This is a genomic window from Mucilaginibacter sp. (genome assembly GCF_965201005.1).
In the GTDB taxonomy this organism is placed as follows: domain Bacteria; phylum Bacteroidota; class Bacteroidia; order Sphingobacteriales; family Sphingobacteriaceae; genus Mucilaginibacter_A.
The window spans coordinates 2,419,747-2,650,432 of record NZ_OZ241747.1; the positions used below are offsets into that span (position 1 = coordinate 2,419,747).

At 41.4% G+C, this 230,686-nt stretch carries 211 protein-coding genes, 3 tRNA genes and 1 pseudogene (1 of these 215 cut by a window edge); 87 read left to right on the forward strand and 128 right to left on the reverse strand.

The window, feature by feature from the left end:
* Positions 1-145 precede the first annotated feature (145 nt).
* Positions 146-631, forward strand: a complete 486-nt coding sequence (locus ACOFKR_RS11155; RefSeq protein ID WP_419800877.1) for a hypothetical protein — start codon at positions 146-148, stop codon at positions 629-631.
* 100 nt (positions 632-731) lie between these two features.
* Here the strand turns inward: ACOFKR_RS11155 and ACOFKR_RS11160 are convergent, their stop codons facing one another.
* From ACOFKR_RS11160 to ACOFKR_RS11190, 7 genes are all read right to left on the reverse strand, one after another.
* Positions 732-1,187, reverse strand: a complete 456-nt coding sequence (locus ACOFKR_RS11160) for a hypothetical protein (RefSeq protein WP_419800878.1) — start codon at positions 1,185-1,187, stop codon at positions 732-734.
* Between the two features lie 414 nt (positions 1,188-1,601).
* Entirely contained in the window at positions 1,602-1,817 is a 216-nt protein-coding gene (locus ACOFKR_RS11165; protein WP_419800879.1) for a hypothetical protein, read from the reverse strand.
* Between the two features lie 195 nt (positions 1,818-2,012).
* Positions 2,013-5,342, reverse strand: coding sequence for a maltose alpha-D-glucosyltransferase (gene treS / locus ACOFKR_RS11170; RefSeq protein WP_419800880.1), 3,330 nt, complete (start codon positions 5,340-5,342; stop codon positions 2,013-2,015).
* 211 nt (positions 5,343-5,553) lie between these two features.
* The gene (locus tag ACOFKR_RS11175) at positions 5,554-6,369 is read right to left on the reverse strand and encodes a CheR family methyltransferase (RefSeq protein WP_419800881.1); all 816 of its coding nucleotides are present in this window, start codon (positions 6,367-6,369) and stop codon (positions 5,554-5,556) included.
* 58 nt (positions 6,370-6,427) lie between these two features.
* Positions 6,428-10,030 (reverse strand): response regulator, encoded by a 3,603-nt coding sequence (locus tag ACOFKR_RS11180; RefSeq protein ID WP_419800882.1) that lies wholly within the window; start codon positions 10,028-10,030, stop codon positions 6,428-6,430.
* A 21-nt stretch (positions 10,031-10,051) separates the two neighbouring features.
* On the reverse strand, positions 10,052-11,173 hold the full coding sequence (locus tag ACOFKR_RS11185; protein WP_419800883.1) for a hybrid sensor histidine kinase/response regulator: 1,122 nt from the start codon (positions 11,171-11,173) through the stop codon (positions 10,052-10,054).
* Between the two features lie 101 nt (positions 11,174-11,274).
* Positions 11,275-12,249: a YihY/virulence factor BrkB family protein gene (locus tag ACOFKR_RS11190; RefSeq protein ID WP_419800884.1), complete on the reverse strand. Its 975-nt coding sequence runs from the start codon at positions 12,247-12,249 to the stop codon at positions 11,275-11,277.
* Positions 12,250-12,436: 187 nt separating this feature from the next.
* On the opposite strand from ACOFKR_RS11190, the gene ACOFKR_RS11195 reads away from it, so the two are divergent.
* Positions 12,437-12,970 carry a hypothetical protein gene (locus ACOFKR_RS11195; RefSeq protein ID WP_419800885.1) on the forward strand — a complete coding sequence of 178 codons (534 nt, stop codon included), beginning with the start codon at positions 12,437-12,439 and terminating at the stop codon, positions 12,968-12,970.
* Here ACOFKR_RS11195 and ACOFKR_RS11200 read toward each other — a convergent pair.
* The gene (locus ACOFKR_RS11200; protein WP_419800886.1) at positions 12,967-15,318 is read right to left on the reverse strand and encodes a BamA/TamA family outer membrane protein; all 2,352 of its coding nucleotides are present in this window, start codon (positions 15,316-15,318) and stop codon (positions 12,967-12,969) included. The genes ACOFKR_RS11195 and ACOFKR_RS11200 overlap by 4 nt on opposite strands.
* On the opposite strand from ACOFKR_RS11200, the gene ACOFKR_RS11205 reads away from it, so the two are divergent.
* The 3 genes from ACOFKR_RS11205 (at position 15,309) to ACOFKR_RS11215 (ending at position 16,385) form a co-directional block, all read left to right on the forward strand.
* Positions 15,309-16,067: a TrmH family RNA methyltransferase gene (locus ACOFKR_RS11205; RefSeq protein ID WP_419800887.1), complete on the forward strand. Its 759-nt coding sequence runs from the start codon at positions 15,309-15,311 to the stop codon at positions 16,065-16,067. The two genes, ACOFKR_RS11200 and ACOFKR_RS11205, sit on opposite strands and share 10 nt — an antisense overlap.
* A gap of 49 nt (positions 16,068-16,116) precedes the next feature.
* Positions 16,117-16,187, forward strand: a tRNA-Cys gene (locus tag ACOFKR_RS11210).
* A 27-nt stretch (positions 16,188-16,214) separates the two neighbouring features.
* Positions 16,215-16,385: a spore protein gene (locus ACOFKR_RS11215; RefSeq protein ID WP_419800888.1), complete on the forward strand. Its 171-nt coding sequence runs from the start codon at positions 16,215-16,217 to the stop codon at positions 16,383-16,385.
* Positions 16,386-16,746: 361 nt separating this feature from the next.
* On the opposite strand, the gene bioB is transcribed toward ACOFKR_RS11215, so the two are convergent.
* The 4 genes from bioB to ACOFKR_RS11235 all read right to left on the reverse strand — a co-directional run bounded on the left by bioB (position 16,747) and on the right by ACOFKR_RS11235 (position 20,056).
* On the reverse strand, positions 16,747-17,757 hold the full coding sequence (gene bioB, locus ACOFKR_RS11220) for a biotin synthase BioB (RefSeq protein WP_419800889.1): 1,011 nt from the start codon (positions 17,755-17,757) through the stop codon (positions 16,747-16,749).
* Positions 17,758-17,948: 191 nt separating this feature from the next.
* Entirely contained in the window at positions 17,949-18,635 is a 687-nt protein-coding gene (locus ACOFKR_RS11225; protein WP_419800890.1) for a hypothetical protein, read from the reverse strand.
* 75 nt (positions 18,636-18,710) lie between these two features.
* Positions 18,711-19,358, reverse strand: coding sequence for a magnesium transporter (locus ACOFKR_RS11230; protein WP_419800891.1), 648 nt, complete (start codon positions 19,356-19,358; stop codon positions 18,711-18,713).
* Positions 19,343-20,056: a magnesium transporter MgtE N-terminal domain-containing protein gene (locus ACOFKR_RS11235; protein ID WP_419800892.1), complete on the reverse strand. Its 714-nt coding sequence runs from the start codon at positions 20,054-20,056 to the stop codon at positions 19,343-19,345. Before ACOFKR_RS11235 ends, ACOFKR_RS11230 begins: the two co-directional genes overlap by 16 nt.
* Before the next feature lie 480 nt (positions 20,057-20,536).
* Between ACOFKR_RS11235 and ACOFKR_RS11240 the strand changes: the two are divergent.
* The 7 genes and pseudogenes from ACOFKR_RS11240 to ACOFKR_RS11270 form a co-directional block, all read left to right on the forward strand.
* Positions 20,537-20,788, forward strand: a pseudogene (locus ACOFKR_RS11240) (transposase); the annotation flags it as partial.
* Positions 20,789-20,794: 6 nt separating this feature from the next.
* Complete coding sequence (locus ACOFKR_RS11245; RefSeq protein ID WP_419800893.1) at positions 20,795-21,490, forward strand: DDE-type integrase/transposase/recombinase; 696 nt, start codon at positions 20,795-20,797, stop codon at positions 21,488-21,490.
* On the forward strand, positions 21,432-21,593 hold the full coding sequence (locus tag ACOFKR_RS11250) for an integrase core domain-containing protein (protein ID WP_419800894.1): 162 nt from the start codon (positions 21,432-21,434) through the stop codon (positions 21,591-21,593). The genes ACOFKR_RS11245 and ACOFKR_RS11250 overlap by 59 nt, the downstream gene beginning before the upstream one ends.
* 213 nt (positions 21,594-21,806) lie before the next feature.
* On the forward strand, positions 21,807-22,724 hold the full coding sequence (locus tag ACOFKR_RS11255) for an SDR family oxidoreductase (protein WP_419800895.1): 918 nt from the start codon (positions 21,807-21,809) through the stop codon (positions 22,722-22,724).
* Between the two features lie 23 nt (positions 22,725-22,747).
* Positions 22,748-23,695 carry an SDR family oxidoreductase gene (locus ACOFKR_RS11260; RefSeq protein WP_419800896.1) on the forward strand — a complete coding sequence of 316 codons (948 nt, stop codon included), beginning with the start codon at positions 22,748-22,750 and terminating at the stop codon, positions 23,693-23,695.
* A 191-nt stretch (positions 23,696-23,886) separates the two neighbouring features.
* Positions 23,887-24,807 carry a helix-turn-helix domain-containing protein gene (locus ACOFKR_RS11265; RefSeq protein ID WP_419800897.1) on the forward strand — a complete coding sequence of 307 codons (921 nt, stop codon included), beginning with the start codon at positions 23,887-23,889 and terminating at the stop codon, positions 24,805-24,807.
* Between the two features lie 190 nt (positions 24,808-24,997).
* A complete protein-coding gene (locus tag ACOFKR_RS11270; protein ID WP_419800898.1) occupies positions 24,998-25,972 on the forward strand; it encodes an amidohydrolase family protein in 975 nt (324 codons plus the stop codon).
* A gap of 416 nt (positions 25,973-26,388) precedes the next feature.
* Here the strand turns inward: ACOFKR_RS11270 and ACOFKR_RS11275 are convergent, their stop codons facing one another.
* From ACOFKR_RS11275 to ACOFKR_RS11310, 8 genes are all read right to left on the reverse strand, one after another.
* Positions 26,389-27,183 carry an inositol monophosphatase family protein gene (locus ACOFKR_RS11275; RefSeq protein ID WP_419800899.1) on the reverse strand — a complete coding sequence of 265 codons (795 nt, stop codon included), beginning with the start codon at positions 27,181-27,183 and terminating at the stop codon, positions 26,389-26,391.
* Positions 27,180-27,644 (reverse strand): GtrA family protein, encoded by a 465-nt coding sequence (locus ACOFKR_RS11280; RefSeq protein ID WP_419800900.1) that lies wholly within the window; start codon positions 27,642-27,644, stop codon positions 27,180-27,182. Before ACOFKR_RS11280 ends, ACOFKR_RS11275 begins: the two co-directional genes overlap by 4 nt.
* Complete coding sequence (locus tag ACOFKR_RS11285) at positions 27,644-28,810, reverse strand: prolipoprotein diacylglyceryl transferase (RefSeq protein WP_419800901.1); 1,167 nt, start codon at positions 28,808-28,810, stop codon at positions 27,644-27,646. Before ACOFKR_RS11285 ends, ACOFKR_RS11280 begins: the two co-directional genes overlap by 1 nt.
* Before the next feature lie 27 nt (positions 28,811-28,837).
* Positions 28,838-30,157 carry a tRNA (N(6)-L-threonylcarbamoyladenosine(37)-C(2))-methylthiotransferase MtaB gene (mtaB, locus tag ACOFKR_RS11290; protein WP_419800902.1) on the reverse strand — a complete coding sequence of 440 codons (1,320 nt, stop codon included), beginning with the start codon at positions 30,155-30,157 and terminating at the stop codon, positions 28,838-28,840.
* A 146-nt stretch (positions 30,158-30,303) separates the two neighbouring features.
* Complete coding sequence (locus tag ACOFKR_RS11295) at positions 30,304-30,873, reverse strand: UbiX family flavin prenyltransferase (protein WP_419800903.1); 570 nt, start codon at positions 30,871-30,873, stop codon at positions 30,304-30,306.
* Between the two features lie 95 nt (positions 30,874-30,968).
* Positions 30,969-31,850, reverse strand: a complete 882-nt coding sequence (locus tag ACOFKR_RS11300) for an exopolyphosphatase (RefSeq protein WP_419800904.1) — start codon at positions 31,848-31,850, stop codon at positions 30,969-30,971.
* 4 nt (positions 31,851-31,854) lie between these two features.
* Entirely contained in the window at positions 31,855-33,909 is a 2,055-nt protein-coding gene (ppk1, locus tag ACOFKR_RS11305) for a polyphosphate kinase 1 (protein WP_419800905.1), read from the reverse strand.
* Positions 33,910-34,014: 105 nt separating this feature from the next.
* Positions 34,015-34,605: a hypothetical protein gene (locus tag ACOFKR_RS11310; protein ID WP_419800906.1), complete on the reverse strand. Its 591-nt coding sequence runs from the start codon at positions 34,603-34,605 to the stop codon at positions 34,015-34,017.
* 131 nt (positions 34,606-34,736) lie between these two features.
* On the opposite strand from ACOFKR_RS11310, the gene ACOFKR_RS11315 reads away from it, so the two are divergent.
* A complete protein-coding gene (locus ACOFKR_RS11315; RefSeq protein WP_419800907.1) occupies positions 34,737-35,228 on the forward strand; it encodes a YajQ family cyclic di-GMP-binding protein in 492 nt (163 codons plus the stop codon).
* A gap of 83 nt (positions 35,229-35,311) precedes the next feature.
* On the opposite strand, the gene ACOFKR_RS11320 is transcribed toward ACOFKR_RS11315, so the two are convergent.
* Both ACOFKR_RS11320 and ACOFKR_RS11325 read right to left on the reverse strand, forming a co-directional pair.
* Complete coding sequence (locus ACOFKR_RS11320) at positions 35,312-36,028, reverse strand: head GIN domain-containing protein (RefSeq protein ID WP_419800908.1); 717 nt, start codon at positions 36,026-36,028, stop codon at positions 35,312-35,314.
* 59 nt (positions 36,029-36,087) lie between these two features.
* On the reverse strand, positions 36,088-37,980 hold the full coding sequence (locus ACOFKR_RS11325) for a RecQ family ATP-dependent DNA helicase (RefSeq protein WP_419800909.1): 1,893 nt from the start codon (positions 37,978-37,980) through the stop codon (positions 36,088-36,090).
* 108 nt (positions 37,981-38,088) lie between these two features.
* Here ACOFKR_RS11325 and ACOFKR_RS11330 point away from each other — a divergent pair, with 108 nt between their 5' ends.
* A complete protein-coding gene (locus ACOFKR_RS11330; RefSeq protein ID WP_419800910.1) occupies positions 38,089-38,400 on the forward strand; it encodes a hypothetical protein in 312 nt (103 codons plus the stop codon).
* A gap of 80 nt (positions 38,401-38,480) precedes the next feature.
* On the opposite strand, the gene ACOFKR_RS11335 is transcribed toward ACOFKR_RS11330, so the two are convergent.
* The 3 genes from ACOFKR_RS11335 to prmC form a co-directional block, all read right to left on the reverse strand.
* Positions 38,481-38,882, reverse strand: a complete 402-nt coding sequence (locus tag ACOFKR_RS11335) for a GtrA family protein (RefSeq protein WP_419800911.1) — start codon at positions 38,880-38,882, stop codon at positions 38,481-38,483.
* Positions 38,875-39,609, reverse strand: a complete 735-nt coding sequence (locus ACOFKR_RS11340) for a CDP-alcohol phosphatidyltransferase family protein (RefSeq protein ID WP_419800912.1) — start codon at positions 39,607-39,609, stop codon at positions 38,875-38,877. The genes ACOFKR_RS11335 and ACOFKR_RS11340 overlap by 8 nt, the downstream gene beginning before the upstream one ends.
* Positions 39,610-39,740: 131 nt before the next feature.
* A complete protein-coding gene (gene prmC / locus ACOFKR_RS11345; protein WP_419800913.1) occupies positions 39,741-40,598 on the reverse strand; it encodes a peptide chain release factor N(5)-glutamine methyltransferase in 858 nt (285 codons plus the stop codon).
* A 33-nt stretch (positions 40,599-40,631) separates the two neighbouring features.
* Here prmC and ribD point away from each other — a divergent pair, with 33 nt between their 5' ends.
* The gene (gene ribD / locus ACOFKR_RS11350) at positions 40,632-41,687 is read left to right on the forward strand and encodes a bifunctional diaminohydroxyphosphoribosylaminopyrimidine deaminase/5-amino-6-(5-phosphoribosylamino)uracil reductase RibD (RefSeq protein ID WP_419800914.1); all 1,056 of its coding nucleotides are present in this window, start codon (positions 40,632-40,634) and stop codon (positions 41,685-41,687) included.
* Positions 41,688-41,705: 18 nt separating this feature from the next.
* On the opposite strand, the gene ACOFKR_RS11355 is transcribed toward ribD, so the two are convergent.
* The 6 genes from ACOFKR_RS11355 to ACOFKR_RS11380 form a co-directional block, all read right to left on the reverse strand.
* Positions 41,706-42,824 (reverse strand): AI-2E family transporter, encoded by a 1,119-nt coding sequence (locus ACOFKR_RS11355; RefSeq protein ID WP_419800915.1) that lies wholly within the window; start codon positions 42,822-42,824, stop codon positions 41,706-41,708.
* Between the two features lie 206 nt (positions 42,825-43,030).
* The gene (locus ACOFKR_RS11360) at positions 43,031-43,735 is read right to left on the reverse strand and encodes an MBL fold metallo-hydrolase (protein WP_419800916.1); all 705 of its coding nucleotides are present in this window, start codon (positions 43,733-43,735) and stop codon (positions 43,031-43,033) included.
* A gap of 9 nt (positions 43,736-43,744) precedes the next feature.
* Positions 43,745-44,200, reverse strand: coding sequence for an SRPBCC domain-containing protein (locus ACOFKR_RS11365; protein WP_419800917.1), 456 nt, complete (start codon positions 44,198-44,200; stop codon positions 43,745-43,747).
* 46 nt (positions 44,201-44,246) lie between these two features.
* Positions 44,247-45,125 (reverse strand): alpha/beta hydrolase, encoded by an 879-nt coding sequence (locus tag ACOFKR_RS11370; RefSeq protein ID WP_419800918.1) that lies wholly within the window; start codon positions 45,123-45,125, stop codon positions 44,247-44,249.
* 147 nt (positions 45,126-45,272) lie between these two features.
* A complete protein-coding gene (locus tag ACOFKR_RS11375) occupies positions 45,273-45,767 on the reverse strand; it encodes a hypothetical protein (RefSeq protein ID WP_419800919.1) in 495 nt (164 codons plus the stop codon).
* Positions 45,768-45,777: 10 nt separating this feature from the next.
* Positions 45,778-47,049, reverse strand: a complete 1,272-nt coding sequence (locus ACOFKR_RS11380; protein WP_419800920.1) for an alpha/beta fold hydrolase — start codon at positions 47,047-47,049, stop codon at positions 45,778-45,780.
* A gap of 122 nt (positions 47,050-47,171) precedes the next feature.
* On the opposite strand from ACOFKR_RS11380, the gene mgrA reads away from it, so the two are divergent.
* Positions 47,172-48,164: an L-glyceraldehyde 3-phosphate reductase gene (gene mgrA / locus ACOFKR_RS11385; RefSeq protein WP_419800921.1), complete on the forward strand. Its 993-nt coding sequence runs from the start codon at positions 47,172-47,174 to the stop codon at positions 48,162-48,164.
* Positions 48,165-48,270: 106 nt separating this feature from the next.
* On the opposite strand, the gene ACOFKR_RS11390 is transcribed toward mgrA, so the two are convergent.
* Positions 48,271-50,856 (reverse strand): M1 family metallopeptidase, encoded by a 2,586-nt coding sequence (locus ACOFKR_RS11390; protein ID WP_419800922.1) that lies wholly within the window; start codon positions 50,854-50,856, stop codon positions 48,271-48,273.
* Positions 50,857-51,079: 223 nt separating this feature from the next.
* Between ACOFKR_RS11390 and ACOFKR_RS11395 the strand changes: the two genes are divergently transcribed.
* From ACOFKR_RS11395 to ACOFKR_RS11415, 5 genes are all read left to right on the forward strand, one after another.
* Entirely contained in the window at positions 51,080-53,380 is a 2,301-nt protein-coding gene (locus ACOFKR_RS11395) for a GH92 family glycosyl hydrolase (protein WP_419800923.1), read from the forward strand.
* A 143-nt stretch (positions 53,381-53,523) separates the two neighbouring features.
* Complete coding sequence (locus ACOFKR_RS11400) at positions 53,524-54,096, forward strand: Panacea domain-containing protein (RefSeq protein ID WP_419800924.1); 573 nt, start codon at positions 53,524-53,526, stop codon at positions 54,094-54,096.
* Positions 54,093-54,527 (forward strand): hypothetical protein, encoded by a 435-nt coding sequence (locus tag ACOFKR_RS11405; RefSeq protein ID WP_419800925.1) that lies wholly within the window; start codon positions 54,093-54,095, stop codon positions 54,525-54,527. The genes ACOFKR_RS11400 and ACOFKR_RS11405 overlap by 4 nt, the downstream gene beginning before the upstream one ends.
* Positions 54,528-54,645: 118 nt before the next feature.
* Positions 54,646-55,125 carry an RNA polymerase sigma factor gene (locus ACOFKR_RS11410; RefSeq protein WP_419800926.1) on the forward strand — a complete coding sequence of 160 codons (480 nt, stop codon included), beginning with the start codon at positions 54,646-54,648 and terminating at the stop codon, positions 55,123-55,125.
* On the forward strand, positions 55,109-55,699 hold the full coding sequence (locus ACOFKR_RS11415) for a hypothetical protein (RefSeq protein ID WP_419800927.1): 591 nt from the start codon (positions 55,109-55,111) through the stop codon (positions 55,697-55,699). The genes ACOFKR_RS11410 and ACOFKR_RS11415 overlap by 17 nt, the downstream gene beginning before the upstream one ends.
* 176 nt (positions 55,700-55,875) lie before the next feature.
* Here the strand turns inward: ACOFKR_RS11415 and ACOFKR_RS11420 are convergent, their stop codons facing one another.
* The 3 genes from ACOFKR_RS11420 to ACOFKR_RS11430 form a co-directional block, all read right to left on the reverse strand.
* Positions 55,876-56,787: a mechanosensitive ion channel family protein gene (locus ACOFKR_RS11420; RefSeq protein WP_419800928.1), complete on the reverse strand. Its 912-nt coding sequence runs from the start codon at positions 56,785-56,787 to the stop codon at positions 55,876-55,878.
* Positions 56,788-56,882: 95 nt separating this feature from the next.
* Positions 56,883-58,727, reverse strand: coding sequence for a mechanosensitive ion channel domain-containing protein (locus ACOFKR_RS11425; RefSeq protein ID WP_419800929.1), 1,845 nt, complete (start codon positions 58,725-58,727; stop codon positions 56,883-56,885).
* A gap of 208 nt (positions 58,728-58,935) precedes the next feature.
* On the reverse strand, positions 58,936-60,177 hold the full coding sequence (locus ACOFKR_RS11430) for a DUF2254 domain-containing protein (RefSeq protein ID WP_419800930.1): 1,242 nt from the start codon (positions 60,175-60,177) through the stop codon (positions 58,936-58,938).
* Positions 60,178-60,540: 363 nt separating this feature from the next.
* On the opposite strand from ACOFKR_RS11430, the gene ACOFKR_RS11435 reads away from it, so the two are divergent.
* On the forward strand, positions 60,541-62,010 hold the full coding sequence (locus ACOFKR_RS11435) for an SDR family oxidoreductase (protein WP_419800931.1): 1,470 nt from the start codon (positions 60,541-60,543) through the stop codon (positions 62,008-62,010).
* On the opposite strand, the gene ACOFKR_RS11440 is transcribed toward ACOFKR_RS11435, so the two are convergent.
* Positions 62,003-62,914: a helix-turn-helix domain-containing protein gene (locus ACOFKR_RS11440; protein ID WP_419800932.1), complete on the reverse strand. Its 912-nt coding sequence runs from the start codon at positions 62,912-62,914 to the stop codon at positions 62,003-62,005. The two genes, ACOFKR_RS11435 and ACOFKR_RS11440, sit on opposite strands and share 8 nt — an antisense overlap.
* Before the next feature lie 77 nt (positions 62,915-62,991).
* Entirely contained in the window at positions 62,992-64,002 is a 1,011-nt protein-coding gene (locus ACOFKR_RS11445) for an aldo/keto reductase (protein WP_419800933.1), read from the reverse strand.
* Positions 64,003-64,391: 389 nt separating this feature from the next.
* Here ACOFKR_RS11445 and ACOFKR_RS11450 point away from each other — a divergent pair, with 389 nt between their 5' ends.
* From ACOFKR_RS11450 to ACOFKR_RS11465, 4 genes are all read left to right on the forward strand, one after another.
* On the forward strand, positions 64,392-65,693 hold the full coding sequence (locus ACOFKR_RS11450; protein WP_419800934.1) for a DEAD/DEAH box helicase: 1,302 nt from the start codon (positions 64,392-64,394) through the stop codon (positions 65,691-65,693).
* Between the two features lie 22 nt (positions 65,694-65,715).
* Positions 65,716-65,970: a DUF1456 family protein gene (locus ACOFKR_RS11455; protein ID WP_419800935.1), complete on the forward strand. Its 255-nt coding sequence runs from the start codon at positions 65,716-65,718 to the stop codon at positions 65,968-65,970.
* 104 nt (positions 65,971-66,074) lie between these two features.
* Positions 66,075-67,247, forward strand: coding sequence for a putative sensor domain DACNV-containing protein (locus ACOFKR_RS11460; protein ID WP_419800936.1), 1,173 nt, complete (start codon positions 66,075-66,077; stop codon positions 67,245-67,247).
* Between the two features lie 166 nt (positions 67,248-67,413).
* Complete coding sequence (locus ACOFKR_RS11465) at positions 67,414-67,584, forward strand: hypothetical protein (RefSeq protein ID WP_419800937.1); 171 nt, start codon at positions 67,414-67,416, stop codon at positions 67,582-67,584.
* A 410-nt stretch (positions 67,585-67,994) separates the two neighbouring features.
* On the opposite strand, the gene ACOFKR_RS11470 is transcribed toward ACOFKR_RS11465, so the two are convergent.
* The 7 genes from ACOFKR_RS11470 to ACOFKR_RS11500 form a co-directional block, all read right to left on the reverse strand.
* Positions 67,995-69,176, reverse strand: a complete 1,182-nt coding sequence (locus ACOFKR_RS11470) for a glycoside hydrolase family 76 protein (protein ID WP_419800938.1) — start codon at positions 69,174-69,176, stop codon at positions 67,995-67,997.
* A 360-nt stretch (positions 69,177-69,536) separates the two neighbouring features.
* Positions 69,537-70,667: a SusE domain-containing protein gene (locus ACOFKR_RS11475; RefSeq protein ID WP_419800939.1), complete on the reverse strand. Its 1,131-nt coding sequence runs from the start codon at positions 70,665-70,667 to the stop codon at positions 69,537-69,539.
* 28 nt (positions 70,668-70,695) lie between these two features.
* The gene (locus tag ACOFKR_RS11480) at positions 70,696-72,339 is read right to left on the reverse strand and encodes a RagB/SusD family nutrient uptake outer membrane protein (protein WP_419800940.1); all 1,644 of its coding nucleotides are present in this window, start codon (positions 72,337-72,339) and stop codon (positions 70,696-70,698) included.
* Positions 72,340-72,357: 18 nt separating this feature from the next.
* Positions 72,358-72,480, reverse strand: coding sequence for a hypothetical protein (locus ACOFKR_RS11485; RefSeq protein ID WP_419800941.1), 123 nt, complete (start codon positions 72,478-72,480; stop codon positions 72,358-72,360).
* A gap of 34 nt (positions 72,481-72,514) precedes the next feature.
* The gene (locus tag ACOFKR_RS11490; RefSeq protein ID WP_419800942.1) at positions 72,515-75,901 is read right to left on the reverse strand and encodes a TonB-dependent receptor; all 3,387 of its coding nucleotides are present in this window, start codon (positions 75,899-75,901) and stop codon (positions 72,515-72,517) included.
* Between the two features lie 300 nt (positions 75,902-76,201).
* Entirely contained in the window at positions 76,202-77,416 is a 1,215-nt protein-coding gene (locus ACOFKR_RS11495) for a FecR family protein (protein WP_419800943.1), read from the reverse strand.
* 84 nt (positions 77,417-77,500) lie between these two features.
* Positions 77,501-78,088, reverse strand: coding sequence for an RNA polymerase sigma factor (locus ACOFKR_RS11500; RefSeq protein ID WP_419800944.1), 588 nt, complete (start codon positions 78,086-78,088; stop codon positions 77,501-77,503).
* Between the two features lie 675 nt (positions 78,089-78,763).
* Here ACOFKR_RS11500 and ACOFKR_RS11505 point away from each other — a divergent pair.
* On the forward strand, positions 78,764-82,321 hold the full coding sequence (locus ACOFKR_RS11505) for a PKD domain-containing protein (RefSeq protein ID WP_419800945.1): 3,558 nt from the start codon (positions 78,764-78,766) through the stop codon (positions 82,319-82,321).
* 96 nt (positions 82,322-82,417) lie between these two features.
* Positions 82,418-82,588: a hypothetical protein gene (locus tag ACOFKR_RS11510; protein WP_419800946.1), complete on the forward strand. Its 171-nt coding sequence runs from the start codon at positions 82,418-82,420 to the stop codon at positions 82,586-82,588.
* Between the two features lie 94 nt (positions 82,589-82,682).
* Here the strand turns inward: ACOFKR_RS11510 and ACOFKR_RS11515 are convergent, their stop codons facing one another.
* Genes ACOFKR_RS11515 through ACOFKR_RS11525 form a run of 3 tightly spaced genes read right to left on the reverse strand, consistent with a single transcriptional unit; the run spans position 82,683 to position 85,915 of the window.
* A complete protein-coding gene (locus tag ACOFKR_RS11515) occupies positions 82,683-85,022 on the reverse strand; it encodes a M1 family metallopeptidase (RefSeq protein WP_419800947.1) in 2,340 nt (779 codons plus the stop codon).
* Positions 85,019-85,609, reverse strand: a complete 591-nt coding sequence (locus tag ACOFKR_RS11520; protein ID WP_419800948.1) for a HupE/UreJ family protein — start codon at positions 85,607-85,609, stop codon at positions 85,019-85,021. Before ACOFKR_RS11520 ends, ACOFKR_RS11515 begins: the two co-directional genes overlap by 4 nt.
* 39 nt (positions 85,610-85,648) lie before the next feature.
* On the reverse strand, positions 85,649-85,915 hold the full coding sequence (locus ACOFKR_RS11525) for a hypothetical protein (RefSeq protein WP_419800949.1): 267 nt from the start codon (positions 85,913-85,915) through the stop codon (positions 85,649-85,651).
* A gap of 130 nt (positions 85,916-86,045) precedes the next feature.
* On the opposite strand from ACOFKR_RS11525, the gene ACOFKR_RS11530 reads away from it, so the two are divergent.
* Entirely contained in the window at positions 86,046-86,522 is a 477-nt protein-coding gene (locus ACOFKR_RS11530) for a DUF6702 family protein (protein ID WP_419800950.1), read from the forward strand.
* A 25-nt stretch (positions 86,523-86,547) separates the two neighbouring features.
* On the opposite strand, the gene ACOFKR_RS11535 is transcribed toward ACOFKR_RS11530, so the two are convergent.
* The 11 genes from ACOFKR_RS11535 to pyrF all read right to left on the reverse strand — a co-directional run bounded on the left by ACOFKR_RS11535 (position 86,548) and on the right by pyrF (position 98,470).
* Complete coding sequence (locus tag ACOFKR_RS11535) at positions 86,548-87,747, reverse strand: family 1 glycosylhydrolase (protein WP_419800951.1); 1,200 nt, start codon at positions 87,745-87,747, stop codon at positions 86,548-86,550.
* A 21-nt stretch (positions 87,748-87,768) separates the two neighbouring features.
* The gene (locus ACOFKR_RS11540) at positions 87,769-88,497 is read right to left on the reverse strand and encodes an SDR family NAD(P)-dependent oxidoreductase (protein ID WP_419800952.1); all 729 of its coding nucleotides are present in this window, start codon (positions 88,495-88,497) and stop codon (positions 87,769-87,771) included.
* Positions 88,498-88,642: 145 nt separating this feature from the next.
* A complete protein-coding gene (pgl, locus tag ACOFKR_RS11545) occupies positions 88,643-89,377 on the reverse strand; it encodes a 6-phosphogluconolactonase (protein WP_419800953.1) in 735 nt (244 codons plus the stop codon).
* 3 nt (positions 89,378-89,380) lie between these two features.
* The gene (zwf, locus tag ACOFKR_RS11550; protein ID WP_419800954.1) at positions 89,381-90,889 is read right to left on the reverse strand and encodes a glucose-6-phosphate dehydrogenase; all 1,509 of its coding nucleotides are present in this window, start codon (positions 90,887-90,889) and stop codon (positions 89,381-89,383) included.
* A 40-nt stretch (positions 90,890-90,929) separates the two neighbouring features.
* Complete coding sequence (gene gndA, locus ACOFKR_RS11555; protein WP_419800955.1) at positions 90,930-92,366, reverse strand: NADP-dependent phosphogluconate dehydrogenase; 1,437 nt, start codon at positions 92,364-92,366, stop codon at positions 90,930-90,932.
* Between the two features lie 10 nt (positions 92,367-92,376).
* Complete coding sequence (locus ACOFKR_RS11560) at positions 92,377-92,994, reverse strand: HAD family hydrolase (protein WP_419800956.1); 618 nt, start codon at positions 92,992-92,994, stop codon at positions 92,377-92,379.
* A 5-nt stretch (positions 92,995-92,999) separates the two neighbouring features.
* Positions 93,000-94,100, reverse strand: a complete 1,101-nt coding sequence (gene tal / locus ACOFKR_RS11565) for a transaldolase (RefSeq protein ID WP_419800957.1) — start codon at positions 94,098-94,100, stop codon at positions 93,000-93,002.
* A gap of 18 nt (positions 94,101-94,118) precedes the next feature.
* The gene (locus ACOFKR_RS11570; protein ID WP_419800958.1) at positions 94,119-94,562 is read right to left on the reverse strand and encodes an RpiB/LacA/LacB family sugar-phosphate isomerase; all 444 of its coding nucleotides are present in this window, start codon (positions 94,560-94,562) and stop codon (positions 94,119-94,121) included.
* A 96-nt stretch (positions 94,563-94,658) separates the two neighbouring features.
* On the reverse strand, positions 94,659-96,671 hold the full coding sequence (tkt, locus tag ACOFKR_RS11575; RefSeq protein ID WP_419800959.1) for a transketolase: 2,013 nt from the start codon (positions 96,669-96,671) through the stop codon (positions 94,659-94,661).
* Positions 96,672-96,701: 30 nt separating this feature from the next.
* Positions 96,702-97,436, reverse strand: coding sequence for an ROK family protein (locus tag ACOFKR_RS11580; protein WP_419800960.1), 735 nt, complete (start codon positions 97,434-97,436; stop codon positions 96,702-96,704).
* A 146-nt stretch (positions 97,437-97,582) separates the two neighbouring features.
* Positions 97,583-98,470: an orotidine-5'-phosphate decarboxylase gene (gene pyrF / locus ACOFKR_RS11585; RefSeq protein WP_419800961.1), complete on the reverse strand. Its 888-nt coding sequence runs from the start codon at positions 98,468-98,470 to the stop codon at positions 97,583-97,585.
* A gap of 211 nt (positions 98,471-98,681) precedes the next feature.
* Here pyrF and rho point away from each other — a divergent pair, with 211 nt between their 5' ends.
* The 3 genes from rho (at position 98,682) to purS (ending at position 101,476) form a co-directional block, all read left to right on the forward strand.
* Positions 98,682-100,448 (forward strand): transcription termination factor Rho, encoded by a 1,767-nt coding sequence (gene rho, locus ACOFKR_RS11590; protein ID WP_419800962.1) that lies wholly within the window; start codon positions 98,682-98,684, stop codon positions 100,446-100,448.
* An 85-nt stretch (positions 100,449-100,533) separates the two neighbouring features.
* Complete coding sequence (pssA, locus tag ACOFKR_RS11595; RefSeq protein ID WP_419800963.1) at positions 100,534-101,247, forward strand: CDP-diacylglycerol--serine O-phosphatidyltransferase; 714 nt, start codon at positions 100,534-100,536, stop codon at positions 101,245-101,247.
* Positions 101,225-101,476 carry a phosphoribosylformylglycinamidine synthase subunit PurS gene (purS, locus tag ACOFKR_RS11600; protein WP_419800964.1) on the forward strand — a complete coding sequence of 84 codons (252 nt, stop codon included), beginning with the start codon at positions 101,225-101,227 and terminating at the stop codon, positions 101,474-101,476. The genes pssA and purS overlap by 23 nt, the downstream gene beginning before the upstream one ends.
* Here the strand turns inward: purS and ACOFKR_RS11605 are convergent.
* Both ACOFKR_RS11605 and folK read right to left on the reverse strand, forming a co-directional pair.
* Positions 101,473-101,862, reverse strand: coding sequence for an Hpt domain-containing protein (locus ACOFKR_RS11605; RefSeq protein ID WP_419800965.1), 390 nt, complete (start codon positions 101,860-101,862; stop codon positions 101,473-101,475). The genes purS and ACOFKR_RS11605 overlap by 4 nt on opposite strands.
* Positions 101,863-102,354: a 2-amino-4-hydroxy-6-hydroxymethyldihydropteridine diphosphokinase gene (folK, locus tag ACOFKR_RS11610; RefSeq protein ID WP_419800966.1), complete on the reverse strand. Its 492-nt coding sequence runs from the start codon at positions 102,352-102,354 to the stop codon at positions 101,863-101,865. It abuts the gene before it with no gap.
* 79 nt (positions 102,355-102,433) lie between these two features.
* Between folK and sppA the strand changes: the two genes are divergently transcribed.
* From sppA to ACOFKR_RS11635, 5 genes are all read left to right on the forward strand, one after another.
* On the forward strand, positions 102,434-104,194 hold the full coding sequence (sppA, locus tag ACOFKR_RS11615) for a signal peptide peptidase SppA (protein ID WP_419800967.1): 1,761 nt from the start codon (positions 102,434-102,436) through the stop codon (positions 104,192-104,194).
* A gap of 83 nt (positions 104,195-104,277) precedes the next feature.
* Complete coding sequence (locus ACOFKR_RS11620; protein WP_419800968.1) at positions 104,278-105,984, forward strand: helix-hairpin-helix domain-containing protein; 1,707 nt, start codon at positions 104,278-104,280, stop codon at positions 105,982-105,984.
* A gap of 15 nt (positions 105,985-105,999) precedes the next feature.
* Positions 106,000-106,995 (forward strand): glycosyltransferase family 9 protein, encoded by a 996-nt coding sequence (locus ACOFKR_RS11625; RefSeq protein ID WP_419800969.1) that lies wholly within the window; start codon positions 106,000-106,002, stop codon positions 106,993-106,995.
* A gap of 21 nt (positions 106,996-107,016) precedes the next feature.
* A complete protein-coding gene (locus ACOFKR_RS11630; RefSeq protein ID WP_419800970.1) occupies positions 107,017-107,694 on the forward strand; it encodes a porin family protein in 678 nt (225 codons plus the stop codon).
* Positions 107,695-107,708: 14 nt separating this feature from the next.
* A complete protein-coding gene (locus tag ACOFKR_RS11635; protein ID WP_419800971.1) occupies positions 107,709-108,182 on the forward strand; it encodes a SixA phosphatase family protein in 474 nt (157 codons plus the stop codon).
* 5 nt (positions 108,183-108,187) lie between these two features.
* Here the strand turns inward: ACOFKR_RS11635 and dprA are convergent, their stop codons facing one another.
* The 4 genes from dprA to ACOFKR_RS11655 all read right to left on the reverse strand — a co-directional run bounded on the left by dprA (position 108,188) and on the right by ACOFKR_RS11655 (position 111,697).
* Positions 108,188-109,282 (reverse strand): DNA-processing protein DprA, encoded by a 1,095-nt coding sequence (gene dprA, locus ACOFKR_RS11640; RefSeq protein ID WP_419800972.1) that lies wholly within the window; start codon positions 109,280-109,282, stop codon positions 108,188-108,190.
* 75 nt (positions 109,283-109,357) lie between these two features.
* Complete coding sequence (rsmG, locus tag ACOFKR_RS11645) at positions 109,358-109,984, reverse strand: 16S rRNA (guanine(527)-N(7))-methyltransferase RsmG (protein WP_419800973.1); 627 nt, start codon at positions 109,982-109,984, stop codon at positions 109,358-109,360.
* Entirely contained in the window at positions 109,974-110,588 is a 615-nt protein-coding gene (locus ACOFKR_RS11650; RefSeq protein WP_419800974.1) for an RNA polymerase sigma factor, read from the reverse strand. The genes rsmG and ACOFKR_RS11650 overlap by 11 nt, the downstream gene beginning before the upstream one ends.
* Positions 110,579-111,697: a glycosyltransferase gene (locus tag ACOFKR_RS11655; protein ID WP_419800975.1), complete on the reverse strand. Its 1,119-nt coding sequence runs from the start codon at positions 111,695-111,697 to the stop codon at positions 110,579-110,581. The genes ACOFKR_RS11650 and ACOFKR_RS11655 overlap by 10 nt, the downstream gene beginning before the upstream one ends.
* A gap of 121 nt (positions 111,698-111,818) precedes the next feature.
* Here ACOFKR_RS11655 and tgt point away from each other — a divergent pair, with 121 nt between their 5' ends.
* The 5 genes from tgt (at position 111,819) to ACOFKR_RS11680 (ending at position 116,490) form a co-directional block, all read left to right on the forward strand.
* Positions 111,819-112,949 carry a tRNA guanosine(34) transglycosylase Tgt gene (gene tgt, locus ACOFKR_RS11660; protein WP_419800976.1) on the forward strand — a complete coding sequence of 377 codons (1,131 nt, stop codon included), beginning with the start codon at positions 111,819-111,821 and terminating at the stop codon, positions 112,947-112,949.
* Positions 112,949-114,049 (forward strand): LptF/LptG family permease, encoded by a 1,101-nt coding sequence (locus ACOFKR_RS11665; RefSeq protein ID WP_419800977.1) that lies wholly within the window; start codon positions 112,949-112,951, stop codon positions 114,047-114,049. Before tgt ends, ACOFKR_RS11665 begins: the two co-directional genes overlap by 1 nt.
* A complete protein-coding gene (locus ACOFKR_RS11670) occupies positions 114,050-114,967 on the forward strand; it encodes a DMT family transporter (RefSeq protein ID WP_419800978.1) in 918 nt (305 codons plus the stop codon).
* Between the two features lie 361 nt (positions 114,968-115,328).
* Positions 115,329-115,601 (forward strand): hypothetical protein, encoded by a 273-nt coding sequence (locus tag ACOFKR_RS11675; RefSeq protein ID WP_419800979.1) that lies wholly within the window; start codon positions 115,329-115,331, stop codon positions 115,599-115,601.
* Position 115,602: 1 nt separating this feature from the next.
* Positions 115,603-116,490 (forward strand): NAD(P)-dependent oxidoreductase, encoded by an 888-nt coding sequence (locus ACOFKR_RS11680; RefSeq protein WP_419800980.1) that lies wholly within the window; start codon positions 115,603-115,605, stop codon positions 116,488-116,490.
* 6 nt (positions 116,491-116,496) lie between these two features.
* On the opposite strand, the gene ispE is transcribed toward ACOFKR_RS11680, so the two are convergent.
* Positions 116,497-117,300: a 4-(cytidine 5'-diphospho)-2-C-methyl-D-erythritol kinase gene (gene ispE, locus ACOFKR_RS11685; RefSeq protein WP_419800981.1), complete on the reverse strand. Its 804-nt coding sequence runs from the start codon at positions 117,298-117,300 to the stop codon at positions 116,497-116,499.
* A gap of 98 nt (positions 117,301-117,398) precedes the next feature.
* On the opposite strand from ispE, the gene ACOFKR_RS11690 reads away from it, so the two are divergent.
* The 6 genes from ACOFKR_RS11690 (at position 117,399) to ACOFKR_RS11715 (ending at position 125,770) form a co-directional block, all read left to right on the forward strand.
* Positions 117,399-118,193, forward strand: coding sequence for a thymidylate synthase (locus ACOFKR_RS11690; protein WP_419800982.1), 795 nt, complete (start codon positions 117,399-117,401; stop codon positions 118,191-118,193).
* 12 nt (positions 118,194-118,205) lie between these two features.
* Entirely contained in the window at positions 118,206-118,832 is a 627-nt protein-coding gene (locus ACOFKR_RS11695; RefSeq protein ID WP_419800983.1) for a CatB-related O-acetyltransferase, read from the forward strand.
* Between the two features lie 52 nt (positions 118,833-118,884).
* Positions 118,885-120,771, forward strand: a complete 1,887-nt coding sequence (locus tag ACOFKR_RS11700; RefSeq protein ID WP_419800984.1) for a M1 family metallopeptidase — start codon at positions 118,885-118,887, stop codon at positions 120,769-120,771.
* Positions 120,768-121,250 carry a dihydrofolate reductase gene (locus ACOFKR_RS11705; protein ID WP_419800985.1) on the forward strand — a complete coding sequence of 161 codons (483 nt, stop codon included), beginning with the start codon at positions 120,768-120,770 and terminating at the stop codon, positions 121,248-121,250. The genes ACOFKR_RS11700 and ACOFKR_RS11705 overlap by 4 nt, the downstream gene beginning before the upstream one ends.
* Positions 121,251-121,361: 111 nt before the next feature.
* Positions 121,362-124,364, forward strand: a complete 3,003-nt coding sequence (gene secDF / locus ACOFKR_RS11710) for a protein translocase subunit SecDF (RefSeq protein WP_419800986.1) — start codon at positions 121,362-121,364, stop codon at positions 124,362-124,364.
* A 98-nt stretch (positions 124,365-124,462) separates the two neighbouring features.
* Entirely contained in the window at positions 124,463-125,770 is a 1,308-nt protein-coding gene (locus ACOFKR_RS11715; protein ID WP_419800987.1) for an NAD(P)/FAD-dependent oxidoreductase, read from the forward strand.
* A gap of 111 nt (positions 125,771-125,881) precedes the next feature.
* Here ACOFKR_RS11715 and ACOFKR_RS11720 read toward each other — a convergent pair whose 3' ends face one another.
* The 3 genes from ACOFKR_RS11720 to fbaA all read right to left on the reverse strand — a co-directional run bounded on the left by ACOFKR_RS11720 (position 125,882) and on the right by fbaA (position 127,941).
* On the reverse strand, positions 125,882-126,325 hold the full coding sequence (locus tag ACOFKR_RS11720; RefSeq protein WP_419800988.1) for a GNAT family N-acetyltransferase: 444 nt from the start codon (positions 126,323-126,325) through the stop codon (positions 125,882-125,884).
* Complete coding sequence (locus ACOFKR_RS11725) at positions 126,300-126,788, reverse strand: low affinity iron permease family protein (protein ID WP_419800989.1); 489 nt, start codon at positions 126,786-126,788, stop codon at positions 126,300-126,302. The genes ACOFKR_RS11720 and ACOFKR_RS11725 overlap by 26 nt, the downstream gene beginning before the upstream one ends.
* A 73-nt stretch (positions 126,789-126,861) precedes the next feature.
* Entirely contained in the window at positions 126,862-127,941 is a 1,080-nt protein-coding gene (gene fbaA / locus ACOFKR_RS11730; protein WP_419800990.1) for a class II fructose-bisphosphate aldolase, read from the reverse strand.
* Between the two features lie 178 nt (positions 127,942-128,119).
* On the opposite strand from fbaA, the gene accD reads away from it, so the two are divergent.
* From accD to ACOFKR_RS11745, 3 genes are all read left to right on the forward strand, one after another.
* Positions 128,120-128,965 (forward strand): acetyl-CoA carboxylase, carboxyltransferase subunit beta, encoded by an 846-nt coding sequence (gene accD / locus ACOFKR_RS11735; RefSeq protein WP_419800991.1) that lies wholly within the window; start codon positions 128,120-128,122, stop codon positions 128,963-128,965.
* A 79-nt stretch (positions 128,966-129,044) separates the two neighbouring features.
* Complete coding sequence (locus tag ACOFKR_RS11740; protein ID WP_419800992.1) at positions 129,045-129,302, forward strand: DUF3072 domain-containing protein; 258 nt, start codon at positions 129,045-129,047, stop codon at positions 129,300-129,302.
* 242 nt (positions 129,303-129,544) lie between these two features.
* Complete coding sequence (locus ACOFKR_RS11745; protein ID WP_419800993.1) at positions 129,545-130,135, forward strand: arylesterase; 591 nt, start codon at positions 129,545-129,547, stop codon at positions 130,133-130,135.
* Positions 130,136-130,162: 27 nt separating this feature from the next.
* Here ACOFKR_RS11745 and ACOFKR_RS11750 read toward each other — a convergent pair whose 3' ends face one another.
* A complete protein-coding gene (locus ACOFKR_RS11750) occupies positions 130,163-130,456 on the reverse strand; it encodes a hypothetical protein (RefSeq protein ID WP_419800994.1) in 294 nt (97 codons plus the stop codon).
* A gap of 204 nt (positions 130,457-130,660) precedes the next feature.
* On the opposite strand from ACOFKR_RS11750, the gene ACOFKR_RS11755 reads away from it, so the two are divergent.
* Positions 130,661-130,789 (forward strand): hypothetical protein, encoded by a 129-nt coding sequence (locus ACOFKR_RS11755; RefSeq protein WP_419800995.1) that lies wholly within the window; start codon positions 130,661-130,663, stop codon positions 130,787-130,789.
* Positions 130,790-130,806: 17 nt separating this feature from the next.
* Positions 130,807-131,259, forward strand: a complete 453-nt coding sequence (locus ACOFKR_RS11760) for a hypothetical protein (protein ID WP_419800996.1) — start codon at positions 130,807-130,809, stop codon at positions 131,257-131,259.
* 29 nt (positions 131,260-131,288) lie between these two features.
* Here ACOFKR_RS11760 and ACOFKR_RS11765 read toward each other — a convergent pair whose 3' ends face one another.
* The 4 genes from ACOFKR_RS11765 to fdhD form a co-directional block, all read right to left on the reverse strand.
* The gene (locus ACOFKR_RS11765) at positions 131,289-131,822 is read right to left on the reverse strand and encodes a DUF4251 domain-containing protein (protein WP_419800997.1); all 534 of its coding nucleotides are present in this window, start codon (positions 131,820-131,822) and stop codon (positions 131,289-131,291) included.
* Between the two features lie 81 nt (positions 131,823-131,903).
* Complete coding sequence (locus tag ACOFKR_RS11770; RefSeq protein WP_419800998.1) at positions 131,904-134,228, reverse strand: FdhF/YdeP family oxidoreductase; 2,325 nt, start codon at positions 134,226-134,228, stop codon at positions 131,904-131,906.
* 1 nt (position 134,229) lies between these two features.
* Positions 134,230-134,601 carry a DUF7009 family protein gene (locus tag ACOFKR_RS11775; protein ID WP_419800999.1) on the reverse strand — a complete coding sequence of 124 codons (372 nt, stop codon included), beginning with the start codon at positions 134,599-134,601 and terminating at the stop codon, positions 134,230-134,232.
* Between the two features lie 135 nt (positions 134,602-134,736).
* Entirely contained in the window at positions 134,737-135,597 is an 861-nt protein-coding gene (fdhD, locus tag ACOFKR_RS11780) for a formate dehydrogenase accessory sulfurtransferase FdhD (protein ID WP_419801000.1), read from the reverse strand.
* Between the two features lie 155 nt (positions 135,598-135,752).
* On the opposite strand from fdhD, the gene ACOFKR_RS11785 reads away from it, so the two are divergent.
* Complete coding sequence (locus tag ACOFKR_RS11785; protein ID WP_419801001.1) at positions 135,753-135,896, forward strand: hypothetical protein; 144 nt, start codon at positions 135,753-135,755, stop codon at positions 135,894-135,896.
* Positions 135,897-135,922: 26 nt separating this feature from the next.
* On the opposite strand, the gene ACOFKR_RS11790 is transcribed toward ACOFKR_RS11785, so the two are convergent.
* The 4 genes from ACOFKR_RS11790 to ACOFKR_RS11805 form a co-directional block, all read right to left on the reverse strand.
* Positions 135,923-136,909: a type IX secretion system membrane protein PorP/SprF gene (locus ACOFKR_RS11790; RefSeq protein ID WP_419801002.1), complete on the reverse strand. Its 987-nt coding sequence runs from the start codon at positions 136,907-136,909 to the stop codon at positions 135,923-135,925.
* Positions 136,910-136,965: 56 nt separating this feature from the next.
* Positions 136,966-138,186 carry a gliding motility-associated C-terminal domain-containing protein gene (locus tag ACOFKR_RS11795; protein ID WP_419801003.1) on the reverse strand — a complete coding sequence of 407 codons (1,221 nt, stop codon included), beginning with the start codon at positions 138,184-138,186 and terminating at the stop codon, positions 136,966-136,968.
* Between the two features lie 29 nt (positions 138,187-138,215).
* Entirely contained in the window at positions 138,216-138,860 is a 645-nt protein-coding gene (locus ACOFKR_RS11800; protein WP_419801004.1) for a hypothetical protein, read from the reverse strand.
* A gap of 1,049 nt (positions 138,861-139,909) precedes the next feature.
* Positions 139,910-140,056, reverse strand: coding sequence for a hypothetical protein (locus ACOFKR_RS11805; protein ID WP_419801005.1), 147 nt, complete (start codon positions 140,054-140,056; stop codon positions 139,910-139,912).
* A gap of 209 nt (positions 140,057-140,265) precedes the next feature.
* Between ACOFKR_RS11805 and ACOFKR_RS11810 the strand changes: the two genes are divergently transcribed.
* Entirely contained in the window at positions 140,266-141,039 is a 774-nt protein-coding gene (locus ACOFKR_RS11810) for a dienelactone hydrolase family protein (protein ID WP_419801006.1), read from the forward strand.
* Between the two features lie 229 nt (positions 141,040-141,268).
* Here ACOFKR_RS11810 and map read toward each other — a convergent pair whose 3' ends face one another.
* The 5 genes from map to ACOFKR_RS11835 form a co-directional block, all read right to left on the reverse strand.
* Positions 141,269-142,069, reverse strand: coding sequence for a type I methionyl aminopeptidase (gene map / locus ACOFKR_RS11815; protein ID WP_419801007.1), 801 nt, complete (start codon positions 142,067-142,069; stop codon positions 141,269-141,271).
* 169 nt (positions 142,070-142,238) lie between these two features.
* Positions 142,239-143,408, reverse strand: coding sequence for a glycosyltransferase family 2 protein (locus tag ACOFKR_RS11820; RefSeq protein WP_419801008.1), 1,170 nt, complete (start codon positions 143,406-143,408; stop codon positions 142,239-142,241).
* 5 nt (positions 143,409-143,413) lie between these two features.
* Positions 143,414-144,325: a glycosyltransferase family 2 protein gene (locus tag ACOFKR_RS11825; protein WP_419801009.1), complete on the reverse strand. Its 912-nt coding sequence runs from the start codon at positions 144,323-144,325 to the stop codon at positions 143,414-143,416.
* A gap of 102 nt (positions 144,326-144,427) precedes the next feature.
* Positions 144,428-144,964, reverse strand: a complete 537-nt coding sequence (locus ACOFKR_RS11830) for a pyridoxamine 5'-phosphate oxidase family protein (protein ID WP_419801010.1) — start codon at positions 144,962-144,964, stop codon at positions 144,428-144,430.
* A 113-nt stretch (positions 144,965-145,077) separates the two neighbouring features.
* Positions 145,078-145,800 (reverse strand): N-acetylmuramoyl-L-alanine amidase family protein, encoded by a 723-nt coding sequence (locus tag ACOFKR_RS11835; protein WP_419801011.1) that lies wholly within the window; start codon positions 145,798-145,800, stop codon positions 145,078-145,080.
* 262 nt (positions 145,801-146,062) lie between these two features.
* Here ACOFKR_RS11835 and ACOFKR_RS11840 point away from each other — a divergent pair, with 262 nt between their 5' ends.
* The gene (locus ACOFKR_RS11840; protein WP_419801012.1) at positions 146,063-146,545 is read left to right on the forward strand and encodes a DUF4385 domain-containing protein; all 483 of its coding nucleotides are present in this window, start codon (positions 146,063-146,065) and stop codon (positions 146,543-146,545) included.
* Between the two features lie 87 nt (positions 146,546-146,632).
* Here the strand turns inward: ACOFKR_RS11840 and msrA are convergent, their stop codons facing one another.
* The 3 genes from msrA to ACOFKR_RS11855 form a co-directional block, all read right to left on the reverse strand.
* Positions 146,633-147,127 carry a peptide-methionine (S)-S-oxide reductase MsrA gene (msrA, locus tag ACOFKR_RS11845; protein ID WP_419801013.1) on the reverse strand — a complete coding sequence of 165 codons (495 nt, stop codon included), beginning with the start codon at positions 147,125-147,127 and terminating at the stop codon, positions 146,633-146,635.
* A gap of 252 nt (positions 147,128-147,379) precedes the next feature.
* Positions 147,380-147,452 (reverse strand) — tRNA-Lys (locus ACOFKR_RS11850).
* Positions 147,453-147,558: 106 nt separating this feature from the next.
* Positions 147,559-148,590: a WD40/YVTN/BNR-like repeat-containing protein gene (locus ACOFKR_RS11855; RefSeq protein WP_419801014.1), complete on the reverse strand. Its 1,032-nt coding sequence runs from the start codon at positions 148,588-148,590 to the stop codon at positions 147,559-147,561.
* Between the two features lie 169 nt (positions 148,591-148,759).
* Between ACOFKR_RS11855 and ACOFKR_RS11860 the strand changes: the two genes are divergently transcribed.
* Positions 148,760-148,846: transfer RNA gene (locus tag ACOFKR_RS11860), tRNA-Leu, on the forward strand.
* A 501-nt stretch (positions 148,847-149,347) separates the two neighbouring features.
* Here ACOFKR_RS11860 and ACOFKR_RS11865 read toward each other — a convergent pair.
* Genes ACOFKR_RS11865 through ACOFKR_RS11880 form a run of 4 tightly spaced genes read right to left on the reverse strand, consistent with a single transcriptional unit; the run spans position 149,348 to position 152,145 of the window.
* Positions 149,348-150,151 carry a M48 family metallopeptidase gene (locus ACOFKR_RS11865; protein WP_419801015.1) on the reverse strand — a complete coding sequence of 268 codons (804 nt, stop codon included), beginning with the start codon at positions 150,149-150,151 and terminating at the stop codon, positions 149,348-149,350.
* A 7-nt stretch (positions 150,152-150,158) separates the two neighbouring features.
* The gene (plsY, locus tag ACOFKR_RS11870; RefSeq protein WP_419801016.1) at positions 150,159-150,806 is read right to left on the reverse strand and encodes a glycerol-3-phosphate 1-O-acyltransferase PlsY; all 648 of its coding nucleotides are present in this window, start codon (positions 150,804-150,806) and stop codon (positions 150,159-150,161) included.
* Between the two features lie 60 nt (positions 150,807-150,866).
* Positions 150,867-151,709, reverse strand: coding sequence for a carboxylating nicotinate-nucleotide diphosphorylase (gene nadC / locus ACOFKR_RS11875; RefSeq protein ID WP_419801017.1), 843 nt, complete (start codon positions 151,707-151,709; stop codon positions 150,867-150,869).
* A gap of 43 nt (positions 151,710-151,752) precedes the next feature.
* Complete coding sequence (locus ACOFKR_RS11880; protein WP_419801018.1) at positions 151,753-152,145, reverse strand: DUF4783 domain-containing protein; 393 nt, start codon at positions 152,143-152,145, stop codon at positions 151,753-151,755.
* A gap of 109 nt (positions 152,146-152,254) precedes the next feature.
* Here ACOFKR_RS11880 and gpmI point away from each other — a divergent pair, with 109 nt between their 5' ends.
* Together gpmI and ACOFKR_RS11890 are read left to right on the forward strand one after the other, a co-directional pair.
* Positions 152,255-153,778, forward strand: a complete 1,524-nt coding sequence (gpmI, locus tag ACOFKR_RS11885) for a 2,3-bisphosphoglycerate-independent phosphoglycerate mutase (RefSeq protein WP_419801019.1) — start codon at positions 152,255-152,257, stop codon at positions 153,776-153,778.
* Entirely contained in the window at positions 153,765-154,304 is a 540-nt protein-coding gene (locus tag ACOFKR_RS11890; protein ID WP_419801020.1) for a hypothetical protein, read from the forward strand. The genes gpmI and ACOFKR_RS11890 overlap by 14 nt, the downstream gene beginning before the upstream one ends.
* A 4-nt stretch (positions 154,305-154,308) precedes the next feature.
* Here the strand turns inward: ACOFKR_RS11890 and ACOFKR_RS11895 are convergent, their stop codons facing one another.
* The 3 genes from ACOFKR_RS11895 to lon form a co-directional block, all read right to left on the reverse strand.
* Positions 154,309-154,932: a tetratricopeptide repeat protein gene (locus tag ACOFKR_RS11895; protein WP_419801021.1), complete on the reverse strand. Its 624-nt coding sequence runs from the start codon at positions 154,930-154,932 to the stop codon at positions 154,309-154,311.
* A gap of 113 nt (positions 154,933-155,045) precedes the next feature.
* Positions 155,046-156,008, reverse strand: coding sequence for a lipid A deacylase LpxR family protein (locus tag ACOFKR_RS11900; protein ID WP_419801022.1), 963 nt, complete (start codon positions 156,006-156,008; stop codon positions 155,046-155,048).
* A gap of 85 nt (positions 156,009-156,093) precedes the next feature.
* On the reverse strand, positions 156,094-158,556 hold the full coding sequence (lon, locus tag ACOFKR_RS11905; RefSeq protein WP_419801023.1) for an endopeptidase La: 2,463 nt from the start codon (positions 158,554-158,556) through the stop codon (positions 156,094-156,096).
* 184 nt (positions 158,557-158,740) lie between these two features.
* On the opposite strand from lon, the gene cmk reads away from it, so the two are divergent.
* Positions 158,741-159,421 (forward strand): (d)CMP kinase, encoded by a 681-nt coding sequence (cmk, locus tag ACOFKR_RS11910; protein ID WP_419803638.1) that lies wholly within the window; start codon positions 158,741-158,743, stop codon positions 159,419-159,421.
* A 399-nt stretch (positions 159,422-159,820) separates the two neighbouring features.
* Here cmk and ACOFKR_RS11915 read toward each other — a convergent pair whose 3' ends face one another.
* The 4 genes from ACOFKR_RS11915 to ACOFKR_RS11930 all read right to left on the reverse strand — a co-directional run bounded on the left by ACOFKR_RS11915 (position 159,821) and on the right by ACOFKR_RS11930 (position 164,692).
* Positions 159,821-160,594, reverse strand: coding sequence for a glucose 1-dehydrogenase (locus tag ACOFKR_RS11915; RefSeq protein ID WP_419801024.1), 774 nt, complete (start codon positions 160,592-160,594; stop codon positions 159,821-159,823).
* Positions 160,595-160,700: 106 nt separating this feature from the next.
* Entirely contained in the window at positions 160,701-162,053 is a 1,353-nt protein-coding gene (locus tag ACOFKR_RS11920; RefSeq protein WP_419801025.1) for a serine hydrolase domain-containing protein, read from the reverse strand.
* Between the two features lie 563 nt (positions 162,054-162,616).
* Positions 162,617-163,078 carry a deoxycytidylate deaminase gene (locus ACOFKR_RS11925; RefSeq protein WP_419801026.1) on the reverse strand — a complete coding sequence of 154 codons (462 nt, stop codon included), beginning with the start codon at positions 163,076-163,078 and terminating at the stop codon, positions 162,617-162,619.
* Positions 163,079-163,084: 6 nt separating this feature from the next.
* On the reverse strand, positions 163,085-164,692 hold the full coding sequence (locus ACOFKR_RS11930) for an MFS transporter (protein WP_419801027.1): 1,608 nt from the start codon (positions 164,690-164,692) through the stop codon (positions 163,085-163,087).
* Between the two features lie 165 nt (positions 164,693-164,857).
* Between ACOFKR_RS11930 and ACOFKR_RS11935 the strand changes: the two genes are divergently transcribed.
* Positions 164,858-165,508, forward strand: a complete 651-nt coding sequence (locus ACOFKR_RS11935) for a LysE family translocator (protein WP_419801028.1) — start codon at positions 164,858-164,860, stop codon at positions 165,506-165,508.
* A 365-nt stretch (positions 165,509-165,873) separates the two neighbouring features.
* On the opposite strand, the gene ACOFKR_RS11940 is transcribed toward ACOFKR_RS11935, so the two are convergent.
* The 21 genes from ACOFKR_RS11940 to ubiE form a co-directional block, all read right to left on the reverse strand.
* Positions 165,874-167,781, reverse strand: coding sequence for an amidophosphoribosyltransferase (locus ACOFKR_RS11940; protein WP_419801029.1), 1,908 nt, complete (start codon positions 167,779-167,781; stop codon positions 165,874-165,876).
* Positions 167,782-167,894: 113 nt separating this feature from the next.
* Complete coding sequence (locus ACOFKR_RS11945) at positions 167,895-169,403, reverse strand: NADH-quinone oxidoreductase subunit N (protein ID WP_419801030.1); 1,509 nt, start codon at positions 169,401-169,403, stop codon at positions 167,895-167,897.
* A 5-nt stretch (positions 169,404-169,408) separates the two neighbouring features.
* Positions 169,409-171,010, reverse strand: a complete 1,602-nt coding sequence (locus ACOFKR_RS11950; RefSeq protein ID WP_419801031.1) for a complex I subunit 4 family protein — start codon at positions 171,008-171,010, stop codon at positions 169,409-169,411.
* A 4-nt stretch (positions 171,011-171,014) separates the two neighbouring features.
* Entirely contained in the window at positions 171,015-173,045 is a 2,031-nt protein-coding gene (nuoL, locus tag ACOFKR_RS11955; protein ID WP_419801032.1) for an NADH-quinone oxidoreductase subunit L, read from the reverse strand.
* A 3-nt stretch (positions 173,046-173,048) separates the two neighbouring features.
* The gene (gene nuoK / locus ACOFKR_RS11960) at positions 173,049-173,354 is read right to left on the reverse strand and encodes an NADH-quinone oxidoreductase subunit NuoK (RefSeq protein ID WP_419801033.1); all 306 of its coding nucleotides are present in this window, start codon (positions 173,352-173,354) and stop codon (positions 173,049-173,051) included.
* The gene (locus ACOFKR_RS11965) at positions 173,347-173,886 is read right to left on the reverse strand and encodes an NADH-quinone oxidoreductase subunit J (RefSeq protein WP_419801034.1); all 540 of its coding nucleotides are present in this window, start codon (positions 173,884-173,886) and stop codon (positions 173,347-173,349) included. Before ACOFKR_RS11965 ends, nuoK begins: the two co-directional genes overlap by 8 nt.
* Positions 173,887-173,893: 7 nt before the next feature.
* Positions 173,894-174,475: a 4Fe-4S binding protein gene (locus ACOFKR_RS11970; protein WP_419801035.1), complete on the reverse strand. Its 582-nt coding sequence runs from the start codon at positions 174,473-174,475 to the stop codon at positions 173,894-173,896.
* Positions 174,476-174,617: 142 nt separating this feature from the next.
* Complete coding sequence (gene nuoH / locus ACOFKR_RS11975; protein WP_419801036.1) at positions 174,618-175,688, reverse strand: NADH-quinone oxidoreductase subunit NuoH; 1,071 nt, start codon at positions 175,686-175,688, stop codon at positions 174,618-174,620.
* A gap of 79 nt (positions 175,689-175,767) precedes the next feature.
* Positions 175,768-176,574 (reverse strand): glutamate racemase, encoded by an 807-nt coding sequence (gene murI / locus ACOFKR_RS11980; RefSeq protein ID WP_419801037.1) that lies wholly within the window; start codon positions 176,572-176,574, stop codon positions 175,768-175,770.
* A gap of 70 nt (positions 176,575-176,644) precedes the next feature.
* Entirely contained in the window at positions 176,645-177,157 is a 513-nt protein-coding gene (locus ACOFKR_RS11985) for an OmpH family outer membrane protein (protein WP_419801038.1), read from the reverse strand.
* A 56-nt stretch (positions 177,158-177,213) separates the two neighbouring features.
* Entirely contained in the window at positions 177,214-177,744 is a 531-nt protein-coding gene (locus ACOFKR_RS11990) for an OmpH family outer membrane protein (protein ID WP_419801039.1), read from the reverse strand.
* Positions 177,745-177,840: 96 nt separating this feature from the next.
* Positions 177,841-180,405: an outer membrane protein assembly factor BamA gene (bamA, locus tag ACOFKR_RS11995; RefSeq protein WP_419801040.1), complete on the reverse strand. Its 2,565-nt coding sequence runs from the start codon at positions 180,403-180,405 to the stop codon at positions 177,841-177,843.
* Between the two features lie 61 nt (positions 180,406-180,466).
* Complete coding sequence (locus tag ACOFKR_RS12000) at positions 180,467-181,207, reverse strand: isoprenyl transferase (RefSeq protein WP_419801041.1); 741 nt, start codon at positions 181,205-181,207, stop codon at positions 180,467-180,469.
* 301 nt (positions 181,208-181,508) lie between these two features.
* Positions 181,509-182,294 carry a DUF6089 family protein gene (locus tag ACOFKR_RS12005; protein ID WP_419801042.1) on the reverse strand — a complete coding sequence of 262 codons (786 nt, stop codon included), beginning with the start codon at positions 182,292-182,294 and terminating at the stop codon, positions 181,509-181,511.
* Between the two features lie 8 nt (positions 182,295-182,302).
* Positions 182,303-183,184, reverse strand: a complete 882-nt coding sequence (locus tag ACOFKR_RS12010) for an NAD kinase (protein WP_419801043.1) — start codon at positions 183,182-183,184, stop codon at positions 182,303-182,305.
* A 7-nt stretch (positions 183,185-183,191) separates the two neighbouring features.
* Positions 183,192-183,854, reverse strand: coding sequence for a CBS domain-containing protein (locus tag ACOFKR_RS12015; RefSeq protein WP_419801044.1), 663 nt, complete (start codon positions 183,852-183,854; stop codon positions 183,192-183,194).
* 1 nt (position 183,855) lies between these two features.
* Positions 183,856-184,617, reverse strand: coding sequence for an alpha/beta fold hydrolase (locus tag ACOFKR_RS12020; protein ID WP_419801045.1), 762 nt, complete (start codon positions 184,615-184,617; stop codon positions 183,856-183,858).
* A 117-nt stretch (positions 184,618-184,734) separates the two neighbouring features.
* On the reverse strand, positions 184,735-185,181 hold the full coding sequence (locus ACOFKR_RS12025) for a GatB/YqeY domain-containing protein (protein WP_419801046.1): 447 nt from the start codon (positions 185,179-185,181) through the stop codon (positions 184,735-184,737).
* Between the two features lie 172 nt (positions 185,182-185,353).
* Positions 185,354-186,112 (reverse strand): SDR family NAD(P)-dependent oxidoreductase, encoded by a 759-nt coding sequence (locus tag ACOFKR_RS12030; protein WP_419801047.1) that lies wholly within the window; start codon positions 186,110-186,112, stop codon positions 185,354-185,356.
* Between the two features lie 54 nt (positions 186,113-186,166).
* A complete protein-coding gene (locus ACOFKR_RS12035; protein WP_419801048.1) occupies positions 186,167-186,913 on the reverse strand; it encodes an outer membrane beta-barrel protein in 747 nt (248 codons plus the stop codon).
* The gene (ubiE, locus tag ACOFKR_RS12040; protein ID WP_419801049.1) at positions 186,910-187,641 is read right to left on the reverse strand and encodes a bifunctional demethylmenaquinone methyltransferase/2-methoxy-6-polyprenyl-1,4-benzoquinol methylase UbiE; all 732 of its coding nucleotides are present in this window, start codon (positions 187,639-187,641) and stop codon (positions 186,910-186,912) included. Before ubiE ends, ACOFKR_RS12035 begins: the two co-directional genes overlap by 4 nt.
* 136 nt (positions 187,642-187,777) lie before the next feature.
* Here ubiE and yihA point away from each other — a divergent pair, with 136 nt between their 5' ends.
* From yihA to ACOFKR_RS12060, 4 genes are all read left to right on the forward strand, one after another.
* On the forward strand, positions 187,778-188,413 hold the full coding sequence (gene yihA, locus ACOFKR_RS12045) for a ribosome biogenesis GTP-binding protein YihA/YsxC (protein WP_419801050.1): 636 nt from the start codon (positions 187,778-187,780) through the stop codon (positions 188,411-188,413).
* Between the two features lie 15 nt (positions 188,414-188,428).
* Positions 188,429-189,283 carry a UbiA-like polyprenyltransferase gene (locus ACOFKR_RS12050; protein WP_419801051.1) on the forward strand — a complete coding sequence of 285 codons (855 nt, stop codon included), beginning with the start codon at positions 188,429-188,431 and terminating at the stop codon, positions 189,281-189,283.
* On the forward strand, positions 189,271-189,885 hold the full coding sequence (locus ACOFKR_RS12055; RefSeq protein ID WP_419801052.1) for a Crp/Fnr family transcriptional regulator: 615 nt from the start codon (positions 189,271-189,273) through the stop codon (positions 189,883-189,885). The genes ACOFKR_RS12050 and ACOFKR_RS12055 overlap by 13 nt, the downstream gene beginning before the upstream one ends.
* A 91-nt stretch (positions 189,886-189,976) precedes the next feature.
* Positions 189,977-190,903 (forward strand): NAD-dependent epimerase/dehydratase family protein, encoded by a 927-nt coding sequence (locus ACOFKR_RS12060; RefSeq protein WP_419801053.1) that lies wholly within the window; start codon positions 189,977-189,979, stop codon positions 190,901-190,903.
* A 27-nt stretch (positions 190,904-190,930) separates the two neighbouring features.
* On the opposite strand, the gene ACOFKR_RS12065 is transcribed toward ACOFKR_RS12060, so the two are convergent.
* Positions 190,931-191,383: an RES family NAD+ phosphorylase gene (locus tag ACOFKR_RS12065; RefSeq protein WP_419801054.1), complete on the reverse strand. Its 453-nt coding sequence runs from the start codon at positions 191,381-191,383 to the stop codon at positions 190,931-190,933.
* Between the two features lie 7 nt (positions 191,384-191,390).
* Positions 191,391-191,813, reverse strand: coding sequence for an antitoxin Xre/MbcA/ParS toxin-binding domain-containing protein (locus tag ACOFKR_RS12070; protein ID WP_419801055.1), 423 nt, complete (start codon positions 191,811-191,813; stop codon positions 191,391-191,393).
* A gap of 135 nt (positions 191,814-191,948) precedes the next feature.
* Here ACOFKR_RS12070 and ACOFKR_RS12075 point away from each other — a divergent pair, with 135 nt between their 5' ends.
* From ACOFKR_RS12075 to ACOFKR_RS12085, 3 genes are all read left to right on the forward strand, one after another.
* Positions 191,949-193,649 carry a M3 family oligoendopeptidase gene (locus tag ACOFKR_RS12075; protein ID WP_419801056.1) on the forward strand — a complete coding sequence of 567 codons (1,701 nt, stop codon included), beginning with the start codon at positions 191,949-191,951 and terminating at the stop codon, positions 193,647-193,649.
* Positions 193,650-193,755: 106 nt separating this feature from the next.
* Entirely contained in the window at positions 193,756-194,949 is a 1,194-nt protein-coding gene (locus ACOFKR_RS12080; RefSeq protein ID WP_419801057.1) for a sodium:proton antiporter, read from the forward strand.
* 32 nt (positions 194,950-194,981) lie between these two features.
* A complete protein-coding gene (locus ACOFKR_RS12085) occupies positions 194,982-195,194 on the forward strand; it encodes a DUF433 domain-containing protein (RefSeq protein WP_419801058.1) in 213 nt (70 codons plus the stop codon).
* A gap of 123 nt (positions 195,195-195,317) precedes the next feature.
* On the opposite strand, the gene ACOFKR_RS12090 is transcribed toward ACOFKR_RS12085, so the two are convergent.
* The gene (locus ACOFKR_RS12090) at positions 195,318-195,971 is read right to left on the reverse strand and encodes a phosphatase PAP2 family protein (protein ID WP_419801059.1); all 654 of its coding nucleotides are present in this window, start codon (positions 195,969-195,971) and stop codon (positions 195,318-195,320) included.
* An 82-nt stretch (positions 195,972-196,053) separates the two neighbouring features.
* On the opposite strand from ACOFKR_RS12090, the gene ACOFKR_RS12095 reads away from it, so the two are divergent.
* Positions 196,054-197,754, forward strand: a complete 1,701-nt coding sequence (locus tag ACOFKR_RS12095; RefSeq protein ID WP_419801060.1) for an APC family permease — start codon at positions 196,054-196,056, stop codon at positions 197,752-197,754.
* A 168-nt stretch (positions 197,755-197,922) separates the two neighbouring features.
* Here ACOFKR_RS12095 and ACOFKR_RS12100 read toward each other — a convergent pair whose 3' ends face one another.
* Positions 197,923-199,863, reverse strand: coding sequence for a KUP/HAK/KT family potassium transporter (locus ACOFKR_RS12100; protein WP_419801061.1), 1,941 nt, complete (start codon positions 199,861-199,863; stop codon positions 197,923-197,925).
* 183 nt (positions 199,864-200,046) lie between these two features.
* Here ACOFKR_RS12100 and ACOFKR_RS12105 point away from each other — a divergent pair, with 183 nt between their 5' ends.
* From ACOFKR_RS12105 to ACOFKR_RS12140, 8 genes are all read left to right on the forward strand, one after another.
* Positions 200,047-200,547 carry a T9SS type A sorting domain-containing protein gene (locus ACOFKR_RS12105; RefSeq protein ID WP_419801062.1) on the forward strand — a complete coding sequence of 167 codons (501 nt, stop codon included), beginning with the start codon at positions 200,047-200,049 and terminating at the stop codon, positions 200,545-200,547.
* An 81-nt stretch (positions 200,548-200,628) separates the two neighbouring features.
* Complete coding sequence (locus tag ACOFKR_RS12110) at positions 200,629-201,240, forward strand: fumarylacetoacetate hydrolase family protein (protein WP_419801063.1); 612 nt, start codon at positions 200,629-200,631, stop codon at positions 201,238-201,240.
* Position 201,241: 1 nt separating this feature from the next.
* Positions 201,242-202,975 (forward strand): M23 family metallopeptidase, encoded by a 1,734-nt coding sequence (locus tag ACOFKR_RS12115; protein ID WP_419801064.1) that lies wholly within the window; start codon positions 201,242-201,244, stop codon positions 202,973-202,975.
* A gap of 27 nt (positions 202,976-203,002) precedes the next feature.
* Positions 203,003-203,470 (forward strand): thioredoxin-dependent thiol peroxidase, encoded by a 468-nt coding sequence (gene bcp, locus ACOFKR_RS12120; protein WP_419801065.1) that lies wholly within the window; start codon positions 203,003-203,005, stop codon positions 203,468-203,470.
* A 162-nt stretch (positions 203,471-203,632) separates the two neighbouring features.
* On the forward strand, positions 203,633-204,187 hold the full coding sequence (locus tag ACOFKR_RS12125) for an RNA polymerase sigma factor (protein WP_419801066.1): 555 nt from the start codon (positions 203,633-203,635) through the stop codon (positions 204,185-204,187).
* A gap of 49 nt (positions 204,188-204,236) precedes the next feature.
* The gene (locus ACOFKR_RS12130; RefSeq protein ID WP_419801067.1) at positions 204,237-204,950 is read left to right on the forward strand and encodes a hypothetical protein; all 714 of its coding nucleotides are present in this window, start codon (positions 204,237-204,239) and stop codon (positions 204,948-204,950) included.
* A gap of 31 nt (positions 204,951-204,981) precedes the next feature.
* On the forward strand, positions 204,982-205,473 hold the full coding sequence (locus ACOFKR_RS12135) for a hypothetical protein (RefSeq protein ID WP_419801068.1): 492 nt from the start codon (positions 204,982-204,984) through the stop codon (positions 205,471-205,473).
* Positions 205,474-205,541: 68 nt separating this feature from the next.
* Positions 205,542-206,735 carry an aspartate aminotransferase family protein gene (locus ACOFKR_RS12140; RefSeq protein WP_419801069.1) on the forward strand — a complete coding sequence of 398 codons (1,194 nt, stop codon included), beginning with the start codon at positions 205,542-205,544 and terminating at the stop codon, positions 206,733-206,735.
* Between the two features lie 42 nt (positions 206,736-206,777).
* On the opposite strand, the gene ACOFKR_RS12145 is transcribed toward ACOFKR_RS12140, so the two are convergent.
* From ACOFKR_RS12145 to dnaE, 3 genes are all read right to left on the reverse strand, one after another.
* Positions 206,778-207,701 carry a DUF58 domain-containing protein gene (locus ACOFKR_RS12145; RefSeq protein ID WP_419801070.1) on the reverse strand — a complete coding sequence of 308 codons (924 nt, stop codon included), beginning with the start codon at positions 207,699-207,701 and terminating at the stop codon, positions 206,778-206,780.
* A gap of 139 nt (positions 207,702-207,840) precedes the next feature.
* Entirely contained in the window at positions 207,841-208,161 is a 321-nt protein-coding gene (trxA, locus tag ACOFKR_RS12150; protein ID WP_419801071.1) for a thioredoxin, read from the reverse strand.
* A gap of 113 nt (positions 208,162-208,274) precedes the next feature.
* On the reverse strand, positions 208,275-211,859 hold the full coding sequence (gene dnaE / locus ACOFKR_RS12155; RefSeq protein ID WP_419801072.1) for a DNA polymerase III subunit alpha: 3,585 nt from the start codon (positions 211,857-211,859) through the stop codon (positions 208,275-208,277).
* Between the two features lie 191 nt (positions 211,860-212,050).
* On the opposite strand from dnaE, the gene ACOFKR_RS12160 reads away from it, so the two are divergent.
* Positions 212,051-217,135 carry a translocation/assembly module TamB domain-containing protein gene (locus tag ACOFKR_RS12160; RefSeq protein WP_419801073.1) on the forward strand — a complete coding sequence of 1,695 codons (5,085 nt, stop codon included), beginning with the start codon at positions 212,051-212,053 and terminating at the stop codon, positions 217,133-217,135.
* A gap of 4 nt (positions 217,136-217,139) precedes the next feature.
* Positions 217,140-219,389, forward strand: coding sequence for a BamA/TamA family outer membrane protein (locus tag ACOFKR_RS12165; protein WP_419801074.1), 2,250 nt, complete (start codon positions 217,140-217,142; stop codon positions 219,387-219,389).
* Positions 219,390-219,449: 60 nt separating this feature from the next.
* Here ACOFKR_RS12165 and ACOFKR_RS12170 read toward each other — a convergent pair whose 3' ends face one another.
* On the reverse strand, positions 219,450-220,286 hold the full coding sequence (locus ACOFKR_RS12170; protein WP_419801075.1) for an alpha/beta fold hydrolase: 837 nt from the start codon (positions 220,284-220,286) through the stop codon (positions 219,450-219,452).
* A 188-nt stretch (positions 220,287-220,474) separates the two neighbouring features.
* On the opposite strand from ACOFKR_RS12170, the gene ACOFKR_RS12175 reads away from it, so the two are divergent.
* A complete protein-coding gene (locus ACOFKR_RS12175; protein ID WP_419801076.1) occupies positions 220,475-220,903 on the forward strand; it encodes an aspartyl protease family protein in 429 nt (142 codons plus the stop codon).
* A gap of 85 nt (positions 220,904-220,988) precedes the next feature.
* Here the strand turns inward: ACOFKR_RS12175 and ACOFKR_RS12180 are convergent, their stop codons facing one another.
* Positions 220,989-222,278 carry an erythromycin esterase family protein gene (locus ACOFKR_RS12180; RefSeq protein ID WP_419801077.1) on the reverse strand — a complete coding sequence of 430 codons (1,290 nt, stop codon included), beginning with the start codon at positions 222,276-222,278 and terminating at the stop codon, positions 220,989-220,991.
* Between the two features lie 200 nt (positions 222,279-222,478).
* Positions 222,479-224,446, reverse strand: a complete 1,968-nt coding sequence (gene gyrB / locus ACOFKR_RS12185; RefSeq protein ID WP_419801078.1) for a DNA topoisomerase (ATP-hydrolyzing) subunit B — start codon at positions 224,444-224,446, stop codon at positions 222,479-222,481.
* Between the two features lie 151 nt (positions 224,447-224,597).
* On the opposite strand from gyrB, the gene ACOFKR_RS12190 reads away from it, so the two are divergent.
* Both ACOFKR_RS12190 and ACOFKR_RS12195 read left to right on the forward strand, forming a co-directional pair.
* Positions 224,598-225,188, forward strand: a complete 591-nt coding sequence (locus ACOFKR_RS12190) for an OmpH family outer membrane protein (protein ID WP_419801079.1) — start codon at positions 224,598-224,600, stop codon at positions 225,186-225,188.
* A gap of 68 nt (positions 225,189-225,256) precedes the next feature.
* Entirely contained in the window at positions 225,257-225,736 is a 480-nt protein-coding gene (locus ACOFKR_RS12195; RefSeq protein WP_419801080.1) for a nucleoside deaminase, read from the forward strand.
* A 32-nt stretch (positions 225,737-225,768) separates the two neighbouring features.
* Here ACOFKR_RS12195 and ACOFKR_RS12200 read toward each other — a convergent pair whose 3' ends face one another.
* Positions 225,769-226,176: an RNA-binding S4 domain-containing protein gene (locus ACOFKR_RS12200; RefSeq protein WP_419801081.1), complete on the reverse strand. Its 408-nt coding sequence runs from the start codon at positions 226,174-226,176 to the stop codon at positions 225,769-225,771.
* Between the two features lie 327 nt (positions 226,177-226,503).
* Between ACOFKR_RS12200 and ACOFKR_RS12205 the strand changes: the two genes are divergently transcribed.
* From ACOFKR_RS12205 to ACOFKR_RS12225, 5 genes are all read left to right on the forward strand, one after another.
* On the forward strand, positions 226,504-226,716 hold the full coding sequence (locus ACOFKR_RS12205) for a hypothetical protein (protein ID WP_419801082.1): 213 nt from the start codon (positions 226,504-226,506) through the stop codon (positions 226,714-226,716).
* A 214-nt stretch (positions 226,717-226,930) separates the two neighbouring features.
* Entirely contained in the window at positions 226,931-227,749 is an 819-nt protein-coding gene (locus ACOFKR_RS12210; protein ID WP_419801083.1) for a 2,3,4,5-tetrahydropyridine-2,6-dicarboxylate N-succinyltransferase, read from the forward strand.
* Positions 227,750-227,805: 56 nt separating this feature from the next.
* Positions 227,806-228,963, forward strand: coding sequence for a glycosyltransferase family 4 protein (locus ACOFKR_RS12215; RefSeq protein ID WP_419801084.1), 1,158 nt, complete (start codon positions 227,806-227,808; stop codon positions 228,961-228,963).
* Complete coding sequence (locus ACOFKR_RS12220; protein ID WP_419801085.1) at positions 228,956-229,522, forward strand: L-threonylcarbamoyladenylate synthase; 567 nt, start codon at positions 228,956-228,958, stop codon at positions 229,520-229,522. The genes ACOFKR_RS12215 and ACOFKR_RS12220 overlap by 8 nt, the downstream gene beginning before the upstream one ends.
* A gap of 83 nt (positions 229,523-229,605) precedes the next feature.
* Positions 229,606-230,686, forward strand: the 5' portion of a protein-coding gene (locus tag ACOFKR_RS12225; RefSeq protein WP_419803639.1) for a CCA tRNA nucleotidyltransferase. 335 nt of this gene lie beyond the right edge of the window; only the first 1,081 of its 1,416 coding nucleotides appear in the window; it begins with the start codon at positions 229,606-229,608; the stop codon falls past the right edge of the window.

Below are 230,686 nucleotides of genomic sequence, written 5' to 3' on the forward strand. Positions count from 1 at the left end.
AAGCAAAAGAACTTTATCAAAAAATAAAAAACCAATACATTGCAACGATGTTGCAGTAGTAGGTAAAGATGAAATTTTCAGTGGATTATACTGGCTTAAAACTAACCTGATCGCCAAAAAATTTATTTAAAAAAATCAAACGACTATGAAAAATTCAATTTTTGTGTTATTTATTTCTGCCTTTATTTTCCTGGGATGTGATAATAATAAGAAAGACCAGACCAATCAATATATCACATTGATGAAGCAAAGTGACAGTATTGCTGCGGCTCACCAAAAAATCATCGGTACACATCAAAATATGCTTATCGAACATCAAAAATTTGTTGATGAAGTAAAGGAGAAGCATTTGAACGATGCTTCGGTTATGGCAATAATCGGCAAGCACGATGTTATGCTAAAACGCCATGAAGCGCTGATCAAAAGCCACTCCGATTTAATTGCAGGCCATGCAGAATTAAAAGACAAATTTAGTACGATGAGCGATGCGGAAAAGGATGCCGAGATCAAACAAATGGAAAAAGACCACCAGAAAATCATCAGTGAGCAAAACACGATTGAACAAGAGCAGCAAACAATGATGAAAGACCATCAGGATTTAACAAAGAAAATAGCTGATCTGAAAAAATAGGTTTTTTTCCAGATTTATCCACTCTGTTTTAATGCTTCTTTTATCAGGTAAAAACAGAAAATTGTTATGCTTCTTTTACCTGACAATTTTTGTCGGACAATTATTTGATGCGGACATATTTTTCGATAATCACGCGGTCAATATTTGCCTTTTCAACTTTTTCAATACCTTTTTGGGTCAGCGTATCGTTTTTGATTGAGATCGTAAAATTGAAAGATTTCCCTTCCCAGTTTTTATCGGCATAAAAATCCAAATGTTCTGTGTATTGATTACCTTTCAGCGTATAATTTCCGCCGCCTGCATCAAAATGATTGATAGAATCTTTTGGAGATTGCCTGTCGTGTTTTAAAAAAGCAAAATACGTAGCGTTGATTATTTTGATCATTTGCTGGTTTTTGGTAAAATCTGTAACGCTGCTGTCACCTTTCGTGATAGTTGTTGCAGATACCAATTGCCACGTTCCTATCAGATCAATGCTGTTTTTAGGGCCTGTTTTTGGGTTACAGGCCGTCAAAAACAACAAAGCAACTGATAAAACACTCTGGTTTATTTTCATTGTAATTGCATTATGGTAGTTTAATTATAATTATTTTTTCCTGATTTTAACAATTACCGGTTGTTTAAATGCAAAGCTGTTCAATAAAAAACTACTTATTAATTTGTTGGTTCTGCTGCTTTCATAACTTACTGCATAGCTGATATTTCTATTTTTGAAAACCCGAAAATATGTACTTCTTTTATCGTACATGATTTCAGTTTTTGTATGAACAATGTTCTAAGTGATTATAATCCACCAAATTTTAGGTGATAAAAGAAGCATTGATTTGGTTTTTGGAAAGTGTGGTTTTTTCTTTTTGCAGGATCAAAGAAATCAACCAAAATGAAGGAAATTACGGTTTATAGCGATAAAAATAGTGTTTTGAACCTAACAGAAGTCTTGACAAAGCAATTTTATTTTACCGCTATTTACCTAAAACTTTTTCCGTTCCAGGAACGCACCAATCAGTTGCACGTTTTCGGCAGTTAAATCCTCTCCGGAAATTTCCTGCAGGCACCAGCCACCGTTTTCGCGCAAAATTGTACCGATAAAAACAGTATCCATGGTGATGCTGTAAAGGTTTGGTTCCAGGGCTTGCGCGCGGCAAATGGCGTGTTTGAAAATGCCGGAAATTTGAATGGCTTCCATATCATGCAAAGATAACAGAATAGTGTATTACGCCGTTTGCATCTATTCTCCGCAAAAACAAAAAACCCCGACGCCTGACGGGGTTTTTTAGCAATCTAACGGTTTTGGTGACAGCTATTGTATCGATAAAATCAAAGTTCCTAAAAATTATGGCCGCAGCGATTTTAAACCAACAAAACCATAAGCGGTAATAACTTAAACAAATTGTTTGTTGCTTTTAAGCAAATAAATGATGCCTTTTAGCGGAATGATTGCCCAATCCGGCCGGTGGTTCAGTTCATAAATTAGTTCGTTCAAAGCTTTTTCCATCAGGAAAACCTGGAGCAGAGTATTGAAACCTTCTCTGTCTTTCGGTACAAAACCGGCGTCTTTTACTGTATCTAAATAAGCTTTCACAAAAAAACCGCTTACGTAATGATACCATTGCTCGGCAAAGGGCAGCAGTTTGATGATATCTTCTTCCCGGATCTGGTTATCTGCATACAAACTCCTGTACATAACATAACTGAACGAGCGGATCATGCTGGCCACATCGCGGATGGCAGAACGCTTGATGCGCCGCTCGCTGAAACGGCTTTCGGGGTTGCCTTCAAAATCAATAATAAAAAAATCCTTGCCCGTAAACAAAACCTGTTCGAGGTTATAATCACCATGAACGCGGATTTTATCTACCTCAATGGTTTTACCGTAAATGGTTTTAAATAGCTGCAGGATTTCCTGCTTATTTTCCAATACTTCTTTTGCAAGTGTTTTTTCTGTTTCCGGCAATCCGTTCAGCTTGGTGGTCAACAGGCTAAAAGCAGTACGCACCAACGCCTGCAGGCCAGAATACAACGAACGCTGATAATGCAAAGAGTATTCTTCGGGCGCAAAATCAGGCAAATCCTTGTCCGAAGCCAAAGCCAGGTGCAGCTCGCCGGTACGCTGGCCAAGCGTCTGCACACGGTTGGCCACCATATTGTCCAGCAGTTCAAGCAGGTAAGCGGGCATTTCGTTATAAGGCAACGCGGTGGTTAACGTGCCTTGCAAAGCCGTAATCAGGGGCGGCATATCCGGTAAGGCAATTACGCGTTCGTTAAAATCGTTGATCCTGTCCAGCATATACGTCCAGCCATCACTGTTGCTTTGCACCACTTCCTGTATCATGCCCAGCACCATGTTGCCGTTTTCAAATTTCCACTCGATGGAGCCTTCTAAAGCCGGCGTGTTGCGGAAATTTGTATGGGAAGTTAAAAAACGGATAATCTCCAGATCAGAATTGATCACGTAATCCAGCTTTCTGAAAATCTTTACACAAAAAACCTGGTCGTAAATTACCAGCGTGTTCAGTTGCGGGGCAGACAAAACCCGCGGTTTTATTTTTTCGGTTTCGTTAAGGTGGTTTTTTAAAGATTTGCTTCCTTTAAAAAACAGTTCGCTTTTATGCAGATGGACGGTATGATGATTGGCCGCCAGTTCTAAAACCGCCATTTGCAGTTCCGTTCCGTAAATGGCATCGTATAAAATGCCTTCCTCGCCGTTTAGCAGCAGTTTTGCAATAATGGCATCCGGACAAGTTTCCCGGATTTTTGCAGAAAATGGCTGCCCGCCAAAAGCCACCGGCAACTGAAATTTTTCGGGAAAACCATCATGATATGCCACCTCGATCAGCAAAAAATATACACTTGTTTCCTGAGTTGGCACTTCGGCCACATCAGTGATTTTGATGTTATCTACACGCTTTGTTTCGCTGTCGAACCAGCAAACCTGCTTCAGATAATTTGGCAGGATTTTGTTTTCCAGCGTTTCCAGTGCTTCTTTTAGCGGCAAACTTTTCCATTCTTTTAGGCTGAAGGTAGGCAACTCTACAATTTCCAACGTGCCAGATACTTCTTTTACCAGCTCAAAACACTGGCAGGCGTGCGCGCCCAGCGTAAACAAATAAGGCAAATCCGGTTTAACCTGCGGGAAACGGTTTTTGCTCATCACTTCCACCGGAACAAACCCGGTAAAAGCGTCCAGATCCAGTTGGGCAGCCTGCGGATAACGCGATAAATTGGCCACTACCAGCATTACCTGATCCTGATAAGTACGTGTGTAAACCAGCACTTTGGCGTTTTCCGTTGGGATAAAACTCAAATCGCCGCGGCCAAAAGCTTTGTACTTTTTCCGCATCGCGATCATCCGCTTCGTCCACCACAACAGAGAGGAAGTATTTTTAGACTGAAGCTCTACATTCACCGCTTCAAAATGATATTGCGGGTCCAAAATCAGCGGCAAATAAAGCCGCTGCGGATTGGCCTGCGAAAACCCGGCATTGCGGTCGGCATTCCATTGCATCGGCGTGCGCACACCGTCCCGATCGCCCAGATAAAAATTATCGCCCAGGCCAATTTCATCACCATAATACAAAACCGGCGTACCGGGAAGCGTGAAAAGCAGGCTGTTCAGTAGTTCTATTTTGTTCCGGTTATTCTCTAAAAGTGGTGCCAGCCGGTGGCGTATGCCGAGGTTGATCCGCGCTTTCGGGTTTTTTACATAAGATTTGTACATGTAATCGCGCTCTTCGTCAGTTACCATTTCAAGCGTCAGTTCATCATGGTTACGCAAAAAAATTGCCCACTGGCAGTTTTCAGGAATGGCGGGCGTTTGTTCAAAAATATCGGTCAGCGGGTAGCGGTCTTCCATTTGCACGGCCATAAACATGCGCGGCATCACCGGGAAATGGTAGTTCATCTGGCATTCGTCACCATCGCCAAAATACGCGGCGGCATCTTCCGGCCACATGTTGGCTTCGGCCAGAAGCAGCGTTCCGGGAAAATGATCATCCACGTATTTCCGTAGTTTTTTCAGATAATCGTGCGTTTCGGGCAGGTTTTCGCAATTCGTGCCATCGCGCTCAAACAAATACGGCACTGCATCCAGCCGAAAACCGTCCACACCAAGTTTGCACCAGTAATCCAGGATTTTAAAAACTTCGTTTTGCACCGATGGGTTATCGTAGTTCAAATCCGGCTGATGGCTAAAAAACCGGTGCCAGTAATATTGCTTGGCCACCGGGTCCCAGGTCCAGTTGGAGGCTTCAAAATCCTGGAAAATAATGCGTGCATCTTCGTACTGTTTGGTATCATCTGTCCACACATAATAATTGCGGTGATCTGAACCGATCGGTGCCGTACGCGCGCGCTGAAACCAGGGATGCTGATCGGAAGTGTGGTTGATCACCAATTCGGTTATCACTTTTAAACCCCTTTCGTGGGCTTCTTTTAGCAGTTGTTTAAATTCTTTGATGTTGCCGTAAGATGGGTTAATCGTATAATAATCAGCAATATCATAACCATCATCACGCAGCGGTGAAGGGTAAAACGGCAGCAGCCAGATGGCCGTTACGCCCAAATCCTGCAAATAATCCAGCTTTTGCAGCAAGCCTTCAAAATCGCCGATGCCATCGCCGTTGCCGTCGGCAAAAGCCTTAATGTGCAGTTCGTAAATTACGGCATCTTTATACCAGTGTATTTTATCGTCTAATATCGTTTCGTCGGGCATTTTTCAGCTTTAATAAATTTATATTCCTTAACAATCCGGGTTGATGTTGTTTTCAAAGATAAATCTGTTTTCACATTTCGCCGCCAAAAGCAGCACAACAATTTTAGGTCGGTAAAAACAGCATCCAAGCACAACAGGATGCTTCTTTTACCAGGTAAATTTCATGGTTGCATTCAGCCAGTGGAAGCAAGTAAAAATGCTCAGACAAGCCTTAGATTTTTTGCCATATTTTTTCCTTCGGGAAAGGCTTTTGATATTGCTGATTTACAGATGTGAACTGAAGCGTTTCCTTTGTGCCCAAAGCCAAATATCCCTGCTGTTCCAAGCTGGCATCAAACAAATTAAGCACCCGGTTTTGCAATTGCTGGTTAAAGTAGATGATCACGTTGCGGCAGATGATCAAATTAAAGTGGTTAAAAGAAGCATCTGTAACCAAATTATGGGTTGAAAAAACAATCTTTTTTTTAAGCTGCTCATTTAGTTTGACAAGATCATAACTCGATGTGTAATAGTCATTAAAAGATTGATTTCCACCCGCTGCATAATAATTTTCAGCATATTTTTCCAGAATGTTTTGCGGATAAACCCCGGCCGCGGCTTTTTTCAATACTTCTGGATTGATATCGGTTGCATATAAAATTGATTTATGCAGCAAATCCAGCTCTTTTAGCAAAATGGCCATAGAATAAGCTTCTTCACCGGTGGAGCAGCCAGCGTGCCATATCCGGATCAGCGGCGCGTTGGCGACAGCTGGCAAAACCATCTCCCGAAGGACTTTAAAGAATTCCGGGTCGCGGAACATTTCGGTTACCGGCACTGTGATCTCTGCAACCAGCCAGTTTAAAAGTTCGGGCTTGTTGCTTATCGCCCGGCGAAAATCCTCAAAACCTGAAAACTCCTTCAGCCTGAACATCCGGTTAAACCGGCGGTGCAGCATCGGCCTGGAGTATCCGGAAAAATCATAACCATATAAGGTTGCCAAATCGTAAAGCAGTGCGTCTAATTGCTCATCGGTAATTAAAAACATTTGGTTTTTTGTTGGATAAAAGAAGCATTGCTGTGATGCTTCTTTTATGGCCTGTTTTTCAGCGGTTTTGATCGTAAAGCCAAACCCGCAAAAGCGAAGTCAGCTGATCCACATCCACCGGTTTTGATATATAATCAGATGCTCCGGCTGCAATACAAGCTTCACGGTCAGCCAGCATTACTTTAGCTGTTATGGCAATTACCGGCAGGTTTTTATAGCTTGTCTGCTGTCGTATCGCGCGGATGCTTTCGTAGCCATCCATTTCCGGCATCATCATATCCATCAGCACCACATCTGGCCGGTGTTCGGTCAACTGCTCAATTGCTTCCCGGCCGTTGGTGGCCGTAATTACTTTCATTTTATATTTTTCAAAAGACCGGGTAAGCGAAAATATGTTGCGCACATCATCATCAGCAATTAAAATCGTTTTGTCTTTCAACACATCCGCCAGCAAACCCACACCGTTTGCCTGCTCATTTCCGATTGTAAATGCTTGTTTCTGGCCTTCCATCACGTGCAAAAACAGGGCAATTTCGTCCATCACCCGCTGATAAGATTGTGCTGTTTTTACCACGATAGAATCCGCATATTGCAAAATCCGGTTTTCTTCTGCAATGGAAAGATGCTTGCCTGTAAAAACGATAATCGGTACGCGGCCAATATCTGTTTTTTGGGTGATTTTTTCCAGCAGTTCATAAATGCTTTTTCCGGAGATGCCCATATCCAAAATCACACAATCAGCTTCCCTTTTTTGCAAAATACTGATGCTTTGTTCCACATTGTCAGAAATCCCGGCAGTGATGTTGAACGTTTCTAAAAAGTAAGATAAAGCTTTGGCGTGCTGATGGTTATCTTCTATGATCAGCACTTTTTTAGGGCTGCGCAGCATGGCATCTTCCAGTTTTTCAAAAAGCTGTTTCATCTGGTCTATGGCCAGCGGTTTGTTGATAAAATCAATCGCCCCTTTTAGTAAACTTTCTTTTTTAACTTCCAGGGACGACATGATATGTACCGGGATATGCCGTGTTGCCGGGTTTGTTTTCAATTCTTCCATTACTTCCCAGCCATCTTTTACGGGCAATTGAATGTCCAGCAAAATCGCATCTGGTTTGTACTGGTGCACCATTTCCAAACCTAAATCCCCGCGAACGGCAACGATACATTTATAACCTTTTTCGTGTGTAAACTTTAACAAAGCACTGGCAAAAACGGTGTCGTCCTCAATAATCAAAATCAGTTTGTCGCCTTCTTCAAGTGTGTTGCGGTCGTCTTTAATTTCTGCCGGAATCTGGTTTGATAAATGCCTGATCCGCTGGCCAACAGCCGGTAATGCTTCTTTTATCAGTGTTTTTTCAGGATAAAAGTTTCGCCTGCTGGGCTCATCTTCCTCAATCAGCATAGATTTTTTTGCAGGGATGATTAATGTAAACGTGCTGCCGCTGCCTGGCTCGCTCTTTACTTCAATTTCGCCCTGCAGCAATTCGGCCAGTTTCCTGCTGATGGACAAGCCCAAACCGGTGCCGCCAAAATTGCGCCGTGTGGAGCCGTCTGCCTGTTTAAAAGGTTCGAAAATAAGTCCCTGATCTTGTTCTGAAATCCCGATTCCGCTGTCAGTTACTTCAAACCGGATGAAACTACCGTTTTGCCACGGTTCAATTTTAAGGCCCACCGCTCCTTTTGCCGTAAATTTTAAAGCGTTGGAAAGCAGGTTTTTCAAGATCTGCTCCAGTTTGGTTTGATCGGTTTGGATGGTTTCGGGCAAGTCCGGATCAGCCCAAATAGTCAGATTAAGCTTTTTTTCTTTGGCGACCGGTGCAAACAAACCCTGCATGGCAAAGGTAATTTCAGAAACATGGATTTCTTCATAATCTGCTTCCATTTTACCGGCTTCAATTTTAGAAAGGTCCAGGATTTCGTCAATCAAAGTCAGCAAACCCCGCCCCGAACTCAAGATCACATTGGCAGATTCCACCTGTTCTTCAGTTAAATTGGCATCGTCATTTTCTGATAAATACCTCGATAAAAGCAGTATCGAATTTAACGGCGTGCGCAACTCGTGAGACATGTTGGCCATAAATTCTGTTTTATACTGCGTGCTGCGTTCCAGTTCATGGGCTTTGCGCTGTATCTCCTGGTTACGTTCCAAAATCATCTGGTTGCGTTCCTCCAGCAAATGGCTGCGTTCTTCCAAAACCTGGTTTGATTGTTCCAGTTCTTCCTGCTGCACGCGTAGTTCCTCGTCTGATTGCTGGAGCTTTTGGGTATATGCTTCCAGTTCAACATTCATTTGTTCGAGTTTGTCCCGGCGTACTTCCAGTTCCCGGGCCTGTGCTTGTGTATTGTCCAAAAGCTGTTTTACAGCTTCATTTTTTTGGGTTGAATTAAGTACAATTCCAATATTGGTCATCGCGTGGCTTAAAAACTTCATCACACGTTCCGGGTAAATGCTGGTTGAAGCCAGTTCGATTACGCCCAATGTTTGGTTTTCATAACAAATCGGATAGGCTACCACATCAGCCGGACTAATTTCGCCCCCGGAAAAACTTATGGTGATGCTGTTTTTATCGATGTTTTTTAAGCGGACCATCTTCTGGTTTACAGCGCATTGGCCGCTTATACCCTGCCCTAAACTGATTTTGTGCTGCGGATCAAGCGTTAAAGCGTAACTGCTATTTAAATGCAGCTCCTGCCCGTCCGCCACATAAAATGCGCCCAAATAACTGTCCGTATAAACAATTAGATATTGGAGGATAGATTTCGATAAATTTTGGATAGATTTTTCGCCAAGCATTTCCAGGTTCAGCCCGCTTTCGCCGTTTTGCAGCCACTCGTTTTCTGCCATGTTACCAAAAGCAAACTCAAGCGAACCGGCCATTTTATTTAAAAACACGCCCAACATGCCCAGCGTTTCCTGCTCAGTTGCATTAACCCTGGTTTTGTAATCCCCGCCCGAAATGCGGCTGGTTATTTCCTGTACAATGTTTAGCCGTTTGGCAGCCAGTTCTTCCTTTTCTTCCAAACCGATGCGCAACCTGATGTTCTCATGATATTTTCCGCGAAGCTTAAAGTAATAAATTACCGATATCAGGATTGATAAACTTGTGGCAAAAACAATAATCAGCGGCGTGAAAGCATTTAAAAAGTTTTGCGTTTGAGAGAAACCCGACAATAATGCGTTTTCGTTTCCTTCCATGCGGCTGATAATCAGGCGCAAGTTGTCCATCTCATTTTTACCCTGTTTCAACTGGCTGATAGAGATAATTTTATGATCGCGTTTTTGCCGGATCAATTGCTCAAACCGTTGAAACCGAACCGCAGCTGCATGTTCCAGTATAACCAGGTTCTGTTGCTGGCTGGGATTATTAACGATTAATTGCTGTACTTCTTTTATCGCCGTAAAAACCTTTGTGTCTGCACCGTTGTAAGGCTGTAAAAACACTTCGTCCCCCGAAAGCAGGAAACCACGCTGCCCGGTTTCTGCATCTTTAATGGTTGAAATTATTTTTTCTAACTTAGAAATTACGATAATATTTTTATTTACACTTTGCGCATTGCTGAGCAGGCTATGGATGCTGATATACGAAGCAACAGCGCTGATGATAACCACCAGCAAAGACAAGCCGAAACCCAATTGTAAATCACGGTTGATTTTGGTTTTCATGGAACCTGAAATATTAATTAGTTAAACTTGCTGTGGGTAAACCGGGAGTGTGAAATAAAACGACGAGCCTTTGCCCGGTTCGCTATCTACGCCGTAGCGGCCATGGTGGCGTTTGATAATTTCGGCACAAATGTACAAACCCATGCCGAGGCCCTGAAAACGGTTGGAAGATTCTTCTACCCGGTAAAATTTGGTAAACAACTCGCTTTGCTTATCTTTTGGGATGCCAATGCCTGAATCGGTTACGTTGATCAGGACTTCTTCATTTGAAATAAGGGAAACATCAAACAAAATTTCGGCAGAATTAGGCGAATATTTGATGGCGTTGGTTAAATAATTAAGGATCACTTGTTCAATACGCAACTGATCACCATAAATATCAACACCTGCACGGCCGGTTTTGATGATCGCATGGCTGGGGTAAGTTTGCCTTACGATATCGATTGCATTGTCAATAATCGGGTCAACCTCATAAACCCCGTTCCTGAAATCAAGTTTTCCGCTGGCAATTTTAGAAGTGTCGAGCAGGTCATCGATCAAAATATTAAGCTTTTCTAATTGCTGGCGCGTACGTTCCAGGTATTTGCGGGCATCATCTTTCAAATCCTTGTCAAACGAGCGTTCTACCATCTGCATATAACCTTTAATAGAGGTCAAAGGTGTTTTAAGCTCATGGCTGGCCATTGTAATAAACTCATCCTTAGTGCGTTCGGCCTGTTTCCTGAACTCGATTTCCTCTACCAAAACCTGCTGCATTTTTTGCAGGGAAATGGTTTGCTCATACAATTTGATAAAGGTTTTTATTTTGAGGATCAGTACATCCGGATCGAAGGGTTTGACCATATAATCACGGCCACCGGAAGCATATCCTTTGCTGATGAACTGCTTGTTTACGTTCACTGCGGAGAGAAATATAATCGGGATATCCTGGGTTTTGCTGTAACCGGAGATGGATTCTGCCACTTCAAAACCGTCCAGACCTGGCATTTGCACATCCAGCAAAATCAGGTCATAGCTGTTTTTAAGTACCTTTTTTAAAGCCTCTTCTCCAGACAAGGCAGAATCAACCTGGTAATGGTTTTTTTCGAGGATCCTTTTTAGCGCAATTATATTTTCCGGCTTATCATCAACTATTAATATCATGCAGGCAGATAGGTATATCAGGCTAAATTATAAACATATTTTTATTTTCGGGCAAAATGTAAAGTAAACGGTTATAGGTGCAGGCAATTGTGTAAAAGCTATTATTTTTTATCTGCGTTTCCCTGCGGGGGCAAAACGGCCACATCTTTTTCTACTTCGGTTTGCTCTACGTGTACGGCATATTCTGCCGGTGCTATTTTTATGCCATAAAATTCGGCATAAGATTGTGTAAACTCGGCACCAAAATATAAAATGGCCGCTGTATAATATACCCAAACCAGGATTACGATCAACGATCCGGCCGCACCGTAAGTGGAGCCCGCACCTGTTGTAGAGATGTAAATACCAATTAAAAACCTGCCGATCATAAATAAAACAGCGGTAAACAAAGCACCGGAACGAACGTCTTTCCAACCGATTTTAACATCTGGCAGCACTTTGAATATGACCCCGAAAAGTACCGTTATAACCAAAAAACTAATTACAAAATTGATTGCCTGGATAAAAAGAATAGTGATGTCAGGCAAAAACCTGGTTAATATGCCGCTTAAAGCATCTACAAAACCGTTGATCACCAAAGAAACGATCAGCAAAAAACCTAAACCAACAATTAAGGACGAGGAAAGCAAACGGTCCTGGATCAGTTTCAGCCAGCCTCGTTTCGGCTTGGTTTTAACTTTCCAGATCATGTTGATCGAATCCTGTATTTCAGCAAAAACACTGGTTGCGCCCAGCAGCAGCGTAATACCGCCGATAATTGCGGCAGATGTAGTTTTACCAGATAACTCCGCATTTTTGATCATAGATTGGATTTGTGCAGCAGCCTGATCCCCAACCATGCCGTTGATACCATGAAAAATTTTGTTGTTGCTTGCAGCATCTTTTCCTAAAATCAGCCCGACAATGGACAACAGCAGCAGCAGCAACGGTGCCAGCGAAAACACCGTATAATAAGCCAGTGATGCGCTCAGTTTTAAACCTTTATCATCTAAAAAACCATTAAAAGCACCCGTCAACATTTTAAAACCGTTTTTAAAGGCTTTTATGGTAAAGTATTTTTTTATTTTTTTAAACATAATCCCTTTATTTTGTATTTAGGCCAAATTAACAATAAACCTGTTAACGGCTTTACTTTTGTTATTGTTTATCCTGATCAACAGAAAATATTAACTTTAAACACGCAGCACATACTGTTTTTACCACCTGTTTTTCAGGCAAAAAGCAGTAGCTGCCAAATTTTGATATCAGTTTTACACCAAATTTATGTCGATAAAAACAGTATGCACTTTTTTATTATTGCTGATGGCCGGCTTTGCGCAGGCAGCAGAAGTGCACATCAATCAGTTTATTTTAAAGGAAAATCCTTTTGCAAAAGATGAAGTGGCCATTGTTGCCACAGATTCTGCCGGAACAATACAGGAAAACATTAATGGCTTGTTCAACTTTACCATAAACGGTTTTCAGGAAGAACTGAAGTTTGAAAACGGAACGGCTTTTTATCACCATAAACTGGACAAATCAAGCTTTTTGTACTTAAAACACAAGGATGATTTCTCTTCGCACGCCAATTTGTTTTACATTTTTAAGCACGATTCCAAGCTCGATCCATACAAAATAAGCTGGAAAGTGCTGGTGGCCGTACCGCTGATTTTGGTTTTGCTGGGCTATATGTTTAAGCGGTTTATCATTATTGCCATTGTGATTTTTTGTGTTTTCAGTTATTTTAACTACCACGGCGGCATGAGTTTGGGCACTTTTTTTGAAACAATTTTTGACGGGTTGAAACATGTTTTTTAAAACGGCATCCCGATACCAAAATTAAGCTGCATGAAACTGTATTTTTCGCCATTGTTTTGGTAATAATTATTTTTGAAGGTCCCGGAGCTGAACAGTTCGTCCAGATGATTGACCAAAACCCATTGATTGCTACCGCTAAACTGCGGGTCTTTAAACTTGAAACCGGCATCTAACCGGAACACAAAAAAATCAAGGTCCAGCCGGATACCAGTACCGATACCGATTGCCGTGGTTTTGGGCAACGTTGCCAGCGTAAATTTTCCACCCGGAACTTCATCTTTTAAACGCCAAACGTTGCCGATATCGCTAAAAAGTGCACCTTTTAGCTTTGAACCAAAAAAGTTGCTGGTTATTTTGTAACGGTATTCTGCATTGGCCACAATTTTGATTTCGCCAAACTGATCTAGGTATTTAAAGCGCGCGCGCTGCGCGTCATCCGAATAATAGGTTGCCCGGTTAAAACCGCCCGGCCCAAGCGTGCGTGGCAGCCAGGCACGCATATCATTAGCACCGCCCACATAAAAATTTTTCTCAAAAATCAGTTGGTTGCTGTTGCCGTAAGGTACGCCAACGCCTGGGTTCAAGCGGAAAATAAACTGCTTTTCGCCACCTAAACTTTTGTAAAAACGCAAATCGGCCTCACCTTTGATGTATTGTGAAAATGCCTGGCCAAAAACAGTACGCTGGCCTAACGTATCCCTTTTTGCATCAGTCAACTTACTGATCAAGGCCAGCGAATTGCCGCCTAAATCCACGCTTCCCCTAAAATAAATAAAATTTTGATAACTGTTAAGTAAGCTGTAATTACGCGTGTAGGTGTATTGACTGCCAGCTGTAAAAACCGTACGGCCAATTAAATAAATGTACGAAAACCGGTTTTGGGCCAGTAAATCTTTTTGTGCATTGGCATCAATTTTACCGGAAGAAAACTCAATATTGATCGGCGTGAACGAATGCAGGCTGCGCTTATCGGGCTTCCAATCATACGTGATAGAATTGATGACGCTTTTGCGGGCAACCAGCCCATCCTGATAAAAATACTGAAAATTAGAGGCAAAAGTGGTATGCGGGATGCCAAACCGGCCCAAACTATGGATGTTGAACGGCGAGATAATACCCGGATAAGTCAGGTTGGCACCGATCCTGAAATCTTGGTTTTGGATGCCGTTGTTGATTGCAGCCTGCTCTTTGGCATTATCATACAAGATGCTGTAATTAAATTTTACCTGCAAAATTTCGGCACCGCCAAACAAATTTCGGTTAGTGTATGTGTTGGCCAGGTTAAAACCGTAACGGCCGCTGTTGAAAATAAATTCGCCCTCAACCCTGTCAGACATTTTTTTAAGCGGGATCAGATCGATTTTTGTGTCCAGCCGGTTGCTGCTGTCGGCCGCTTTTTGATAAGTTGGGCTGGGCACATTTCTAAATACGTTCAATTCGGATAAACGCGTAGTGGTCAACGTTTGATTATCAATGTCATAAATCTGGCCTTTTTTCTGGAAGATGTACCTGGTGATATTTTTTGGTTTGAATTTTCCCGAAAAATCAACAAACCTAAACTGTGAATCCAGTTGCAGCGTATCTGGCCGGCCGCGTTTTCTGCCCGAACTTCCGGTGATGGAAATCAGCGTATTATTGATGGTAAATTGTGTGTGCCCGTTTTTATTTTCCGGGTTATCTACCTGCAAATCAACATTTACCAAGCCTTTTCCTAAAGCCGTATCTACCGAAAAACTTACGTATTGCCTGTAAAAATCGTAGTAACCGTTGCGTTTCATCAACTGGTAAAACTGTTCGCGGTCGTAAGCCAAACTATCTTCATCATATCGTTTTCCGGGTTTGATATGCGTAATCAGGCTTTTATTGGACCGGTATAAACCCACCAGTTTCGGGTCGGCAATACTGTCTTTGTAGTTTTTCACTTTAAACAAAGTACCCGGCGTAACATTAAAAACCAGTTCGGCTTTTTTGTTTTTAACCTTGATCTCATCTGCAACCGCAGCTTTTAAAAAACCTTTGTTCTGCAAAAATTTTTGTATCTGGAGCCTGGAAAATTCTACCAGGTTTGTATCTAAAATTGCCGGTGGCTCGCCGATTGCTTTTTTCCCGTTCCGGCTAAAAAGGTAGTAAAACTGTAAATTGACCGCGCTATTGGGCTGCTGCTGTTTATCCACATAATTTTTGGCGGGTTCGGCAAATTCTTCCGAAACACCTTTTATAGTGATTTTGCGCACCAAAGCCTGATTGTCTTTCAGCCGCCGCGTAAGGCTGCAGCTGGAAACCAGAATCAGCATTAAAATACTTAAAATTGCAGCGGCAGAAAGTTTAGCACGTACGTATGGTTTCAAATCAAATCTCTTTTTTAAAATCATTACAACAAAAAAAACACCGCAAAGCGCATGGCTTATTTTTGGTAGAAGGGCCGAAATCAGTCGCAGATTTTTTGCAATCCGATTTTTATACGATAAAAACAGTATTTCATACGCCGCAATCGGAATCAAAAATGCTGAAAGTTTCGGGTAATATAAAGTTTCAGGAAGTTTCTGCTGCCGGGCTGGAAAAGATCAGCAGTTTAAACACACCGCAGGAAATGATTGCGCTTGTAGAAATCCCGGACCGGCAAAAAATCAATTTAAAAACTTTGACCGGGTTTACACTAATGCTGGATGGCGTGCAGGACCCCGGAAATCTGGGAACAATCATCCGCACGGCCGATTGGTTTGGCATCAGGCAAATCATCTGTTCTGAAGATACGGTTGACGCATACAACCCGAAAGTGGTTCAGGCCACGATGGGTTCGCTGTCGCGGATAAACGTGTATTACACCGATCTGCTGTTTTTACTGCCTCAAATTAAGCAACCTGTTTTTGGGGCGATGCTGGACGGCGATAATATTTTCCAAACCGATTTCGGGACGGAAGGGATTATTTTGCTGGGGAATGAAGGCAATGGCATCCGGCCGGAAATCCAACCGCTGATCCATAAAAAGATCACAATACCGCGTTTGGGCCAGGCAGAATCGCTGAACGTAGCAATGGCGGCAACTGTTTTTTGTGCCGAAATCAGCCGGGCAAAACTGATGCAGAAACAGGTTTAAAATAAAATTGACCGGAAAAAATATTTTGCTATTTTTGCAGGCTTAACAAGGTCGGGTGGCCGAGTGGCTAGGCAGAGGTCTGCAAAACCTTTTACAGCGGTTCGAATCCGCTCCCGACCTCATCAAAACCATTAAAAATTAGAAATCATGGGTGTTACTCGTTTAAAAAGAAAAGATAGAAAAAACAAAACTACTTCCCGTTTAGAAGTACAGCATTTAAAATTAGCCACCAATTTAGAGTTGGGCTCACGTTCTGTAGAACCTAAAAAAAGCCAGTTGGTGAAAAATAACGAAGCTATCAGAATTGCTTTAGGTTAAGCTTCTGTCAACTGTATAAAATATAAAACCCTTTTGCTTTTGGCAGAAGGGTTTTTTTATTTATGACCGGATTTTATCAAAATTAAGTGTAAACTGCTTATTCTGATCCTGACAAAAAACAAATTGGCCATGCTTCTTTTATCAGCATAAATTTTGATTTTATAGTTATTTGCCGATTAACAAATTTACAAAAACCACCAAATTTTAGGTGGTAAAAGAAGCATTGCGTTTTTTGAAAAACATTTTAAAGAGCTTAACGATATAATGCTTCTTTTATCAGCATAATTTAGGTGGTAAAAGAAGCATTGCGTTTTTAATAAAGCTTTGTTTGCAGACGAAAAATAAAACCTAAACCAAAAACCTATAAAACCGCTTCTGTTTCAGGTAATGGCTGATCTTGCTGCGGACGGCCATTTTTAAAAGCTTTTCTCGGTGTTAAACCCAAGAGTTCAAACATAGCCATATCGGTATCAAAAGAAGGGTTTGGCGTAGTCAGTAATTTCTCTCCGGCAAAAAGGGAATTTGCACCGGCCATAAAGCATAAAGCCTGTTCGACGGTACTCATTTCGGTTCTTCCTGCGGATAAACGGACTACTGTTTTTGGCATGATAATTCTGGTAGTGGCAATCATCCGCACCATTTCCCAAACAGAAACGCGGGGCTGCCCGGCCAAAGGCGTTCCTTTTACCGGAACCAAAGCGTTAATCGGCACAGATTCAGGATGTTTTGGGAGATTGGAAAGCGTTTTCAACATCGAAATCCGGTCTTCCACTGTTTCTCCCAAACCGATAATGCCGCCGCTGCAAACGGTGATTTTAGCTTTACGCACATGTGATAAGGTTTGCAAACGGTCGTCATAAGTGCGGGTAGTAATGATGCGTTTGTAATCATCTTCCGAAGTATCCAGATTATGATTGTAAGCATATAAACCAGCATCGGCCAGGCGTTGCGCTTGTGCTTCGTTCAGCATCCCGAGCGTGCAGCAAACTTCCATATCCAGGGCGTTTACTGCTTTTACCATGTCGATTACTTTGTCAAAATCACGGTTATCGCGCACCTCGCGCCAGGCCGCGCCCATGCACAAACGGGAAGCACCGCCTGCTTTTGCTTTTTCGGCAGCGGCAATTACTTCCTCTTTCGGCATGATGGCGTGTACATCTACACCGGTATTATAGCGGGCGGCCTGCGGACAATAAGCACAATCCTCGGGGCAGCCGCCGGTTTTGATAGAAATTAGGGAACTGATCTGCACTTCCGCATAATCCATATTTTCGCGATGTACGGTTGCGGCACGATAAATTAAATCGAGTAGTGGTGTATGGTAAATTTCTGCAATTTCTTCTTTTGTCCAGTTATTCCTGATCTCCGTCATGATGCGCTAATTAACTTTTCGCAAATCTAATAACCTGTTTAAATTTATTCAAAGATTTTTACATGCTTCTTTTATGCACTAAAATTTGGTGGTTTTTAACGGTTTTCCGTCAACAAATCAAAAAGCAAATTTACAGGTATAAAAGAAGCAAAATGAAATTTCAACTGACTTCTGGCAAAAATAAGAAACCTTTAAATTTTGGAAGGCACAACCACAATCGGCGCAGCTTTCTTTTTAAATACGCCCAAAACGGCACTGATGTTGGATTTGATACCGAGGAAAACCGGGAACAGATCAACATTGGTATTTTGTATTTTACTGAAATTGTGCATATATCTGCCTTGAACAAAGATGGTAAAAGCAGCCCCTAAAGAAATGTCGGCCCCTAAACCAGCCTCTGCAGAACCGGTGAAACTGTATTTGTTGACTTGTGTTGCGGTTAGCTGCTGTGTGTTTACCTGGATATTTGGCAAATTTGTTAGGCCAAGCCCCGGACCGGCAAAACCATAAAAACTAAAATGTTTGCCATTAAAACGATAGCCGGGCGTAACTTCCAGCATGTAAAAAGTGCTGCTGCCATATTTGATGCGATATGGATTACCCGTTTCGTCAGAATAGTTTTGATAGTAACCGTAAGAAATCAAATCCAACACGCCCATTACAAAAAACTTGTTGTTTTTGGCACGGATTTCTACACCTAAGTTGCTGGAAAACTGCGGCTTTAAAATACTGTTGATCTGGCCGCTGTTAAAGCCATAACCAAAACCGCTTACGCTAAAAAGCTGCGTGCTGTCTTTTTTAGTAGTTTGGGCTGATGCCTGTTGATCGAAACTGAAAACTGCGGCAAGTAAAATTGAAGTAAGTAATATTTTTTTCATTATTGAAACTGTGTAGTTTTTTCTTTCGATTAGAAGCAATGTAAATTCGTAATGTTTGTGTTTATACGGTAAGTTTTACAACAATAGTTTTGAGGCCAGCCCTAAAATCAGCAAAAAACCAAAACAATCTGTAAATGTGGTGATGATTATGGACGAGGCAACTGCCGGATCAATACCAACGCGCTTTAAAAGCAACGGAATGGAGGAACCGGCCAAACCGGCAATCAGTAAATTTCCGGTCATCGCCATAAATAAAACGAAGCCCAGCCTGATGTTATGGTCATAAAAAACGGCAATCAAAAATACAATCACACCGTTGGAAGCCCCATTTACAAATCCTACCAAAAATTCTTTTATTACAGTGATGTAGGCTTGCCGGTCACTCAGATTAATCAATGAAATCCTCCTGACTGTAACCGCAAGTGCCTGAGTGGCAGCGTTTCCGCCCATTCCGGCAATAATCGTCATGTAGGAAGAAAGGATGACGAGTTTAGAAAGCGTGGCATCAAAACTGCGGATCACGCCGGCCGCCAAAAACGCTGTTCCCAGATTGATGATTAGCCAGGGCAAGCGGCTTTTGATGGCATCCTGCCAGGTTCCGCCCAGTTCTTCATCTTCAGAGACACCGGCAATTTTTAAAATGTCTTCGGTACTTTCTTCCTGCAAAACATCAATAATATCGTCTACCGTGATGCGGCCCAGTAATTTCAGTCCGTCATCCACCACCGGATACTGGTGAGGTTGTATTGCGAAAATAAACGCGCCACCTCTTCCTGGTCCATCCCGGCTTTTACATATACAAAATCGCGGTTCACCATATCGGCAACATGCACGTCCATGCGCGATTTCAATACTTCTTTTACCGATAAAAAACCTTGCAGTATATCTTGATCATCAGTAACATAAATATAAAAATCCTCCATTTCTTCGGATTGGCGGATGATCTCGTCCAACGCTTCTTTTTTGGTGAAATTGATGTTCACCTTGATGATTTCGGTGTTCATCAAACCACCGGCCGTATCCTCGGCATAACTCAGCAGCGCACGGATATTGGAGGCGTCTTCTTCATCCAGGTCCTGCAAAACTTCCTGCTGGTCTTCCTCGTCCATTTGCGAAATCAGGTCGGTCGCATCGTCATAATCCAGTTCCTCTACAATTTCAGAACGCTTTTCAGGGTTAAGGTTGAACAGGATTTCTTCGGGATGATGCTCCTCGCTCATTTCCGCCAAAACCTCGGAGGCCACATCACTTGGCAACACATTTACAATCCGTTCGCGTGCTTCCGGCGAAATTTTACCACACAAATCTGCAATTTCCGAAGCATGGTAATCCTCCAGAAAAGCCACCAGCGCAACGTCGTCCTCCTCCAAAGCCTGTCGGATCAGCAGTAAATCATTTCTATCGATATCAAAAGACGGCATCCGCCTAAGTTACGGTTTTGGGCTGATTTATTGGTTTCCGCTTGGTTTTGGGTTATTGGTTTTGGTTTGATTTTAAGATATACTGTTTTTATTAATATAAATTTGGACTGATGTTTTGGTTGAATTTTGAATTAATGGTATAGGCTGAATAAAGATCGTCCCCCTAACCCCCATCAAAAAGGGGAACGCATAGTGGTTACCTTAATTTCGTTTAAAAATGCAAAAAACTATAAAATGCCATAGTTCTCTTCCCCCTTTAAAGGGTTAGGGAGGATGACAATGTCTGATACTCTATTCAGATAGGATAAGAGCCTGTTTAAAATTTAGATAAAAGGAATGTTATAGGTTTAGATAAACCAGTTGGGATTGTTCTTTTTGTGGTGATGAAACCTTTAAAGGATGTGTAGCCTTCCCGAGATTCCTGCCAATAAAAGTAGTTAAAAAGACCAACTTTAAAATTGGTGTACGAAAAGATCAGCATTCACAAAATCGCAGATTGGAAAAGCGGTCAAAGAACGTGAAGGAGGCAGAGAAGCATTAGCTATCAGACAGGAACTGGGTGTGAGCAAAGCGGCTTTTTATAAATGGCGACAGCGTTACGGTAACTTAGAAGTAAGCGAACTGAAAAAGATGAAGGAACTGGCGGACGAGAACATCAGGTTAAAAAAGATGTTTGCTGAGCTTAGTTTGGTATATGAAGCTTTAAAGGATGCCATGGCAAAAAAGCTGTAGGGCCTTATGAAAAGGCGACTGGTTGCAGAATTTATGATATCTGAACATCGAATCAGCCAGCGTCAGGCCTCAAAGGCAGTTGGCATAGCGCGGACATCCATGCAATATCAAAGGAAAGCTAAATCTGATGCAGGTGTTATCGAACAGCTAAGGACATTAACAGAAAAGCATCCAACCATTGGCTTCTGGCAAAGTTATCACCGCTTGAGAAGACAAGGTTTTGGCTGGGACCTTAAAAAGGTTTACCGGATCTATACTGCTATGAAACTTAACATTAGGAGACGGCGCAAAAAACGATTGCCAGCAAGCATAAAGCAAGCTTTGTTTGTACCGCAAAGTATTAACCAGGCCTGGCCTGTGGATTTTATGAATGATAGCCTTTGGGATGGCAGAAAGTTCCGGCTACTGAATATTGTTGATGATTATAACCGGGAAGTGCTGGCCATAGAAACAGATATTTCCCTGCCCACTGTAAGGCTTATTAGGGTATTGGAACAGCTAAAGGATTGCCGTGGTTTGCCACAAATGATCAGGGTAGATAATGGATCAGAGTTCATTTCTAATCAACTGGACTTGTGGTGTGAGGGGAATAAACATCACATTGGTTTTCATTCAGCCAAGCAAACCTACACAAAACGCTTGTGTGGAAAGAGGCAATGGCAGAGAACTACTGAACGCATATGTGTTCAAAACGCTATGTGAAGTCAGGGAAAAGGCTGAAGAATGGATGGTCGATTGCAATTATCACCAACCTCATCAAGCCTTAAACTTTAAAAACCCTGGCGATTTGTCAGAGCAATTGTAACATAGAAATCCTACCTTCCATCGGCACAAATTAAAGAGAAGCATACAATGTACGAGCTTCGTTTAACTAGCATTGTCAATTGGCTTACGAACTTATAACCTAACGTTTTATGGCCTGCTGAAAAAAGTCAAATTCTGCTACAATAATATCATATCAGGCTTCAACCCTCTTTTAAATATACCACACTTTTGTAACTGAAACTGAATAACAGGTATGAAAAAAATATTGGTGATAGGCGCATCCGGTTTTGTTGGCAGAAATCTAACAAAACAATTAATCGCTGACGGTTACAGCGTAAGATGCCTGGCAAGAACGCCTGATAAAATCCGCGCTTTGGCAACAGCCGGTTGTGAGGTAGTACAGGGTGATGTATCTGATTTGGCATCTTTACAAAAAGCTACTTTATCGGTTGATGCCGTTTGTATTTCCATACAAACTGCCGGTACACAATCTGCTCATCAGGGCACAAAAGATTTTATGGATGTGGAAATTGCAGGATTGCAAAACATATTGGGCGCCTGCCAGCAAAACAAAGTAAACCGGGTAATTTATATTAGTTTTTTAGGAACATCTCCGGATGCAAAAAGTTCGTGGATAAGAGGCCGGTGGAAAGGAGAGCAACTATTATTAAAAAGCGGATTGAATGCTACCATCATCAGACCTGGAATGATCGTCGGCATTGGCGGGCAGGGTTTTAATGCGGTGCTTAGCAACGCGAAAAAAGGCACTGCCATGGTAATGGGGAATGGCAAACAAAGGTTTAGGTGCATAGCGATTAGCGATTTGGTATATTATCTAACAGGTATTTTGAATGAACCGAAAGCATTCGGACAAGCGTATGATGTGGGTGGCGATGAATTGTATAACATGGATCAGATGATTGATATCGTTGCCAATATTTTAAAAAACCCTCACCCAAAGAAATTTCATTTGCCGATGGGTGGTATAAGGGCTTTGTCTTTTATACTGGAGCCGATGATGAAAATGCAAAAAGGAGCATTGAAAGGTTTGATTGACAGTATGGAAACAGAACTTATCGGCGTTGACCCAAAAGCGATCACCAAAATACTACCACGAACCTTGCTCTCGTTTGAACAGGCTGCGGAAAAAGCGATTGAATCTACACAATAAGAATCCACCAAAAACAAAAAACCATGCGGGTATTTTTAACAGGAGCCACAGGCTTTATAGGATCAGCAATAGCGCAGGAATTAATTTGCGCCGGTCACCAGGTTATCGGGCTTGCAAGAACAGAGGAAGCCGCAAATAAATTAAAAACGGCAGGTTTAGAGCCGCATCGTGGTTCGCTTGTCGATCTTGAAAGCTTAAAAAGTGGTGCAGCCAAAGCGGATGGCGTTATTCACACAGCATTTGTTCATGCCTTTTCAAAAATAAGTCTGAACGATCGCCTTGCCGTTATTTTTGGCGGTTTGCCTAATGGTATTGCGGCGCGTTTTTTATCAAAAATTGCTGCGCTTGACAGTAATGCGATTGAGGCAATGGGCAATGTTTTAAAAGCTTCTGGTAAACCATTAATCATTACTTCCGGCACTATGATTTTACCTTTAGGACGAACTGTTACAGAAAAAGACAAACCCGATCCAACATCGCCGGCTGCATATCGGATGCGTTCCGAAGAAATCGCTATGGAGTTGGCTTCCCGTGGCGTTCGCACTTCTATCGTGCGGTTACCACCTACTGTTCATGGGGATGGCGATAAAGGTTTTCTATCAACCTTAATAAATATCGCCCGAAAAAAAGGAGTGTCTGGTTATGTTAATGATGGCCAAAACCACTGGCCTGCTGTGCACCGGTTAGACGCTGCACACCTTTTCAGGCTGGCATTTGAGAAAGGTTTGGCAGGCGCAGTGTATCATGGCGTGGCAGAAGAAGGCATTCCATTTATTGAGATTGCCGGAGCCATCGCAAAACAGTTACAAGTGCCGATAGCGCCTAAACCGGAAAAGCATTTTGGATTTTTGGGAAGTATTGTGGTGGCAGATAATAAAACCTCGGGCAAGGCAACAAAAGAGCTATTAGGCTGGAAGCCTGAACATACTTCGCTTATTGATGACATTGAAAACGGACAATATTTTAAATAACAGAAAATACGTTACGAAAAGACTGTTTAAATTTTGCTAAACGTGTTTTATATACTTCTTTTATCACCTAAAAAATGGTAAGTGTTTTATTTAAAATTGATGCCAATACTAAATTTTATACGGTAAAAGAAGCATTACGTTTTTTTCTGATATAAAATTTAAACAGGCTCAAGAATTTATAAATTGAGCTTATGTTAAACAAACAACCGCTTCGCATAAAAACAATAAGCGAATATCATAAACTGATGGGTTTGCCGAAGCCGGAGCATCCGTTAATCAGCCTGGTAAACCTTGATGATATAACAAAGCTTCCGTTAGAAAAATCTTTTAGTATCGTATTTGATTTTTATAGCATTTCATTAAAACGATATTCAAACATTAAGTATAAATACGGGCAGCAATCAAATGATTTTGATGAAGGCATATTGTTTTTTATGTCGCCGAACCAGGTAATGGCTATTAATATAGAAAACGCGGATTCCGCCAAAACCGAAGGATTGATTTTGTATGTCCATCCTGATTTTTTGTATGGTTCTTCGCTTGCCAAAGACATAAAAAGATATGAATTCTTTAGTTATTCGGTTAGCGAAGCCTTGTTTCTTTCCAGCAAAGAAGAAGATATCATTACCGGCATTTTAAAAAATATTCAAAGAGAATATCATGCTAACATAGATGATTTTAGCCAGGATGTAATTGTAAGGCAGTTAGATTTATTGCTTACTTATGCCGACAGATATTATCACCGACAATTTCTTACACGAAAAAACACCAACCATAAAATTTTAAACAACTTAGAAGAGGCACTGAATGAAATGTTTGAAGAAGTCAGGTTAGCAGAAAACGGAATTCCATCCGTGCAGTACATTTCTGATAAATTAAACATTTCAACCAGTTATTTGAGCAGGTTACTTAAAACACTTACCGGGCAAAGCACTCAACATCATATACAAAATCGTGTGATTGAAAAGGCAAAAGAAAAACTATCCGCCACTACCTTATCAGTAAGTGAAATTGCTTATGAATTAGGGTTTGAACATCCGCAATCGTTCAGCAAACTGTTTAAAACAAAAACAAATATTTCGCCGTTGGGGTTTAGGGCTTCGTTTAATTGAATAAAACCTTTGTCTTACAAGCAGATATTGGTAGAAGTTTGGTTATGATATTGGCTAAATTTTTGTAAATCTGCATTTCTGTACAAGCCTTATAATAGCTTTTATTAAGTAATAACAATGTTAAAAGTCATTAAAAAACAATGCCCTTTAATACGGGAGACTAAGATATGGATCTTTAATTTTTTTTAAAATGAAGTTAGTAGCAATAGAAGAACATTTTCTAACAAAAGCAGTAAGGGATGACTGGAATAAATATACTGATGCGAATGACCCAACCGAAAAACTAAACTTGGGCGAAGTTGAAAAACGCCTGGAAGATATTGGCCATTCACGGATTAAACTTATGGACGAAGCTGGCGTAGATGTTCAGGTGCTTTCACTTACAAGCCCAAGTTTGCATAATTTGGGAAGCGAAAGTATTAGTCTTGCTGTTCAAACTAACGATTACGTAGCCGAAATTGTAAAGAAAACACCTGAAAGGTTTCAAGGTTTTTCTGCGTTGCCAATGTTTTCACCGAACGATGCTGTAAAAGAATTGGAACGCTCCGTGAAAAATCTTGACTTAAAAGGTGCAATGCTCTGCGGACGAACACGCGAGAAAAATTTAGACCATAAAGATTTTTGGGGAATCTTTGAATGTGCAGAAACGCTCGGAGTCCCTTTGTTCATTCACCCGCAAATTCCGCAAAAAGCAGTTAGGGACATTTATTATTCAGGTTTTGACGAAATGACTGACCTTGCGTTTTCAACTTTTGGGCTTGGCTGGCATTACGAGTCAGGGATACAATTTGTCCGTTTGGTTTTAGCAAAAGTCTTTGACCGCTTCCCTAATCTTCAAATTATTCTTGGGCATTGGGGCGAAGTGATCTTATTTTATGCGGAACGATTGGCTTCGCTCAGCAAAGTTGCGAAGCTTGAAAAACCCTTTATTGATTACATACGCGAAAACCTGTATGTAACAGCAAGCGGAATGTTCAGCCAATCCTACCTGCAACGTTCTATTGAAATTATCGGGACAGAACGCATACTTTTTTCAACAGATTATCCTTATCAATACCGACCAGGACGAGAAGCAAGAAGTTTTTTGGAAGCAACAGAATTAAGTAATGTAAATAAAGAAAAATTTGCTTTTGCGAATTGGGAACGTTTAACAGGCAAAAAATAATATTATACAAAAACGGCTGGTAACATGGGGTTTGGCAATAGGCTGGCTGACGGAAGAGCAATCGGCTGCAAATCAATATCAGCAATAGTTCCAGCTTGACGGTATCTATTTAGCTATTACACATCAACAGCAGTTCGAGCCCGACATTCAATTTTCGGCCAAATTCAAAAGTGTTGGAGAAATTTACAAAAACCAATATTCAATTTATAGAAATCACACAACATTGGTTTGGCAAAAAACCGGCCGATGAAATCATTGAACTTTTGTTTTACTATTGTGCTTCAATTTTAGCTAAAGAGTCAAAAATTTAATAGATAAAAAAAGCATTTTACATCCTTCCTCTAAATTGGACGAAAGAAACTGTATGGTAAAAGAAGCATCAAACAACTTCTCTTACCTGATTTCAAAATCCGGGTTTACTTCCTGAACGCAAACAAAATCTTGTTCAATAATTCCTGACTAATCTTTCCATTGGTAGCAATTACATCACGGCTTTTAAGCATGTTACTTCCTCCGGAAAAATCAAAAACCTGTCCGCCAGCTTGTTTCATAATGATAATACCGGCAGCCATATCGTAATCGTTTAAGTTGTATTCGTAATAAGCATCAAAACGGCCGCAGGCGGTATAAGCCAGATCAACCGCGGCAGAACCTAAACGGCGCAAACCGTGTGTGCTTTGGATCAAATCTTTAAACAAATTCAGATAGGCATCTGCTTTTTCAAAATTGTAATACGGAAAACCGGTTGCCACCAAACTATCGGCCAAAGTTGGTTTATCAGAAACATGGATTTCTTTGCCGTTGAGGTAAGCCGGCGCGTCTTTCCAGGCATAAAAACATTCGTCCTGATTGATCTCGTAAACTACACCGAGAACCAGTTCTTCGTATTCTTTCAAGGCGATGCTTACCGAATAAACGGGCAAACCATGTATAAAATTTGTCGTCCCGTCCAGCGGGTCAATCACCCAATTGTATTGCAATGCTGTTTTTACCACTGTTTTTTCTTCGGTGATGAAACCGGCCCCGGGCAAAAGCTGCTGCAATTTGGCCACGATCATTTCTTCGGAAGTTTTATCTACATAAGAAACCATATCGTTTAAACCTTTAAACTCGATTTTATCGGCACGGAATTTCCCGGCTTCGGTACGGATAAAACTGCCGGCTTCTTTGGCCAGCGCAACTACTTCCAGGCACAATCTGTCTAAATTCATTTGGGATTTCTTTTTATGTTGAAGGAAAAAAACTTATGGACAAAATAACTGGCAATGCCCAAACTTAAAGCTGCAAGAACACGCGCCAGCGGCGGATATAAGTTAAATAAGCTTACAAAAATGCGTAGCAAACCTAAATTTGCAAAAAAACCCAGGATAGCTACACTTGCAAACCTGAAAAACTGTTTTCCGGCAGCAAGCTTGGAATTTGTAAAAACAAAAAATTTAGTCAGCAAAAAGTTACAACCAATTTGTACGATATAGGAAATAAAAAGCGCCGTTACATCCCCTGAAAATGTGTAATTGAAGATGTGTGTATTGTGGTATTTAAAATAATTATGATAACTGATAAAATAGATTAAAGCATCTAAAATAAACCCAACGCCGTTAGAAAGCATGAAACGGACAACCTCATTTTTCAGGAGTTTTTTAAAGGTTCGGTTTTTGATCTGAACGGCCATCAGCTGATAACGGGCGTACTTCTTTTATGCCTTAAAAATGCGGAAACGATCATGATCAATCCCCAGATCAACAAAACAGCCGAGATAAATTCTGCTTGTGTAAAAGCAATCCCGGCAACGTGATATTTGGTGTTTACACGGATCAATTCAATGCAAAAACGCTCTATACCATTCAAAATCAGATAAATGCCAAACATCAGACCCGGCGTTTTGATATATTTCCGCAGCCACCACAAAAACAGGAACAAACCGATGCAAACCACAGATTCGTAAAAGGATGTTGGGTAAACCGGTTGTGGCAAAATATGGCAAAACCGGCCAACGCAATCCGGAATTTGCACGCCTTCATCGCCCACGTTGTGCGGGAAACGGAACGCCCATACCCAATCCGGTGCCCAACTGAGCCAATTTGGTTTTGGGGCGAGGTTAACGATCCCCCAATCGCCATCGCCGGAAAGCTGGCAGCCGATCCGGCCAACGCCGTAAGCAATCATCATTCCGGGCGAACCAATGTCTGCCATGTGGATGAGCTTGATGCCATGTTTATGCGCAATGTACATTACTGCTGCACCGCCGCAAATCAGTCCGCCGTAAAAAGTCAAACCGCTGAAACCAATCAGCATCCCAACCGGGTCACGGATCAGTTCGTTCCAGTTTTCCAGCCCATTAAACAGTTTGGCACCGGCAAATCCCCAAAAAGCGGCCCAAACCAGCATCGTGCCCATCAATTCGTACGGGTGCACAGTTACTTCTTCGGTTTTGGGCTGAGATAATGCTGTTTTTTTCTTCTCCGCATAAGCCCAATAACCCAAAAGTATAGCCAGTACGATCCCGCCTAACCAGCTGCCACGCGTAGAAAGCAGGAACTCCTGCGGGTTGGCCACCAACATTTGGTAGTTAAAAACAGCATCGAGCAATTTATATCCAAGAAAAAAACCAAAAACTGCATTGGTGGCCAGTTCGGCAACAGAAGCCTGCTCGCCAATTGTAACGCGTTTTTTAAATGGATGGATGTAGCCGAGGCGTTCTTTCCGCTTCATTTCCTGCTCAAAAGCCCAGTAAGAAACGATAAAAGCCAGGGCCACAAAAAAACCAAACGTTTGAATGGGAAGCGGAATATTGATGCCGGTGAGATACCGGATAAGATCGGTTATGGTTGGGAACATGTGCTCAGTTTTTGAGCGAAGATAAAACTAATGCACCAGAATTTCTGCTGTTTCCTCAATTTCCATATCACCAGACGCAGCAATGGCCGTTAGCAAAACCGGGCGTATTTCGTTCACCATCAACGGATCGTAAACGGTTTCAATTTTAACATAATTTCTGGTGAAACCATGCATCAAGCCATTATTGGTTTCCCGCTCAAAAAGCACATCAGCCGGTTTTCCCACCTGCGATCCGTAAAAAGCCCTGCGTTTTTTATCGGATAAAATATGGAGCATTTTACTGCGATCGGCACGGGTAGAACCCGGGACTACGCCCTGCATTTCGGCCGCCAGTGTATTTTCCCGTTCAGAATAAGTAAAAACATGCAGGTAAGAAACCGGCAACTCGTTCAAAAAATTGTACGTATCAATAAAATCTTCACGTGTTTCATCAGGGAAACCTACAATCACATCCACACCAATGCAGCAATCAGGCATTAACTCCTTGATCTTAGCAATGCGTTCTACATACAATTCGCGCTTGTAACGACGACGCATCAAACTCAAAATTTTGTTGGAACCGGATTGCAGCGGAATATGAAAATGCGGCACAAAGCGTTTGGAAACGGCTACAAAAGTGATGATTTCGTCCGTTAATAAATTGGGTTCAATGGAGGAAATGCGGATGCGGTCAATACCTTCTACTTCATCCAAAGCTTTGATCAGATCGATAAATTTATATTGACGAACGCCATTGATCAAACCAAAATCGCCCAGATTTACGCCGGTCAGCACGATTTCCTTCACCCCGGAAAAAGCGATTTCCTGTGCCTGTTTAATCACATTGCCAATGGTATCGCTCCTGCTTGCACCGCGCGCCATCGGAATCGTGCAGAAAGAACAGGAATAATCGCAGCCGTCCTGCACTTTCAAAAAAGTACGCGTACGATCGCCGAAAGAATAGGAAGGAATAAACTGGTTTGCTTCTTTTACCGGCTGATTATAAACCAACGCTTTCGGGTTTTTGCTGAGATCGGTAATGTGCTGCACCAACTGAAATTTTTCCGCAGCACCCAAAACTAAATCCACCCCTTCAATTTCAGCAATTTCTTTCGGCTTTAATTGTGCATAGCAACCCACAATCGCCACGTAAGCCAGCGGAGAAATTTTCAATGCTTCTTTTACCACCTTTTTACACTTGCGATCGGCATTTTCTGTAACCGAACAGGTATTGATTACATAAACATCAGCCTGATCGGTAAAGTTAACTACTTCATAATCAGCTTGTTTAAACTGCCTGCCGATAGCAGAAGTTTCTGAATAATTGAGCTTGCAACCCAAAGTGTAAAAGGCAACTTTTTTGTTCATGACGTGGCCGCAAAGATAAAAAATATAGGGTAAAAGAAGCATTCGGTCCTATCGACCGGATGTAGAAATCTTATCAGATCAAAAAATCCTGACATCTGTTTAATAAAGATTTGGCCTTGTCTTTAAAACGACAAGATAGAAATTGCCTACTTCACCCCTTCGCTCCAGCGGTAGGTTTCGTGCTCCAGCCCGGCCAGATCTATAATGCGGTTTACTACCGTCATGGCTACTTCTTCAATCGTTTTCGGGCGACTGTAAAAGGACGGAACCGCCGGACAAATAATCCCGCCAGCTTCGGTAATGGTTTGCATGTTGCGGATATGGATTAGGTTGAGCGGCGTATCCCGGGCAACCAAAATCAGTTTTCGGCGTTCTTTCAGGATCACATCTGCAGCGCGTGTAGTCAGATCGTTGGAAATCCCGGCTGCAATCCGTCCTAAAGTCCCCATAGAGCAAGGCACAATAATCATCGTGTCAAAACGCGCCGAACCAGATGCAAACGGTGCCCAGAAATCAGCTTTGTTATAAATTTTGAAAGGCAGCTTTTGGTAACTTTCATCATCCAGCTCAAACCTCCAAACATCGCGCGCATTGTCTGACATTACGATGCCTACTTCCTGTATCTGATCTTGCAAAACCTGCAGTTTTTCCAGCAACAATTTGGCATAAACGGATCCGCTGGCACCGGTAATGGCAACTATGATTTTTTTCTTCATCAATTTTTAGGTGGTAAAAACAGCATCATTGTTTCAAATCTTTTTCATTTAACAACCAGATAATCCAAGTCAATTTTTAGGTGGTAAAAACAGCATCACTGTTTCAGGTTTTCTTCAATCAGCAACTGGATAATCCCATCTACCATGCCCACTTTCGGCACTAGGATATTTTTAATGCCTGCCCATTTCATCACCGTAATAAAAATCAGTGCAGCCGGGATAATTACGTCGGCACGGTCATTGTTCAAGCCTAAAACCTGGATACGGTCTTTTAAAGAATAAGAACTCAAATGATGATGCAAACTTTTTAACTTATTGAAAGACATTGGTTTACCTTCTTTTTCTTCGGATAGTTTAAACAGCTTATTGATGTTTCCGCCTGTGCCGATGCCGGTTATATCTTTATAAGCTTTGGTTTTGGCCGTTAGAAACTGCTCCATTTCTTTCCAGGTTTCGGCTTTGTCCTGATTGTCCAAAATCCGGATGGTGCCGATATTGAAAGATTGTGAGGCTACCAAAACGCCGTCTGAAAAAAACGATAATTCTGTACTTCCGCCGCCTACATCAATGTATAAATAGTTCTTTTTCCGATCTAATCTTTCTTCAAAATGGCTGGCGTAAATGATATTGGCTTCGCGCTGCCCGGCTACAATTTCCAAATTGATACCGGCATTTTTCTGCACCTCATGCACAATTTCCTGTCCGTTTGCCGCTTCCCGCATGGCCGAAGTGGCGCAGGCTAAGTATTTTGTCACGCCGTAAACATCCATCAGGTTTTTAAATGCCGACATCGTTTTGACCAGGTTTTCCACTTTTTTTGTAGAAATATTTTGGTCGATAAAAGCATCATCGCCCAAACGCAAAGGCACACGGATGAGCGTATTTTTTTTAAAAGTAACCGGATTTGCCGTTTCCATTACATCCGCGATCAGCAGGCGCACGGCGTTAGAACCAATATCAATAGCAGCGTATCTCAAAATTTTATTTCTTCTGTTTCAAATAATTGTAAATATCAAATTGCGACCTTATCCTGGTCTTTTCGTCTGATTTATGGTAACGGTTATTGTTCAGGCTGTTGATTTCCCTGGCTTTGGTATTATCGTGCAGCTGGATATCGATCATATCACGCACTTCTTTCTTCAGATATTTGTCTAAAATGGGGAAACCAACTTCTACCCGATGATCCAGATTCCGCGTCATCAAATCAGACGAAGTTAAAAAAACCTCTTCCCTTCCGCCATCTGCAAAAATATAAACGCGGGCATGTTCCAGGTATTTATCTACAATGCTGATCACTTCAATATTTTCGCTAAAACCTTTTACGCCCGGCACCAAACAACACATCCCGCGGATAATCAGCTTGATTTTTACACCGGCATTACTGGCTTTATACAGATAAGCAATCATGTTTTCATCAGCCAAACTATTCATTTTCAAGATGATATATGCCGGAATGCGTTTTTTGGCATTGGAAATTTCGCGGTCGATAAACTTGTACAATAACTGTCGAGAATCAATTGGGGAAACCAACAGGTTTTTAATCCCCTGCGGAACGGTGTTTTTTTGCAGTGCATCAAAAATGGCCACCAAACTCAGCGTAATTTTTTTATTGGCCGTAAGCAAGGTATGATCGGCATATATTTTTGCTGTTTTTTCATTATAATTTCCGGTAGATAAACAGGCATAATAAGCAATTTTCTTGTTTTCCATCCGCTTTACCAAACAAATTTTGGAGTGCACTTTATAACCCGAAACGCCGTAAATCACTTTTACACCCTCTTCCTCCAATCGGCGGCTCCAAAAAATATTGGCCTGTTCATCAAAACGGGCTTTCAGTTCTACCAAGCAATGCACCGTTTTACCATTTTTGGCGGCATTGGTCAGCGCGTTGATTATGCGCGAATTCTCGGCCAGCCGGTAAAGGGTTATGCTGATTTCTTTTACGTTCGGATCAATAGCGGCTTCACGCAAAAAATGGATGATGTAATCAAAAGACTGGTACGGCGTGCTGATCAAAAAATCCCGCTTGCTGATCATGCCCAGCAAACTCTTGCCAAAAGATAAATCAGGGACCTGCAATGATGGCAGTTTGGGATATTCCAATTCGGGCCGGCCAACGTTCGGGAAACTGATAAAATCCTTAAAATTGTGGTAGCGGCTTCCGGGGATCAAACTATCGGCCGTAAGCTGCAATTTCCGCACTAAATAAGAAAGCATGTCCAGCGGCATTTCCGTATCGTACAGCATCCGCATTGGTTTGCCTTTTTTACGTTTCTGCAGGCTTTTGGTAAGCGATTCGATAAATTTTTCGCTCACTTCTTTATCCAGGTCCAATTCTGCATCGCGCGTAAGCTGAATAGAATAGGCTTCAACTAAGTCATAATCAAAAATAAAAAAGATATCATCCAAACAGTAGCGGATAATATCATCCAGCAAAATAATGAATTTAAGCTGATTGGTTTCGGGCAAAACCAAAAAACGCGACATATTTTCCGGGATTTCGATCAGGGCCAGCTTGGCATTGCTTTCGTCATCGGTTTTGCTCAGCCGCACAAAAAAATATAACGCCTGATCTTTCAATTCGGGTATTGGCGTTTGCTTGTTCAGCATAATCGGCACTACGTTGGAAAGCAGTTTTTCCCGAAAATAATTTTTAACAAAAGTGCCGCGCGCTACATTCAACTGTTTGTCGTCCAGGATAAAAATCTTCTCTTCGGCCAGTTTTTTCAGGATGATGTTTTCGTACAGGTTGTTGAACTTTTTTTCTTCCTTGATAACTAAGTTTTTGATCTGACTTAATACTTTACGCGGGTTATAGCCTAAAATTTCTTTGGCTTTCTCGTTCAGGTTGGCCAAACGGTTTAAAGTGGCCACTCGGACGCGGTAAAATTCGTCCATGTTGGAAGAAAAGATGGCCAGAAAACGAACCCTTTCAATTAGCGGAACGGCCTCATCTGCAGCTTCCTGCAAAACACGGTCATTAAAATACAACCAACTAATTTCACGGTTGGTTAAAGGGATATGTTTGGAATTCATAACATACTAACAACAAAAAATTCCCGGATGGTTGTGCCGGGAATGTAAAAATCAGTATCTGATTGTTAACGGGTCCGTAACAAATCAATAATAAAACACTTTAGTTTAGCGGTCAACCTCAGAACCGGTTACTTCTGCAGGCGTAACTTCGTCTGTGGTTATGGCTTTTGGTTTGCGTGGTGCCCGTTTGCGTTTCACTGGTTCTGATGCTTCTTTTACCGCCTCTTTTTTGGCCTTCTCCTGTGCTTCAATTTCTTCTTTTTTGCGGCGCGGTGCACGCCTGCGCTTTACGGGTGGCGTGGCCGATGCTTCTTTTACCACTGTTTTTTCGTCGGGTTTGATTAAATTTTTGTCCACCGCAGGCAAAACCGGTTTGGCCACAGATCTGCTGGAAACAACAGGCGCGTTGGCCGATGCCTTGCTCAGTTTAGAGACTACTTTATCTGCTTTGGCATCCTTGTTTTTAAGTAATTTACCTGCCGGTTTATCTTTTTTACCGGCAGCTTTTGCTTCCGCTTTCTGTGCTTTTTTTAAGGCAGAAGTTATTTTTTGCGAAACAGATTTACCGGCTTTGGCAATTTCCTTTTTCAGTTTATCTGTATCGTGGCCCAGGCTTTTTACCGCTTCTGTAAACTTACCGGTCAGGCTGGTTTCCAGTTCTTTGTTTTTTACTTTTGGTTTTTCTTTTTTTTTCATCGGATATTGTTATTTAGTCGTGTAGTGATTAACGGTAAATTTTCTGATATTGTGCTAAATTGCAGTTTAGCACTTATTTCTGATAAAGCTATCAGATAAAATTCAATTCGATATAAATAAAACAATAAATTATGCCTTCTTTCGATATCATCAGCAAAATTGATGCACAAACGTTGGACAATGCCATCAACAATGCCAAAAAAGAAATCCTGAACCGCTATGATTTCAACGATTCTAAAAGCACGGTGGAGTTGGATAAAAAAACCAACGAAGTAACCATTGTAACCGAAAACGATATGCGCCTGAAAGCTATCCAGGACGCCATCATCAGCCGGATGGTAAAACAGGGGTTAGACCCCAACGCCATGGACTTTGGCAAGCAGGAATATGCTTCCGGAAACATGATCCGCAAAGAAATAAAAATTGTGGAAGGCATTGATAAAGAGGCCGCTAAAAAAATTGTAAAGAAAATAAAAGACAGCGGTTTAAAAGTGCAGGCCGCAATCATGGACGATCAGATCCGCGTTACGGCCAAAAAAATCGATGATCTGCAAGCCGTGATCACGCTTTGCCGCGGCGAAGATTTTGGCCAGCCGCTGCAATACAGCAATATGCGGAACTAATTATTTTTTGTTGGGTCGATTTGAGCTGATCGTATATCCATCAGATTGCCCGATTTTATACCTGTAAAAGAAGCATACTGTTTTTACGGTATCTTTTTCAGGCTTGTAGAACCGGCGTTTTCATTGTTGATTTTGCCCGGGTTTCCTTTGTACTGCACATCACCGGAGCCGCTTACATTTACATCTAACTCGCTCAAAACGTTTACTTTACAATGCGCATCGCCGCGAGTTTCAATGTGATAACTGGCCACAATAAAATCCAGCGCGTTCAGGTTTGCGCTGCCGTTCAACGTTACGTTGTTGGTTGTGGCTTGTCCTTTCAGATTGATTTCTGATGATCCGTTGGCCAGCGTTTTTACGTTTGCCGCCGTTAAATCAAGGTTTACTTTGGATACGCCGGCCAGTTCCATATCGAAATCTTTGATATTCAGCTTTCCATCGGCACTTAAATCCAGTGCACCGGAAGATTTTACGGCTTTAAAATCCGGATTGGTAATTGCCACTTCCAGCTGCTTATCGGTGCAAATATCATTGCTGACACTGATTTTCAGTTCGTCTCCGCTTACTTTCGTTTCAACGATTTTCAGCAGGTTGTCATCCGCAGAAACCTTGACCGCTGCCGGCCCTTGTTTCAATACGATTTTGAAATTGCCGGAAGTGGAAATTTTAGTAAATGCATCCAGTTTCCGGTCTTCGGAAGCCATTTTTCCGGAGCCTTTTTCGCAGTGGCTTTTGCAGGAGACCATTCCTGAAAAAAGTAAAAATAAAGCTGATAAAAGAAGTAGCGGTTGTTTTTTCATAAGTTTAAGTTGATTGAAATTTATACCTGTAAAAGAAGTATTAGTTGGATAGAAAGTTTTTAAAGATAATATTTTTCTCCGTCGGATTTAATTTTTCCGGCATCCAGCAGACGGCGCAAGGTTTCGATCTTTTCTTTTTCCCGTCCGGTTTTAATTGCGGTAATCAAATCTTCTGCCGCAAGGTTCTGCACCGAAAGCTGGTTCAGTATCTGCTGCTCAATTCGGTCAAAAATTTCTAATGCCTTTTCCTGCCGTTTATTTTCCAGGCAAACATCGCAATGGCCGCAATCTGGCGCATCCGGTTCATCCAGATAAGCCAAAAGCATCCTGCTGCGGCATTGCCAGCTTTCGGCGTACGTAAAAACGGCCTCCATTTTTTGCTGATAAACCTGTTTGCGCTCTTCCAGGAATTTCCGGTTGATGATTAAATGCAGGTTGTCCTGCCGCGGTTTGGTAAAAGTTATTTGCGGCTGATCGGTTTGCGGCAGATAACTCAGCAAGCCGCGTTCTTCCAAAAATTTTAGCTGCGCGATAACCTGCTGCACGCTTTGATTTAATCTCCGGGCCAAATCCAGTTCGCGGATGCGCACATAGTTTTCAAACGAGCCACCATAAGTGCGCAGCAAAGTTTTGATAAAATGATCATACGCTTCGTTTTCAATCTGGAAACGGTACAAATCTTCGTTGCCAACTTCAAACCTAAAACGGGCCGGTAAAAAAACGCTTTCGGTAAAAGCCACATATTCATCGCGTTCCAAAAACTTCATGGCGTTCAGTGTTTTATGCGGATCGAGCTGAAACTGCGCACAAAAAGCACCTATATCCAACTCAAAACTTAAACCTTCGCCCGCGCCAAAGGCCAGCTGCGTGTAGTTGCCCAGGTAATGGTAAATTTTTTTGATTTCCTCTACCGAAGGAAAACCGAGTTCAAACTTTTTTTCCAGTTTCAGCCGGTCGCTTTTTGTATATAACAAAACGGTATAAGCCCTGCCGCCATCACGCCCTGCCCTGCCCGCTTCCTGATAATACGCCTCCAGGCTTTCGGGCACATCTTTATGGATCACAAAACGCACGTCCGGCTTATCAATCCCCATCCCGAAAGCGTTGGTGGCCACGATGATGCGCGTTTCGTTGTTTTTCCAGTTTTCCTGTTTGGCCGAACGTTCTTCGGAAGTTAAGCCCGCATGATAATAATCCGCAGCAATTTGATGCTGATTAAGGTATTTGGCAATTTCAAACGTTTCGCGCCTGCTTCGTACATAAACCAAACCGCTGCCCGGCACACCGTGAATTACGGCCAGCATTTTGCGCAGTTTGTTTTCATCGGGCTGCACTACGTAGCTTAAATTTCGCCGCTCAAAACTCTGCTGAAAAACCATACTGTTTTTAAAACCTAATTTTTGCTGAATGTCTTCGCGTACCTGCGCCGTGGCCGTGGCCGTTAATGCCAGCACCGGAACGTTTGGGTGAAGCTGCCGCAAATCTGCCAGGTGCAGGTACGCAGGTCGGAAATCGTATCCCCATTGTGAGATACAGTGCGCTTCATCAACCGCAAATAAATTAACGTTCATGTAGCGGATACGCTCGCGCACCAGTTCAGACAGCAGTCTTTCGGGCGACAAATACAGAAATTTGATGTTGCCGTAAACGCAATTGTCCAGCGCAATGTCCACTTCGCGCCTGCCCATTCCGGAAACAATGCTGATGGCTTCGATACCTTTGGCTTTCAGGTTTTCTACCTGATCTTTCATCAGCGCGATCAGCGGCGAAACTACGATACAAATCCCAACGCTTGCCAAAGCCGGCACCTGGAAACAAACGGATTTGCCGCCGCCGGTTGGCAGCAGTGCGAGCGTATCTTTGCCTGATAAAACGGATTGAATGATGGTTTCCTGCATCGGGCGGAAGTTTTGATGCTTCCAGTAATGCTGAAGGATTTGCTGTATGGTCATGGATGTACATCCAAAGTTATCAAAACAATCAATATTGCTACATTAGCGCAATACTGTTTTTACAGGGGTAAAAACAGTATCGTTTAAAACAAAACTAAATTTATTTTTATGGAAACTTCCCCGGTCCGGATTTCGCATGATCGCCTGGTGCGCCTCAAACCAATTGAAGAAAGTCATCAGCAGTTTATACGCGATCATCAAACAAGGTATTTTATTTATGAAGTTGATGACAACCGATGGCAGAACGTAAACCCGAACGGAGAACCCGAATACGACCTGGAATCGATCAAGCAGGAAAAAGCGCTTTTGCCGATCGGGATTTTAACGGTGAACCAGGATAAAAACACGTTTGGTTTTGGAGGTGATTTAACGGTTACCCAAGAAGATCAAACTTTGATTTTTGATTCGATAAAGCAGTAAAAAGTCAAAATGCCGCCAAAGCTTTCAAACGAAAACGATACTGTTTTTATCGGCCTAAATTTAAGGTGATAAAAACAGTATCAGGCCATTTTTTTAAAAACCCAGTAATTTTGCAGCACATAATTAAAGCCGAGCGATACGATAACATCAATTATCAACCTGCTGATGCGGTAATCCAGCTTCAGGCTGCTGGTTAATAAATAAGTGCCGAAAGCTTTGAGCAGCACGCTTCCGGCAACCATCAAACAAAATTTTACCAATTGCGAACCAACCGGTGCTTCATTGGAGTTTTGGCCTTTAAACGACCAGTATCTGTTTAAAGAAAAGTTTAAAACCGCACCGATCGTTCCGCTGATGATGATGGAAATGGTATAATGGATGTGCAGCAGTTCTGTGCAGGCGATCATCACGGCGTAATCCAGCATTCCACCCAAAAAAGCTGATATTTGCGCTTTGGCAAAAGTAAAAATCGGTTTAGGCATTGGGCAAATGTTTGCTTTTCAGTTCAAGCTCTTCCCGGTCGCGCTCATCGCCCAGTTTCAGCAGGTTTCGGGTATCCAAACAATTGATGATGAAAAGCGCAGCACACATGGTGATGGCAAAAAACTGGATCGTATCTTTAAAAATCACTTCTGTGATCAAAACCAAAGCAAGCAAAATCCGGATTTCGGTTGGCCCGAGCAAACCGGCATCTATCGTATAGTTATCGGTTATTTTATATCGGATTTGTGAAATGATCATCGCCCAGCCATACAAAACCACAAACAGAAATGCGGCCAGTTCCAGCTCTTCTTTGGCATAAACCATATAGCCCAAACCGATAAAAACCGTTGCCACCCAATCCATAATTATATCCAGCGCAAAGCCAAACCATTTGCGCGGAATATTGCGGTAATAAGCAATCCGGCCATCCAGCGAATCTCCGTACCAGTTGATAATGAAGCCGATAACGCCCAGTAACAGGTAATTTCTGTTGATGTAAGTGGCCAGGACAAATCCTATAAAAACCAGTAAACTCCCTAAAAAACCAATAAAAGTGAGCACGTTTGAGGTGAAAAACAATGGTGTGTTTTTTACCAGATAAGAAATTAGCTGTTGCTCGTATTTTCTTAAAATGTTGGTCCTTTTCCGGTCCTGAAAGATTTTTTTTGAACGGTCCGCCTCACCGGGTTCTGTTGTTTCCGGTTCACTTACAGCATTTCCTACCATTGGGTTTTTTTTGATAACCTACAAAAATAAGAATGAGAAGCATGGATGCACAATTGTTGATAAATTAACCTGTTTTTAATTACAAATTGACATTGATCCTATTTTTATACCGATAAAAACAGCATCGGCAATCATGGTTTTGAGGCTTTGATCATCCGCGGTTTCCCGCTAAGATCAGTTTTGGTAACGATGTTTACAAAACCTTTTTCTTTTAAAAGCTGCGTTAATTGCTGATGAAATTGTGGGTTGATCTCCAAAAAAAGCAAACCGTTTCTGGTCAGTGCCGGAAGTGCAAATCCTGCGGCGGCCCTGTAAAAAAGCAAAGGGTCGGCTTCGGGCACAAACAAGGCCAGGTGCGGTTCAAAATTTAGCACATTTGAGCGCATTGATTTTTGTTCAGACGGAACAATGTAAGGCGGATTGCTGATAATAATGGAATAAGATGCTTCTTTTACCGGATAAAAATCAAGCATGTCCTGCCGGAAAAAGCCAACTTCAGCTTCGTTTTGCAAAGCGTTTTTTTGTGCCGTTTGCAAAGCTTCCGCAGAAATATCCAAACCAAAAACCGCAGCTTTCGGCCAGTTTTTTTTCAGGGCGATCGGGATGCAACCACTGCCGGTGCCAATATCGAGGATAGTTGTTGGCTTTAAACTTTTCCCTTTTTCCTCCAAAACCCAGGCAACCAGTTCTTCAGTTTCCGGCCGCGGGATCAAAACCGAAGGGTCAACTTTAAACTTCAAACCAAAAAAATCCGCTTCGCCTAAAGCATATTGAACGGGCATTCCGGTTTCCAGTTTTTTTACCGATAAAAGAAGCATTGCAATTTGTACTTCAGAAAGTTTTTTTTGCGGGAAAACACGCTGCCTGGTTTGCGATAATTCGGTGATGGTTTGCAGGATCAAAAGCAGGATTTCGGGCAATTCCTCCGCAGAAAACAAATTACTTAATTTTTCTTTGAGCCAGATACGCGCTTCGCCAACAGTTTCCATGCGGCAAAGAACGGAAAAAGCTACTTTTACAGCATGGATCACGAAAAATACATGCGCCGCTGCCTGGAACTGGCCGGTTTAGGTGCCGGTTTTGTTAGTCCGAACCCGATGGTTGGTGCCGTAATCGTTCATGAAAATAAAATTATCGGCGAAGGTTATCATCAAAAATACGGGCAGCCGCACGCCGAAGTCAACGCTGTAAAAGCGGTGTTTGCGCGGCACCAACATGCCAAAAGTTTATTAAAAGAGGCAACTATTTATGTTTCACTGGAACCTTGCGCGCACCATGGCAAAACGCCGCCTTGTGCCGATCTGATCATCAAACATCAGATCCCGAAAGTGGTGGTTGGCTGCCGCGATCCGTTTGTGCAGGTGGACGGAAAAGGGATTGAAAAGCTGCGTAATGCCGGTATCGAAGTGATTGAAAACGTTTTGGAAACCGAATGTTTAGACTTGAACAAACGTTTTTTTACACGCGTTTTGAAGCAGCGGCCTTATGTTATTTTGAAATGGGCCGAAACAGCAGACGGTTTTTTTGCGCCGGAAGACGGCAGCCAACAATGGATTTCTGATCCGCTGGCTAAACGTTTGGTGCATCAGTGGCGCAGCGAAGAAGATGCCGTTTTGGTTGGCAAAAATACGGCTGCGGCTGACGATCCGCAGTTAAATAACCGTTATCAACCCAATGCCAAACAACCAAAACGGGTGGTTTTAGACAGAAGGCTGGAACTGAAACCAAACTTAAATTTGTTTGACCGATCTGCAGAAACCCTTGTTTTTAATGAGGTAAAAACAGCATTGGACGGCAACCTGAAATACATCAGCCTGGAAAATTTTGATCTGTTTTTGCCGCAATATGTGCTGTTTCAATTGTATCTGCAGGATATCCAATCGGTGATTGTTGAAGGCGGTGCAAAAACGTTACAGCTTTTTCTGGATGCTGGTTTGTGGGATGAGGCGAGGGTTTTCCGAAGTAAAAACCACTGGGGAAAAGGCATCAGATCGCCCCGGATAATGGGGGAATTGAAAAGTATTGATCCGGTCGGCAGCGATCAGCTTTTGGTTTTATACCCAACAAAAAATCCCTGAAAAATCAGGGATTTTTTGTTATTTGCCTACAACTTCTTCCTCGGGCGCATCACCTTTTCGGTGCAAAATAGAATGTTTGGTGGGTTTTTCATCATCGCCCAGCAAAATGCCCCAGGGTTTTAAAGATTCAATCCGGTCAAAAATAATTTTGAACATGGCGATCACCGGGATCGACAAAAACATGCCCGGAATCCCCCAAAGCATTTCGCCGATTATTACACCTAAAATTGTTATCAGCGCATTGATTTTTACTTTGGAACCTACAATAACCGGCAGCAGTATGTTACTGTCTATCAGGTGCATGGCAACAATTGTGATCAAAACCAGAACAACTTTGCCAAGTGCCGCTGTGCTGAAGGTGATCAAAACACTGAGCAGCAACGCGGTTAAAATGCCAATGTAAGGGATGATGTTGAACAAGCCGGTAAGCAGGCCCAGCAACAATGCGTATTTGATACCGCCGATCAAGAAAACGGTACAAACAACCGTTGCCACAATCGTCATTTCCAGCACCAAACCGGTGATGTATTTACGGATGATGAACTGGATGCGCTCGACCACGTCATATACCGTTTCAGAATTTTCTTCTTTAAAAACAGCAACCAAAAACTTCATCAGCAAGCGGCGGTAAACCAGCAGGAAGAAGGTATCGATCATCATAAATATCAAAAACAGTAGTATTGACGATAGTGAAAGTACGGTTGTGCCGATTGCAGACGTGCTGTTGTCAAGGATTTGTGAGGTTGCAGAATGCACATAAGCCATCTGTTTTTTGGCATTGATATCGAAATGATTGGTGATCCAATCCTGCAAATTTGCAAATGAGGTGGCCACCTGATTTTGTAGTTGCGGCCAATCATTTGCGAGATTGCTGATTTGTGAACCAATTAAATATAAAACCCCGCTGACAACAGCGATAAACACGATAACCGAAAGCCCGCATGAGGCACCGCGCGGCAAATGGCATTTGTGCTCAAAAAATTTTGCCACAGGCAGCAGCAAAATTGCAAACAGCATGGCAAAAACCAGTGGTGAAAGGATTTCTTTGCCATGGATAACGATAAAGCCTAACGCAACCAGGCTCACCAGCACCATTGCAAGTTTGGTATAAAAAGGAGGTACGGTTTTTAAAGCCATATAAACAGTTAAATTGTGTTGATAATCTGCAAACGTTAACCGGATAACCAGCGTAATGTTTATAAATCAGGCAATAACTTTTCTTTAAATTAAAAATGCTTTTTAGTTGTTTTTAAATTTTGACAATGGTTGTTTTTCAAAAAAATAAATCCAATCACTTTTGCACGATAAAAGAAGCATCAAACAAAAAAACGAAGGAAAGCAGTTTAAATGGACAAAGCGTTTACAAAAGCAATAAAACGTGGTTTGGCTGAAACATTTCCATGGCCGAAAAGCACTTGATCAAAAGGAAAAGCCACTATTTTTTTTAAAGTTTGCAGGTTGATTTTAGCAGATTGATAAGCAAAAGCAGGTTTTAGTTTTTTCGAGTTTTCAGCACTGTCCGCAGCAAAAAGCAATGCTTCTTTTACCGGGTAAAAAAGGGCGATCTGTTCTGCGCAATGTCCTGGCGCATTGATGATTTGCAAACCGTTCGCATCAGGAATGACATCGCCTTCTGATACTGTTTTTATGGGCGAAAATATCGGATCGATGTATAAAAACCGCAAATTGATCTTTCCATTCAGCGTTAGCAGCTTCAGCAAAAAAGCTAAAATTTTTGAATTTGGACGAAATGCAATTCTTTTTCCAATCATTTCCGCACAAAGCGCAGAAGCATAAACCGGTACATTTACGGTTTCTAAAATAGAAGCCAAACTACCGGAATGATCATGATGCGCATGTGTGAGGATAATATGTTTTAAATCTTCCGGCTGTTTTCCAATCTGACGGATTCCCCCAAAAATTAAATCTTTACTACCTTTCGGTCCGGTATCGATCAGGATTAAGCCGGATAAATGATCCACCAAAAAAACGTTAACAATAGGAAGCGTTATTTGAAAAACGTTTTCGGTAATTTTGGTTACCGGCATTTTTGAGCACTAATTTTCCTCGGCAAGCTTTTTTATTTCCACCAAAATCGGGTTCCAGCCTTCGCCATTGTTGTAAACATCTTTGTAACGTTTTTCTCCTTCGGCAGCGTTTTCAAAACCGTCCTGGCAAATTGTTAAAATTGTCTGTACGCCTTTTGGCGATAGATCATACGTTACGTTCAAATAATTTTCGGGCACATCAGGATAAGAGGCAAAAGGGTCTATCACCGTGTATTTCAGCAATTTTTCCGGTTCGATTTTTAAAATTTTCCCTTTTACAAAAACCATTTCCCGGCCTTCGTGGCTTCCTCTCCAAAGCAGTTCACTTCCAGCGTTCCAGTCAGAAACCGTTTCGCAGCCAAACATATAAATTTTCGTTTTCTGCGGATTGACCAGCGCATCCCAAACCACAGCAGCCGGCGCATTGATGGCGATGGTATTTTTTACAACTTTAGGCGTTTCCACGGGCAATTAAATTTATGGTGAATTTTAGGTGATAAAAGAAGCATTATTACTTGATCCAGCCGTTGCCGATCATCCAGTTTTTAACATGTTCCATCCAGTTATCGGGCGTGGTTTTGTTGTTCAGGCCGAAACCATGTCCGCCTTTCGGATAGATAATTAATTCGGCCGGAACTTTGTTTTTCAGCAAAGCTTCATAATAATAAAGTGAATTTTTAACGTTGACAACATTGTCATCTTCCGCATGAACCAGCATTGTTGGCGGCGTGTTTGGTGTAACGTTCAGTTCGTTGGAAAAATACCGGACCTGCTCCGGATTTGGCGTTAAACCAAGCAGGTTATCGAGCGAACCTTTATGCGTTAAACTGTCCGTCATGCTGATCACCGGATACAGAAGCACCATAAAATCGGGCCGCAAACTGGTATTATTAGAGTTTGCAATCTTTGGATCGTTGTAATGAGAACCGGTTAAAGCAGCCAGGCTTCCGCCCGCAGAAAAACCGATAATGCCAACTTTATTTGGGTCGATATGATATTTTGCAGCATTTTCACGAACGGTTTTGATCGCCATTTGTGCATCCTGCAATGGGCCAATACTTTTATCTTTCATGATCGCATCGCTGGGCAAACGGTATTTCAACACAAAAGCAGCCACGCCAATTTTGTTAAAAGCTTCTGCAATTTCGATCCCTTCGTGGGTGTAAGATACAAAAGCATAACCGCCGCCGGGGCAAATTACAACGGCCGCACCGGTTGCTTTATCTTTTGCGGGAAGGTAAATTTCGAGTGTTGGTTTTGTTACTTTGCTATAACCGATATTATTTGCCGAGCCGGACTTAACTTCCTGATACGCATTATCATTAATTGAATTTGGTATTGCGCCCGGATATAACGGGATGACTGTTTGAGCTTTTGTTTGTAACATCATCAACGAAAACGAAGTAACAAAAAAACAGGTGTAAAAGAAGCATTTCATGCAGGTAAAAATTGGTTGTTTAAATCAACGAAAAACCTGATGAAAACGCAACAATCATTCTGTATTTTTTCATTTACAAAGTTGATGCTTCTTTTACCACTACTTTTTTGGTATGAAATTGCTGAGTGCTTGTGCTGCTTCATCAGGTTTTTGTGTACCGATCAGCAACTTTCGGCCATCTTTAAAAACCAGTTGAATACCTTTATTGCCTGCAACGTTATAAGCTTTTCCTTTTCCAAACAAACTAAAACGCAAGCCATAACCGCCATAATCCAGAACCGGGTTGTAGGTTGTTACCGTGGCCTGTCCAATAACGTTCCAATTATAAGTTTTGAATTTAAAATGAAACGGGATAAAACGCACCTGGATCCCTTCTGCATCAATTTCAGTATCTAAGCGCGAATAAAACAGTAAAACAAAACCCAATATCGGGATAAGCAACGGAGCCAAAAATACCGGGTTAAAATTATTTTGCATTACCTTGTATTCCTTAATTATGGCAAATATCGTTACCCCGAAAGCGGCAATCAATATCAGCCAAATCCACCATTGCCTGAAACGCTGTGTTTCCTTAAATAAAACTTTGCTTTCCATTTTGATAAAACTATTTAAACCGGTTTACAAACTGTGTTATAGCAGTAACCAGCTTTGCATCAATTGGCAAACTTGGATCTTGGTACGTAGCCGCATTTGTGGCACGGTCTGCCGGTGCTTGTTTTAAAACATGATTCATGCCTTCAATTAAAACCAAACTGGCATCTGGTTTTGCTTTTTTCAGATTTTGAGCATCGTTTACGCTAACTTGGAAATCCGTTGTTCCCTGCAAAATCAAAACCGGGATTTTTAATTTTTTGATTTCTGTTTGCGGATTGTATTTGAACCAGGAAATTAAATACGGCTGCACACCTGAGTGAAACATTGGGTCGTTATCCGCAGCAGAAATCTTCAAACCTTGGTCCAAACTATCCAACTTTGCGACGTAAGTTTGATCAGCCTGCGGCGTTGCGGCCAATTGCTTTTTGATGATTGCACTGGCCTTTTCTCCGGCTCCGGCAACAGAAACAAAAGCATCAACTTTTTCTTTTTCGGCAGCAACCATCCCGATCAAAGAACCTTCGCTGTGGCCTAAAATAATTACTTTTGAAAACCTCGGGTCGGCTTTCAACATTTTAACTAAAGCCACGGCATCATTTACAAAATCATCAAAACGGAGATCAACTTCAGTTTTGGCAGATGTACTTTTGCCAATTGCCCTTTTATCGTAACGCAAAGTTGCTATCCCGGCTTTACCTAAAGCTTCGGCCAGTAAAAAATATGAATTTGCACTAATTCCTAAACTGCTGTTTCCGTTACGGTCTGTCGGACCGGAACCGGCAATAATCAAAACAACCGGAATTTTTCCAATACTGTTTTTAGGGGTAATAATTGAGCCTGAGATACTTGCATCAGACAAACTTAAACTGACAGGGCTTTCCGTTAAATCAGGATCAACAGTCAAAGTTTTCTCTTCCTGATAAGGTTGTACCAGCAACATGTTCATTTTATTTGTTGCATCCAAACCAAGCTTTAATCCAAAAACACCATTGGTAAAAGTGGTTTTATAAACCGCAAACATGGCGTTATAACTTTTAAATTCTGTGCTTTTGATTTCGCCTAATTGCGCTTTAAGCTGCATAACCACTTGCTGTGTTTTTTCTAACGGAAGTGCCGTTTGCATTTTCGCATCAAACATGGAAAAGATAGCATTGGCATCAGCGTTATTGTACGAACCGGTAAATTGCTTTACAGTTTGCTTATAACTGGCAGGTTCTGTTTGTGCGAAAATCACACACGGAAAAACCAGTGCCAAAAAAAGCATGGTAAATAATTTTTTCATCAGCGGCATGTTATTGTTGGTTATGCGAACAATCCTCTGGGTAAATATATTATACTTTGCGCATTATATTTGTGTACATCGTTGTTTAAGCTATTTTTATCAAAAAAAATTAAATTATCATTATGACTTATATTGCCAGTTCTGCCCGTTACAAACAAATGGAATACCGCCGCTGCGGCAAAAGCGGCCTGAAATTACCGGCCGTTTCGCTTGGCCTTTGGCACAACTTCGGCGATGTGGACGTGATGGAAAATTTCCGCAACACGCTTAAAACTGCTTTTGACCAAGGCGTTACGCACTTTGACCTCGCCAATAATTATGGGCCGCCAGCCGGTTCTGCCGAAGAAAATTTCGGAAGGATTTTGCACGAGGATTTTAAAGCTTACCGCGACGAACTGATCATTTCTACCAAAGCCGGATATTACATGTGGGAAGGCCCTTATGGAGAATGGGGCTCTAAAAAATACTTGGTTTCCAGTTTGGACCAAAGCCTGAAACGCATGAAACTGGATTATGTGGATATTTTTTATCACCATAGGCCAGACCCTGACACGCCTTTGGAAGAGACAATGGCTGCCTTGGATTTGATTGTGCGGCAGGGCAAAGCTTTGTACGTGGGAATTTCCAATTATCACCCCAAAGAAGCTGTCGAGGCATTTCGTATTTTGAAAGACTTGGGCACGCCTTGTTTAATCCATCAGCCTAAATATTCCATGTTTGAGCGTTGGGTAGAAACAGAAGGTTTGCTGGATTTGCTGGAACAAGAAGGCGTTGGCTGCATTCCGTTTTCGCCGCTGGCGCAAGGTTTGCTGACCGATAAATATTTAAAAGGCATCCCGGAAGATTCGCGCATTGCCAAAGGTGTTGGCTTTTTAACGGAAAACAACCTGACCGAAGAAAAGCTGAACCAGATTAAAAAGTTAAATGATATTGCCCTGCAACGCAATCAATCGCTGGCACAAATGGCGTTATCTTGGATTTTGAAAGATGAGCGCGTAACTTCTGTTTTGATTGGCGCGAGCAAACCGGCGCAATTAGTTGATTCTTTGAAATGTTTAGACAATACTGTTTTTAGCGGGGAAGAACTGAAAATGGTTAATGAGATTTTAGGTTAATGATTTTTAGGTGGTAAAAGAAGCATTGGTTTTGGCCGATGCTTCTTTTATAAATATGCTTCTTTTATCAACCCAAATTTAGGCCGATAAAAGAAGCATTTTGTTTTTACCGAAACAAGCTTTCTGACAAACCGCTGTTTACTTTGGCTTCCGAAACTTTTAATTCGATGTGGTTATCAAAAAGCGTGGTTTTGGTGGTATATGGAATTTTGATCCCGTTGCCAGCATTTTGGTAATCAGAATAATCCGAAGTGGTATTATAACCGGAAAAATCCCTAACTTCCCGCAGTTTCAGGCCCGAAACCATATCGTAATAAGATTTAACCATATTGCCGTTTGCGCCCGTAACCGTTAGCAAATAAACCGGCTGGTTATCAATTATCTTTACATTTGGGTCCAAAAGCGGTGTTACCGTGCCGTAATTTAACTCCGGAAACAGTTTTTGTGATTGTTTGATCAGGGATTTTTCACTCTGCGTTAATTGCACCGGCTGGTTGTTTTGCAGCGTTTTTACACTGTCTTTATTCACCGTAGTATGGCGCGTAAGGTTGTATGCCGGTATTTTTAAATCCTGCGAAAACTGGTCCGGCATTTTATACTGGCTTGTTTGCTGGATCTGGATGCCGGAAATCTGGCCGTTCACCACAATGGTTAAGTCTTTGATATTCCGCAGTTTGTCTACGCCACCGATCGCGTCCAGATATTTTTTCAATACCGTGTTGGCCGTCGTCCCAGCTGGCATTGCAATCCCGCTGAACGAATTATTGTCCGGGTTGATGTCCGGCAAAACATGTTCCGGGTCAAGCGTTACCAGGTTGATTTTTGAGGTAGATGGATATTGGAAAGTCCAGCTCCCGCCGCGTTGCCAAATTTCGGCCGGCAGTTTTACAATCCCGGTTTTACCGCTGGCCTCGGTAATGGCCACGGTAACCGGCAAAGCCATTTCGCCCAGGTTTTCTATGGTGATCAATGCTCCTTTTGCCACATCATTTTGGATATAATTGATACCTTTTACCGATTGGTCCAGTTGCCAGGTTGTAAAAAACCATTCGCGCCAAAACCAGCTTAAATCCTCTCCTGCCGCATTGTCCATGGTATGGAAAAAATCCCAGGGCGACGGATGTTTAAAAGCCCAACGCTTAATGTAAGTGCGGAAAGCGTAATCAAAACGCTCTTTGCCCAAAATCTGTTCGCGCAAAATTTTCAGTCCCAAAGCCGGTTTGTTATAAGCGGCCTCGCCCAAATACGAAGCTTGCAAAACATCCGGTGTATTAAAAATAGCTTCTGCCTGCGGGCCAAAAGCAGACTGCGCATTTGCCTGCGCATCCGGTTTGATATAATATTCGCCTTTGTTAAAAAGTGTAATGTCGATCTGGTTGATAAACGTATTGAAACCTTCGTCCATCCAGGCATATTTACGCTCGTTGCTGCCCACGATCATCGGGAACCAATTGTGGCCAAACTCGTGGTTGGTCACGTCCCAAAGTTCGGCACCGCGGCTTTCGGCACCGCAAAAAACAATGCCCGGATATTCCATCCCGCTTACAATACCGGCCACGTTGGTTGCCGTTGGGTACGTAAACTCAAACCATTGGCGCGAATCCATTTCGATACTGGCTTTTACGTATTCGGTTGACCGGCCCCAGGCAGAAGAACCGCCGCTTTGCACCGGGTAAAGGGATTGTGCCAGTATTTTTTTCCCGCTGGGGAGATTGATCCGCGCCGCGTCCCACACAAAAGCGTTGGAAGCTGTCCAGGCCGCATCACGCGTATTTTTACACAGGAAACGCCAGGTTAAGGTTGGTTTTTTAAAATAGTTTTCTTGTTTGTTTGCTTCGGAGGAATCGCGGATCATCACCGTTTGGTCGCTGTTCCGGGCTTTGGCCAATCTGCCTAAAACCGTTGGCGAAAATACTTCTGTCGGGTTTAGCAATTCCCCCGAACCGGCCAGAATCAAGTTTGAAGGAGCCGTGATCGAGTAACTGATGTTGCCATAATCCAGGTAAAACTCGGATGCGCCGAGGTACGGAATCGTGTTCCAGCCGTTCAGGTCATCGTAAACTTCCATCCGCGGATACCATTGCGCAATTTCGTAAATCCAGCCGTCGCTGGTGTGCACGCGGCCCATGCGGTCGGTCCCGTTTTCCGGGATCTCAAAACTGTAATCTATTTTGATCTGGATTTTACTGCCCGATGCTTTCAACGAATCGCGCAGCTTGATCTGCATCCGCGTATCGGTAACCAAATAATTTGCGGCCTCGGCCTTACCATTTCTGATCAGCGTAACCGATTTGATCACGTCTCCCTGCGTAAAAGCTTTGTTGGCAAAACGGCCACCCGTAACGGGCGTAGTGGCTTCGGCGCGCGAATCCTGACGGTAAATATTTTGATCTAATTGCAGCCATAAAAACGGCAAACCGTTGGGGCTGTTGTTGGTGTAAGTGATAGTGGTGCTGCCCGAAATTTGCTTTTTAACCGTGTCCAGCAATACATTAATCTGATAATCAGCATGGTTTTGCCAGTAATTTACACCGGGCGCACCGCCTGCCGTACGGAATTGACTACCTTTTTCGCTGTAAAAATTTGGCTCAAATACTTTATGCTGATCGTATTTGCTGCCCGGGACAAGTGCATTTTGGGCGAAAGTTTGAACGCCTGCCGCCAATAAAACGGCCAAAAATATATTTTTCATTTCTTTTGCAGAAGATAATCACGAAGGTAAATTTTTACCCTATAAAAGAAGTATGCCGGAAGAATATTGAAGGTGTTGACATAAAATTTTTACAGAAGGTAAATTTTGCCATTTGCCATGCTTCTTTTAGCACATAAAATTTAGGATGGCCTGTTGCAGATAAAAGGTAAATTCTACAAAAATCCTGCTTATTATTGTTTCTCGGATTCCTTCAACATAAAAAATGAAATACAACATAATTTTTGCCGCTTTTCTTTTTTCTTCATTTGCTGCTTTTGCACAACAAAAACCAGCGCAAAACCTGGTACAATATGTAAAGCCCATTATCGGCACCCAACGCATGGGCCACACATATCCAGGTGCAACCGTGCCTTTCGGGATGGTGCAGTTAAGCCCGGAAACAGATACCATCAGCTACGAAGAAAACGGCCGTTACAACCCAAAAGTTTATGCTTATTGTGCTGGTTATCAATATGAAGACCACACAATAACCGGTTTCAGCCATACACATTTCAGCGGAACAGGCCATTCTGATTTGGGTGATTTTTTGATCATGCCAACCGTTGGCCAGCTTAAACTTAATCCCGGAACGGCCACACAGCCCAACAGCGGTTATCGCTCCAGATATTCCCATGCAAATGAAGTATCGGCAGCAGATTATTACAAAGTGAAGCTGGAGGATTACAACATTACCGCCGAAATGACGGCAAGCACACGTGTTGGCTTCCATCAATATACTTTCCCGAAAACAGATCAGGCGCACATCATTTTGGATTTGATGGCCGGCATTTATAATTATGACGACAAAAATGTTTGGACTTATCTGCACGTTATAAACGATTCTACCGTTACCGGTTTCCGCCGGACGAACGGCTGGGCAAAAAACCGCGTGCTGTATTTTGCCATGAAGTTTTCCAAGCCGTTCATCGCTTACGGAAACCATAATTATTCTAAAAAAGAAGTTTACCGGGGTTTTTGGGGAAAGTTTAACCAAAGCAAAAACTTCCCTGAAATCGCCGCGCCAAAACTTCGGGCTTACTTCGATTTCAAAACGGAAGAAGGCGAAAAGATCGACATCAAATTTGCTTTATCACCGGTGAGCATGGACGGCGCGCTGGCAAACATGCAGGCCGAAATCCCCGGTTGGAATTTTACTGCCGTAAAAGAAGCAGGCCAAAAAGCCTGGGAATCAGAACTTTCCAAAATCAACATCCAAAGCAAAAGTATTGCAGAGAAACAGAATTTTTATACCGCGATGTATCACGCCATGATCAACCCAACCATTTATATGGATGTTGACGGCGAGTATAAAGGATTGGATCAAAACGTACACAAAGCAGTTGGTTTTACCAATTATACCACGTTTTCGCTGTGGGACACGTACCGCGCGCTGCACCCGCTTTTCAACATCATCGAACCAAAACGGAACGATGATATGATCAAATCCATGCTGGCACATTTTGAGCAAAGTCCGGAACACATGTTGCCGATCTGGTCAAATTCCGGAAATGAAAACTGGTGCATGTCTGGCTATCACGCGGTTGCGGTTATTGCGGATGCCGTTGTAAAAGGAAATGCTTCTTTTGACACACAAAAAGCGTTGGAAGCTTGTGTCGCTACGGCCAGAAAACGCAGTTATGAAGGCATCGGCGAATACATCGACAAAGGTTATATCGCGGATGAACACAATGGCGTTTCGGTGTCCAACACGTTGGAATATGCTTATGACGATTGGGCGATTGCGCAAATGGCCAAAAAGCTGGGCAAAATGGATATTTATAACGAGTTTATGAAACGGTCTGAAAATTATAAAAACGTGTTTGACCCGGCGGACGGTTTTATGCATCCGAGAAATGCAGACGGAACTTTCAGACAGAAATTTGATCCGTTATCAACTAATAATCAGGGCTTTATTGAAGGGAATTCCTGGAACTATACGTTTTTCGTTCCACAAAATCCGCCGGAATTGATTAAACTTTTAGGTGGCAACAAGCGTTTTATTTCCCGGCTGGATTCCTTGTTCACGATGAACCTTCCCGATAAGTATTTTGCTGAAACAGAGGATATTACACGCGATGGCATCATCGGGAATTATGTGCACGGCAACGAACCTTCGCACCACGTGGCGTATTTATATAACTGGACCAATCAACCCTGGAAAACGCAGGAACGTGTCCGCATGATTTTACCGAAAATGTACAAGCCAACGCCTGATGGTTTGGGCGGAAACGATGATACCGGACAAATGAGTGCCTGGTATATTTTCAGTTCGCTGGGGTTTTATCCTGTTGCGCCGGGATCGGATCAATATGCGCTTGGAAGTCCGGCTGTTGATGCCGCAACAATCCAACTTCCAAAAGGAAAAACGTTGGAAATCATCGCCAAAAATCAATCTGATAAAAATGTGTACGTAAAAGAAGTATTGCTGAACGGTCAGGTTTTAAACCGAAATTACATTACACATTCAGAGATTATGGGTGGCGGGAAGTTGGTTTTTGTGATGAGTGGTAAGCATGGGAAGTAGCATGATAAAAAAAAATGAAATTAAAGATAATATAATTACTAATTTTTTTAGTTTAATTTAATTGTTAGATTTGTACAAATATTCATACATTTAAAAATAAACCTACGCCCATTGTTTTTTAATATAAATGTATTAAATCATTTATGACATCATTCAAATTCAAAAAAGCAGTTCAAGCATTAAATTTTTTTGCTAGCAAAGAAGGCGGAAAAATAAATTACATGAAGGCTGGTAAGCTGGTTTATTTAGCAGACAAAGCTCATTTAAGAATTTACGGTAGAACTATAACTAATGACAGTTATTTTGCTATGAAAAATGGTCCTGTTCCTTCGGGAACAAAGGATATCATATTGAAGTCTAAGTGGCAAGGTCAAGACATTGTTGAATATTCAGACATATTTCTTTCTTCTCCAAAAGGCTATGATATCAATTCATTAAAAGATTTTGATCCAGCTGTTTTTTCAAAAACAGACCTTAATTTGATGGATGAAATTTATCAAAATTTTGGTCAGTTAAGAGAGTTTGAATTGAGTGATTACACGCATACTTTTCCAGAATGGTTACGCTTCAAAAATGATTTAGCTAAAGATTCAAGCCGTGCTTTTCAAATTAATTGGGATGACTTATTTGAGCTCAATATTAAAGATATACCATTTAAACAAAGTGAAGAGTTATTAAATTTAAGTAAAGACCAATTCCAAGGCATAGTAAAATGATTTCTTTTGAAGTTTTTATAGAAAGCTTCGCCATAGGAAATATCTATTGGTTTATTAATCCGCAAATAAATTCAACCGATCCCCATCCGCATTTATGTGTTGGCGTTAAGGATAAATCAATTGCATTTTTGATATGTGGTACCTCACAGTTTGAAAAGAAGAAGAGATACTTTGAACTTACTGGTTTACCTTTTGAAACTCTTGTCAGGCTTGAACCGAATTCAAATAACTTTTTGTACAAGCACACTTATATAAACTGCAATGAAATACAGGAACATTCTATAAGTGAACTATTTACCACAAGTGGTTTTAGGTTTTTCGGTACTATTTCTGATTCCGAGTTATATCAAGTAAGAAATGGATTAGAGATAAGTGAATTATTAGAGCAGGACACTAAAGATTTCATTTTAAAGTCGTTTCCTGAAATTTAGCTTAGAAATTCCCTTGTAACATTTCCCTTCCCGCCGTATCTCAACACACAAAATGGCAAACATGCGTTTTGAGCTAACTACCGATACTGTTTTTATCAACCTAAATTTGGCATAGGCAATGGCTGAGTATGAAGAGATTTATCAGCAATATTCGCCGCAGATATTTAGGGTTTGCATGGGTTATGTAAATGATGCAGACCTGGCGCGCGATCTGGTGCAGGAAACTTTTATTTCTGTTTGGCGCAACTTGCATTCTTTTAGAAATGATTCCAAGATAAGCACCTGGATTTTCCGTATTGCAACCAATAATTGTTTGCGGGCGATTGAAAAATCAAAACGCATCGTCCAAGCAGAACTGCCCGAAAATATACCCGAAATTATCGAAGAATCCCCGGAGGAAAAACTTCAACTTTTATACAATTGTATTGCTGAGTTGGAAGAAATGGACCGCATTATTATCTCATTGGTTTTAGAAGATTTGCCACAAGCTGAAATTGCATCTATTGTTGGTTTAAGTAATGCGAACATCCGCGTAAAAGTGCATCGGATCAAAGAAAAACTCAGCCTAAAATTTAAAAAACATGGACAATTTGAATGAGCTGAAAGCAATCTGGCAAACGGCCGATGTTTCCGATTTGCCGCAAGCGAAGGAGATAAAAGCCATATCTAAAGATTACCAGCAAAAAACACTGGTAAAAAAAGCATGGGTTTTTGCGGCTACTTTGCTGGCGTCAGGGATTTTTGTGCTGAGTTTGTTTTTTTATCACCCGCAATTTATAAGCACGAGGATCGGGCAGTTGTTGATCCTTTTGGCGATGTTGATTTTGCTGTGGTCTAACTTAAAATCGCTTGGCAGGATTTACCGCATCCGCAATTGCAGCAACCAGGAATTTATCAAATACCTGCGTGAAGTGCAGCTGAACCGGATTATTTATTACAAAAGAACGCAGGTTTTTGGTATGATTTTATACAGCGCAGGCTTGCTTTTATATCTGTATGAAATGGTTTATAAAGATGTTTATGCAGCAGCCGTTTGCTATGCTTTAACAATTTCGTTGCTGATCAGCAGTTGGTTTTTCCTGCGGCCAAAAGCTTACCAAAAGCGCAAAAATAAGTTTGAACCTTTTTTAGATCATGTCGAAAAACTCAATAAACAACTCCAGGAAAAATGAAAAGAAAAGTTTATGAGAAAACTGTCATGCTTCTTTTATCCCTATAAAATTGGTGCCGTTATCTTCAGAAAAAAAGCATGAAAGTTTTTAATGTTTTTTAGGCGATAAAAGAAGCATCTAAAATAAATCAAGCCTTAAAATTCAACAGATAAAATATTGGTGATTTTTCAGGAAAGCTATTCATTGTTTACAACTTCCGGCGCGCTGACCTTAATTGGCATTTCGTTCAGCGGTACTCCTCCTTTAATTCCAAAATCCAACGTGCGGATCGGGAACGGGATCATAATGCCATTTTCATCATAAGCTTCTTTAATCCGCATCACGGCCTCGCTGCAAACTTCTAAGTAAATAGGTTGCTCGGGCGAGTTGATCCATAAACGGATCACAAGGTTGATAGAACTATCGCCAAATTCCTTAAAAAACAATGTCGTTTCTTCATCTGGTGATAATCCATTGATACCTTTTACAGCATTCAATGTGATTTCTTTAACGCGACGTAAATTATCGCCGTAAGAAACGCCGATGTTTAAATCCAAGCGCCGTTTTCCGAGTAAAGAGAAATTTTCAATCGGGTTTTGAAACACGTCTTTGTTTGGAATGATCACTTTCTGACCCTGAAAAGTCCGTACGATCGTATCGCGCAGGTTAACTTCTTCCACTTTGCCCATATAATCTTTGATCTTGATGATATCGCCAACATTCACCGGACGTCTGAAAGAAATAAAAATACCGGAAATAAAATTTGACGCAATATCCTGGAAAGCAAAGGCCAAAGCCAGACCAACGATTCCGGCACCGGCCAAAATTGAAGTTACGGCCGTGTCTAAATGCAATATCCGCAAAACGACGAACAGCGTAACACCGATAAAAAAAATATAGATGACCGAAGTAAAAAGATTGTTCAGGGCCGAATTTGCGGAAACCTTCCGGATAACTTTGCCGGCCAGCGTACGGATCCATTGTGCCACAAAAAAACCCAAAACAAGGATCAGCGAAGACAATAAAATATTTGGCAGCAGCTTGATAAAATCGTTCGTCCAGCCGGATAATTTTTGGGAAATGAGCTGGTATGCCTTGTTAATGTCCATTCGATGCTTGTTTGGATTGGTAAATTAATTATTAAAATGAGTTTTTACCAATTTTATACCGGTAAAAACAGTATGTGTCCACGTACAACGTTTTCTCAAGCATCGTTTTTATCTATTGTGACCTGAAAGCCCGGCGTTTTATAATCCGGCGGCAGATAGCTTGCCGGTATCGTGGTCATGTTGCCGTCGCGCATCGTATTGTAATGCGGCGACATGATCTCGATCCCTCTTTCGTTGCACACATCCTGGATATGCTGATGCAATTGCGAATAGATAAATGCCTGTTTTCCAGCTTCTTTTGTGTAGGCGTTGATCTGATAAGAAACATAAAAATCATCAAGGCTGGTTTGCAGCACAAACGGAAGCGGTTCTTTAAGGATAAAATCAACCCGTAACGCCGCATCAATCAAGGCCTGGTGCATGTCCTTCCACGGCACGTCATAACCAATGGTAACGGTTGTATGCACGATCAAACCGGTATCATTGGTATTGACCGTATAATTGATGGTATAAGTGTTCAAAACTGTCGAATTCGGCACGGTAACATCTTCGTTTTTGATCGTCCGGATACGCGTGACCAGCATGGTTTTTTCGATGACATCGCCCGTTACTTCGCCAATTTTTACACGGTCGCCTTTTTTAAAAGGGCGCATATAAGTTATGACCAAACCGGCAATCACATTAGAAATAGCCGAAGATGACCCTAACGAAAGCAAAATACCCAGAAAAACACTTACGCCCTGAAATGCCGGCGATTTGGAACCCGGCAAGTAAGGAAATATGATCACGAACATAAAAGCGTAGATCAAAACCTTGATGATGTTGAACGTTGGCCAGGCCCATTCTTTATAAAATCCGCCTAAACGGATCCTCTCCTGGTCGATTTCTGTTGCGAAATACTTCACAAACTTGATTAAATAACGCGTTGCCAGATAAATCACCAAAATGGTGAACAGGTTGGGCAGAAAGCCGAGGATACCGTCAAATACTGCTTTTGCCGGTGTCAAAATCCAGCTAATCAGTAAGTTGGCAATAGATTTTGTTTGCGGGAATACACTGAAAAAAAGCGGCAAAGCAAGATAAATAATCAATAAAATCAGGATGAGCCGGATGATATTATTGATCCGCAAGGCATATTTATAGTGTTCGTCTGCAGACAATAGCTGCAAGGTGCGTATTTTGATGCCTTTAAAGTATTTTTCTTTGTTAACGCTCAGGAATTTTTCGGAGTAATTGAGCAGGTAATTGATTCCGCGGACAATCAGCCAGATACCCAGAAAAATCAGGCAGATGTAGCCAAAGCGCTTCAGCCAGTTTACCAAACTGTTTTTCTGCTTTTCTGCGGCAATTTCTTTTTTTATTTTAATCAGATATTGCTCGGCAAGCTTTGCAGGGGCTTCATTGTACCAAAGCGCATCGAGTTCTGCAACAGACATGATGACGTTGTTTTGGTAAACAATATCGTAAGTTGCTTCATTCGGCATCACAACCAGGGAATCGGGCTTAAAAAACGCATCATTATACAAGGCGTTGATATGGCCGGAGATGGCTTTTGCGCGTTCGGCGGTGCTGAAAGAACCGATGCGCGTGTAAATATTGAACAAAGTATCAGCAAGCAGTTTTACCGGGTTTGGCTTTGCTGTGCGTTTCAGTTCTGCAATCCTTTTAACCTGTTCTATTTTGTGCAACGAGTCTTTCAGGGAGAGCTGCCGCAAACGGTCTTCGAGGTTTTTCCTCTTTTTAGAATCTGTGCTGACCTGCAAAATTTCGTTTTGCAGTTGCATGGAAGCCATCGAATCAACTTTTTGCCTTTCCTTTTCGCGCAGCAAATATCTTTCTGCAAGGATCTGTCTTTTATCTGATGAGCTGTCTGAAGGAGTTTCTGCACTTGTTTTTTGCTGCGCAGAAGTACATTGGCAACATAACAGAACTACAAGCAAAGCAAATCCGGTTTTTTTATACATGTTTACCACAAAATGATATTGATTTGAAAGCTGTTTAAATTTTTAAATTTTTAATGCATCTTTTAGCATATAAAATTAGTTGTTTTTTAAGTTGAAGGAATCTTTATAAAAGTAAAAACCAAATTTACAGGCATAAAAGAAGTATTGATGATTTTCGCTAAATTCAAACAGCCGCTGAAGATTGTCAATTATATTTTAATTTATCACTTTCCGCAACAATCTCTTCAATAAATTTTCTAAAAAAAACGGACTGCTTTTTATCAGTGTCGATTACGGTCAGCTGGTTCAGCATGTGCAGCAAAGCATTTTGCACATAACGGTCGCTTTTGCCATAATGCCAGATCGGGAAAATACAGTTTTCAAACAGGCGTTCAAAAGAAGACACTTGCAGCAGCACGCGCGGTTTGTTTTGCTTGTCGAAAATCACGGTTGGCAGGCAATGGTTTAAACGGTAAGCAAATAAATCCGACAACGAATTGATGGCCAGCACGGCGGTTGCAGGGTCATTGATGCCGGGGCTTAAAGCTTTCAACGCCACTTCTGCCAAATGCCGGAAACCGTATTCCGGGTTTCGGTCTATCGGTTGGCCGGTAAAAAAATCAATTGCAAAAAACAGTCTTTTTTTGGTTTCGGCATCAATTTCGCCGCGCCCGTAAACCACCATCGCTTTGCTGCCTTTGATAAGGTAAGTGCCCTGAATACAAGGAAACGAGATCAGCACGTCTAATTCTTCTGCAATTTTTAGCGTTTGCTTCGTGTCAAAACCTTGAAAATAACCCGAAACGTCAGATTCAACTTCCACAAACGGCATTTCTTTCCGATCGATGGTTTTTTCGCCGGAACTGCAAAACCTTTTCTGCATCACTTTTAACGTTTGTGTTTGTACCCGCTGGATAACAGTGTCATATTTAACGGTTTGCGTAACGTAATCAAGGAAATAGATAAAAAGGAATATATCGCCAACCGTTAGCAAGAGCAACAAATAAATGCTCAATGCCGGCACGTTCACACCGTTGTTAAGGTCGCGTATGGTACTCAGCAGGAACAAGGCATACACGATCGTACCGATATAAAAACCCAGGATTACCTGCTGGAAACGGTTTTCGATCATGCTGTTGAGTATGCGGTTGCTCATTTGCGAAGCCGCCTGGTTCAGCACGATCATCACCATGGAAAAACTGAAAACCGTGAGCGAGATGATGCCGCCAACCACCGTAGAAATGATGACCCTTGCGGTACTGGCATCTTTTAAAGTAAGCCAGCTAAGGTTTTGCTTGATGTCTTTTCCCCAGTAAGAAAAATCGATTTCGAGCATTCCCCATGACAGAAAAAGGAACATCACCGCGATAAGTGCGGGATAAAATGCAATACTGTCAACGATCTTGCCGGAATTTTCCCGCAGCCATTTTAAAAAGCCTCTGCCCATAATTTTTTGAAACGTTGTATTAATGCTGTTTTTACAGGTTGTTTTATCGCCAAAGCTACATTTTCGGCTGGATGTGTTGCGAATTGAATTGGATATTGGTTTGGATTTTATTTGAGGTCTTTTTGAATTTATTCCAACAAGTTATCATGCTTATTTTATGCCAGTAAATTTTGCTTTTTTATTTACTGCCGATGAAGGAAAACCACCAAATTTTAGGCGATAAAAGAAGCATGTCAGCGGGTCGCAATCATATGCAAAGCTACTTCATAAACAAACTGGGTAGGTAACTGAACGCTAACCGCCAAAAGCTGATGGCTTCCTCTTTTTTACAGAACACCTTTGCCCCTGCCGTGTTGCCATTTGATGAAAGTATTGATTGCCGGTGCCAATGGTTATATCGGGACACGCCTGATCCCGGTTTTGCTGCAAAAAGGCCATGAAGTGGTTTGTTTGGTGCGAGACAAACGCCGTTTTACCGAAAAAAGTGATTTTAGTGCCCAGGTCACGCTCATCACCGGCGATTTGCTGCACAAAGATAGTATCGAAGCTTTCCCGCCGGATATGGATGCAGCTTTTTATTTAGTGCATTCGATGGCGCAATCCAACGATTTTTCTGACCTGGAAGCCTTATCAGCACAAAATTTTATTGCTTCTGCCCAAGAAACCAATTGCCGGCAAATTATTTATTTAAGCGGGATCACGAATGATGAAAACTTGTCCACGCACCTAAAATCGCGCCGCAATGTAGAGGATGTTTTGCAAACCGGCCGGGCAGCCTTAATCGTTTTGCGGGCGGCCATCATTATTGGTTCGGGCAGTGCTTCTTTTGAAATCATCCGTGATCTGACCGAAAAGTTACCGGTAATGACGGTGCCGCGCTGGGTAAACACGCGCTGCCAGCCAATTGCCATCCGCGATGTGCTTTTTTATCTGGAAAATGTGTTGCTCAACCCAAAAACTTTCGGTCAAACGTATGATATCGGCGGGCCGGACATCCTGACTTTCAAGCAGATGATGCTGACTTATGCTGAAGTGCGCGGCCAGAAACGCTATATGATTACGCTGCCTTTTTTATCGCCCAAAATTTCGTCGTACTGGCTGTATTTTGTTACCTCCATCAGTTATCCGCTGGCGCAAAGTTTGGTGAACAGCATGAAAAACGAAACAGTTTGCCGCGATCGGCAAATCCATGAAATTATCCCGCACCAATGCATCAGTTATGCCGAAGCTTTACATCTGGCTTTCGAAAAAATCGAACAAAATTCTATCGTTTCCAGCTGGAAAGATGCACTGAATACCGGTTATCTGCACCCGGAATTTATGGATCAGGTAAAAGTGCCGCAAAACGGGACAAAAGAATATAAAGTAAAAATCCCGTTTCAGCGGAAAACGGAAGCAGTGGTTGACAACATCTGGGCCATCGGCGGCGAGCGCGGCTGGTATTACTGGGACTGGATTTGGAACATCCGCGGTTTCCTGGACAAAATGGTTGGCGGCGTTGGCATCCGGCGCGGCCGGACCAGCAACACTGATGTTTCCCCCGGCAACACAATTGATTTCTGGCGCGTACTTTTAGCCGATAAAAACAGCAAGCGACTATTGCTTTATGCCGAAATGAAACTGCCCGGCGAAGCCTGGCTGGAATTTAAGATTATAGAACGCGGCGGCAAAAAGTTCATCAGTCAGGTTGCTACTTTCAGGCCAAATGGTTTGTGGGGAAGGTTGTATTGGGCGGCGATGTTCCCGTTTCATATTTTTATTTTTAACGGCATGGCAAAACGGATCATTGCGTTTGGAAGCAGTAAAAATCAAAAATCTGCCAGTCTTAATTAAATGACTGCCTGAATTGCAGCGGCGAAACATGCGTTTTGTTCTTGAACAGTTTGCTAAAAGACTGCGGGTACTCAAACCCAAGCTGGTACGCAATTTCGCTAACAGACAGCGAAGTTGTGGTCAGGATTTCTTTTGCCTTTTCAATCAGCTTGTTTTGAATGTGCTGCTGTGTACTTTGGCCGGTTATCGATCGCAGCAAATCACTCAAATAATTAGGCGATACATTCAATTTACCGGAAATATACTGCACTGTTGGCAAACCCGCGTGCTGTTTATCAAAGTAATCGTTTAAAATATCTTCCATTTTAACCAGCAAATCATGACTGGCAGTTTTACGGGTGATGAACTGCCTGTTGTAAAACCGGTTGGCATAATTTAGCAGTAATTCGACGTGCGAAACAATCACATCCTGACTGTAATGATCAATATTGGAATAATATTCCTGCTCAATGTTTTTCATGATCGAGGCAATCATCGTTTCTTCTTTTTCGGAAAGGAACAATGCTTCGTTTACCGCATAAGAAAAGTAGCCGTAAGTTTTGATGGTTTTTGCCAGCGGATAATTTTGGATAAAATCCGGATGGATGATGAGCCAATAACCAGAAAGCTTTAAATCTTCCGTCAGTTCTGTTGAGATTACCTGCCCGGGCGAAAAAAAAGTGAGCACGCCTTCATCAAAATCATAATAATTTTGCCCGTACTTCAGCTTGCCTTTAAAATCTTTTTTTATGCAGATAGAATAGAAATTGTAAACCACACTGCTCAGGCTTTCATCGGCAAAACATTGTATTTCATCAAAATTGATCACGCTGACCAAAGGATGCTCCGGTTTGGGCAAAGCTAAAATCCGGTGCATTTCTGAAACGGAATTGATGATATAAGGCTGCTGGGCTGGTTTTTTCATCGGGCAAAAACAGTTTGATTTAAAAATTAAAATAAGGAAAACTTTCAGGGACGAAAGTCTTCCTGATCTCCTTTTATTTACCGGTCTATTGTGGCCAAAGTTGTGGCATCATAACGGTCGCCGGTGATGGTGCCCAACGGGATAATGGCTTCCAAACGGTTCAATTCTTCTTCGCTTAATGCAACGCTGGTGGCAGCAATGTTTTGCTCTACATATTTTACGCGTTTGGTCCCCGGGATCGGAACTGCGCCTTTTGCAATCGTCCAGGCAATGGCCAGCTGCGATGCCGTGATGCTTTTTTTATCGGCTATTTTTTGGATCTCGTTCAGCAAATCCAGGTTTTTGTAGAACTGTTCACCCTGAAAACGCGGGATAGACCGGCGGAAATCATTCTCCGGAAAATCGTCCGGGCTTTTTATTTCGCCCGAAATAAAACCTCTGCCCAAAGGCGAATAAGCAATAAAACCGATCCCAAGTTCTGTTAAAGTGTTTAAAATACCGTCTTCTTCCACACCTCTTTCAAACAATGAATATTCTGTTTGCACCGCTGTTAAAGGATGGATTTGATGTGCTTTTCTGATCGTTGCCGATGAAACTTCCGAAAGGCCGATGTAACCTACTTTTCCTGCTTTTACCAGTTGCGCCATTGCTTCCACGGTTTCTTCAATTGGCGTGTTTGGGTCGAGGCGGTGCAGATAATACAGATCAATATAATCAGTGCCGAGGTTTTTGAGCGAACGTTCCAATGCTTTTTTTACATACGCTGTTTTGCCGTTAAACTGCCAGGTCAACTGTTCTTTGTCGTCAATCTCGTAGCCAAATTTTGTGGCGATGATGTATTTTTCCCGGTTTCCTTTAATAGCTTTGGCCACGAGCCTTTCGTTCAATAACGGGCCGTACAAATCGGCCGTGTCCAAAAAGTTGCCGCCTAACTCCAATGAACGGTGAATTGTCGCAATGGATTCTGCTTCATCTGACTGCCCGTAAATATCCATTCCTGCAATCTTGGTCATGCCCATGCAGCCCAATCCAATCAAGGGGACAACCAATCCCTGGCTGCCTAATTTTGTTTTTTCAATACTTTCCATCAGCTATAATTTAATTTCTTTAAAAGATCAACGATACAAATGTGGCACTTAAAAGCGGCCATAAAGTTTCCTGATCTCGGTTGGTTGTATCCAAATAGAGTAAAGCCCGTTTCACATTTAGGGCCTGTTTAAATTTATGTCGAAAAAAACACCGTGCTTCTTTTATGCCCATAATTTTGCTTTTTCAATTTTAGACCGATAAAAGAAGCATGGAAATTTCCGTTTTTTATAGGATAAAAGAAGCATAAAAAAAGATCGGATAAAAATTAAACAGGCTCTGGTAAAGGCAAAAAAGCAATGCTTCTTTTATCACCTAAAAAACCGGCAATTTAACCAACCGGCCGAAACTGATATTTAGCTTAACTTTGGCATCAGCCCAAAACACAAAAATGATTAAACAAGCTTTGGCCAACCTTAAAATTTCTGCCCTGAACGAAATGCAGCAGGCAGCCATTGCTGCGGCAAAAAAAGGCGATGTAATTTTGTTTTCGCCAACCGGTTCGGGCAAAACGCTGGCTTTTTTGCTGCCGTTGCTAAGTTTGCTGGATGCAGAAATTGCCACCGTGCAAGCATTGATTTTGGTACCGTCGCGCGAATTGGCTTTGCAGATTGAGCAGGTTTTTAAAACAATCGGCAGTGGTTTTAAGGTGAATTGCTGTTACGGCGGCCATCCGGTAAAAATCGAGCGGAACAATTTTTCGCAGCCGCCAGCTGTTTTAATTGGCACGCCGGGCAGGGTTGCGCACCATTTGCGCCGTGAAAGTTTCGGCACGGAAACTATTTTTACGTTGGTTTTGGATGAATTTGACAAAGCACTGGAATTTGGTTTTCAGGAAGATATGTCTTTCATTATCAGCCGGATGCCTGCTGTTAAAAAACGCATTCTTACTTCGGCCACGAAAATGGACGAAATTCCGGCGTTTGCACGATTGGATCACCCTGTAACACTGGATTTTCTGAACAACGCGGTTTCTGCACCGGATTTGCAACAAAAAATAATTTTTGCCGATGCCGCCGATAGATTAGATGCACTTTTTGCCTTGATTTGCAAGATCGGCAGTAAAGCTACGCTCGTTTTTTGTAATCATCGGGAAGCGGTGGGGCGCATCAGCGATTTGCTTTGGGAACGCGGTTTGCCCAACGGTATTTTCCATGGCGGCATGGAGCAGGACGACCGCGAACGCGCTTTGCTGAAATTCAGGAACGGCAGTTATCCGGTTTTGATCACTACCGATCTGGCTTCGCGAGGTTTGGATATCCCTGAAATTGAATATGTTGTCCATTATCAGTTGCCGCACAATGAAGAAGCTTTTACACACCGCAACGGCCGCACTGCCCGGATGCACGCCAGCGGGACTTCGTATTTACTGCTTTCTGCGGAAGAAAAACCGGCTTACCTGAAAGCCGCCACGGAAGTAGAAAATTTGCCCGAAAACGTGGTTTTGCCGCAGCCTTCGCCCTGGCAAACGCTTTATATTGCGGCAGGCAAAAAAGATAAGGTAAACAAAGTAGATGTGGTAGGTTTGCTGCTGCAAAAAGGCGGATTGGAAAAAACGGACGTTGGTTTGGTTGAAGTGCTGGATTTTGCGGCTTATGCGGCCATCAAAAGAGAAAAAATTGAGCAAACGGTTGTTTTGCTGAAGTCAGAAAAAATCAAAAACAAGAAAGTCAAAATTGAAATTTCAAGGTAAAATTTAAGTCGATAAAAACAGTATGAGCAACAACGATATCATGAAAAAACTGCGCGTGGCGATGAAATTTACCGACGACGATATTATAAAAGTGCTGGGGCTGGCCAACTTTCGGATCACCAAAACAGAAATCAGCGCGATTTTCAGGAAAGACGACCATCCGAATTTTAAACCCTGCGGCGACCAGATTTTGCGCAATTTTTTAAACGGACTGATTATCCATCAGCGCGGCCCAAAACCTGAAAGCAAGCCGGCCCTCAGCCCAAAAAATACCTGATAAAAGAAGCATTAAAAAACATTTGGCTGACACCATTTATTTGCGGCATATAGCTATTTACGTTAGTTTTGATACTTAACCTAAACGCTGTTCCGCTGCAATTAATGGATATCACAAGCACCAATTTCGCTGGCAAAATCCCTGAAACCACGTACCAGGCGGCACGTTCGGTTTCTGCGGCCATAGCCCGGCATTTTAAACAGCATTTTGAAGCTGCGCGCAAAAACCATGTGTCACAACTGGCACCAGAGCCTGATCCGGGTGTTGTTGAAAGCATGATTGATGTAGCTTTTTGGGCAAGTTTAGGCCGCGAAGAAGGCCATTCGCCCAAAATTTCCCTGGCTTTTTTGCCGCCGCAAATGGCCGGTACGCCAATGGTTTTTAAGCACAGGCTGCCATTTCAAACCAACACTTTGATCAAACTGGCACCTGCCGTAGAGCGGCCAGGCATCCATCTTGGCGTTTGGCTGGAAGATGATGAGCTGGTTTTATGGGGGACAACGCGTGATATACCGGGCTTGTGCTTTGTGCTGGAGGTGGTAGAACCTGGTTTACTGGTGATTAAACACCGGCGGATTGATGGTTTGGGCAAGTTTGTAAACGTGGCCACGTTAAAAGGGGATCAAATAAAAGTGGTGGATGAACACAGCCTGGGCACGGCAGACCGGCCACCGATCATCAGTTCGCTGCTTGGTTTTACTTCGCGTTATGACAAGGCAGATTCGGTAAATATTTTGGTACAACTGGCTGCTTCTATGCGGGCACATGGCCGTGGCGGTTCTTTGCTGGTTGTGCCTGCGGACACGAAAGAATGGAAAGATTCGATCATCCAGCCGGTCACTTATCCGGTAATGTCGGCATTTTCGGGCTTAACAGATTTAATGCAGCTGAACGATCAGGAGGAAAACCAGGTACTTTGGCAAAGCATGTTGCGGCAGGCGATAGATAGTGTTGGCGGTTTAACTGCCGTTGATGGTGCAACGATTATCAACGAACGGAACGAACTGCTGGCTTTTGGTGCTAAAATCGGCCGGTCGTGGAAGAGCAAACGTGTAGAGGAAATTGTGATTACCGAACCGGTTATCGGCAATGTGGCCAGTACCATCCACCCCAGTAAAATGGGCGGCACACGGCATCTTTCGGCAGCGCAGTTTGTGTTTGATCAGCGTGATGCCGTGGCTTTGGTGGCTTCACAGGACGGACGTTTTACGGTTTTTTCATGGTCTCCCCGTGAGGAAATGGTGCACGCCCATCAGATTGATATTTTATTGCTGTAAAAGAAGTATAGACAAACAACGCATCGTTGGCTATTTCTGCTGCCGATGAAAATTTGTTTAGATTTTAAAATTCGGTCAAACCTCTTTTTTACAAAAAATGCCAATGCTTCTTTTACCGGGTAAAAATTAGTATTCATGTACGTTTAAATAGGACAACAATTTTTAGGTGATAAAAGAAGCATCTAAAACCACTGAACAAACTTTAAACAAGCTCTATAATTCAAATAAAAATATCACTAAGAAAATGAAAAAAATTTTGCTATATGGAGCTACTGGTAGAACCGGGCAGCATGTTTTAAATGATGCGCTGGCAACGGCTATCAGGTGGTTGCATTAGTACTTAGTCCCGGGAAATTGGCGGTTAAGTCTGAAAATCTTACAATATATAACAATGCTTCTTTTATCGATATAAAAATCAGCTTTGACTGCTTTTGAAAGGTTTTGTTTTATCAATAGTATAGACCAATTGGATTTACCAAGTGTTTTCCAAGTTGTTGGTCAACGAACTATTATTATTATTGTAACCGGTTTTTTATTCTGATTTATAAGTTAGATAATATTGTTTTTATCCTGATAAAATTGAACAAATTATTGTAGCTATATTCAAGATGAAAATTGTACTTGCAGCCGCGCAACTTCAATAATCTACTGGGTATTTTTGCCCAATAGATTATGTTGTTCCGCTGCCCCAAAAAAGCAATTGTAAAAACAGTATAATAACCACTAAGAATATGGCGGAAAAGCAGTTTATTTAATTTTTCCTTCTGCTTGTAGTTTTGCTGCCGCTTCCATCATCATCATGCCACTAAGCTGTGTAGTAAGATCAACACTGCCCGTGGGTTTCTGGGTCCAGTCTGGCCCTGCCAGATAAGCGGGCTTAGCGATACCAACTGTATATAAGTACAAGGCGTTGTTTTGCAGGAAAGCTGCAATTTTAGCACTACTGGCAGCATCTAAAGCAGAAATATCTGTAAGTGCAGTCAGATACCTTACATCGATTCCTTTAAACAGGCCACCATCTCCCTGACCTTCATTTTTCAGCACACCAACAGATACCATACGTGAATCCGTTATGGCAGTATTGGCCGTAAGCACGGCATCTGCAAGATAACTTGCATCCTTTGTAGCATTATATAGTTCTATGGCTGCCCCGATGAAAGCACCCTGATTATAAGTATAAATGTTTTTATCAACAGCTCCGGTTCCTGTGCTGTTGATACCATCATATACTATACCTGTTGTTGCATCCACTAAAGTAGTTTTCATCCAGGAGTATAAATCTTTGGCCAAAGTCAGGTCATTAGCGTTATTCTGCAACTCATAAATCCGGGCAGCTAAAATAATGGCATTAGCCGTAGAAGGCGTATTTTTATAATTAAGCTGAGTTTTACGCCAGGCAATGCCCCCACCCTGACTGCTGTTGGAACCCGTTTTTATATCGGTATATATAAGTTGCGCCACGGTTAAGTAATCAGCATCATTTGTAGCATTATAAGCCCTGACACAGGCGTTTCCCATCCAGCCCATATCATCATAATAATCATTGAAATAAGATCCGCCATTGGTAGCTTTTAAACCTGTAAGGAGAGCTTTCATCCGCTGCGTATACTTTGTGTTTTTGGTACGCAGGTAAGCATCGGTAAGCACGTCCAGCATGTGTGCCTGTGGCCAGTAGTTGAAAGCAGTATTTCCGGTATTGTTCTGAACGAAGTAATTTCCGTTGGCCGAAAGGTAAGTGCTGTAAGTTTTGCTTTGCATAGAATCTGCAACGGCAGCATACGCATTGGTTGCAGGCGTGGTTGTACCACCAGTACCGGTAACAGGGTTTACAGGGACCGGCGAATTACCTCCTTTAGAACAGGAGCTTAAAACTGCTATGGTTAGCAGTAGGTATCCGGCCATCCGGAAATTAAAATTGTTGAATTTCATAAGAGCTTATTATAATTTGTATATGAAAAAAATGACAATGCTTCTTTTAGCGTATTAAAATCAGTGGTGTGCACCATTCATCTTTAAAAAATATAGAGCCAGTTTAAATTTTTTACTGATAAAATGACAATGCTTCTTTTATTCGGTAAATTTTGTTTTTGTAATTGTTGCCAATATAAAAACCCACCAAATTTTAGGTGGTAAAAGAAGCATGGAAATACTTTGAACAAATATTAAACAGGCAATAGAAAAGCTAAGGTTCTAATGGGATAAAAGAAGCATGAAAACCAAATTTGAACTTCCCTACAGATCGAATTTAAATCATTGGGTTATTGCTTGAAACAATAACCCAATGATTGATTATTTTATGGTAACCGTATTATTGTAATTAGCCAAAGCAGGACTAAAATTAACGTTGATACTGGAGTTTTTATTGTTGGTGGCCGGAAGCAGCTTAAAGCAATAATCAAACTGCGAATTGTTTACCGGATAGACATAAAAGTAAGACGGCAATGTTGTGTTGTTTGGGTCAGGATTATCTGAGTTTTTACTTCCATACCATTCTAACGATTGTTTCCCGCTGGCATCTGCTACTGTAAACTGATATTTGTAACGGCTATCCAAACCATACGACTGTTGCGGGATAGAAATGGTTGTAGTAGTTTCCCACTGGCTGTTTCCGATATAAGGAAGCGTTAATGTGACTTTACCCAATGGCGCAGACCAAAAACCTACAGAAACAATTTGAGTAAGCGTTGCAGAAGCCGTAGTAAGGTCAACAGAAATACGGTAAACACCTTTATTGGTAACTGTTGTACTGCCGTTTAACTGAACAGAAGTACCGTTTTGTAACGAATATGTCGTAGGCGTCCCGCTGTTTTTATCTACCAGTGTATAAGTGCCCGGTTGCAAAGAAGTGTAAAGTTCAAAAACACCGTCATTAATTTTTTTCATGGCGATTGCTTTAGTAATATCAGCACCGGCCTCCGTAGCCGTTCCGGTGAGGTACAACGATGCCGGCAGTACGGCAAAACCGGCAGGTCTGTTTAGCTGGATGATGCGGCTGCTTTTGCTTACCTGCTTATTAGCTACTTTAGAAACAATCACCGTCCACTTTAATGTACCACTGCTGGAAGATGCTATGCCGCCCATAGAAGCTATCGTATTCAGTAATTTTTGGCTGATGGTTGCCTGTGTTTGTACGCCAGAACCATCAGAAAGGACTTTGTATATCGGATTGCTAAAATCTCCTGTTGGTTTGTCAAAAGCTATTTCGTATAGTACCAGATCCTGGGTTGAACTGGCGTCCCATTGAAACACAATCCCTGAACTTGATTTAGGATCCAAACTAAAACTAGCCTGATCGGCAGGTAAATTAAGTTTGCTCACAGCCGCAACATTGGTATCAAGCACATGAACATCCTTTTTGCAGGAGGTAAAAGCAACAGCCCCAAACAGGAGCATCATACTTATAGTGAATATTTTTCTCATTTTTTTATCAACATTGAAATTTTGTGAATTAATAACCCGGGTTTTGGATGAGATTGGCATCTTTCTGCAAATCATTATATGGAATAGGCCACAAGTAGTTTTTGGCAGGGTCAAAACGGCGTAACTGCGCCCGGATATAACCATTATCAACTGTCGGGTCGCCACTAAATTTGGCACCATGTGCATAACCGTTCAATACAATTTCAGAAAGTTTCCAGCGGTTGATATCTTCTGTACGAGTACCTTCCATAGCCAGTTCTACCCTGCGCTCTCTCCTGATAAGGTTGGTCATATCTGCATTACCGGGATAGTTTAGTGCATTAGCATCAGTAAATCCGGCACGCTGGCGCAGCAGCATTATTGTTTTATTCCATACATCTGCATTCATTTGACCCAGGCTGTTTTCTGCCTCAGCATAATCTAATAAAATTTCTGCCCAGCGGATAAGATGCAGGTTTAATCCTGATGCTAATGCAGGCAGGTGGTTAGGATCAAAATATTTATGCCAGTAATATCCTGTAGAAGAAACGGACTGAACAGCAGGCCGGTATTCATTCGGGCGGTTAGAATTAGGATCGGTTCCGGGTTTAATGTAGATAATCTGGGTAGAGCCATCAGGGTTTAAAAACTTGTATTGATCATAAACAATAGTAGCTGTAAGCCTGGGATCACGATTAACGTAAGGGTTATTTTCATTATAGCCGGATGTTGGGTCAGTAATAGGTTTGCCGTTCAGCATAATGTAATCATTGACCAGTTCTTGCGTTGGTGCCATTCCATTATCACGTGCACCAACCGATATAGGGGCAAAATCATAATAATCACCCCAGGTCCTGCCTGTTACACCTTCCTGATATTGCAGTGCCAGCATCGTTTCTGTATTGTTTTTATTTACTGCCGTGTTGCTAAACAAGTTATTATAATCACTTGCTAATTTATAGTTACCATAAGTTCCCGAGGTATTCATTAACTTTTCACAAATAGTAACCACATCGGCCATTCGGTTACCCTGATAAAGCAACACACGTGCTTCTAAAGCCAAAGCAGCACCATTGGTAATACGCCCGTTATCAGCAGATGAATACTGATCTTTTGACGGAAGTACAGCAGCACAAGCTTCCAACTCCGTAGTAATAAAACTAAGTACAGTTGCTTTACTTGCGCGGGATTGTGTTTTGGATTCATCAGCACTGATGATGGTTGTGATGAGGGGCACATCGCCCCAATGCGTTATCAGGTAGAAATAATGAAATGCCCTGATGAAGCGTACTTCGGCTTTCATCCGTGTAATTGTGGCAGCATCTAAGGTTTTGTTTTTATCAACGTTGCCTAAAAATAAATTACATGAATTAATGCCTGAGTAATGAAAACTCCAGTCGTTCAGAAATTTATCCAATTGTGAATTATATGAACCTGAGGCTACGGCAGTTACATTCCCTGTTGCACCGCCTCCGGGCGCATAAGCATTGTCTGACATGGCATCGTTATAAAAGAACATGCCCGAGTTGTACATGCCACTGTAATTGTTGTTCAGGGCATTATTTACATTGAGGCTGGTTGTGTAAAAGTTCAATTCTGTAAACGTATTGGTAGGCGCCAGATCAAGCTTTTTACAACTGCTTGCAACAACAGCAGACAGGGTTACAAAAAGCAATTTTTTAAAATATTTCATTTTGATATTTTTTAATAATTAAGAACCTGCTTCAAAATTGTCCAGCGTATTTGATGCTTCTTTTATCGTATAAAAAACATAAACACTTTTTATATTTTTTTGGATGAGCGTAATACAAATTTTGTGGGCTAAAAGAAGCATTGCTATTTTTTAACAGTAATTGTTCAACTGGTTTTTAAAAGGTCAAATCTAAACCTGCCCCGTAAAATACTGGCAACGGATAACTACGGCCACTACTTGAATTGGTAAAGCTTACATTATTGTTAAATTCTGTACTTTCCGGATCTATAAATTTCAGTTTGGTTAAAGTGTATAGGTTTTGAGCACTTAAAGATATCCTGAGCCTTTGGATACCAGCACGCTGGGTTAAAGCTGCGGGCAATGTATAACCGATGTTTACATTCTTCAGCCTTGCATAAGCAGCATTTAATTTGTAAATGTCTGAACCGTCGCGCCAGTTGTTCGTATTTGAATCAGAACCAATTACCGCTAATCGAGGATAAGTGGCACCTGTATTGGAAGGCGTCCAAAAATTGGTTTGATTTTCAAACAATGTATTTCCGTAATTATAGTGGAAAGGTTCTACCAGTTCTCCTCTGATAAATTCAGTACGTTTACCTACTCCTTGTATAAATACCGACAGGTCAAATCCTTTAACTGCTAAACGGTAAGTAAAACCAAAAGTGTATTGCGGAAAAGGATTGCCCAACGGCACCATATCTTTTTGATCGATTACACCATCTTTGTTTTGATCTACGTATTTAAGGTCTCCAGGCGCAAGATTAAGGCCAGCTGGTTTTGCAGAACTTTGAACTTCTGCCGCGGTTTGAAATATACCGGCAGTTTTATAACCATAATACTGCGTAATAGGCTGACCTACCTGACGTAGCAGGGAGTATTCGCCCAAACCTTGGATTTGTTGATCAGACCCATAACTTAATGCTAGTAACTTGTTGCTGCTGTTGGCTATGTTGAAACTAAAACTTTGGCTAACAGAGGAGTTACTTTTAAGATTATAAGTAATGATAGCTTCCCAACCTTTGTTACCTACTTTAGAAATATTATAATTTGGCAGCCCGGCACCAAACAATGCAGGAACATCAGTTCGTCCTGCCAGGATATTGCTGGTTTTCTTATCAAAATAATCAAAAGATGCAACCAGTTTGTCGTTCAAAAAGCTGGCATCTACACCCAAATTCAATGTGGTGGCTTTTTCCCAGGTCAAATTCGGGTTTCCTAAAGCATAACCGGCTCCGCTAACTGCTGTATTGTTAAAGGCGTAAGCATTATTGTAGGAGTTATAACGAGTTTGATATTGATAAGCGTTTACGTTTTGATTACCAAGTGTACCATAAGATGCACGAAACTTTAAAGTATTAATCACATTGGTCACAGATTTCATAAACGATTCCTCCGAAGCCAGCCAAGAGCCTGCTACTGAAGGAAAAAAAGCTGCCCTGTGGCCTGCTGCAAATTTAGATGACCAATCTTCCCTGAAATTACCCTCTAAAAAATAACGGTCTTTATACGAATAGTTCAGACGGCCAAAAAACGAATCTAAACTTGTTTCGAGTGTATTGCTGATGGTATTGTAAGAATTGCTCGGATCAAGTGTAGTACCTGTGGTAGGAGTACCAAGCTGAGGATCGGTATAAAGTTGTTGTACCTGACTGGTTTTTGAAGTATATGATTCATTAGATACGCCCAAAAGCACTTTGAATTTATGCTCCTGTATCTGTTTGTTATATTCAGCCAAAAACTGCGGTGTTAAGAATATATTGTTTAAGTTGTTGTTAAAAACGGCCCTGTCTGTGTTCGAGGTGCCGGAGGGATAATCATAAACCTGTATTCTTCTGATAAATGTACCAGCGTCAGTAAGCGTTGCGCCCATGATGCCGGTCAGCTTGATGTCTTTGGTAACGTTAAATTGTGCGTTTAGCGAACCAAAAAACTCATCACCTGTACTTAGGTTGTAGCCGCCATTTTGCGCGGTATTGAGCACATTAAATTCGGAAGCAACCTGGTTGGTGAGGTATCTTCCCTGATTATCCTGCCAATTATAGTTGTAAGGTACCCTGTTGGCATCAGCAAAAATGTTATTATCGCCTGCGGTATTAGATTTATTTTCATTACGATTGTAACTTAAAATCAGGTTTACCCGCAGTTTGCCGATATTAGTGGTTTGGTTCATACGCAGGTTGTATTTATCATAACCGTAATTAGCACCCGAACCACCATTACCTATGATGTTGCTTAACTGGTTTTGATAGCCGCCTGAAATAAAATAAGAACTGGTTGGGCCGCCGCCGGTAATGGCAACGTTTTCAGATAAAAGCGGTGCATTGTGCAAAACGTGGTTTACATCCCAGGTGCCGTTACCTTGCGCCTGTAATTGGGCAATTTGGTCGGGTGTGTAAGCCGGAGGTAAGCCTGAGTTGACTAATGATTCATTTTTATAATAGGCATTGTCCCAGGAATTTACTTTTTTCAACAGTACATCCGGATGTTGTATGCCGAAACTGCTGTTGAAAGTTATGGTAGGTTTTTGGTTTAAACTACCGCTTTTGGTTGTAACCAAAACAACTCCGTTGGCAGCCCTGGAGCCGTAAATGGCAGCTGCACCGGCATCTTTTAAAACAGATACACTGGCAATATCGTTGGGGTTTAGCGTTTGGATATTTCCACCGATGATACCGTCAATAACAATTAATGGCGAATTGTCTCCAGTAGTGCTTATCCCCCGAATGTTGATATTGACGCCACTTCCCGGTTCAAAATTTGTTTGTTGGATAATTAAGTTTGGGGATTCGCCCTGCAAAGCCTGTAAAGGGTTTAACACAGGCTTGTCTGCAATATCCTTTGCGGTTACTTGATTAACCGCTCCAGTCAACGAGATGCGGCTTTGAGTACCATAACCTACTACCACAACTTCGTTTAAGGCTGTTTTATTTTCCTGAAGTTTGATATCGAAGGTAGTTCTGTTGGCAACCGGGATTTCCTGTGTTGCAAACCCGATAAAGCGAAATTGAAGCACTGCGTTCTGATCGGCAACGGTGATAGAAAAATTACCATCTACATCAGTAACTGCTGCATTTGTTGTGTTTTTTTCTAAAATAGTTACGCCGGGCAGCGGCAACCCTTGCGCGTCTGTTACTTTTCCTCTTACAGTTACGGCCGCTTTAACACTGCTGGTTCCTGAAAGCTTACGGGTGATCAGGATCGTGGTGTTTTCAATAGTGTAGGTAAGTGGTTGCCCGCTTAAACAAATATCCAAGGCTTGCTTCAAACCAATATTAGTTAAATTCACGGTTACCAATTTTGCAAGTTTTAAGTCTTCAGCTTTATACAGAATATCATAATTGGTTTCTTTTTGGATCCTGTTAAAAATCTCCTTCAATTTGGCCTGTTTGAAACTGAGTGTAACTTCCTGGGCATAAGTTGCCGCTGATGCTTGCAGTACGGTAACTGTAAGCAATACAATCATTAACTTAATGGTAAGCAACGGTTTATAGTGGCAGCGTGGTTGCATACCTCTGATAAAAGCGGTAAAATTATTATACATTTGAATGTTGGGTTAATTTATAATTGGTGTAAAGAGAAAGTAATCACGGTTGTTCAAGAAGCTGTTTATAAAACGATCGGACTTATTTGCCATGCTTCTTTTATCACCTAAAATCTGGTGTTTTTTTTGTATATTTTTTCATCGGCAATAATTTATAAGATCCAAAATTTACTGGCATAAAAGAAGCATCTAACTGTCTTCAATAAAATTTTAAAAGCTTTAACCCGGCTTTGGGACAATCTCCCGTCGGTGCCGTAAACACTTCTGGTTTTTGAGTAACCGTTTATCAAAAACAGCATTTCATCCGGTCACGGTTATCCTCCTTCCTGTAATTGAAAAGTGAATATTTCCGATTTTTTCAAGGTAGTGCAACAATTCTGCAATCGTTTTTGAACGATGAAATGTCCCTCCAAACTTTTGAGCATCTACCGAGCCTAAAAGCTGAACATCTACATCGTACCAGCGTGCAACTTTTTTCATGATACCGGCAATACTTTCATCATTAAAAATAAAATAGCCATTTTTCCAGGCCATCACTTCATCAGTTTTTGCTTCGGTTACTTCAATATCATCGGATTGATAACCGATATTTGCCTGCTGGCCGGGTTTTAGCAAATAGGATGACTGATGTTTGGTTATCAAAATAGAACCTTCCAACAAAGTAGTTGAAGTTGTTTCGTCATCCGGGTAAGCGGAAATGTTAAAATGAGTGCCTAATACCCTGATTTCCCCGTTTCCGGTGTTTACATAAAAAGGTTGGTGAACATTTTTTGCAACTTCAAAGTAAGCTTCGCCACTTAATTTTACCCTTCTGTCTTTACCATCAAAAGTGGTTGGATAGGTGATAGAAGATGCTGCATTAAGCCAGATTTTTGTACCGTCGGCCAAGATCACCTGATATTCGCCTCCTTTGGGCGTGGTTAAAGTGTTGTACCTAACCTGCTGTATAATAGACGGTTTGCTTTTGCTTGAGTTATATACAATTTGTCCATTGCGCGTTTTAAGCACTTGTGTGTTTCTGTTTTTAACCACTACGCCGTTTGAGGTTTGGTTTAAAACCAGTTCCTTTCCGTCATCTGTTGTTAAAATCGCTTTTGTACTACCGGGTAAAATAACCGTGTTTTTTCCGGGATGCAAATTATGTTTATTGGCAACCATTTCGGCAGGGTGCTTTTGAAACACAATCAACCCAATGGCAAACACAACCAACAATACTGCAGCTGCTTTAAACCATGTTCTGTTATATAATTTAATATTTTGGGATTGGTTGTGTGGTATATCAGGGGAAGCAGCCGTATAACGGGAATCAGAAATTATTTTTTTCCAAACAGCTTGTTTCCGTGCAGGAAACAGGTCAGAACCTTTTTCTAAGTTTAATAAATCTTCTGAAACAAAACCTTCTATTTTGCTGAGGTCTGCATTTTTTAAATACACCAATAGTGCTATACGATCTTCCTGATTGATCGTATCATTAAAATAATCATGCAACAAGCTTTTCAGCTTTGCTTCGTTCATGTTCTATCGGTTTATATTGGCTCGAAAGGTTTGAGTACATATAAAGAACACAGAGCTAAGCCGATAGGACTATCGGGGGAAAAATTATTTTTTATTTTGCAGGAATAAAAAAATCAAACCGATAAAATCCGCATATTTTAAGTAAGTTTTTAAAAATTTTAATGCTGCAACCATGTGGTTTTTTACCGTATTGGTAGAAATTTTTAGCTTTTGCGCAATTTCCTTATGACTTAAACCTTCTTTGCGGCTTAGATTATAAACCTGCTGTTGCTGCTTAGGCAATTTTTGCAATATTCTTTCTGTAAATTGCTCTAAATCATGCGCGATAACCTGTTCTTCAGTTATATTATAAATCTCCGTGTGATGATTAGTGAACTGCTCGAAGGCAAAAGTGGACTGCCCTTGCTGGCGAAGTGCATTTAAAGATAATCGCTTTGCAATTACAAACAGGTACAACCATATATTGCTTTGAGGATTTAGCTGACTTCTGTTTAACCAAAGTTTTATAAACGTTTCCTGCACAATTTCTTCACTTTGCGAATGATCTTTCAGAAATTTAAAAGCAAGACGATACACTTTTTCTGCATAAAATTCATAAAAAGAAGCAAACGCAGCCTCTTCCCCTGCCATTAACCGGAGAACATAATTGCTGGTGATAAATTTGTCGCCCACTTTACAGGAAGTGTTTACATTGATTAATCAAAGGTATGAAGTTATACAGAATAAAACTCGTTTAAGTTTAGGTCTAAAAAAATCACAGTGCTTCTTTTATGCGTATAATTCTTGCTTATCGAATTTTAGGCCTATAAAAAAGTATGGAAATTTCCATTTTTTATAGGATAAAAGAAGCATTGCAAACCATCCGACAGAAATTTGAACAGGCTTTAAAACTTATAAAACAAATTCGGCAAGTGTTTCTAAACCATAATCTCGTTTTTACGATTTAGTGAAATACCGGCCTGACAATTTAAGTGCTTCTTTTATCCATATAAAATCAGCTTTATTGGATTTTAAACAGTTTTGTATCGTTTAATATTTTAGAAAAATTGGATTTGGACAGTGCTTTTCAAGTTGTTGATCAACAGAATATTCTGCACCTTTTAACTACTTCTGCCCTTTCTCAAAAAAACAGTTGTAAAAACAGCATCCCGAACAGCCTTTTAAGCTTAAAAATCAAATTATAAATGTTGCCCGATGAAAAATAAATAACTATTTAACTACTAATACTATGTATAAAAAACATTACGTTATTTAGCTTAAGGTTTAAAACTTAAATATTACGTAGATACTGTTTTTACTGGCAAATATTATCAGAGTAAATCATAGCTTTATACGGTCGGAGATCAAATGATTAAAAAATTACTTAAACTTATTTTTACTGTTTCAATGCTTTGTTTATCGGCCCAAAATTGGGTTTATGCACAAAGTGTTTCCAACGAAGGCCAGGAGTTTTGGTCGGTTTTTCCTACGCACGTACCTAACAAGCCCACGCAGCTGGCCAATATAAGTATTTTTATTACCGGCAAGCTGGCCTCTTCGGGTACAGTTTCTGTAAATGGTTTTTCGCAAAAGTTTACGGTTACTGCCAACACGGTTACAGAAGTTCAGGTTCCGCGGGCAAGTGCTTATATCAATGATACAGAAGGAGGCCGCGTTTTGAGTAATCGCGCTATCCACATATTGGTAGATGCCGGCCAGCCAAACGTGGTTGTTTATGCCCATATTTTTGCTGGTGCCCGTTCTGCCGCGTCGCTTATTTTGCCGATTAAGGCTTTGGGTCAGCAGTATTTCAGCATGAACTATACGCAAACTTCTCTTTCAAATGAGGGTAAAAATTTTATTACAATTGTGGCAAGTGAAGCCAATACAAAAGTTTTTATTAAACAAGGTAATACCAATTTAGTGGCCGGAGGCATAACGCTTAAAAACGTTGGCGATGTTTACGAATACTTATCTTATAATGATTTAAGCGGTGTTTCTGTTAGTGTAGATAGTTTAACTTCTGGTTGTAAGCGTTTTGCCATGTTTTCTGGCAGCAGCGGTGCTTTTATTAATGATCCGACTTGTACCCCCGGTTCTCAGGATCCGCTTTATCAGCAAGATTATCCGATAGAAAGCTGGGGCAAAACTTATGGTTTTATACCTTTTAGTATGGCTGCAAGAGGCAACCTGGTGGCTACAGAGCGTACCCTGGGCCAATATGTACGCGTGGTGGCACAAACTGACAATACCAATGTACAAATTAATGGTATCACCGTTGCCACTTTAAACGCAGGCGGTTTTTACACTACACCCAACCCGCTTAATCAGCCAGCCAGTATTTCTGCAGATAAACTCATCAGCGTTGCGCAATATGCTTTAACTCAAAGCTGTTCTGACCGGGTTCCAAATTCTAATACACTAGGCGACCCGGACATGGTAATCTTAAACCCGATCGAGTATAGCATCAAAAATATAACCGTTTATTCTTCTACCCGGGAGAATATTACTGAACAATACATTAATGTTTTGATTAAAACTGCTGCGGCGGCCAGTTTTCGCATCAATGGTGTGGCTCCGCTTATCTCCTTTACACCGCTGGCACAATTGCCCGGCTACTCTTATCTCCAGCTAAATTTGAACGGTTATCGAACCAATAACTTTAATTTAACTGCGGATGATGGCTTCAATGCCATTGCCTACGGTTTTGGTAATGTAGAATCTTATTCTTATTCGGCAGGAACAAACCTGGCAACTACCCTAACGGCCAACGCAGTAGATCCGGTAAGCAACCTGCAAATTACTTCTGCCTGCGTGTATGATGAATACTTTTTACAATTGACGTTAAACGTTCCGACGAAACATATAGAATGGACCATAACACCTTCTAAAACACCTACTATTGTTCAAAATAATCCTGTAGTTCGGGATACCATAATTAATAACACGCAGTACTACGTTTACAAATTACTAAAACCGGATATTTTTAAAAAAGCAGGCAATTATACTGTGGATATAAAGGCAGACCTTCCTCCTTCAACAGGCGGTTGCACATTAGGCGATCAGCTTTTCACCTTTCCCTTTACGGTTTACAGTGCGCCCATAACGGCATTCACGGCCCCGGCCAGTATTTGCGCCGGGGATTCGGTCAGTTTTATTGACAAAAGCACAGATAGCAGCAAAACTGTTAAAAGCTGGATCTGGAAGTTTGGCGATGGCAGCACTTCTACCCTGCAAAACCCAACGCACACTTATACTACGCCAGGTTTGGATACCATAAGTTTAACAGCAATTTCAGAAAGCGGCTGCCAAACAACCAAACAGCAAACCATCCGCATAAACAATTTGCCCAATGCTGTTTTTACCTATACAAATTCGGTGTTTAAAGATTTTTCGGTGTTTTTAAAAGATGCTTCTACCATTGCCGCAGGCAAAATTGTGCAATGGAACTGGGATTTTGGTGATGGCAAAACAGAAAACCATACTGATGCCAAAATTTTTGAACACGTTTATGCTACCGCCGGAACATATCAGGTAAAGCTTACATTAGTTTCTGATTTTGGCTGTACGTCAGTAATAACGCAGTCGGTTATTGCCAAACCGGGCTTAAAACCTGATTTTAAACTACCGGATGTTTGTAAAACAGATTTATCTTCCCAATTTACAGATTTAACTGCGGATAGCGTTGCCACCGGTGTTACGTTAACTTACTTATGGAGTTTTGACGATGCAGAAGCCACAGCTTCCAACCCAAATACCTTGACTTTAAAAAACCCGACGCATCGTTTTTTACAAGCACAGGTTTACCACGTTACCGAAACAGTTACGGCAAATGACGGCAGTTTTGCAACGGCTGAAAAAGACTTTTTGGTAAACGGCTCCATGCCGAAAGCGGCGTTTGAAATTTTAAATACCAAAAGCTTTTGCAGTAATGTGCCGGTAATTTTTCAAAATCAATCTTCGGTAGATGTTGGCCGGATTACCAAACTGGTCTGGTACTTTGATTATGCAAACCAGCCAGCAGTTGCAGAAACTTATATGTACCCGAAAGCAGGGCAACAATATACGCATCAATATAATCCTTTTACCACACCTGCAGCCCAAACTTATACGGTCAGGCTAATGGCTTACTCAGGCATTACCTGCGTGGACATAACCGAGAAAACCATCACCATAAATGCTGCCCCAAAAGTGGTGTTTACAGCTTTGGGCAGTATATGCGAGGAAGTTTCGCCAATTCAGTTTACCCAGGCCAGAGATATCAGCGGCAATAACGGCAAAGGTGTTTACTCAGGTGCAGGTGTTACGGCAGATGGCTTATTCTCTCCGGCAGCGGCTGGAGTGGGCATACATCCCATTAAATATGTGTTTACTACCGAAAGCGGTTGTGCCGATTCTGTTACGCAAAACATCATCGTAAACCCAACCCCAACCGTTGATGCCGGTGCAAACCGCAGCGTACACATTGGGGAAAGCGTAACCTTATCACCAAAAGCCACTGGCAATAACATCACTTATAGATGGACGCCAGCAACCGGTTTGAGCAACCCGAACATTGCACGGCCCGTTGCAACGCCGAAGGATGACATTACCTACCGGCTTACGGTAACTTCTGCAGACAGCTGCTCGGCAACGGATACGGTTTCGGTCCGGATCCTGAAATTACCGATTATCCCAAATACCTTTACCCCAAATAATGATGGAATAAACGATGTGTGGAATATCCGGAATTTAGACAGATACCCGGATTGCATCATGGATATTTACAATCGTTATGGCGTATTAATGTTTCATTCTACCGGTTACGGCACCGCTTGGGATGGCCGGTACAAAGGTGAAGAAGTACCCGTAGGCACGTATTATTATGTACTGAACCTGAAAGACGGCACAAAAAATTATGGCGGATATGTTACGGTTATTCGGTAATTATAGGTAATTTTGAAAATAAACCTAAACTTTTTGTTCCCGGCTTGTTAAAAGAGGGAAAACATTTATTGAAATTATACCGGTAAAAGAAGCATCATGAAAAACAAACTTATTTTATTTACTGCTTTGGCAGTTCTGTGCATCACAACAGCCTGTAACGAAAAACATAAAAATTATGGTTTAGACCGTAATGATACAGTTCGGGTAGGCGACAGTACCAACAATATACAAAACACTATACCGCCAAACGATACCTTAAAAAAATAATTGTTTTTCTCTTTGCTGAGGAAACATAAAAAAAGCCGAAACGGATAGCTGTTTCGGCTTTTGTTGTTACAATCAGTTTTTACAGATGCTTCTTTTACGGTTGTTTTTTTATGGATTGCTGCATAGGGTTTGCACCGGATGTTGCGCCACGTGGCAAGGTCTGCTGTTTAAACAATTCAAAACGTGTTGGCGTTAGTGTGTGTGGCCAGTTGTTGTTGTCTTCGTCAATATCGCCGGTTTCACGATAAGGGTCTAATTTGATGGATTTTACTTCTTTTGTTTTAGCAAAAACCTTTGTGATTTTCTGTTCATTTTTCCGCCAGATATAAGCGGAGATGCGTTCGGTTTCTTTGGTGCCGTCAGTATAAGTCCACTCTAAAATTACCGGCATCACCAAACCACCTTTATTGCTTAATGTCAGCTGGTAAAAGTAGTTTTTGCTTTCATAAAAGTTTTTTTCCTCCGGGGATAAAGCATTGTACATTGCCTGATAACTTTCTTTGGTTAGCGGAGTTGCCGCAAAACGGTCAAATTTGCTGTAAAAATCTTTCAGGGAAGAATCTGCCTCTACCGCAAAACGTGTCCCGGCTTCCCGATTGCGTTGCATGGTGATGCTTTGCAGGTTACGGTCAAACTGTGCCCGGTCAGCCTGAGCATTAATTTCAGGATTTTTGGTGTTGAGCGTGTATAGTTTCACACTGTCCAGAGAAATGTCCACCGGATCTGTGCCGTAAAACCAGCCTCGCCAAAACCAATCCAAATCAACTGCCGAGGCATCTTCCATCGTCCTGAAAAAATCTGCCGGTGTTGGATGTTTGAAGGCCCAGCGTTGTGCATAAGTTTTAAAAGCGTAATCAAACAGTTTACGGCCCATCACGGTTTCGCGCAGGATATTTAATGCTGTTGCTGGTTTGGCATAAGCATTCGGCCCGAAACGGACGATGTTTTCAGAATTGGTCATGATTGGTTCCAGTTCATTTTTGGGCAATTTCATGTAATCTGCAATTTTGTAAGCTGGCCCTCGTTGCGAAGGAAAATTGTTGTCCCAATCCTGTTCGGCCAAAAACTGACAAAAAGTATTCAAGCCTTCATCCATCCACGTCCATTGCCGTTCATCTGAGTTTACGATCATCGGGAAAAAATTGTGCCCAACTTCATGCGTAATTACACCGATCATACCGTTTTTGGTGGCTTCACTATAAGTACCGTCTTTCTCAGTCCGGCCATAATTAAAACAGATCATCGGGTATTCCATCCCGTTGGATGCTTCCACAGAAATGGCACTTGGATAAGGATAAGGGAAAGTATGCGCCGAATAAACTTTAAGCGTGTGCGTCACCACTTTGGTAGAATACCGATGGTAAAGCGGATAAGCTTCGGGGCCGTAATAAGACATGGCCATTACTTTTTTGCCGCCTTCAATTTGGGTTGACATGCCGTCCCACACAATCCGCCGCGAAGAAACCCAGGCAAAATCCCGTACATTTTCGGCAGCATAAACCCAGGTTTTACGTGCCTTTGCGTGGCCTTTCATGGCTTGCTGTACTTCGTTTAGGGTTATAATTTCAATGGGTTCTTTGGTGTTTTGTGCCTGGTTCCAGCGTTTTAACTGTGCTGTTGAAAGCACCTGACTGTAATTTTGGCATAAACCTGTTGCCCCAACTATATGGTCCGCCGGCACATTAATATTCACTTTAAAGTTACCAAAAGCCAGCGCAAACTCGCCGCTGCCGATAAATTGCTTGTTTTGCCAGCCTTGAAAATCACTGTAAACAGCCATCCGCGGATACCACTGCGACATGGTGTACAAATAGTTTTTATCTTCCGGGAAATATTCGTAACCGCCTCTCCCTCCAATAGTTAAACGATCTGAAATATTGTAATACCAAGCTACTTTAAATTTGAATTTCTCGCCGGGAAGCAGCATTTTGGGCATTTCCAGCCGCATCATGGTTTCGTTGATGGTGAAAGGAATGTTGTTTCCGTTGGCATCTTTCACACTTAAAATATGATCACCTAAATCCAGATTATTGCCCATGATGGACTGCAGCTGGCGTAAACTCATTTTGTCCTGCATTTTGCTTTCGCCGGTAGTACTTCCCTGCGAATCTTTACGGTGCTGGTTTTCATCCAATTGAAGCCATAAATACGTTAACGGATCGGGGGAATTATTATAATAAGTAACTGTTTCTGTACCGTCCAAACGCTGCTTGTCATCATTCAGATTAGCGTTGATTTCATAATCGGCGCGCTGCTGCCAGTATTTCGGACCGGGCGCACCGGATGCCGACCGGTACATGTTCGGGTCGGAAATCATCGTACCCAATTGTTCAAACTTATTGCCGTGGTTTGAGCCCGGATTGTTATCATATTGCGCAAAAGCTGTTGCTGCAAAGAGAAAAGTAACGGAAATGGATAAATAAATTTTCTTCATTTAATAATAATTTGTTGAAACCGATCAATACACATCATCATAGCGATACCGAAGATAGCCGAAGATAGAAAAAATCCCCAATTGTGAGGTTTAATTTTAAAAGCCCTGATCAGCAAAAAACCCAAAAGTAACACAGAAATCACAATCAGGATTTGTCCGCATTCTAAACCTAGATTGAAAGCGAACAACTGGGAAACAATATCAGAATCCCGCCCCAGCAAACTTTTCAAATAACTGGAAAAACCCAACCCATGTATCAGCCCAAAAAACAAAGCGAAAAAATAAGTCAGGTTAATGGTTTTCTGCGGGATGCTTCTTTTACCGATATTATTTAAGGCTGTTAAAACAATTGTGACCGGAATGAGAAATTCGATGAGCGAAGTATTGATGCGGACGATATTGAACACGCTCAAAGCCAGCGTAATAGAATGTCCGATGGTAAAAGCGGTGACTAAAACCAGCACTTTTTTCCAATCCTGCAATTGATAAACGCCGCATAAAACGGTTACAAAAAGGATATGGTCGTAACCTTTCCAATCGCAGATGTGCTGCAGGCCGAGCTGGAAATACAAGGAAAAATCAGGCATAAAAACAGTATTCGTTTTATATTATCCGGCTTAAAAAAGTTATTTAGATGATTTGAAATAGCCTTGAATAATTACATCATCCGGACTCTGACCTTCATACGCCATTCCTTCGATAAATAATTCACTATCGATTTTAACTATTTTGTGGCTGTTATCTGCCGCCATTTTATACCCTGATTTAGCCAAAATGCGTTTCAGATCATCTACAACTTCGTTTTTTACAAACGGCGTACTCATAGACAAATTTCCGGTTGATTGAAAACTTACATTTTCAATTTTAAAAGAATAAAATATTACTTTGTTCATAAGTGTTGCGTGTGATTATACAGGATAATTTGTTTTTGGAACAAATAAACCTAAATATATATGATAAAAGAAGCATTCGCAATTGTGGTTAATTATACCTTTTTTTGAAAGATAAATAATCATATTATTAATGTTGAATTTATTCTTTTTCTTCTGGCTGAGGCTGTTCCATCCTTTTTATGTAAGCATAACGGAGATCAAGCAAAATCCGGCCAGTCATTCATTGGAAATCAGTTGCCGGATGTTTTCTGATGATCTGGAAAAAGCACTGGAAAAACAGTATCATGTTGAGTTAGATGTTATCAAACCAAAAGATAAAACGCTGGTAAACAAGCTGATCAGTGATTATGTAAAAAAACGTTTACTCATCCACGCCGATGGAAAAGCGTTAAGTTTAAACTATGTTGGCTACGAAATCCAGGAAGACGGCACCTGGAGTTATTTTGAAGTAAAAGGCATTGATCCGCCCAGAAAACTAAATGTACACGATGCTTTATTGTTTGAGCAGCACCCGGAACAAATCAATATGATGCATGTAACCGTTGGCGGCCAAAGAAAAAGCACCAAAGTGGACAACCCTGATGCTGATGCTGTTTTTGTTTTTTAAGGATGCTGTTTTTATCGGGTAAAAATCAGAGAATGATGTTTAAGCCGTATGTATCACGTTCTAAGGCCGAACGCCAAGCCTTGATCAAATTTTTATAAGCGGTGCCAACCGGGCGGATTTTTCGATCCAAATCATACAAACCAAGCGGGTTTACAGTACCGTTGTTTTGCCTCAGTGCCGTGTCCCAATCCACCTGGTCAAGCAAACTATACCAGGTAAAACCAACAATCGGGAATCCATCCTGCTTAAAACGGTACAAATTTGCCCATTCTTTTTGCAGCCAAGTAACCGAGTGTGGTTCGGCAATGTTGGTTTCCGTGTGCATTACCGGCAAGCGGTAACGGGTATAATATTGATGGGTGATTACATAATAGCCGAATATTTCACCGGAAGCACTGGTTGAGCCATCTGCATGAACAATATGTTCATTGGAGGCATAATAATCCGTGCCCATAATACATTTTCCACGGATTTTGTTGTTCATGAACCATTCGTATTCTGCATCCGTCATCCCGTTTTCGATCAAATATTTGTAATGCGGAACTTTAATGGAGTGCGCGTAAGAAAGATCAAGCGACAAAAAGCGTTTCAAGTTGAGGAAATCCGCCAGTTCACAGCAACTCGGGTCTTCCGGATGAAAATATTCTGATGATTCACTTTGGATAAAAGTAACCTCCGGCTGCACTTTTGCAATCACCTCCATGGCCAGCACATTGGCTTTGCAAAGATGTTTTAAGGCGGTTACAAAGCTTTTGTCATCGGCCAGACTTTCGTTCCACCAGCCGTATTGGCCAGAAAATGAAGCAGCCACAAATATCTCATTTACAGGTGTATAAAATTTTAAATGCGGATATCGCTTTGCAAACGCCTGCGCATATTCTGCAAAATATTGCGGAAAATCAGGGTTTTGAAAATTGTCCAGCCAATCCGGAACACCAAAATGGCAAAGATCAACAATCGGTGTAATGTCGAGTTCTTTTAACCTTGCAAAAGTATCATCTGCAAAACTCCAATTGTACTGGCCTGGGCCAGTATGAGTTGAAAAATAAGGCGGCCCATAACGCAGAAATTTGATGCCAAAATCTTTAACCAATTGAAAGTCTTCCTGCCAGTGTTTATAGTGGCCGGTTTTTTCCAGTTCATCAACCCTTACCTTTTTTCCATCGATAAAAACAGTAGGATAACTGTTTTCGATACCGGTGGCAAACATAAACTTGTTTTTCATAATACCTTGTTTATTAAACTTTTACAAGTTGTCCAATCGGTTACCATCAACTACTAAAGTTGTGCCGTTAATGTAAGAAGCCTCATCCGAAGCCATAAAACATATAGCCGAAGCCAGCTCTTCGGGTTTGCCAATCTGGCCTTCCATTTTTTCTACACCATCTTTGATGTTTGGGTTTGACCACAACATCGGCGTGTCCACAGCACCTGGGGCAACGCAGTTAAAGCGGGATTGTGAAGGTTTATATTCCAAGCTTAAGCCACGTGTAAAAGCTTCCATACCGCCTTTTGTGGTGGCATAAGGCAAAACTTCAGGTGTGGTTTGGAAAGCGTGTACGGAACTGATGTTTACCACTGCACCGTTTTTCATGTGCGGCAAACTGTATTTACAAAACAGAAAAACAGATTTAAGGTTGATGTTCATCACTTTGTCCCAGTCGCTTTCTTCCAGGTCAACAATTTTAACAAACGTCATGAAAGCGGCATTGTTGACCAGCACATCAATGCGATGATATTGATCGATCACTTTTTGCACACATTTTTCAATGTCATCTGCAATAGCCAAATCAGCTTTAATAAATGTGGCTTTGCCTTTTTGCTGGCGGATGGCATCGGCCGTTTCGTTTCCGTGTTGTTCGTTAATATCAACCACAATCACCGTTCCGCCTTCGGCCGCCATACGTAAACAAGTTGCTTTCCCAATCCCTGAACCACCACCGGTAACCAAACAAATTTTATTTTCAAATCTCATAAATAGAGCAGTAATAGCTTATATACCGTAGCAGACGTGCTAAAAGAAGTATTGTTTATCAAAAACAAAAAAAAGCGATAGTTTGACAAACTATCGCTTTTATAAAAAATTGAACCCTGAAATTTAGGTGATAAAAACAGTATTTCTATTTATTTTGAAGCAAGGCCGAAGCCGCTTGATCCATAAACCATTGCACGTCACCGTTTTCCGGTTTGATTAGTTGTGCCGGATATTCCTCGATATTTGTCGGATCTTCCAAAACGTGTTTTACCGCTTCTGCTTTACCGGCACCGTACAGTAAAAATGCGATGTGGTGTGCCTGATTGATCATTTTAGCAGTTTTAGTAATCCGGTAAACCTGCTGATCTTCCAGAAATACTGCTTTTATGGTCGCTTCTTTCTCCTTCAGAACATCAGTGTGCGGAAATAATGAAGCCGTGTGGGAATTATCACCGAGACCAAGCAAAATCAAATCAAATTTAACTTCCTGGTTTTTGAAATGATTATCAATTTGTTCGGCATAAGCTATTGCTGCAGATTCGGGCAAAACGGTAGTATCAACCGCAAAAATATGATCAGGTTGAATATCTAAAGGATCAAACAATGCTGTTTTTACCATTAGAAAATTGCTCTCGGGCGAATTTTGCGGCACATTTCGTTCATCACCAAAAAAGAAATAAGCTTTTGTCCAGTCTAACTGTTGCCGATACCCTGAGGTTGTCAACAATTCATACAGTTTTTTTGGTGAAGTTCCTCCTGATAAAGAAACATTAAAAAAACCCTGCGCTGCAATGGCTTCATTTGCTGTTTTGATAAAATAAGCTGCAATGGCCTTTAACACTTCCTGTTCAGAAGGGAAAATATTCAGTTTTAAATTCATTTTTTAATCTTCTTTTGCCGGCAAGGTAAACCAATGGAAACCATCACGCGCAATTAATGCTTCTGCAACTTCCGGCCCCCAGGAATCAGAAGAATAATTAGGGAATTTAGAACTCTTTTTACTTTCCCAAACGTTTAAAATCGGCATAATCAAAGCCCAGGCAGCCTCAACCTGATCGGCGCGCATAAATAAAGTCTGATCGCCTTGCATAGTGTCCAGCAACAAGGTTTCGTAAGCTTCCGGTGCGTCGTTGGAATAAGTTCCTTTATAATCAAAAACCATATCAACGGTGTTGATCACCATATCTACGCCCGGACGCTTTGCCTGCACTTGCAAACGAATACTCATTTCCGGCTGTATGCTGATAATCAAGCGGTTTTGCTGCCAGCTTTCGGTTGCTTCGGAAGGAAAAACGGGATGCGGCACATCTTTAAACTGTATGGTAATCACCGAAGCAGATTGATGCAAACGTTTACCGGTGCGTACATAAAACGGTATGCCTTGCCAGCGCCAGTTGTCCACAAAAAACTTTACGGCAGCAAACGTTTCGGTGTTGGATTCGGGGTTTACATTTTTTTCCTGGCGATAACCCGGAACTTCTTTGCCATTAATCCAGCCTTTGCCGTACTGACCGCGAACAGCTGTATTTTTGATATTTTCGGATGTAAAACGACGCATAGCGTTCAACACGTCCACTTTTTTATTGCGGATTTCATCTGCATCAAAATTTACCGGGATTTCCATTGCCACCAAACAAAGCAACTGCAAAATATGGTTCTGGATCATATCCCGCATTGCCCCTGCACCTTCATAATAATCGCCCCGATCTGCAACGCCCAATTGTTCGGTAACTGAAATCTGCACGTGTTCGATATAATTTCGGTTCCAAAGCGGTTCCAGCAAAGAATTGGCAAAACGAAAAGTCAGGATGTTTTGAACGGTCTCTTTTCCTAAATAATGATCGATCCGGTAAATCTGTTTTTCCTGAAAAATGCCCTGCAGCAATTGGTTTAAAGATTTTGCAGATTCCAGATCATGGCCAAAGGGTTTTTCAATCACGATCCGGGTTTTTTCCGGATTAGTGGCCAAACCACTTTTAGAAATATTCTCTGCAATTATCGGGAAGAACTGCGGCGCCACTGCGAGGTAATAAATCACATTTGCTTCCTGGTTCCAATCGCCTTCGTATTTTTTAATCAGATTGCCAAATTCAGTATAAGTTTCGGCATCGTTCAAATCTGCCGGCTGGTAAAAAACATTGTCTGAGAAAGTTTTCCACTTGTCATCTTTGGCTTTTCCGCTGCGTGAAAACTGATTGATACCATCCAGCAATTTAGATTTAAAATCATCATCAGACAATTTTGTACGGCCTGTGCCAATGATCGAAAACTGATTTGGCAGCCAATCATCCAGGAATAAATTGTACAAGGCAGGCGTAATTTTTCGCCAGTTTAAATCGCCAGTGCCACCAAAAATCACAAATACCGTAGGCTGATTCTTAGTTGATTTCATAATTAAGAGTGATAAAAAAGGTGGATAAAAGAAGTATCTGTTAGTTATTGGTTTTGTGCGAAGGGATTGCCTGCCACTCGGTATGGAACACACCTTCTTTACCAATCAATTCGTAAGTATGTGCGCCAAAATAATCGCGTTGTGCCTGGATCAGGTTGGATGGCATATTTTTAGTGCGGAACGTTTCAAAATAATTCAGGCAAGAACCATAAGCCGGTATAGCAACACCTGATCCAATGGCCGCAGCAACCACTTTACGAATGGCTCTTTCGGTTTCTTTAACCAAACCTTGCACTGTTTCATCGAGTAGAAGAAGCTCCATGCCAGGGTTTTGATCGTAAGCTTTTGTGATTATGTTCAAAAACTCCGAACGGATGATGCAGCCGCCACGCCAAATGCTGGCAATGGCTGCCAAATTCAACTCATACTGATAATCTTTAGAGGCTTTATACAATAGATGCATTCCTTGTGTATAAGTGATGATCATATTGAAGTAGAATGCTTGCTCTAAGGAATCCAAAAACTCTTCGCTATTTTCTGCCATTAACGGAAGTTGTTCGTCATAAAGCTCTGATAATTCTACGCGTAAAGCTTTGTATTTTGATAAATCCCGCATAGAAACAGCCGTATCAATTGTTGGTACAGGTAATTCCAGATCCATTGCTACTTGTGAAGTCCATTTTCCAGTACCTTTTGCCCGTGCTTCATCTTTAATATCATTAACCAGCAACATATCTTTCCCTTCTTCTTTAAAGGCAAAAATATCTTTGGTAATATCTAACAAATAGGATTTTAAACGGCCATCATTCCATTTGGCAAAAGTTTTTTGGATAGATGCATCGTCCATTTTTAAACCTTTTTGCATAATGCCATATGTTTCTGCAATCAGCTGCATCAAACCGTATTCAATACCGTTGTGCACCATTTTTACAAAGTGTCCGGAAGCACCCGGTCCAATATATGTTACGCAAGGTTCATCATCAACTTTTGCAGCAATGGCTTCAAAAATATTTTTTACATGCTGATAAGCTTCTTTGTCACCGCCAGGCATCATGCTTGGGCCATTGCGTGCGCCTTCTTCACCACCAGAAATCCCCATGCCAAAGAAGTGCAGTTTTTTCGAGTTTAAATATTCTACGCGGCGATTTGTATCTGTAAAATGAGAATTACCGCCATCAATAATAATATCTCCTTCTTCCATTAGCGGAAGCAAATCTTCAATCACGCTATCAACAATTTTGCCGGCCGGAACCAGCATCATCAAAGCACGCGGTTTTTGCAAACTGCTGATAAAGTCTTTTAATTCCGGAAACCCTTTAACTGGTTTGCCTACGCCTTCTTTTTCAAGTAATCCGATTTTGGCTGTATCTTTATCATAACCTGCTCCGGAAAAGTCATGATCTACCATGTTCAGCAATAAATTCCTGCCCATAGTCCCAAGACCAATCATTCCAAATGTGTATTTATTGTCCGCCATTGTTTTTAATCTAAAATTGTGATTTAATCTGTTCTAATAAATGTGTTGTTGTTTCAAAATCTTTATGCTGATATACGTTGATGCCGGTTGTTTTGGCCACTTCTATCAGCATCGCCCGATCATCAAAATAGTAACACTGTTCTGGTTTTGCCTGGGCAATGCCCGTTGCCAACTTAAATATGGATGGATCTGGTTTGCGCACACCTACCTCGCAGGAAGAAATAAAAGCATCAAAACACCGGTGCAGACCAAATTTTTTAATGCGGTAATTGTTTAGTTCTCTTCCTTCGTTGTTGATGGACATGATCCTGAAACCACAATCTTTTTTCCATTCGATCAGCCATTGTAACAAATCAGGAAGTTCTTTTGATTCGGAAAACACAAAAGCTTTAAAATCTTCCCGGGTAAAGTTTCGTGGATGATTAAAAACCACCGTATTTAAGTATTCATCCAGTGAGATTTTTCCGATTTCGTAGATATTAAAAATAAGATTATGCAGAGCTTCCATCTCTGCATAATCTATCTTAAAAACTTTTGCCGCCAGCTGACGTGATTCGTGTCCCCAGCCATTCGTCAGCAAAACACCGCCTACATCCAGGAACAAAATTTTGGGATAGCCGGCTTCCATATATTTTAAGCTACGGCTTTTTGTTTTTGCTTTTCAATTGCGGCCAGCAGTTTATCATATGGCTGATTGAATTTCTCAATGCCTTCTTCTTCCAGTTGCTGGGTAATTTTGGCCAGATCAATGCCTGCTGCTTTGATTTGCTCTAAAGTTTTGGTTGCTTCGTCCAAACCTTGATCTAAAGTATTTGCTGCGTTGCCATGATCCCGGAAAGCAACTAAAGTTTCCATCGGAATAGTATCAACAGTATCCGGACCGATCAAAGCTTCTACATATTTCACATCAGAGAAAGACGGATCTTTGCTACCGGTGCTTGCCCAAAGCAAACGCTGTGGCTTGGCACCTTTATCTGCCAGTTTCTGCCATCTTTCTCCGCTGAAAACACGTTTATAAATCTCGTAAGCTTTTTTTGCGGAGGCAATTGCCACTTCACCTTTGAGGTGATCTAAACCTTTTTCTTTCAGCATTGGATCAACCAAAACATCAATACGGCTTAAAAAGAAACTGGCCACAGAAGAAACGTATTCAATTGGTTTACCGGCAGCAACACGTTCTTCCAAACCTTTTATATAAGCTTCGGTAACGGCTTCATATCTTTCCAAACCAAAAAGCAACGTAACATTAATGTTCAAACCTCCTGCAATAGATTTTTGAATGGCCGGCAAACCTTCTTTTGTTCCCGGGATTTTGATCATCACGTTATCTTTATGTACGGCTTTCCATAGTTCTAAAGCTTGTTTGGTTGTGCCTTCGGTATCGTTTGCTAAACGCGGCGAAACTTCCAAACTAACATAACCATCAGCACCTTTTACTTCATCTTCATAAACCTGCAAAAACATATCGGCCGCGCGTTTGATATCTTCTACCGCAACGCCGTAAAAAATATCATCATTGCTTTTGCCCTCTTTGGCCAGCCTGGCAATATCTGCATCATAATCAGAACTGCTGCTGAAAGCTTTCTCAAAAATTGCCGGATTTGATGTTACGCCACGCACGCCATCATCAGTAATCAGTTTTTGCATATCGCCGGAATCCATAATCTTTCGGTCGATAAAATCCAGCCAGATGCTCTGGCCTAATTCATGTATTTTTTTTAATCTGTTTTCCATGATACTTCTTTTATAAGGTTATTTTTCTAACTGATGAACTTTTTCCATGCGGCGTAAATGGCGTTCGGCACCAATAAATTGAGCTTTTAAAAATGTGGAAATGAGTTCCTGCGCCACGTTAAACCCAACTACGCGTCCGCCAATTGTCATCAAATTCATATCGTCATCTTCCACGCCTTGATGGGCGGAAAAATGTTCGGTAATTAAAGCAGCACGTACACCGGCGACTTTGTTGGCCACGATACAAGCCCCAACGCCGCTGCCGCAAACGGCAATGCCACGATCTACTTCTTTTGCAGCTACAGCTTTTGCAAGCGGAATAACGTAATCCGGGAAATCATCTAACTGAACCAACTCTTTCGCACCAAAATCCACTACTTCATGGCCTAAACTTTTCAAGTAACCACGCATCATTTCTTTTAGTTCAAACCCACCATGATCTGCCGCAATCCCAACTTTCATCTTTGTTAATTTTAGGGTGATAAAAGAAGCATCCGCCTCACCCCTGCCCTCTCCAATAGAGAGGGAGTAGGCCAATGCTTCTTTTATCGGGTAAATTTATGCGATCAACGCTTTGGCTTTTTCAACTACGTTTTCTACGGTAAAACCGAAAACTTTATACAGATCTTCCGCCGGGGCAGATTCGCCAAAGGTATGCATACCAATCACTACACCTTCATCGGTAACATATTTATGCCACCCTAATGTAGAAGCCATTTCCACCGCTACACGTTTTTTCAGGTTTTTAGGAAAGATTTTTTCTTTGTATGCATCATCCTGTTTTTCAAATAATTCCCACGATGGCATACTGATCACGCGGGCTGCAATGCCTTCTTCCTGTAATTTTGCCTGAGTTTTCATGACCAGTTCTACCTCAGAACCAGTTGCAATAAGCAATAATTGCGGATTTTCCACATCAGATACGATGTAAGCACCCTTTTCCAACCCGGTTGCTTTTCCGTATTTATCCTGATCAATGGTGGTTATGCCCTGACGGGTCAATACCAAAATTACCGGCCCGCCTGTGTGCTCAATCGCTACGCGCCAGGCTTGCGCGGTTTCGTTGGCATCAGCCGGACGTATTAAAGTAATGTTTGGGATGGAACGCAGCGAAATCAACTGTTCAACCGGCTGATGCGTAGTTCCATCCTCACCTAAACCAATACTGTCATGTGTGTAAATGAAAATCGGTTTGATTTTCATAATCGCTGCCATACGGATCGGCGGACGCATGTATTCAGAAAAAATCAGGAAAGTGGCACCAAAAGGAATAATGCCTTTGGTTAAAGCCATACCATTTAAGGCAGCACCCATCGCGTGTTCACGGATACCGAAGTGAAAATTTCTTCCGGTACGGTCTTCCGCAGTAAATGATTCAAATTTATCCAGATTGGTATCGGTAGATGGAGCTAAATCCGCTGCACCTCCAAGCAAACCCGGTAAAAATGGCGCGATTGCATTTAATACTTTCCCGGATGCTTTACGGGTAGCGATTTTGCCTTCTTCAGCCTTGAAAGTTGGAACGGCATCCTGCCAGCCTTGCGGCAGCCCGCCGCTGCTTAACAATTCAAATTCGGCCGCTAATTCCGGGAATTCTTTTTTATAAGCAGCATACTGTTCGTTCCATTTCTGTTCTTTCTCTTCACCTTTTTTACCGCACTCCAGGTAAAAATCAGCTACTTCTTTTGGCACGTAAAAAGATTTCTCAGGATCAAAACCCATTCCTTCTTTAACCAGTTTCACTTCTTTTTCGCCCAGCGGAGAACCATGTGCACCGGGTGTATCAACTTTATTCGGGCTACCATAAGCCAAATGCGTACGCACCTTGATTAAAGATGGCTTGCGGATTTCAATTTTGGCATTATATACCGCTGCCCGGATAGCGGCAACATCGTTACCATCGTCCACTACCTGCACATGCCAGCCATAAGCTTTAAAACGGGCAGCCACATCTTCTGTAAAAGCAATATCGGTATCACCTTCAATAGAGATGTGGTTATCGTCATACAAATAAATCATGTTGCCCAGCTCCAATTGAGCCGCTAACGAAGCCGCTTCGGAAGTTACGCCTTCCATCATATCGCCATCACTGCAGATGGCAAAAATTTTGTAATCGAAAATATGATGGCCTGGTTTGTTGTATCGTGCGGCTAAATGTTTTTGCCCGATGGCAAAACCAACACCGTTTGCAAAACCCTGTCCTAAAGGGCCTGTGGTCACATCGATACCCGGCGTTAAACCATATTCGGGATGACCAGCGGTTTTACTGTTCAGCTGACGGAAGTTTTTCAGATCATCCATCGATAAATCATATCCGGTGAGGTGCAAATAGCAATACTGCAGCATACAGCCGTGGCCGGCAGAAAGTATAAAACGGTCGCGGTTTGCCCACTCGGGGTTGCTTGGGCTGTAATACATTTCTTCAGACCACAAAACATGGCCCATCGGTGCAGCGCCCATTGGCATCCCCGGATGGCCGGAATTGGCTTTCTGGACACCATCAACCGCTAAAACCCTTACCGTATCAATGGCTAATTGTTCAAGGTCTGTTGTTCCTACTCCTACATTCATTATATTAAATTAAAAAGGTTTATACGTATATTATTTTTTGCTGAGGGCTTTTTTGTCCTGCAACCACAAACGCGGGCCGCCTTTAATACCATCGCGGTTGGATACGATTTTGATGTTTTCATCCAGCTTAAAATCTATCTCGCGGGAATTTCCTCCACCAATATACAAAAAATCGTAGTTAAAAACAGTATTTAAAATACCCAGGACTTTTTTTAAACGTTTGTTCCAATGGTCTTTACCTTCTTCTTCAAAAGCTTTATCACCCAGATACTGGTCATAAGTTGTGTGTTTTTTAACAGGTAAATGGGCAATTTCCAGGTGCGGCAATAAAAAACCATCCTTAAAAAGGGCTGTGCCAAAACCTGTTCCCAATGTAATTACCATTTCAAAACCTTTTCCGCTGATCACGCCCATGCCCTGCATGTCGGCATCGTTCACCACAATGGCATCTTTGCCTAAAGTGTTTTTAAGGAGTTTTTGCAGATCGGTTCCTTTCCATAAATCCGTACCCAAATTTGGTGCGGTAAAAACAGTACCGTCTTTCACAAAACCAGGGAAACCGGAAGATATATGATCATATTCAGGAAAATCTTTTACCAGTGTTTTAATGGCTTTAATCAGATTTTCGGGCGATGCCGGAACCGGGGTCGGTATTTTTTGATAATCTTTTGAAGAGTTACCTTTTGTATCTAAAACGGTGGCTTTAATATGAGAACCGCCAATATCGATACAAAGGATTTTGTTTATATCAGAAGGATTGTCCATGTTTTTGAAAAATTTCCGAAAAGTAATATTAATCTGCTAAAAACAGCATTTAATAAATACAATGCAGGCCGTTTTCTGTTTGTATCATTGCTGAATGTAAGTTTTGATCACCAATGCTGTTTTTATCGGTATAAATTTGGTATCGGTTATTTTAAAAACCCTGATTTAAAAAGTTCTCTTTCCATTTCCTGCTGTACTTTCAGTGCTTCTGCCCTGGCCGCTTCTGCAAAATCTTTTTCGGTGGAAGCATAAATAATTGCCCTTGACGAATTAACGATCAAGCCACAATCTGTGTTCATTCCATATTTACAAACATCTGCCAGCGAGCCGCCTTGTGTGCCTACACCCGGGACGAGCAAAAAATGGTCAGGAACCAGCTTCCGCACTGCTGAAAATGCTTCGCCGCGCGTGGCTCCGATAACGTACATCAGTTGTTCGTTTGTTCCCCATCGTTGTGATTTTTGCAGTACTTGTTCAAACAATTTGTGCTGATTGCCGCCGGATAATTGAAAATCAGCATGGCTTTCATTAGAAGTCAAAGCCAGCAAAATTGCCCACTTATTTTGATAGGCTAAAAAAGGCATCACCGAATCTGATCCCATATAAGGCGCAACGGTAACGGCATCAAATCCCATCCCGGAAATTTCTCGGTCAAAAAAAGCTTTTGCATACATCTGCCCGGTATTGCCCAAATCGCCGCGCTTGGCATCTGCAATTTTAAAAATATCGGCCGGGATATAATTGCAGGTATCAATCAGGTTTTGCCAACCTTTTGCACCGTAACACTCGTAAAAAGCCGTATTTGGTTTATAAGCGATACATAAATCATGTGTGGCATCAATTATCTGGCGATTAAATTCGAGTACCGGGTTTTTTAAACCTTTTAAACAATCCGGTATTTTTTCTGGGTCAGTATCTAAACCGATACATAAAAAAGATTTTTTCTGCCGGATTTGATCAATTAGCTGCTGCCTGGAATACATGTTTTTAGCGGATAAAAAATCAAAATAAACAAAAAACCGTTGATTGGGCATTATATTTTTTTTAACCAAATAGTTTGAATTGTTATAAATATTGATTACAATTGCAGCGTTTTCGTGACGATTTTCCTGCATTTCAAAAAAACAGACTATTCTCCAATGCTTTTTTATCAGTTTCACTACTGAGATGTACGGTATCAGCAAAGAAAAATTTATTTCTACCAACAAATCTTAATTTAAAAGATAAATATTATCATATTTTCTCATGTTTAATACCACCGAACTGAACGACAAGCTCGTATCTGAGTTGCGTGAAATAGCCAAAGGTTTGGGCATTGCCCAGGCAGAAGAACTGCGCAAACAAGATCTGATCGCCCAAATCAGTAACAGTCAAACCCCAACGCCAGCACCTGCCGAAAGAGCCAAACCAGGCAGAAAACCTCGGGCCGCACAACCTGCCGCAGCTATGGCAGTGCCGGAAACACATTTGCAAACACCCGAAGCTGAAGCCCCTGCAAAAGAGGAGAAAGCTGATCCTGAGCCGGTTGTAACAGATCCCGGCACAGATGCGGAAGACAAACCGCGCAGAAGGACCCGGACGATAAAAGCAGCCAAAGATGACCAGGCAGATGCCGTACCGGAAATCAACTTTCCGGCTGCAGAACGTGTTTTGCCAAGATCAGAGCCGCAAAACCAGCCTGCAAGAACTACTGCACCTGCTCAAAATAATGCAGAAACTGTTCGCCGTTATAATGACAATCCTGCCGAAAACCGCCAGCCCAAATTTGAAAAGCGCTACAACAACGGTAACCAGAACAACCATCAAAACAATGGTAACCAAAGCACAAATCCACAGCAAAACAACATACCTGTTAATGCACCTAATAAACAGGCTGAACCGGCTGTAAACCTTGATTTTGATAATGTTATTGTAAATGAAGGTGTGCTGGAAATTATGCCCGATGGTTATGGTTTTTTGCGTTCTTCGGATTATAATTATCTGACTTCGCCGGATGATATTTATGTTTCCCAATCGCAGATTAAATTATTCGGGCTGAAAACCGGCGATACCGTTCGCGGCAGCATCCGCCCACCAAAAGAAGGCGAAAAATATTTTCCATTAGTCCGGGTAGAAGCAATCAACGGCCGTATTCCGTCTGAAGTGCGTGACCGTGTACCGTTTGATTTTTTAACGCCGCTGTTTCCGCAGGAACGTTTAAATTTATTTACAGAAGGCAACAATTATTCCACCCGTATTATTGATCTGTTTACACCGATTGGCAAAGGTCAGCGCGGTTTGATTGTGGCCCAGCCCAAAACCGGTAAAACAAGTTTGCTAAAAGATGTGGCCAATGCCATCGCTAAAAACCATCCGGAAGTTTATTTGATTATTTTACTGATTGATGAACGCCCGGAAGAAGTTACCGACATGGCCCGCAGTGTGCGCGCCGAAGTAGTCTCTTCTACCTTTGACGAACCTGCCGAACGGCATGTCAAAATCGCCAATATCGTGATGGAAAAAGCCAAACGCATGGTTGAGTGTGGCCATGACGTAGTGATTTTGCTGGATTCGATTACCCGTTTGGCACGTGCATATAATACTGTTGCGCCTGCATCCGGCAAAATTCTTTCCGGCGGTGTGGACGCTAATGCTTTACACAAACCAAAACGCTTTTTTGGTGCCGCCAGAAACATTGAAGACGGCGGATCGCTTACCATTATTGCCACGGCATTGATTGATACCGGCTCTAAAATGGACGAGGTGATTTTTGAAGAATTTAAAGGGACCGGCAATATGGAGCTTCAGTTGGACCGTAAATTATCCAACAAACGCATTTATCCAGCCATTGATCTTACTGCATCAAGCACACGCCGAGATGATTTATTGTTAGATCGGGAAACGCTACAACGTGTCTGGATTTTGCGCAACCATTTGGCCGATATGAACTCGCAGGAAGCAATGGAATTTTTGCAAGGTCAAATCAAAGGCACTAAATCCAACGAAGAATTCCTGATTAGCATGAACAGCTAAAATTTGTGTGTTTTAAGTTGTATGTTATAAGTTTGACATACGTAAAGTTAACGTATCACTTAAAACTTAAAACGTATTACGCTACATGAAGAAACATATTCCAAATTCCCTAACCTGTGCACATCTTTTTAGCGGTTGCGTGGGTATTGTTTTTGCTTTTCGGGGGAAACTGGATTTTGCGGCCTATGCTGTTTTTATCGCTGCTTTTTTTGATTTTCTGGACGGGATGGCCGCACGGTTACTTAAAGTTCATTCAGAACTTGGCAAACAATTGGATTCGCTGGCCGACATGGTAAGTTTTGGCGTTTTGCCCTCTGCAATTATTTTTCAATTGTTTCAGCTTCCGGATTCTGGATCAAACAATTTTTGGATATATAGTGCTTTTTTTATCGCTGTTTTTTCGGCTTTGCGTTTGGCAAAATTTAATTTAGATACCCGCCAGACCAACAGTTTCATCGGCTTGCCCACGCCGGCAAGTGCCATGCTTACAGCTTCTTTTCCGCTAATTTTGATGCAGGGCAATGCTTCTTTTACCAGTATAATTTTAAGCCCGTATTTTTTGATTATTTACATCATCATCAATTGCTGGCTGCTGGTGGCCGAGTTGCCGCTTTTATCGCTGAAATTTAAAAACCTGGTTTTTGCAGAAAATAGCTACCGTTATGCCCTGCTGATGGTTGGTTTGATTTCCCTGTTAATTTTTAAGTTTGCGGCAATACCGTTGATCATATTTTTTTATATTATTTTATCCATCATCCAAATCAGAACCACCAAAAATGAAGTTTCAAGCAGAAATTGATGTGATGCCCAAAAAAGAAATCCTGGACCCGCAGGGGAAAGCGGTTTCAGGAAGCATGAAAAACCTGGATTTGTCCGAAATAACCAATGTGCGCATTGGCAAACATGTTTCTTTAGAAGTTGAGGCCGATAACGAAAATACCGCCAAAGAAAAAGTTGAGCAGGCCTGCAAAAAATTATTGGCCAACCTAATTATGGAAAGCTATACTTTCACGCTGCATCAGGCTTAAACTTCTGCTTCAATCTGTTTTTTGATTTCCGAAAGCTGTTCTACTGTTTTTAGCACAGCTTTTTTTGTGAATTCAAATTGTGCGGTCAGGCCCGGGTTCAAACCGCCAGCCTTGGCACCTAATTCTATTTCCTGCATTTCATTTTTGATCCGGTCCATCCCGAAAAAACCCAGATTTGATTTTACCTTGTGCGCCAGTGAAGCCGTAGTTGTCCAGTCTTTCGAGGCAATTGCCCGGGAAATCTGACCAAAAATTTCCGGCGTTTGCACCAGGAACATATCAATCGATTCTACCAGAAATTCCTTGTTCCCATCGGCAATTTCTTCTAAAAAAGACAAGTCAAAATCTTGTTCGCTGCTTTGAGTATTCATATCTTCAATATTCATCTAATTGGTAAAAGCAATTTTTTTAACCAGCAGTCCGTCGCCAACTTCCTGCCTTAGTTCCTGTATCGTTTTGTTTAATATCGGGTGCACAAAATCGGGTATCAACTCATTCAGCGGCACCAGCGTAAACAAACGGTGTTGAATTTGCGGATGCGGTATTTTAAGCTGGGGCAAATCAATAATTTCTTTCCCGAAAAATAAAACATCGATGTCGATTGTACGGGAACCCCATTTTTTTGTTCTTTCCCGATGCAAAAAATTTTCAATTTTCTGTGTTTTTTCCAAAATTTTATCCGGTAAAAACAGCGTTTCCATTTCTACCACCTGATTTAAATAATCCGGCTGGCCGGTCACGCCCCAGGATTGGGTTTCGTAAATGGAAGAAGTCCGGATCGTGCGGCCAACATTTTTTTCCAGTTGCAGCAATGCTTCTTTTAGGTATGTTTTTTTGTCGCCCAAATTACTTCCCAATAAAAAATAAACCGTTTGCATGTTGTAACAAATTATGTGCGCAAAGCTCTAACATTTAACGTTATCGTTTTGCTAAGTTTGCAAAAAAGAATAGTTTTAAATGAAGCAGTTTTTCAAATTTGTTTTTGCCACCATTATCGGTGTTTTGCTGTGTTTGGTTATTTTTACTTTTATTGTTTTAGGGTTGATTTCTTCTGCCCGGAGCGATAAAAAAACCGATGTGGAAGCCAATTCTGTGCTTCGTCTGGCTTTTAATTATGATATTAAGGAGCGCACCTCTGCCAACCCGCTTTCCGGGATCCCGTTTTTAAACCTGAGCGTAAAAAAATCCATCGGCCTGAACGATATTCTGGCCAGCATCAAAAGGGCAAAAAACGACAGCAACATCAAAGGTATTTACCTTGATGAAAGTTATATGCTTTCCGGCCAGGCCACTTCCGAAGAAATCCGCAACGCGCTGATCGACTTTAAAAAATCAGGGAAATTTATACTGTCTTACGGCGAAATTTACACACAAGGCGCATATTATTTGGCTTCTGTGGCCGATAAAATCTATATCAACCCGAAAGGGATTTTTGAGTTCCGCGGTTTTCATTCCGAATATACCTTTTTTAAAGGCGCGCTGGATAAATTGGGTATTGAAGCACAAGTGATTAAAGTGGGTACGTTTAAAAGTGCCGTTGAGCCGTTTATTCTGGATAAAATGAGCGATGCCAACCGCCTTCAGGTCAACTCTTATCTGGGTTCTTTGTATGATTATTTCCTCACCAACATTGGCAAAAGCCGTAACCTGAGCAAAGATTCGCTGTTCAACATCGCCAATGACCTTAAAATTAAATATCCCGAAGATGCCTTAAAATATAAGCTGGTTGACGGTTTAAAATACAAAGACGAAGTTTTGACCGAACTGAAAAAACGCAGCGGCATCGATCAAAATAGTGATTTGAACATGGTTGAACTGGCCGATTATAATGATCCGGACGAAAACAAAGATTCTGGCTCTTCAAACACACGCATTGCCGTAATTTATGCTTCGGGCGATATTGGCAGTGGCGAAGGTGATGATAATTCGATCGGTTCTGAAGGGATTTCCAAAGCCATCCGCAAAGCGCGTTTGGATAAAAAAGTAAAAGCAGTTGTGTTGCGCATCAATTCGCCGGGCGGCAGTTCGCTGGCTTCGGATGTGTTGTGGCGCGAAGTTTATCTCACCAAAAAAGTAAAACCAATTATTGTTTCTATGGGCGATGTGGCTGCTTCCGGCGGTTATTACATGGCTTGCGCCGCGGATTCCATTTACGCACAACCCAATACCATTACCGGTTCTATCGGGATTTTTGCGATTTTGCCAAACATGAAAAACTTTTTGAACCAGAAACTGGGCGTAACTTTTGATGGCGTAAAAACCGGAAAATTTGCTGATCTGGGCGATGTAACGCGTCCGCTAAACCCGGCAGAGCGCGCAATTTTGCAGGATCAGGTAAATCATGGTTACCTGGATTTTACAAATGCGGTGGCATCAGGCCGGAACAAAACACAGAAATATATCGACAGCATTGGTCAGGGCCGCGTTTGGACCGGTGCACAAGCGTTAAAAATCGGTTTGGTTGATAAATTGGGCGGTTTGGATGCGGCCATTCGTTCGGCGGCGGCAAAAGCAAAAATTTCGGATTATAAATTAGTAGCTTATCCGGAGCAAAAATCACTGCTGGAAAACTTTGGCGCAGGTTTAACTTCCGAAGTAAAAACTTATATGATGAAGCAGGAACTTGGCGACAATTACAAGTATTACAACGATCTGCAAACCATCCTGAAATACAGCGGCGCGCAAATGCGGTTGCCTTATAAGCTGGATATCCGCTGATATTTTTCTGAAATAATCCAACAAAAGCCACTTCGCAAAAGGTGGCTTTTGTATTTTTGATGCTTCTTTTACCCCTGTTTTTTATGGAAAATAAACAAATTTCCCGGCATCTCCGCTTCCTTTCGCAGTTGATGGAGCTGCACGAAGAAAACCCTTTCAAAATAAAATCCATTGCCAATGCTGCTTTTAAGGCAGATAAACTGCCGTTTCCGCTGGCTGGGAAAACGCTGGCCGAACTGGACAAAATTGATGGTATCGGCAAAAGCATCGCCGTAAAAATTGAAGAACTGCTGGAAACCGGCACACTGAAAGAAACCGAAAGTTATATAGAAAAAACGCCGGCCGGCATTATTGATATGCTGCGGATCAAAGGCATCGGCCCGAAAAAAATCGTTATCATCTGGCACGAACTGCACATTGATTCTGTTGGCGAATTGTATTATGCCTGCAACGAAAACCGGCTGATCGAGGCCAAAGGTTTTGGGTTGAAAACGCAGGAACAGATCAAAAAAACGATTGAGTTTGATATTGCCTCGCAAGGGAAATTTTTGTACGCGCAGGCGGAAGCGATCGAACATGACTTGCTGCAAAACCTGGATGCTTCTTTTACCGGCATAAAAACAGCATCGGCAGGGCAGTTCCGCCGAAAACTGGAAATTGTGGACGAACTGGTTGTAGTGATTGCTGCTGAAGATCAGGCAAAATTAATTTCGGCTTTGAATGAAGTTTCTTATCTAAAATTTGATTCTCAAAACGAAACTTTCTGGTATGGAAAAACCGAACATGGCATGTTGGTAAAACTGGTTTTTTGTGTCCCGGAGGATTTTGTGAAAACTGTATTTATCGAAACCGGCAACCCGGAGCATGTGCAAAATGTGTTTTCGAGGATTTCGGATGTAGATTTTCAACCCAAAACCGAAGTAGAAATTTATGAAAAAGCCGGTTTGCCTTTTATCGAACCGGAACTGCGGGAAGGGATTTACTGGATAAAAAAAGCATCTGCAGGAAAATTGCCGCAACTGATTACATTTAAAGATTTACGCGGAACGCTGCACAACCACAGCACCTGGAGCGATGGCGTGAACACGCTGGAAGAAATGGCTTTATATAGTCGGGATCAACTTAAACTGGAATATTTCGGCATTTGCGATCATAGCAAAAGTGCGTTTTATGCCAGCGGTTTGAGCATAGAACGCGTTTTGCAGCAAATGGAGGAAGTAGATTCGATCAACAAAAAAATTCAAAATTTTAAGATTTTTAAAGGGATTGAATCTGATATTTTGAGCGACGGATCGCTGGATTATCCGCAGGAAATACTCGAAAAATTTGATTTTGTGGTGGCTTCTGTACATTCAAATTTGCGGATGAACGAGGAAAAGGCGATGGAAAGGTTGATTAAAGCTATTGAAAATCAGCACACTACGATCCTCGGCCATCCAACCGGAAGATTACTGCTGAGCCGGGACGGTTATCCGGTGGATTACACTAAACTTATAGATGCCTGCGCGGCAAATGGTGTGGTGATCGAGATCAATGCCAACCCGCTACGCTTGGACCTGGATTGGCGATGGCACCAATATGCGCTGGAAAAAGGCGTTTTTTTGTCCATCAACCCGGATGCGCACCGAACGACTGGTTTGTGGGACATGCACTATGGTATCCACGTGGCGCGCAAAGGCGGTTTATCCAGGGCAATGTGCCTGAACGCGTTATCGGGGATGGAAATTGATGCTTTTTTTCAAGCGCAAAAAGACAAAAATTTAGTCGGTAAAAGAAGCATTGCACTTTAATTATCTCTTTCAAAATTGAAAACCAATTTAAAAAAACCGCTTAAAATCCTGGTCATCCGGCTAAGTTCGATGGGCGATGTTATTTATACCACGCCGGTGGTGCGCTGCCTGAAACTGCAATTGCCCGGAGCGGAAATCCATTTTTTAACAAAACCGCTTTTTAAATATATTTATGAAGGAAACCCGTATCTGGACAAGCTTCTTTTACTGCATGAAAATTTGAACGATACGATTAATGAGATCAAGGCTGAAAATTATGATTACCTGATTGATCTGCACAACAACCTGCGCACTTCGATTATCAAGTTTAAAACCGGAATTCCGGCTTCAACCCTAATCAAACATCCTATAAAAAAATGGCTTTATTTGAAATTGAGGTGGAATCTGCTCCCCGGAAAACATATTGTTGAACAGTATTTGGGAACGGTGCTGTTTTTAGGGGTGAAAAATGATGGCCAGCCGATAAATTATTATGTAAAGCAGCCGTATAATCTGGCGGGATTGCTGCCTGTTTCGCACCAAAAAAACTTTGTGGTTTTTATCATCGGCGCAACGCATTTTACCAAACGGATGCCAAATGAAAAAGTCATCAGCATCTGCAAGAGAATCGATTTGCCGGTTGTGCTGCTTGGCGGGAAAGACGTGGAGGCGAACGGCGATGAAATTGCTTCTTTTACAGGCAAAAATATTTACAATGCCTGCGGAAAGATCAGTTTGGACCAATCGGTTTTTATCCTGACGAAAGCCGAAAAAATAATTGGTTTTGATACCGGTTTAACGCATATTGCCGAAGCTTTTGCTGTACCGATTGCTTCGGTTTGGGGCAGTACAGTGCCGGAACTGGTAGGCGTTTGGCCGTATCAAACCAAAAATGCAGAAGTGGTTGGGGTTGATTTATATTGTCGGCCCTGCTCAAAATATGGTTTGGAAAAATGTCCGTTAGGGCATTTTAAATGTATGCACGATATTTCGGATGAGCAATTGATAAACTTTGCGAACACTTCTTCCTAAAGTATCTATTTGAAAAATCATATGCATAAAAACCGACTTTTTGTAATCCTTGCGTTTATGTTTTTAAACTGTACAGCGGAGGCGCAAACCGTAAAGTTTGGGGTTAAAGCAGGTATTAATTTTGCCTCGGTCAGTGCTTACGATAATCCCACAAACTCAACTTATCAAAATAAAAGTTACGGTAATTTTAGATTTGGAGGGATTGCAGAGATCAACTGGCATAAACTGGCCATTCAAACAGAGCTGATTTTAGATGGAAAAGGCGGTATTGATACTTATATCAACCCGGAAAACAGCACCAACAGGCGTAAAAACACGCGCTTATGTTACCTGGAAACCCCAATCGTTTTTTTGTATAAAATCCCTACTAAAACCGGCACCTTACTTTTTGGCGGAGGCCCTTATGCCGCTTATGGCATCAGCGGAAAATATTCGTTGTCGGGTATTGTTTTTGATTCTGCGATTGATGGCAGCAATCAGGTTGTGTTTGGGAATAATGAAAACAGCGACTATAAACGCACCGATTACGGTTTAAATTTGAGGGCAGAAATCCGGCTTTTGCATGGCATTGGTTTTGGTATAAATTACGAATATGGCTTACGAAACATCGCCACGCCCAGTGTTTACGATGATATAGATATCAAAACGCGCAACAAAGTTCTCGGGATTGCTGTTTCCTATCTGTTCAATAATCATTAATGCTTCTTTTACCTATGAAAAAATTGATCTTGATCCGCCACGGTGAGGCTATACCGAAAACAACTCCAATTGAAGATTTTGACCGTGATTTAACCGACACCGGCAAACAACAATCGGCACAAATGGCCGCCAGACTATTGAACAGTATCCCTACACCAAATATGTTTGTCAGCAGTCCGGCCATTCGGGCTTTAAACACAGCACATATTTTTGCCGCTACTTTTGGTTTTGATGAACCGGTCATCAACCCCAAAATATACGAAGCCGATGCAGAAACATTGTTAAAAATAGTTAACCAGCTGAATAATGATTTTGAACAGGTTTGTTTAACAGGCCACAATCCGGGTATTAGCAACCTGTTGTATTATTTAACCGGAAAAATTACCACCATGGCCACAAGTGCTTGGGCTGAAATTGAACTGAATGCAGAAAACTGGGCCAAAGTAAGTATCGGAACAGGAACTTTATTACAGTATCAGCAGCCTTGAACACATCAGGTCAAGCTATAAGATTTTCCGGGTAAAGAACGTACCAAGCCCTGCATTTCAAGGTTTAACAGGTTCATGGCCAGAATACTGACCGGTAAATTAGTTTTTAAAGACAGGTCATCAATCCCTGTTTGCCCAGCGGATTTCAACATTTCAAAAATTTGTTTTTCTTCGGAAGACAAATCCAACGGAAACAATAATTGTTGTTTTTTGACGGGCAAAACCTGATCCAGCCAGCCCATTTGTTCGGCCAGATCTGCATAACTGGTCAGCAAACCGGCTTTGTTAAACCGGATCAAAAAATTGCAGCCTTCCGAAAACTCGTCCCCTATCCTGCCGGGGAAAGTAAAAACATCGCGGTTGTAAGAATTGGCAATTTCCGCAGTAATCAATGCGCCGCCTTTTAAGCTGGCCTCCACTACAATTGTGGCATCGGCCATACCGGCAACCACACGGTTTCTTCTGGGGAAATTTTCCCGGTCAGGATTGGTTTGCGAAGGAAACTCGGTAAGCAAACCACCGTTTTCCAACATTTTTTCGGCCGTATTACGATGTACCGCAGGATACAGCCGGTCCAAGCCATGGCCCAAAATCCCGACGGTTGCAACTTGTTGTTTTAAACAGGCTTTGTGCGCACAAATATCAATACCGTAAGCCATGCCGCTAATTACAGTTACCTCGTAATTTTTAAGTGAATCCACCAGTTCTTCGCACAATTGTCGGCCATAATTAGTTGCTTTTCGCGTGCCAACTATGCTGATGATCCGCTTCTGGTTTAAATCTGCATTGCCTTGATAATACAACATCATTGGCGAATCCACACAGGATTTTAATCTCTTGGGATAAGCAGCATCTGTAAAAAATATTGCTTTAACGTGGTTTTTCCGGATAAATTCAAGTTCTGTTTCGGCGCGTTTATGGCAATCGGCATTTAAAATTGAAGCTGCCATTTTTGGGCCGATGCCGGGGATTTGCAATAATTTGTGGCGGGAAGTTTTAAAAATCTGTTCGGCACTTCCGCAGTAACTGATCAGGTTTTTGGCAAGCACATCTCCGATTCCGGGCACAAAAGTTAAGGCAAGCTGATCTAAAAGAGACATAAATAATTTCTTCTAAATTAAGAAAATTATTTACAAATCAACCAATACTGTTTTTACAATATAAATTTTGTGTGATCAAATGGTTATGTAGATCACATTTTTGGTTTCAAAAAAAGCTCCGGTAAAAAAATCACTTAATAAAAATTCCTTCACATCTAAGCCGGATTCGGCAATTTCCTGAGTCAGATCGCCGCCTTTCAAATATAAAATCCCGTTTTTAAGCTGATTTTTGGATTGCTTATTAAATTTGTTTTTCACCCAGGGATAAAAGTCCTTTAATTGTGTGACCGCTCGGGAAACCACAAAATCAAATTTTTCGTCAATATCTTCTGCACGGGCATGTGTGGCTTTTACATTTTGCAAACCTAAACGCTGCGATACTTCTTTTACCACCTTTATTTTCTTGCCGATGGAATCGACCAGATGAAACCGGGTTGCGGGAAACAATATGGCTAAAGGAATGCCTGGAAAACCGCCGCCGGTGCCTACGTCCAACACTTTTTCGTCGGGCAAAAAAGAAATGATTTTGGCGATACCGAGTGAGTGCAATACGTGGCGTTCGTATAGCAGGTCAATATCTTTACGTGAAATAACGTTGATCTGTTCGTTCCAGAACCTGTACAATTGCTGTAACTGCTTAAATTGATCCTGCTGCTGCGATGTTAAATCCGGGAAATACTTCAGCAAAAAATCAGAAGTCACTGTTTACGTCTTTTTTTCTTCTGTTCAGCACGTTAGACAATAAATCCCTCGCCCTGAATAATTGTGCCTTAACAGTGCCCAGCGGTAAATCCAGTGCTTTGGCAATTTCATCGTAGGAAAGTTCTTCAAAATAACGAAGCATAATCAGGTTGCGGTAACGTTGCGGCAAGCCTTCAACAATCAGCTTTAACTCCTGCGCCTGCTGTTTTTTGATCGATGATTCTTCCGGGTTCAGCATATCTGATTTAATTTGCAGCGGCTGGTTGTTTCCTTCTTCATCCACCAAACGATCAATAGAAAGCGTGTTCAGCTTTTTTTTACGGATAAAATCGATACAATTATTGGTTGCAATACGGAAAAGCCAGGTGCTAAAAGCAAATTCCGGCTGGTATTTATCCAGTTTCTGGAAGGCTTTGCCAAAGGTTTCAACGGTTAAATCCTGCGCATCGTCTTTATTGTTGACCATCTTGAGCACCATAAAATAGATGGATTCTTTATAACGCTGCATCAAATCGGCATAAGCTTTCTGCTCGCCTTTCCTGGCACGCACCACCAGGTTAAAATCGTTTTTTGCGTTTTCAGAAAAGTTAACGTTTATTTCCATCTCAGATTTTTTGTAACCAATCCAACCATCCCGAACACGTTGAGGTATAAATAATAAAACAGATCCAAGAATGGGAATTTCCATATCAGATCGGCGGCGTCCAGCTTTTTAAAAATTGCCTGGTAAAAGAAGCATTGTAACATCAGCCTGAAAACGTACAAACCTGCAACTATTACCGGTTCAATTTTAAGGCAAAGCAACACTACTAACAAGGTAAAAAAAATAAACCCGCTCAACGCATCTAAAGTAAGCAATATACGGTTTTTTCTTTTGTAATATTTCCCAACGCCCATATGCCGCTTTTTCTGCCGGTAATAAGCGCGTAAACTTGTTTTTGTTTCGCTGAAAGTATAGGCACCGGGCTGGATTTGCACTGCCGTGTTAAGCCGGTTTGCGTTTTGATTAACAAACAAATCATCATCGCCAGACAGCAGGTGCATGTGTGCCGCAAAACCCTTCGCCCCAAAAAACAACGATTTGGTGTAGGCTAAATTTCGGCCAACGCCCATGTAGGGTTTATTGTTTAAGGCTGAAGACAGGTAACTGATTGCTGTTTTTACGGTCTCAAATCTGACAAATGTATTTAAAAACCCGGAAGTTTTTTGGTAGGGTGAATAACCCAGCACCAGTTCTTTACCGGCTGTAAAACCATGCTGCATCAAACGCACCCACTGATCTGATGCGGGCCTGCAATCTGCATCCGTAAGCAGTAAATATTCGTTTTTTGCGGCTTTAATGCCCATCGTCAAAGCAAATTTTTTCCCTGTTTTAAAATGCCGACTTTCGGTAACGGTTACTATTTTAAGGTTCGGGTACTCGGTTTTGAAATGATCAAGGATATGTGGAGAACTGTCCCCCGAGCAATCGTTCACCACAACTACTTCAAAATCCGGATAATCCTGATTCAGGATAAATGGTAGGTTTTGCTGCAGGTTTTCAGTTTCATTACGCGCACAGATTACAACAGAAACCGGCAAAACCTGATCAGATAATACTGTTTTTATGCCTACTTTTTTAAAAGACAAATTTTGCGAAACCAGGAAATAAAGCTGGATGATAAAACAAAGCAAAAACAGTGCGAGCAGAATATGGGGTAATGGTACTTCCAAAACAAAAATTTTTCGGAAGGCAAATTTCTTAAAAAGAAACCGCATTACCGTACTTACCTGCAATAAATCGAAAAGCAAAACGCTTTTATTTGCTATTTTTGCTGTAAAAAGAGGTGTATAAATGAAGTTTCAACACATTGCCCAGGATCCGTTTTCTAAAGCCCGGGCAGGGGAAATTACAACAGGTCATGGCGTTGTCCAAACACCTATATTTATGCCGGTGGGCACGGCCGGTACGGTAAAAGCGGTGCACCAGCGCGAACTTTCGGATGATGTTAAAGCGCAGATCATCCTCGGCAACACTTATCATTTGTACCTGCGGCCGGGTTTAAATACGTTAGAACAGGCTGGCGGTTTGCATAAATTTATCAATTGGGACAAGCCGATTTTGACGGATAGCGGAGGTTATCAGGTTTATTCATTAACCGAAGTACGGAAAATCAAGGAAGACGGCGTTACTTTCCGCTCGCATATCGATGGCTCCAAACATTTGTTCACGCCCGAAAACGTAATGGACACGCAGCGCACTATCGGTGCCGATATTATTATGGCTTTTGATGAATGCACGCCTTATCCCTGCGAATATGGCTATGCGCGCCGTTCTATCGACATGACGCACCGCTGGCTGAAACGCTGCTGCGACCGCTTTGATCAAACTGAACCTAAATATGGTTATCCGCAAACACTTTTTCCTATCGTCCAGGGTTCAGTTTACAAAGATTTGCGGGAGAAATCTGCAGAAGTAATTGCTTCGTTCGAGCGGGAAGGAAATGCCATCGGCGGCCTTTCTGTAGGCGAGCCGGCGGAGGAAATGTATGCCATGACAGAGGTAGTCTGCAACATTTTACCTCAGCATAAACCACGCTATCTGATGGGTGTTGGGACACCGGTAAACCTGTTGGAAAACATTGCTTTGGGCATCGATATGTTTGATTGCGTGATGCCTACACGCAACGGCCGCAACGGAATGCTTTTTACACGAAACGGCATTATCAACATTAAAAATGAAAGATGGAAAAACGATTTTTCAATGATTGATGCCGAAAGTGATTTGTTTGCAGATCAGCATTATTCTAAGGGTTATTTGCGCCATTTAATCCATTCCGGAGAGATGCTTGGCGCACAGATTGCCACGCTCCACAATCTGCATTTCTATTTATGGCTGGTAAAAACAGCACGCGAAAAAATTATCGAAGGTACTTTTTACAGCTGGAAAGAAAATATGGTAAAAACACTTGCCCAACGTTTATAATGCGCAGATTAACAAAACGTTACCTTAAAATTATTGATTGGTACATTATCAATAAATACCTGGGCACTTTTGTGTTTACATTAGGTATTTTTCTGGTGATCATCATCGTGTTTGATATTTCGGAAAAACTGGACGACTTTTTAAAAAATCATTTGAGTTTCTGGTTTGTGGTCACGCATTACTATTTTGGTTTTATCCCGTTTTACCTCAACTTTTTATCGCCCTTAATTAATTTTATTGCGGTTATTTTTTTTACGGCGAAAATGGCCGATTTGACCGAAATTGTGCCTATCTTAAGCGGTGGGGCCAGCTTTAATCGGTTTTTGCGGCCTTATGCTTTCTCGGCTACAATTATTTTCCTGGTTTCATTGATTTTTAATGTTTACATCATACCGCACACCAACCAGCTCAAATCTACTTTTGAAAACACTTATGTAAGCAATGGCAACAACCAGCAGCAAAGTGAAGTGCACATGCAATTGGATAAAAAAACTTATATCTATGTACAATCCTTTGATGAGGCACAAAAAACCGGCTATCAGTTTGCTTTAGAAAAGTTCGACCACGATTCCCTCCGACAGAAAACTACAGCAACACGCATTGTTTACGATTCTTTAAAGCATGTTTGGTCGCTGATGGATTATTCTACCCGATACGTTAACGGATTAAAAGAAAAATTAGTGAGCGGAACCAAAAAAGATACTATTTTGGATGTCAAACCATCAGATTTTCAGGCGCATAACAATTTGTATGATGCAATGCCGATGAAAGAGTTGAACACCAATATTGAGAAAGAAAAAATTCGTGGAACCGGCATCATGGTAGATTTGTTGTATGAAAAATACCAGCGCTTTGTTTACCCCTTGTCTTCTTATATTTTAACGCTGATTGGTGTGGCTATGTCGTCCCGTAAAGTGCGTGGCGGCATCGGTTTGCCGTTGGGGATTGGTATCTTTTTGTGTTTTGCCTACATTGTTACCGTTCAGTTTTCAAAAGTTTTTGCTTTAAAAGGGGGTTTGCCGCCTATCATAGCTGTTTTTATACCCAATATAATTTTTGGGATACTTGGCTTATACCTGCTTAAAAAAGCCCCCAAATAAATGAAGTTTAAACCTGCCATTACAGAATTAGAAAAAAACCTGCTATTGCTGCATGCTACTGTTTTTATCTGGGGGTTTACCGGCATCTTGGGTGCGCTAATTTCCATTTCGGCAGTTTATTTGGTTTGGTATCGGCTGCTGATCGCTTTTGTATCACTTTTTTTATACTTTATCATTGCTAAAATTGATTTTAAAATCAGTTGGAAATACCTGCTTCAATTTATCTTCACCGGTGCAATTATTGGTTTGCACTGGCTTCTTTTTTTCCAGTCGATCAAAATTTCTACTGTATCCGTTACCTTAGTTTGTCTATCGGCAACAACGTTGTTCACAGCCGTTTTTGAGCCTTTGGTAACCAGTAAAAGTATTTCCAAGCTCGAAATCATGGCCGGGCTGATTATTATCACCGGTATTGTTTTAATTTTTAAATTTGAAACCCGATACACTAAGGGCATTATTTTAGGGTTGATCAGTGCTTCGGCAGCCAGCATATTTACCATCATAAATTCGCAATTTGCCAAACAGAAACCTGCACCGGTAATTGCTTTTTATGAACTTTCCGGTGCTTTTCTTTGGATTTCGATTTACCTTTTTTTTACAGGCGGTTTCCATAAAAGTTTTGCTTTAAACAAAGATGATATGATTTATTTACTGATTTTAGGAACCCTGTGCACTTCAGTAGCCTATGTGGCAGGCGTATCGGTAATGCAATATATATCTGCTTTCCGGGTGGCGTTGATTACTAATCTGGAACCTGTTTACGGGATTATCCTGGCTTTTATTTTCTTTGGGGACCTTAAAAAAATGACACCCGGATTTTGGATTGGGGCGGGGTTAATCCTTTCCACCATATTTTTATTTCCGGTTGCACAACAAAAAATTGCAGCTTATAAGTTAAAAAGAAACAGTATTAGATAGATTTTAAATTTTTTGTAAACTATATTAAATCAACAGTTTATATCTAATATACTAAATTCTTAAATTAGTTAAAATGATTATTAAGAATCGTTTTACGCTAACTTTTTTAGGATTTAATTAATTCTAATGGTTTTTAAATTGATAAAAATTTAACTATCAGCATAATAACACTTTTCAATTAAAAATTTTGATTAAATAAAATGTTAATGTTAGAATATTAAAAACTACCTGATTTACATCAGAAATTTTGCAATTTATGTACCGAAATAAAATTCCTATAAGAGTTTTTAAATTAAATTTTGCACATGGCTATTAGTGATTCAAAAACATTAAGATCACCAAAAATGTTCTTCAAATAATTATGAAAACCAAAACGCTTTTAATCATATCACTAACTGTTTTGATCACGATCACGCTGATGCAAAATACAGACGAGGTAAATTTTAAAGTGCTGTTCTGGAATTTATACCTGCCTAAATTAGTCATCTTAACCGGCACACTTTTTTTAGGCATCATTATAGGTTTGATCCTGGCAAGCAGGCCATCACGTGCTGAAAAATATGAGGATCAAAATAATTATCAAAAACCTAACGATACACTAAGCCCCGAAGACCGGGATTACATCAGCGATTGAAATGAAAGAAAAAATTGGATTTATCGGTTTAGGCAATATGGGTTTGCCCATGGCCAAAAACCTCATCAAAGCAGGATATAATTTACAGGTTTATAACCGCAGGGCTGTTAAAGCGGAAGAATTGGATCAAACCAAAATCATCGTTTGCCAAACACCGGCCGAGGCTGCTGCTAATGTACAATTTGTAATTTCCATGCTTTCTGAAGATGCTGTTTTAGAAGAGGCTGTTTTGGGAGAAAATGGCTTGATAAAATCCATCAAAAAAGATGCGGTACATATTTCGATGAGTACGGTTTCGCCTGAAACTTCCATTAGGTTAGATGAATTGCACCGGCAAAATAGCTCGCACTATCTGACCGCTCCGGTTTTTGGCCGGCCGGAAGCTGCCGCGGCGCAAAAGCTATTTGTTTGCGTTTCCGGAAAAACATCGGTAAAAGAAGCATCCAAACCGATTTTAGAAGCCATGAGCCAGGGGATTTTTGATTTTGGCGAAGAAGCCGGAAAAGCCAATGTAGTTAAAATTGCCGGTAATTTTATGATTATGGCTTCGATGGAAATGATGGCCGAAGCGTTTACGTTGGGCGAGAAAAACGGTATCGATCCGCAGCAAATGGCTGATTTTTTTGGCTCAACGCTGTTTAACGCACCTATTTATCAAAATTATGGTAAACTGATTGCTGAAAAAAGCTATGAGCAGGTTGGTTTTAAAGCGAAATTAGGTTATAAAGATGCCCGTCTGGCAATGGCTTTATCACAAAAAAGCGAAATGCCGATGCCGCTTGCCGCCGCCGTACACAACCGATTGCTTACGGCTGTTGCAAAAGGTTGGGGAGACTGCGACTGGGCGGAAGGTTTCGGCCGCGGCGTAACCGATGATGCGGGTATCTAACCTAAATCAAACATTATAAAAAACCCGGTTTGCCTGCTCAAGTTCTTGCAAATCAGGTTTTTGGTTGAAAATACCAAACACGGAAGCCCCGCTCCCACTCATGGCGGCATACAACGCGCCGTTTTGGTACAATGCTTCTTTTACCCATAAAATTTGGGGATGATGTCGGAAAATGGAAACTTCAAAATCATTTTTAACTTTTGTTTTCCATTCTTCAACCGGTGATTTTAAAACTGATTTCAAATCAAATGCTGCAGGTTTAGGTTGTACACTTGCATAAGCTTCCGCTGTGGAAACATAAACGGGCGGCATCACCAAAACCAAATAGTACGCAGAAAGATCAAGCTCCAATTCTTCAAACTGATCGCCTTTATCAAAAGCAAAAACCGGTTTATTATCGATAAAAAAAGCACAATCGGCACCTAATTGCCGGGCATAGTCCTTCATGTTTTCTGCTGATAAATTAAGGTTGCAGAGATCATTTATCAACCTGATAAAAAAGCCGCAATCCGCAGAACCGCCGCCCAAACCTGCACCAATCGGGATATTTTTATGCAGATGGATTTTCATCGGCGGCAAATCTAAGTCCCTTTTAATCAATTCGTAAGCTTTTAAACACAAGTTGTTTTCCGGGTTGCCTGGGATGAAAATCCCGGAAGAAGTGAACTGCGTTGCCTCACCTAAAACCACTTCAAGCGCATCATTGATTTTGATTGGACAAAAAGCGGTTTCCAGGTTATGATAACCGTCGGCACGTTTAGAAACCACATTTAAACCGATATTGATTTTGGCATTCGGGAAAACGATCATCAGTTATTTCAGCTTAATTTCCACATTTGTAGGATTCCAAAAATAGATTATTTTTCTTTGCAGAAAGGCGATGCTTCTTTTATCGACCAAAAATCAACATGAAACAATACCAGGATTTGATGCGCCACGTTTTGGAAACCGGCAACCAGAAACATGACCGCACCGGCACCGGCACCATCAGCGTTTTTGGCTACCAGATGCGGTATAATTTGCAGGAAGGTTTCCCGGTGGTCACTACCAAAAAACTGCATCTAAAATCCATCATTCACGAATTGCTGTGGTTTTTGAGCGGCGATACCAACATCAAATATCTGAAAGAAAATGGCGTAAAAATTTGGGACGAATGGGCGGATGCCGAAGGAAACCTTGGTCCGGTTTACGGTTACCAGTGGCGCAGCTGGCCAACGCCGGACGGTGGCCATATTGATCAGATCAAACAAATTGTGGATCAGTTAAAAAACAATCCCGATTCGCGCCGCATCATTGTTTCGGCCTGGAACGTGGCCGACGTAAATAAAATGGCTCTGCCGCCTTGCCATTGTTTTTTTCAGTTTTATGTGGCCGATGGAAAATTGTCCTGCCAGTTGTACCAGCGCAGTGCCGATATTTTTCTGGGCGTGCCGTTTAATATTGCTTCTTACGCTTTGCTCACGCTGATGCTGGCGCAGGTTTGCAACCTCGAACCCGGCGATTTTATCCATACTTTGGGCGATGCGCACATCTATAATAACCATTTGGAACAAGCTCATTTACAGTTGACCCGCGAGCCGAAAACATTGCCGAAAATGAAAATCAACCCAAACGTAAAAGATATTTTCAGCTTTAAGTTTGAAGATTTTACCTTGGAAAATTACGAAGCCTGGCCGCATATTAAAGGACAGGTGGCAGTTTAAATAAATTTTGCGATGAAGAATTTCGGTCCTGATCCAAAAACCGTTTTCCCGCTGGAACCATATAAAAACATGGTCTTCCTGAAAAATATCATTAAAAACACAAACATTATTGTGGGCGATTACACCTATTATGATGATTTTGAAAACCCAGAAAACTTTTTAAAAAACGTGAAATACCATTTTGATTTTACGGGCGACCAACTCATTATCGGTAAATTTTGTATGATTGCTTCAGGTGCAGAATTTATTATGAACGGTGCCAACCATCTCAGCAAAGCCATCAGCGCGTATCCTTTTGCCATTTTTGGTAAAGGCTGGGACAATGCAATGGATGGCAAAAGTTATCCGACAAGAGGAAATATAGTAATTGGAAATGATGTTTGGATTGGTTATAAAGCCACCATTATGTCTGGCGTTTGCGTTGGCGACGGTGCAATTATCGGATCAAGATCTGTAGTAACCAAAGATGTGGAACCATACAGTATTGTGGGCGGTAATCCGGCAAGATTGATTCGGAAAAGATTTGATGAGGCCAAAATCAAGAAACTACTCGAAATAAAATGGTGGAATTGGGATGTCGAAAAAATAACTGCTAACGTTGCCAACTTAACAGGTAATCAATTGGATATTTTAATTTAAATTGTCCAGGATTTGCCTATTACCCCAAATTTTACCCTATAAAAGAAGCATCATGTTTAAAAAGCTAATTTTAATTACTGTTTTTACCACCTTTTTTTTAGAAAGTAAAGCGCAAAAATTATCTATGCCGGACGATATTGCCAAAGCTTATCAAAAAGGCACGCATTTGCTAAACGGCAAACCGGGCAAAAATTATTGGCAAAACCATGGCAATTATAAAATTTCGGTAACGGCATTGCCGCCAGACCGGCTGATCCGCGGGACGGAGGAAATTACTTATTTCAACAACAGTCCGGACACGCTGAAGCAATTGGTGATGCGCATCATCCAAAACTCCCACAAACGTGCAACCCGAAACCCAAACAGCAAGCTGGACACGTTAAGCAACGGAACGGTGATTGATAAATTTGTGGTTAACGGAAAAATTAAAGCCTTGCCTGATAACCCGGGCCATTTTACGTGGCAAAACGTGGATTTAGATAAACCTTTGCTTCCGCATGATTCTATCAAACTTTCGGTTGACTGGCATTATTTTATTTCGCCCCAAAAAGGCCGCGAAGGCATAATTGACAGCACCACTTTTTTCCTGGCGTATTATTATCCGCGGGTTTCGGTTTATGATGATTACAACGGCTGGGACAGATTGGATTTTACCGGCGGACGCGAGTTTTACAACGATTTTAACAATTATGTTTTCCAGGTAACGGCACCAAAAAACTTTGTGGTTTGGGCTACCGGAACGCTTCAAAACCCGGCGGCAGTGCTACAGCCTGCTTATGCAAAGCGTTTGAACGAATCCATGTCTTCTGACGAAATCTTCAACATCGCCACAAAAACAGAAATGCTGAGCAAGCAGGTAACGGCCCAAAACCCAACCAACACCTGGAAATTTTTTGCCAACGATATTACCGACGTTACCCTGGCTTTGAGCAATCATTTTGCCTGGGATGCCGGCAGCACCATTGTGGACGAGAAAACCAAACGCCGCGCCAGTGTGCAGTCTGCTTACAATGACACCGCGCGGGATTTTCACCAGATGGTAAAGTTTGGCAAACATGCGCTCAGCTGGTTTTCTGCAAACTGGCCGGGCGTGCCTTATCCTTTCCCGAAAACCACAATAGTGCAGGGTTATGCCGATATGGAATACCCGATGATGGTGAACGACGATACCAATCAAGACCCGGCGTTTTCCCAGTTTGTGGCCGAGCATGAAATTGCGCATACCTGGTTTCCGTTTTATATGGGCATCAACGAATCTACCTATGGTTTTATGGATGAAGGCTGGGCAACTACTTTTGAGTATTTAATTGGCCAGGTTGATTTAGGGAAAGAAAAAGCTACCGAGAATTACAAACAATTCCGGGTGAACCGCTGGATCAAAAATCCGAACATCAAAACAATACAACAACCGATCGTCATGCGTGGCGAACTGCAGTCCGGCCGGATTTTGGGCGATAACGAATACGGAAAACCATCTTTGGCTTATCTGGCTTTGAAAGATATGCTGGGCGATGATCTGTTTAAAAAGAGCCTGCATGCATTTATGGACCGCTGGCATGGTAAGCACCCCATTCCCTGGGATTTCTTTTATTCGATGAGCAATGCTTCGGGTAAAAACCTGGACTGGTTTTGGAACAACTGGTTTTTCTCTACCAATTATATTGATCTTTCTGTTCAAAAACTGGATCAAACCAGAAAAGGTTATAATCTGGTAGTTGATAACATTGGCGGTTTTGCCGTTCCGTTTGATGTTGTAATAACTTATAACGACGGCAGCACGCAAACCTTCCATCAAACACCGGCTGTCTGGGAAAAAAACCAGAAACAAACCAGCGTGCTTCTTTTATCCACTAAAAAAATTGCTTCGGTTACATTGGACGGAGGGATTTGGATGGATGCCGATGTAAGCAACAACACGTTTACCGTTCCGGCCAAATGACGATTAGCTTAATTGCGGCTGTTTCATCCAACAATGTCATCGGAAAAAACAACCAGCTGATTTGGCATTTGCCGGCAGATATGAAACATTTTAAACTGCTCACAACCGGCCATGCTGTTTTTATGGGCAGAAAAACGTACGATTCCATCGGGAAACCGCTGCCCAACCGCCGCAATATCGTAATCAGCAGAACGGTGAAAAAAATTGAAGGTTGCGAGGTTGTGGCTTCGGTGGAAGCAGGTTTTAAACTTTGTGCCGGGCAGGAAAAGGTTTATATCATTGGCGGGGCAGAAATTTACCGTGAAGCTTTACCGTTAGCAAATCAGATCGAGCTGACCCGCGTTCATCAGGATTTTGACGGTGATACGTTTTTTCCGGAAATCAACCCAAAACAATGGCAGGAAATTAAGCGGGAAGATTTCGGGCCGGACGAAAAAAATGCTTATGCTTATTCGTTCATCACCCTAAACCGCTGCTAATGGCCAATGCTTCTTTTATCAACTAAAAAAACCAAAATTGTGTTTTTTTGTTAGCTTTGCCGTCTTGTAAAAAACCCCTTAAACAACAAAATACTATACATTTAACAGCACATGCAAAGTAAAGGAGTAATTAAATTCTTCGCCATTGTTCTGGCTATTGTTTGCCTCTATCAGCTATCCTTTACGTGGGTGGCGCAACATGTAGAAAATAATGCCAGAAATTATGCCAAAGGCAATCCCGCTAAGGAAAGGTCTTATCTTGATTCTATCGCCACGCAACCGGTTTATCCCCTTTTTAACCACACTTATCAATACTGCAAAGACAAAGAGTTGGCTTTAGGTTTGGATTTGAAGGGCGGAATGAACGTTACGATGCAGATTTCGCTGGCCGAACTGGTAAAATCATTATCAGACAACAGCACTGATCCGGCTTTTAACCAGGCTTTATCCGCAGCAGAAACAGAATCTAAAAACAGCCAGACAGATTACATCACGCTTTTTGTAAATGCTTTTGAAAAAATCAACCCGAACGGAAAGCTGGCACCCATCTTTTCTACCAAAGAAAGCCAGAGCCGCATTAAATTTGATGCTTCCAACAATGATGTAAAACGTTATTTGCAGGATGAATCCAAAAGCGCGGTTGACCGTTCTTTTAACATTTTGCGTAACCGTATTGATAAATTTGGCGTAACGGCCCCAAATATTCAGTTACAAAGCGGTTCAAACCGTATCCTGATTGAGTTGCCGGGTATTTCAGAAGCCAATACAGACCGTGTCCGTAAACTATTGCAGGGTTCTGCCAAACTGGAGTTTTACGAAACTTTTGACAATTCTGAGATTGTAAATTTGCTGGCCAATATCAACAACATACTTGCGGCAAAAGCAAAACTGGCAACCAATGCCAAAAAAGATACGGTAAAAACAGCATCTGCAAAAACGGATACCTCAGCCAACAGCAGTCTGTTAAACAAAGTTGCCAAAAGCAAACTTGCAGACACCAGTTCAAAATCTTTGCAAAACAATAATCCTGCGGTCAACAGTCCGCTGCTGAACCAGAACATGCTCCGGCCAAACGTTTATGCTTCACAAAATGGTGGCATACAGGCCGTTCCGGGGCCAGTTGTAGGTTATGCTGCTGTGGGCGACACGGCAAAAGTGAACAAATTGCTGGCCAGTGCCGATGTTAAAGCTGTGATACCGCAAAATTTGCGTTTTTTATGGGGTGAAAAAGCCATGCCGCTAAACGAAAACAACAACCAGCGTTTTGGCGATAAAATCCAGCGGATAGAATTGTATGCCATTAAATTGAGCGGTGCCGAAGGCGGACCGGTTTTGGCCGGAGATGTAATTGCAGATGCCCGAAATGATTACGATCAAAAAGGCAGCCCGGAAGTACAAATGACCATGAACACCGACGGTGCGGCCAAATGGCGGGCGGTTACGGCTGCTGCTGCTGCAGATGCAAACAATAAAAAAGCAATTGCCATCGTGCTGGATGATAATGTATATTCTGCCCCAACTGTCCAAAACGAAATTTCCGGCGGTGTTTCTTCTATTTCCGGAAGCTTTACAATTGATGATACCAAAGATTTGGCCAATGTGTTAAAAGCCGGCCGTTTGCCTGCCCCTGCCCGCATTGTGGAAGAAGCTATTGTTGGTCCGTCTTTAGGTCAGGAAGCAATTAGTGCTGGTTTAATTTCCTGCGTGGTAGGTTTACTGGTGGTACTGGTATTTATGATTGTTTATTATAACCGTGCCGGCACAGTTGCCGTTGTTGCTGTTTTTATCAACGTTTTTTTCTTGTTTGGTGTGCTGGCAAGCTTAGGCGCGGTCTTAACGTTGCCGGGTATTGCAGGTATCGTGTTGACTTTAGGTGTCGCGGTAGATGCCAACGTGTTGATTTACGAACGTGTTCGTGAAGAATTGTCACACGGAAAATCCGTTCGCATTGCAGTTGCCGACGGTTTTAAACACGCTATGCCATCTATTCTGGATTCAAACATCACTACTTTTTTAACCGGTATTATATTATATGTGTTTGGCTCAGGCCCGATTTTGGGTTTTGCAACCACCTTGTTAATTGGTATCATCACCTCACTGTTTTGTTCATTGTTGATTTCCCGTTTAATTTTCGACTGGATGTTGGAAAAAGGCTGGGACATTAAGTTTTCTTATCCTTGGAGTTCACACACATTCAAAAATGCGCATTATGCATTTGTAAAAAACAGGTTTAAATTTTACATTTTCTCCGGTTTATTTATCCTTGCCGGGTTGATCTCCATCATTACCAGAGGTTTTAGTTTAGGTGTTGATTTTAAAGGCGGAAGAACGTATGTTGTCCGTTTTGAAAAACCTGTTGATGCGCAGCAAGTGCGTGAAGCTTTAGACAAAACGTATAAATTAACCACCGAAGTTAAAACTTTTGGCACCACGAACCCACAATTACGCATCACCACAGCTTACTTGGTTGATGATAACTCTCCTACCGCTGATATCAAAGCCGAAAGTAAACTTAAGCAGGGTTTAAAATTGGTCAACAACCCAAGCCAGATTATGAGCCAGCAGAAGGTTGGCCCAACGGTAGCAAACGACATTAAAACCAGTGCTGTTTATTCTGTTATATTTGCCATTTTGGTAATCGCATTATACATCCTTATCCGTTTCCGCAAATGGCAATTTAGTTTGGGGGCTTTGATTGCAACGGCGCACGATGCATTGCTGGTATTGAGTTTCTTCTCTTTATTTAACGGGATTTTACCTTTTTCGTTAGATATTGACCAGGCATTTATTGCGGCCATTTTAACGGTAATCGGTTATTCTATCAACGATACGGTTGTGGTTTTTGACAGGATACGTGAATTCCTCGGCCTGCATCATTCTGCAACTGATAAACCTGAAGAAGTAATTAACGATGCCATCAACAGTACTTTGAGTCGAACGATTATTACAGCCTTAACCGTAATTTTTGTACTGATTGTATTATTTATTTTTGGTGGGGAAGTAATCCGCGGGTTCTCTTTTGCCTTACTGATCGGTGTATGCTTCGGTACTTATTCCTCCATCTGCGTGGCCACACCGGTTATTGTGGATTTCGGTAAGAAAAATTTAAACTAAATTTAATTAACTGATACAAAAAGCCGTTCTGATTTATGCAGAACGGCTTTTTGTGTTTTTAACCAAAACAGAATTCTTTTTACACTGTAATAATCTTTATGGAATCAAATTACAACTCCAGTTTTCCAAAAGTCGTGATTGTTGGCGCAGGCTTTGGCGGGATTGAACTGGCAAATAATTTAAAAAACAAAGAAGTTGATGTTTTATTGATCGATAAACACAACTATCACACTTTTCAACCTTTGATGTATCAGGTTGCTACCGGCAGCCTGGAAGCAGATTCGATTGCTTTTTCTGTTAGAAAGAACTATGAAGGACGAAAAAATTTCCGTTTTCGGATTGCAGAAGTAAAGAAAATAAATACCGATAAAAACAGCATCGAAACTACTGTCGGGGATATCGATTACGATTATTTGGTTTTGGCAACCGGATCTACAACAAATTTTTTTGGGGATAAAGAAATTGAACAACATGCACTTCCGATGAAAAGTATTCCGGAAGCTTTAAACCTCCGCAGTGCCATTCTGCAAAATTTGGAAACGGCTTTATTAATGCCTACCCAAGAAGAACGCGAACCGTACCTAACTTTCGTTTTGGTTGGGGCCGGGCCTACTGGTGTAGAATTATCCGGTTCGATAGCAGAACTTCGCAATTTTGTTTTGCACAAAGATTATCCCGAGTTGCAAAAATCAGAAATGAAAGTTTATCTGGTGGATTTTTTGCCGAAAGTGCTGTCCAGCATGTCTGAACAGGCTTCCAAAAAAGCGCAGGAGTTTTTAGAAAACATGGGGGTAGAAGTGCTTACCGGCGTAAAAGTAGAAAAATACGATGGTGAAGTTATTTCTTTTGAAGGCGGACGGAAAATCAAAACCAAAAACGTAATCTGGTCTGCCGGTGTAAAAGGCATTGTACCTGAAGGGTTTTCTAAAGAGCAATTTGCCAAAGGAGACCGGCTTACCACAGATGAAATCAACAGGGTAAAAGGGTTAAACAATGTGTTTGCCATTGGGGATGTATCTTCTTCTGTTTCTGAAGCCATGCCGAAGGGTTTGCCGGGTGTGGCACCGGTAGCAATCCAGCAGGGAAAACATCTGGCCAAGAATATTCTGCACCTGATAAAAAACGAACCAACGGTTAATTTCAAATATAACGACCAAGGTTCTATGGCCACAATTGGCCGCAATAAAGCAGTTGTAGATTTAGGGAAAATTAAATTTCAGGGCTTTTTTGCCTGGCTTACTTGGATGTTTGTACACTTGGTATTGCTAATGGGTTTCCGTAATAAAGTAGTGGTATTTATCAACTGGCTGGGCAGTTACATCAGTTATAATGGCGGAACGCGATTGATTATCAATCCGTTTTATAAAAAACCGGTTAAAGTTGCTGATCCTGTTCCGGAAGGATAATTAATAAAACATCTTAATAGAAAAGCCAATTTATGATGAATTGGCTTTTCTGTTAAAATCAAAATTTAAGGTGATAAAAGAAGCATACTGTTTTTATACCCCTAAATTTGTTCAGGCACGGTCAGGCGAAGTGTTCAACACCATTTTGTAATGTTTAATGCCTGCTTCTTCAAACTCTTCGCCAATCTTTTCAAACAAAAATTTTTCATACAAAGCAACTGCCTGTACCTGCGCATGAAGGTAAACATAATCAGCCGCTACCGGCAAATCTGCCAGAACCGCTTTCACTAAAGCCTGGCCAATGCCAAAACCCCTGAATTTCTTCAACACGGCAAAACGCTCCAGTTTGTAACCATTCACAGTTTTCCGCCAGCGGGCTGCCCCTGCCGGTTCGTCATCAAATTTTGCCAGAAAATGTGTTGATTCATCTTCAAATTCCCATTCTAATTCGGGCGGACAGTTCTGCTCATCTACAAAAACTTTTCTGCGGATGGCAAATACCTGCTCCAGTTCGGCCTGATTACTTGTTTTATGTACTTTTATGTTCGCCTTCATGTTTTTTTAAAATATCTTCTTCTAAATCAACTGATTTACGTTTATGATTTTTCCTGGCCGCATCAATAGAATGAGATTTATGAATATCTTCATTTTTTTCTGCTAAATCCGATAGCGTGCCATAAAATTCGTGCAACTTGTCCAGTTCTTTTTCGGATAAATCTTCAATGTCCACCATTCGGTTACTGGCGTATTTATTTGCGGCAATCAACTCGTTTAGTTTTAAATGGATGGCTTTAGAGTCTTTGTTCTGCGATTTCTGGATCAAAAAAACCATTAAAAACGTGATAATTGTTGTGCTGGTATTGATAACCAGTTGCCAAACATCCGAATATTTAAAAACCGGGCCGGTTATCCCCCAGATCAAAATAATTGCGACTGCCAGAATAAAAGCCGTTGCGCTACCGGTAGCTTTAGTAGCCCAGTTGGCAAAACGTTCAAACAAGTTTAATTTATCAGCCATATATTCAAATCTTTAGTCAACAAAAAACGCCATTGTACAATAACAATGGCGTTTATGTTTTATTTTGTTTATGCTACAATTTTTCGTTTACGTTGATGCAATTCAAATCATCAAAAGCAATAGTTAAACGCTTTACAAAGTTTTCTTCGCCTTTGCGCAACCAAACCCGCGGATCATAATATTTTTTATTTGGCGCATCTTCTTTGCCCGGACTGCCAATCTGCGTTTGTAAAAAGCCTTCGTTGGCATGATAATACTTTAAAACACCTTCCCAAAAAGCCCATTGCATATCTGTATCAATGTTCATTTTGATGGCTCCGTAAGAAATTGCTTCCCGGATTTCTTCCTGAGTTGAACCCGATCCGCCGTGAAAAACAAAATTTACAGGTTTCTCCGCAGCAAGGTTAAAACGTTGTTTAACATATTCCTGAGAATTGTGCAAAATAATAGGTTGCAATTTCACATTCCCTGGCTTGTAAACACCGTGTACATTACCAAACGCAGCGGCAACTGTAAAACGCGGACTAACTTTGCTTAAATGCTCATAAGAATAAGCCACATCTTCCGGTTGTGTATATAAGCGGGAACTATCAACATCAGAATTATCCACACCGTCTTCTTCTCCGCCTGTTACGCCTAATTCTATTTCGAGAGTCATGCCGATTTTTGCCATCCGCTCTAAATATTTAGCGGAAGTTTCGATATTTTCCTCAATCGGTTCTTCGGATAAATCCAGCATGTGCGAAGAAAACAAAGGTTTGTTATGCTCGGCATAAAACTGCTCGCCGTGGGTAAGCAAGCCATCAATCCAGGGCAATAACTTCTTGGCTGCATGATCGGTATGTAAAATTACGGCAACGCCATAATGCTCGGCCAGCAAATGCACATGTTTGGCGGCAGAAACCGCACCCAAAATGCAAGCCTGTAACTGATCGTTGTTTAAAGATTTACCTGCATAAAACTGTGCACCGCCGTTGGAAAGCTGAATTATAACCGGCGAATTAACGGCCTTTGCAGTTTCCATTACCGAGTTGATTGTATTGGTATTGATTACGTTCACGGCAGGCAAGGCAAACTGATGCTGTTTAGCCAATTCAAACAATTGCTGTACCTGATCGCCATGCAGTACGCCTTTATAATTTTTAAGGTCCATAGTTAAAATGTTCTTTTTAAGTACCGAAGTTAAGGAAAATTGATCTTATGGCAATGTACCTGCCTATTTTTAAGCTATAAAAACAGCATTGGACCGGGGTGTTATGAGCAGATGTTTTTACGCGCAAAAACAATGATGGATAATTTTTTCGTTAATTTGCACGATAAAAACAGCATCGATGGCTTGGTTTAAAAGAGAAGAAAAAGGGATAATCACTACTACCGAAGAAAAAAAAGAAGCCCCGGATGGTATTTGGCTTAAATGCCCGAACTGCAAAAAGCCGCTTCACTATAAAGAACAGGTTGAAAACCAATACGTTTGTCATTACTGCAACTATCATCTGCGCATCGGTTCTAAAGAATATTTCAGCATTTTGTTTGATGATAACGAATTTACAGAGCTTTTTCCGGATTTGATTTCCGGCGATCCGCTCAACTTTGCCGATACCAAAAAATATGTTGACCGCCTGGCCGAAAGTAAAGCCAAAACCGGTTTAAAAGATGCTATCCGTGCCGCATACGGAAAAATAAATGATCAGGATATTGTGATTGCCTGTATGGATTTTGCTTTCATCGGCGGATCGATGGGTTCTGTTGTCGGCGAGAAAATCGCACAAAGCATCAACTATTGCCTGGAACATAAAGTGCCGTTTTTAATGATATCCAAATCTGGCGGTGCACGGATGATGGAGGCAGCTTTCTCGTTGATGCAGATGGCCAAAACCTCTGCAAAACTGGCCTTGCTGGCCCAGGCAAAGCTGCCATATATCTCTTTGCTGACGGATCCTACAACCGGCGGTGTTACCGCTTCATACGCCATGCTGGGCGATATCAACGTATCAGAACCGGGTGCTTTGATTGGTTTTGCCGGGCCGCGCGTAATCAAGGAAACGATTAAAAAAGACCTGCCAAAAGGATTTCAAACCGCAGAATTTGTTTTAGAGCACGGTTTTTTGGATTTTATTGTGGACCGCCGAAGAATGAAAGAGCAGTTGGGCAACTTTGTAAAAATGATGAATAACTAATTTTATTAGTTTTTTTGGCATGATTCAAAACATTTTTTGTTGATTTGAGTTGAACAATCATTAATTAAAACAACAAGAAATGAGCAAGCCAGAACAAAATCCTTCGGAACAGAAAAATACCGGCAACCAAAATCAAACAACAGACAACACCAATACAATTAAAGACCCGGATACCTGGACAACAGGTGAAGAACCGATGACAGGTGCACAACATTCTTACCTGAAAACCCTGTCTGACCAGGCCGGTGAAGAAGTTGACGAAAGTTTAAACAAAGCAGAAGCATCGAAAAAAATTGATGAACTGCAGCATAAAACCGGCAGAGGTTTAGAAGATTGATTTATTACTTTATATTTGTAAAAAAAGTGCTTCTTTTAGGGGCACTTTTTTATTTTGAACCCTATTGCTTGTTTGATTTGTTTCAATTTTGATATGCTTCTTTTATCACCTAAAATTTGGTGGTTTTATATAGATTTCCCTTCAGTACAAATTACTGATCCTGAATTTACCGGCATAAAAGAAGCATCATATCCTTCAAATAAAATTCAAACAGGCTCAGAAAATATCGTCAATTTTTTAAAATGTCAAACCTCACTTCTGCAGATCAATTTGAAAACACATCTGCAAAAACCATTTTGTTTTTTGGCGATAGTTTGACGGCTGGTTTTGGTATGGCACAAAATCAGGATTTTCCGGCTTTGATCCAGGAAAAGATAAATTCTCAAAATTTGGCTTACAAAGTTGTCAACGCTGGTTTAAGCGGAGAAACTTCTGCCGGTGGTAAAGCCCGGATTGTAAATTTACAAGAGCAATCTGTAGATGTATTTGTGCTTGAATTAGGCATCAATGATATTTTACGCGGCATTACACCAACAGAAACGATCAGTAACTTACAATTTATTATCGATTTTGTGAAGATTAAGCATCCGGATGTAAAACTGATGCTGCTGGGCATGGAGCTTCCGTCTTTTTTTACCGGACATACCTTAACAGAGTTCCGGATGATTTTCAGGCATCTGGCAGAAAAAAACACAATGCTTTTTATGCCTTTCCTGCTGCATGGTGTTGCCGGAAACCGTTTGCTAAATTTGGCAGATGGCGTGCACCCGAACGCAAAAGGTTACGAAATTATCGCCGGCAATTTATGGCCGATTTTAAAAACCATACTTTAAGATAATGCTGTTTTTATCACTAAAAAATTAATCAAAATTATTAAGGAGTTTGTTGGCCCGTGCAGACTGCAAAACGGTAAGTACTTTAACAATAAAACGGTTTTTTTCAATGAGTTTTGGCGTTTTGATCAACCAGTATTCGGCCAACACTTTGGTACTGATTTTTTCAATTTCTTTTAAATAATCGCAGTACTCCTCTTCGGTCAAAAAAAATATATTATTATTGTCTTCTGCAATAAATACCGGTAGCGGCAGTTCATGTTCTTTTAGATTGGCCAGTATGAGCTTGCTGGCATCAATTTCTAAAAAAACCTCACCCATTACTGATTAATTAATGATATTTACTGTGCGTAAAATTTTGTGATTGCATAAAAGGTCAATTAACTTACAAACACTTTATACAATACGTACGTAAAAAACCAAATCCACGATTCTCATTTGTACGTAACTATTTGCATGGAAAATTATAAGATCTACTGTAATCTGAAAGCCGGATTAAAAATCAAGAACTTACAATTGTTGGAAATGAAAGCTAATGCGGCCAATATTGAAGATATTATTTCGTTAGAAGTTGATATTGAGGAGGAAATGAATGCGTTGAACATGATTTTCAATCATTTGATTTCTCATAGCAACCTTCAAAAATCTATATAGACAGTTTAGCTTTGAACATGAATTACTTCAATTTAAACTTCAAAAAAGTAATTTTGAGTTGCACACTGGTATTTGCAACGCTTTGCTGTTTGGCGCAAAAACCTTTGTTAACATATCAGGATTTGCAGTACATTATTCAAAACCCAACCACCGCGGCCTCTTTTTTACAACAAAAAGATTACCGGTTGCAAAGTTCTTTTAATGGGCAAATTGTTTTTTCCGGCCTGATCGCTGATGAAGAATACAACGATGTTTTTATCAGCACAAAAGGGAAACGCACTACAGTTACGTTATCCACTACCAGCGTTGACCAGGTAGAAATGATCCAAAAAAGTTTGCAAACTTATGCATCGCACAATAGCAAAAACAGCAAAATTTACCGTATAAAAGAAGCAGGCATTTCAAACCTGAGTATTAAAATGCCTGCCGACAATACCGAGAAACTTTATACCATACAATTAGAAAACTGAGCTGAACTAAGCAATGCTTCTTTTACAGGTTATTTTTTTGTTTTTGGCAGATTTTCTGTGATGTAACCGGTAAAAGAAATAGTCTGGCGGTTGTTGCTGGTCACGCTTAAATTGGCATAACCTTCGTTAGAAATATCCAGGATAAATTTTCGGGTTTCTTTCACATCATGCGGGATAATGGTAATTTCCCAAATGCCTTTTCTGGCCGCAGACTGCTGATAATCAAATTTTTTTGATTTAAACTGAATCCCGGTTTCTGATGGGTCAGTCGGGTTGTACGGAGCTACATAAGCCCGGCCGAAATAAGGAAGATAAGAATCTATAGAATCCTTTGAAATTACCACATTGTAATCATAATTGAGGTTGATGGTTTTCCAGCCAAGCGGATTGGCAAACTGAGCTATAAATACATAATTACGGTTGTTGACCATTTTTTTTACGGCTTCAATTTTGGCCTGCTTCTTTTTTGCACGTGTATTTTGTGCCCAGACAGGATGCAGGCAAAGCAGGAAACTAAATGTCAACAATAAAATTTTTGAGCTTTTGCTTGTTGTTTTCAACATAAAATAAATTTAAAATAAGTGTAAATTAGGTCGATAAAAAAAGCATCATACTGTTTTTATCAACCTAAAATTGAATAAAATTCAGGAAGGAAAAGGCGCATTGAACAACGCGCTCTTCCGGAGTTTTAAGCGCACCGATTTTGATGTTGGCTGATTACTTTTATCAGCAACACAATTTATCGGCACCAAAACATTGGTTTCGGGATAATAAGTGGCCGCACAACGCTTCGGGATATCATACGAAACGATGATAAAACCTCTTGCTTCACGCTCTTTATCATCATAATTATTGTACAAATCCACCACTTCGCCAATTTCAAAGCCCAAACGCAAAATATCGGCCGGGTTCATAAAAATTACCCTGCGCTCGTTGTAAATACCACGGTAACGATCATCCAAACCATAAAGCGTGGTGTTGAACTGATCGTGACTGCGGATGGTCATCATCAGTAGTTCGTCATCATCAAGCGATTCTGTAACCAGTTCTGTTGGCGTAAAATTGGCTTTACTGTTCAAGGTGTCCCACTCGCGCGTACGGCTTCCGTTTGGCAGGTAAAAGCCTCCTTTTAAGCGTACTTTTTCGTTATAATCTTCAAAACCATTGATCACACGTTCTACATCATCGCGGATGGCGTCGTAATTTTTCTCATATTGGCCCCAATTTACTTTAGAGCGATCGTCCAGCGTAGCTTTTGCCAAACGACAAATAATCACCGGCTCGCTCAGCAAATCTTTAGAAATCGGTTTTAAAACGCCTTTTGACATTTGCACCACGCCCATTGAATTTTCGCATGACACGAATTGCGTAATCCCGTCGTGCACGTCCAAATCTGTACGGCCCAGACATGGCAAAATCAACGCTTCTTTTCCATGTACCAAATGGCTGCGGTTTAATTTAGTGGAAACGTGTACAGTTAGATCGCACTGGCGTAAACCTTGGGCAGTGTAAGTAGTGTCGGGTGTGGCCGATAAAAAGTTTCCGCCCAAACCAAAAAACACCTTTGCTTTGCCTTCGTTCATGGCATGGATGGATTTTACAACATCAAAACCATGCTCACGCGGCGGCTCAAAACCGTGAACCTTTTTAATCTGATCCAGCAGGTTTTCATGCGGTTTATCAAAAATCCCCATCGTACGGTCGCCCTGCACATTGCTATGGCCACGCGTTGGGCAAGTGCCGGCACCGGGTTTGCCAATGCTGCCTTTCAGCAACAACAGGTTTACCAGTTCAAAAATGGTATCAACTGCATTTTTATGCTGCGTGATGCCCATTGCCCAGCAAACAATAATCTTGTTTTTATGCTTTAAAAGTTCAACAACTTCTTTCACCTGCTCCAGCGAAATACCGCAGACCTCTAGCAAATAATCCAGTTCATATTTTTTTATCCCGGAGATAAAATCAAGGTAACCGGCCGTGTTTTCACGGATAAAATCATGGTCAAAAACAGCACCCGGATGAGCTTCTTCTGCTTCCAGCAGCAGTATTTCGATGGCTTTGATCAAGGCCAGGTCGCCGTTGATTTTTACCTGTAAAAAGATGTCTGTCAGTTTGGTATTGATCTGCATCACCCCTTTTAATTTCTGCGGATTACTGAAACCGAGCAAACCAGCCTCGTGCAACGGATTAACTGAAACAATTTTTGCACCGTTATCTTTTCCACGTTGCAAAGCGGTAAGCATCCGCGGATGGTTGGTGCCGGGATTTTGGCCGAGGATAATGATCACTTCCGCCTCATAAAAATCTTCAAGCCGAACAGAGCCTTTGCCGATACCAAGGTTTTGAGCTAACGCAAAACTGGTAGATTCGTGGCACATATTTGAGCAATCCGGCAGGTTGTTTGTTCCATATTCGCGCGAAAACAACTGATAAACATAAGCCGCTTCGTTACTGGTTCTGCCGGAAGTATAAAAAACAGCTTCGTTCGGGCTTTGTAAACGGTTTAAATGTGAGGCAATTTTTTTGAAAGCATCCTCCCAGGATATCGGTTCATAATGTGTGCCGCCTTCGGGCAAATACATGGGCTGTGCCACGCGGCCTGCTTTTCCGATCTCATAATCATTCAATCCCGAAAGTGATTCGACAGAATTCCGGGCAAAAAAATCCGGTTTTAAACTTTTGGTAGTCGCTTCTTCGGCAATGGCTTTTGCGCCGTTTTCGCAATATTCTGCAATAGAAGAACGGTCATCATCCGGGTCCGGCCAGGCGCAACCCGGACAATCATAACCTAATTTTTGGTTCAGGGCGAAAAGTGCCTTCATTCCGCGAGGTACGTTCATTTGCCCGAAAACATGTTCGGCAGAAACGACTACGGCGTGCACACCAGCGGCCACATCAGCAGGTTTGCCTAATTTCAAGCCTAAAAATCTTTCCGGGTTTTCTGCTGCCGGTTGTCGTTCTTTTTCCATTTTAACAAGTTTTTACCGGGTTATCGTAATAGTCGGATTGATCTTCGGATTCATCGCCATCGATACATTTATAATCTTTTTCAATCAGCAGGAACAGCGTTTTTTCATCAGGCAAAGGCAGGTAATGATCAAAACCAACCACATCTGTGTTCACCCATTCTTGTACAACTGCTTTGGGTACAAAAACCGTTAATTTTTGCCCTGTAAAAGAAGCATCCAGCGAATGGCCGTCAAACAGTTTTTGTATCGCGTAGCAAAATGTGCTGTTTAAAAATTCGGTTTGTTCCTCTACATACCCTGTTTTTTCAAACACCTCCAGTTCGGATTTGCTGAGCCGTAATCTTATCGAGTTGCCTTTTATGCGTATTTTCATTTTTAATACTGCTCTATTTTTACTATTATTTCAATCAAACCGAAAAAGCTTCTGCGGTATATTTCACCAATTTTAGGTCGATAAAAGAAGCATTACTTCCATAATTCAGTTTTTCCTTCAACAGAAACAACAAATTTATATTACTTCTGATTGGTAACTTTTTATGCTGATCCTTTGTTCGCCGCAGTAAATATTAAACCTTTGGCCGCGCAAAAAACCAATTAGTGTTATGTCGGAATCTGCAGCCATTTGCACCGCCAAACCGGATGGCGCACCAACTGCGGCAACTATTTTAATACCGGCCATATATGCTTTCTGGATCAGTTCAAAACTTGCCCGTCCGCTTAACAACAGTAGATATTTATCCAACGGAAATAAACCCTGCTGTAAGGCGGCCCCAATCAGTTTATCCAGCGCATTGTGGCGGCCAACATCTTCGCGGGCCAGCAGCAAACTTCCGTTGGCATCAAACAACCCGCAGCCGTGCAAGCCGCCGGTATGGTCAAAAATTTTTTGTTTTTGGCGAAGCAACTCAGGCAATTTGTAAATCATTTCCGCAGAAAACCGGAGATGGTCCGCACTTGCTTTCGGCAAACGGCATACTGTTTTTACCGCATCAATTGAGGATTTGCCACAAACGCCGCAACTGGAAGTGGTGTAAAAGTTACGTTCCAGTTTGCTCATGTCCAGTTCCAGGCTGTCAATCAACGCTACCCGGACTACATTTTCGTTCAATCCATTGCAATGTTTGACGGAAGCCACCTGACCGCTGTTTTCAATAATACCTTCCGTAAACAAAAACCCGATGGCCAGTTCGAAATCATTTCCCGGCGTACGCATGGTTACCGAAATGCTTTTTTGAACGCGGTTTTGTGCCGGGCCGTAACCTAAACGGATTTCCAGCGGTTCTTCTGCGGCCAGAAAGTCTTCCGCATAAATGCTGGTATTTTCATCAACTTTAACAATGGTAAGCGGCGTAACAGAAACTCCGGACATAGTTCAATTTCTACTTCAAAATTAAACAGTTTTTGCCCGAATAAGATTTAGCAACCGCAATTTAAAGTTTTTGAATTTTAAGGTGATAAAAGAAGCATGCGCTTACATTAAATGTATCCCAACTTTTTGTACTTTAGAAACTTTATCAGCTTAAAATGAATACGAAACTAAAAATTTATAAATTATTGGCTGGCGTATTATTGTACAGCCTGATTACACATTGGAATGATGCTAAAAAGGGTTTTCAGGATGCTATAAATGGTGCGGACAATCATTCTACCCAAAATCAATATAAATAATTTTTGTTCAATACTTCTTTTATCACCTAAAAATAGCTGCTTGTGGTAAAGTTTTGTGCGGGTTTTTTGCTGAGGTAAATGCCCAAAGAAATTTCGTGGGAGCCATTGCCAAAACCGCTGTAAGCTGTCATCGAGTAATCAAATGCGTACCCAATGCGGAGTTTGCTACTGGCAAAAATTTCTACCTGGGCAACCAATGCATTGGCATTTTGAAACGGTCCGCCGGAATTTTTATTGAAGATATTTAAGCTGCTGCGGTAAGTGCCGCCAATCCAGGTCCGGTCGCCCAGGATCAGGAAAGCGTTTATGTCTAAAACCGTTCCTAAACCGGAAGCATTTTTTAACAGAAATGAAGGTTTGATTTTGGTGTCTCCGTTTAAAAAAAACAACGACCCGGCAGTGAGGTAATAATGTGGCTGCGGCACTGGCACCAGCAAACTTTTATCCCGGTTGAGATATTTGGCAACGATATTATCTGCAGAAAGCCCGGCAAAAAAAGTATTGCTGGTGTACAGCACGCCTGCACGGGCATCGGGCAAAATCGTGCTTTGTGTACCGATCGGAATAGTGTTATCGCCCTCCTGGATGCCGGTTAATTTTGAGCCGTCCAACGAAGATTGTATCATTCCTGCCCCCAAACCGAACGATAAATGCTGGCCTTGCGTGCCCAGTTGCAGCCGGTAAGCATAATTGGCATAAGCAGCAAGCGTACTTTGTGCACCCAGTTTATCTTTGGCCAGCAAAAGCCCTATGCCTACTTTTTCATCGCGCAGCGCACCATCTGCAGAAACCGAAAAACTTTGTGGCGCACCGCTAACGCCTGTCCACTGCGAACGGTAAAAACTATGCACGTAAAAATCTTCTTTAGCACCTGCCGATGCCGGATTAATATATAAACCATTAAAAATATACTGACTATATTGCGCGTTTTGCTGTGCATCTGCCCAAAAAAAATTCAGGATAAAAAAAAGCACCAGCCAGGTTTTTTTAAGGTTGAAGAAGTTCAGCATCATTTTTTACGCATTCGGATATTGTACGTTTGCCGGTTACCGGAGTTGTGTTTTTATAATCAGATCGACTTCCGCAGCAGCATGACGTAACCTTTATACTCTTCCTGCATACCTTTTTTGTTGATCACTTTCAGGCTGTAAAAATAAGTTCCATCGTCCAGCCGGTCGCCTGTCCAGGTATTTTGGTAGTTTTTGGCTTGATAAACGCTTGCTCCCCAACGGTTTATCACCAACAGCTCGTTTTGCGGATACTGGCTCAGGTCCGGGATGCTGAAAGTATCGTTCCGGCCATCGCCATTTGGGGTGAAAACGTTCGGGATGGTCATCCCGGCAAAATCCTTATAATCGATAGAAATATTATTTACCGGATTACTATCTTTTTCGATGGAAGTGATCCGGGCCATGTTGGCAATGGTGCCGTGCTGTATGGCCTTAACAGAAAACCGGAGTTCGGAACCAGTGCGTGCCTGTAATTCCGTCATTGTCCAGGTTATGGCGCGACTGGCCGCATCATAAGTTGCTTTTCCGTCTGATGCGTTTTTTATCGATATAAAATCAACCGCGGCTGGCAATGTATCAGTGATACTTACTTGCGTGGCATCATAAGCACTTTGGTTTTTAATATTGAGCGTGTATTCAAAAGGTTCTTCGATATTTACAATGCGAGTTTCAGAACTGGTAACAATAGCCAGATCAACCGGGTTAATTGCAGACGCTAATATTGATACAGGCTTTACTTTAAGCGTTTGTTTAACTATAATCGTGTTTGGGCAGTTTTTTGACCCTTCTACAGAAGCTGTAATTTCAACCGTTCCTACACCAATAATAGTTACATAATTATCTATAATTTGAATAACATTATTCGGAGAAACCGTGTAAGTAATTTTTCCGGTAGCGGTGGCACTGAGCTGAAACGGTGCATCCCCAAAAATCTTATCAGCAATCGCAGGAAAATTCAGGACAGCATGTGCTTCAAACTGAACTATCACTTCATCAGAAGCGTCTGAAGAACAGGATTGATCATTTAAAGCAACTACTTTATAAACCCCTTCTTTGTCAGCAGCATATTTGTTTTGGGTAGCCGCAACAATCGGTTGTCCGTTAAAATACCATTGATAAGCTATCGCATTTAAAGTTGATGCGTTCAAAACAACTACTGATCCCTGACAAATAGTAACGGTTTGCGATTTAGGTGGTGACCCCGCCCCGAAAACAGCATAAGACCCAAACATGAAGAGGACAACGCTAAAGATGTATTTAAAACCCCTGGTTCCTATCATAACAAACAATTATTTGTCTTACCTGTATTTTATTGCCCTATCGAAACGGTTGGTTTATTCGGAACAGGCACAGCTTTAATTACCCGATTTGCCGTAGCGGTGGTAGAACTGCTTAATGCGTAAGCAACTTTAACGGTATAAGTATTATCGCCTCCTGGAACATTTGCTGCTGTGGTGTAGGTAGATGCTGTTGCTCCGGGAATGCTGTTGCCGTTCAAAATCCATTGATACTGGTAGGAAAACTTGTCGTTTCCCGGGTTTGCTGTCAGTAAAGCCGTAGTTGTACCATTTGAGCATACAGTGCCGCTACTGGCCGCAATGGTGGGCGATAGCGGCGGCAAAACATACACCTTGAACGGATCTGAAATTTCGGAAGAACATTGGTTGGAGTTGCTTACAACCAACTGGTAGATGTAATATCCTGTACCGCTCGGGCTTTCTGAAAGGGTTGCGGAACTGCTGCTTTGCACCAAACGTTTTGTACCGGTATTGTCCAGCTTATACCATTGGTAAATTACATCTGATGATGTACTTGCTGCAGCTATTTTTAAAGAGATTGTATTACCTGAAGGCAGGATATGATCTGCTGCAGAAGCATTTACCGGAGGATTCGATACTGCATCGCTGGGGCCGTTTAAAGTTGTTGCGGTCTGGGCAAATGCAGTGCTGGCCATGCAAAACAGTATTATGCCAGATACTGTTTTTATCGGTATAAATTTAGCTTTACTGTTTGGCAGAGTTACCTGCCTGAAGGGGTTTGGTAGTTTGTTTAAGTAATTGTTTAAGCAAATTTTAATTGGATTTAGGGTTGATAAAGATGATTTATAAACTTGACTGCACTGTTTAAATAGCTTTTCCCACTTGTTCATATTTTGCGTTTTTTTCCATTGTTCCAACTTTGATTGGTAACCGATGAACTTTTACGCCACAGCAATACATACAGTTATTTTATTAAAAGATATTTGTTTACTTTTAATTATATTTTATATCATTATAGTAAAAAATAATATGATTGAAACAAAAAAAATATTCCGAATCCAAGAGTTTCTTAATTGTTTTATACTTTTAGATAGAAAAAATACTTTATACATAATATTTAACGATTAAATGATTTTCAGCGGCTTTTTGTATTTAATTAAACAGTAAAAATTTGGAAGATCCCTGTTAAAAAAATACAGTTTTTAGGGATATAATTTTGTGTAAGGGTCAGTATAACCCGGTTTATTTCAATGTAGAAAGCATTCCCCGTAAATTAATTGCGTAGCAATATTGTAACTGTTGGTTCAGTTGTTGTCTCAAAATCAATAGAAATTATAGAAAATCTTTACATCAGGTTAATTCATTAAAAAGTTTATTATTTGCTTAACTTCAATTTCAAATCTCAATCGTAATATTACTTGATGTACATCAATAATTTATGTAGGTATTAGTATATTTTTGCACAGATTATTAATTATTTAAGCAAAATTTGAAATTGGTGTTAAGAAAAATTAACTTGACCTATTTTAAGGAAGTTTTGAGTAATCTATACAGCATTCAAACATAAGTTTTGTTAAAAAATCCTGAAATTGATTAATAACCTTAATAAATGATATACCTTTTGAATTTATACTGAGGTTTTAAACTTCGAGGTTCTTTTTTATTACATTCTAACCTTAACTTAAATTTTAAATAAAAATACTTAATCAATTGATTATTAATACTTTATTGATATTTTTTTTGCCTACATAAATATAAAGTAAAGTCTCATCCGTTGAAAAGCCAATTTATTAAGCTGCTTCAAATCGGCAATCAGCAATTCGGATTTTCCATTTGCATCAATTTCATAAACACCATTTACAAGTACTTCTTTTAGCGGATATTTTTCCATTTTTGGCAAATTATATGCGGACTTTTTAGATAACAAAGCTGTAGCGTGTTTCGGTAATTGCTCTGTTAAATCCGGTTTTAAAATGAGGTGCAGCCTGTTTGATTGGGAGATAAAAGCAGCATCGCCAAAAAAATAAAAACTAACTTAGCCGATGCTTCTTTTATGCACCAAATTTTAGTGGATAAAAGAAGCATCCAAATTGATTATACATGAAAAAAACAACTTTACTTGCTTTTACACTGTTTGCGGCGGCAACAATCTCCCGCGCGCAATTAAAACCGGTCGCTTATCAGGACGGAAACCAAAAACTGAACGGGTTCTCCATCAAACCACAAAACCCGACCCAAAACAAAGCCGGGATTTTGGTTTTGCCAGCCTGGATGGGGATTGATGCGCACGCCAAAGAAACGGCCGAAAACCTCTCTAAATTAGGGTATTATGCTTTTGTAGCGGATATTTACGGAGAAGGAAATTATCCGAAAAACACCAGCGATGCAGGTAAAATGGCCGGCATGTACAAAAAAGATTACAAAGCTTATCAGCACCGCATTGATTTGGCAATGCAGCAATTGATCAAAGCCGGGGCAGACCCTTCACGTTTGGCAGCAGTTGGTTTTTGTTTTGGCGGATCAGGTGTGCTGGAAATGGCGCGTGCCAATTTTCCGGTCCGGGGCGTGGTTTCTTTTCATGGCGGATTGGGCAAAGATACAAACCGGCCTACAGAAACGATCAGGCCGAAAGTTTTGGTTTGCCACGGTGCCAACGATCCATACGAACCGCAGGCTGAAGTACTGGCTTTTCAGCAGGAAATGCGCGATGCCAAGGCGGATTGGCAGATGATTTATTACGCCAATGCCGTGCACTCGTTTACCGACCCAAATGCCGGAAACGACAATTCTAAAGGCGCAGCTTACAATGAAAAAGCGGCAAAACACTCGTGGGAACACATGAAGCTGTTTTTAAACGAGCTTTTTGCAAGGTGATTCTTGCTTTTTGTATCAAAAAGAAACTTGTGGTTTATTCCAGAATTTTTCGATAATGTGAGCTGCACAAAGGCCTGTTTAAAATTCGGTCGAATGGATTATGGTGCTTCTTTTATGCCCTAAATTTTGCTTTTTAAATCGTTTCGAATTTAAAAAAACCTCTTTTACCACCAAATTTTAGGTGGTAAAAGAAGCATAGAAAATATATCGTACAAAATTTAAAAAGGTCTTAATAATAAGAAGTATTAAGGTTACTGTTTTTTTGCTCGGCCTGCTCAATAATCGAATAATCGGAAAGTACCAGCGCAGAGCCTTTTTTAACACATACATCGTGTTCAAAATGAACAGAAGGTTTTCCATCTGCCGTTCTCACCGTCCATCCGTCTTTATCGAAAAACACATCTTTTGTGCCGAGGTTAATCATTGGTTCTATGGCCAGCACAAGGTTTTCTTTAAGTAAAATACCACTTCCTTTTTTACCATAATTAGGTACCTGCGGCTCTTCGTGCATTTTTTCACCCAAGCCATGTCCAACAAAATCTTTCACCACGCCGTATCCGTGTTTTTGGTTATAATGCTGAATGACATAACCAATATCACCCAGGCGTTTGCCCACAACTGCTTCCTGAATCCCTTTAAACAGCGATTCTTTAGTGACTTTAACCAATTGCAAAATTTCCGGTTTTACCTCACCAACAACAAATGTATAGGCATGATCGCCATGAAATCGATTTTTGATCACCCCAACATCAACTGATATCAGGTCACCTTCCCGAAGCTCTTCTTTTCCGGGAAAACCATGGACCACCACATCATTTACAGAAGTGATAATGTGAAACGGGAACCCGTTATAATTGTAAAAAGATGGTACAGCACCATTGTCGAGAATAAATTCGTTTGCCAGTTTATCGATTGACAAGGTAGTTATCCCCGGTTTAAGCATGGCTGCAATTTCCGCCAAAGTCTGACTAACAAGTAAAGCACTGATTTGCATCAATTTAACCTGGTCGTCGGTTTTATATATAATCATTCAGTTTATTAGCTACTGGTAAAAAAATTCAATCAACAAATAAAATACAAAAAATGTTAAAAATAAAAAATCTCTCAAAAGTAATTTTTGGAGAGACACGTGCTTTACCATTATTTTTCTATAAACTTTTCCGGCAGATGCTTCTTTTAGCTACCAAATTTTGGCGGGTTTATTTACGCTTGGATTTTTCCCACGCGGCACTTTGCCGACCAAACAAATAGCGGAAAATCCCGGCGATCACGGCATAATTCATCACTCCGAAATAATACGGGATAAACAAAGCCTTGATTTTAATTTGTCGTTTTTCTAAAATCCAGCCTAGTAAAGCAGCCCCGTAAAACAAGATTTGGGCCGATAAAAACAGTTGATAAACCAGCAAATGCGTTTGTGCGGCAATATCGATGTTCAGGATCAATGCAGCGATCATCAGGAAAGGTACAACCGTCCAACGTAGCACGCGGTGACTGATATATTGGAACGAAAGCAGCGGCTGCTTAAACGGAAGCAGCAAACTTTTCAGCCAGATAATGGATTGCAAACCACCTGCCGCAATCCGGATTTTCCGTTTCAGTTCTTCTTTTATATTTGCAGAAGACGTTTCGGTAGCATACGCTTCCGGCTCATACACAATGCGATAACCTTTTTTGGCCACCAGCATCGAGATCATAAAATCATCAATAATACTGTTTGGGTGCACCGATTGGTACAATGCTTTTTTTACGCTGAACAATTCGCCTGCCGCGCCAACAATCGTATTCAGCTCAGAGTCCCACACTTTCAGCTTCGATTCATACTTCCAGTAAAAACCTTCCCCGGCCGTGGCATCTGCGTTTTCTTCGATATGAACGCGTTTTTCGCCGGCCACTGCGCCTACTTTCGGATCGGCATAATGCCGGCACAGTTTGACCAGCGCATCCGGGTTTAAGAATGTATTGGCATCTGTAAAAACCATTATTTCTGTTGTTACTGCACTTACGGCGCGTTGCACTGCGGCAATTTTGCCCAATCGGTTTGGCAAATGCATCAGTTTGATTTGCGGGTACAAACTGATGATTTCAGGTGTTTTATCCGTTGAGCCATCCGTGATGAACAAAAAACTGACCTTATCTTTCGGGTAATTCAGGGCCAGTGTGTTTTTGATTTTTTGTTCAATGAAATCTTCTTCATTATAGGCCGCTACAATCAGCGTGCAGCTTGGCAGATTTAAAATTTCTTCTGCATTGATGCTTCTTTTACCCCTAAAAATTTGGCGTAACTTTACCAAAAAAAACAAGACGATCCCGTAACCGATAAACGCGTAGAAGATGATAAATAAGCTGATCCAAAAAAATGCAATCATCTGATTTATACCGGATAACCTAAGTTATTGCTATTTTTTGGGTTGATCATGTTCCACCACACCGACCGGAACATCACCCAAACATAAGATAGTTTATTTTCGCGCAGATAGGCCAGGACATTACGCGGCAACACCAGCAAAGAAAAGTGCATGTAAAACACTATCCGCTTAAAAAACGGGGCATTGCGACGGATGTACAACAAGCGGTTGCGGTTCATAAAATAGGTTTTGAGCATACTGTTTTTACCCACCGAAACTGATTCTTTATGATAAATCACGGCCTGCATGTCCACCCAAATTTCATAACCGGCGCGCTTAAACTGGTCGCACCAGTCCAGTTCCTCATAATACAAAAAAAAGTTCTCGGCCATTAAACCGGCTTTTTTCAGGGCACATTTACGGACCATCATGGCCGCACCGTGGGCAAAACCGGTTTTTCCGGTGAGGTGATCGTACTGGCCGTTGTCTTTTTCAAACTGACCGATGCAGCGGTTGCGCGCACTATAATAATTCATGCTCGTAAAACCGGCATATTGCAGCGTGTCCGGTGCCTCGAAATATTTTATTTTTGGTGAAATGATGCCGATCTGCGGGTTTTTTTCCAGCCGATCTGCCAGTTCTCTAATCAATCCGGGCGTAATTTCCGTATCGTTATTGATCAAAAAAAGATAATCGCCGCAAGCCTGGCGGATACCCAGATTATTGCCTCCTGCAAAACCCAAATTTACTTCAGACCTTACAAAATAAGCCCAGGGAAACTTTGCTTTCCATGCCGGAACCGGATTTTCATAACTGCCGTTGTCCACCACAATCATCTGTATTTCAGCGTAATCGTTTTTATCTATGATGGATTTCAGCAACGCTTCGGTAACTTCAGGCTGATTATAATTTACAGTGATAACGGACACAAGGTGCATAAAAAAATAAGGCTTCACCCAAACATTTGGATAAAGCCTTATACGTAGCACAAAAAAAATCGGTCATGGAAAAATCACCCAACCAATACTGCTTTTATCAGCTTAAACTTTTAATTCACCTTCTACAGAATCATCCAGCGTTTTGCCGATAACCGCTCCGATGGCCATTTTTACAAAAGCAACGGCATTGCCATGTTTATTGTCCCAATAATAAGCTTCGGTCGGTTTAATGCTGATAACGCTAATGCGCGGGTCATCCACACCTTCGGTAAACCAGGTTTTCAGGATCGGTTCCCATAATTCCTTTATTTTTTGCTTATCGGCACTGATGCTTGCATTGCCATAAACGTTTAAAAAACCGGATTGATGGCTTTCCTGAAACAGCAAATGAACATGGTCATCCTGCTTGATTTCCTGATCTTTATGACTGTCGTTGCTGCTTAAAAACCAGAAAACACCTTCGTCGTCCACTTTTTGTACAGACATTGGCCGAACTGCCATTGCCGAACCGGTTTTGATATCCGTACAGAAAAAACACGATTTTGTGCCTTCTGCAATATCTTTCATTTTTTTTAACGCTTCCTCGCCAGATAGACTTTTTAAATTATCTTCCGGCTGGTTTTGATTAATGCTATCCATTTTTTTTGTTTGTTTGATGTATCAACAACAGGTTTTGGCCGCTTCGGTTTTGATCTATCAGGATAAAATCAATTGAAAATTATTAGGTTGATGCTGTTTTTATCGGCTAAAAATCAGGCTCTTTTTTCGATGTAACGTTTTAACGCCCGGATGATCGACTGCACAATTTCCTGCTGGCCCTTGGCAGAATTGAGGTATTTTTCTTCAATCGGGTTGTTGATAAAACCGGTTTCCACCAAAACAGAAGGCATTGCGCTGTGGGCCAGCACCAGCACGCCTTGTTCTTTTAAACCGATGATGTGGCGATGATCGGTTTTTTTAAACTCATGCAGCAGCAAATCTCCAAATAAAATACTTTGCTTGCGGTATTTTTGCATGTAAGCGTTCCAGATTATCATGTTTGTTGAGGCATCGCTGCCGTAATCCGTATATTTTTGCCTATAGTTTTTTTCTTTATAAATAGAAGCATTTTCACGGATGGCCTCCAATTGTTCGCCTTTGCGGTGATAACCGTAAACCAAAACCATTGCGCCGTTTTGCCTGGGCAGCGCACTATCTTCGGGCGATGAATTGCAGTGGATGGAAACAAACAGGTTGGCGTGGTTTTTATTGGCAATTTCAGAGCGTTGGTTCAGTTCGATAAAATGATCGCCGGTCCTCGTCATAATCACTTTTATATCAGGCAGTTCTGTTTGCAATTCTTTTTTTAGTTTTTTGCCGATGGAAAGGGCAACGTTTTTTTCCAGCGAAAAATCCCCATGCGCACCTGGGTCTTTCCCGCCGTGCCCGGGATCGATCACAATGGTTTTAAAACGAAAACCTGCTGTTTTTATCATACTTTTTTTCGGCGGAAAAAATGAATAAAATAAGCTGGCGATCAGTATGAAACCATTAAAAATCAATATTTTGGAGATTGAAAACATTTTAGATCAGCTATATTAAAGGCAGCAAAGTTAAAACTGTAATCCTTAAAAATTATTTTTGCCGTTGTTAAATCTGTTTTGGGCCAATTACTGTTGATGCTTCTTTTACCGGTATAAATTCGGCATCTCAGTCCTGGCCCAACTTTATACCGATAAAAGAAGCATTGATATTTTAATGAGCACCAAACCCTCCTACCTCAATTTTAACAAAGTGGCTTACGCCTGGCTGCCTGATGTGGATTATCGCCTGCACCCCGAGCAATACCGCGTGGGCAAGGGCGAGCAGGGCGTATTGATTTGCGAACCCTATAAAAGCGAGATCGGGCAGTTTTGGCGTTTTAAAACCCCTGAAATTGCAGCGGAAAGCAGCACCAAAATATATGCGCTTTTTTTGGATTATCTGCAAAAAGAAGAATTTGCAGGTGCCGATATGGCCCGAAAATATTTGCAGATGGGTTTTACACGGGCGCGCCGATATGCCAATTATAAAGGAGGCAAAAAATATGATCCGCAGCAGGATTACCAGCAATTAGAACGCGGTACCGGCGACCCGGAAAAAGCCCGGGCGGCTGCCATTTTCTATGAAAAATGGCAGCAAGCAGAAAATCTGCTTCTATATAAAACCCAAAAAATAAACTGGAAAAAAGCAAAAGGCTAAAACAAAACCACCGGTACAGAAATAAAAAGTGCCACTGTTACAAAAGCAACAGTAGCATCTTACGTAAACTAATTTCAAAAAATTAAATTATTGTACCAAACTCCACTCCGGCCGCTCATAATGGCAGGTATAACCATGCGGGTGTTTTTGCAGATAGTCCTGGTGCTCGGCTTCGGCATTCCAAAAATCACCTGCCGACACTATTTCTGTTACAATTTTTCCAGGCCATTTACCGGAAGCTTCCATTTCTGCTATCAAAGCTTTGGCCGTATCGCTCTGTGCTTCGTTCATAAAAAATATAGCTGAACGGTAAGACATGCCAACATCGTTCCCTTGTCTGTTCCGGGTGGTTGGGTTATGTATCTGGAAAAAATATTCGAGCAACTTACGGTAAGATAGTTTTGCCGGGTCAAAAACGATTTCAATACCTTCTGCATGTGTGCCGTGGTTGCGGTACGTGGCGTTTGGAACATCACCGCCTGTATATCCTACAATTGTAGAAATTACGCCGGGCTGATGCCTGAACAATTCTTCTACTCCCCAAAAACATCCTCCTGCTAAAATGGCTTTTTCAGTATCCATATAATTTTTGTTTGATTTTAAATTTGATATGTGTTACAACAGGCAGTCAAGTCTAAATGTTTACGGTTATTGAAAGAGGATAAATCTCCTAATTTAGTTTTAAAGCGATATTTTTTTTACCAAAAAATCATTGATAAAAAGTGCACCAACAGTTTTTACCAGATATAAAATTTATGCTGTAAAAAGTGTTAAAACAAACAAGCCTGTAATCTTTTCAGTTACAGGCTTTTGTGGAGTTGTTGTTTTGCTCAGTGATCCCGCTGGGATTCGAACCCAGGACCCCAACATTAAAAGTGTTATGCTCTACCAGCTGAGCTACGGAATCATTTAACGTTTCCGTTAAAGTGGTGCAAATATAGAAGTTTTGCTAATTGCCAGCAAGGAATAAATTGAATTATTTTTCAGATCAAACTAACTGCTTTACAATCAGCTTAATGATTTATTAACCTGGCAATTTTACCTTTATCACCTGCCAGCAAAATCAAATTTCCATGTTTTGCTTTCTGGCAAACATTAAAACTGACTTGATCAATTTGTTTCCAGGTTTTACCGCCATCAACACTAATGTTACTACCTGAGGTTCCGGTGGACAAAAAAGTTTGATGATCCAGATAGATTACACAAGATTGAAAACCCGAAGGGATATTTCCGGCTGGTTGATAATGGTTCAACTTACGTTTTATATCGTAATATTTACTGTCGTAATTGCAAGTTGTAGAATCTACTTTTTTGTTTTGCTGATAATCGCCCCCAACAACAACTACGTTATGCTCTCCAAAAGCGATAGAAAATGCACCCTGACTGGCCTGACCATAAGCAACAGGTACATTTTCTGTTAGCCAGTTTTTGGATTTAACACTAAGCAAAACCCTGGCAGCACTACCACCGGTAACTATTACAAGGTTACCACGCTTTTTAATTACCTGCAAACAAGTTCCGCTGGCGGCAAAAGCAGCCTCATTTGGCAAGGCATCCGGCAAGTTTGGCATTACTTTCCAACTGCTTCCAAAATCATGGGTTTCCAACAGCAAAAATTTTTGATTGATCGGATCACCTAAAACATAGCCATTTTTGGCATCTGCAAAATCCATTGCATCCAAAAAATACGCTTTGTCATCATTTCGATAAACTACTTTCCAGTTTGCGCCCGCATCAATGGTTTTCAAAATCAAAGCTGGCGTACCCGAACTCATGATGATAGCTTCTTTGGCAGAAAATGCTTCCACATCCCTGAAATCGCTCTTTTCAAAACCTTTTACCTGTTGCCACGTCCAGGTTTTACCGCCGTTTGTGCTGATGGCAACGTGACCTTTGCTGCCGCTCAGCCAGGCCACCTGATCGTTTACTATGGATAAACCACGGACGCTGCTTGCTGTATCTTGTTGTAATAATTGTATGGTTTGAGCCTGACAATCAGCACAAAACCAATAGAACAACAAAACTACAAAACAGTATTTTTTCATGCCGATGAAAGTAAACATTCGTTTTTTTAAGCTGAGGGTTGTATTGATTATAATTTTGCCGGGCAAAATACAGATTTTATTAAACGCATATCTGCGAAAGGTTTATATTTGCAGTCCGCCTGCTTTAAAGGATACTGTTTTTACAGCCTATTTTTTTGAGTTGAAAAATGCCCATGTGGCGAAATTGGTAAACGTTGCGGTCTCAGAAGCCGTTGAGAATTGTCTCTTGAGAGTTCGAGTCTCTCCGTGGGCACCAATAAAAACCTGTAAATTAAGCATTTACAGGTTTTTTATTTTACAGCAGATGCTTCTTTTATCTGCTTTTTTTAAATAAAGAATTTATCATTTGTCCTTTAGTTTTTGCAAGCATTCACAACCGAATTTCCTACAAAACTTTAACCTTTTCTTAACAATTACGTTCAACAACAAACTTAAATTTGTGATAGATGAGTTCGTTAAAACAGCAATTGGACACCAGCCTCAAAGCCAACTTTTTTTATTGGCTTGGCGTTATTGCCGGTCTGCTGTTTTTATTAATTTCTGTGATTTATTTATCCTGATTTTTACCCGGTAAAAATAGCATCATACCAATTTTATCTCCTTCTTTTCTGCTAGAGCGCAATGGTTCAGACAAAAAAATAATAGGCAAAAACAGCATCAGTTTTTAGCTTAAACTGATGAAAAAGTACAGGTAAAAGAAGCATTCCTGAATTCAGCCTAAAACTAAAAATCCTGCCGTTGCGGGCAGGATTTGCTGTTATTGTTTCACATAATATTTCATTGCCTCGGGTATACGTGCCTGAAGATTGGCAATCCGGGTGGCATCTGCCGGGTGCGTACTTAAAAATTCAGGCTGTTGCTGCCCGTTGCCTTGCGCAGCCATGCGTTGCCAAAAAGTTAAAGCATTGTGCGGATCGTAACCGGCCATGGCCATAAAAGTTAAACCTAAACGATCGGCTTCCGTTTCCTGTGCACGACTGTAATGCAGGATAAAAAGCTGGCCACCAACACCATATAACTGATTAACAGCAGCTTGCGTTGCAGATGAAGCACCACCGGAAAGTACGCCAACTGCACTACCAGCACCCTGTACCAGCATCTGCCGGGAAATTGCTTCTGCAGAATGTTTGGCTATAGCGTGGCCGATTTCATGGCCCATTACCGTTGCCAAGCCAGCATCATCTTTGGTGATGGGCAAAATACCGCTGTAAACGGCAACTTTCCCGCCGGGCATACACCAGGCATTAATTTCTTTACTTTCGATCAGGTTAAATTCCCACTTAAAGTTATATTGATCGGCATAACCGTTTGCTTTTAAGTAACGCTCTATGGCAGCAGCCAATTTATTTCCGATACGCTTAACCCGCTGTGCATCAGTAGAGTTGTTAATTACTTTTGTTTTCGGGTCTGATAAAAGCTGACTATAACTTTGTGCTGCGGATTGATTTACTTCGGCATCGCTCACGGCTATAAACTGCTTGCGGCCCGTAATCGGCACACTGGAACAAGAGTTAAATAAAATTGTAGATGCTAATAAAATAGCGGTATATAGATTCTTCATAGCTCTTTTAAACTGCTTTTTTCTTAAAAAAGTTTACTTTGGATTCTTTTCCTTTCATCAAACGCTCAATATTTTTTTGATGCGTAACTAAAATCAACACACAAATACACATTCCATAAACGATAATGGAACGGATGGAAACATGGAAAACAAAGATAATACTCAGCGGAAAAGTAAAACCTGCAGCAATAGAACTGAGCGATACATAACGGGTTATCAGCAAAACCAGTATAAAAACCAAAATGCAAAGCAACGATGCCTGAACATGCACGGCCAAAATCATCCCGGTTAGGGTTGCAATGCCTTTTCCGCCCCGAAAACCAGCAAATATTGGAAATAAATGCCCCATCACCGCAGTAATGCCCAAAGCCAGCTGATAATTCACAAATTGAACCGAATGGTGCGGGCCGGTTATGGATAAACCGATAAAATAAGCCAGGTTGGTGGCTGTCCAGCCTTTTAAAATATCAATCAGCATTACCGGAATACCGGCTTTTTTACCCAGGACCCGGAAAGTATTGGTGGCCCCGGCGTTTCCGCTGCCGTATTCGCGGACATCAATGCCATAAAAGTATTTTCCGATCCATACCGCAGAAGGAATAGAACCCAATAAATAAGCCAGAAGCAGTGCCCAAACCGAGTATATAGATATCATCTCAATGCAATGATAACAAAATTGCTTTGGAGGCTGTTTTTATTTGCATAAAAATCCTCATTACACTGCTTTCAAACTCAAATCCAGACTTTTTACAGAATGCGTTAACGCGCCGGACGATATATAATCCACACCGGTTTTGGCATACTCGGCAATGTTTTCCTGTGTGATACCGCCCGAAGCTTCGGTTATATATTGATGATTGAGTAGCTTTACCGCTTCTTTTAACTGATTGGGGGAAAAATTATCCAGTAAAATCCGGTCGGCACCGCCTTCGTCAATTACCTGCTGCAACTCGGCCATATTGCGCACTTCAATTTCAATCTGCAAATCCTTATGCTGATCCTGCAAATACCGGCGTGCTGTTTTTATCGCCTGTTTTATGCCGCCTGCATAATCAACGTGGTTGTCTTTAATCAAAATCATATCGTACAAACCAAAACGATGGTTTACGCCGCCGCCAATGCGCACGGCCCATTTTTCGAGGTAACGCAAACCTGGTGTAGTTTTGCGGGTATCCAGCAGTTTTACGCCGCTACCTTTAATCATTTCTGTAATTTGACGGGTTTTTGTAGCAATGCCCGACATCCGCTGCATACAATTCAGCACCAGCCGCTCAGCTTTCAGGATGCTTTGCGCACTGCCTTCTACATAAAAAGCAATATCACCAGTTTGTATCGATGCACCGTCATGCAGCAAAACTTCGGTTTTTAGCCCTGCATCAACTTTGGCAAAAATCTGCAAGGCCAGTTCCACGCCCGCCAGGATCCCTGCTTCTTTTACCAGTAATTTTGCTTTGCCTTTAGCCGTTGCCGGGATGGTTGCCAATGAGGTATGATCGCCGTCGCCAACATCTTCCGCCAGTGCCAGGTCTATAAATTGATTGATCAGGTTTAAATCCAATGATTTTGATTTTAAAGGATCAAAAGTAATTAATTAACACAATTTACGGTCCTTTTTCTGTCTCGATGCGCAATTCGGTCATCTCCTGGTTACCATTTGTAATTTTGATTGAATAAGAAACCCGAAAATTTCCGCCGGAAGTTTTTAATTGAGCAACCGCAAAAATCAGGCTTGGGTTACTGTCCATCCGATGGATGATTTTTACGGCCACCGGTTTATTGGTGCTAAAAAAAGTATTCAACTGGCTTTCTGCAACTGCTTTGCTAACTGTTTTTTCATCACCTAAAATACTCAGCTCTAAGTTATTAGAACACAGTTTTCCGAGTTCATGCGCCTGGCCTAGCTGTAATAAAGCCGCCACCCGATCTGTCTGATCTGCCAAAAAAGTAGTGCTAAAAGAAGCAATCAACAGCAAAATGATCATATTATTTTTCATGATGATTTGTTTATGAATACCTGTTTACGTATAAAAATACAAAAAATTGGCATAAACTGATTATACTGTTCTTTATTCAAATCCTTTGGCCGATTATTATATTTGCGCCGTGGAAAAAAACAAAAAAGTTGCCCTCTTGATTTTAGATGGCTGGGGATACGGAACCCAAGATCAATCCAACGCAATTCTGGCTGCCAAAACGCCATTTTTTAATTACCTGCGCGAAAATTATCCGAACTCAACATTGGAAGCATCGGGCGAAGCGGTTGGTTTACCGGCCGGACAAATGGGCAACTCGGAAGTTGGCCACATGAATCTCGGTGCCGGCCGCGTGGTATATCAGGAGTTGGGCCGCATCCACAAAGCGATTGCAGATGGTGATTTTTTTCAAAACCCCGTTCTCACCCAGGCTTTTGAATACGCGCGTCAAAACAACAAATCGGTTCATTTTATGGGTTTGCTTTCTGATGGCGGCGTGCACGCACATACCAATCATTTGCGGGCTTTGTGCGATATGAGCCAGCAATATCATCTGCAAAAAGTGTTTATTCATGCTTTTATGGATGGCCGCGATACCGATCCGAATTCGGGTTTTGCTTATTTAGAAAAACTGGAAGAATACATCAAAAAAACACCGGTAAAAACAGCATCTGCCATTGGCCGCTATTATGCCATGGACCGCGATAACCGCTGGGAACGCGTAAAATTAGCTTATGATTTATTGGTGAACGGCATTGGAGAACCTGTTGATAATCTGGCTGATGCCGTGCGGGATTCTTATGCAGATGGTATAACGGACGAGTTTATAAAACCGATAATTAAGGTTGATGCCGATAATAATCCGGTTGCTGTTGTTCAGGAAGATGATGTGGTGATCTGCTTTAACTTCCGGACAGACCGCGGCCGGGAAATCACTTCGGCCTTGACCCAAAAAGCTTTCCCGGAGCAAAACATGCACCCGCTGAAGCTAAAATACATCACCATGACTTCGTATGACGAAAGTTTTAAAAACATAGATGTGGTTTTTACCAAAGATGATCTGGTGAATACTTTGGGCGAGATTTTGCAGTACGCCGGCAAAAACCAGATCCGGATTGCAGAAACTGAAAAATATCCGCACGTTACGTTTTTCTTCTCCGGAGGAAGGGAAAAAGAATTTGCCAACGAAAAACGCCTGCTGGTGCCTTCACCAAAAGTGGCCACTTATGATCTGCAGCCCGAAATGAGTGCCGAAGGGATCAAAGATCTGATTATCCCGGAACTGGAAAGCGGCTGGCCGGATTTTATCTGCCTAAACTTTGCCAACCCGGACATGGTTGGCCACACCGGTGTTTTTGAAGCGGTGGTAAAAGCCGTGGAAACGGTGGATGCCTGCGTAAAACAAGTGGTAGAAACCGGCATCAGGCACAATTATGCGTTTATCATCATTGCAGATCATGGCAATGCGGATTACATGGTGAACACAGATGGATCGCCAAATACGGCACACACAACTAACCTGGTTCCCTGTATTCTGGTGAACACGGATTATACGGAAGTGAAATCCGGAAAACTTGGCGATATTGCACCAACGGTTTTAAAACTGCTGGGCGTAGAAATCCCTGCTGAAATGACCGGAAATGTTTTGGTATAAAAGTTTGATTTTCAGGTTTATAGTGATTGGTTTTGTGTTGGGCCTGGTTTCCTGCAAACCTGATATCCGGCAAAACGAAACTTCTTACTTCAACCTGAAAAATTACTTTAGCGGGGAAGCAAAAAAGTTGAGCAAAGCTGATTTTAAGGTGCTAAAAACAGTATCCCGCAACGGCGTAACAGAAACCAAAAAGCTGAAGATTGAAAACTGGCCGCAGGAATTATCTGTTTTTTCTGAATCGGATATTAACAAACCTTCCTGGAAAAACAGTTATAAAACAAGCGTTTCCGGCAATTTAACCATTTATAAAGCTTTAGAACCTGATTTGAAAACACAGGAAATCATCCTGAAAAAAGCTGGCGACAAGATTGCCTGCCTGATGATTTTTAATGTGGTGGACAACAAGTTATTTCAGACCAGGGAAAAACTAACTTATTATCCGGATTCGCTTTACCTGATCCGCAGAAAACAACACGTCCGCTTTTTAGGGACGAATGATTACCTGATTGAAGGAATACTGAAATAGGCTATTATTTCCGGCGGGACATTTTGTCTAATTGTTCTTTGGATAATTCCAGCAGGGAAGTTACATCGCGGCGGGAAGGATCAGCATCCAAAACCTTTTGAAAATCTGCAATGGAAGCTTTAAAAGCGTTGGCCGCGCGGTTCCGGTCATAGTAACCAGTGTTTTTTGTAAGCTTAAAAGAACCGTAATCTTTATATGCAATGCCGCGGTTTTGATAATAACGGATTTGTGCCTGATCTAAAGAAGCGGCTTTGGTAAAATCTAAAATCGAACCTAAAAAGTATTTCTCCTTTTCGGCAGCAGAAACCGAATTTTCGATGGCCAAATGCCCTTTTGCCCTAGCCCGATAATAATAAGCTGAAGCATCGGCAGGTTTTACAGCTATTAATTTAGTATAAGCTGCAATGGATTTTTTATAGCTGTCGCAATGATAATACGAATAACCCAGCATCCACAGCGCGTTGGCATTGGTAGAATCGGTGATGCAGGCTTTTTCTAAACTGGTAACGGCATTTTTAAAATCACCATCAAACAAAGCTTTTTGTCCGATCCGGATGTAAGCATTTTGCGCATGAATGTTTTCAAGCGAAGTAAAAATCAGCAACCCTAAAACAAAACTGTATTTCATTTACAAAAGCGCAACGTGATCCAATTATAACCAAAACAGGATTTTCAAAAAAATATTGTTGTTGATTTTAACAAAATATTAACAATCCTGATTTTATACCGGTAAAAACAGCATCAGTTAAACCGGTACAAAAAAGTGGCACTGCCCCATTGATGCGCGCGTACCATTGATTTTACTTCCCTTGTTTTAAAAACCGCAGCAAGGTTAAATGCCCAATGTCCGGCCGTCAGGTTTCCGCCAAATTCCTGGCTCAGCACAAAAGGCTCCGGTTTTTTGGTGATTTCCTGCGGATCGTTGCCCCGGCCAAATAAATTTCCCTGAACGGTGGCATCATATGCGATATAATTTACGCCTGGTTTCAGGTAGAAAAAAAACTCACGCTGGTGTGCTTCTTTTATCACCCTATTTTTGGCAACCAAACCCGATGTGCTTACCGAATGATATAAGGGATTGAACTCGCCAAACCGAAGCATTGCCCCTACTCCGGCACCTGTAAAAGTAGTCCCTAAGTTTGCGTACGAATTTCCTGCCAGATCAAACCAGCCTGAACGAAAAAACAAACGGTCGTAATTCCCCATAAAATTTATACCAACATTATTTCTGATCTGATATTGCCAGCCCATCGGTGTATAAAAACCGATCGTCCGGTGCACCAGTTCCTGCGCTTGCCTGGCCAAAGCTGCCGGACCAGTTACGCCCAATTGTACGCCCAATTTCAATGCGCATTCATTTTTGAAAAGATATTGCAGCGAACTTCCTGCGTACAAATAACCGGCAAAAGGGCGGTCAACATAGTAAGCATCAGGGATAAAAGCCGATTGCGGGTTAAACATTTTCTGTCCGATCTCAAAACCCAGCGTTTTGCCAAAAAGTTTTTGGTTTGAAGTATCGGTTTGAAGCGCGTGCCGGAAATAAATAAACAAACCGTTGGTGTAATATCGATCAGAGCCTTGCGCCAGATAAGCATCATTATCGGTTTGAAAACCCAGTTCGTTTTGAAAATTACGCTGCTGTGCAGATGAAAAAAGTACCGATAAAAACAGTATCAAAAATAAAATAGAGCTTCTGAAATTCATGCTGATAAAAAGCCCTAAACTAAAAAAAGCCAGCGGATTATGGCTGGCTTATAAAATGAATATATTTTGTATGGTAAAAACAGTATTAATTCAAAACCGCTTTAACCGTCAAATCCAACGCGTTTTCTACTTTATCCGGCATCAAAGCCAAACCAACAACTTCTTTCATATCCGAAACATAATGAAATTTCATATCTTTGATGTATGATTCCTTGATCTCCAGGATGTCTTTCTGGTTGGATTTGCACAGGATGATTTCCTTGATATTTGCTCTTTTTGCAGCCAAAATTTTCTCTTTGATCCCGCCAACCGGCAGCACTTTTCCTCGCAGCGTAATCTCGCCCGTCATGGCCAGGTGCTCTTTCACTTTTCGCTGGGTAAAGGCCGAGATCAAAGCTGTTAACATTGTAATCCCTGCGGATGGACCGTCTTTTGGCGTGGCACCGGCCGGAACGTGCACATGCACATCCCATTGATCAAACAAGCGGCCATCAATTCCGAAATAAAAAGCGTGTGCCCGTATATATCCTAAAGCGATGGAGATCGATTCTTTCATCACATCGCCTAAGCTTCCGGTAATGGTCAAGCGGCCTTTTCCCGGGCTTAAACTGGCTTCGATAAACAAAATATCACCGCCAACCTGCGTCCAGGCCAAACCGGTAACCACACCGGCAACATTGTTGTTTTCGTAGCTGTCTTTATCATAAATGGGCGCACCTAATATTTTTTCAACATCTTCTTTGTTGATCGCTGAAGAATAATCCTCTTCCATTGCAATACTTTTGGCAATTCCTCGGACTAACGAACCAATCTTTTTTTCCAGGTTGCGCACACCGGATTCACGCGTGTAATCTTCCACCACTTTTTCCATCACCTGATTTTTGATGGTTACATCTTTTGGTTTTAAACCATGTGCTTCTCGTTGTTTTGGCAGCAAATGCTGACGGGCAATTTCTACTTTTTCTTCAATAGTATAGCCATTTACCTCAATAATTTCCATACGGTCCAGCAAAGCGGGCTGAATAGTGCTTAATGTATTTGCTGTCGCGATGAACATCACGTTGGACAAATCATAATCCATTTCTACATAATGATCGTAAAAGTTGCTATTTTGTTCAGGATCAAGCACTTCCAGCAAAGCAGAGGACGGATCGCCCCGGAAATCATTGCCCACTTTATCAATCTCGTCCAAAATAAAAACCGGATTTGATGCGCCAGCTTTTTTAATTGATTGAATGATGCGGCCCGGCATGGCACCGATATACGTTTTACGATGGCCGCGGATTTCAGCCTCGTCCCGGATTCCGCCCAAAGCCATCCGCACATATTTACGGCCTAAAGCTTTCGCAATGGATTTCCCCAATGAAGTTTTTCCAACTCCCGGAGGGCCAACCAAACATAAAATCGGGGCTTTCATGTTGTGCTTCAGTTTCAGCACGGCCAGATATTCAATTATGCGCTGCTTCACTTTTTCCAAACCAAAATGATCTTTGTCCAGCACTTTTTGTGCACGTTTTAAATCGAAATTATCTTTGGTAAACTCGCTCCAGGGCAATTCGGTCAATAGTTCTAAGTAATTGATCTGTACCGAATAATCTGCCGCGGCCGGGTTAATGCGCGCCAGTTTGTTCAGCTCATTGTTAAAATGATCTGCTACTTCTTTTGACCACTTTTTTTTGCTGCCTTTTGTGCGCAAACTGTCCACTTCCATATCCGGCGAAGTGCCGCCAAGTTCTTCCTGGATAGTTTTAATCTGTTGGTTCAAAAAGTAGTCGCGCTGCTGCTTGTCCAAATCCACCCGGACTTTAGATTGTATCTGGTTTTTCAGTTCCAGCATCTGCAAATCTACCGTTAAATGTTCCAGCACCATTTGTGCTCGCTCGTGCAGGTTGGCCACTTCCAGAATGTGCTGCTTCACTGTCATCGGCGCGTTCATGTTTGATGAAATGAAATTTACCAAAAATGAAGTGCTTTCAATGTTTTTAATGGCGATTCCGGCTTCCGTAGGGATGTTTGGCGAAAGCTGAATGATATTCATCGCCATATCTTTCACTGAAGAAACCATTGCCTTAAATTCCTTATTTTCAGCAGTTTTGTTCTCTTTAAAAGGTTCGATACCAGCTTTAATGTACGGCTCGGTCTGCACCTGTTCTTTCAGCAGAAAGCGTTTTTTACCTTGTATGATGACGGTTGTGTTACCATCGGGCATCTGCAAAACTTTGATAATCAATGCCATTGTGCCAACATGATACAATTGATCGTAGTTAGGGTCTTCAACCGTGGTATCTTTTTGGGCAACTACACCAATAATTTTGTTGCCTTTGTTGGCATCTTTAATCAGTTTGATGGATTTATCCCGGCCAACCGTAATCGGGATAACCACGCCCGGAAACAAAACCGTATTGCGCAGCGGCAAAATTGGCAGTACTTCCGGCGTTTGTTCGTTGTTCATTTCCTCTTCATCTTCGGATGACATCAACGGGAAAAATTCTGATTCTTCGTTTATAATTGGCAAAGCATTATTAAAATCAAAAGGGTCGAAACTCATTTAAAAACCGTATTTAAACGCCAATATGGCAGTGATGTTAAATTATCTGTAAAAAGTTGTGCAAAGCTATTCATGTTCAAGAGATATGCCAAGCTGTTTTTATCTTACCAAAAAACAGGCGGTAAAAACAGCATTGGCTTTTGTGATTCAGATTTTGCCGGATTCGGTTATCTTTGAACCTGAAATGAACACAAACTTTGTAATAGCGATTGACGGCTATTCTTCCTGCGGAAAAAGTACGCTGGCAAAAGCATTGGCAAAGCAGCTTAATTTTATTTATGTGGACAGTGGATCGATGTACAGGGCGGTTACGTTGTATTTCCTGCGGAACAATATCGATGTTGGCAATCCGGAGCAGGTTTACGAAGCATTGAAAAATATCCACCTCAACTTCAACTCCCGCGATTACGAAACGCATATTATGCTGAATGGCGAGGAGGTTTCTGCGGAAATCAGACAAATGCCGGTTTCAAAAAATGTGAGTGCGGTTTCGGCCATAAAAAAAGTGCGCCACGAAATGGTGAAACAGCAGCAGCGGATGGGTAAATCTAAAAATATTGTGATGGATGGCCGCGATATTGGGACTGCTGTTTTTAAAAATGCGCAACTGAAATTATTTATGACGGCCGACCCGAAAATCCGCGCAGAACGCCGTTACAAAGAACTGATCGAAAAAGGCCAGGAAATTACGTTGCATGAAATTTTTGAAAACATCGCCGACCGTGATTTTCAAGACACCACCAGGATTGAAAGCCCATTGGTTCGTGCCGATGACGCAGTGATTTTAGACAACACCAATATTTCCCCCCAACAACAACTCGATTTTGCTTTGGAAAAAGTTAACGCGTTGAGGAATTCCGCTTAAAAGCTATCTATGATTAGGTTTAAAGCTTTTTATGATGCTTCTTTTATCACCTAAAATTTGGTGGTTTTTATATAAATTCTTCTATCGGCAACAATTACGAAAACGAAATTTACTGGCATAAAAGAAGTATTGTAAACTTGTTGACAAAAATTTAAACAGGCAATAAAAAGTTGTTAAATTTCTGTGAGAAAAATCCTGATGCTTCTTTTATCCCATAAAATTGGTGTTGTGTTACCATAGCGGCGCAAAAAAACACGAGAATTTTTGATTTTTTAGGTGATAAAAGAGGCATTGGAAATAAGTTATACCGTTTTAAAAAGTTTTTACGTTATAATAAAGTTTTATTTCTGCCGCACCATCTGTTATTTTCAAAACCAATGATCGTACCAGCTGCTAAATTTAGTCTAACGTCTGCACTCCGCCGCCGTTTACAAAAATAGTTTGTCCGCTTACCCATTCGGAAATTGGCGATGCAAAATAGAGCATGGCACCAGCAATATCATCAGCAGTTCCTAATCTTTTAATTGGTGTATTTGCCAGCATTTTTTCTTCGATTTCCGGTGTTAGCACTTTTTCCAGTGCAGCTGTTTTTGTTGCGCCCGGCCCAACACAATTAATACGCACTTCCGGGCCAAAATCATGAGCCAAGTTGGCTGCCAAATGATTTACCGCTGCTTTAGAACCGCCATATCCACTCATGTTCGGGCTTTTGTTTACGCTAGACATCGACGTTGTAAAAACTATGGATCCGTAACCATCTTTTTTCATGTGGGGAACACATAATTGGCATAAACGCCAGCCGCTGAATACGTTCAGCTCGAAGTCGCGTTTAATATCATCAACAGAAATTTTAAATGGATTTTCCCGCCCGCCGCCGCCGCCTCCAGCGTTGTTGATAAGAATATGGACGCCGCCTAATTCCCGGACTGTTTTATCGACTAAATTTACTAAATCTTCATCTTTTAAAACATTGCAAGCTATGGCGGTAGCTTTTACGCCCAATTCCCTGATTTCCTTTGCCGTATCTTCTGCTTTTTCAAGATCAAAATCCCCAATGGAGATATTTGCACCTGCTTTTGCCAATAAGATAGCGGTTGCTTTCCCGATACCAGCAGCACCGCCAGTTACAATGGCTGTTTTTCCTGTCAAATCAAATAATCCTTTAAAATCCATATCGCTTTTATTTTAATTTTTATATTGTTTTTCCCTGCGGATAATCACATCAACAATGAGTTTTGGAAGTCACAAGCTGCCGTTCCCTATTAAATAACCGGAAATTTTATCTTTTATTCTTTAAATAATCTGCTACTGCCTGGTAAGCCGGCAAAGAAGTGGCATCGTTTGCCGCATTTGCCGCTACCGGATGCGATGCCAATCTCACGATCACCATTTGCGCGGCAGGATCAATATAAATGGTTTGCCCATGCACGCCCCTTGCCGAAAAAGCACCATCTTGATTTTCTGTCATCCACCACATATTTCTATATGACCAGCCCTTCAATCCTGGATGGCCTGATTTTGCAAACGCTTTTTTACTACCGCCTTTTTCTATATCGGCAACAGCTGCGGCAGGAAAAACCTGTTTTCCGTGCCACATTCCCTTATTTAGTATCAATTCGCCAAACCGCCCTAAATCACGTAAACCTGCGTTAAAGCCTCCGCCTGCAAAAGGAGTCCCCATTCCATCTACCTGATAATAAGCATCTTGTTCCATCCCAATTTTACCCCAAATTTCTTCTGAGAGTAATTTAGTAATAGATTTGCCGGTTGCTTTAGAAATAATCCATCCCAACGCATCGGCATTTACAGTTTTATATCCAAAAGCTTCGCCATGTTTGCCCTGCTTTTTTATGGTTTCCAAATATTGGTAATATCCAACCGGACCTTTGTAGTCTTTAGGCTTTTGTGCCGGGTTGCCAGCTGCAGAAAATTGCCAAATGTCTGCCTTTGGGTCTGCATAATCTTCGCTGTACTTTAAAGCGGTAGTCATGTCCATTACCTGTCTTACGGTGGCATCGCCGTAGGCAGAATTTTTAAGTTCTGGCACGTAGTACGGAACAAGTTTACCTGGATCGAGTTTTCCTTCCGCCACTAAAATAGAGGCCAGAGTACCGGTGAAAGATTTTGTGAGCGACATGACCGCATGAACATTTTCCTGGGTCAAGGCGCCAAAATACCGCTCATAAACTATTTTCCCTTTATGAATGATGAGCATGCCATCGGTATAGTTTTCGGCTAAAGAGTTTTCCCATGTCATCTTTTGCTTTGAATTCCAGGGTAAAAAAGTTAATTGATCAATATTTTGATCCAAGGCATAATGCATTGGGTCAGGTGCTTCCAATCCTCTCGATACGTTTTGGGTAGGCAATAATTCGCGCATGTGCACTACGCTCCAACGTATGGCCGGGAACTCGAAGAACGACCCGTCCCAAGTATGCAAAATCCGATTTGCCGGCGGCGGAAAACCCTGCATCCAGCCAAAATTCTTTGGATCGCTTTGTTTTGCGGAAAGATATTTTTTTGTTGTCTGGGCGGACGAAGATCCGCTGCCGAGAACAACCAATACAAAGAGTATGGTCAATCTTGTGCAAGTGTTTTTTTCGATAGTTGTAGAACGCGTTGACTTGTTCATATAAAAAGGTTCCTTTAATGTTTCTTTTTGTGCCAGCTACTTAATTTTCCGGTAGAACGCAAGCCTTAACGGTAAGGTGACTTACCGTCGCGGAAACAATTCAGACGACCAAACCAATAATAATTAAAGCGTTTAGCAAGGTAACGTCTAAAGTGCCTATATATCGTTGCCAAAGCACTGACAATGAAGCAATAACACCAAAGGTGAAAAAACCGTGTTTGATTACTGTCCATAAAGCTTTAGGGGAAATTTAACTTAAGATATGTTAAAAGGCCAACTCGCTGCAATCCTTCCTATCTCATTAAAAATAGGAGTTAAATGTAAAACCGGGCTTTCTCTAATGTTTTAAACTGAAAGATTTTAGTGCCAGTTTAAAGTTTATCCAATGGTTTTTATTTGCTTCTTTTATCATACAAAAAATAAAAGGCTTTAGTTTTAGATGGATAGATTTTGATAAAAACACCAACTTTTAGGTGATAAAAGAAGCATGGTATTTTACTTCGATAAGTTTAAACGGGCTCAGGCTAAACTGATTTTTATGAGTATAAACAGGCTTTTAAAAATTAATCTACAACTTCATACTGTTTTGTAGTTACACCAAACCGGTTTAAAAAATCCACACCTTCATCCGCGGCAAAACCTTTATAAGCGGCGTATGATTTCTGGTAAAAAACAGCTGCAATCCCGGCCGAAAATATTAACCGGGCACATGGCAAACACGGCGAAAGTGTTACATATAAAGTTGCGCCTTCCAGCTTTGCACCGTTTTTTACGGCATATAAAATGGCATTTTGCTCGGCGTGCAAAGCTAAAGAGCAGCTTCCTTTTGTGTCGCGGGCACAGCCTTGTTCCGGCCATTCTTCATCACAATTATGGGTTCCGGCAGGCGGCCCATTATAACCGATGGAAATGATGCGGGTGTCTTTTGTTAAAACGGCACCAACCTGTGCTTTTACGCAGTGAGAACGCAAAGCCAGATCGGTAGCGAGGTGCATAAAAATCGTATCGAAGCTTTTTTTAGCCATGTAAAATTAGTGTCCGCCGCCGGCAATCACATTGTTCATGTCGATGCCTTGTTTTTTCAAAGCCGGTCCAACTTTTATGGCGAAGAAAGTGATGTAAGCAAAGCAGATTACAGGGATAATGTACGAAACGTGGATTCCGGCCGTATCTGCCAAAATACCCTGCACCGGCGGAATGATCGATCCGCCCAAAATCATCATGATCAAAAATGCAGAACCCTGACTGGTATGTTTGCCCAAACCGGCCACAGCCAGCGAAAATATACTCGGGAACATGATTGAACAGCATAAACCTCCGCTTAAAAAAGCATAAGTGGCAATAATACCGGTAGTTAACAAACCGGTAATCATGGCCAAAACACCCAGAATACCAAAAATCATCAATACGCGGGTTGGTTTGTTCTGCCCTAAAAAGAATGCCACAATTAAAACCGTAACGCAAATGGCATAACTGTATAAATTGCTTACATCTGTACCGGAAATGTGGTTGAAAAACAAAACCACTGCAAAAGCCACAAACGGAACAACAACCGTTAAAATGTTTTTGGTTTGTTTTGGTAATTTAAACGCACTTATGCCGCCCGTCCAGCGGCCGATCATCAGGCTTCCCCAATATAAAGAAATGAAAGGCTTGATTGCTGAATCATCATAAGCACCAAATTCCGGTAGTTTTAATAAAGCACCCAAATTGCTTTGAACGGTAACTTCTACCCCAACATAGGTAAAAATGGCAAGCATCCCCAAAACTAATTGCGGATATTGCATGGCGCCCCAGCTGTCCGGATTGTTTTTTGGCGCAGTAAGCACATATATAATGGACAAAAGTATGATGGCCAAAGCTGTATAAATAAAATAGGCATTGCTCAAACCCGTCAGTTTTTCAAGAGGATTGGCTACCAAAATCATCAGAAAGCCTAAAGTGATCACCAACAAAGGTGCGTTTGCACGGGTACTGGCATCAACGTTTTCTGTACTATTGATTTTTGGAAGGTTGGAAAACTTGTAAAAAGCGGCAACTGCCAGAAATAAAGCGGCCAGGATAAAATACAGGTTATTTACCGAAGTAATGCTAACATTGCTTTGTGCACTCTCGCGTGACGAACCGAACAGGACAACGCTAACAATGATCGGGCCCAGCAAACCACCAAAATTATTTACGCCACCTGCAAAGTTTAAACGGTCAGGCCCGCTTTCTGGCGGCCCCAAAGCCACCACAAACGGGTTTGCTGCGGTTTGCTGCAAAGAAAAACCTACCGCCACAATAAAAAAAGCACTTAAAATAAAGGCAAAATGCCCGTTGTTTATCGCCGGGACCATGGCCAGCGCGCCAACAGTAGAGATGAGCAAGCCATACACAATACCGTTTTTATAACCAATTTTATTAAGCAGATCAACTTTGGTCAATTGCGATATAAAATACAAGATCAATGAACCGATAAAATAGCCTCCGTAAAACGTAAAATCAATCAGCTGGGATTCAAACTGCGTTAAATGAAAATGGGTTTTACAAAATGGGATAAATACGCCGTTGGATGCTGCCAGAAATCCCCAGAAAAAGAAAACCGTGATTAAGGAGTACAAAGCTGATGCATAGCTTTTTGTTTCAGTTTGAGCCATTAGGTTAAATAAATTGATTTAGCAATTAGTAGTGCGAACATAAAAGTATTTTGCAAATTATTCAGTATTAATTATGCATATTATTGTTGCAATCCGTATTTGTTGGGCGTTAAGGTAATTAAATTGCATATTCGCTTTTAATGCTGATCTATTTTAAGCTGCAACATGATTGAAGCCATCATTTCCGGCATCGGGATCGGGATTGTTTTGACCTTTATTACCGGTCCGGTTTTTTTTGCACTGATCAAAACCAGTATAGAAAAAGGCTTTCATGCCGGCGTGGCTTTGGCTTTAGGCGTTGTTTCAAGCGATGTGGTTTTTGTTGGGGCGATTATTTTTGGCTCACAATTATTTGAAATCCCGCCGCGTGCAAAAGTGTGGCTGGGCATTGCCGGAAGCATAATTTTGCTTTGCATCGGCATACATTATCTGCTAAAAAAAGCAGATGTCGATTTTAATACGCACACACCGCCAAAGGTTAATCGGGCAGGCTACTTTTTTAAAGGTTTTGCCATGTGCATCTTCAACCCTACCATTTTGTTTCATTGGATTACCGTGATCGGGACTGCGAGCACGGTTTATCACGCTGGTGTGCCGCACCGGCAGCTAAAAATTGCCATTATGTTTGTTACTATTTTGATTGTGCAGTTTGGCATGGATTCTACCAAAGCATTCTATGCCAATAAGTTGCGTGATAAGATTTCGGTAAAATTAGTGCACCGATTAAATTATGCGGCCGGAATTGCCCTGATTATCGCAGCTTTTATCATCATGGACCGGCTGGTAACGCACTTTGTTTTTCCGCCGATCAGTTAAGTGTTAAGAATCTCAGACTAAAAATAATTTGCATAGGATGATGCTTCTTTTATCCACCTAAATTCTAGTTCAAAAAGAAAGTTGAGTTCAGAATGAAAAATACAATGCTTCTTTTATCAACCTAATTTCAGACTTAAAAGAACGTTGAGTTCAGATTAAAAAATACAATGCTTCTTTTATCAACCTAATTTCTAGTTCAAAAAGAAAGTTGAGTTCAGAATGAAAAATACAATGCTTCTTTTATCACCCTAAATTCTATTTCAGAAAGAAAGTTGAGTTGAGATTGAAAAATACAATGCTTCTTTTATCCACCTAAATTCAAAAACCAGGTACCATCCAACAGCTTACCGCAAACCCCAAACCTCTTACAAATATGCCCGCTGATTTTTGCCTTCCATCCAATTTAAAAATGCTTTGTTTACCACCTTATTTCCGCCCGGTGTGGGGTAATTTCCGGAGAAATACCAATCGCCTAAATGATCCGGACAAGCTTTGTGCAAATTATCAAGCGTTTGGTAAATCACCTGCACTTCGGCTTTGATGTTTTTTGGGGTGATGATTTCGGCAATCTTATCGGAAATCTGCTCATCTGTAAAAGGTTCATAAATTGCTTTTACATAATTCAGAACGTCCTCTTTGGGCAAATTCACGCTTTCTTTACATTGCCGGTAAACTTCGTGAATGATATCTTGGCGTCCGCTCTCTTTTAATAACGTAATTGCAGCTTCAAAAGCAACAAACTCGCCCATTCGGGACATATCAATACCATAACAGTCCGGATAACGGATTTGCGGTGCAGACGATACCACGATGATTTTTTTTGGCCCCAAACGATCAATGATTTTCAGGATACTTTGCTTTAACGTAGTGCCGCGAACGATGGAATCATCCAGAACCACCAGTGTATCTTTGCCGTTTTTGATGAGGCCGTAAGTGGTATCGTAAACATGCGCCACCATTTCCGAGCGGTCTGCATCCTGCGTGATAAACGTACGCAGTTTTACATCTTTTATCGCCAGTTTTTCTACCCGCGGCGCAATACTCAGCACTTTGTCCAGCTCTTCATCGGTAATTTTATCGGCACGGTTAAGCAACTGCTCGCGCTGATGGCATTTGATATATTTATGCACACCTTCTACCATGCCATAAAAAGCAATTTCGGCGGTGTTGGGGATGTAGGAGAAAACCGTATTTACCAGATCGTGGCTTACGGCACCTAAAATTTGCGGGCACAACAACCGGCCCAGCTGCTTGCGTTCGCGGTAAATGGAAGCATCACTTCCCCGCGAAAAATAAATCCGCTCAAAAGAACATGATTTGCGTTCAGTCGGTTCCCGAAACTGCTCTTCGGTAATCTGTCCATCTTTTTTAATAATCAGCGCATGGCCAGGCTTGATTTCTTTGATCGCACCGATCGGGACATTAAAAGCCGTTTGTATGGCCGGCCGCTCGGAAGCTGCCACCAAAACCTCATCATTTTGGAAATAAAAAGCCGGGCGGATACCCGCCGGATCGCGCATGATAAACGCATCGCCATGACCGAAAATCCCGGCAATGGTGTAACCGCCGTCCCAGGATTTAGCCGATTTTTTGAGGATTTTTGCTACGTCCAGATCAGTAGCGATCAGTTTGGTGATCTCTACGTTATCATCCAAACCTTCTCTTTTATATTGATCAAACAAACCCTGAACTTCAGAATCCAGAAAGTGGCCGATTTTTTCCAACACCGTAACCGTGTCTAATTTTTCCTTCGGATGCTGGCCAAGTTCAAATAATTGTTGTAGTAATTCATCGGTATTGGTCATGTTAAAATTACCGGCCATTACCAAATTCCGCGTCATCCAGTTGTTCTGGCGCAAAAACGGATGGCAATTTTCAATGCTGTTTTTGCCATGTGTCCCGTAGCGCAAATGCCCCAGCAAAACCTCACCGGTAAAACTAACGTGTTCTTTCAGCCAGTCGGCATCGGCAAATTGCTCCGGGTATTCTTTCTGGATATCGGCAAATTTTTTCTGGATGTATTCAAAAATATCCGAAACTGCGTTTTTGGCCATAGAACGGTGGCGGCTGATGTAACGGTGGCCGGGTGCTACGTCCAGTTTAATGGTAGCTACTCCTGCCCCGTCCTGGCCGCGGTTGTTTTGCTTTTCCATCAGCAAATACAGCTTATTCAGGCCGTAAAGTGATGTTCCGTATTTTTCCTGATAGTATGACAGCGGTTTTAACAAACGGATGAAGGCAACTCCGCACTCGTGTTTAATCTGATCGCTCATGATTCCAATTAAGCCGCAAAAGTAGGGTTTATATTGAAAGATGTCCTTTAAAAATCGAAACGGTGGAAATCCAAATCAATACTTACTTAAATATGATGATCCGGATGCTGTTTTTATTGCAGAAAATTTGCCAGCGCAGAAGGAAAAATACCCAGTAAAAACACTATCGCACTTAACAAACCAATAATAATCAGCAACGGGATTTGCGCGTGGCCGGTTGGTTTTTCCGGCTGGTTTTCTGCGGATTTCAGGAACAGGTACAACGGGATTTTGAAGTAATAAAAAAGTGAAACCACAGTAGTAACGGCCCCGATAACCAGCAAGGCCAGCATCCAAACGTTATGATTTTGGTGATAAATTTCAATCACCGAAGAAAAAACCAGCACTTTGGCATTAAAGCCGGCGGAAACAGGCAAGCCGGTCAGCGAGATCAGTACAATTACAAAACACACGCTGGCAAACGGATAAGTTTTACCCAGTCCGCGTAAGTTTTCAACCGTGAGCATACTGTTTTTACCGGCATAAAAACTGCAAAGCATCAGCGCGGTAATATTGGCCAGCGCATAAACGGCCAGGTAGAACAGCAATGCCGAAACGCCCTGCTGTGAAAAAGTGACCAATGCCATTAAGCCAAAACCGGTATGGCCAATAGCCGAGTAAGCCAGCATTCGCTTGATGTTGGTTTGCCTGATGGCAGCAAAATTCCCCACGATCATGGTAAGTATGCCGATAACGGAGAAGTACAAACGAAAATCAAAAGCCTGAAACTTATTGTTAAAAACAAAAGGCGTTAAAAAGTTGGTCAGCAATGCAAAGCCGGCAATTTTGGTTAAAGTAGAGAGAAAAGCCACCACCGGTGTTGATGCGCCTTCGTACACATCCGGCACCCAAAAGTGCATCGGCACAAATGAAAGCTTGAAACCGATACCGGCCAGCACCAGCAAAATCCCCAGGGAAACCGGAATGGAATTGAGGCGAATTAGCTGCTCCAGAAACTGTCCGTTAAATAAATTTAACTGACCGGTTTCTGCATAAAGCAACGACATGCCATACAGCATTACTGCCGACGCCGCAAAACCAAAAAGTACATATTTTAAGCCCGATTCGATGGCAAAACGGTTTTCTGCACGATAAGCCACCATTAAGTAAGAACCTACGGAAACGATTTCTATCGATAGATAAATCATCAATAAATTGACTGACATGGCCATCAGGTGCAGGCCAAAAACTACGGCGATAATAATGGCGTACAGATCACTTAAACCTTTTGGATGTACTTTTAAAGGCTGATCTAAAGGAATATAAACGATGATAATAAAAGTGAGAACAGCAAAGATCAACTTAAACAACACAGAAATATGGTGTAAAAGAAGCATGTTGCCAAACAAAAATTTCGGCCCGGAAACGATTACATATAATTGTTGCGCATCCCGCTGGAAAACGAAAACCAAACCAAGCAGGCACAGTAAACGACACATCCAGTCGGCATCGTTTTTAAACAGCAGCCCGGTAATTATCACCAATAAAAACAGTATGACCAACGCGGTTTCGGGCGCAAAATAGAGCAGGCTTTGCAGTACGTTGTTGATTTGTTCGGTAATGGACAATGGCAGCTCGTTCATGGTTTTTATCTGAATAAATGAACGAAAGTCAGCACGGAATCATTGATTTTGTCGAAAACCAGCGAAGGTAAAATCCCGATGATTAAAGCCATAAATGCCAACGGGACTAAAGCTGATTTTTCCCGGAAATTGAGATCTGTTAAAGCTGTTCTCCAGGTTTCGCCGCCGGATAAACGGGTTTCGCCAAAAAACATGCGTTGCAAAGTCCACAGAAAGTAAGCCGCACTCAGCAAAATGCCGATGGAACCGCAAATGGCCATCCAACCGGGCAATAAACCGTTTACGGAAGCGGAAGTGAACGCACCGATCAGTGAAAAAGCTTCGGCAATAAAAGCAGAAAACCCGGGCAAACCCAATGAAGCGAAGAAAGCAATCATCACAAAAACCGTAAAAATGGGCATCAGCGAAGCCAAACCACGAAAGTTATAAATGTAGCGGTCGTGTACGCGCACATAAATCACCCCAACTAAAAAGAACAGCATGGCCGATAAAAAACCGTGACTGAGCATTTGCATCATCGCGCCGCTTACGCCTTCGGTGGTTTGCGAAGCTATTCCCAGCAAAACAAAACCCATGTGCGAGACGGAGGAATAGGCAATCAAGCGTTTCAGATCAGTTTGTGCCAGTGCGTTTAAGGCTCCGTATAAAATGGAAATCACGCCAAGCAAACCAAGCCAGAACGCACCGGCTGTGGCCACTTCAGGGAAAATGCTGAAGCAGATGCGTAAAATACCGTAACCGCCAACTTTTAATAAAACGCCGGCCAAAATGATGGAAACGGCTGTTGGGGCTTCCACATGCGCATCGGGCAGCCAGGTATGAAAAGGCACTACCGGGACTTTAATGGCGAAAGCAATAAACAAAACCACAAAACCCAGGTAACGCGCCGGAAAGCCGAACAAGGTTTGATGCGCTGCCGCAGAGAATATTGAACCTTGTGCATAATTGGCAGGATTCATCATGTGGACGATGTTGAACGTATGGTTTCCAGTGGTTGGATCGGTAACGGAAAAGTACAGGCCGATCATCACCAGCAACATAAAAACAGAACCAAAAAGCGTGTACAAAAAGAATTTGATGGCTGCATATTCGCGCCGGACGCCGCCCCACATCCCAATTAGGAAGTACAATGGCAGCAACATCAGTTCATAAAAAATATAGAACAGGAAGAAATCCAGCGCACAAAAAACACCGATTACGGCCGTATCCAGCAATAAAAACAAAGCAAAAAAGCCTTTTAAATTGGTTTTGATTTCCCAGGAAGCGAGAACGGCAACCAACATTACAACCGAAGACATGAACAGCAAGCCGATGGAAAAACCATCAACCCCAACAAAATAATCAATTTGCATTTTGCCAAGCGAACCAAGATTGAGGCTGATCCAGCTTGCTTTTTCGGCAAATTGATACTGGTTTACATGATTTATACCGCTAAAAGAAGCACCGGTTTGAAAATGAAAATACAGCCATCCGCTTAAAAAAACCTGTACCAAAGTTGCTGCCAATGCCAGATGTTTAAAATTATTGCGCAACGAAACAGGCAGTAAAAGAAGCACTGCGCCAAACAGTAATGGGGTAAAAATAAGCAGGGTAAGTATGTGGTCCATCAACCTAAATCAGCGTCTTAAAAAGGTAAATCCCTAAAATAAATAGCAGCATGGTAAGCAGGTATTGCTGCACTTTTCCGGTTTGAAAACTGCGGGCAAAACTACCCAAATCGCGGACACGAAAGGCAATAAAATTTACAGTTCCGTCCACTAAATACTTGTCAAACCAGGCACTGATCCTGGACAAAAACAGGCCGGCTTTGGCCAACAGGTTTATAAATCCGTCAATCACCAATCTGTCAAAAGCATAAAGTTTTTTGCTGAACCAAACTACTGTTTTTACCACCTGTTTTTGATAGAAAATATCTATATACCAATGATTATAAGATAGTTTGAACAGAAAACCGTGCTCCGGGAACCAGTTGACCTGTTGCCGGGCGTAACGCAGGTAAGCTACATAAACTACCGGAATGGTAATTAGGTTGACGGCCGCCGGGATAATGGTATGATAGATATTTTCACGTTCAAAATAATCCGCATTTAAAAAGCCACGGAAAACCCAGCTGTGTTCGTACAATAACGGATTTAAGGAGAAGACCGGAAACAAACAAAACACCGATAAAAACAGCATCGGCAGCGTGAACAATTTTTTTTCTGCAGAAAGGTGCGGCTGGAAAGTCGGGACCATTTGCTTCAACCTGGATTCGCCCCAAAAAACCTTGAACATTAAACGGGCGATGTAAAAAGCGGTCATCCAGCTGGTGATCAATATGGAAACCGGAATAATTTTGAAGAAGAACGATTTGCCTTCTGCCCATTCAAAAGCCTGGATCAGAATGCTATCTTTAGATAAATAGCCGGACGTGAGCGGAAAACCGATCAATGCCAAAGCGGCGATCACGCAAACCACAAAAGTTACCGGCAAAACTTTGCGCAAACCGCCCATATACAAAATGTTCTGCGGATCGATATCCAGGTGCAGTTTTTCTTTTAAATGCTGCATTTCATGGATGATCACGCCGGCCGACAAGAACAAAAGGCACTTAAAAAAAGCATGTGCCATCAGATGGAACATGGCCGAAGAATAAGCACCAACGCCCATTGCGGCAACCATAAAACCCAATTGCGAAATGGTAGAATAAGCCAGGATTTTCTTGAGATCGTTTTGGGTGAGGGCTATTGTGGCGGCCATAAATGCGGTAAATGAGCCGGTGATGGCGATAACCGTTTTCACTTCCGGATTGAAAACCGGATAAACCCGCGCCAGCAAAAAAACGCCAGCCGCCACCATCGTAGCAGCATGAATTAAAGCAGAAACGGCTGTCGGGCCTTCCATGGCGTCGGGCAGCCAGGTGTGCAGCGGAAATTGTGCTGATTTGGCTGCCGCGCCGAGGAAAAAACAAAGACCGGCAATAGTTAACCACGTTCCGGATAAATTATTTGTTCCGAAATTATTTGGGTTGCCGAATAATTGAATCAGATCAAAAGTGTGAAAATGGGCAAACAAAATCATAATACCGATCAGAAAACCCAGATCGCCAATCCGGTTCATTATAAACGCTTTTTTGCTGGCCAAAACTGCTTTTTCGCGCGTAAACCAGAAACCGATGAGCAGGTAAGAAGCGAAACCAACCAATTCCCAACAGGCGTACATCAGCAGTAAATTATCTACCACAACCAAAGCCAGCATCGCGAAGCAAAAGAAGCTGAGGTAACGAAAATACCGGCGGAATTTCGGATCGTACCGAATATAAGCCAATGAATAAATATGCACAGCCAGCGCAGTCACATCCACCAAAACCAGCATCAAAACGGATAAATTATTGAGCAATAAACCTGCGTAGATTTTAACCGCTCCGATTTGAAACCACAGTGTTTGCACATGTAGCTGCGGATGGTTCCAGATTTTGAAGAAAAGCAGCCCGGAAGAAACCAAACTTAAAAAAATGCAAACCGCCGATACAAAGCCTGCCATGCGCGATGCTGTTTTTACCACTAAAAAATTGGTGATAAAAGCAGCAAACGGCAGCAAAACCGTTATCAAAGCCAGCCAGATTTCGGTAGGATAATTTTGTATTTGTTGTAATTTTTCCAAATTCTAATCTTTTAAAGCATTGATTTTTTCCGGGTCGATGGTTTTAAATTTCCGGTAAACGTTTAAAATAATGGCCAGCGCAACAGCAGTTCCGGCGGCGGCCAACACAATGGCAAAAAGCGCAAAAAGCTGACCGCCGTTGTTGTATTTATCGTATTTGCCAAAAGCAACCAGGTTGATAACGGCCGCGTTGATAATAAATTCAATCCCGATCAGCACCTGTATGGCATTGTTTTTAGTCAGTACCATGTACAATCCGGTACAAAAAAGGCTTGCGCCGATCAGCATGAAAGTTTGCAAATCAATCATCGGCCTGCCCCTTTCTGGCCAGGTGCGCCGCGCCTACCAATGCCATCATCAGCAAAATAGAAATGGCTTCAAAAGGCAGCAAATAAGCAGTCATTAAATTAGTTCCGATGTTGGTAACTGTATTGTCCTGCGGATGAAAAGTATTGTTTTGCGCTTGTGTAACCCAAAGCAAATGATCGGGGTTTAGTTTGAAAATAGCATTCACCAAAACCAGCAAAAAAGCAACTGCAACCAGCAAAGCCGGAAGCTGTTTCAGGGTAAAATACTGATGTTTACGCTCTTCCAGTTTTTCCAAAGTTTCTTTGCTAGACAACATAAAAGTGAACAGCATCAGCACCAAAACGCCGCCTACATAAATGACAATCTGGGTAACCGCCACAAAATCTGCCAGCGCAAAAACGTACAGACCGGCGATGGAAAACAACGTTACAAAAAACATAAAAACAGAACGTACCAAATTGCTGCTTGCCGCCACATACCAGGCAGAAGTTACGGTAATCAACCCCAGGAAAATAAATATGGCTTGTTCCATGCTGTTTTTATCCACCTTTTTTTAGTGCCGCGGCTTGTTTGGCGGCGGTTTTTTCTGCATTTTGTTTCTCTATTGCAGATTTTTTTTCTGTTGCTTCTTCCTCCGTCATGGCAGAAAACTGGTAGTTCAGTAAACTCAATGCATCCACACTTTTATCGTATTGGTTGGTCATCGTGATGCACTCCGTTGGGCAAACTGTGGTGCACAAACCGCAATACATGCACTTGGCCATGTCAATATCAAACTTTGCGGCATACAGTCGTTTGGTCGTTCCGTCTGAAGTTTGCCCGATGGCTTCCGTAGCTTTAATAGATTCTATGTCGATGCAATTTACGGGACAAATTTTGGCGCACAAATCACAAACAATACAATCCTCCATCTCCACAAACAATTGATAACGACCAGTTTCCGGCACCGGAAGCGTTTGATGCGGATATTGGATCGTTGCGTTTCCCGGCAGCTGTTTAAAGTAATTATCAGCTTTTACACTCAGCACTTCCCTACTGTTTTTAGCAGCAAAAAAATGTTTCAGGGTGAGGTTTAAGCCTTTTCCCGCAGTGGTAAATCCTTTGATGATGTTGTTGAACATTTTTATTTTCTAATATTTCGCGCTTTGTAATTTCGACTGAAATGAGAAATCTTATTCTCAAAAAATAATTCTTTTTGCTTTGATAAATATTTTTTCCTGCAGTCGGGATGACAAAAAAAGTATGGTAAAAACAGCATCATTTCTACATCAGCCAAAGCCGCCAGATTCCCGAAATCAGCATACATAAAAAAGCCAGCGGCGTTAATACTTTCCAGCATAAATCCATTAACTGATCTACACGGAAACGCGGCAACGTCCACCTGATCCACATTTGTACCAGCACCAATATTAACGTTTTTGTAAATATCCAGCCAATTCCCCACAAATTACCGGTTGTCCAATCGGCAAGTTTTAAAGTTGAAATATTAGGCAGCGGTGTGTTCCAGGCACCCAGAAATAAAATCACGGCAACCATAGAAGTTAGAAACATCATGGAATATTCGGCGAGAAAAACCAGCGCAAACCGGAAACCCGTGTATTCGGTATGAAAACCGGCCACCAATTCGGATTCTGCTTCCGGAATATCAAACGGTGCACGGTTACTTTCGGCCAGCGAGGCGATAAAATAGATCACAAAAGCAATAATCAAATGCGGCGCACGGAAAATGTTCCAGGCCAGAATTCCGCCTGCTTCTTTTACCGGCATAAATCCTAAAAATTGAATATTTTCTGCGGATAAGATTCCCTGCTGACGGGAAATTTCCTGCAAATCCAGCGTTTGGGTAATCATTACTACCGAAATTAACGCAAAACCGGCCGGGATTTCATAAGACACAATTTGCGCCACCGAACGAACAGCCCCAAGCAAAGCATATTTATTGTTTGAACCCCAACCGGCCATCAAAATGCCAACTGTTTCGATAGAAAGTACAGCCAGAATGTAAAAAATACCGGCGTTGATATGTGCCGAAACCAAACCTGCCGACCAGGGCAAAGCCGCAAACCCCAGATAAACAGCAACAAAAATTACGATTGGTGCCAGCGCAAACAGCGTTTTATCAGCGGCAAGCGGTGTAATCAGTTCTTTTTGCAGCATTTTCAGCATATCCGCAAAAACCTGCAGCGAACCATATTTACCGGTTTCCATCGGACCCAAACGATCTTGCATAAATGCCGAAACTTTGCGTTCTACATAAACGGCCATAGTTGTAAATAAGGCCACAAACGTGAACAGCAAAAGCGCAACAAGCAAACTAAGCAGGTATGAGTTCAAAACAAATCAAGTTGTAATGCTGCAAACTTACTTATTAAGAACGATTTTAAACGTGAAAATCGGAATTAAGCCGGTAGGATTAGTCCCAAATTTGGCGAAGCTGCAACTGGATTTGATGTCCAAAAAACAACCTGGTGCTTTTTTCAAAAGAATCTGTGAAATCCGAAACATAAAAACGGTGTGGCTGAGGTTCTTCGCCATTTAACAAATCCATTCGCAAAAGTTCTTTTTGAAGATGTTTGGCCACAATTTCTGTATTATCGATAATTGTAATTTTGGGTTGATAATACGCTGCGATCTCATTTCGGATCAGCGGATAATGCGTACAAGCCAAAATCAAACTGTCGATCCCCTGTAAAACCGGATCAGAAAGATAAGTGTGGATAAGGGTGCCGCTGATCTGATCGTTAAAAAAACCTTCCTCAATCATTGGTGCCAGCAAAGGCGTAGCCAGGGATTTTACCCTGATTTTTGGTTTTTGCAGATAAATTTTCTCCGCATAAATGTTGGAATTAATAGTAGCGCGGGTAGCAATTACGCCAATATTTTGGAATTGATCAGAAGAAGTCATATAATCCACCACCGGATCAATCACACTGTAAATCGGAATTTGAGCGCCTAAAAACAGCTTCAGATCATGGTAAGCCAGCGAGGAAGCTGTGTTACAAGCAATTACAATGGCCTTGCAACCTTCATCCATCAAAAACTTGGCGATTTTTAGCGAATAATATTTAATGGCTTCCGGGGATTTATCGCCATAAGGCAAATGCGCCGTATCGCCAAAATAGACCAATGCTTCTTTTGGCATTAGTTTTTGGATGGCGTTGGCAACGGTCAACCCGCCGATACCGGAATCGAAAACACCTATAGGCTGGTTTGCTGGCATGTAACTATAATAAAAAAAGCGATGCTCATTTTGCCTGAACATCGCTTTTTTGGGTGATAAAAGAAGTATCTTATTTAATACCTAACTTAGTTTTTACAGATGGCATCAAATCATCGCCGGGCTGCGAAACCAATAATTCTGTTTGTGCCGTATCAAAAACATAATTGTAACCTTTTTCTTTGGCAACAGTTTGGATAGCGGTACGCACTTTCAGCAATAACGGATCAGAAAGCTGTTTGCTTTTATCGCCAACCTGCTGCTGTGCTTTGGTTTGATAATCCTGCAAACGTTTGTTTTGGTCCTGCAATTCTGCTTCTTTAGCGGTACGTGCGGCGTCCGTCATGGTTGCTTTTTTGGCATCGTAAGCTTGTGCATTGGTTTGCAATTCGTTGTTCATGGCCGTTAATTGATCCACGAAGGTTTTCTGGTAATCCTGAATTTGTTTTTGAATTACTTTGGTTTCAGGCATTTGATCTACCACCTGATTTACGTTGATGTAACCAATTTTAGATTGTGCTTCAGCGATGTTTCCTGCAAAAAATAAACATCCGGCAACTAAAGCAACTTTGAATAGTTTTTTCATTTTTTATTTATGGGTGATTGTTATGTGCTGTTTTTATCTACTATTTTTTGGATTTTTTATTGGGCAAAAACGCCGGGTTTCAAACCTAAACGGATTATCACGGCTGCGCTTTTATCATAACGCGGATTGGCGTAAAGCATTATCACTTCGCTGTTTTTATCAAAAATCATATCCAGGTTTTCGCTCTCTGCAACGGCTTGTACCGCTTTTGCAACACGGTCCTGTATTGGTTTGATCAACGCTGTACTGCGCTGGGCAAGTTCGCCGTCCGGGCCAAATTTTTGACGCTGAAAATCTTTGGCTGCTTTTTCTTTATCGATGATTTCATTTTCCCGGCGTTTTTTCATGTCGCCCGTCATCAAAACCTGATCTGCCTGGTAAGCTTTGTACATCCTATCGATCTCCTGAAAACGTGCATCCGTTTCTTTTTGCCATTGATCTGATATCGATGCAATCTGTTTTTGGGAAGATGCATACTCCGGGATATGTTTCAAAATATATTCGGAATCAACATAAGCAAAACGCTGTGCAAAAACAGCCGTAGTTGCTAAAAGGGGCAGAATCAGCGTTAAAAATAATCTCTTCATGCTACAAACCTACGCAAAATTATGATTTTGGAAATCTTTCAAAAACATTTTCAGACAATGGTATTTATCTTTAGTTTAAAATCTGACAGTTTATTGTTAATTAAATGCACCGCTTAAACTTTGCGCAATCGAGAAATGGAAGTGGCCTTTATTAGCAGTCGGGATCCCGGGAATCGGGTCGAAACCATAACCATAATCCAAACCAAGCAAACCAAATATCGGCAGGAAAATCCTTGCGCCAACACCAGCCGAACGCCTTACATTAAACGGTGCAAACTGGTTGAAAGAATTCCAGGTATTACCGCCTTCTGTAAAAGCCAGTATAAAAACAGTAGCGGATTGACTGGCAATAACCGGATGGCGCAACTCTAACTGAAATTTATCAAAAATCGGACTTCCGGAAGTGCTGGCAATATTGGGGTTTGAACCTAAAGGCACGATATCAAAGTTTTCGTACCCGCGCAAACCAATAATTTCTGATCCTTGCAAAAATTGATAACTCTGCATTCCGTCCCCACCTAATTTGAAACGCTCAAACGGCGATTGCCCGACAGCATTGTTATAAGAACTTAGGAAACCAAACTGTGTTTGCGCTTTTAAAACCAATTTGCCATAAATTTTCTGGAACCATTGTGCCTCAAACTTAGCTTTATAATATTCTACAAAATGATAGCGGTCCTGCGGCGTAGCAATGGCATAGTTTGTATTATTAAACAAAGAATAAGGAGGTGTAAACTGGGCCGTTAAACGAATGTTAGAACCTGAAGTTGGATAAATAGGCGCATCCAAAGAGTAGCGGCTGAAAGTTTCAGTCAGTTTGATGTTAATGGATTTTCCGTTGCTGAACAAGTAACCCGGATAGTCTGTCAGGTTATAGTGGTCAAAGCTTAAAGTATGGCTTAAATTGAAATAATCATCCGGCCATTTTAATTGTTTGCCAATCGTTGCCGAAACACCATTAATAGAAATACCATAATATCCCGGATCGCCTTTTCTAAGGGCCGAATAACCACCGATTGCGTTACGACCATTAGATTGCAATTGTGTATAAGCCGTTATGCCGAAATTGACCGGTTTTTTCCCGCCAAACCAAGGTTCAGAATAAGTGAAAGAAAAATTCTGGTAGTTTTTGCCGTTCGCCTGTCCCCGCAAACTTAATTTTTCCCCATCGCCTTTTGGCAATGGTTTGTAAGCACTCAGGTTGAAAAGGTTCCTGAGCGAAAAATTATTAAATGTCAAGCCCAGCGTCCCAACAATACTTCCGCCGCCAAAACCACCGGAAAGTTCAATCTGATCGGAAGGTTTTTCTACTACGTTGTATAAAATATCAACAGTTCCTTCGTTCGGGTTGATGTTGGTTGGCCGTGGGTCAATTTTCTGCTCATCAAAATTACCCAACTGCGTAATCGCCTGTGTACTCCTTACAATCGCTTCTTTGGAAAATTTCTGGCCAGGTTTGGTACGGATTTCGCGCAAAATAACCTTGTCATTGGTTACTTCGTTCCCTTTCACAATTACTTTATTTATAGTGTATTGCGGACCTTCGTAAACCCGCAAATCAACGTCAATGGTATCATTATGGATGCGCGTTTGCACCGGGTCTGTTTGATAAGTTAAATAACCATCGTTCAAATACAAAGAAGAAATATCATCACCATTGGGCGAACCGCTTAAACGTTTGTTCAATTCTTCCTCACTAAAAACATCACCTTTTTTAATCCGCAAAAGTGTATTTAAAATTTTGGTCGGATATTTTGCATTGCCAGACCAGGTTAAGTTACCAAAATAATATTTCGGGCCTTCGTATAGTTTAATTTTGATATTAACGGTGGCATCATCGTTTTTCCAGACCGAATCACTTAAAACTTCGGCATCACGATAACCGTTTGCCTGCATTTTTGCCACTAAGGTTTGCTTGTCGTCTTCGTATTTATCACGCAAAAACTTCTTGGAACCAAATATATTATACCATTTTTTTGCCTTTGTTTTTTTCATAAACGAGGCCAGTTTTGCATCTGTAAAAGCAGTATTGCCAGTAAAATCAATGCTGTTGACTTTTACCTTCTGCTTCTTGTCAACAGTTGCGTCCAATATCATACTATTGGCTTCACCGGCATCTTTCCGTTCTTTAATATCAACTGTGGTATTGAGGTAGCCTTTTTCTGCAAAATGTTTTTTTATGATGGCCGTAGTGGTGCTTAGCAGGTTTTCGTTTACAATTTTTCCGGTTTTGTCCTTTAATTTTTTCTGAACATCTTCTACTTCGCCTTTTCGGATACCTTTTATGTTGAGCTTGGAAAGCCGCGGCCGTTCTTTTACGTTGATATCAAAATTGATCGTATCGTTGCGCAGCGTGTACAATAATTTCACATCATCAAACAAACCCTGCTGCCACAAATTTTTGATTACGTTGGAAGTTGCATCGCCAGGCACAGTAATTTTATCGCCTTTGGTTAACTGTGAGATTTTGATCAACACATCTTTATCCAAATATTGTGACCCGGAAACGGTAACTGTACCAATTGTCAACTCTTTTGGGTTAAGGTAACTCAAACTATCTGCCGGCAAAACCTGCGGTGCCGGTGTGTTCGGGCGGCCAACCTGGGCTAAAACAGCGGTAGAAATTGTACAGAAAATAAGTGCTAAAAAGTACCTGTTCATTCGATGAATTTGGAGGCTAAAGTAATTTAAACAGTTGTTAAAAAGTGTTAAACATCAAAAATTAGTTCACTTGCTCGCTGGTTTTCCCAAAACGGCGTTCGCGTTGCTGGTAATCTAAAACGGCTTCAAACAAATCTTCTTTGCGGTAATCCGGCCATAATTTGGCCGTAAAGTAAAGCTCGGCATAAGCAATTTGCCAAAGCAGGTAGTTGCTGATGCGGTATTCGCCACTCGTCCTGATCAGCAGTTCAGGGTCAGGCATTTTAGAGGTATGCAGGTGCTGCGTAAATAAATCTTCATTGATATCTGCTGCTTTTAGCTCTCCTTTTTCTACCTTTTCGGCCATTTGCCTGGCTGCATTTACAATTTCGCGCCTCGAACTATAACTCAGGGCCAGCGTTAAAACCAAACCGGTGTTTGCGGCTGTTGTATCAATGGCGGCCTGCAATTCCTGATGGCACTTTCCGGGCAGCATTTCCAGATCGCCAATGGCATTTAAACGCACATTGTTTTGCATCAGCTTTTTAATCTCTTTGTTGATGGTAGAGATCAGCAGCTCCATAATCGCGGTAACTTCAAATTTGGGGCGGTTCCAGTTCTCAGAAGAAAAAGTGTATAAAGTTAAATATCCGATACCCAGTTCGCCGGCACCTTCCACCACATCGCGCACTGCCAAAACACCGTTGTGATGACCAAAAACACGCAACTTGCCCTTCCCTTTTGCCCAGCGGCCGTTGCCATCCATAATAATGGCCACATGTTTGGGCAATTTTTCTTTATCTATTTGTGCTTTGTAATCCATTGAACGATTTTTGCAACCCTGCAACCTGCCGCTTTGTACCCGCTTATTAAATCCTGCATCAATTTGATGATCGTATATCAAAACGCTAAATCCTTCATTCAGGTTCAGACAAAAGACTGATGCTGTTTTTATCTGCCTAAATTTGGGTTTTGCCAGAACTTAACAAATCGGAAATTCAGGCTGCAAAGGTAAAATTAATCTTCAAACAATTGCCTTTGCTTATGGTTATGTCGCAATGGTTTTTTTGGGTTGTTAGGATGTCAGCATAAAATTGAACGATGCTTCTTTTATCAACCTAAATTCAGTAAAAGCATTTTTGGCTAAGGAAAGTGAACGACAAGCTAAAACCCGCAATCATATACGTGTCCCTCGATCGTAAATCCCCGCGCTGCGAGCCGGGCGCACCAATATAAACGCCGGTTTTTTCGCCGGACCGATCTGCAAAAATCCTGGAATAAGCGTTGGGCATGCTGTTTTTATCGGCATAATTTCCGCTTACATCATCCAGATAACCGGTAAAAGCGGTGCGGTAACCCAGCTCCAAAGCCAGGTTCCAGCTTTTGTAAAAATTTACTTTCAGCCCAACGCCGTACGGAATGCTTAAAGCGGATGTTTTGTATTCTTTTTGCTGACCTTCCGTTTTTAAAGAACGAAGATCGTAAGTTGTGCCGTTGTAATCTGCTTTCGGATTGTAATCAACGAGGGCAATCCCGGAAAAAATAAATGGCGACCAACGTTTTACACTGATGCCCGGCTGATAATTAAAAAAACTGAGTTCGCCGGTCAGTGCCAGTTCGTTCAAACCATCATAAAAACTCAAATTCCGGTTGCGTAACTGCTGGCTGGACGAGGTACTGTCGGCACCACGGATAGTGGCGTAAGTATAACCCAGTTTGGCAGAAAAATAACCGTTAAAATTGTACTTAACAGCGGCACCGATGGCAAAATCTGTAAATTTTACAGGATTGATCTCGTTAAACTCGCCCATATAACCGGAAGTACCTGCAAAACCGCCAAGTTCCCATTTTTGGGCAAAAGTACCCGAAGAAATCAGCAGTAAAAGAAGCAAACCTAAAAGTTTACGCATCGGCAAAATCAGTAATTCCGGGCATCCAGTCCCCACATTAATTTGTTCCTTAACGTGGATAAGTAGCTTTCATTATTTAGCCGGATCAGATTAAAACTATAATTGGCCTTGCTGATGGTGAACACACTGTTTGTGTCAATAATCTCGGTTTTAGAATCGCAGGAAATCAGGTAATTAGAACTGCGTGTTTCGATTTTGAAAGTGAGTTTGTTATTATCTGAAACTACAATTGGCCGTACATTCAGGTTGTGGGGCGAGATCGGCGTAATCACAAAATTGCCGGATTGCGGGATCACAATCGGGCCGCCACAACTTAGTGAATAAGCGGTAGAACCGGTTGGCGTAGAAACAATAATGCCGTCGCCCCAGTAAGAATTCAGAAATTCGTCGTTCAAGAAAGCGTGAATGGTAATCATCGCCGCGTCATCACGTTTGTGTATCGTGATGTCGTTCAGCGCAGTGTTCTGGTTTTTAAAAACTATCGGATCAGATTCTATTTCCAGCAAAACCCGTTTATCAAGCGTAAACTGTTTACTGATCAAAGCATGAATGGCAGCCGAAATATCGTTTTTATTAACACTGGCCAAAAAACCCAAACGGCCAAAATTGATGCCGATCACCGGTATTTCAGAATCCCGGATCAAATCAACTGTGCCCAAAATAGTACCGTCACCGCCTAAAGTCAGCAGCACTTCTACCTTATTTTTCAAATCGCTGTAATCGCTGAAAACAGCATTGTGCGGGTTGAAATCAGGCTGACCGGAAATAAAATCGTTCAGTTCTTTATGAACCAGTATTTCGGCTTTGTGCTGATACAAGGCATCAAAAACCTGCCTGATAAAGGGTAAAAACGTTTGATTAAAAGCCTTGCCGTAAACTGCAATCTTCATAAATGGGTTATATGTTGATGTAATTCATCAGTAAATCGTAGCGGTTTCTGGAATCATCTTCTACCTGGGCCTGATTGTAAACAGCCGAAACGACGTAATCATAACGGTTAAAACTGGCCAAAATAGCCGAAACATCTTTTTTATTGATTTTGAGCGTTACTTCCAAACGGGTAGAATCCGGGAAAGAACGCACGTAAGAACTCAGGATTTGCGCCTTGTCCGACTCTACAATCTGCGCCATCTGCACCAGTGAATTATCGCGGTTGCCAATTTCGAGGACAATAACGGCACCCGGTTCTATAGCAGATGTAAGTGTGGCAAAATAATCTGTAAGCGTACGGATGTTGATCAAACCGATGTAGTTGTTCTGCATGTCCAACACTGGCACTACGCTTAATTGTTGGGCATGAAAAAGCCGGATTACATCATAAATGTGCTGATGGTCCCGGACAAAAGCCTGCATTTTGGAAAACGAAACCGTACTGATCGGCAGTTCTTCATCAAAAACCTCAACCAGATCATCTTCAGAAACCAGCCCTAAAAACTGTTCTCCATCAACAACCGGCAATTCTTCTACCTTAAATTCTGAAAAAAGCATGTTTACTTTTTCAACCGAATCTGTCGGTTTTACCGGTGGGATGATATCAGAAATCAGTTCGGCAGCAACCATACTATATGTTGTTTTTTTCGAGGAAATTTTTTAATAAGCGGTTAAACTCTTCGGGCTGTTCCATCATTGGCGCATGGCCGCACTCATCAACCCAGGTCAGTTCGGCACGGGGCAGCAATTGCGAAAACTCTACCGCTACTTCCGGCGGTGTAATTTTATCATTTTTGCCCCAGATCAAGGCTACCGGTAATTTAATTTTGTGCAGGTCTTTTGCCATATTATGCCTGATAGCGGATTTGGCCATTGCCAGCAAGCGGATTATTTTATGCCTGTTGTTCACGCTCTCATATACGTCGTCCACCAGTTCTTTGGTTGCTGTTTTTGGACTATAAAAAGTGTATTCTACTTTCTCACGGATAAAATCATAGCTTTCCCTTCGCGGAAATGAACCGCCGAAAGCATTTTCATACAAGCCGGAGCTTCCGGCCAGCACCATCGCTTTTAGTTTTTCCGGATGATTTAGCGCGTAAATTAAACCTACATGGCCGCCCAGCGAATTGCCCAGAACGGTCACATTTTCCAATTTTTTAAACTGAATAAATTTATGGACGAACTTTGAAAGCGTTTTCACGCCTATCGTAAGCAGCGGCAGTTCGTAAATGGGCAACATCGGGATGATCACACGATAATTTTTGCTAAACTCCTCTATTACATATTCCCAATTACTTAAAGCACCCATCAATCCATGCAAAAGCAGCAAAACTTCACCTGTACCTTGTTCTATATATTTGTACCCGTTTTCTTCTTTAACCACAAAGTCCATAAAGTTTAATCAAATAAATTGCTGCAGGTAATCAATCCGGAACCTCTAAATTAATCCGTTGCTGCGGCTATAAAATTAACTTTTTACAATCGTTTTCAGCCAAAAACAACAATTATATTATTGCAGCAACTGTTTTACAATTTCCGAAATGGTTTTTCCGTCTGCTTTTCCGGCCAGTTCTTTATTGGCCGCACCCATCACTTTGCCCATTTCCTTTACGGATGTGGCACCTGTTTTCGCAATAATGCCCTGCAAATAAACCGTAATTTCTTCGCGGTCCATCTGCTGCGGCAGGTAAGCCTCAATCACCTGCATTTCCTCTTTTTCAATCTGGTACAGATCGTTGCGGTTTTGGGCATGATAAATTTCTGCCGATTCTTTTCGCTGTTTGATCAGCTTCTGCAAAACTTTCAGTTCGGTTTCTTCAGAAATGATGTCCGAAGCACCTTTTTCCGTCCTGGCCAGCAGCAAGGCAGATTTGATGGCCCGCAAGCCACGCAAACGTGCATCATCTTTTGCCAGCATGGCTTTTTTTATGTCCTGATCTATGGTTTCAACTAACATGCTTCTTTTATCAGTGTTTTTTTAGTGTTGAAAAAAGGCAGGTTTTTCGCTTTCTGGTTTCAATCAACATGCTTCTTTTATCGGTATTTTTTTAGTGTTGATTTGAGGCGATCCTTCATCAAAATTTCCAGTCCGCCCCAAATTTTAACTTTATTTTCTCTTCGCTCCTTTTTTACTTCCGCGCAAAGTTAACAGCATTTGCCTGCGCCGCGGGCATAATTGTTAAATCATTGATATTAATGTGGGTCGGCCGCGAAACAACAAACCAGATTGTTTCCGCAATATCTGCGGCAACAAGCGGTTCAAAGCCTTCGTAAACTTTTTTGGCCCGATCGGTATCACCTTTAAAGCGGATGTTGGAAAAATTGGTTTCTACCGCGCCCGGATTGATGGCCGAAACCCTGATTCCGTGCGGCAACAAATCCAGCCGCATCGCTTTGTTTAAAGCATCAACCGCATGTTTGGTGGCGGAATACACATTTCCGTTTGGATAAACTTCTTTTCCGGCAATTGATCCCAGATTAACAATATGGCCGCTGCCGTTGGCAATCATCCAGTTGGAAACCACTTTGCTGGCATACAATAAACCTTTAATGTTGGTATCGATCATCACGTCCCAGTCGTCCGGGTTTCCCTGGTTTATCGGCTCCAAACCTATGCTTAAACCGGCGTTGTTGATCAGTACATCTACTTTTTTCCAGGCTTCGGGCAAGGTTTCAAGGCTATGCTGAACGGAATTTTTGTCACGAATATCAAACGCCGCCACAGCAACCTCGGTTTGATACTGTATATTTAAGGCCGAAGCCAGGCTTTCCAATTTATCAGCTTGCCTTCCGGTCAAGATCAGCTTAAAACCTTCGCGTGCAAAAACGTGCGCGCAAGCTTCGCCAATGCCGGAACTGGCTCCTGTTATCAATGCAATTTTGTTCATAAAAGAAGTATTAATTTAAGCACAAAGAAATGTTTTGCGCTAATGTTTGCATATTTATTCAAAGAACAAGCTAAACATGATATTGTGCAAAAATAATTTGTCCAGCGGGTTGGCGTATGGATGGTTTTCAGGATAAAGCACGTTACCAAAGGAGTTTGACAGCTTAATTTCGGGCGAAAGTTTGAAATATTCCAGGTAAATATCAAACCCGAAACCGGCTACGTAAGAAGCGTAATTACGCACGTTTTTAAGTTTCCGGTCCAGCGGGGCCAAATCTGCTTCGTTGGCTTTGCTTTGATTGCCGATGCCGAAAGCATACTTTACGCCGCCCAGAACATACGCTCGGAAATTACCAATCCGGTTGGATTTCAGCTTGAGTTCCAGCGGAAACTCGGCCTGCGTGGTCGAAACAGTCATCATTTTGTCTGAAGCCAAATCCTGCGTCCTATATTGATAATTGAGCACGCGGTCAGTAAAAGATAGTGTTGGCACGGTACGGATTTCCAGATTGTCCGTAACGCTGTACCTCGCCAAAAAACCAAGCGCAAAACCGGAAGTGCCGGGCGAATTGATGCTATTTAAACTATCGGTTACGTTCCTGTTGGTTACCTGATCGAAAAAAGGTGTGCGCCAATCCGGTTTTTTCAGGATTTTGTAGGAAGAACTGACGTATTGAAAAGTATATCCGAAAGAAAAGTTGTTTTGATCTGCACCGCCGGCCCAGGCTTGCGTTATTTGCTGTGCCGCCACACTTCCGGCCCAAAAAAACACCGATAAAAACAGTATGTACTTTTTGCTCATTTAATGCCCGTATAAACCGAACAGATGCCAAACGCCAGCGGCCTGTTTTTGGTATTTTTGAAACCTACTTTTTGCATCAGAGCGGTGAAACGTTCGCCATCCGGAAAAGCCGCGACAGATTCCGGCAGATAGGAATAAGCGCGCGCATCTTTAGAAAATAATTTCCCGATCAGCGGCGTAATATAATTGAAATAAAAATGATATAAATGCTTGACCGGGAATACTTTAGGTTTTGAAAATTCCAGGATCACGGCTTTTCCGCCAGGTTTCAGCACACGGCAAATATTGGCCAAACCTGCTTCCAGGTTTTCAAAATTGCGCACACCATAAGCAACGGTCACGGCATCAAACTTGTTGCCATCAAACAAAAGCTTTTCCGAATCGCCCAAACGCACTTCAAAACGATTGGACATGCCTCTTTTATCGATCTTTTTTTGGGCAATGTTCAGCATTCCCTGCGAAATATCCACGCCAATTATTTTTTTTGGGTGGAGGATTTTGATCGCCTCAAAAGCAAAATCGCCTGTTCCGGTTGCTACATCCAGAATAAGTTGCGGCTTATCTTTCTTTAGTTCATTAATCGCGATTTTCCGCCAGATAATATCAATCCCGGCCGACATAAAATGGTTCAGGAAATCATAAGTTTTGGAGATATTGTTGAACATATCGGCCACCTGTTCTTTTTTGGCAACCTTTGTGTTTTGGTACGGCGTTATTATTTTATTCATGCTGATGTTTCAAAGATGCTAAAAAATAGGTGCTAAAAGAAGCATGATTATATCCGTTACAGCTTTAGTATTTACGTATTTTTTATCTTGACGTTGCAACATCAAATTAAAGGCAACAAAATTTTAACTTTGTGGGATGATTGTCAAAACTGCCGATTTCGTTTGCAGCAACACGCAAATATCCAAATTGCCACCGCCTTTAAAACCGGAATATGCCTTTATCGGCCGCTCCAACGTGGGCAAATCTTCGCTCATCAACATGATTACCGGTAAAAAAGGCTTGGCCAAAACTTCGCAAACGCCGGGCAAAACCCAGCTCATCAATCATTTTCTGATCAATGAAAACTGGTATTTGGTAGATTTGCCGGGTTATGGTTACGCTAGGATTTCTAAAGGAAAAAAAGAGGAATGGAACAAATACATCCGGAATTATCTCGAAAAGCGTGAAAACCTGCAATGTGTTTTTATATTGATCGACAGCCGGTTGGAACCGCAAAAAATCGATCTGGATTTTTGTTCTGCTTTGGGCGAACGCGGAATTCCTTTCGTACTGGTTTTTACCAAAGCTGATAAGCAAAACAAATCCAAAACACTGCATAATATAAGCCTTTTCCGCAAAGCTTTGCTTGGTTTTTTTGAAGAAGTGCCGCAGCATTTCATCACTTCGGCCGAAACACAGGAAGGCAAGGACGGGATTTTGAATTTTGTGGATGAAGTGAACCGACAATTCGATGTAAATGATGTCAAAATCTATCAGCCCGAACAGCAATAAGTCTTCTACTTCAGCATGAAAAAATATTTTTCACTCGTTACTTTTTCGCATACAATTTTTGCCATGCCTTTTGCCTTTATCGGCTTTTTTCTGGCGGTTACCACCACAAATCATACTTTCTCAGCTTTAAAATTAGCGATGATGTTGCTTTGTATGGTTTTTGCCAGAAGTGCGGCCATGGCTTTTAACCGTTATCTGGATCGCCATATTGATGCTAAAAACCCGCGTACCAAAGTCCGCGATATTCCGGCCGGAAGGATCACGGCAAAAGCAGCTTTAACTTTTACCATGGTTAATTGCCTGCTTTTTATCGGCACAACCTGGTATATCAATCCGCTGTGCTTTTATTTATCGCCGGTTGCTTTGCTGGTTGTCTTAGGTTATAGTGCTACAAAACGCTTTACTTTTTTGTGCCATTTGGTTTTAGGTTTAGGCTTGAGTTTGGCTCCGATCGGTGCTTATTTGGTGGTTACCGGTGCTTTTGCTACGCTTCCAATTTTATTTTCTGCTTCAGTTTTATGCTGGGTAAGCGGTTTCGATATTATTTATGCTTTGCAGGATGAGGATTTCGACCGCGAAGAAAAACTGCATTCCATTCCGGTTTTTTTAGGTAAAGTGAACGCTTTACGGCTTTCCACTTTTCTGCATGTTTTATCGGCTGTTTTTGTAGTGCTACCAATCTTTCTCACACCTGTTGGCTGGCCGTATTACGTCGGTTTACTGGTGTTTTGTTCGATGCTGGTTTATCAGCACAGCCTGGTAAAACCGCATGATTTAAGCCGCGTCAACTTCGCTTTCATGACGACTAATGGTATTGCCAGTGTTGTTTTTGCTTTATGCTTTTTAATTGATCGGTTATGGATCCGTTAAATCAGAGTTTAGATCTATTCCGCGAAAATCTGGTAAAGTTTGTTACTTTCAATGATGAAGAGTGGCTGCTTTTTAGTCAGCATCTTCAATACAAAACTTTAAAAAAGAAAGATTTTTTTATCAAAGCCGGACAGGTTTGTGATGAGATCAGCTTTATTGTTTCGGGTTCAGTTCGTTTTTATCATGTAAAAAATGGTGAAGAAATTTCCAATTATTTTTGTTTTGATCATGAACTTGTAAGTTCTTATAAAAGCTTTTTAACCCGGCAACCAAATATCGTATATGTTCAGGCTTTAGAAAGCACGCAGCTAATCAGTTTCACACATTCCAGTTTGCAGCAGATGCTAAAAAATGAAAAACTGGCTTATAAAATGGAGCGGTTTGGCCGTTTGATAGCAGAACATTTAATTTGTTGTTATGAAGATCGGTTGACGGCCTTTATCATCCAAACACCAGAAGAAAGGTATCTGCAATTATTAAACAGCGGGACAATGATTATGCAGCGCATCCCGCAACATTACATTGCGCAGTTTTTAGGCATTACACCAGTTTCCTTGTCGCGGATCAGGAAAAGGATTTGCTTGCCGGAAGTTAAAGGTTGATGCTTCTTTTATCTCCTATTTTTTCTTATCTTTTGTTAACGTTTTCTGCTTGTTTCGATAGCTAAGTTTGTATCACACCAAAACAAAAACGATGTATATTATATTAGGAGCAGGCGGACCGGTAGCCAACGCGTTGACCAAAGAGTTATCCGCAGCAAATGAAAAAGTAAGATTAGTTAGCCGTAAACCAATCCCAACTTCAGGAAATACAAGCTGGCAAAAAGCTGATTTACTAAACAAAGACGAGGTTTTTTCGGCAGTAAAAGAAGCATCCGTTATTTACTTGTGTGCCGGTTTAAAATACGATAAAAAGGTTTGGGCGGCGCAATGGCCGGTAATCATCCAAAATGCAATCGAAGCAGCAAAACAAACCGGCGCCAGATTGATCTTTTTTGACAATGTTTATATGTACGGTTTGGTAAAAGGCAAAATGACCGAAGAAACGCCTTATCACCCATTAAGTGCAAAAGGAGAAATCCGCGCCAAAATAGCCACAACTTTGATGGATGAAGTAAAAGCCGGAAACATCCGCGCCAGTATTTTACGTGCTGCTGATTTTTATGGCGCAGGGCAATCCACAAATAGTGTTTTTGATTCATTGGTACTGGCAAAATTTGCAAAAAAGCAAAGCGCAATGTGGTTGGGCAACCCAAAACTTTTACACGCTTTTACTTTCGTGCCCGATTGTGGCCGCGCACTGTTTTTATTAGGGCAAAACCCGCAAAGTAATAACCAAATCTGGCACGCCCCAACGGCACCGGCCCTAACCGGAAAACAGTTGATCGAACTGGCGGCAAAAGTTTTTCAAACCGAACCTAAATTTAATTCTATCAATAAACTGATGCTTCGTTTAATAGGTATTTTTGATAAAAACAGTGCTGGGGCTGTAGAAATGTTTTACCAGTACGATCATGATTATGTGTTTGATTCGGCCAAGTTTGAAACTTTTTTCAAAGTAAAACCAACTTCTTACGAAACCGGGATACGGGAATTGAAAGATACTTTGTTTAAGGGATAAAATTTTCTGTTGAAGTATCAAAACGCTTCAAACCAACTTTTCGTCCCAAAAGTAATTCTCTGTCCTCACCAAACTAACTTTTTCCAAAAAATCAGGATGTTTGGTGTTGATGAGATAATTGTATTCCTGGGAAATCACGGCCGAAGGGACTTTTAAAACCAGCGACTGGTTGCTTTTGTACCAATCACTTCCTATTTGTTGCAATTGAGAATAAGCATTTACACTTCGGCAATTCTCCGGCAAATTATTTTTTAGAACAGCAGTAAAAAGTTCTTCTTCATCGGCAATAGAAATAATCATTACCCGATAATCAGACTTTGGATTGATGCTTTTCCGGCGAACTACTAATTCTAAAGTGGCCAATGAGTGGGAACTTCCGGTATATAAAACAAACTGGTTATCATTGTTCCATCGGTATGCCTTCCCGGATGCTATTAATTCTTTGGAAAAGTTTTCTTTAGCGATACGATAAACCTCCATTTATTTTTTATGCATTATCGCCATATTCCATGCCTGTAAGTTGGTCGTCAATAAATTTCATCCCGCTGTTGGTATGCATAAAAGTGATGGGTGCTTTTTTATCAAAATAAAAATTCTCTCCTTCCAGCCACTGTAAAAAATCTTTAACACTGCCAAAAACTTCAGTTCCATGTTTAATCAGCGATAATATTATGAGTGCCTGCTCCTTGATGCTATCCTTAATCTGCGCACCGGGTTTGGTGTAGGTACGATAGGTTTTTACGCTGATGTCCAGCCAGTCAGCTATTTTTTCATCGGTAAAAGAAGTAATGTCTTTTATCGCTTTAAAATATTGGTAACTTGGTTTATCGCTTTGAATCAAACCCAAAGTAGCCGCGTGGTCAATTTTGGATGGAATATAACTTAACATGGGTTCTTCAAAAGTTTTCATACATCAAATTTAGTAATTTTCCCTTTTGCAAAAAGTAATTTTCCCTTTTTGTTTTTAAAATTCCCGATACTTCTTTTACCACTATAATTTTGGTTAATTGTATTTCCTAATTTCGCAGCTTAATTCTGTCTAACAATGATCCTCAAAAAACAAAAAAAATATATACCCGAAAATTTAGAAATTAAGTGGGAAAACCTGGAGCCGGTTTTTACCGAACTTCAAAACCGCGCCATTAATTCGGTTGCTGATCTGGAACAATGGCTGCGCGACCGGAGCGAACTGGAAGCCGCGCTTGAAGAAGATTTTGCCTGGCGGTATATCAAAATGACTTGCGATACGACTAATCCGGGCTTGTTGGAAAAATTTCAATACTTCGCCACCGAAATAGAACCGAAGATTGCGCCTTTAAATAATCAATTGAATGAAAAGTTGATGGACAGCAAATTTAAAGACGGGCTGAATGAAGAGAAGTATTTCATTTTGCTGCGCGGGATTAAAAAATCGTTGGAATTGTTCCGCGAAGAAAACATTCCGCTGCAAACCGAATTGCAGGTGGAAGCGCAAAAATATCAATCCATTATCGGCGCAATGTCAGTTTTTATTGATGACAAAGAATACACGCTGGAGCAGGCTGCCGTATTTTTGAAAGATTTAAACCGCGAAAAACGCCAGCAGGTTTGGGAGAAAATCACTTTCCGCCGTTTGCAGGATAAAGATGCTTTGGATACGCTTTTTAACCACCTAAAAACAGTACGCCATCAGGTTGCACTGAATGCCGGTTTTGAAAACTTTCGCGATTATATGTTCCAGGCTTTGGGCCGGTTTGATTACACACCGCACGATTGCTACAAATTTCACGAAGCGATTGAAACCGAAATTGTGCCGATTTTACGCGAACAAGCCGAAAAACGCAAAGCAGCTTTGGGCTTGGAAACTTTAAAACCATGGGACACAGAAGTTGATATTTCGGGAAAACCAGCTTTAAAACCTTTCGAAAACGGACAGCAGTTGATCGGGAAATCCATCCGTTGTTTCAACAATATCAACCCGGATTTGGGCGAAAAACTAAATACGATGCGCGAATACGGTTTGTTTGATGTAGAAAGCCGCAAAGGCAAAGCGCCGGGCGGTTATAATTATCCGCTGGCCGAAACCGGTGCCCCGTTTATCTTTATGAATTCGGCCGGAACCTTCCGTGATCTGACTACGATGGTGCACGAAGGCGGCCATGCCATACACACTTTTTTGACGGCAGATTTGGAGCTGAACGATTTTAAACATTGCCCGAGCGAAGTTGCAGAACTGGCTTCCATGTCCATGGAACTGATTTCGATGGATCATTGGGACGTGTATTTTGACAATCCGGAAGATTTAAAACGCGCCAAACGCGATCAGCTTTTTGATGTGCTGAAAACGCTGCCCTGGGTTGCCGTGGTCGATCAGTTTCAGCATTGGATTTATACAAACCCCGATCATACAACCGAACAACGGACAGAAGCTTGGATACAGATTTTTGAACCTTTTGGTGCCAACTTTGTAGATTGGGCCGATCATCGCGAAGCCGAAGAAAACCTGTGGCAAAAGCAGCTGCACATTTTTGAAGTGCCTTTTTATTATATTGAATACGGCATGGCGCAGCTTGGTGCCATCGCCGTTTGGAAAAATTATAAAGAAAACCCGGAAAAAGGTTTGCAGCAATACCTGGACGCGCTGAAACTGGGCTATACCAAAACCATCACCGAAATTTATGAAACCGCCGGGATCAAGTTTGATTTCAGCCAGGAATATGTAAAAGAACTGGCCGCTTTTGTACGCGCGGAAATGGACAAAATATAAACCACTGATTTTTACCCGGTAAAAACAGTATCGCCTGCTTTGGGTTGATGCTGTTTTTACCGGGTATTTTTTATAATGAGGACAAGCTGTTCTTCTACAAAACTACATGACTACTTATACTGCGCTCATTATCCTCAGCGGACTGGTTATTTTTTCGTACCTGTTTGACCTGATTTCTAAAAAAACCCGTATCCCGGCCGTGCTGCTGCTGCTTGCTTTGGGCATCGGTTTACGGTTTTTGGTTGATTATATCGGCTTCAAAACGTTCAACTTTTTAACTATTTTGCCCGCCTTGGGCACCATTGGTTTGATATTGATTGTACTGGAAGGCGCGCTGGAGTTGAAATACGACAAAGAAAAAAACAAGCTGATCCTGCGTTCTTTTTTTTCGGCCTTAACTATTTTAGTGGGCACAAGCGTGGTTTTGGCCTTGATTTTACAGCATTTGTCGGGCAATACTTTTTCGGCTTGTTTTTTAAATGCCATCCCGTTCAGTATCGTCAGTTCGGCCATCGCCATTCCGTCGGCCAGTGCTATGGAAGACCATAAAAAAGAATACGTTATTTATGAAGCTTCTTTTTCGGATATTCTGGGCATTGTGCTGTTCAATTTTGTGCTTAACAATCCAAACATCAAAGCCGGTTCATTTATAAATCTGGGTTTTGAAACCTTGTCGATACTTCTTTTATCGGTCGTTTCTTGTCTTTTTATGCTGTATTTGTTAAGCCGTTTACAACATCACGTCAAGTTTTTTCTCATTATTTCGATCCTTATTTTGGTTTATGCTTTTGGCGAGCAATTCCATTTATCAGCCTTGATTTTGGTGCTTGCTTTTGGTTTGTTTCTGAACAATGCCAATCAAATCAAACTAAAATGGTTCAAAAAATATTTTTTGTACCCGAAGTTGGGCCGGGACCTGCGCCAGCTTTTCCAGTTATCTGCAGAAAGTGCCTTTATCATCCGTACATTTTTCTTCGTGATTTTCGGTTTTACAATGAACTTGCAGGAACTCGAAAATCTGCAGGTGCTGGAATACGGAATTGTTATTTTGGCGGCCATCTACCTGATCCGTTTTTTAAGTTTGAAATACATTGGCAAAACAGATTTGCTGCCCGAAGTTTTTATTTCGCCGCGCGGATTGATCACGATTTTATTGTATTATAACCTGCCCGATAATTTAAAATTGAAAGGAATTGAAACCGGATTGCTATTTTTGATCATCCTGGGGACAAGCGTGATCATGAGTTTGGGTTTGCTGCTTTCCGGCAAAAAAGAAGCACCGGAACCGATCATTACTTAGGTTTTTTAAAGATCAAGTTTTAACGATAAAATATGTCATCACCTCAACAACATTCAATCCAGGACCAAAACGGTCAGTTGGTTTTCTTCGGAACAAAAACAGCGGTTTCGATTTTTTTCAATTACCTGAAATCCGGGAAAAATCTGGAAGATTTTTTAGAAGATTATCCGGCAGTAAAAATTAATCAGGTAAACAAAGTATTGGAAATGGCTGAAGATCAGTTAAATTCAGCTTTTTCGGTTTAAAATCTGTTTAAACTTTCACATGCTTCTTTTACCACCTAAAATTTGGTGGTTTTCTACGAAAGTTTTCATCTGCCAACATTACAAAAGCAAAATTTAGGTAATAAAAGAAGCATGATAAATTTGTCACCGAAAAATCCCACGGTTCCATTTTTTGGTATGTAAAAACGGCTGCTGGTCGATCCAACTCAGCCAAAAAACGGTAATCAACACGCCAAGCGCAGAACCGGCCGTTACGTCCTGTAAAAAATGTTCGCTCAGATACATGCGCGAATAAGCAATCAAAACGGCAATCAGCAGCCAGAAAACGCCCCAGCGTTTATTTTTGGCCGCGTAAGTAAAAACCACAGCCGCGGTAAATGCCGAAACCGAATGGCCGGACGGGAAACTGTTGGTATTTAGCATCACTACGCCTTTTATCAGGTAAATATCGTGTAGTTTTTTGCTGAAAAACAGATGCGGCCTCGGTGCTTTAACCAAATGTTTGATGGTTTGTGAGATGATAAACGTGATTATATAACTGCTGGCCAGTAAAAACCCAGACCGGAAATTGATTAAAAATGTGATCAAAACAATAATTATGCAACCAATACTGGCACCTAAAATGGTAAAGCTGGCAAAAAAAACATCGGTAAAAACAGTATGCAAATGATTTATAGCAAAATACAATTCTGTTTTGCTAAAAATGAGCATCAGCACGATACAAATCAGCAATAAAACCAGATATGGATATAATAACGTATTGATTTTCTGGCAAGTAGTTTTTAATGCTGCTTTCATCAGTTCATTTTTAAAAATCCGCAGAAAAAATTAGCTATATTTTTGATAAGTTTGATCGGTTGCACCTGCAATTATACATTAAATGAGTAAAAGTATCTTCCGAAAAAAATCTGTTTCCAAATTACTTGAAGATCTCGCGGCCGGATATGGCGATGGCGAAAACCACGGCGGTCTGAGTAAAGTGCTCAAAACTAAAGATTTAACTTTTATGGGCATTGCCGCCGTAATTGGTGCCGGTATTTTTTCTACCATTGGTGTGGCTTCGTATAATGGCGGACCGGCGGTAAGTATTTTGTTTGTTTTAACGGCCATCACCTGCGGCTTTTCGGCTTTGTGTTATGCAGAATTTGCTTCCCGGATACCTGTTTCGGGCAGTGCTTATACGTATGCTTATGCTTCTTTTGGCGAATTGATTGCCTGGATCATCGGTTGGGATTTGCTGATGGAATATGCCATTGGCAACATCGCCGTGGCCATTTCCTGGAGCAAATATTTTACCAACCTGCTGGAAGGTTTTCACCTCCATGTACCGGGGTTTTTAACGATGGATTATCTGTCGGCCTTTCGCGGTTTTGAGCAGTTTCAAAAACTGAAAACCTCAGGTGCGGCCATCGATGCCAACATAAAACTGGCCGCCGAAGCCTGGACAAACGCACCGCAAATCGGCAGTTTAAGGCTGATTGCCGATTTACCGGCTTTGCTGATCGTGTTTTTGATAACCTGGCTGGTTTATACTGGCATCAAGGAAACCAAAAAAGCCACCAACGCGATGGTAATGCTTAAAATTGCCGTGGTTTTGGGCGTGATCGTGCTTGGCTTTTTCTACATCACGCCAGCCAACTGGCACCCGTTTATGCCCAATGGTTTTGCCGGTGTGATGAAAGGCGTATCGGGCGTGTTTTTTGCTTATATCGGTTTTGATGCGATTTCTACCACTGCCGAAGAATGTGAAAACCCGCAGCGGGATTTGCCGCGCGGCATGATTTATTCGCTGATTATTTGTACAGTTTTGTATATTTTGATTGCGCTGGTTTTAACCGGAATGGTGAATTACAAAGAGTTGCAGGTAGAAGATCCGCTGGCTTTTGTTTTCGCGCGGATTGGTTTGAAAAACATCAGTTACGTTATTTCAATTAGTGCGGTAATTGCCACGGCCAGCGTCTTACTGATTTTCCAAATGGGCCAGCCGCGCATCTGGATGAGCATGAGCCGCGACGGTTTGCTCCCAAAAGCGTTTTCGCGCATCCATCCCAAATATCATACGCCTTCTTTTGCAACTATCGTAACCGGTTTTGTGGTGGCAATCCCGGCTTTGTTTTTAAACCTGACGGAAGTAACGGATTTGACAAGTATCGGAACTTTATTTGCTTTTGTGCTGGTTTGCGGCGGCGTTTTGTTGCTGCCAAAAGATGAAGAAATCCAAGCCGAAAGCGCACAAAAAAGATTCAAAATCCCTTATGTAAACTCCAAATATGTTGTGCCGGTTTTGTTTTTAGCTGGATTGATAATCTTCCGGAAACCTTTTCTGGCACTATTTCATTACACCGGCGATCACGATAAATTGCCATATTTCCTGTTTATCGGGCTTTCGGCAGTTGTTACAGTTCTGTCTTTCGTCAAAAACCTTTCGCTGATACCTGTTTTGGGTTTGTTAAGCTGTTTTTATTTGATGACAGAATTGGGCTATACCAACTGGCTGCGGTTTTTGATCTGGCTGGTAATTGGTTTGGTTATTTATTTTACTTACAGTTACCGCAACAGCAAGCTCAATAAAATTGCTTAAACAAGTAATGCTTCTTTTATCACCATAAATTTGGGGTGATAAAAGAAGCATTAATAAATAAACGCGGTGCTTTATCGAAAGAGCAGCGCACAGAAAATCCAGAAACAAAAATGCTTCTTTTACCACCCTAAATTTAGGTGGTAAAAGAAGCATCGCACAGAAAAAAGTTTAATGCGTGTGGATGCGGCTGAGCGTTACAACTTCCGGGTCGGCCAGCATCAGCGGAACCTGTTCTACCGTTACAAAGCTTAGATCCAGGCCAAAACCACGTTCTTCTGATAAACTCAGCGTTTTCAGCAAAAAGTAATATTCCATAAAAAAATACTCTTTGAAAGAAAGGTTGTGCGATTTGGACAATACTTTTTCCAGCACAATAAACCTGAAATCGCCCACAATTTTATACTTGTTGAGGGAAGTATATTTACTGGTGATGTTCACTTCGCCATTTTTCACCAAATCTTCCACTACTTTTCTAAACAGCAGATTGATGCGCTGCTCAACCCTGAAACCGAGTTTGAAATCAATCCGGATCAGTTTGTTCGGCACTAAAAAATCAACTTTATAGTCGCTCATATAAGGCTCGTCCATCACGTCAACGTGCACCAGCCAGTAAATATCGGCGCGTTTCGGTTGTTTTTGAAGGATGGAATAAATGATTTTCGATTCAATTTCTGAGGTAAAGTTGGCACTGGTGAGGTAAACCAATTGCGAGGCAAACTTCGGCACAGATTCATCGTCGCTTAATTGTTTTATGATTTCGTAATAATCACTCAGCTCAATAAATTTAATGTAGCGGTTCCGGATTTTCCGGGCGGAATGCCAGGTCCACATTACCGAAAACAAAATACAGCCGATCATCACGGCAAACCAGCCGCCATGCACAAATTTTACTAAATTACTGGCCAGGAAACTGCCTTCGATCAATACATAAACCACCAGAAAAGTATAAACCAGATAGGAAGGGTACTTTTTTCGGCTGAGGTAAACGGAAACCAAAATGGTTGTCATCAGCATGGCAATCGTGATGCTCAAACCGTAGGCAGATTCCATCCTTTCCGACCTCCTGAAAATTGCCACAACCGCCAGACAACCAATGCAAAGCAGCCAGTTTACACTTGGCACATACAACTGCCCTTTTTGCATACTTGGATAATTGATCTTTACTTTCGGCCATAAGTTTAACCGTACCGCTTCGGAAATCAGTGTGAAAGAACCGGAAATCAAAGCCTGGCTGGCAATTACGGCAGCCATGGTTGCAATCCCGATCCCGAAAATCAGGAACCACGACGGCATAATAGTATAAAACGGATTTTGGTTGTTTAACGTTTGCCCCTGATGCTGCAGCAACCAGACAGACTGGCCTAAATAGTTTAAAATCAGGCAGGTTTTAACGTAAACCCAGCTTACACGGATATTGTCCCGGCCGCAATGTCCTAAATCAGAATACAAAGCTTCGGCACCTGTGGTACACAAAAATACCGCGCCCAAAATGATAAATGCATTCGGATCATGGGCCAGCAACTGGTAAGCGTAGTACGGGTTTAACGCTTTAAAAATAGAAGGCATGTGTATAATATAGGAGATTCCTAAAACACCCATCATTGTAAACCAAATCATCATGATCGGCCCGAACGCCTTACCAACCAGCGAAGTACCGTATTGCTGGATCAGAAATAAGGCCAAAATAATAGCAACAACAATGTAAATAGTAGGCAGCCCTTTGTACAAAATATCCAACCCTTGTATGGCCGAAGAAATAGTGATGGGCGGTGTAATAATACCGTCGGCCAAAAGCGCGCAGCCGCCGATAACCGCCGGCACAACAAGCCAGTGGGCCTTTTTCCGCACCAGGGAAAAAAGGGAAAAAATGCCTCCTTCACCTTTGTTATCTGCCTGAAGCGTGATGACTACATATTTAAGCGTGGTTTGCAAAGTCAGTGTCCAGAAAATACAGGACATTCCGCCTAAAATCAAAATATTGGAAATGGGCTGGCTGTTTACGATTGCCGTAAAAACATACAACGGCGAAGTACCAATATCGCCATAAATAATGCCTAAACTGATTAAAAAGCCGGCAGCAGAAAATTTGTGTAGATCTTTGTGATTCACGTTTAAATATTTAACATTAAAAATATTACGTTTATTAACTCCTGTCTGATAAAATAGTTATTAATAAACTGGCACGAATTTAGCGTTTTTTGCAGATGTTAAATATTGTTAAATGTCATACTGTTTTTGATCGTATTAACTCTTTTAGATTGAGAAATTGATACTTTTGACCAGAATATATAAATGAAAAAAATTTACGCTGTTGCTTCTTTCTTTACAATTGTCCTATCAGCAATAATATTGATGAGTTTTGTATTGAGCACAGCTGTTTCTGCAAAAATAAAATTTGACAGCATTCCGGCAAGATCAGAACATGCCTCTTACCTCAGAAACGGGTTTAAAACAATACTTCCTCCTGTAAAACCTATTCAAAATCAGACCGTTACAGCAAAACAAAGCGTAATCAAATCTGATAACGAGAAGCTGTTGAATGACGTCATGATTTACCCAAACCCGATTACTGATAAGATCAATTTGACTTATAATGTAAAGCGCAACACCAACGTTTCCATTAAAATTATGGATATTTTGGGTAATGATGTGCTTACTTTAATGTCTCAGCGGATTGAAGCAGGCGAACAAAAAAATACGTTTATGCTAAGTAACCGCATCTCACCCGGGTTTTATTTTGTGCGGATTATTGCCGGAACGGAGCCTTTTATCAAGCGGATTTCTATCTTGTAACAGCTGTTTTGTGTTAAAGGTGGTGCCTTTTTTGCACACTGCGCGCTTTTTTATATTTAGTTTTGGCAAAAAGTTAAGCGTATGAAAATCATTGCCATCGGCCGTAATTATGCCGAACATGCCAAAGAACTAAACAATCCCATTCCTGGCGTGCCCGTTATATTTATGAAACCGGACACGTCTGTCTTGAAAGACAACAAGCCTTTTTATCACCCGGAATTTTCGGAAGACATTCACCACGAAATTGAAATTGTATTGAAAGTGGCCAAAGAAGGCAAAAACATCGCCGAAAAATTTGCCGCTACTTATTATGATGAAATTGGTTTGGGCATTGATTTCACCGCGCGTGATATTCAGCAAAAACACAAAGAAAAAGGCTTGCCCTGGGAGCTGGCCAAAAGTTTTGACAACTCTGCGCCGATCAGCAATTTTGTGCCAAAAACGCAATTTCCGGATTTATCTGAGTTGAATTTCCATTTGGACGTGAATCGGGAAACTCGGCAAACCGGCAACACCAAAAATTTATTGTTTTCTTTTGAGCAGATCATCGTCTTTGTATCGCAATACATCACGCTGAAAAAAGGCGATTTGATTTTTACCGGAACCCCGGCCGGTGTGGCGCGCGTAAAAGCAGGTGATCATTTGGAAGGTTATTTGGAGAATGAGAAAATGCTTGATTTTTTGGTGCGGTAAGATGTTCAGGAAGTTTTTTACAATACTGTTTTTATCGACTGTTTTTTGTTCTGTTCAGGCTCAAATCCTCACCCGAAGTGCTACTTTACCGCAAAGTATTTACCGCTATCCGCAGGATTATTTTCGTTACCCGTTGGATTTGCCGCCTACCACGGCCGGTACTTTTGGCGAATTGCGGCCGAACCATTTTCATTCCGGCCTGGATTTTAAAACCAATCAGCGCACCGGCTATCCCGTTCATGCCGCGGCAGAGGGTTTTGTTTCGCGGTTGCGTGTGCAGTACGGCGGTTTTGGTTTGGCGGTTTACATCAATCATCCTAATGGTTATACCACGGTTTATGGGCATGTGGAGCGCGTGACGCCGGAACTGGCCAAAATCATCAAAGACTATCAATATAAAAACCAGGTTTACGAATCCGATATCCTGCTGCAGCCTACACAAATTCCGCTGCAAAAAGGTGATGTTTTTGCCTGGTCTGGTAATGCCGGTGCTTCTGCAGGTCCGCATGTGCATTTTGAAATCCGGGATACGCAAACAGAGCAAACCATCAACCCGCAATTGTTTGGTTTAACCATTCCGGACCGCGTGCCACCAACCATTGCTGCCATTTACACTTATCATCTCAACGGAAAACCTTTTAACGAAAACACTGTAAAACAATTGCTTCCAATTGTTGGCAATACCGGAAATTACCGGCTAAAAGAAGCATCGCCAGTTAATTTAAGCGGAGAAACGGCGTTTGGCATCACTACAAATGATATGAACAGCACTTCGATGAACCGCAATGGTATTTATTCCATCCAGTTAATTGATGATGGAAAAACCGTTTATCAATTTACGATTGATCATTTTGCTTTTGACCAAACACACGCCATTAATTCGCACTTGGATTATCCGGCTTTTTTAAATTCGGGCCGGTACATCCAGAAAAGTTTTGTTGATCCCGGCAACCACATTGGCTTGTACAATGGTACGCTCAACCGCGGCATAATCAATTTTAATGATGATGCGCTGCACGAAATTGAATACGTTGTAAAAGATGTGGCCGGCAATACTTCTACTTTAAAATTTAAAGTAAAATCTACTATTCCAACAGCAGTGGAAACACCTGTAATCAGTGCAAATTTTTTTAAAGCAAACCAGCAAAATACGTTTGCGACCAACCAGGTAAAAGTAATTTTTCCGGAAGGTGTTTTGTACGAAAACCTGGATTTTGCATACAGCATTTTGCCGCAAAAAGCAGGCGGTTATTCGGTTGTACATCGCATTCATAACCGGTTTACGCCGCTGCATGACAATGTTGATTTGTGGATTAAACCGGATGTCCCGCTTGGGATTTATGCTGATAAAGCCCTTATTATCAATACCGGGCATGGCAGCCTGGGCGGTTTTTTTAAAGATGGATATGTAAAAACCAAGATCAAAAGTTTTGGTGATTACTATATTGCTTTGGATACGATTGCGCCGGTAATTGTGCCGGTAAATATTTCTGAAGGAAAAAATATGGCCGCAGTAAATCATATATCTTTCCGGATTAGCGACAATTTATCAGGTATCAAAACTTATGACGCTTATATAGATGGCCAGTGGGTTTTGCTGGAACATGATTATAAAAACAGGTTGTTCCGTTATTTTTTTGATGAACACTGCCCAGCGGGAAAACATCAGCTGGAAGTGGTAGTTACCGATCAAAAAGAAAACACTAAAAGACTGACACTAAATTTTTACCGGTAAAAACAGCATCACCTAAAAACCATCAGCATGAAAAACAAAGTTTTAAAAGAAGGCGACCGAGCACCGGATTTCACCGCAAAAGATCAGAACGGAAACTCTGTTTCGCTTTCGGATTTTTTGGATAAAACCCTGATTTTATATTTCTACCCAAAAGATGACACGCCGGGCTGCACGGCACAGGCCTGCAGTTTTCGGGATCATTACGAAGCGCTTTTACAGCATGGTTACAACGTTGTTGGCGTAAGCACTGATGATGAAAAATCGCACAAAAAGTTTGAAAACAAATATCAGCTGCCTTTTCCGCTGATTGCCGATACAGATAAATCCATTTCTGAAAGTTATGGCGTTTGGGTACAAAAAAACAGGTACGGCAAAGTTTATACGGGCACGGCGCGAACTACGTTTTTGATCGATAAAAACAGCATCATCCAAAAAATGATTGAAAAAGTGGATACCAAAAACGCTTCGCAGCAGATTTTGGATTTACTGGCCTGATTGGATTATCTGCCCAAACCTGGAATAAACTTGTACAGCTTTTGCCGGTCATACTGTTTTTATCGACCTAAAATTGCTTTGCTTTGTCATCCAAACCGAAATTTATTTCGTAAAAAGATTAAGTTTGTTAAATAATCCGATTCATCCATATCAAAACTTTACATGTCTGCACAGGTTGAAGATCAAGAAATACTAAGCAAGTTTCAGGACGAAAAAACCCGGAACGAGGCTTTTAACCTGTTACTTAAAAAGTATCAGCAAAAAATTTACTGGCACATCAGGCGGATGGTGATCAACCATGACGATACCGACGATTTGGTGCAGGAAGTTTTTGTAAAAATCTGGAAAAACCTGCTCGGCTTCCGCAACGATGCACAGCTTTACACCTGGATGTACCGCATTGCAACCAATGAATGCATTACGTTTTTGAACCGTAAAAAACTTAAAAACAATGTTTCTTTTGATGATGTTTCGTATGAACTGTCCGAATCGTTAACAGAATCAGCTTATTTTGATGGCGATAAAGCACAGCGGAAACTGCAAAAAGCCATCCTTACTTTGCCGGATAAACAACGGTTGGTTTTTAACATGAAATATTTTGATGAGATGAAATACGAAGAAATGTCTGACGTGCTGGGCACAAGCGTTGGCGCGTTAAAATCATCGTTTCATCTGGCTGTTAAAAAAATAGAAGCCTATTTGTTAACAGAAGATTAATGCTAAAATGATTAAACCTTTTGCAAAACTTTGATTCTATCTTTTCGTCATGAATGAGCTAAACGAACATAACGACTGGCTAAACGAATGTCCTCTTCTGCAAAAAACAGGTAATGGCAATCCTTTTGGGGTTCCTGATCTTTTTTTTGAAGAGCAGCGGGAAAATATCATATCGGCAGTTTTTGCAGAAAATCTGAAGCTAAAAACACCAGCTAATGGTTTTTCGGTTCCGAAAAACTATTTTGAAAGTTTACAGGACAGGATTTTATCTACTGTAAAACTGGAGGAACTGCGCCCTCAACAAGATCCTTCTTTAAAATCTACCGGATTTTTTGAAGAGCAGCAAAGTATCATTGCTGCCCGGATCAAAATTAATCAGTTTGCAGAAAACGGGGCAGGTTTTAGCGTTCCGAAAAATTATTTTGAAACGCTGGCTGATCAGATCAACCAAAAAACAGGCATAAAAACAGTACAACAACCGGCAAAAATCAAACATTTTTTCACCAAAGCAGCATGGAAATATGCTACCGCAGCTTGTATTGCGGTTGCGGTGATAACCGGAATTGGCGTGAAAAAATATGAAGCGGCGCACAATATCCAAACGCGGCTTTCTGCTTTGCCGGATGCTGATATAGAAAATTATCTGGACGTTCATGCTGATAGCTACGACAATCACATTATTTTAGAAAGTAGTATGGCAGATGATGGTTTATATCTTGATAAAAACAGCAGTACAGACAGCAACAGTACGCCCATAAATTAATGTTCCAATAAATAAACTCTGGGAGATAGTTATGATTAAGCGAATTTTTATAGGTGTAGTTCTGGTGTTTTTCCTCGGAAAAGCAGAACTGATTTTGGCTCAAAGCTTCAGGGTGCCACGTTCTAACATGGATACACGAAGTAATTTTAGCAATGGCAATATTGATAATTCTGCCGGTATGCACCGCATTGAAGGTATCAAATCTGATTATTTATCAGATAATCTACATTTAAGCAATGATGAAGCCACAAAATTTTGGCCGGTATATAATCAATATCAAAAAGAAATGAATGTTGTTTTGCACCAGAAAAGACAAAATATGTTCAATTCGCGAAATAATGCACAGGATGTTGTTAGTGATAATTTTGAGTACGATTCTAAAATCTTAAACATCAAAAAGCATTATAATGATGAGTTTTCGAGGATTTTGCCTCCCGAAAAAGTAATGAGTTTCTGGAAAAGTGAACGCCAATTTAACGAAGAGATGATTAAACGTTTAAAAAACCATCGTAATAATGATTAAATAATTACTCAAGATATTTATTACAAAAGGCTTTCAAAACTTATTGAAGGCCTTTTATATTTTTGCAGATGCTTACAAACCGACAGCTTTTTTTGCTGAATGTTGCCCAAACATCAAGTTCGCCCAGATTATTAGAAATTGAACGTGCTGAAGGTTTATACCTGTATGATGCAACAGGAAAGGCTTATCTGGATTTGGTTTCGGGTTTTGCAGTGAGCAATATTGGTCATGGCCATCCAAAAATTGTGCAAGCCATTAAAAATCAGGTAGATTTGTACATGCACCTCAGCGTTTATGGCGAGTTTGTGCAAACGCCGCAGGTAAAGCTTGCTCAAAAAATCATCTCGCTACTACCGGAAAGCCTGAATTCGGTTTATTTCACCAATTCGGGCACAGAAGCAACCGAAGGCGCGATGAAACTGGCCAAAAGATTTACCGGTCGCACAGAAATTATTGCCTGCAAAAACGCTTATCACGGCAGTACGCAAGGTGCTTTAAGTTTGATGGGGAACGAACATTACAAACAGGCGTACCGGCCACTACTGCCCGGAATTAAGTTCATCAACTTTAATCAACCCAATGATTTAGAGCAGATTACAACTAAAACGGCTGCTGTAATTATAGAAACGATACAGGGCGAAGCTGGAGTTTGCGTTCCGGATTCAGATTATATGCTTCTTTTACGGCATAAATGTTGGCAAACCGGCACGTTGCTGATTTTGGATGAAATCCAAAGCGGTTTAGGCCGGACCGGAAAGTTGTTTGCTTTTGAGCATTTTAACATCGTGCCGGATATTTTGCTTACGGCCAAAGCTTTTGGCGGCGGAATGCCTTTGGGTGCTTTTATCGCCCCAAAACAGATTATGGATGCGTTGAAAGAAAACCCGATTTTAGGACATATCACCACTTTTGGCGGCCACCCGGTTTGTTGTGCGGCAGGTTTGGCTTCGCTGGAAGTGATAATGGAGGAAAACCTGATCGAAACCGTTTCGCAGAAAGAAGCTTTGTTCCGGCAACTTTTACATCACCCCAAAATAAAAGAAGTGCGGGGCAAAGGTTTGATGCTTTCGATACAATTAAACAGCTTTATCCAGGTAGAAAACGTGAGCAAACGATGCGTGGAAAACGGCGTAATTGTAGATTGGTTTTTGCACTGCGAAACAGCTTTGCGCGTGGCACCGCCGTTAATTATCCGCCCGGATGAAATCAGGAAAGCTTGCGAAGTGATATTAGAAGCGATTGATTTTTTTGCTGAAAATTAATACTGTTTTTACCAACCTAAATTTAGGCTGATAAAAACAGCATCAGCTCATTTTGTTTCTTTTGATCAAATAAGCTTTCAAAACTTCATCGTAGCCTTTATGCAGATCGGCATCAACCAAATCGATTTTATACTGAACACATTTCAGTTCCAGCTGGTGGCGGTAATTGTTTAAGGCGGACTGATAACTTTCGCGGATTTCGTTTGGATGGATTTTCACTTCGGCACCACTTTCCAAATCCACAAAATGATATGGCCGGTTTTCAAAATCAAATTCCAGTTCTTTCTGATGATCGGAAATGTTAAAAATCACCACTTCATGCTTGCCATGTTTTAAATGCTGTAATGCTGCAAAAAGATCGGCTGATTTCTGCTCGTCCAGCGCATTTTCAAGCATATCGCTCAAAATAATAATCAATGACCGTTTGTGAACTTGTCCAGCCAGCTGGTGCAAAACGGAAGCAACATTTGTTGATTGCATGCTTCTTTTATCCTGTAAAAGTTTTTCCAGCTGTGCGAAAAGATAAAAAAGATGTGCAGAAGTGGATTTTGCAGGACTGATGAAATCCACCTGATCCGAGAACAAACACAATCCAAAAGCATCGCGCTGCTTTTTAAATAAATACATCAACGAAGCCGCCGCACAAATGCCAAATTCCAATTTGCTTAAACCTTTTTCCGGAAAGTTCATGGACGAAGAAGTATCCAACACCAAAAAACAACGCAAATTGGTTTCTTCTTCAAACTGTTTCACAAACAATTTATCCGTTCGGGCAGCCAGTTTCCAATCTACATTCCGCACAGATTCGCCGCTGTTGTAAGCGCGATGCTGGGCAAATTCAACCGAAAAACCATGAAACGGACTTTGGTGCAAACCAGTGATAAAACCTTCTACCACTTGTTTGGCCAACAGTTCGAGGTTGGCAAATTGTTGTATTTCGGGGTTTTGGCCGAGGCTGATATTCATTTAATAAAACTATAAAATTTGATTTGGCTTTTGAAATGTAACACCAATTTTAAGGTGATAAAAGAAGCATTTCAAAAAACTTAAGACATAAAAAAACCCAACCTAAATAAGCCGGGTTTTTTATATGATAAAAGAAGTATTATACCAATTGTTTGTTCAGTTTATCTGATAAAACCGATTTTGGGACAGCGCCAATTTGCTTATCCACAATTTCTCCGTTTTTAAAAAACAACAAAGCCGGGATATTACGGATACCAAACTTCATAGATATACCAGGGTTATTATCCACGTTAACTTTGCCAACAATTGCTTTATCGCCGTATTCTTTGGCAATTTCTTCTACAACCGGGCCAACCATCCTACAAGGGCCGCACCATTCTGCCCAAAAGTCAACCAAAACGGGTTTATCTGATTTTAACACCAACTCATCAAAGTTGGCATCTGTAATTTCTATAGCCATGATTTTATGTTTTATAATGTATAAACAAATATAGAATAAACAATTTGCTTGCCACGCTTGCAGTATGACAATCTGACAATCTAACGACTACTGTTTTTATGGTTTATAATTTATCAATTTAATTGCGCCTGGTTATTCGTCAGTAGTTTAATCCTGTTTATAAAATCATCACTCGGGTTAATTTTAAAACTTCTTGAAGGCATTTCTACCGCAATTGCTTCCTCTTTGTCTTTAATTTGAAAACGAAGCTGGCAGTTTTTTACCGCATATTTTTGATTATTTTCTTCAACCAATTCCTGCAAATCATTCAACAAACGATCAGAAAGCTCATTTAAGTTTAAACTGATGGTAATCGATTTGGTTAACCGGTCTCGCAGTTCTGATAGCAACTGCATCTGTAAAATCCGCAAATCCCAATTGTCTTTTTGCTTGAATTTTTCTTCCACACAACCTTTTATCTGCAAAAAATAACCATCCAAAAGCAGGTTTTTAAATTTGATGTAATCATCACCAAAGAGCGCAAACTCGTAGTTATCGTTGTAATCTTCTAAAACAAACGTACCAAAAGGATTGCCCGTTTTAGTCATTTTATGCTGAACGTTGGAAACCAAACCGCCAATGCACAATTCTGATCTTCGTTTTAGCTCGTTAAAAGAAGCAATTACTTCATCGCCACCTTCGCGGTTTTTCATTTTTTGTACCAGCTTTAAATCGGAAACTTTAGCGTTGCAAAATTTGTCCAGTTCAAACTTGTAGTTGTCCAGCGGATGGCCGGTGAGGTAAATCCCGATCAGGTCTTTTTCATATTTCAGCTTTTCAATCAGCGGATATTCCTCGGCTTCGGGCATGGAAGGTTCGGGGATAAAAGAAGCATTTGCACCACCAAAAAGCGAAACCTGCGAACTGTTTTCAGAATGTTGAAAATCGTTTCCGTATTTGATTAAACGTTCCAAACCTGTCAGAATCCCGTTTTCCGTCTTCATAAAAAACTGAGAACGCTTCAACCCAAAACTGTCAAAAGCACCGCTAAGCACTAAGTTTTCGCAAGATTTTTTGTTGACCGAACGATTGTTGGAACGGCGCGCAAAATCATAAATCGATGTGTACAAGCCATTTGTATTGCGTTCTTCAATGATGCTTTCCACGGCTTTTTCGCCAACGCCTTTTATGCCGGCTAATCCAAAACGTATTTCACCATGACTGTTTACAGTAAAAGTTGTGGAAGATTCATTCACATCCGGGCCTAAAACATGGATGCCCATTTGTCGGCATTCATCCATAAAAAAAGTGATTTTTTCGATATTGTTCTGATTGTTCAGCACCGCCGCCATGTATTCGCCCGGATAATGCGCTTTTAAATAAGCCGTTTGATAAGCCACAAAAGCATAGCAGGTAGAATGCGATTTGTTAAACGCATACTGTGCAAAGGCCTTCCAGTCATTCCAAATTTTTGTCAGTTTATCTTTCGGATGGCCTTTTGCCGTAGCACCTTCCACAAACTGGGCTTCCATTTTATTCAGGATCTCGATCTGCTTTTTACCCATCGCTTTCCGCAAAACATCGGCATCGCCTTTACTAAAGCCTGCCAGTTTCTGCGATAAAAGCATCACCTGTTCCTGATAAACGGTAATGCCATAAGTTTCGGCCAGATATTCTTCCATGTCCGGCAAATCATAGCTGATCGGTTCTAATCCATGTTTTCGCTTAATAAAATTCGGGATATATTCCATTGGTCCCGGTCGGTACAAAGCGTTCATCGCAATTAAATCCTCAAACTTATCGGGTTTTAATTCGCGCATGTACATCTGCATCCCATCGCTTTCAAATTGAAAAGTGCCGTTGGTGTTTCCGGCCTGGTACAACTCATAAGTTTCCTGATCGTCAAGCGGCAGTTCATCTATCGCAATATCAATATTGTGGTTCAGTTTGATCATCCGCAGCGCATCTTTCAGGATCGTTAGTGTTTTTAGCCCTAAAAAATCCATCTTGATTACGCCCGCATCTTCCACCACTTTACCGTCAAACTGCGTAACCAGCAAAGTTGACTCTTTGGAAGTGGCCACCGGCAGAATATTATATAAAGCTTCCGGCGCAATGATAATTCCGGCAGCGTGCACACCAGTATTGCGTACAGAACCTTCCAGTTTTTCTGCTTCTGCCAGCACTTTGGATTTCAGGTCTTTTCCTTTTAAAATCTCCTGCAGTTCGGGCACTTGCTCAATTGCTTTTTTCAGGGTGATGCCCAAAGTTTCCGGCACTAATTTTTTGATGGTGTTTACTTCGGATAAAGGCATATTTAGTGCCCGGCCAACGTCCTGGATGCTTGTCCGCGCCGCCATTGATCCATAAGTAATGATCTGGGCAACCTGATTCTGACCGTATTTATCGACCACATAATCAATTACTTTCTGCCGTCCTTCATCATCAAAATCCGTATCAATATCTGGCATAGATTTACGATCGGGATTTAAAAAACGCTCAAAAAGCAAATTATATTTAATTGGGTCAATATTGGTGATGCCGATGCAATATGCCACGGCAGAACCAGCCGCCGAACCACGTCCGGGCCCCACGAAAACACCAAGATTGCGGCCAGCTTTAATAAAATCCGCCACGATCAAAAAATAACCGGCAAAACCCATTGTTTTGATGGTGAACAACTCAAAATCAATTCGTTCCTGCACTTCCAGGCCAATTTCGTGATAGCGTTCTTTGGCACCTTTGTAGGTCATGTCTTTTAAAAATTCCCACTGGTTCAACACGTCTGCTTCTGCGCCATGATGAATGTTAAATTCTGCCGGAACCGGAAAATTCGGCAGTAAAATATCCCGTTTCAGTTTAAGGTGATCGATTTTATCAACAATTTCGTTTGTATTGTCCAGTGATTCCGGGATATCGTGAAAAAGCTGACCCATTTCGGCCTGCGTTTTAAAATAAAACTGGTCATTAGGAAAACCGAAACGATAGCCTTTTCCGCCTTCTTCATCGGTAGCAATCGGTGTGCTTTGCATATCGCCGGTGTTTACGCAAAGTAAAATATCGTGTGCGTTGGCATCCTGCTGATCTACATAATGCGAATCATTGGAACATATTACTTTTACCGCATGTTTTTTGGCGTAAGAAGTCAAAACATTATTGATTTTGATCTGCTCCGGAATATCATGCCGCTGTAGTTCGATATAATAATCCTCCCCAAACAAATCCAGCCACCATTTAAACTCGGCTTCGGCTTCAGTTTCCGTGTTTTTTAAAATGGCCTGCGGAACCGAAGCACCGATACAACACGAAGTGGCAATTAAACCTTTGTGGTATTTTTCAATCAACTCCTTGTCAATACGCGGCCATTTGCTGTACAGGCCTTCAATATAACCCAGCGAACATAATTTGATCAGGTTTTTATAACCTTCGGCATTTTTGGCCAGTAGTAGCTGATGATGACGTATATCTTTTTTATCTTTTGTAAATTGTTTTTTATGACGATCTTCTACCACATAAAATTCGCAGCCAACAATGGGCTTCACATTGTGCTTTCCGGCTTCGGCAACAAACTTAAAGGCACCAAACATGTTCCCATGATCAGTGATGGCCATGGCTTTCATGCCATCGGCAGCGGCTTTTTTAAAAAGTTTACCAACATCCGCAGCACCATCCAACAAAGAAAATTGGGTATGAACGTGTAAATGAGAAAAATCTGGCATAAAAGAAGTATGTGTTACAAATTTACCAAAAACTATATTTGTCTGCACTTATTGTGGAAAAGCCACGTATAAAATGACATTCTATGCTATTTTTGCACAAACTAATTTCTTGAAGTTCGGTATCAGTTAACTAATGCAAGCAGCAGTTTTTGTATGTTTGATAAAATGAATTTTTAATCAATTCGGATATTTTGAAAAAATACGGACGCTTATTCCTTAAGATTGTACTTTGGCTGATTGTTAGTGTGATTGCACTTGTTTTGCTAATTGTGGTTTTGATACAAGTTCCTGCCGTACAAAACTTTGTGAAAGATAAAGCAGTAACTTATCTGCAAAACAAAATCCATACGCCGGTTCGGATCGGGCATATTTCATTGGGTTTGCCAAAGCTGATCGTGCTGAACGATGTATATTTTGAAGATCAGAAAAAGGATACTTTGCTCTCAGGCGAAAAGCTGAAAGTTGACATCAGTTTGTTAAAAATCCTGGATAATCAGATCGAAATCAACGAACTTAACCTGCAAGGCATCACTTCGCACATTAACCGCACGCTGCCCGACAGTAATTTCAATTTTACTTATATTATTAAAGCTTTTGCCAGCGAGCAGAAGAAAAAACCTACCCCGAATGATACGGCTTCGATGAAGTTTTCGATCAACAAAATCAACCTTGACCGGATTCATATCAAATATAATGATGCTGTTTCGGGCAATGATGTGATTTTTAACCTGGGCCATTTTGACACCAACATCAAAGATTTTGATTTGGACAAGATGAAATTTACCGTTCCGAAAATCACGTTATCTGATGTAAATGCAAAAGTTGTCCAGCACAAAATTTCACCTGTAAAAACAGCATCAACTACAGATACGGCATCGTCCAAACCATTGAATTATGATCTGAAATTAGGGATACTTGATCTGTCTAAAATCAAAGTCGATTATCTGAATGAAAATTCTGCCCTGAAAACAAAGGTGGATTTAGGCAAGTTTTTGGTTGAACTGGACAGTATCGACCTTAAAAACCAGCGCGTGGTGATCAAAAACATTGAGCTGAACCAAACCAAAGCAGCTTTGGGGACCGGCCGCCCATCAACCGCAGCCGACATAAAAAGTACGGTAAAAGAAGCATCCAAAAAAGCAGTTGATAAAGACACCACTACAAAAACTGCTGCCCAGGAAAAAGGCTGGACCGTAAAATTAGCTAAAGTTGCTTTTGCCGATGATGACATCCAGTTTGACAATAATGCTGTAAAAGCTTTGCCAAAAGGTATCGATTACAATCATCTCAATTTAAAGAGTTTGAATGTTGATGCTGATGATATTTTATACAGCCCGACAACGATTTCAGGCAAAATAAACCAGTTTGCTTTTTCGGAGAAAAGCGGCGTGCAGATCAAAAACTTCAGGACAACTTTTTTATACGGGCAAAAACAGTCTTTTTTAAAAAACCTGTATTTAGAAACGCCGGGCACGATTATCCGGGATTATATTGAAGTGCGTTATCCATCTATTGCAGCAGTTAGCAAAAACCTGGGTCAGCTGCAGCTTAATGCTGATTTCAAAGACAGTAAATTAGCTTTTAAAGATGTTTTGAACTTTGTGCCTTCGCTGGCCGATACACCTCCGTTTAAAGGAAACCCGAACGGTTCGCTCAACATCAACGGAAAAATTACCGGCAAAGTAAATGACCTGACAATTCAAAATCTGAACATTACCGGATTGGGGCAAACTAAAATCAATGCTTCGGCTCATTTAAAAGGTTTGCCGGATGTGGATAAAGCTTATTTCGATCTCAACATAAAAGATTTTAGCACAACTGCGAGCGATATTGCACGTTTGGCACCGGCAGGTTCTATTCCGGCAAGCATCCGTATCCCGGAATCTTTAGGTTTAAAAGGAACCTTTAAAGGAAGCATCAAAAATTTTAATACCGATTTAGCTCTACGGTCCAGTTATGGGAATATTCGGGCAATTGCTGGTATGAAAAGCGGCAGTAAAAAAGGCAGCGAAGTTTACAGAGCGGATATTAAAATGGATAACTTTAATGTTGGCCGTTTGATCAAACAGGAGAAAACTGTTGGCCGCCTTACGCTAAACGCTAAAGTAAACGGTTCCGGAACGAGTGTAAAAAATGCCAACGCTACATTATCTGCAAATGTGGTGCGGGCAGATGTTAAAGGATATGTTTACCGAAATTTGGTGTTAAACGGAACTGCGCACAACGGTTTGATCAATGCCGATGCGCGGATGAAAGACCCGAACATTAATTTCGCTTTAGATGCCAAAGTAAATATGGCCAATAAGTATCCGGCCGTAAAAGCTACTTTAAACCTGGACAGCATTAACTTGCAGCGTTTGCATTTTGCCAGCAGCGAGCTTCGTTTACATGGTAAAATTGTGGCTGATATTGCAACGGCTGATCCGGATTATCTGAACGGAACAATACAGATTACTGATTTATTGGTGGTACAAAAAGCGCAGCGCATTCAGTTGGATTCGATCAGTATCGCATCTACTGCTACTCCAAGCAATTCTACTTTAAATATTAAATCTTCTATTTTATCTGCCAGTATGGCCGGTAAGTACAAGCTTACTGAAGTTGCAACGGCCTTGCAAGCTACTGTTAACAAGTATTACAACACTGGCGGAAAAGCATCCAAAGTTAAATATTCCCCGCAAAATTTTACATTTCAGGCGGTAATCACTAAAACACCTTTATTAGTACAGTTTGCGCCTGATTTAAAACAATTGGATCCGGTAAAACTGAATGGCCATTTTAATAGCGATGCAGGAGATTTAGTGATAAATGGTGAAATCCCGAACACCGTTTACGGTTCAAATCAAATCAGCAATTTAAGGTTGGCAATCAATACCGGGAACAATGCTTTAAATTACAGTTTTAAAGTTGATAAAATTGCAACTTCTTCCATTCAGTTATTAAATACAAGTATCAGTGGCAAGGCTCAAAATAATAAACTGGATTTGAATGTATCAATAAAAGATAAAAACCTGAAAGAGCAATACAAAATTGCTGGTATATTTAAAGCTTTGGGCAGTCAGTACGAGTTTAATTTGCTGCAGAATGGTTTGATGCTGGATTATACCAATTGGGCTGTGAGTGCCAATAACGCGTTTCAGTTTGGTTCGAAAGGGATTCTGGCGCGTGATTTTAATATATCCAACAATAATCAGGTACTGGGCATAAATACCACCAATCAGAAATACAACGGGCCATTATCTGCAACTTTTCAAAACTTTAAAATTGAAACTATAACCCAGATTGCAGAAAAAGATTCGCTCAAAATCGGCGGTACGATCAATGGCAATGCACTGGTAAGCAACTTTGCCAAATCTCCGGTGATTACTTCTGATCTGAAAATCAAGGATTTCAGTTTTAAGGCTGATACTTTGGGTGATATTGCCATCAAAGTAAATAATCAGGAAGCCAATACTTTTGCTGCAAATGTGGATATTACCGGGAAAGGAAATCAAGTAAAACTGGATGGCTTGTACCGCACCAATCAAAAGGATGACAACCTGGATTTTAACCTGAACATTGTGAAACTCAATATGAAAAGTATTGAAGGTTTTACCTTGGGCAATTTAAAAAACACAACCGGAAGCTTAAACGGTCAGCTTAAAATTGCAGGTTCTCCTTCTGCTCCGCGCGTTTTGGGTGATATCAACTTTAATAAAGTTGGTTTTAATGTTTCTATGCTGAATGCAAGTTTTCGTTTAGATAACGAAAAAATCAGCTTTAATCAGGATGGTATCGCTTTCAATGATTTTACACTGGTTGACTCGGCCGGTAATAAAGCCACGATAAACGGAGCAGTTTATACCAAAACATTTACCGATTTCAGATTTGGTTTGGACATCAATGCCCAAGACTTCGAAGCCATAAATTCTACCCGGGAAAACAATAAGCTTTTTTACGGCAAATTATTTTTAAACACACGGCTGAAAATCCGGGGGGATTTAAATAAACCGGTTGTAGATGGCAACCTGGTTGTGAATGACAAAACGGACATGACTATTGTTTTGCCGCAAAGCGATCCGGGCATACAGGACCGAAAAGGCGTAGTTGTGTTTGTAAACCACAGCGCACCAAAACTGGATTCGATTTTACTTGCCAAACAGCGTGATTCTGTTGCTAAATCTGATATTACCGGTTTGGACGTTACGGCAAATATCACCATCAATAAAAATGCAAACTTTAACATCGTAATTGATGAAAGCAATGGCGATATAGTACATATTAAAGGCGAAGCGCAGTTGAACGCAGGTATCGACCCAAGCGGAAAAACCAATTTGACCGGTACATATACGGTAAATGAAGGTTCGTATAATTTGGCTTATGCAACGGTTCAGCGTAAATTTAACTTTAAAAGAGGAAGTACAATTACCTGGACGGGTGACCCAACAAGTGCCAACATTGATTTAACGGCTACTTACGTGGCCAATGTCCCTCCTATTGATTTAGTGGAAGATCAGTTAAACTCTGAAACAGAAAAAACGATGTATAAGCAAAAGCTGCCTTTCAACGTAAACCTGAACCTAAAGAACGAACTGTTGAAACCAGCTATCAGCTTTGATATTATCTTACCAGATAGTAATTATACGGTTTCCAGCGAGGTGATCAATACTGTTGACACCCGGCTCGCACAAATCCGCCAGGATCCGAATGAGCTCAACAAGCAGGTTTTGGGCGTGCTTGTTTTAGGGCACTTTATTGGAGATAATCCGTTGCAAAGTTCTGGTGGCAGCAGCGGCGTGCAAGGGATTGTAAGGAATAGTGTAAGCGGTTTGCTGTCAGATCAATTGAATAAACTGGTTGGAAATTCCATTGCAGGTGTTGATTTGAATTTTGACCTGCAGTCCGGTGAAGATTACTCTTCTGGTACGGCTCAGAACAGGACCGATTTGAACGTAGCACTTTCCAAACGTTTTCTAAATGATCGTTTGTCTGTTTCTGTTGGTAATAATTTTAATTTGGAAGGGCAAAATCAACCCGGACAAAAAGCAAGTACCATTGCCGGTAATGTTACAGTTGGTTATAAACTGACAAAAGATGGCCGCTTTGCATTACGCGCTTACCGGAGGGATGAATACATTGTAATACAGGGCCAGGTGGTTGAAACCGGTATTGGTTTTTCTTTTACGGTTGATTACAATAAGTTTAAAAATATTTTTAAAACATCTGAACAACTGAAGGAGATGCGCCGACGAATCAGAGCGGAAAAGAAGGAAAAGAAAGAACAAACCACAAACTAAACCCATGATCAAATCCATCAGATATTTATTGTTGATTACTGTTTTTCTGGATGCCTGCAGCAACACCAAATATTTAACCGGCAATCAAAAATTGTATGTTGGCGGTAAAGTAGATATCAAAAATAAGGACTTAAAAAAAAGTGACCGTAAAGCTTTAACAGATGAACTTACCGGTTTATTAAGGCCAAAACCAAATGCTTCAATTTTAGGATTAAGGCCGAAACTATACCTGTATAATATCACCAGAACTACCAAAAAGAAAGGGATCAAACATTATCTGAATTCTAAAGGTGAAGCTCCGGTTTTGGTAAGTGCCGTTGATCTGGACAAAAACAGCAAGATCTTAATTAACCGTTTGCAAAATGAAGGATATTTCCAGGCAGATGTTACCGGTGATACGGTTAGCAAAAATAAAAAAGCAACGGCTATCTATACGGTAAACACCGGGCCCGGCTACACGATCAGAAAGGTAACTTTTCCTACTTCTAAAAACAGTTTAGATACGGCCATTGCCGGTATCGCCAATAAAAGCTTGTTGAAACCAGGCGATAAGTACAATTTGGATGTTATCAAATCTGAACGTACCAGGATTGATGCTACTTTAAAAGAAAGAGGCTTCTATTATTTTGCCCCGGAAGATTTGGAAGCACATGTTGACAGTACAAATATTGGCAACCATCAGGTAGATATTGATATGCAGGTGGTTAATACAACGCCAGACAAGGCACGCGATATTTACAAAATCAATAACATTTACATTTACCCTAATTATTCACTGCGGGATACCTCTTTAATGCTGGACAGTGCTGTAAAATATGGCACTTACAACGTTATCCAGAAACGATTTACGGTTAAACCTTTTATATTTAAAAACACGGTGCAGCTACAGCCGGGAAACGTTTACAACAGAACGGACCATAATAAATCTCTAAATAAATTTATCAATCTGGGACCATTTAAATATGTAAAGAATCGTTTTGAAGAAGTTTCCACCGATTCTCCAAAATTAAATGTGTTTTACTTTCTGACACAATACCCTAAAAAATCTTTGTCTTTTGATCTACTTGGCCGTACAACTTCTGCCAACTATAATGGTGCACAGCTGAACCTCAACTTTCGCAACCGGAACACTTTTAAAGGTGGAGAATTACTGACCGTAACCTTGTTTGGCAGCACCGATGCGCAGGTATCCGGCCAGTTTGGCGGCGGCCACCCTTTAACACAAGTTGGTGTACAAACCTCGCTTTCATGGCCCCGGTTTGTAAGTCCGTTTAAATTTAAAAACGATAATGCTTACATCCCGCATACCAATTTATCGGTTGGTTATTCTATTGTAAATCGGTCTGGTTTATATAATTTAAGTTCTTTTAACGGTTCGTTTGGATATCAATGGCGCGAAAATACACACAGATCGCATGAGTTAAACTTCCTGACAATTACTTACGTAAAGCCAACCAAAGTAGATACTGCTTATACCAATAATCCATTATACCAAAATAATCCGGCCCTAAAACATGTGATTGATCCACAGTTCACTTTCGGCCCAAGTTATAGTTACACATATACCAACACCACGGAAACCTACCGCACCAACACGGTTTATTTTAACACAAGACTTAGCCTTTCAGGCAATATTATCGGTTTGGTTAGTGGTGCCGATACTTTGGGCGGACATGTAAAAAAGCTTTTCGGCACGCCTTATAACCAATATATCAAGCTTGAAAACGAGTTTCGTTTTTTTCACAAAGTAAGCACCAACAGCCAGATTGCGGCACGTTTAATCGCCAGCGCAGGCTTACCCTACGGCAACTCCACAATTTTGCCTTACAGTCAGCAATTTTTTATCGGCGGACCGAATAGTTTGCGCGGGTTCAGGGCCAGATCTATCGGGCCAGGAACGGTTAATCCTGTTGTTTATGGCCAGCAGGGCGGTTTTCTGGCAGATCAGTCCGGTGATATAAAATTGGAAGGGAACATAGAATATCGCCCAAAACTGTTCAGTATAGTTTATGGTGCTTTGTTTGCAGATGCCGGTAATGTTTGGAATGCCAAACCGCATCAGGCAGGCGGTACTTTCGGTTCAAACTTTTTTAACCAACTGGCGGCCGATGTTGGCTTTGGCTTGCGTTTTGATGCCAGCGTACTGGTGTTGCGTACAGATTTGGGTTTCCCGGTGTTAAAACCTTACACCCCAACGGCCGGAACCAATTCTAATTCGCCGGTATTTAACCTGGCCATCGGTTATCCATTCTAAATTTTACCTTATAAAAGAAGCATGGTTTACAATAAACCGTGCTTCTTTTACCATACTTTTTTAATACCTGGTAATAAAATCAACTAAATCGTTGGTCAGTTTTTCTTTTTCGGTGATGAACAAACCGTGTGGCGCACCTTCATAAACTAAATATTCTGCTTCGGGCAGCAACCTGGCGGCCTGTTCGCCTGCTGTTTTTATCGGCACCGTTTTGTCGTCTTTGCCATGAATAATCAAAGCAGGCAATTTTATGGTACTTAATTCTTTCCTGAAATCCGTCGTCGAAAATGCTTTCATACATTCCAAAGTTGCTTTTCCGCTCCCGGTCAAAGCCATCATTTGCGTCCAGTTTAACATTTCGCCGCTAACCGATGGCGAAAGCAAACTATCACCATAAAACTGTTTGCCAAAAGCTGCCAAAAACTTTGGACGGTCATCGCGCAGCTGACTTTCAAATTCATCAAACTGCGCCTGCGGAACACCTTCCGGATTATCGTCCGTTTTTAGGATAAAAGGGATAATTGAACTGACCAAAGCAATTTTTGCAACCCTCGAACTGCCATAATTGGTTAAATAGCGGATCACTTCTCCCCCGCCCATCGAAAACCCTACTAAAGTTACATTGCGCAAATCCAGTTCTTCCAGCAAGGCGTTTAAATCAGATGCTAAAGTATCGTAATCGTAATTTTCCCAGGGTTTGCCGGATTTGCCAAAACCCCTCCGGTCATAAGCAATAACGCGCAAACCGTGCGCGGGTAATTCGTTTAACTGATATTCCCAGGATTCGCTGTTTAGCGGCCAGCCATGAATTAACACAACCGGTTTTCCTTCGCCCAAATCCTGATAAAATATTTTTACAGGTGTTGAGTTGCTGCTTTTTGATTCTATAAATGCCATAATATTCTGTTTTTGAATTGATGTTGATAACCCGAAATGGAGAGAAGTTGTTTTGCCGCTACAACAGCAGACCAAATTTATACCGGTAAAAGAAGCATTATCATTTATTTAAGCTGATGATAATGAGCAGCATTTTTATCTTCGCCAAAAATATCAACATTATTTTATGCTGATGAGCACAAATTTATATGCCTAAAAAAAGCATCCCGTTAACGTTGCTTGATCTGAACGGAAACGGCTTTCATCTGCTGGTCAACATTAAACTATTCAACAAAAAATTTAAGTTAGTGGTAGATACCGGTGCCTCTAAAACCGCTTTTGATAAAACTTTACTACTTGAGCTGATCCATGAAAAAGAACTAAAATCCGGACATTTAACCACCGGTTTGGGCACCAACAATATGGAATCTTTCACTGCGGAAATTGCCGATTTGTATATTGGTAAATTCCATGTCCCGCAGTTGGAAGTTGCCGTACTGGATTTATCTGCCATCAACATCGCTTATCAAAAGCTTGAAATTGCGCCAGTCCTGGGTGTTTTGGGCGGAGATGTTTTGGTAGAATTTGGGGCGGTGATTGATTATGGGAAGGGGAAGTTAAGCTTGAAAAGGAATTAATTTTTAGGTGATAAAAGAAGTATTAGGTGGATTGAAATTTACTGTTTGGGATTTACAATATTACAAATTCCAATCAGCGAAAAAATTAGTTGTTAATTGTAGTGGACGCGGTTGTATTTCTAATAAAGATGATTGCATCATACATTTTATTCAACATTTGATAAGTGCCTTTTCCTGTAGCCTGCTGCTTTTCATTGTAAGAGGCTCCCATAGAGCGGGAATGCACTTTGGTATTTAGGAATTGCTTGATAACCGGGTTTGAAGATGCGGTCCCGAAATCTAGAATGAAGTTAGGGGTAGAAACTTGTGCGAATATAAAATCACTTGAGTTCTTTATCGTAACATCTGGAATCGTATAAATAACTGTTTTCTTTTGCTGATTGTTCCATCCGCTCATATAGCCCGAATCAAACCCAAAACCCATCGCATAATAGCTGGTGCCAAATTTTTCATTTAAATAATAACCCATGGGTAAATTATTATTTAAAGTAATATCTTTGGCTATGTGCTGGTTATGTGCCCAAATAATTGTTTTATTCAGATTTTCGTGATCATAGATCCAGCTAATGTTAGCTGCCATATACTTGTCGCGAATGATGTTTAGGTTATATTGAAGAGGCGCAGCTTTAGCGTAATCAACCGTTTGTATAACTGCATTTATAATTTGATGATCGACACTATGCTTGGACAAAGTGTCACCAGCAATGCTGGCTGACAACTCCGTTTTTAAACTTTCCAGTAAAGGGAGAATTTCTTTATCTGGTTTTACAAATGCCCAACGTGTCATAAAATCCAGCCCTTTCGTTGCCTGCGGTGATAATGATATTCCAAGTTCAATTAGCTTTCCCTTCAATATCTCGCCGGAATTGAAAGCAAACTGCATATCACAGCCATAAAACCTCACCCGGTCTTTAATTGGTTTGCTTAGGTTGTAATTTCGGACCCACTCTACCAGATCGAGAAACTCTTTGTTATAATAAATACCCAAAGTCATTTTGCTAAATCCCTCTTTCACCGTTCCTTTACCATATAGCACATAATCATTCATTGCAAATGTTCCGGCAAAATCTGCTTCAAATATGATTGTTTTGAAACCCTGCACAGTTACCAGATATTTTATCATCCGTTCTTTCGTGGTGAAAAATTCTTTTGTTCCATGCGTCGCTTCCCCTAATGCCACAATTCTTTTTCCAACTATAATCTTGTCGAGTTTCTGCAGGTCACTGAAACTACTGTCAGCCTCTGTAGTTTTTAAAGGTATTACAGCTTCATCAAGCGATGAGATCAAACTTTTCTGTGCCGCTACATTTAAGCAGGATAGACATAGTATGAATATAAAACAAATAGCGAAATGCTGGTTTTTATTTGGCATCATAAAAGGCGGGCGATAAATTTGATAAATGGAATTTCAACAATAAAACAAGTTACAATACTTTGTTTATTTAATTGTTTGGCAAGATACGATCACAAATCGCAAACTCGAAGATACTTCTTTTATCACCTAAATTTCAGTATAAAACAAAAAACCCTGTTCGTAATCGAACAGGGTTTCCAGACTTCTTTTACCCCTATAATTTATACATCAATCTTGGCGTATTTCGCATTCTTTTCGATGAACTCGCGGCGCGGTGCAACTTCATCCCCCATCAGCATGGAAAAAGTGTGATCGCAACCGGCAGCATTTTCAATCGTAACCTGGCGCAAAGTGCGGGTTTCCGGGTTCATGGTCGTGTCCCACAATTGTACGTCGTTCATCTCACCCAAACCCTTATAACGCTGCACATGTACACTGTCTTCTTTCCCGCCACCTTTTAAACGCTGGATGGCCGCATCGCGCTGAATATCGTTCCAGCAATATTGCGCGTCTTTACCTTTTTTCACCTGGTACAAAGGCGGCGTGGCAATGTAAATATAACCGGACTCCACCAATTCTTTCATATAACGGAAAAAGAACGTGAGGATCAGCGTGGTGATGTGCGAACCATCCACGTCGGCATCCGTCATGATCACGATTTTGTGATAACGCAATTTGGTAATGTTCAATGCTTTGTCATCTTCCGGTGTGCCGATGCTTACGCCAAGCGCGGTAAACATATTTTTGATCTCCTCGTTTTCGTAAATTTTGTATTCCATGGCTTTTTCCACGTTCAAAATTTTACCCCGTAAAGGAAGTATTGCCTGAAAATGCCGGTCGCGCCCTTGTTTGGCTGTTCCTCCTGCCGAATCGCCCTCAACCAAAAACAACTCACATTTTCCAGGGTCGCTGTCTGCGCAATCGGCCAGTTTGCCCGGCAAACCCGTACCGCTCATCACATTTTTGCGCTGCACCATTTCGCGGGCTTTGCGGGCGGCAGAACGGGCAGTTGCCGCCAAAATTACTTTGTTCACAATCAGGCGTGCTTCTTTTGGGTTTTCTTCCAGATAATTGCCCAAAATTTCGCCAACCGCCTGATTGACCGCACCGCTTACTTCGTTGTTGCCCAGCTTGGTTTTGGTTTGGCCTTCAAACTGCGGCTCCTGCACTTTTACAGAAATTACCGCCGTTAAACCTTCCCTGAAATCGTCACCGGTAATATCAACTTTCACATTTTTAAGCAAGCCTGATTTATCAGCATAAGATTTTAAAGTCCGCGTTAAGCCCATCCTGAATCCGGCCACGTGCGTACCACCTTCAATGGTGTTGATATTGTTTACATACGAATGCACATTTTCACTGTACGTTTCGTTGTATTGCAAAGCCAGTTCTACCGGGATACCTTGTTTTTCGCCATCTAAATAAATTGGTTCCGGGATGATGGCACTACGTGTACCGTCTAAATATTTTACAAACTCTTTCAGGCCGCCTTCCGAGTAGAATTCTTCGTAAGGGTGCAGGCCGGTTTCGTCTGTTTCGCGCTCATCCGTTAAGGTTAAGCGGATGCCTTTGTTCAGATAAGCCAATTCGCGTAAACGACCGGCTAAAGTTTCATATTTATATTCGGTTGTTAGGGTAAAAATTTCCGGGTCCGGAGAAAAAACCACAGTTGTGCCGCGCTTATCAGTTTCTCCGATCTCTTTCACTGCATACAGTGGTTTTCCCTGGTGATATTCTTGTGTAAAAACTTTGCCTTCGCGATAAACCAAAGCCTGCAAATGGGTAGAAAGCGCGTTGACACAACTTACGCCCACACCATGCAAACCGCCCGAAACCTTGTAAGTATCCTTGTCAAATTTACCGCCGGCATGTAAAACCGTCATCACCACTTCCAGCGCAGAGCGTTGTTCTTTTTGATGAAAACCGGTTGGGATACCGCGGCCATTATCACTTACGGATACAGAGTTGCCCTCTAAAATTTTTACATGGATCGTATCGCAGTGCCCGGCAAGGGCTTCATCAATAGAGTTATCTACCACCTCGTAAACCAAATGGTGCAAACCTTTTGTGCCGGTATCACCGATATACATGGAAGGGCGTTTCCGCACGGCTTCCAAACCTTCCAGCACCTGGATATTATCCGCAGAATAATTGGACCTATCTTCTAATAATTCTTTTGTTTCACTCATAAGCTATATCAAACATTAACCTTCAAAAATACGAAATTTAGGCGATAAAAACAGCATCTTTCCGCATAAATCAATTCGGTAATACACGTTTTTTAAAAGATTAGGATACTTGTTTTGAAAGATTATCTTTGTCAAAATTTTTTGAAAAAACATGAAAATAACGGTATCCCAAATCACTTTAGGAATAGCTGTTGCCGCCTTAGCAGTTGCCTGTAACCAAAAGCCGCAAACCACTGCCCCAACCGCCGAGAAAAACACTGTTGCCGTATCGCCAAAAGCAGAAATCGTGTATGTAAACTCTGATTCGCTACTGAGCAAATACGATTATTTTAAAGACATGAGCAACCGTTTGGAAGAAAAAGGAAAACGTGCACAGGTGGATGTTTCTTCTAAAGGCCAGGCTTTTCAGCGGGAAGTGGCCGAATATCAAAAAGGTGCCGCTACTTTAAGTGCCGATCAGCGTGCCGCAACCGAGCAGCGCCTGGCCCGCAAACAACAGGAACTGCAAACGTATAACCAGAATGCAAGTGCCCAGATCCAGCAGGAACAAGGCAGCGAAAACGCCAAACTGTATGATAAGATTGCCGACTTTATGAAAGTTTATGCTAAGGACAAAGGTTATAAACTGATCCTGACTTATTCTAAAGCCAACCCGACCGTTTTGTTTGGGGATGAAAGCCTGAACGTAACCAATGACGTAGTGAAACTTTTGAACGAGAACTATAAAAAAGATAAAAAATAAAGAAATTTATCATTTAAAAACTTGAGTTTTAACCTCGGCCCAGCCGGGGTTTTTTAATGCCAAAAAATATGGATCAGCAAAACCATGAAAAATTTATGCGGATGGCCATTCAGCTTTCCGAGCAAAACGTTGAGCAGCGACTGGGCGGCCCGTTTGGTGCCGTAATAGTGAAAGACGGCATGGTGGTGGCCCGTAGTGCAAACCGGGTTGTGCCACAGAAAGACCCGACTGCACATGCGGAAATTGCTGTTATCCGGCTGGCTTGCAAAGAGTTGGACACACATAATCTGGAAGGCTGCGTAATTTACACCAGTTGCGAACCCTGCCCGATGTGTTTGGGGGCGATTTACTGGGCGCACCTGGATCATATTTATTATGCCAACACTAAAGCGGATGCAGCAGCCATCGGTTTTGACGATCAGTTGATTTATGATGAAATAAACCGCCCAATGGCAGAACGCAAACTTGGGGTTACGCAACTGCTTCGCCAGGAAGCGCAAATCCCTTTTAAAAACTGGACAGCTTCGGACCAGAACATCAAATACTAAAAGATACTGTTTTTACAGGCATAAAAACAGTGTCAGTTTTGGTTGGGCTGATCGAAAAATCCATCTTGCAGATCATCAATTTCCCGCCGGTCTTTTTTGGTTGGCCGCCCAGCTCCCTGGTCCCTTCTGATCATTGGCGATTCAAAAACAGATTTATAGCTATAAGTTTGTTCAACCGGCGTTTGGTCTTCGTAAAACAGCACTGCAGTTTTTGCATCAGTACGGTTTTCCAGCAAACCGGTAACTTTTAAAACTTTCTTTTCAATGCCCTTGCTCACCTGGTAAACCTCTCCGATCTTTACTTCGTGTGATGGTTTGATGTTTTGTCCTTCCAGTTTTACCTTACCGGCCTTGCATGCATCGGCAGCCATAGTTCGTGTTTTGAATATGCGGACAGACCATAAATATTTATCGATCCTTAATTTCTCTTTTTCGGCCATTCTTCTGTTTTTATATAAATACCAATCAAACCAAAACTTGTTTAATTGATCGTAACCCGAATTAAAACTACAAAATATTAGCTAAATAATTTTCAGCCTGAAAATATCCGTTATTATTTAAAGAATATTTCACTTTATTGTTAGATTATAAACATTGTATTTTTTTATAGCTTTATTGCAAATAATAAAATTTTGACAAGAATATTATCAATTTTATTTTATTATTGATAACTAAAAGCTATTTTTGAGACCTTAAATTTATGCTGACCTGAATATGCGGGCACCATAAAAACCTAAATAAACAATAATAACTGAATCATTTTAAAAATGAAAAATAAAGTATTTACTTATCAGGATGAACTAATTAAAATATCAGTCAAAAATCAAATTAATCATGCAGATACAAGCATAGAAGCAGATGTGATTATTGATGATGAAGACAAGTATAAAATCATTAAAAAAAACGGGGTTAGTGTACCGGTAAACAAAAATTGTGTTATTGCGCCGTCCCTGTTGCTGCTGATTAATAAATGCTTGTGATTTTCCTTCGCGCTGCTTTTTTCTCGATTTTAGGATAGCTTATTTTCCAGTCATACTTCTTTTATCGGTATATTTTTGCCGACTGGAATAACTTTACACATAGTTTCAGTATTTAAAGTAGCATTTTATTATGTTTGCCACTATTGGGCGATGCACGTTTTATCCCTGCAACCCGCTCAAAAACAACAATATAGCAAAATAAAATTATACCGAAATGTACACCGACGTAAAAAACCTGATTGAAGATGCCTGGATTGACCGCACTTTGCTTGGTTCTAAAGACCATGTGATAGCGATTGAAAGCGTAATTGCTGATTTGGACAAGGGAAACCTGCGTGTTGCCGAACTGATTGCCGGCCGCTGGCACACCAATGATTGGATTAAAAAAGCCGTAATTATGTACTTCCCCATCCGGGAAATGACCGAAATTAAAGTTGGCCCGTTTGTTTTTCATGATAAAATGAAGCTTAAAACCGATTATAAAGAAACCGGTGTGCGCGTGGTGCCGCACGGAATTGCCCGTTATGGTGCTTATCTAGCCAAAGGTGTAATTATGATGCCATCGTACGTAAACATTGGTGCTTATGTAGATGAAGGCACAATGGTTGATACCTGGGCAACGGTGGGTTCCTGCGCGCAGATTGGTAAAAACGTACATTTAAGCGGCGGCGTTGGCATTGGCGGCGTTTTAGAACCTGTACAAGCTTCCCCCGTTATTATTGAAGATAATTGTTTTATTGGTTCGCGCGCCATCGTGGTAGAAGGTGTGCATGTAGAGCACGAAGCGGTGCTGGGCGCAAACGTTGTTTTAACGGCTTCTACCAAAATTATCGATGTTACCAAAGATGCGCCAAAAGAATATAAAAGCTTTGTACCGGCCCGTTCGGTTGTGATTCCGGGTTCTTACACCAAACAATTTCCGGCAGGCGAATATCAGGTTCCGTGCGCTTTGATTATCGGCAGGAGAAAAGAATCAACCGATAAAAAAACGTCGTTAAATAACGCCTTGCGCCAGCATAACGTAGCGGTTTGATTGAGGTTGAGAGAAAGAACGAAGAGTAAAAAGTTGAAAATAAAAAGGCAAAACTGATGGCTGAAAGCTCAAAGCCGAACGTTCCTCTAAAAATTGGTTTTGATGCCAAACGCGCTTTCCTCAACAAAACCGGATTGGGCAATTACAGCCGGGGCGTTATTGAAGCTGTAGCCAAAAATTTCCCTGCAAACGAATACCATTTATACACAACAAAAGTTGGCACCGGTATCTTTTCCGGCTTTTTTCGTCGGTTTAAAAAAATAAACACGCATCTGCCGGAAACCGGTATTTTTAAATCTTTTTGGCGAAGTAAGGGAATTGTGCAGGATTTGCTGCGCGATGAAATCCAGTTATATCACGGTTTAAGCCAGGAGCTGCCGATCGGGATCAAAAAAAGTGGCATAAAAACAGTAGTCACCATTCACGATTTGATCTACCTGAAATATCCGGAATACTTTGGGCCGGTCAACCAAAAAATTTATGAATGGAAAGCGCGTTATGCCTGCAAAACTGCGGATTTGATCATTGCCGTGAGTGAACAAACCAAAGCTGATTTAATACAGCATTTCAACCTCGGTCCGCAGAAAATAAAAGTGGTTTATCAAAGCTGCGATCCGATATTCCTTCAACCCAAAAATGATACGGTAAAAGAAGCAATCCGTTTAAAATACCGGCTTCCGCAGCAGTTTATTTTAAGCGTTGGCACGATAGAAACGCGCAAAAATTTAATGCTGGCGGTAAAAGCTTTGAAAAATATCCCGGCAGAAGTAAGTTTGGTTGTGGTTGGCCGGGAAACAAAATATGCCAGGATCATCAAAAATTACCTGCTAAAAGAAGCATTGCAAAATCGCGTACTGTTTTTACCGGGTGTTTTGTTTGAGGATTTACCCGCGGTTTACCAGCTGGCCAGCGTGTTTGTTTACCCTTCCAGATACGAAGGTTTTGGCATCCCGATCCTGGAAGCTTTATGTTCGGGCACGCCTGTTGTTGCGGCAAAGGGTTCGTGTTTGGAGGAAGCAGGCGGGCCAAACAGTTTTTATGTTGATCCGGACGATGCTGTTTTTATGGCACAAAAAATCAATTTGATCTTGGAAAACGAAACCCTTCAGCAAAAAATGAAAACGGAAGGACGCCAATACGCACTTCGTTTTGAAGAAAAAAACGTTGCCCAAAATTTAATGGAAGTTTATCAAAAAGCCCTGAATTATGCTTAGAGAAGAAGTGGCGAAGGCGTTAAAAGTTGTGCAGGACGGTGGCATCATCCTCTATCCTACCGATACAATTTGGGGCATTGGCTGCGATGCAAACAATACCGAAGCGGTGCAAAAAATTTATCACTTAAAACAGCGCGATGAAAGCAAAAGCATGATTATTTTGCTGGATAACGGCAATAAACTGGCCAGTTATGTGCGCGAAGTGCCGGAAATTGCTTACGATTTGATTGAGTTTGCCGAAAATCCGCTGACTTTGGTTTTATCCGGTGCGCGAAATATTTCCCCGGCTTTGATCAATGCGGATGGAAGCGTGGGCATCCGCGTGGTAAAGCATCAGTTTTGTGAGCAACTGATCCAGCGTTTGCGCAAACCGCTGGTTTCTACTTCGGCTAACAGCAGCGGAAAACCTTCGCCCAAAAACTTTGCGGATATCGATGCTGAAATTTTAGAAGGCGTGGATTATGTGGTGGATTTGGAGCAGCACAGTTTGCAGGAAAAAAAGCAATCAAGCATTATGAAACTGGGCACGGGTGGCCAATTCAGCTTTATCAGACGATAATTATCCTTATTTTTATACCCTAAAAACAGCATTGGCTTAGGTTGATGCTTTTTTTATCGACCAAAAACAGTGGCGGCCACAACATGAAACAACATCTTCAACATCCCGTTTTCAGCATAATTGCACAAATGGCAGCAGAAAAGCAGATGAAGGTTTTTGTGATCGGTGGATACGTGCGCGATTTGTTTTTGCAGCGGCCATCCAAGGATATTGATTTAGTGGTGTTGGGCAACGGTATTGATTTTGCCGAAACCATCGCCCAAAAACTGAAGGTAAAAGTAGCGGTTTTTAAAAATTTTGGAACGGCCAGTTTAAAATACCAAAACCTGGGACTTGAGTTTGTTGGGGCGAGAAAAGAATCTTACCGTACAGAATCGCGCAAACCGATTGTGGAAGACGGCACGCTGGAAGACGATCAGAACCGGCGCGATTTTACCATCAACGCGATGGCCATCAGCCTGAACCCTGAAAATTTTGGCGGATTAATTGACCCTTTTGATGGCTTGGCCGATCTGGAAAAAAAACTGATCCGTACGCCGTTAAATCCCGCAATCACTTTTTCTGATGATCCGCTGCGGATGATGCGTGCCGTTCGTTTTGCCGCACAATTAGGTTTTAATATTGATCCGGCTGCGCTGGAAGCAATCAAAAACACCCGCGAACGGATTAAAATCATCTCACAGGAACGGATCACAGACGAGCTGAACAAGATTATTTTATCGCCAAAACCATCTGTCGGCTTTAAGATTTTGTTTGAAACCGGTTTATTGCAAATCTTTTTTCCGCAGCTTGATGCGATGCACGGGATTGAATACATCAGCGGAAAAGGCCATAAAGATAATTTTTACCACACGCTGCAGGTTTTGGACAATATTGCCCAAAACACGCCGGACTTATGGCTGCGCTGGGCCGCGATTTTACACGATATTGGCAAACCAGCCACTAAACGTTTTGAAACCGGCCACGGCTGGACTTTTCACGGGCACGAAGACAGAGGTGCGCGCATGGTGCCCAAAATTTTTGCCCAGCTTAAACTTCCGCTGAACGAAAAGATGAAACTGGTACAAAAATTAGTACAGTTGCACATGCGGCCAATTGTGCTGGCGCAGGAAATTATAACAGATTCTGCCCTGAGGCGTTTGCTTTTTGATGCAGGGGAAGATA

Coding starts and splice junctions, on each gene's coding strand:
- ACOFKR_RS11155 (WP_419800877.1), top strand. CDS start 146: ATGAAAAATTCAATTTTTGTGTTATTTATTTCTGCCTTTATTTTCCTG.
- ACOFKR_RS11160 (WP_419800878.1), bottom strand. CDS start 1,187: ATGAAAATAAACCAGAGTGTTTTATCAGTTGCTTTGTTGTTTTTGACG.
- ACOFKR_RS11165 (WP_419800879.1), bottom strand. CDS start 1,817: ATGGAAGCCATTCAAATTTCCGGCATTTTCAAACACGCCATTTGCCGC.
- treS (WP_419800880.1), bottom strand. CDS start 5,342: ATGCCCGACGAAACGATATTAGACGATAAAATACACTGGTATAAAGAT.
- ACOFKR_RS11175 (WP_419800881.1), bottom strand. CDS start 6,369: ATGTTTTTAATTACCGATGAGCAATTAGACGCACTGCTTTACGATTTG.
- ACOFKR_RS11180 (WP_419800882.1), bottom strand. CDS start 10,030: ATGAAAACCAAAATCAACCGTGATTTACAATTGGGTTTCGGCTTGTCT.
- ACOFKR_RS11185 (WP_419800883.1), bottom strand. CDS start 11,173: ATGATATTAATAGTTGATGATAAGCCGGAAAATATAATTGCGCTAAAA.
- ACOFKR_RS11190 (WP_419800884.1), bottom strand. CDS start 12,249: ATGTTTAAAAAAATAAAAAAATACTTTACCATAAAAGCCTTTAAAAAC.
- ACOFKR_RS11195 (WP_419800885.1), top strand. CDS start 12,437: ATGTCGATAAAAACAGTATGCACTTTTTTATTATTGCTGATGGCCGGC.
- ACOFKR_RS11205 (WP_419800887.1), top strand. CDS start 15,309: ATGGTTTCAAATCAAATCTCTTTTTTAAAATCATTACAACAAAAAAAA.
- ACOFKR_RS11215 (WP_419800888.1), top strand. CDS start 16,215: ATGGGTGTTACTCGTTTAAAAAGAAAAGATAGAAAAAACAAAACTACT.
- bioB (WP_419800889.1), bottom strand. CDS start 17,757: ATGACGGAGATCAGGAATAACTGGACAAAAGAAGAAATTGCAGAAATT.
- ACOFKR_RS11225 (WP_419800890.1), bottom strand. CDS start 18,635: ATGAAAAAAATATTACTTACTTCAATTTTACTTGCCGCAGTTTTCAGT.
- ACOFKR_RS11235 (WP_419800892.1), bottom strand. CDS start 20,056: ATGCCGTCTTTTGATATCGATAGAAATGATTTACTGCTGATCCGACAG.
- ACOFKR_RS11245 (WP_419800893.1), top strand. CDS start 20,795: ATGAAAAGGCGACTGGTTGCAGAATTTATGATATCTGAACATCGAATC.
- ACOFKR_RS11255 (WP_419800895.1), top strand. CDS start 21,807: ATGAAAAAAATATTGGTGATAGGCGCATCCGGTTTTGTTGGCAGAAAT.
- ACOFKR_RS11260 (WP_419800896.1), top strand. CDS start 22,748: ATGCGGGTATTTTTAACAGGAGCCACAGGCTTTATAGGATCAGCAATA.
- ACOFKR_RS11265 (WP_419800897.1), top strand. CDS start 23,887: ATGTTAAACAAACAACCGCTTCGCATAAAAACAATAAGCGAATATCAT.
- ACOFKR_RS11270 (WP_419800898.1), top strand. CDS start 24,998: ATGAAGTTAGTAGCAATAGAAGAACATTTTCTAACAAAAGCAGTAAGG.
- ACOFKR_RS11275 (WP_419800899.1), bottom strand. CDS start 27,183: ATGAATTTAGACAGATTGTGCCTGGAAGTAGTTGCGCTGGCCAAAGAA.
- ACOFKR_RS11280 (WP_419800900.1), bottom strand. CDS start 27,644: ATGGCCGTTCAGATCAAAAACCGAACCTTTAAAAAACTCCTGAAAAAT.
- ACOFKR_RS11285 (WP_419800901.1), bottom strand. CDS start 28,810: ATGTTCCCAACCATAACCGATCTTATCCGGTATCTCACCGGCATCAAT.
- mtaB (WP_419800902.1), bottom strand. CDS start 30,157: ATGAACAAAAAAGTTGCCTTTTACACTTTGGGTTGCAAGCTCAATTAT.
- ACOFKR_RS11295 (WP_419800903.1), bottom strand. CDS start 30,873: ATGAAGAAAAAAATCATAGTTGCCATTACCGGTGCCAGCGGATCCGTT.
- ppk1 (WP_419800905.1), bottom strand. CDS start 33,909: ATGAATTCCAAACATATCCCTTTAACCAACCGTGAAATTAGTTGGTTG.
- ACOFKR_RS11310 (WP_419800906.1), bottom strand. CDS start 34,605: ATGAAAAAAAAAGAAAAACCAAAAGTAAAAAACAAAGAACTGGAAACC.
- ACOFKR_RS11315 (WP_419800907.1), top strand. CDS start 34,737: ATGCCTTCTTTCGATATCATCAGCAAAATTGATGCACAAACGTTGGAC.
- ACOFKR_RS11320 (WP_419800908.1), bottom strand. CDS start 36,028: ATGAAAAAACAACCGCTACTTCTTTTATCAGCTTTATTTTTACTTTTT.
- ACOFKR_RS11325 (WP_419800909.1), bottom strand. CDS start 37,980: ATGACCATACAGCAAATCCTTCAGCATTACTGGAAGCATCAAAACTTC.
- ACOFKR_RS11330 (WP_419800910.1), top strand. CDS start 38,089: ATGGAAACTTCCCCGGTCCGGATTTCGCATGATCGCCTGGTGCGCCTC.
- ACOFKR_RS11335 (WP_419800911.1), bottom strand. CDS start 38,882: ATGCCTAAACCGATTTTTACTTTTGCCAAAGCGCAAATATCAGCTTTT.
- ACOFKR_RS11340 (WP_419800912.1), bottom strand. CDS start 39,609: ATGGTAGGAAATGCTGTAAGTGAACCGGAAACAACAGAACCCGGTGAG.
- prmC (WP_419800913.1), bottom strand. CDS start 40,598: ATGGAAACTGTTGGCGAAGCGCGTATCTGGCTCAAAGAAAAATTAAGT.
- ribD (WP_419800914.1), top strand. CDS start 40,632: ATGGATCACGAAAAATACATGCGCCGCTGCCTGGAACTGGCCGGTTTA.
- ACOFKR_RS11355 (WP_419800915.1), bottom strand. CDS start 42,824: ATGGCTTTAAAAACCGTACCTCCTTTTTATACCAAACTTGCAATGGTG.
- ACOFKR_RS11360 (WP_419800916.1), bottom strand. CDS start 43,735: ATGCCGGTAACCAAAATTACCGAAAACGTTTTTCAAATAACGCTTCCT.
- ACOFKR_RS11370 (WP_419800918.1), bottom strand. CDS start 45,125: ATGATGTTACAAACAAAAGCTCAAACAGTCATCCCGTTATATCCGGGC.
- ACOFKR_RS11375 (WP_419800919.1), bottom strand. CDS start 45,767: ATGGAAAGCAAAGTTTTATTTAAGGAAACACAGCGTTTCAGGCAATGG.
- ACOFKR_RS11380 (WP_419800920.1), bottom strand. CDS start 47,049: ATGAAAAAATTATTTACCATGCTTTTTTTGGCACTGGTTTTTCCGTGT.
- mgrA (WP_419800921.1), top strand. CDS start 47,172: ATGACTTATATTGCCAGTTCTGCCCGTTACAAACAAATGGAATACCGC.
- ACOFKR_RS11390 (WP_419800922.1), bottom strand. CDS start 50,856: ATGAAAAATATATTTTTGGCCGTTTTATTGGCGGCAGGCGTTCAAACT.
- ACOFKR_RS11395 (WP_419800923.1), top strand. CDS start 51,080: ATGAAATACAACATAATTTTTGCCGCTTTTCTTTTTTCTTCATTTGCT.
- ACOFKR_RS11400 (WP_419800924.1), top strand. CDS start 53,524: ATGACATCATTCAAATTCAAAAAAGCAGTTCAAGCATTAAATTTTTTT.
- ACOFKR_RS11405 (WP_419800925.1), top strand. CDS start 54,093: ATGATTTCTTTTGAAGTTTTTATAGAAAGCTTCGCCATAGGAAATATC.
- ACOFKR_RS11410 (WP_419800926.1), top strand. CDS start 54,646: ATGGCTGAGTATGAAGAGATTTATCAGCAATATTCGCCGCAGATATTT.
- ACOFKR_RS11415 (WP_419800927.1), top strand. CDS start 55,109: ATGGACAATTTGAATGAGCTGAAAGCAATCTGGCAAACGGCCGATGTT.
- ACOFKR_RS11420 (WP_419800928.1), bottom strand. CDS start 56,787: ATGGACATTAACAAGGCATACCAGCTCATTTCCCAAAAATTATCCGGC.
- ACOFKR_RS11430 (WP_419800930.1), bottom strand. CDS start 60,177: ATGGGCAGAGGCTTTTTAAAATGGCTGCGGGAAAATTCCGGCAAGATC.
- ACOFKR_RS11435 (WP_419800931.1), top strand. CDS start 60,541: ATGAAAGTATTGATTGCCGGTGCCAATGGTTATATCGGGACACGCCTG.
- ACOFKR_RS11440 (WP_419800932.1), bottom strand. CDS start 62,914: ATGAAAAAACCAGCCCAGCAGCCTTATATCATCAATTCCGTTTCAGAA.
- ACOFKR_RS11445 (WP_419800933.1), bottom strand. CDS start 64,002: ATGGAAAGTATTGAAAAAACAAAATTAGGCAGCCAGGGATTGGTTGTC.
- ACOFKR_RS11450 (WP_419800934.1), top strand. CDS start 64,392: ATGATTAAACAAGCTTTGGCCAACCTTAAAATTTCTGCCCTGAACGAA.
- ACOFKR_RS11455 (WP_419800935.1), top strand. CDS start 65,716: ATGAGCAACAACGATATCATGAAAAAACTGCGCGTGGCGATGAAATTT.
- ACOFKR_RS11460 (WP_419800936.1), top strand. CDS start 66,075: ATGGATATCACAAGCACCAATTTCGCTGGCAAAATCCCTGAAACCACG.
- ACOFKR_RS11470 (WP_419800938.1), bottom strand. CDS start 69,176: ATGAAATTCAACAATTTTAATTTCCGGATGGCCGGATACCTACTGCTA.
- ACOFKR_RS11475 (WP_419800939.1), bottom strand. CDS start 70,667: ATGAGAAAAATATTCACTATAAGTATGATGCTCCTGTTTGGGGCTGTT.
- ACOFKR_RS11480 (WP_419800940.1), bottom strand. CDS start 72,339: ATGAAATATTTTAAAAAATTGCTTTTTGTAACCCTGTCTGCTGTTGTT.
- ACOFKR_RS11485 (WP_419800941.1), bottom strand. CDS start 72,480: ATGCTTCTTTTAGCCCACAAAATTTGTATTACGCTCATCCAAAAAAAT.
- ACOFKR_RS11490 (WP_419800942.1), bottom strand. CDS start 75,901: ATGTATAATAATTTTACCGCTTTTATCAGAGGTATGCAACCACGCTGC.
- ACOFKR_RS11495 (WP_419800943.1), bottom strand. CDS start 77,416: ATGAACGAAGCAAAGCTGAAAAGCTTGTTGCATGATTATTTTAATGAT.
- ACOFKR_RS11505 (WP_419800945.1), top strand. CDS start 78,764: ATGATTAAAAAATTACTTAAACTTATTTTTACTGTTTCAATGCTTTGT.
- ACOFKR_RS11510 (WP_419800946.1), top strand. CDS start 82,418: ATGAAAAACAAACTTATTTTATTTACTGCTTTGGCAGTTCTGTGCATC.
- ACOFKR_RS11515 (WP_419800947.1), bottom strand. CDS start 85,022: ATGAAGAAAATTTATTTATCCATTTCCGTTACTTTTCTCTTTGCAGCA.
- ACOFKR_RS11520 (WP_419800948.1), bottom strand. CDS start 85,609: ATGCCTGATTTTTCCTTGTATTTCCAGCTCGGCCTGCAGCACATCTGC.
- ACOFKR_RS11525 (WP_419800949.1), bottom strand. CDS start 85,915: ATGAACAAAGTAATATTTTATTCTTTTAAAATTGAAAATGTAAGTTTT.
- ACOFKR_RS11530 (WP_419800950.1), top strand. CDS start 86,046: ATGTTGAATTTATTCTTTTTCTTCTGGCTGAGGCTGTTCCATCCTTTT.
- ACOFKR_RS11535 (WP_419800951.1), bottom strand. CDS start 87,747: ATGAAAAACAAGTTTATGTTTGCCACCGGTATCGAAAACAGTTATCCT.
- ACOFKR_RS11540 (WP_419800952.1), bottom strand. CDS start 88,497: ATGAGATTTGAAAATAAAATTTGTTTGGTTACCGGTGGTGGTTCAGGG.
- pgl (WP_419800953.1), bottom strand. CDS start 89,377: ATGAATTTAAAACTGAATATTTTCCCTTCTGAACAGGAAGTGTTAAAG.
- zwf (WP_419800954.1), bottom strand. CDS start 90,889: ATGAAATCAACTAAGAATCAGCCTACGGTATTTGTGATTTTTGGTGGC.
- gndA (WP_419800955.1), bottom strand. CDS start 92,366: ATGGCGGACAATAAATACACATTTGGAATGATTGGTCTTGGGACTATG.
- ACOFKR_RS11560 (WP_419800956.1), bottom strand. CDS start 92,994: ATGGAAGCCGGCTATCCCAAAATTTTGTTCCTGGATGTAGGCGGTGTT.
- tal (WP_419800957.1), bottom strand. CDS start 94,100: ATGGAAAACAGATTAAAAAAAATACATGAATTAGGCCAGAGCATCTGG.
- ACOFKR_RS11570 (WP_419800958.1), bottom strand. CDS start 94,562: ATGAAAGTTGGGATTGCGGCAGATCATGGTGGGTTTGAACTAAAAGAA.
- tkt (WP_419800959.1), bottom strand. CDS start 96,671: ATGAATGTAGGAGTAGGAACAACAGACCTTGAACAATTAGCCATTGAT.
- ACOFKR_RS11580 (WP_419800960.1), bottom strand. CDS start 97,436: ATGGACAATCCTTCTGATATAAACAAAATCCTTTGTATCGATATTGGC.
- pyrF (WP_419800961.1), bottom strand. CDS start 98,470: ATGCCCAATCAACGGTTTTTTGTTTATTTTGATTTTTTATCCGCTAAA.
- rho (WP_419800962.1), top strand. CDS start 98,682: ATGTTTAATACCACCGAACTGAACGACAAGCTCGTATCTGAGTTGCGT.
- pssA (WP_419800963.1), top strand. CDS start 100,534: ATGAAGAAACATATTCCAAATTCCCTAACCTGTGCACATCTTTTTAGC.
- purS (WP_419800964.1), top strand. CDS start 101,225: ATGAAGTTTCAAGCAGAAATTGATGTGATGCCCAAAAAAGAAATCCTG.
- ACOFKR_RS11605 (WP_419800965.1), bottom strand. CDS start 101,862: ATGAATATTGAAGATATGAATACTCAAAGCAGCGAACAAGATTTTGAC.
- folK (WP_419800966.1), bottom strand. CDS start 102,354: ATGCAAACGGTTTATTTTTTATTGGGAAGTAATTTGGGCGACAAAAAA.
- sppA (WP_419800967.1), top strand. CDS start 102,434: ATGAAGCAGTTTTTCAAATTTGTTTTTGCCACCATTATCGGTGTTTTG.
- ACOFKR_RS11620 (WP_419800968.1), top strand. CDS start 104,278: ATGGAAAATAAACAAATTTCCCGGCATCTCCGCTTCCTTTCGCAGTTG.
- ACOFKR_RS11630 (WP_419800970.1), top strand. CDS start 107,017: ATGCATAAAAACCGACTTTTTGTAATCCTTGCGTTTATGTTTTTAAAC.
- ACOFKR_RS11635 (WP_419800971.1), top strand. CDS start 107,709: ATGAAAAAATTGATCTTGATCCGCCACGGTGAGGCTATACCGAAAACA.
- dprA (WP_419800972.1), bottom strand. CDS start 109,282: ATGTCTCTTTTAGATCAGCTTGCCTTAACTTTTGTGCCCGGAATCGGA.
- ACOFKR_RS11650 (WP_419800974.1), bottom strand. CDS start 110,588: ATGGAAATAAACGTTAACTTTTCTGAAAACGCAAAAAACGATTTTAAC.
- tgt (WP_419800976.1), top strand. CDS start 111,819: ATGAAGTTTCAACACATTGCCCAGGATCCGTTTTCTAAAGCCCGGGCA.
- ACOFKR_RS11665 (WP_419800977.1), top strand. CDS start 112,949: ATGCGCAGATTAACAAAACGTTACCTTAAAATTATTGATTGGTACATT.
- ACOFKR_RS11670 (WP_419800978.1), top strand. CDS start 114,050: ATGAAGTTTAAACCTGCCATTACAGAATTAGAAAAAAACCTGCTATTG.
- ACOFKR_RS11675 (WP_419800979.1), top strand. CDS start 115,329: ATGAAAACCAAAACGCTTTTAATCATATCACTAACTGTTTTGATCACG.
- ACOFKR_RS11680 (WP_419800980.1), top strand. CDS start 115,603: ATGAAAGAAAAAATTGGATTTATCGGTTTAGGCAATATGGGTTTGCCC.
- ispE (WP_419800981.1), bottom strand. CDS start 117,300: ATGATCGTTTTCCCGAATGCCAAAATCAATATCGGTTTAAATGTGGTT.
- ACOFKR_RS11690 (WP_419800982.1), top strand. CDS start 117,399: ATGAAACAATACCAGGATTTGATGCGCCACGTTTTGGAAACCGGCAAC.
- ACOFKR_RS11695 (WP_419800983.1), top strand. CDS start 118,206: ATGAAGAATTTCGGTCCTGATCCAAAAACCGTTTTCCCGCTGGAACCA.
- ACOFKR_RS11700 (WP_419800984.1), top strand. CDS start 118,885: ATGTTTAAAAAGCTAATTTTAATTACTGTTTTTACCACCTTTTTTTTA.
- ACOFKR_RS11705 (WP_419800985.1), top strand. CDS start 120,768: ATGACGATTAGCTTAATTGCGGCTGTTTCATCCAACAATGTCATCGGA.
- secDF (WP_419800986.1), top strand. CDS start 121,362: ATGCAAAGTAAAGGAGTAATTAAATTCTTCGCCATTGTTCTGGCTATT.
- ACOFKR_RS11715 (WP_419800987.1), top strand. CDS start 124,463: ATGGAATCAAATTACAACTCCAGTTTTCCAAAAGTCGTGATTGTTGGC.
- ACOFKR_RS11720 (WP_419800988.1), bottom strand. CDS start 126,325: ATGAAGGCGAACATAAAAGTACATAAAACAAGTAATCAGGCCGAACTG.
- ACOFKR_RS11725 (WP_419800989.1), bottom strand. CDS start 126,788: ATGGCTGATAAATTAAACTTGTTTGAACGTTTTGCCAACTGGGCTACT.
- fbaA (WP_419800990.1), bottom strand. CDS start 127,941: ATGGACCTTAAAAATTATAAAGGCGTACTGCATGGCGATCAGGTACAG.
- accD (WP_419800991.1), top strand. CDS start 128,120: ATGGCTTGGTTTAAAAGAGAAGAAAAAGGGATAATCACTACTACCGAA.
- ACOFKR_RS11740 (WP_419800992.1), top strand. CDS start 129,045: ATGAGCAAGCCAGAACAAAATCCTTCGGAACAGAAAAATACCGGCAAC.
- ACOFKR_RS11745 (WP_419800993.1), top strand. CDS start 129,545: ATGTCAAACCTCACTTCTGCAGATCAATTTGAAAACACATCTGCAAAA.
- ACOFKR_RS11750 (WP_419800994.1), bottom strand. CDS start 130,456: ATGGGTGAGGTTTTTTTAGAAATTGATGCCAGCAAGCTCATACTGGCC.
- ACOFKR_RS11755 (WP_419800995.1), top strand. CDS start 130,661: ATGAAAGCTAATGCGGCCAATATTGAAGATATTATTTCGTTAGAAGTT.
- ACOFKR_RS11760 (WP_419800996.1), top strand. CDS start 130,807: ATGAATTACTTCAATTTAAACTTCAAAAAAGTAATTTTGAGTTGCACA.
- ACOFKR_RS11765 (WP_419800997.1), bottom strand. CDS start 131,822: ATGTTGAAAACAACAAGCAAAAGCTCAAAAATTTTATTGTTGACATTT.
- ACOFKR_RS11770 (WP_419800998.1), bottom strand. CDS start 134,228: ATGGAAAAAGAACGACAACCGGCAGCAGAAAACCCGGAAAGATTTTTA.
- ACOFKR_RS11775 (WP_419800999.1), bottom strand. CDS start 134,601: ATGAAAATACGCATAAAAGGCAACTCGATAAGATTACGGCTCAGCAAA.
- fdhD (WP_419801000.1), bottom strand. CDS start 135,597: ATGTCCGGAGTTTCTGTTACGCCGCTTACCATTGTTAAAGTTGATGAA.
- ACOFKR_RS11785 (WP_419801001.1), top strand. CDS start 135,753: ATGAATACGAAACTAAAAATTTATAAATTATTGGCTGGCGTATTATTG.
- ACOFKR_RS11790 (WP_419801002.1), bottom strand. CDS start 136,909: ATGATGCTGAACTTCTTCAACCTTAAAAAAACCTGGCTGGTGCTTTTT.
- ACOFKR_RS11795 (WP_419801003.1), bottom strand. CDS start 138,186: ATGATAGGAACCAGGGGTTTTAAATACATCTTTAGCGTTGTCCTCTTC.
- ACOFKR_RS11800 (WP_419801004.1), bottom strand. CDS start 138,860: ATGGCCAGCACTGCATTTGCCCAGACCGCAACAACTTTAAACGGCCCC.
- ACOFKR_RS11805 (WP_419801005.1), bottom strand. CDS start 140,056: ATGGAAAAATATCCGCTAAAAGAAGTACTTGTAAATGGTGTTTATGAA.
- ACOFKR_RS11810 (WP_419801006.1), top strand. CDS start 140,266: ATGAAAAAAACAACTTTACTTGCTTTTACACTGTTTGCGGCGGCAACA.
- map (WP_419801007.1), bottom strand. CDS start 142,069: ATGATTATATATAAAACCGACGACCAGGTTAAATTGATGCAAATCAGT.
- ACOFKR_RS11820 (WP_419801008.1), bottom strand. CDS start 143,408: ATGATTGCATTTTTTTGGATCAGCTTATTTATCATCTTCTACGCGTTT.
- ACOFKR_RS11825 (WP_419801009.1), bottom strand. CDS start 144,325: ATGCACCTTGTGTCCGTTATCACTGTAAATTATAATCAGCCTGAAGTT.
- ACOFKR_RS11830 (WP_419801010.1), bottom strand. CDS start 144,964: ATGGATAGCATTAATCAAAACCAGCCGGAAGATAATTTAAAAAGTCTA.
- ACOFKR_RS11835 (WP_419801011.1), bottom strand. CDS start 145,800: ATGATAAAAACAGCAGGTTTTCGTTTTAAAACCATTGTGATCGATCCC.
- ACOFKR_RS11840 (WP_419801012.1), top strand. CDS start 146,063: ATGAGCACCAAACCCTCCTACCTCAATTTTAACAAAGTGGCTTACGCC.
- msrA (WP_419801013.1), bottom strand. CDS start 147,127: ATGGATACTGAAAAAGCCATTTTAGCAGGAGGATGTTTTTGGGGAGTA.
- ACOFKR_RS11855 (WP_419801014.1), bottom strand. CDS start 148,590: ATGAAAAAATACTGTTTTGTAGTTTTGTTGTTCTATTGGTTTTGTGCT.
- ACOFKR_RS11865 (WP_419801015.1), bottom strand. CDS start 150,151: ATGAAGAATCTATATACCGCTATTTTATTAGCATCTACAATTTTATTT.
- plsY (WP_419801016.1), bottom strand. CDS start 150,806: ATGATATCTATATACTCGGTTTGGGCACTGCTTCTGGCTTATTTATTG.
- ACOFKR_RS11880 (WP_419801018.1), bottom strand. CDS start 152,145: ATGAAAAATAATATGATCATTTTGCTGTTGATTGCTTCTTTTAGCACT.
- ACOFKR_RS11890 (WP_419801020.1), top strand. CDS start 153,765: ATGTTTTGGTATAAAAGTTTGATTTTCAGGTTTATAGTGATTGGTTTT.
- ACOFKR_RS11895 (WP_419801021.1), bottom strand. CDS start 154,932: ATGAAATACAGTTTTGTTTTAGGGTTGCTGATTTTTACTTCGCTTGAA.
- ACOFKR_RS11900 (WP_419801022.1), bottom strand. CDS start 156,008: ATGAATTTCAGAAGCTCTATTTTATTTTTGATACTGTTTTTATCGGTA.
- lon (WP_419801023.1), bottom strand. CDS start 158,556: ATGAGTTTCGACCCTTTTGATTTTAATAATGCTTTGCCAATTATAAAC.
- cmk (WP_419803638.1), top strand. CDS start 158,741: ATGAACACAAACTTTGTAATAGCGATTGACGGCTATTCTTCCTGCGGA.
- ACOFKR_RS11915 (WP_419801024.1), bottom strand. CDS start 160,594: ATGGATTTTAAAGGATTATTTGATTTGACAGGAAAAACAGCCATTGTA.
- ACOFKR_RS11920 (WP_419801025.1), bottom strand. CDS start 162,053: ATGAACAAGTCAACGCGTTCTACAACTATCGAAAAAAACACTTGCACA.
- ACOFKR_RS11925 (WP_419801026.1), bottom strand. CDS start 163,078: ATGGCTAAAAAAAGCTTCGATACGATTTTTATGCACCTCGCTACCGAT.
- ACOFKR_RS11930 (WP_419801027.1), bottom strand. CDS start 164,692: ATGGCTCAAACTGAAACAAAAAGCTATGCATCAGCTTTGTACTCCTTA.
- ACOFKR_RS11935 (WP_419801028.1), top strand. CDS start 164,858: ATGATTGAAGCCATCATTTCCGGCATCGGGATCGGGATTGTTTTGACC.
- ACOFKR_RS11940 (WP_419801029.1), bottom strand. CDS start 167,781: ATGAGCGATCAGATTAAACACGAGTGCGGAGTTGCCTTCATCCGTTTG.
- ACOFKR_RS11945 (WP_419801030.1), bottom strand. CDS start 169,403: ATGAACGAGCTGCCATTGTCCATTACCGAACAAATCAACAACGTACTG.
- ACOFKR_RS11950 (WP_419801031.1), bottom strand. CDS start 171,010: ATGGACCACATACTTACCCTGCTTATTTTTACCCCATTACTGTTTGGC.
- nuoK (WP_419801033.1), bottom strand. CDS start 173,354: ATGATTGATTTGCAAACTTTCATGCTGATCGGCGCAAGCCTTTTTTGT.
- ACOFKR_RS11965 (WP_419801034.1), bottom strand. CDS start 173,886: ATGGAACAAGCCATATTTATTTTCCTGGGGTTGATTACCGTAACTTCT.
- ACOFKR_RS11970 (WP_419801035.1), bottom strand. CDS start 174,475: ATGTTCAACAACATCATCAAAGGATTTACCACTGCGGGAAAAGGCTTA.
- murI (WP_419801037.1), bottom strand. CDS start 176,574: ATGCCAGCAAACCAGCCTATAGGTGTTTTCGATTCCGGTATCGGCGGG.
- ACOFKR_RS11985 (WP_419801038.1), bottom strand. CDS start 177,157: ATGAAAAAACTATTCAAAGTTGCTTTAGTTGCCGGATGTTTATTTTTT.
- ACOFKR_RS11990 (WP_419801039.1), bottom strand. CDS start 177,744: ATGAAGAGATTATTTTTAACGCTGATTCTGCCCCTTTTAGCAACTACG.
- bamA (WP_419801040.1), bottom strand. CDS start 180,405: ATGAACAGGTACTTTTTAGCACTTATTTTCTGTACAATTTCTACCGCT.
- ACOFKR_RS12000 (WP_419801041.1), bottom strand. CDS start 181,207: ATGGATTACAAAGCACAAATAGATAAAGAAAAATTGCCCAAACATGTG.
- ACOFKR_RS12005 (WP_419801042.1), bottom strand. CDS start 182,294: ATGCGTAAACTTTTAGGTTTGCTTCTTTTACTGCTGATTTCTTCGGGT.
- ACOFKR_RS12010 (WP_419801043.1), bottom strand. CDS start 183,184: ATGAAGATTGCAGTTTACGGCAAGGCTTTTAATCAAACGTTTTTACCC.
- ACOFKR_RS12015 (WP_419801044.1), bottom strand. CDS start 183,854: ATGGTTGCTGCCGAACTGATTTCTGATATCATCCCACCGGTAAAACCG.
- ACOFKR_RS12020 (WP_419801045.1), bottom strand. CDS start 184,617: ATGGACTTTGTGGTTAAAGAAGAAAACGGGTACAAATATATAGAACAA.
- ACOFKR_RS12025 (WP_419801046.1), bottom strand. CDS start 185,181: ATGTTAGTTGAAACCATAGATCAGGACATAAAAAAAGCCATGCTGGCA.
- ACOFKR_RS12030 (WP_419801047.1), bottom strand. CDS start 186,112: ATGAACAAAATTGCATTGATAACAGGAGCCAGTTCCGGCATTGGCGAA.
- ACOFKR_RS12035 (WP_419801048.1), bottom strand. CDS start 186,913: ATGAGCAAAAAGTACATACTGTTTTTATCGGTGTTTTTTTGGGCCGGA.
- ubiE (WP_419801049.1), bottom strand. CDS start 187,641: ATGAATAAAATAATAACGCCGTACCAAAACACAAAGGTTGCCAAAAAA.
- yihA (WP_419801050.1), top strand. CDS start 187,778: ATGATTGTCAAAACTGCCGATTTCGTTTGCAGCAACACGCAAATATCC.
- ACOFKR_RS12050 (WP_419801051.1), top strand. CDS start 188,429: ATGAAAAAATATTTTTCACTCGTTACTTTTTCGCATACAATTTTTGCC.
- ACOFKR_RS12055 (WP_419801052.1), top strand. CDS start 189,271: ATGGATCCGTTAAATCAGAGTTTAGATCTATTCCGCGAAAATCTGGTA.
- ACOFKR_RS12060 (WP_419801053.1), top strand. CDS start 189,977: ATGTATATTATATTAGGAGCAGGCGGACCGGTAGCCAACGCGTTGACC.
- ACOFKR_RS12065 (WP_419801054.1), bottom strand. CDS start 191,383: ATGGAGGTTTATCGTATCGCTAAAGAAAACTTTTCCAAAGAATTAATA.
- ACOFKR_RS12070 (WP_419801055.1), bottom strand. CDS start 191,813: ATGAAAACTTTTGAAGAACCCATGTTAAGTTATATTCCATCCAAAATT.
- ACOFKR_RS12075 (WP_419801056.1), top strand. CDS start 191,949: ATGATCCTCAAAAAACAAAAAAAATATATACCCGAAAATTTAGAAATT.
- ACOFKR_RS12080 (WP_419801057.1), top strand. CDS start 193,756: ATGACTACTTATACTGCGCTCATTATCCTCAGCGGACTGGTTATTTTT.
- ACOFKR_RS12085 (WP_419801058.1), top strand. CDS start 194,982: ATGTCATCACCTCAACAACATTCAATCCAGGACCAAAACGGTCAGTTG.
- ACOFKR_RS12090 (WP_419801059.1), bottom strand. CDS start 195,971: ATGAAAGCAGCATTAAAAACTACTTGCCAGAAAATCAATACGTTATTA.
- ACOFKR_RS12095 (WP_419801060.1), top strand. CDS start 196,054: ATGAGTAAAAGTATCTTCCGAAAAAAATCTGTTTCCAAATTACTTGAA.
- ACOFKR_RS12105 (WP_419801062.1), top strand. CDS start 200,047: ATGAAAAAAATTTACGCTGTTGCTTCTTTCTTTACAATTGTCCTATCA.
- ACOFKR_RS12110 (WP_419801063.1), top strand. CDS start 200,629: ATGAAAATCATTGCCATCGGCCGTAATTATGCCGAACATGCCAAAGAA.
- ACOFKR_RS12115 (WP_419801064.1), top strand. CDS start 201,242: ATGTTCAGGAAGTTTTTTACAATACTGTTTTTATCGACTGTTTTTTGT.
- bcp (WP_419801065.1), top strand. CDS start 203,003: ATGAAAAACAAAGTTTTAAAAGAAGGCGACCGAGCACCGGATTTCACC.
- ACOFKR_RS12125 (WP_419801066.1), top strand. CDS start 203,633: ATGTCTGCACAGGTTGAAGATCAAGAAATACTAAGCAAGTTTCAGGAC.
- ACOFKR_RS12130 (WP_419801067.1), top strand. CDS start 204,237: ATGAATGAGCTAAACGAACATAACGACTGGCTAAACGAATGTCCTCTT.
- ACOFKR_RS12135 (WP_419801068.1), top strand. CDS start 204,982: ATGATTAAGCGAATTTTTATAGGTGTAGTTCTGGTGTTTTTCCTCGGA.
- ACOFKR_RS12140 (WP_419801069.1), top strand. CDS start 205,542: ATGCTTACAAACCGACAGCTTTTTTTGCTGAATGTTGCCCAAACATCA.
- ACOFKR_RS12145 (WP_419801070.1), bottom strand. CDS start 207,701: ATGAATATCAGCCTCGGCCAAAACCCCGAAATACAACAATTTGCCAAC.
- trxA (WP_419801071.1), bottom strand. CDS start 208,161: ATGGCTATAGAAATTACAGATGCCAACTTTGATGAGTTGGTGTTAAAA.
- dnaE (WP_419801072.1), bottom strand. CDS start 211,859: ATGCCAGATTTTTCTCATTTACACGTTCATACCCAATTTTCTTTGTTG.
- ACOFKR_RS12165 (WP_419801074.1), top strand. CDS start 217,140: ATGATCAAATCCATCAGATATTTATTGTTGATTACTGTTTTTCTGGAT.
- ACOFKR_RS12170 (WP_419801075.1), bottom strand. CDS start 220,286: ATGGCATTTATAGAATCAAAAAGCAGCAACTCAACACCTGTAAAAATA.
- ACOFKR_RS12175 (WP_419801076.1), top strand. CDS start 220,475: ATGCCTAAAAAAAGCATCCCGTTAACGTTGCTTGATCTGAACGGAAAC.
- ACOFKR_RS12180 (WP_419801077.1), bottom strand. CDS start 222,278: ATGATGCCAAATAAAAACCAGCATTTCGCTATTTGTTTTATATTCATA.
- gyrB (WP_419801078.1), bottom strand. CDS start 224,446: ATGAGTGAAACAAAAGAATTATTAGAAGATAGGTCCAATTATTCTGCG.
- ACOFKR_RS12190 (WP_419801079.1), top strand. CDS start 224,598: ATGAAAATAACGGTATCCCAAATCACTTTAGGAATAGCTGTTGCCGCC.
- ACOFKR_RS12195 (WP_419801080.1), top strand. CDS start 225,257: ATGGATCAGCAAAACCATGAAAAATTTATGCGGATGGCCATTCAGCTT.
- ACOFKR_RS12200 (WP_419801081.1), bottom strand. CDS start 226,176: ATGGCCGAAAAAGAGAAATTAAGGATCGATAAATATTTATGGTCTGTC.
- ACOFKR_RS12205 (WP_419801082.1), top strand. CDS start 226,504: ATGAAAAATAAAGTATTTACTTATCAGGATGAACTAATTAAAATATCA.
- ACOFKR_RS12210 (WP_419801083.1), top strand. CDS start 226,931: ATGTACACCGACGTAAAAAACCTGATTGAAGATGCCTGGATTGACCGC.
- ACOFKR_RS12215 (WP_419801084.1), top strand. CDS start 227,806: ATGGCTGAAAGCTCAAAGCCGAACGTTCCTCTAAAAATTGGTTTTGAT.
- ACOFKR_RS12220 (WP_419801085.1), top strand. CDS start 228,956: ATGCTTAGAGAAGAAGTGGCGAAGGCGTTAAAAGTTGTGCAGGACGGT.